The 182,288-nt window shown below is 69.9% G+C and carries 156 protein-coding genes, 2 tRNA genes and 12 pseudogenes; 109 read left to right on the forward strand and 61 right to left on the reverse strand.

The features are described from left to right. Window positions 1-428: 428 nt before the first annotated feature. Complete coding sequence (locus tag ABTY98_RS20475) at window positions 429-1,481, forward strand: helix-turn-helix transcriptional regulator (RefSeq protein WP_352222343.1); 1,053 nt, start codon at window positions 429-431, stop codon at window positions 1,479-1,481. Here ABTY98_RS20475 and ABTY98_RS20480 read toward each other — a convergent pair. The 3 genes from ABTY98_RS20480 to ABTY98_RS20490 are packed head-to-tail and all read right to left on the reverse strand — an operon-like array spanning window position 1,444 to window position 4,447. After that, entirely contained in the window at window positions 1,444-2,424 is a 981-nt protein-coding gene (locus ABTY98_RS20480; protein ID WP_352222344.1) for a helix-turn-helix transcriptional regulator, read from the reverse strand. The genes ABTY98_RS20475 and ABTY98_RS20480 overlap by 38 nt on opposite strands. Beyond that, window positions 2,421-3,419 (reverse strand): helix-turn-helix transcriptional regulator, encoded by a 999-nt coding sequence (locus ABTY98_RS20485; RefSeq protein ID WP_352222345.1) that lies wholly within the window; start codon window positions 3,417-3,419, stop codon window positions 2,421-2,423. The genes ABTY98_RS20480 and ABTY98_RS20485 overlap by 4 nt, the downstream gene beginning before the upstream one ends. Then, window positions 3,416-4,447 carry a helix-turn-helix transcriptional regulator gene (locus ABTY98_RS20490; RefSeq protein WP_352222346.1) on the reverse strand — a complete coding sequence of 344 codons (1,032 nt, stop codon included), beginning with the start codon at window positions 4,445-4,447 and terminating at the stop codon, window positions 3,416-3,418. Before ABTY98_RS20490 ends, ABTY98_RS20485 begins: the two co-directional genes overlap by 4 nt. A gap of 332 nt (window positions 4,448-4,779) precedes the next feature. Here ABTY98_RS20490 and ABTY98_RS20495 point away from each other — a divergent pair, with 332 nt between their 5' ends. The 3 genes from ABTY98_RS20495 to ABTY98_RS20505 all read left to right on the forward strand — a co-directional run bounded on the left by ABTY98_RS20495 (window position 4,780) and on the right by ABTY98_RS20505 (window position 8,852). Next, window positions 4,780-5,076, forward strand: a complete 297-nt coding sequence (locus ABTY98_RS20495; protein WP_351317863.1) for a (2Fe-2S)-binding protein — start codon at window positions 4,780-4,782, stop codon at window positions 5,074-5,076. 473 nt (window positions 5,077-5,549) lie between these two features. Then, window positions 5,550-8,219 (forward strand): ATP-dependent chaperone ClpB, encoded by a 2,670-nt coding sequence (clpB, locus tag ABTY98_RS20500; protein WP_352222347.1) that lies wholly within the window; start codon window positions 5,550-5,552, stop codon window positions 8,217-8,219. 102 nt (window positions 8,220-8,321) lie between these two features. Further along, on the forward strand, window positions 8,322-8,852 hold the full coding sequence (locus tag ABTY98_RS20505) for a type III secretion system chaperone family protein (RefSeq protein WP_352222348.1): 531 nt from the start codon (window positions 8,322-8,324) through the stop codon (window positions 8,850-8,852). Between the two features lie 6 nt (window positions 8,853-8,858). Here the strand turns inward: ABTY98_RS20505 and ABTY98_RS20510 are convergent, their stop codons facing one another. After that, window positions 8,859-10,061, reverse strand: a complete 1,203-nt coding sequence (locus ABTY98_RS20510) for a putative hexosyltransferase (RefSeq protein ID WP_502994291.1) — start codon at window positions 10,059-10,061, stop codon at window positions 8,859-8,861. A gap of 142 nt (window positions 10,062-10,203) precedes the next feature. On the opposite strand from ABTY98_RS20510, the gene ABTY98_RS20515 reads away from it, so the two are divergent. Then, the gene (locus tag ABTY98_RS20515) at window positions 10,204-10,794 is read left to right on the forward strand and encodes a ribonuclease FAU-1 family protein (RefSeq protein WP_352222349.1); all 591 of its coding nucleotides are present in this window, start codon (window positions 10,204-10,206) and stop codon (window positions 10,792-10,794) included. Window positions 10,795-10,809: 15 nt separating this feature from the next. Here ABTY98_RS20515 and ABTY98_RS20520 read toward each other — a convergent pair. The 6 genes and pseudogenes from ABTY98_RS20520 to ABTY98_RS20545 all read right to left on the reverse strand — a co-directional run. After that, window positions 10,810-11,171: pseudogene (locus ABTY98_RS20520) on the reverse strand (aminotransferase); the annotation flags it as partial. Between the two features lie 109 nt (window positions 11,172-11,280). Next, the gene (locus ABTY98_RS20525) at window positions 11,281-14,133 is read right to left on the reverse strand and encodes a PKD domain-containing protein (RefSeq protein ID WP_352222350.1); all 2,853 of its coding nucleotides are present in this window, start codon (window positions 14,131-14,133) and stop codon (window positions 11,281-11,283) included. A gap of 261 nt (window positions 14,134-14,394) precedes the next feature. After that, window positions 14,395-14,655: a Txe/YoeB family addiction module toxin gene (locus tag ABTY98_RS20530; protein ID WP_352222351.1), complete on the reverse strand. Its 261-nt coding sequence runs from the start codon at window positions 14,653-14,655 to the stop codon at window positions 14,395-14,397. Between the two features lie 9 nt (window positions 14,656-14,664). Then, complete coding sequence (locus tag ABTY98_RS20535; protein WP_037676836.1) at window positions 14,665-14,922, reverse strand: type II toxin-antitoxin system Phd/YefM family antitoxin; 258 nt, start codon at window positions 14,920-14,922, stop codon at window positions 14,665-14,667. 115 nt (window positions 14,923-15,037) lie between these two features. Further along, window positions 15,038-16,231, reverse strand: a complete 1,194-nt coding sequence (locus tag ABTY98_RS20540; RefSeq protein WP_352222352.1) for a pyridoxal phosphate-dependent aminotransferase — start codon at window positions 16,229-16,231, stop codon at window positions 15,038-15,040. 1,353 nt (window positions 16,232-17,584) lie between these two features. Beyond that, window positions 17,585-17,893 carry a hypothetical protein gene (locus tag ABTY98_RS20545; RefSeq protein WP_352222353.1) on the reverse strand — a complete coding sequence of 103 codons (309 nt, stop codon included), beginning with the start codon at window positions 17,891-17,893 and terminating at the stop codon, window positions 17,585-17,587. Window positions 17,894-18,506: 613 nt separating this feature from the next. Here ABTY98_RS20545 and ABTY98_RS20550 point away from each other — a divergent pair. The 10 genes and pseudogenes from ABTY98_RS20550 to ABTY98_RS20595 form a co-directional block, all read left to right on the forward strand. Further along, window positions 18,507-18,773: pseudogene (locus ABTY98_RS20550) on the forward strand (tyrosine-type recombinase/integrase); the annotation flags it as partial. A 196-nt stretch (window positions 18,774-18,969) separates the two neighbouring features. Beyond that, window positions 18,970-19,179: a hypothetical protein gene (locus ABTY98_RS20555; protein ID WP_352222354.1), complete on the forward strand. Its 210-nt coding sequence runs from the start codon at window positions 18,970-18,972 to the stop codon at window positions 19,177-19,179. A gap of 297 nt (window positions 19,180-19,476) precedes the next feature. Beyond that, the gene (locus ABTY98_RS20560) at window positions 19,477-19,761 is read left to right on the forward strand and encodes a hypothetical protein (protein ID WP_352222355.1); all 285 of its coding nucleotides are present in this window, start codon (window positions 19,477-19,479) and stop codon (window positions 19,759-19,761) included. Window positions 19,762-20,069: 308 nt separating this feature from the next. Continuing rightward, window positions 20,070-20,600: a DUF2617 family protein gene (locus tag ABTY98_RS20565; RefSeq protein WP_352222356.1), complete on the forward strand. Its 531-nt coding sequence runs from the start codon at window positions 20,070-20,072 to the stop codon at window positions 20,598-20,600. Between the two features lie 85 nt (window positions 20,601-20,685). Continuing rightward, window positions 20,686-22,320 carry a polyamine aminopropyltransferase gene (locus tag ABTY98_RS20570; RefSeq protein WP_352222357.1) on the forward strand — a complete coding sequence of 545 codons (1,635 nt, stop codon included), beginning with the start codon at window positions 20,686-20,688 and terminating at the stop codon, window positions 22,318-22,320. Window positions 22,321-22,406: 86 nt separating this feature from the next. Continuing rightward, entirely contained in the window at window positions 22,407-23,129 is a 723-nt protein-coding gene (locus ABTY98_RS20575; RefSeq protein WP_352222358.1) for an SRPBCC family protein, read from the forward strand. Between the two features lie 44 nt (window positions 23,130-23,173). Then, window positions 23,174-23,962: an aldose epimerase family protein gene (locus ABTY98_RS20580; RefSeq protein ID WP_352222359.1), complete on the forward strand. Its 789-nt coding sequence runs from the start codon at window positions 23,174-23,176 to the stop codon at window positions 23,960-23,962. A gap of 10 nt (window positions 23,963-23,972) precedes the next feature. Further along, window positions 23,973-24,521 (forward strand): orotate phosphoribosyltransferase, encoded by a 549-nt coding sequence (gene pyrE, locus ABTY98_RS20585; protein ID WP_352222360.1) that lies wholly within the window; start codon window positions 23,973-23,975, stop codon window positions 24,519-24,521. 162 nt (window positions 24,522-24,683) lie between these two features. Then, window positions 24,684-25,715, forward strand: a complete 1,032-nt coding sequence (gene fbaA / locus ABTY98_RS20590; RefSeq protein ID WP_352222361.1) for a class II fructose-bisphosphate aldolase — start codon at window positions 24,684-24,686, stop codon at window positions 25,713-25,715. Between the two features lie 73 nt (window positions 25,716-25,788). Then, window positions 25,789-27,228, forward strand: coding sequence for an MFS transporter (locus ABTY98_RS20595; RefSeq protein ID WP_352222362.1), 1,440 nt, complete (start codon window positions 25,789-25,791; stop codon window positions 27,226-27,228). A 29-nt stretch (window positions 27,229-27,257) separates the two neighbouring features. Here the strand turns inward: ABTY98_RS20595 and ABTY98_RS20600 are convergent, their stop codons facing one another. Beyond that, window positions 27,258-27,677, reverse strand: coding sequence for a DUF3151 domain-containing protein (locus ABTY98_RS20600; protein WP_352222363.1), 420 nt, complete (start codon window positions 27,675-27,677; stop codon window positions 27,258-27,260). A gap of 192 nt (window positions 27,678-27,869) precedes the next feature. Here ABTY98_RS20600 and ABTY98_RS20605 point away from each other — a divergent pair, with 192 nt between their 5' ends. The 9 genes from ABTY98_RS20605 (at window position 27,870) to ABTY98_RS20645 (ending at window position 37,617) form a co-directional block, all read left to right on the forward strand. Then, complete coding sequence (locus ABTY98_RS20605; RefSeq protein ID WP_352222364.1) at window positions 27,870-28,715, forward strand: tryptophan 2,3-dioxygenase family protein; 846 nt, start codon at window positions 27,870-27,872, stop codon at window positions 28,713-28,715. Continuing rightward, entirely contained in the window at window positions 28,708-29,931 is a 1,224-nt protein-coding gene (kynU, locus tag ABTY98_RS20610) for a kynureninase (protein ID WP_352222365.1), read from the forward strand. Before ABTY98_RS20605 ends, kynU begins: the two co-directional genes overlap by 8 nt. A gap of 208 nt (window positions 29,932-30,139) precedes the next feature. After that, window positions 30,140-31,015: an alpha/beta hydrolase gene (locus ABTY98_RS20615; protein WP_352222366.1), complete on the forward strand. Its 876-nt coding sequence runs from the start codon at window positions 30,140-30,142 to the stop codon at window positions 31,013-31,015. A gap of 165 nt (window positions 31,016-31,180) precedes the next feature. Further along, the gene (locus ABTY98_RS20620) at window positions 31,181-32,200 is read left to right on the forward strand and encodes an alpha/beta hydrolase (RefSeq protein ID WP_352222367.1); all 1,020 of its coding nucleotides are present in this window, start codon (window positions 31,181-31,183) and stop codon (window positions 32,198-32,200) included. Next, complete coding sequence (locus ABTY98_RS20625; RefSeq protein ID WP_352222368.1) at window positions 32,193-33,398, forward strand: acyltransferase family protein; 1,206 nt, start codon at window positions 32,193-32,195, stop codon at window positions 33,396-33,398. Before ABTY98_RS20620 ends, ABTY98_RS20625 begins: the two co-directional genes overlap by 8 nt. 10 nt (window positions 33,399-33,408) lie before the next feature. After that, entirely contained in the window at window positions 33,409-34,782 is a 1,374-nt protein-coding gene (locus ABTY98_RS20630) for a sensor histidine kinase (protein WP_352222369.1), read from the forward strand. Further along, complete coding sequence (locus ABTY98_RS20635; RefSeq protein WP_352222370.1) at window positions 34,779-35,483, forward strand: response regulator; 705 nt, start codon at window positions 34,779-34,781, stop codon at window positions 35,481-35,483. The genes ABTY98_RS20630 and ABTY98_RS20635 overlap by 4 nt, the downstream gene beginning before the upstream one ends. Window positions 35,484-35,590: 107 nt before the next feature. Beyond that, a complete protein-coding gene (locus ABTY98_RS20640) occupies window positions 35,591-36,955 on the forward strand; it encodes a sensor histidine kinase (protein WP_502994292.1) in 1,365 nt (454 codons plus the stop codon). Next, the gene (locus ABTY98_RS20645; protein WP_352222371.1) at window positions 36,952-37,617 is read left to right on the forward strand and encodes a response regulator; all 666 of its coding nucleotides are present in this window, start codon (window positions 36,952-36,954) and stop codon (window positions 37,615-37,617) included. Before ABTY98_RS20640 ends, ABTY98_RS20645 begins: the two co-directional genes overlap by 4 nt. A 114-nt stretch (window positions 37,618-37,731) precedes the next feature. Here ABTY98_RS20645 and ABTY98_RS20650 read toward each other — a convergent pair whose 3' ends face one another. The 3 genes and pseudogenes from ABTY98_RS20650 to ABTY98_RS20660 form a co-directional block, all read right to left on the reverse strand. Continuing rightward, window positions 37,732-37,884 (reverse strand): hypothetical protein, encoded by a 153-nt coding sequence (locus ABTY98_RS20650; RefSeq protein ID WP_352222372.1) that lies wholly within the window; start codon window positions 37,882-37,884, stop codon window positions 37,732-37,734. Window positions 37,885-37,894: 10 nt separating this feature from the next. Further along, window positions 37,895-39,169 (reverse strand): MFS transporter, encoded by a 1,275-nt coding sequence (locus ABTY98_RS20655; protein ID WP_352222373.1) that lies wholly within the window; start codon window positions 39,167-39,169, stop codon window positions 37,895-37,897. 12 nt (window positions 39,170-39,181) lie between these two features. Further along, a pseudogene (locus tag ABTY98_RS20660) lies at window positions 39,182-39,930 on the reverse strand (GntR family transcriptional regulator). A 192-nt stretch (window positions 39,931-40,122) separates the two neighbouring features. On the opposite strand from ABTY98_RS20660, the gene ABTY98_RS20665 reads away from it, so the two are divergent. From ABTY98_RS20665 to ABTY98_RS20675, 3 genes and pseudogenes are all read left to right on the forward strand, one after another. Beyond that, complete coding sequence (locus ABTY98_RS20665; protein WP_352222374.1) at window positions 40,123-40,608, forward strand: RICIN domain-containing protein; 486 nt, start codon at window positions 40,123-40,125, stop codon at window positions 40,606-40,608. A 52-nt stretch (window positions 40,609-40,660) separates the two neighbouring features. Beyond that, entirely contained in the window at window positions 40,661-41,866 is a 1,206-nt protein-coding gene (locus tag ABTY98_RS20670) for a cytochrome P450 (RefSeq protein ID WP_352222375.1), read from the forward strand. Between the two features lie 87 nt (window positions 41,867-41,953). Next, window positions 41,954-42,495 (forward strand): annotated as a pseudogene (locus tag ABTY98_RS20675) (Uma2 family endonuclease). A gap of 84 nt (window positions 42,496-42,579) precedes the next feature. Here ABTY98_RS20675 and ABTY98_RS20680 read toward each other — a convergent pair. The 3 genes and pseudogenes from ABTY98_RS20680 to ABTY98_RS20690 form a co-directional block, all read right to left on the reverse strand. Further along, a pseudogene (locus ABTY98_RS20680) lies at window positions 42,580-43,122 on the reverse strand (AAA family ATPase); the annotation flags it as partial. 193 nt (window positions 43,123-43,315) lie between these two features. Beyond that, a complete protein-coding gene (locus ABTY98_RS20685; protein ID WP_352222376.1) occupies window positions 43,316-44,824 on the reverse strand; it encodes an APC family permease in 1,509 nt (502 codons plus the stop codon). 147 nt (window positions 44,825-44,971) lie between these two features. Then, window positions 44,972-45,805 carry a diacylglycerol kinase family protein gene (locus tag ABTY98_RS20690; protein ID WP_352222377.1) on the reverse strand — a complete coding sequence of 278 codons (834 nt, stop codon included), beginning with the start codon at window positions 45,803-45,805 and terminating at the stop codon, window positions 44,972-44,974. Window positions 45,806-46,002: 197 nt separating this feature from the next. On the opposite strand from ABTY98_RS20690, the gene ABTY98_RS20695 reads away from it, so the two are divergent. Both ABTY98_RS20695 and ABTY98_RS20700 read left to right on the forward strand, forming a co-directional pair. Further along, window positions 46,003-47,286 carry an adenylosuccinate synthase gene (locus ABTY98_RS20695; RefSeq protein ID WP_352222378.1) on the forward strand — a complete coding sequence of 428 codons (1,284 nt, stop codon included), beginning with the start codon at window positions 46,003-46,005 and terminating at the stop codon, window positions 47,284-47,286. A gap of 310 nt (window positions 47,287-47,596) precedes the next feature. Next, window positions 47,597-49,432, forward strand: a complete 1,836-nt coding sequence (locus tag ABTY98_RS20700; RefSeq protein WP_352222379.1) for a bifunctional metallophosphatase/5'-nucleotidase — start codon at window positions 47,597-47,599, stop codon at window positions 49,430-49,432. Between the two features lie 209 nt (window positions 49,433-49,641). On the opposite strand, the gene ABTY98_RS20705 is transcribed toward ABTY98_RS20700, so the two are convergent. The 4 genes from ABTY98_RS20705 to ABTY98_RS20720 form a co-directional block, all read right to left on the reverse strand. Beyond that, the gene (locus ABTY98_RS20705; protein WP_352222380.1) at window positions 49,642-50,292 is read right to left on the reverse strand and encodes a putative DNA-mimic protein; all 651 of its coding nucleotides are present in this window, start codon (window positions 50,290-50,292) and stop codon (window positions 49,642-49,644) included. A 78-nt stretch (window positions 50,293-50,370) separates the two neighbouring features. Further along, window positions 50,371-52,782 carry a dolichyl-phosphate beta-glucosyltransferase gene (locus ABTY98_RS20710; RefSeq protein WP_352222381.1) on the reverse strand — a complete coding sequence of 804 codons (2,412 nt, stop codon included), beginning with the start codon at window positions 52,780-52,782 and terminating at the stop codon, window positions 50,371-50,373. Beyond that, the gene (locus ABTY98_RS20715) at window positions 52,779-53,477 is read right to left on the reverse strand and encodes a GntR family transcriptional regulator (protein WP_352222382.1); all 699 of its coding nucleotides are present in this window, start codon (window positions 53,475-53,477) and stop codon (window positions 52,779-52,781) included. The genes ABTY98_RS20710 and ABTY98_RS20715 overlap by 4 nt, the downstream gene beginning before the upstream one ends. Window positions 53,478-53,630: 153 nt before the next feature. Beyond that, window positions 53,631-54,986: an aspartate aminotransferase family protein gene (locus tag ABTY98_RS20720; RefSeq protein ID WP_352222383.1), complete on the reverse strand. Its 1,356-nt coding sequence runs from the start codon at window positions 54,984-54,986 to the stop codon at window positions 53,631-53,633. Between the two features lie 221 nt (window positions 54,987-55,207). Here ABTY98_RS20720 and ABTY98_RS20725 point away from each other — a divergent pair, with 221 nt between their 5' ends. Both ABTY98_RS20725 and ABTY98_RS20730 read left to right on the forward strand, forming a co-directional pair. Continuing rightward, window positions 55,208-56,935, forward strand: a complete 1,728-nt coding sequence (locus ABTY98_RS20725; RefSeq protein ID WP_352222384.1) for a protein kinase domain-containing protein — start codon at window positions 55,208-55,210, stop codon at window positions 56,933-56,935. A gap of 22 nt (window positions 56,936-56,957) precedes the next feature. Continuing rightward, window positions 56,958-57,491 (forward strand): annotated as a pseudogene (locus tag ABTY98_RS20730) (phosphate ABC transporter substrate-binding protein); the annotation flags it as partial. Between the two features lie 16 nt (window positions 57,492-57,507). Here the strand turns inward: ABTY98_RS20730 and ABTY98_RS20735 are convergent. After that, on the reverse strand, window positions 57,508-58,662 hold the full coding sequence (locus ABTY98_RS20735) for a Gfo/Idh/MocA family protein (protein WP_352222385.1): 1,155 nt from the start codon (window positions 58,660-58,662) through the stop codon (window positions 57,508-57,510). A 101-nt stretch (window positions 58,663-58,763) separates the two neighbouring features. Further along, window positions 58,764-59,516, reverse strand: a complete 753-nt coding sequence (locus tag ABTY98_RS20740; protein ID WP_352222386.1) for an SLATT domain-containing protein — start codon at window positions 59,514-59,516, stop codon at window positions 58,764-58,766. 296 nt (window positions 59,517-59,812) lie between these two features. Here ABTY98_RS20740 and ABTY98_RS20745 point away from each other — a divergent pair, with 296 nt between their 5' ends. The 4 genes and pseudogenes from ABTY98_RS20745 to ABTY98_RS20760 form a co-directional block, all read left to right on the forward strand. Continuing rightward, the gene (locus tag ABTY98_RS20745) at window positions 59,813-60,157 is read left to right on the forward strand and encodes a YbaB/EbfC family nucleoid-associated protein (RefSeq protein ID WP_352222484.1); all 345 of its coding nucleotides are present in this window, start codon (window positions 59,813-59,815) and stop codon (window positions 60,155-60,157) included. 139 nt (window positions 60,158-60,296) lie between these two features. Further along, the gene (gene recR, locus ABTY98_RS20750) at window positions 60,297-60,896 is read left to right on the forward strand and encodes a recombination mediator RecR (protein WP_352222387.1); all 600 of its coding nucleotides are present in this window, start codon (window positions 60,297-60,299) and stop codon (window positions 60,894-60,896) included. Beyond that, complete coding sequence (locus tag ABTY98_RS20755) at window positions 60,889-61,548, forward strand: DUF5063 domain-containing protein (protein WP_352222388.1); 660 nt, start codon at window positions 60,889-60,891, stop codon at window positions 61,546-61,548. Before recR ends, ABTY98_RS20755 begins: the two co-directional genes overlap by 8 nt. 81 nt (window positions 61,549-61,629) lie before the next feature. Next, a pseudogene (locus ABTY98_RS20760) lies at window positions 61,630-62,079 on the forward strand (VOC family protein); the annotation flags it as partial. A 172-nt stretch (window positions 62,080-62,251) separates the two neighbouring features. On the opposite strand, the gene ABTY98_RS20765 reads toward ABTY98_RS20760, so the two are convergent. Then, on the reverse strand, window positions 62,252-62,980 hold the full coding sequence (locus ABTY98_RS20765; RefSeq protein WP_352222389.1) for a TSUP family transporter: 729 nt from the start codon (window positions 62,978-62,980) through the stop codon (window positions 62,252-62,254). 117 nt (window positions 62,981-63,097) lie between these two features. Here ABTY98_RS20765 and ABTY98_RS20770 point away from each other — a divergent pair, with 117 nt between their 5' ends. The 5 genes from ABTY98_RS20770 to ABTY98_RS20790 all read left to right on the forward strand — a co-directional run bounded on the left by ABTY98_RS20770 (window position 63,098) and on the right by ABTY98_RS20790 (window position 68,210). Then, the gene (locus tag ABTY98_RS20770) at window positions 63,098-63,265 is read left to right on the forward strand and encodes a hypothetical protein (protein WP_352222390.1); all 168 of its coding nucleotides are present in this window, start codon (window positions 63,098-63,100) and stop codon (window positions 63,263-63,265) included. A 172-nt stretch (window positions 63,266-63,437) separates the two neighbouring features. Then, window positions 63,438-64,709 (forward strand): aspartate kinase, encoded by a 1,272-nt coding sequence (locus ABTY98_RS20775; protein WP_352222391.1) that lies wholly within the window; start codon window positions 63,438-63,440, stop codon window positions 64,707-64,709. After that, a complete protein-coding gene (locus ABTY98_RS20780) occupies window positions 64,706-65,785 on the forward strand; it encodes an aspartate-semialdehyde dehydrogenase (protein WP_352222392.1) in 1,080 nt (359 codons plus the stop codon). The genes ABTY98_RS20775 and ABTY98_RS20780 overlap by 4 nt, the downstream gene beginning before the upstream one ends. Window positions 65,786-66,258: 473 nt before the next feature. Further along, complete coding sequence (locus tag ABTY98_RS20785; protein ID WP_471510179.1) at window positions 66,259-66,933, forward strand: SigE family RNA polymerase sigma factor; 675 nt, start codon at window positions 66,259-66,261, stop codon at window positions 66,931-66,933. Window positions 66,934-67,088: 155 nt separating this feature from the next. Continuing rightward, entirely contained in the window at window positions 67,089-68,210 is a 1,122-nt protein-coding gene (locus tag ABTY98_RS20790; protein ID WP_352222393.1) for a hypothetical protein, read from the forward strand. Window positions 68,211-68,281: 71 nt separating this feature from the next. Here the strand turns inward: ABTY98_RS20790 and ABTY98_RS20795 are convergent, their stop codons facing one another. Further along, entirely contained in the window at window positions 68,282-69,079 is a 798-nt protein-coding gene (locus ABTY98_RS20795; protein ID WP_352222394.1) for an SURF1 family protein, read from the reverse strand. 141 nt (window positions 69,080-69,220) lie between these two features. Between ABTY98_RS20795 and ABTY98_RS20800 the strand changes: the two genes are divergently transcribed. Continuing rightward, complete coding sequence (locus ABTY98_RS20800) at window positions 69,221-71,041, forward strand: S9 family peptidase (RefSeq protein WP_352222395.1); 1,821 nt, start codon at window positions 69,221-69,223, stop codon at window positions 71,039-71,041. 152 nt (window positions 71,042-71,193) lie between these two features. Here the strand turns inward: ABTY98_RS20800 and ABTY98_RS20805 are convergent, their stop codons facing one another. Beyond that, entirely contained in the window at window positions 71,194-73,071 is a 1,878-nt protein-coding gene (locus ABTY98_RS20805) for an NAD-binding protein (RefSeq protein WP_352222486.1), read from the reverse strand. Between the two features lie 266 nt (window positions 73,072-73,337). Between ABTY98_RS20805 and ABTY98_RS20810 the strand changes: the two genes are divergently transcribed. Continuing rightward, window positions 73,338-74,375 (forward strand): permease, encoded by a 1,038-nt coding sequence (locus tag ABTY98_RS20810; RefSeq protein ID WP_352222396.1) that lies wholly within the window; start codon window positions 73,338-73,340, stop codon window positions 74,373-74,375. Then, complete coding sequence (locus tag ABTY98_RS20815) at window positions 74,372-75,097, forward strand: TIGR03943 family putative permease subunit (RefSeq protein WP_352222397.1); 726 nt, start codon at window positions 74,372-74,374, stop codon at window positions 75,095-75,097. Before ABTY98_RS20810 ends, ABTY98_RS20815 begins: the two co-directional genes overlap by 4 nt. Window positions 75,098-75,140: 43 nt before the next feature. Here ABTY98_RS20815 and ABTY98_RS20820 read toward each other — a convergent pair whose 3' ends face one another. The 4 genes from ABTY98_RS20820 to ABTY98_RS20835 form a co-directional block, all read right to left on the reverse strand. Continuing rightward, window positions 75,141-76,391 (reverse strand): cation:proton antiporter, encoded by a 1,251-nt coding sequence (locus ABTY98_RS20820; RefSeq protein ID WP_352222398.1) that lies wholly within the window; start codon window positions 76,389-76,391, stop codon window positions 75,141-75,143. A gap of 7 nt (window positions 76,392-76,398) precedes the next feature. Then, window positions 76,399-76,884 (reverse strand): cation:proton antiporter regulatory subunit, encoded by a 486-nt coding sequence (locus tag ABTY98_RS20825; RefSeq protein WP_352222399.1) that lies wholly within the window; start codon window positions 76,882-76,884, stop codon window positions 76,399-76,401. 213 nt (window positions 76,885-77,097) lie between these two features. Then, window positions 77,098-77,466, reverse strand: coding sequence for a peptidoglycan-binding domain-containing protein (locus tag ABTY98_RS20830; RefSeq protein ID WP_352222400.1), 369 nt, complete (start codon window positions 77,464-77,466; stop codon window positions 77,098-77,100). A gap of 117 nt (window positions 77,467-77,583) precedes the next feature. Beyond that, on the reverse strand, window positions 77,584-78,297 hold the full coding sequence (locus ABTY98_RS20835; RefSeq protein WP_502994293.1) for a sulfite exporter TauE/SafE family protein: 714 nt from the start codon (window positions 78,295-78,297) through the stop codon (window positions 77,584-77,586). 64 nt (window positions 78,298-78,361) lie between these two features. On the opposite strand from ABTY98_RS20835, the gene ABTY98_RS20840 reads away from it, so the two are divergent. Beyond that, window positions 78,362-79,327 (forward strand): ATP-binding cassette domain-containing protein, encoded by a 966-nt coding sequence (locus ABTY98_RS20840; protein WP_352222402.1) that lies wholly within the window; start codon window positions 78,362-78,364, stop codon window positions 79,325-79,327. Then, window positions 79,324-80,118, forward strand: coding sequence for an ABC transporter permease (locus ABTY98_RS20845; RefSeq protein WP_352222403.1), 795 nt, complete (start codon window positions 79,324-79,326; stop codon window positions 80,116-80,118). The genes ABTY98_RS20840 and ABTY98_RS20845 overlap by 4 nt, the downstream gene beginning before the upstream one ends. Here the strand turns inward: ABTY98_RS20845 and ABTY98_RS20850 are convergent. From ABTY98_RS20850 to ABTY98_RS20860, 3 genes are all read right to left on the reverse strand, one after another. Next, the gene (locus ABTY98_RS20850; RefSeq protein WP_352222404.1) at window positions 80,096-83,272 is read right to left on the reverse strand and encodes an ATP-binding protein; all 3,177 of its coding nucleotides are present in this window, start codon (window positions 83,270-83,272) and stop codon (window positions 80,096-80,098) included. The genes ABTY98_RS20845 and ABTY98_RS20850 overlap by 23 nt on opposite strands. An 88-nt stretch (window positions 83,273-83,360) precedes the next feature. Then, complete coding sequence (locus ABTY98_RS20855; protein WP_502994294.1) at window positions 83,361-85,157, reverse strand: adenosine deaminase family protein; 1,797 nt, start codon at window positions 85,155-85,157, stop codon at window positions 83,361-83,363. Window positions 85,158-85,235: 78 nt separating this feature from the next. Then, a complete protein-coding gene (locus ABTY98_RS20860; protein ID WP_352222405.1) occupies window positions 85,236-86,075 on the reverse strand; it encodes a methyltransferase domain-containing protein in 840 nt (279 codons plus the stop codon). A 203-nt stretch (window positions 86,076-86,278) separates the two neighbouring features. Between ABTY98_RS20860 and ABTY98_RS20865 the strand changes: the two genes are divergently transcribed. After that, the gene (locus tag ABTY98_RS20865; protein ID WP_352222488.1) at window positions 86,279-87,115 is read left to right on the forward strand and encodes a GNAT family N-acetyltransferase; all 837 of its coding nucleotides are present in this window, start codon (window positions 86,279-86,281) and stop codon (window positions 87,113-87,115) included. A 62-nt stretch (window positions 87,116-87,177) separates the two neighbouring features. Further along, window positions 87,178-87,429, forward strand: coding sequence for a hypothetical protein (locus tag ABTY98_RS20870; RefSeq protein ID WP_352222406.1), 252 nt, complete (start codon window positions 87,178-87,180; stop codon window positions 87,427-87,429). Between the two features lie 648 nt (window positions 87,430-88,077). Here the strand turns inward: ABTY98_RS20870 and ABTY98_RS20875 are convergent. After that, window positions 88,078-88,497, reverse strand: coding sequence for a hypothetical protein (locus tag ABTY98_RS20875; protein WP_352222407.1), 420 nt, complete (start codon window positions 88,495-88,497; stop codon window positions 88,078-88,080). Window positions 88,498-88,539: 42 nt separating this feature from the next. Between ABTY98_RS20875 and ABTY98_RS20880 the strand changes: the two are divergent. Next, window positions 88,540-88,872, forward strand: a pseudogene (locus tag ABTY98_RS20880) (LacI family transcriptional regulator); the annotation flags it as partial. Between the two features lie 305 nt (window positions 88,873-89,177). Here ABTY98_RS20880 and ABTY98_RS20885 read toward each other — a convergent pair. The 3 genes from ABTY98_RS20885 to ABTY98_RS20895 all read right to left on the reverse strand — a co-directional run bounded on the left by ABTY98_RS20885 (window position 89,178) and on the right by ABTY98_RS20895 (window position 93,357). Further along, window positions 89,178-90,551, reverse strand: coding sequence for a hypothetical protein (locus tag ABTY98_RS20885; RefSeq protein ID WP_352222408.1), 1,374 nt, complete (start codon window positions 90,549-90,551; stop codon window positions 89,178-89,180). Window positions 90,552-91,036: 485 nt separating this feature from the next. After that, a complete protein-coding gene (locus ABTY98_RS20890; RefSeq protein WP_352222409.1) occupies window positions 91,037-91,606 on the reverse strand; it encodes a hypothetical protein in 570 nt (189 codons plus the stop codon). Between the two features lie 533 nt (window positions 91,607-92,139). Further along, window positions 92,140-93,357 carry a hypothetical protein gene (locus ABTY98_RS20895; protein WP_352222410.1) on the reverse strand — a complete coding sequence of 406 codons (1,218 nt, stop codon included), beginning with the start codon at window positions 93,355-93,357 and terminating at the stop codon, window positions 92,140-92,142. A gap of 1,341 nt (window positions 93,358-94,698) precedes the next feature. Between ABTY98_RS20895 and ABTY98_RS20900 the strand changes: the two genes are divergently transcribed. Then, the gene (locus ABTY98_RS20900) at window positions 94,699-95,013 is read left to right on the forward strand and encodes a hypothetical protein (protein ID WP_352222411.1); all 315 of its coding nucleotides are present in this window, start codon (window positions 94,699-94,701) and stop codon (window positions 95,011-95,013) included. A gap of 56 nt (window positions 95,014-95,069) precedes the next feature. Beyond that, complete coding sequence (locus ABTY98_RS20905) at window positions 95,070-95,330, forward strand: hypothetical protein (RefSeq protein WP_352222412.1); 261 nt, start codon at window positions 95,070-95,072, stop codon at window positions 95,328-95,330. A 593-nt stretch (window positions 95,331-95,923) separates the two neighbouring features. Here the strand turns inward: ABTY98_RS20905 and ABTY98_RS20910 are convergent. Together ABTY98_RS20910 and ABTY98_RS20915 are read right to left on the reverse strand one after the other, a co-directional pair. Further along, entirely contained in the window at window positions 95,924-97,171 is a 1,248-nt protein-coding gene (locus tag ABTY98_RS20910) for an NsdA family TPR-like regulatory protein (protein WP_352222413.1), read from the reverse strand. Window positions 97,172-97,329: 158 nt separating this feature from the next. Then, window positions 97,330-97,710 (reverse strand): GntR family transcriptional regulator, encoded by a 381-nt coding sequence (locus ABTY98_RS20915; RefSeq protein ID WP_352222414.1) that lies wholly within the window; start codon window positions 97,708-97,710, stop codon window positions 97,330-97,332. A 466-nt stretch (window positions 97,711-98,176) separates the two neighbouring features. On the opposite strand from ABTY98_RS20915, the gene ABTY98_RS20920 reads away from it, so the two are divergent. The 14 genes from ABTY98_RS20920 to ABTY98_RS20985 all read left to right on the forward strand — a co-directional run bounded on the left by ABTY98_RS20920 (window position 98,177) and on the right by ABTY98_RS20985 (window position 109,352). After that, window positions 98,177-98,467: a hypothetical protein gene (locus tag ABTY98_RS20920; RefSeq protein WP_352222415.1), complete on the forward strand. Its 291-nt coding sequence runs from the start codon at window positions 98,177-98,179 to the stop codon at window positions 98,465-98,467. Then, window positions 98,464-98,913 carry a Pycsar system effector family protein gene (locus ABTY98_RS20925; protein ID WP_352222416.1) on the forward strand — a complete coding sequence of 150 codons (450 nt, stop codon included), beginning with the start codon at window positions 98,464-98,466 and terminating at the stop codon, window positions 98,911-98,913. Before ABTY98_RS20920 ends, ABTY98_RS20925 begins: the two co-directional genes overlap by 4 nt. After that, the gene (locus ABTY98_RS20930) at window positions 98,910-99,890 is read left to right on the forward strand and encodes a DUF2637 domain-containing protein (RefSeq protein WP_352222417.1); all 981 of its coding nucleotides are present in this window, start codon (window positions 98,910-98,912) and stop codon (window positions 99,888-99,890) included. The genes ABTY98_RS20925 and ABTY98_RS20930 overlap by 4 nt, the downstream gene beginning before the upstream one ends. Then, a complete protein-coding gene (locus tag ABTY98_RS20935) occupies window positions 99,890-100,261 on the forward strand; it encodes an RRQRL motif-containing zinc-binding protein (RefSeq protein ID WP_352222418.1) in 372 nt (123 codons plus the stop codon). Before ABTY98_RS20930 ends, ABTY98_RS20935 begins: the two co-directional genes overlap by 1 nt. An 85-nt stretch (window positions 100,262-100,346) precedes the next feature. Continuing rightward, on the forward strand, window positions 100,347-102,575 hold the full coding sequence (locus tag ABTY98_RS20940) for a cell division protein FtsK (protein WP_352222419.1): 2,229 nt from the start codon (window positions 100,347-100,349) through the stop codon (window positions 102,573-102,575). Window positions 102,576-102,716: 141 nt separating this feature from the next. After that, complete coding sequence (locus ABTY98_RS20945; protein WP_352222420.1) at window positions 102,717-102,968, forward strand: hypothetical protein; 252 nt, start codon at window positions 102,717-102,719, stop codon at window positions 102,966-102,968. Window positions 102,969-103,117: 149 nt separating this feature from the next. Then, window positions 103,118-103,312, forward strand: a complete 195-nt coding sequence (locus ABTY98_RS20950; protein ID WP_352094073.1) for a hypothetical protein — start codon at window positions 103,118-103,120, stop codon at window positions 103,310-103,312. 15 nt (window positions 103,313-103,327) lie between these two features. Continuing rightward, window positions 103,328-103,804: a hypothetical protein gene (locus tag ABTY98_RS20955; protein ID WP_352222421.1), complete on the forward strand. Its 477-nt coding sequence runs from the start codon at window positions 103,328-103,330 to the stop codon at window positions 103,802-103,804. Between the two features lie 88 nt (window positions 103,805-103,892). Then, window positions 103,893-104,687, forward strand: coding sequence for a deazapurine DNA modification protein DpdA family protein (locus ABTY98_RS20960; RefSeq protein ID WP_352222422.1), 795 nt, complete (start codon window positions 103,893-103,895; stop codon window positions 104,685-104,687). Between the two features lie 161 nt (window positions 104,688-104,848). Continuing rightward, on the forward strand, window positions 104,849-105,739 hold the full coding sequence (locus tag ABTY98_RS20965; protein ID WP_352222423.1) for a bifunctional DNA primase/polymerase: 891 nt from the start codon (window positions 104,849-104,851) through the stop codon (window positions 105,737-105,739). Next, the gene (locus ABTY98_RS20970) at window positions 105,736-106,092 is read left to right on the forward strand and encodes a hypothetical protein (protein ID WP_352222424.1); all 357 of its coding nucleotides are present in this window, start codon (window positions 105,736-105,738) and stop codon (window positions 106,090-106,092) included. The genes ABTY98_RS20965 and ABTY98_RS20970 overlap by 4 nt, the downstream gene beginning before the upstream one ends. Next, complete coding sequence (locus ABTY98_RS20975) at window positions 106,089-107,255, forward strand: DUF3631 domain-containing protein (protein WP_352222425.1); 1,167 nt, start codon at window positions 106,089-106,091, stop codon at window positions 107,253-107,255. Before ABTY98_RS20970 ends, ABTY98_RS20975 begins: the two co-directional genes overlap by 4 nt. A gap of 191 nt (window positions 107,256-107,446) precedes the next feature. Continuing rightward, window positions 107,447-107,767: a helix-turn-helix domain-containing protein gene (locus tag ABTY98_RS20980; RefSeq protein ID WP_352222426.1), complete on the forward strand. Its 321-nt coding sequence runs from the start codon at window positions 107,447-107,449 to the stop codon at window positions 107,765-107,767. A gap of 70 nt (window positions 107,768-107,837) precedes the next feature. Next, a complete protein-coding gene (locus tag ABTY98_RS20985; RefSeq protein WP_352222427.1) occupies window positions 107,838-109,352 on the forward strand; it encodes a LacI family DNA-binding transcriptional regulator in 1,515 nt (504 codons plus the stop codon). A gap of 120 nt (window positions 109,353-109,472) precedes the next feature. Here the strand turns inward: ABTY98_RS20985 and ABTY98_RS20990 are convergent. The 3 genes from ABTY98_RS20990 to ABTY98_RS21000 all read right to left on the reverse strand — a co-directional run bounded on the left by ABTY98_RS20990 (window position 109,473) and on the right by ABTY98_RS21000 (window position 111,362). Continuing rightward, a tRNA-Pro gene (locus tag ABTY98_RS20990) sits at window positions 109,473-109,546 on the reverse strand. Window positions 109,547-109,620: 74 nt separating this feature from the next. Beyond that, the gene (locus ABTY98_RS20995; protein ID WP_352222428.1) at window positions 109,621-110,379 is read right to left on the reverse strand and encodes a Pr6Pr family membrane protein; all 759 of its coding nucleotides are present in this window, start codon (window positions 110,377-110,379) and stop codon (window positions 109,621-109,623) included. Between the two features lie 56 nt (window positions 110,380-110,435). After that, window positions 110,436-111,362 (reverse strand): metallophosphoesterase, encoded by a 927-nt coding sequence (locus ABTY98_RS21000; RefSeq protein ID WP_352222429.1) that lies wholly within the window; start codon window positions 111,360-111,362, stop codon window positions 110,436-110,438. 106 nt (window positions 111,363-111,468) lie between these two features. Between ABTY98_RS21000 and ABTY98_RS21005 the strand changes: the two genes are divergently transcribed. Continuing rightward, complete coding sequence (locus tag ABTY98_RS21005) at window positions 111,469-111,936, forward strand: GatB/YqeY domain-containing protein (RefSeq protein WP_352222430.1); 468 nt, start codon at window positions 111,469-111,471, stop codon at window positions 111,934-111,936. A 137-nt stretch (window positions 111,937-112,073) separates the two neighbouring features. Here ABTY98_RS21005 and ABTY98_RS21010 read toward each other — a convergent pair whose 3' ends face one another. Continuing rightward, on the reverse strand, window positions 112,074-114,401 hold the full coding sequence (locus ABTY98_RS21010) for a transglycosylase domain-containing protein (protein ID WP_352222431.1): 2,328 nt from the start codon (window positions 114,399-114,401) through the stop codon (window positions 112,074-112,076). Window positions 114,402-115,007: 606 nt separating this feature from the next. Here ABTY98_RS21010 and wblA point away from each other — a divergent pair. Beyond that, window positions 115,008-115,346 (forward strand): transcriptional regulator WblA, encoded by a 339-nt coding sequence (gene wblA, locus ABTY98_RS21015; RefSeq protein ID WP_132856581.1) that lies wholly within the window; start codon window positions 115,008-115,010, stop codon window positions 115,344-115,346. Window positions 115,347-115,435: 89 nt separating this feature from the next. Here wblA and ABTY98_RS21020 read toward each other — a convergent pair whose 3' ends face one another. The 4 genes and pseudogenes from ABTY98_RS21020 to ABTY98_RS21035 all read right to left on the reverse strand — a co-directional run bounded on the left by ABTY98_RS21020 (window position 115,436) and on the right by ABTY98_RS21035 (window position 120,512). Beyond that, window positions 115,436-117,037 (reverse strand): ArsA family ATPase, encoded by a 1,602-nt coding sequence (locus tag ABTY98_RS21020; protein WP_352222432.1) that lies wholly within the window; start codon window positions 117,035-117,037, stop codon window positions 115,436-115,438. Then, window positions 117,034-118,011, reverse strand: a complete 978-nt coding sequence (gene bagA / locus ABTY98_RS21025) for an ATPase BagA (protein ID WP_352222433.1) — start codon at window positions 118,009-118,011, stop codon at window positions 117,034-117,036. The genes ABTY98_RS21020 and bagA overlap by 4 nt, the downstream gene beginning before the upstream one ends. A 482-nt stretch (window positions 118,012-118,493) precedes the next feature. Beyond that, a pseudogene (locus tag ABTY98_RS21030) lies at window positions 118,494-118,820 on the reverse strand (hypothetical protein); the annotation flags it as partial. A gap of 6 nt (window positions 118,821-118,826) precedes the next feature. Next, complete coding sequence (locus ABTY98_RS21035) at window positions 118,827-120,512, reverse strand: recombinase family protein (RefSeq protein WP_352222434.1); 1,686 nt, start codon at window positions 120,510-120,512, stop codon at window positions 118,827-118,829. On the opposite strand from ABTY98_RS21035, the gene sp36 reads away from it, so the two are divergent. The 4 genes from sp36 (at window position 120,511) to ABTY98_RS21055 (ending at window position 123,028) form a co-directional block, all read left to right on the forward strand. Next, window positions 120,511-120,684 (forward strand): Sp36 family protein, encoded by a 174-nt coding sequence (gene sp36, locus ABTY98_RS21040; RefSeq protein WP_352092726.1) that lies wholly within the window; start codon window positions 120,511-120,513, stop codon window positions 120,682-120,684. The genes ABTY98_RS21035 and sp36 overlap by 2 nt on opposite strands. Beyond that, on the forward strand, window positions 120,684-121,148 hold the full coding sequence (locus ABTY98_RS21045) for a RidA family protein (RefSeq protein ID WP_352222435.1): 465 nt from the start codon (window positions 120,684-120,686) through the stop codon (window positions 121,146-121,148). Before sp36 ends, ABTY98_RS21045 begins: the two co-directional genes overlap by 1 nt. A 150-nt stretch (window positions 121,149-121,298) precedes the next feature. Next, window positions 121,299-122,201, forward strand: a complete 903-nt coding sequence (locus ABTY98_RS21050) for an NUDIX hydrolase (RefSeq protein ID WP_352222436.1) — start codon at window positions 121,299-121,301, stop codon at window positions 122,199-122,201. Further along, window positions 122,198-123,028 (forward strand): MBL fold metallo-hydrolase, encoded by an 831-nt coding sequence (locus ABTY98_RS21055; RefSeq protein WP_352222437.1) that lies wholly within the window; start codon window positions 122,198-122,200, stop codon window positions 123,026-123,028. The genes ABTY98_RS21050 and ABTY98_RS21055 overlap by 4 nt, the downstream gene beginning before the upstream one ends. Before the next feature lie 48 nt (window positions 123,029-123,076). On the opposite strand, the gene ABTY98_RS21060 is transcribed toward ABTY98_RS21055, so the two are convergent. Further along, window positions 123,077-123,907, reverse strand: coding sequence for a nucleotidyltransferase domain-containing protein (locus ABTY98_RS21060; protein WP_352222438.1), 831 nt, complete (start codon window positions 123,905-123,907; stop codon window positions 123,077-123,079). Between the two features lie 43 nt (window positions 123,908-123,950). Further along, entirely contained in the window at window positions 123,951-124,625 is a 675-nt protein-coding gene (locus ABTY98_RS21065) for a Crp/Fnr family transcriptional regulator (protein ID WP_018547939.1), read from the reverse strand. 275 nt (window positions 124,626-124,900) lie between these two features. Here ABTY98_RS21065 and nth point away from each other — a divergent pair, with 275 nt between their 5' ends. From nth to ABTY98_RS21080, 3 genes are all read left to right on the forward strand, one after another. Then, window positions 124,901-125,971, forward strand: a complete 1,071-nt coding sequence (gene nth, locus ABTY98_RS21070) for an endonuclease III (RefSeq protein WP_502994296.1) — start codon at window positions 124,901-124,903, stop codon at window positions 125,969-125,971. Between the two features lie 97 nt (window positions 125,972-126,068). Then, window positions 126,069-126,776, forward strand: coding sequence for an NUDIX hydrolase (locus ABTY98_RS21075; RefSeq protein WP_352222440.1), 708 nt, complete (start codon window positions 126,069-126,071; stop codon window positions 126,774-126,776). Window positions 126,777-126,789: 13 nt separating this feature from the next. Then, on the forward strand, window positions 126,790-127,989 hold the full coding sequence (locus tag ABTY98_RS21080; protein WP_352222489.1) for a MarP family serine protease: 1,200 nt from the start codon (window positions 126,790-126,792) through the stop codon (window positions 127,987-127,989). 4 nt (window positions 127,990-127,993) lie between these two features. On the opposite strand, the gene ABTY98_RS21085 is transcribed toward ABTY98_RS21080, so the two are convergent. The 6 genes from ABTY98_RS21085 to ABTY98_RS21110 form a co-directional block, all read right to left on the reverse strand. Next, window positions 127,994-128,173 (reverse strand): hypothetical protein, encoded by a 180-nt coding sequence (locus ABTY98_RS21085; protein WP_352222441.1) that lies wholly within the window; start codon window positions 128,171-128,173, stop codon window positions 127,994-127,996. 127 nt (window positions 128,174-128,300) lie between these two features. Continuing rightward, window positions 128,301-129,221 (reverse strand): alpha/beta fold hydrolase, encoded by a 921-nt coding sequence (locus ABTY98_RS21090; RefSeq protein WP_352222442.1) that lies wholly within the window; start codon window positions 129,219-129,221, stop codon window positions 128,301-128,303. Beyond that, window positions 129,218-129,703 carry a phage holin family protein gene (locus ABTY98_RS21095; protein ID WP_352222443.1) on the reverse strand — a complete coding sequence of 162 codons (486 nt, stop codon included), beginning with the start codon at window positions 129,701-129,703 and terminating at the stop codon, window positions 129,218-129,220. Before ABTY98_RS21095 ends, ABTY98_RS21090 begins: the two co-directional genes overlap by 4 nt. 136 nt (window positions 129,704-129,839) lie before the next feature. After that, complete coding sequence (nhaA, locus tag ABTY98_RS21100) at window positions 129,840-131,228, reverse strand: Na+/H+ antiporter NhaA (protein ID WP_352222444.1); 1,389 nt, start codon at window positions 131,226-131,228, stop codon at window positions 129,840-129,842. 201 nt (window positions 131,229-131,429) lie between these two features. Next, window positions 131,430-133,388, reverse strand: coding sequence for an acetate--CoA ligase (gene acs, locus ABTY98_RS21105; RefSeq protein ID WP_352222445.1), 1,959 nt, complete (start codon window positions 133,386-133,388; stop codon window positions 131,430-131,432). Window positions 133,389-133,562: 174 nt separating this feature from the next. Further along, complete coding sequence (locus ABTY98_RS21110; RefSeq protein WP_352222446.1) at window positions 133,563-135,998, reverse strand: SulP family inorganic anion transporter; 2,436 nt, start codon at window positions 135,996-135,998, stop codon at window positions 133,563-133,565. 337 nt (window positions 135,999-136,335) lie between these two features. Between ABTY98_RS21110 and ABTY98_RS21115 the strand changes: the two genes are divergently transcribed. Then, window positions 136,336-137,598, forward strand: coding sequence for a polysaccharide deacetylase family protein (locus ABTY98_RS21115; protein ID WP_352222447.1), 1,263 nt, complete (start codon window positions 136,336-136,338; stop codon window positions 137,596-137,598). Window positions 137,599-137,643: 45 nt separating this feature from the next. Here the strand turns inward: ABTY98_RS21115 and ABTY98_RS21120 are convergent, their stop codons facing one another. Continuing rightward, window positions 137,644-138,624 carry an ATP-binding protein gene (locus ABTY98_RS21120; RefSeq protein ID WP_352222448.1) on the reverse strand — a complete coding sequence of 327 codons (981 nt, stop codon included), beginning with the start codon at window positions 138,622-138,624 and terminating at the stop codon, window positions 137,644-137,646. A gap of 101 nt (window positions 138,625-138,725) precedes the next feature. On the opposite strand from ABTY98_RS21120, the gene ABTY98_RS21125 reads away from it, so the two are divergent. Next, window positions 138,726-139,550 (forward strand): Fic family protein, encoded by an 825-nt coding sequence (locus ABTY98_RS21125; RefSeq protein ID WP_352222449.1) that lies wholly within the window; start codon window positions 138,726-138,728, stop codon window positions 139,548-139,550. A gap of 390 nt (window positions 139,551-139,940) precedes the next feature. Here ABTY98_RS21125 and ABTY98_RS21130 read toward each other — a convergent pair whose 3' ends face one another. Further along, window positions 139,941-140,765, reverse strand: a complete 825-nt coding sequence (locus tag ABTY98_RS21130) for an HAD family hydrolase (protein WP_352222450.1) — start codon at window positions 140,763-140,765, stop codon at window positions 139,941-139,943. Window positions 140,766-141,345: 580 nt separating this feature from the next. On the opposite strand from ABTY98_RS21130, the gene ssd reads away from it, so the two are divergent. The 7 genes from ssd (at window position 141,346) to ABTY98_RS21165 (ending at window position 146,355) form a co-directional block, all read left to right on the forward strand. Then, window positions 141,346-142,440 carry a septum site-determining protein Ssd gene (gene ssd / locus ABTY98_RS21135; protein ID WP_352222451.1) on the forward strand — a complete coding sequence of 365 codons (1,095 nt, stop codon included), beginning with the start codon at window positions 141,346-141,348 and terminating at the stop codon, window positions 142,438-142,440. Next, on the forward strand, window positions 142,437-143,615 hold the full coding sequence (locus ABTY98_RS21140) for a TadA family conjugal transfer-associated ATPase (RefSeq protein WP_352222452.1): 1,179 nt from the start codon (window positions 142,437-142,439) through the stop codon (window positions 143,613-143,615). The genes ssd and ABTY98_RS21140 overlap by 4 nt, the downstream gene beginning before the upstream one ends. 124 nt (window positions 143,616-143,739) lie before the next feature. Further along, window positions 143,740-144,600: a type II secretion system F family protein gene (locus ABTY98_RS21145; protein WP_502994298.1), complete on the forward strand. Its 861-nt coding sequence runs from the start codon at window positions 143,740-143,742 to the stop codon at window positions 144,598-144,600. Continuing rightward, the gene (locus ABTY98_RS21150) at window positions 144,597-145,376 is read left to right on the forward strand and encodes a type II secretion system F family protein (RefSeq protein WP_352222453.1); all 780 of its coding nucleotides are present in this window, start codon (window positions 144,597-144,599) and stop codon (window positions 145,374-145,376) included. Before ABTY98_RS21145 ends, ABTY98_RS21150 begins: the two co-directional genes overlap by 4 nt. Window positions 145,377-145,443: 67 nt before the next feature. Next, complete coding sequence (locus ABTY98_RS21155) at window positions 145,444-145,623, forward strand: DUF4244 domain-containing protein (RefSeq protein WP_352222454.1); 180 nt, start codon at window positions 145,444-145,446, stop codon at window positions 145,621-145,623. 28 nt (window positions 145,624-145,651) lie between these two features. Continuing rightward, complete coding sequence (locus tag ABTY98_RS21160; protein WP_352222455.1) at window positions 145,652-145,972, forward strand: TadE family type IV pilus minor pilin; 321 nt, start codon at window positions 145,652-145,654, stop codon at window positions 145,970-145,972. Beyond that, window positions 145,969-146,355: an Rv3654c family TadE-like protein gene (locus tag ABTY98_RS21165; protein ID WP_352222456.1), complete on the forward strand. Its 387-nt coding sequence runs from the start codon at window positions 145,969-145,971 to the stop codon at window positions 146,353-146,355. The genes ABTY98_RS21160 and ABTY98_RS21165 overlap by 4 nt, the downstream gene beginning before the upstream one ends. Here the strand turns inward: ABTY98_RS21165 and ABTY98_RS21170 are convergent. Then, a complete protein-coding gene (locus ABTY98_RS21170) occupies window positions 146,306-148,774 on the reverse strand; it encodes a DEAD/DEAH box helicase (RefSeq protein WP_352222457.1) in 2,469 nt (822 codons plus the stop codon). The genes ABTY98_RS21165 and ABTY98_RS21170 overlap by 50 nt on opposite strands. Before the next feature lie 83 nt (window positions 148,775-148,857). On the opposite strand from ABTY98_RS21170, the gene bldG reads away from it, so the two are divergent. From bldG to ABTY98_RS21225, 11 genes are all read left to right on the forward strand, one after another. Continuing rightward, window positions 148,858-149,199 carry an anti-sigma factor antagonist BldG gene (gene bldG, locus ABTY98_RS21175; protein WP_010986038.1) on the forward strand — a complete coding sequence of 114 codons (342 nt, stop codon included), beginning with the start codon at window positions 148,858-148,860 and terminating at the stop codon, window positions 149,197-149,199. Between the two features lie 236 nt (window positions 149,200-149,435). After that, window positions 149,436-149,870: an ATP-binding protein gene (locus ABTY98_RS21180; protein ID WP_352222458.1), complete on the forward strand. Its 435-nt coding sequence runs from the start codon at window positions 149,436-149,438 to the stop codon at window positions 149,868-149,870. 327 nt (window positions 149,871-150,197) lie between these two features. Then, complete coding sequence (locus tag ABTY98_RS21185) at window positions 150,198-152,606, forward strand: sodium-translocating pyrophosphatase (protein WP_352222459.1); 2,409 nt, start codon at window positions 150,198-150,200, stop codon at window positions 152,604-152,606. Between the two features lie 279 nt (window positions 152,607-152,885). Continuing rightward, window positions 152,886-153,515, forward strand: coding sequence for a small secreted protein (locus tag ABTY98_RS21190; RefSeq protein WP_352222460.1), 630 nt, complete (start codon window positions 152,886-152,888; stop codon window positions 153,513-153,515). 53 nt (window positions 153,516-153,568) lie between these two features. Then, window positions 153,569-155,098, forward strand: a complete 1,530-nt coding sequence (locus ABTY98_RS21195) for a DUF7059 domain-containing protein (RefSeq protein ID WP_352222461.1) — start codon at window positions 153,569-153,571, stop codon at window positions 155,096-155,098. A gap of 679 nt (window positions 155,099-155,777) precedes the next feature. Further along, entirely contained in the window at window positions 155,778-155,975 is a 198-nt protein-coding gene (locus tag ABTY98_RS21200; protein WP_352222462.1) for a hypothetical protein, read from the forward strand. A gap of 255 nt (window positions 155,976-156,230) precedes the next feature. Continuing rightward, window positions 156,231-159,053, forward strand: coding sequence for a type I DNA topoisomerase (gene topA / locus ABTY98_RS21205; protein WP_352222463.1), 2,823 nt, complete (start codon window positions 156,231-156,233; stop codon window positions 159,051-159,053). A 180-nt stretch (window positions 159,054-159,233) separates the two neighbouring features. Continuing rightward, window positions 159,234-162,515: a dTMP kinase gene (gene tmk / locus ABTY98_RS21210; protein ID WP_352222464.1), complete on the forward strand. Its 3,282-nt coding sequence runs from the start codon at window positions 159,234-159,236 to the stop codon at window positions 162,513-162,515. A 224-nt stretch (window positions 162,516-162,739) separates the two neighbouring features. Beyond that, entirely contained in the window at window positions 162,740-163,945 is a 1,206-nt protein-coding gene (locus ABTY98_RS21215) for a DNA polymerase III subunit delta' (RefSeq protein ID WP_352222465.1), read from the forward strand. 112 nt (window positions 163,946-164,057) lie between these two features. Next, a complete protein-coding gene (locus ABTY98_RS21220) occupies window positions 164,058-165,665 on the forward strand; it encodes an alpha/beta hydrolase (RefSeq protein WP_352222466.1) in 1,608 nt (535 codons plus the stop codon). 108 nt (window positions 165,666-165,773) lie between these two features. Further along, window positions 165,774-165,847, forward strand: a tRNA-Thr gene (locus ABTY98_RS21225). Window positions 165,848-165,974: 127 nt separating this feature from the next. Here ABTY98_RS21225 and ABTY98_RS21230 read toward each other — a convergent pair. Beyond that, window positions 165,975-167,632 (reverse strand): annotated as a pseudogene (locus tag ABTY98_RS21230) (site-specific integrase). Window positions 167,633-167,840: 208 nt separating this feature from the next. Between ABTY98_RS21230 and ABTY98_RS21235 the strand changes: the two are divergent. The 7 genes and pseudogenes from ABTY98_RS21235 to ABTY98_RS21265 all read left to right on the forward strand — a co-directional run bounded on the left by ABTY98_RS21235 (window position 167,841) and on the right by ABTY98_RS21265 (window position 173,703). Beyond that, the gene (locus tag ABTY98_RS21235) at window positions 167,841-168,677 is read left to right on the forward strand and encodes a DUF2637 domain-containing protein (protein WP_352222467.1); all 837 of its coding nucleotides are present in this window, start codon (window positions 167,841-167,843) and stop codon (window positions 168,675-168,677) included. Window positions 168,678-168,846: 169 nt separating this feature from the next. After that, window positions 168,847-169,590, forward strand: a complete 744-nt coding sequence (locus tag ABTY98_RS21240) for a MobC family plasmid mobilization relaxosome protein (RefSeq protein WP_352222468.1) — start codon at window positions 168,847-168,849, stop codon at window positions 169,588-169,590. After that, window positions 169,587-171,329: pseudogene (locus ABTY98_RS21245) on the forward strand (relaxase/mobilization nuclease domain-containing protein). Before ABTY98_RS21240 ends, ABTY98_RS21245 begins: the two are co-directional and overlap by 4 nt. A gap of 161 nt (window positions 171,330-171,490) precedes the next feature. After that, window positions 171,491-171,757 (forward strand): hypothetical protein, encoded by a 267-nt coding sequence (locus ABTY98_RS21250; protein WP_352222469.1) that lies wholly within the window; start codon window positions 171,491-171,493, stop codon window positions 171,755-171,757. Beyond that, window positions 171,726-172,259 carry a DUF6879 family protein gene (locus tag ABTY98_RS21255; RefSeq protein ID WP_352222470.1) on the forward strand — a complete coding sequence of 178 codons (534 nt, stop codon included), beginning with the start codon at window positions 171,726-171,728 and terminating at the stop codon, window positions 172,257-172,259. Before ABTY98_RS21250 ends, ABTY98_RS21255 begins: the two co-directional genes overlap by 32 nt. 15 nt (window positions 172,260-172,274) lie before the next feature. Then, window positions 172,275-173,123: a Scr1 family TA system antitoxin-like transcriptional regulator gene (locus tag ABTY98_RS21260; protein ID WP_352222471.1), complete on the forward strand. Its 849-nt coding sequence runs from the start codon at window positions 172,275-172,277 to the stop codon at window positions 173,121-173,123. A gap of 172 nt (window positions 173,124-173,295) precedes the next feature. Beyond that, window positions 173,296-173,703, forward strand: a complete 408-nt coding sequence (locus ABTY98_RS21265; RefSeq protein ID WP_352222491.1) for an ATP-binding protein — start codon at window positions 173,296-173,298, stop codon at window positions 173,701-173,703. 213 nt (window positions 173,704-173,916) lie between these two features. Here ABTY98_RS21265 and ABTY98_RS21270 read toward each other — a convergent pair. Next, window positions 173,917-174,060: pseudogene (locus tag ABTY98_RS21270) on the reverse strand (IS256 family transposase); the annotation flags it as partial. Window positions 174,061-174,505: 445 nt separating this feature from the next. Here ABTY98_RS21270 and ABTY98_RS21275 point away from each other — a divergent pair. The 7 genes from ABTY98_RS21275 to ABTY98_RS21305 all read left to right on the forward strand — a co-directional run bounded on the left by ABTY98_RS21275 (window position 174,506) and on the right by ABTY98_RS21305 (window position 179,710). Continuing rightward, the gene (locus ABTY98_RS21275) at window positions 174,506-174,811 is read left to right on the forward strand and encodes a helix-turn-helix domain-containing protein (protein WP_352222473.1); all 306 of its coding nucleotides are present in this window, start codon (window positions 174,506-174,508) and stop codon (window positions 174,809-174,811) included. Between the two features lie 292 nt (window positions 174,812-175,103). After that, window positions 175,104-175,724, forward strand: coding sequence for a DUF2975 domain-containing protein (locus tag ABTY98_RS21280; RefSeq protein ID WP_352222474.1), 621 nt, complete (start codon window positions 175,104-175,106; stop codon window positions 175,722-175,724). Next, window positions 175,724-175,948: a helix-turn-helix domain-containing protein gene (locus ABTY98_RS21285; RefSeq protein ID WP_145879340.1), complete on the forward strand. Its 225-nt coding sequence runs from the start codon at window positions 175,724-175,726 to the stop codon at window positions 175,946-175,948. Before ABTY98_RS21280 ends, ABTY98_RS21285 begins: the two co-directional genes overlap by 1 nt. 120 nt (window positions 175,949-176,068) lie before the next feature. After that, on the forward strand, window positions 176,069-176,542 hold the full coding sequence (locus ABTY98_RS21290; protein WP_352222492.1) for a DUF3515 family protein: 474 nt from the start codon (window positions 176,069-176,071) through the stop codon (window positions 176,540-176,542). A gap of 170 nt (window positions 176,543-176,712) precedes the next feature. Continuing rightward, window positions 176,713-177,210, forward strand: a complete 498-nt coding sequence (locus ABTY98_RS21295) for a hypothetical protein (RefSeq protein WP_352222475.1) — start codon at window positions 176,713-176,715, stop codon at window positions 177,208-177,210. 149 nt (window positions 177,211-177,359) lie between these two features. Then, window positions 177,360-178,952, forward strand: a complete 1,593-nt coding sequence (locus ABTY98_RS21300) for a hypothetical protein (protein WP_352222476.1) — start codon at window positions 177,360-177,362, stop codon at window positions 178,950-178,952. Between the two features lie 32 nt (window positions 178,953-178,984). Further along, complete coding sequence (locus ABTY98_RS21305) at window positions 178,985-179,710, forward strand: ABC transporter ATP-binding protein (protein WP_352222477.1); 726 nt, start codon at window positions 178,985-178,987, stop codon at window positions 179,708-179,710. A gap of 7 nt (window positions 179,711-179,717) precedes the next feature. Here ABTY98_RS21305 and ABTY98_RS21310 read toward each other — a convergent pair whose 3' ends face one another. Further along, window positions 179,718-179,885, reverse strand: coding sequence for a hypothetical protein (locus tag ABTY98_RS21310; RefSeq protein ID WP_352222478.1), 168 nt, complete (start codon window positions 179,883-179,885; stop codon window positions 179,718-179,720). A 79-nt stretch (window positions 179,886-179,964) separates the two neighbouring features. On the opposite strand from ABTY98_RS21310, the gene ABTY98_RS21315 reads away from it, so the two are divergent. Beyond that, a complete protein-coding gene (locus tag ABTY98_RS21315) occupies window positions 179,965-180,924 on the forward strand; it encodes an FtsX-like permease family protein (RefSeq protein ID WP_352222479.1) in 960 nt (319 codons plus the stop codon). An 8-nt stretch (window positions 180,925-180,932) separates the two neighbouring features. Then, on the forward strand, window positions 180,933-181,976 hold the full coding sequence (locus ABTY98_RS21320) for a hypothetical protein (RefSeq protein WP_352222480.1): 1,044 nt from the start codon (window positions 180,933-180,935) through the stop codon (window positions 181,974-181,976). Window positions 181,977-182,288: the final 312 nt, after the last annotated feature.

Consider the following 182,288-nt stretch of genomic DNA (forward strand, 5'->3'; position numbering starts at 1 on the left):
TCTCCGCCAACGCGTACGCGGCAACGATGTCCGCCATGAGACGTCGGAGCGGGCACGTAACGCGGTGATCACCGGCGGATTTCGGGGATCCGCCAGGTCTGCCGCGTGACGTGCCCGCGAGCGGCCCTCCCCGCAACGCGCCTCCCCCGTGGGCGCGTTGCGGGAACCCCGGTCCGATCGGGGGAGGATGGCCCGGGGCCCCGGCGGGTGTCCGGCGAACACCCGTGGGAAGCACCGCAAACGATGCCCCCGTGAACCCGCCGCCACCACCGTCATCTTGTTGCAGTGCGGGCTGCGGAGGCGGGGAGATACCGGAGCGTACCGGTGTGTTACGACGCCCGGTGTGAAGGGAGCCGTGTTGCGGACCCGGTCCGGACCGCTCATAGTTGCGCTGCGGAAGAGGCAGCAAACCGGGGGTGGAATGGGCGATGGCCGGGCACGGGACGGAGAAGCATCCACACGGTGCCGACCGACTGTGCGCCGCCGGGGATCGCGTGTATTCCCGTGCCGTGCGCCGAGGCCGGGTGCCGCGCACGGACGCCGACGCGGTGCCGTGTCTGCTGGAGCTGGCGCTGCTGCATCCGGACCCCGACGACATGGACTGGCTGGTGCCGACCTCCCCGCAGGAGGTCATGACCCAGCTGCTGCGCGGGGTCTACGACGAGGTCACCGACAGCCAGCGGCGGGTGGGCTCGGCGGTGGCGGCCTTCGAGCGGTACGCCGGTCTGGGACGGCAGTTGCAGGTCGCGTCGGCCTCCGCCGAGGGCACGGCGGCGATCCGGGTCCTGGACGGGCTGTCCCGGATCCAGGCGGCGATGGACGAGGCGACGGAGGCGTGCACCAGCGAGGTGCTGACCGTGCAGCCGGGCGGTATCCGCCGCGAGTCGGAGCTGACCGAGGGCCTGCACCGGGCGGTCGCCCTGCGCGGCCGGGGCGTGCGCATGCGGGACCTGTACACGCATGTCGCCCGGCACGGCCAGGGCCTGCTCAACTACCTGGAGCTGATGGGTGACGCGGTGGAGGCCCGGACCCTCGACGAGGTCATCGACCGCCTCATCCTCTTCGACCGCACGGTCGCCTTCATCCCCGCCAACGCCGACCGCACGATGGCCCTGGAACTGCGCCACCCCGCCCTGGTCGAGTACTTCGTCACCGTCTTCGAACGCCTCTGGCGCCTCGCGATCCCCCTCACCGCACCTCTCCCCGACACCGGCATCGAGGGCATCTCACACCGCGAGCAGTCCATCGCGGCGCTGCTGGCGGAGGGCCACCAGGACGCCGTCATCGCCGAACGCCTGGGCATCAGCGTCCGTACCTGCCGCGCCCACATCGCCCGCCTCTCCGAGACGCTGGGCGCGGCCAGCCGTACCCAGCTGGGCGTGCGGATAGCACAGGTGGGGCTGGACCGGCCGCCGGGCGGGACGAGCGGGCCGCCTGCCGCGATCAGCCTTCCTGATCAAGGATCCCCGAGCGTCCGATGAGATAGCCGAGTTGGGCGCGGCTGTCGCTGCCGAGGGTGGCGGCGAGCTTGGCGATGTGGTCGCGGGCGGTACGGATGTTCATGCCGAGGCGTTCGGCGATGACGGCGTCGGTGTGGCCTTCGACGAGGAGGGCGGCGATGGCCTGCTGGCGGGGGGTGATGCCGTTGACGGTGGGGCGGTGCTCCCGGTGCGGGTAGATGGGCGTGGCCAGCCGCCACAGCCGGTCGAAGGCGGTGACGAAGTACGTGATCAGCGCGGGATGACGGACCTCCAGGGCCAGGCTGCTGTTATCGGCGGCGGGTAGGAAGGCGACGGCGCGGTCGATGACGAACAGCCGGTCGGGCAGCTCGTCCAGCCCCCGCACCTCGATGTCGCCGCGCAGCCGCTCGAACCCGCCGAACACGGTCGGCACATGGGGCAGGGTGTGCTGGTAAAGGGCCCGGATACGGGCCCCACGGTCGAGGACCGCCTGGTCCCGCTCCCAGGCGGCGGAGGCGGCGGCACGTCCACGAGTCCCGGCCAGTCCGGAGTGCGACTGGATACCGAGCACCTCTTGATCGGCTTCGGCCATCGCGTCGGTGATGGCCTGGTTGATCGGCTTGGTGCCGCTGTGCAGCCGTAGGATGGGGGATTGGGTGTCGGCCATGTGCGTATCGCTGACCCGCATCAGGGCCTCGAACTGTCGTACCAGCCGTTCCTCGCGTCGGCGTTCGTCGGCGATACGGGCCGCGGAGGAACGCAGCAGGCGGTGCAGGGCCGCGGTGGGGGCGACGGGTTCAAGCCGGCCGAGGTCGTCGAGGGCGGGGTGGAGGAGACCGAAGTCGGTGAGACAGGGGGCCTCGGCGGCGTCCTGAGCAGATACGTGCCCCTCGTTCAAGGCGCGTTCGTACAACTTCGCCCCGGCGGCGCACAGCTCCTCGACGCAGTGATCACAGCGGCTCATGGAGCTGCCTCCGATTGATCGAGGATCCCTGAGCGTCCGATGAGGTAGCCGAGTTGGGCGCGGCTGTCGCTGCCGAGGGTGGCGGCGAGCTTGGCGATGTGGACACGTGCGGTGCGGACGTTCATGCCGAGGCGTTCGGCGATGACTGCGTCGGTGTGGCCTTCGACGAGGAGGGCGGCGATGGCCTGCTGGCGGGGGGTGATGCCGTTGACGGTGGGGCGATGTTCGGCCTTGGGGAACATGGGCGTGGCCAGGCGCCAGAAGCGGTCGAAGATGGTGACGAAGTACGTGATCACCGCCGGGTGGTGGACTTCCAGGGCGGATTTCCCGTCATCGTCGGCGGGCAGGAAGGCGACGCCGCGGTCGATGACGAACAGCCGGGCGGGCACCTCGTCCAGGCCCCGGGCCACGTTGTCGCCCGCCATCTCCTCGGCATAGCCGTACACGTTCGGCAGATGGAAGAGGGTCTGCTGGTAGAGCGTGCGGATCCGGCCGCCCCGGTCCAGGAACGCCTTGTCGCGGTCGTAGGAGGCGGTGTACGCGGCGGTGCCGCGCTCGCCGACCATGCCCGCGTGCGGCTGGATGCACAGGACTTCCCGCTGGGCCTGCGCCATGGCCTCGTCGATGGCCTGGTTGATCCGCCGGGTGCCGTTCAGCAGCCGCAGTGGCGGGGTGTCGGCCGTCGTGGTGGGCCGGTGTTCGATGCGGGTCAGCGGTTCGAGGTACTCCACCAGGAGCTCCTCCCGCCGCCACTCCTCGGCGATGCGGGCGCGACCGCCGCGCAGCAGCCGGTTCAGGGCGACGGTGGGGGGCACGGGCTCCAGCCGGCCGAGGTCGTCCAGTGCTGGGTGCAGCAGGCCGAGGTCGACGAGACAGGGTGCCTCGGCGGCGTCCCCGGCCGGTATATGCCCTTTGCCCAGGGCTCGCTCGTACAGTTCCGTCCCCGCGGCGCACAGGTCCTCGACGCCGTGCTCGGGGTGCGGGGCGGAAGTCACCGGGTGCCGCCCTCCTCGGGGAGCTTCTGGTCCAGGATCCCGGACTGGGCGATCAGGTAGCCGAGCTGCGCCCGGCTGCCGCTGCCAAGCGCTTGGGCCAGCTTGGCGATATGGGCCCGGCAGGTGCGGACGTTCATGCCCAGCCGACGCGCGATGGCCTCGTCGACGTGCCCCTCGACGAGCAGCTTCGCGATCGAGTGCTGGATGTCGGTTATGCCGTCGGCGGCCGTTTCATAGGGGGTGCCGGCGCTCAGCGGAACCGCTCTGGCCCACATGAACTCGAACACCTTGACCAGATAGCGGACCAGGCCCGGATGGCGCAGTTCCAGAGCGACCTGCTGGTCGTCCCGGATGGGGATGAAGGCGACCGCCTCGTCACAGATGATGAGCCGTTCCACCAGCTCGTCTATGGAGCGGTACTCCACCTTGCCGTCGGCGAGCTGGGCCGCGTAGGCCAGCTTCTCCTGGCTGTAGCGGGCGGTGTGCTGGTACAGGGTCCGGATCCGAACACCACGCTCTATGAGTGGCTTGTCGCGTTCCAGCCCGCGCAGCACGCTCTGCTCGGAGACGCGGTCGCTCGGCTGGACGGTGAGCATCTCCGTGTGGCACTGCGCCGTGGCCAGGTTGAGCGCGGCGTTGATGCGCTCGCCGCCCTCCAGCACCGTGATCGAGCCGCCGCCCGACGCGGACTGACCGCCGATGGACAGGAAGGGCTCGAAGGTGCCGGCGATGTCGGTGGCCAGCTGACGGCGTGCGCTGATCTCGCGCTCGAGGGGGTTGAGACGCTGGGCCAGTGCGATCGCCGGCGGCACCGGGCGCAACCAGTTCGGATCGTCGGGATCGGGGTGCAGCAGGGCAGACTCCATCAGGCAGGGAGCCGGTTCCGCGTCCGCGCGGGCAATCCGTCCCGCGCGCAGAGCGGCCGCATACAGACGACTACCCTCCGTGCACAGCTCGTTCGAGGCGTGGGGATGTGTCGCGTTTGAGTGACTTGTTACCAAAACTCCACCCCCCAGGGTCCTGAACATGCAGGAACATGATGCACCGATTGTGTGGCCACGACGTGCCCGAATGAGCCATCGTCGTACCTGACGGGGGAAAGGGGACCTTCAAGTGAGGACGAAGCCGAAGATGCGTAACAGACTGCTTCGCTCGGTGCTTGTCGCTGCCTTCTCGGCCCTTGCAGCCCTCGGGGTGCTCAGTGGCTTTTCGGCCGCGGGCGGGAGTGAGGTTCACGCGAACAGCACTTGGCCTGCGGTGGCCGCGGACTCCGAGACTGCCGGCAGTGCTGATTCCGCGACCGATGGAGCCGGGAGCTGACGTGACCACCCCACCCGACGACCGATCCTTCCGGCGCGAAATGGCCACCGCCTATCGCTCCGGCTGGCACTTCATCGACCTGGTCACCGCCATCCCCCACAGCGGTGACTCGCTGATGGTGACCGTCTTCGGTGAGCCGGTCGTCGTCACGCGGGACGAGGACGAGGACGTACGGGCCTACCGGTGCCTGCGCAAGCCCCGGGGTGCGCCGCAGCCCGTGCGGTGCGCTGTCCGGTACGGAATGATTTTTGTGAATCTGGACCAACGGGACCACCGGCTGGCTGAGCCGGATGTCCCGGACGTGAGGACCATCTCGGCCACCCCCCGCAGTGCCTGACGCGATTCCCCCGTCGTAAAAGATCGCTCAGGTGCTTCCCCCCGCAGCGGCGTCACCGTGACCTGAACACGGTGACGCCGCTGCAGTTTTCTGGGGACATTTCGGTGTATCGGCCGGTTTCGGCCAAGGTCCACGGTGGCTGAAAACTGCCGGTGGAACACCGAAAGAGCGGGGCGGCCACCCCGGGGCGGCCGCTCGATCCCGCCCTCCTGGCCCTGGGTGCCCTCCCGTACGCTCCGCATGCCTCCGTCCGGCCCCTGCCGCGCTCCCTCCCTCTGCTTCCTTCCGGCCACCCGGCGGCGTGCCGCGTCCTCTGTGCCCACCCCGCCCGGCCCCGCCGCCGACGCGTGGCGCACGCTTCATGCGGAAGCTGGTCCCCGGAAGCACTCCCGCCCTCACCTTGAGTGGAATAGACTCAACTTTGTGTACGTTGGCTGAGTCAGCCGAACGACGCCGAGGAGGAGAACGCGAACGTGGACGCCGAGCTGACCAACAGGAGCCGGGACGCGATCAACGCGGCCGGCAACCGGGCCGTGACCGAGGGGCACGCGGACCTGACGCCTGCCCACCTGCTGCTGGCTCTGCTCCAGGGCCAGGACAACGAGAACATCACCGACCTGCTCTCGGCCGTCGAAGCCGACCAGGCCGCCGTACGCCAGGGCGCCGAGCGCGCGCTGGCCGCCCTGCCCAGCGTGACCGGCTCCACGGTCGCGCCCCCGCAGCCCAACCGTGAGCTGCTGGCGGTCATCGCCGACGCGGGGGACCGCGCCAAGGACCTCGGTGACGACTACCTCTCCACCGAGCACCTGCTCATCGGTATCGCCGCGAAGGGCGGCGCGGCCGGCGAGGTGCTGGAACGGCAGGGGGCCACCGCGAAGAAGCTGGCGGAGGCCTTCCGGAAGGCGCGCGGCGGGCGGCGGGTGACCACCGCCGACCCCGAGGGCCAGTACAAGGCGCTGGAGAAGTTCGGGACGGACTTCACGGCCGCCGCCCGGGACGGCAAGCTCGACCCCGTCATCGGACGGGACCAGGAGATCCGGCGGGTCGTACAGGTGCTGTCCCGCCGCACCAAGAACAACCCCGTGCTCATCGGCGAGCCCGGCGTCGGCAAGACCGCCGTGGTCGAGGGGCTCGCCCAGCGGATCGTCAAGGGGGACGTGCCCGAGTCGCTGAAGGACAAGCGGCTGGTGGCGCTGGACCTCGGGGCCATGGTCGCGGGCGCGAAGTACCGCGGTGAGTTCGAGGAGCGGCTGAAGACCGTCCTCGCCGAGATCAAGGACTCCGACGGGCAGATCATCACCTTCATCGACGAGCTGCACACCGTCGTCGGCGCCGGAGCCGGCGGTGACACCGCCATGGACGCCGGCAACATGCTGAAGCCGATGCTGGCCCGCGGTGAGCTGCGCATGGTCGGCGCCACCACCCTCGACGAGTACCGGGAGCGGATCGAGAAGGACCCGGCGCTGGAGCGCCGCTTCCAGCAGGTGCTGGTCGCCGAGCCGACCGTCGAGGACACCATCGCCATCCTCCGTGGCCTGAAGGGCCGTTACGAGGCCCACCACAAGGTGCAGATCGCGGACAGCGCGCTGGTCGCCGCCGCCACCCTCTCCGACCGTTACATCACCTCCCGCTTCCTCCCCGACAAGGCCATCGACCTGGTTGACGAGGCGGCCTCACGCCTCCGGATGGAGATCGACTCCTCGCCCGTCGAGATCGACGAACTCCAGCGCTCCGTCGACCGGTTGAAGATGGAGGAGATGGCGCTGGAGAAGGAGACCGACCCGGCCTCCCGGGAGCGCCTGGAGAAGCTGCGCCGCGACCTCGCCGACAAGGAGGAGGACCTGCGCGGTCTCAACGCCCGCTGGGAGCGCGAGAAGCAGTCCCTGAACCGGGTCGGCGAGCTGAAGGAGAAGCTCGACGAACTCCGCGGCACCGCCGAACGCGCCCAGCGCGACGGTGACTTCGACACCGCCTCCAAGCTGCTGTACGGCGAGATCCCGCAGCTGGAGAAGGAGTTGGAGGCAGCGTCCGAGGCCGAGGAGGAGACGGCCCGGGACACCATGGTCAAGGACGAGGTCGGCTCCGACGACATCGCGGACGTGGTGGCCGCCTGGACCGGTATCCCCGCCGGGCGTCTCATGGAGGGCGAGACCCAGAAGCTGCTCCGCATGGAGGACGAGCTGGGCCGCCGGCTCATCGGCCAGACCGAGGCCGTACGAGCGGTCTCCGACGCCGTACGACGTTCACGGGCCGGCATCGCCGACCCGGACCGCCCCACCGGGTCCTTCCTCTTCCTGGGCCCGACCGGCGTCGGCAAGACGGAACTGGCCAAGGCGCTCGCCGACTTCCTCTTCGACGACGAGCGGGCGATGGTCCGTATCGACATGTCGGAGTACAGCGAGAAGCACAGCGTGGCCCGGCTGGTCGGCGCCCCGCCCGGATACGTCGGCTACGAGGAGGGCGGCCAGCTGACCGAGGCGGTCCGCCGCCGCCCCTACACCGTGGTCCTCCTGGACGAGGTGGAGAAGGCCCACCCCGAGGTCTTCGACATCCTCCTCCAGGTGCTGGACGACGGCCGTCTCACCGACGGTCAGGGCCGCACGGTCGACTTCCGCAACACCATCCTGGTGCTGACGTCGAACCTGGGCAGCCAGTACCTGGTCGATCCGGTGCTCGGCGAGGAGGAGAAGAAGCGGCAGGTCCTCGACGTCGTCCGGCACTCCTTCAAGCCGGAGTTCCTCAACCGCCTGGACGACCTGGTCGTCTTCTCCGCCCTGGCCAAGGACGAACTGGCCCGGATCGCCCGGCTCCAGATCGACCGGCTGGCCAAGCGCCTGGCCGACCGCCGGCTCGCCCTGGAGATCACCCCGGAGGCCCTGGCCTGGCTCGCCGAGGAGGGCAACGACCCGGCGTACGGCGCCCGCCCGCTCCGCCGCCTGGTCCAGACCGCCATCGGCGACCGCCTCGCCAAGGAGATCCTCTCCGGCGAGGTCAAGGACGGCGACACGATCCGCGTGGACGCCTTCGGAGAGGGCCTGATCGTGGGCCCGGCAACAGCCGGGGAACCGATCGGGGAACCGGTCGGCGGAACGGCCGGGGAAGCCGTCGAAAGCACCGGTCAGGGCACCGGAAAAACGCTCTGAGCGGAATTCCGCCAACGGGAGATGAACCCGCCGGGGCTGGGGTTGCCACCCCCCTCCCCGGATGGGGGAGGATGGCGGAGTCCAGACGAAGGGAAATTCACGGTGACCATCGACCCGTCCTCGATCCCGAACTTCGGGGGCCAGCCCGAGCCGCAGCCCCAAGGACCGGCGGGCCCCGTCGTCCCGGATCAGGATCTCGTGAAGCAGCTCCTCGACCAGATGGAGCTCAAGTACGTCGTCGACGACGAGGGTGACCTCGCGGCGCCGTGGGAGCAGTTCCGTACGTACTTCATGTTCCGTGGAGAGGACGAGCAGGCGGTCTTCTCGGTGCGGACGTTCTACGACCGCCCCCACAAGATCGACGAGAAGCCGCAGCTGCTCGAGTCCATCGACGACTGGAACCGGCGGACCCTGTGGCCCAAGGTCTACACCCACACCCATGACGACGGCACCGTCCGTCTCATCGGTGAGGCGCAGATGCTGATCGGCACGGGCGTCGACATCAACCACTTCGTGTCGTCCACGGTCAGCTGGGTGCGGGCCGCGATCGAGTTCGACAAGTGGCTCGTCGAGCAGCTCGGCCTGGAGGAGGCCGTGAACGAGGCCGACGAGCCCGAGGACGACGAGGAGTAGGCAGCTCTACAGAGGCGTACCGGCGATGACGACCAGGTACGCGCCGTAGCCGAACGAGAGCCCGGCCAGGGCCGCGACCACCACTGTCGCGTGCCAGGGCCGGGCTCTCGCCGTGCGGACCAGCGCGCGGGCCAGGGGGAGCAGGAGAGGGAAGGCCGGCAGGAGGAAGCGCGGCTTGGACTCGAAGAAGCCCGAGCCGCCGAGCGTGATCAGGAGGAGTACGGCGGTGTAGGCGAGGAGGGGGAGCGGGGCCCGGTCCAGCAGCAGGAGCGCGTAGAGGACCACCGCCGCAGCCACGATCACCAGGGCCATCGGGAAGACGAAGCGGTCGCCGCGCAGGAGCAGGTCGCGGACGAAGCGCAGCGAGCCCCGGCCGAGGTCGAAGCGTGAGCCCCACAGGCGCTGTACGCCGAAGTAGCCGCCCAGCGGATCGCCGGTGCGGCGGCCCACCCACAGGACGTACGCGAGCCAGCCGAGCGGGGCGAGTGCCGCGCCCGTCCACAGCCTGTGGGCAACCCGGCCGCGGGAGCGGTGCAGACGGTGTATCTCGCAGCCGGCGGCGAGGAGGACGGCCGCCGCGACCGCGAAGCCGTTCGGCCGGGACAGCCCCGCCAGGGCGGCCAGGGTGCCCGCCCACAGCCAGTTCCCGGCCAGAACCGCGTAGAGGGACCATGCGGCGAACGCGGTCAGGACCGGTTCCGTGTACGCCATCGACAGCACGACGGAGTGCGGGAGCAGGCCCCAGAGGAGGACGAGGGCCGTGGCCACCGCGCGGCCGTGCAGGCGGGCACCCACCGCGTAGATGCCTGCCGCGGCCACGGCGGCTGCCGTCCAGGACACCAGCAGCGCCGCTCCCGCCCCGCTCAGCGGGCTGACGGCGGTGAGGGTGCGGATCAGGGCCGGGTAGAGCGGGAAGAACGCCAGGTCGCTGTGGATGACGTCGGGGCGGAAGTACAGGGTGCGGCCGTAGCCGTGCGCCGCGATGCCCAGGTACCAGACCGAGTCCCAGGACCGGCCGAGCAGGGTCAGCGGGTGCCTGCCGCCGGCCCAGGCGGCCAGCGCGACCACGGCCATGCCGGTGAGCCGGGCCGCCGCGAACAGCCCCACCGCGACGCCGCCCGCCGTGAGGACGGACAGACGGGTGCCGGGCCGCCGTGCGACGGGCGGGGAGAGAGCGGCGGTGCTGGTGGTCGTGCTGGCGTGGCTCACATTCGCACCCTGCCGGGGGTCCGGGGGGAAGTGCGAGAAATATGCGGCCGATGGGGTAGCGGCCGGACCCGGCTCCTGGCGTGGCGCGGGCCGCCGACGGGCCCGGGGGCGGGCCCGGGCGCGGCTGCTACGGTTCGCGATCATGGGAAACCGCTTGTTCTCCGCGCACGAGGTGATCGTCCGCCGGGAGATCCTCGACGGGCGTGAGTGGATGGTCTACCCGGTGCGCGTGGTCGAGGACACCGGCGACCTGCTCGCCGTCCACCTCGCCCAGGGCACCCCGCTCACCTTCGGCCCCGGCCCGTTCCGCTGGGGACCCCACCCCTGGACCGCCTTCGAGCCCTACTGGCAGTCGGAGGGCGTACTCCAGCTGCAACGCCCCGGCGACGGCTACTCGGTCTGGGCGCGCTACTCCGGCGGCGAGTTCACCGGCTGGTACGTCAACTTCCAGGAGCCGATGCGGCGCACCGAGCACGGCTTCGACACCCTCGACCAGGAGCTGGACCTGCTGCTGCCGGCGGACGGATCGCCGTACCGCTGGAAGGACGAGGACCACTTCGCCGAACGGCACCGCTCCGGCGGCTTCACCGACGAGGAGGCGGCAGCCGTCCGCGAGGCCGCCGCCTCCGTCGTGGAGCTGGTGGAGGGGCGCGGGGGCTGGTGGGAGCGGTGGCGGGACTGGCGGGCGCCGCAGGGGTGGGAGGTGCCGGGAGCGGTGCCCCTTACGGCGTAGTCGCCATGGGGTCGGCTACGCCGGCCGCCGCAGCCTTTCCGCCGCTTCCTGCAGGACCTCGGCGCGCTTGCAGAACGCGAACCGCACGAACGGTGCCCCCGCCTCCCGGTGGTCGTAGAAGACCGCGTTCGGGATGGCGACGACCCCCACCCGCTCCGGGAGGGAACGGCAGAAGGCGAAGCCGTCGGTCTCAGGCCCGCCGCGAGGATGTCGCGCTTGGTCCGCATGTCCTCGCGGAAGGCCTCGAAGTACGAGTCCGGGAGGGCGAGGGCCTCCGCGACCGCGTACTGGAAGGGGCCTGAGGAGACGTACGTCAGGAACTGCTTCGCCGAGCGCACCGCCGTGACCAGCTCCGGCGTCGAGGTCACCCAGGCCACGCCCCGTTCGTGCACTCATTTGCATGTCACGCAACAGGCACATCGCAGGCTTCTCCAGCACCATGGGGCGGGCCGCCGCCCTCGGAGGGAGGGCGGCGGGCCGGAGGGGTCAGCCGAAGTAGCCCTCGAGGTCGGCGATGACACTGACCGAGCCGTTGGCGTTGTGGATGTGGATGTAGCCGTTGGAATCGAGCGGGACCACGGCCAGGACGGGACGGGTCTCGCCGGTGGTCAGGTTGAGGTCGGAGACGTTCGGCAGACTGCCGTCGCCGTAGGCGGTGAGGTGGGTGCTGGTGGTCGGCCCGGTGCCGGTGAGGTTGACCAGCACCGCGCTCGCTCCGACCGGCACTCCGTCCACGCCGGCGACCTTCACCGCGAGGGTGCTGTTCGCGGCGAGGCGCTTGGCGGGGGCGCCGGTGCCGTAGCGGGTGTCCAGGAAACGGGTGGGGGTGGTCGGGACGAACGGGCCGCCCGAGAGGGAGGTGCTGTCGCCCGCCGCCGAGTCGCCGGCGAACTCGTTGGTGTAGAGCCCCTGGAGGTCGGCGATCAGGTTGACGTACCCGGCGCTGTTGTAGATCTTGATCTTGCCGCCGGTGCAGACGGTCGGCGCGACCAGGTTGGAGACGGTCTGCCCGGCACGGTAGTTGAGGTTCGACGTGCTCGGCGGGCGGCTGGATCCGCAGAAGACGGTGACCACGCCGCTGGTGGTGCCGCCGGTCACGGTGACATCGAGGACGGCACCGATCGTGGCGAATCCTCGCGCGTACTTCGGGAGGGTGACGGTCGTGATGCTGCCGGGTCCGACCTTGCCCTTGGCGGCGCCGGTGCCGTTGCGGGTGTCCAGCACCCGGGTGGGGGTGATCGTGGCCAGGTTGCTCAGGCGCTCGTCGGTCGTACTGGGCTTGGTCGTGGAGTAGCCCTCCACGTCGGCGACGAGGTTCACGGAGCCGTGCGCGTTGTAGAGGTCGACGTAGCCGTCCTTGCCCACCCGGACCGTGACCAGGTTGGGGTTGACCTGCCCGGCAAGGAAGTTGAGATTGGACGCGGCTGGGCGGCTGGTGCCGTCCGGGTAGACCGTGACCACGCTGCCGGCGGTGGCATTGACATCGGTGACATTCATGGTCACCGCGGTGACGCCGGTGGTGGGGATGCTGTCGACGCCGAGGATCTTCAGGCGGACCACCCCACCGGGGCCGACCTTCCGCTTGGCGGCGCCCGTGCCGTTGCGGGTGTCCAGCACCCGCCATGGACCCGCCGCGACGTAGGCCGTGCCGACCGTGGCCCTGGCGGTCGCGGTCGCGGTGCGTCCGTCGGAGTCGGTGAGCTTCTGGGTGACCGTGTGCGTGCCGGCGGCGGTGTACGTGTGCTTGACGCTTCCGGACGAGCCGGCGACGGAGACGGCCGGGGTGCCGTCGCCAAAGGTGATCAGGTCGCTGGTGACCGGGTAGGGGAAGAAGTAGCTGGTGTCGAAGGAGCACGACGCGGCGTCGGGCGCGGAGGGGCTGGTCCCGCAGCCGATGCCTCCGGTCAGTGCCGGCACCGGGAGGACCGGGAACGAGGCGTCCGCGGCGCCGAGTTTCGTACCGTCGGTCCTGTCCACCACGACGAGGAGCGTGTCGTCGGTCCTGCCGGTCTCCTGTGTGTACGTGTGCGTGGCCGAGCCGGTGGTCGACGTGGCGGTGCTGCCGTCACCGAAGTCGAAGGTGTAGCTGAGGTTCTGGGAGTCCGACCAGGGGTTGCTCACCACAGCGGTGAACGTGACCGGTACACCGACGTAGATGTCCTTTGCCGGGGTGACTCCGGTCACCGCGAGCGGGTCCTGGAACTCCGTCGCTCCTCGGTCGTAATCGCCCGCGCCGGTACCGGTGTCGGCGACCAGCGGATCGTCGACCCGCGCCTTGCCGTTGAGGTCGGTGGAGAGTTCACCGGGCGCGTCGGCGTTCGCCGAGTCGATGAGCGCTGAGTGCTCCGACACCACCGAGGTGAGCGTCAGATCCGTCTGGTCCAGATCGTGGGCACCCTGCCCGGTGCCCGTGCCGAACGCCTGGCTGGTGCCGTAGGCCGTGCCTGCCCAGTCGTAGTCGGTGCCGGTCGGCAGCGGATTGACCGCGTTGTAGTCCGCGGTGACCTGGGCTGCGGAGGCGGCGTCCACCGTGATCTCGGCCGGGGTGCCGGTATCGGAGCACGTGGTCGTCCCTTGGGCGTACGTGACGGTGTTTTCGACCGACCCGGAGCTGCCGTCGGTCAGGCTGACCGCATCGCCGCAGACTGTCGAGATGGTGTCGCCCGCGAGAGTGATGCCGGTGGTTCCGGCGGCCGAGACACCGCCGCCGACATCCCACAAAAAGACGTCGTCGGCGAGAGTGACGTCCTGCGCTCCGGCCGCACTGGCGAAGCCCAGCCCGGGCGATTGCGGAACCGTGAGCCGGGTGAGCGAGATGTCGGAGGAGGTTCCGTCGACGGCTATCGCCGGAGTGGTCGTGGTGGTGGCGCCGGTCCTGACGGAGGCGCGGCTGTATTTGATGTGCTGGGAGTTCGTCATGACGAGCGCGCTGGTGCGCGACGCGTAGGCGTCGAGCCCGACGATGCTGACGTACCGGGCCCCGGAGAGGGTGATCGCGACGGTGCCGGCGCCCCCGACAGTGCTGCTGGATCCGTTGCCGGCGGCCGCGATGAAGGTGATCGGCGCGGCGGAGCTGCCGACCGAGGCGATGGTCACCGGGGCGTAATGCGTGGTGTTGGCGGCGACGTGGACGACGTCCCCGGGTATCGCGGCGTCCGCAGCCGGCTGGATCTGGCAGAAGGGTTTCGCCTGGGAACCAGGGCCGGTGTCGCTGCACACGGCAGAGGCATCGTCGACGTACAGAGCGGTGCTCGTATCCGCATGGGCGGGGCTGGTGCCGAGGCTGCCGAGCAGGACTGCGAGGACAGCGGAAGCTATGAGTGGTCTCCTGTGTGGCACGGGCGCGTTCTCCCCCCGGCCGCAAGCATCGAATCCAGTGCCAACGGCCTGATACTCCAGTGGCTCCTGATGGAGCCGAGAAGAGAGTAGAACCACGCCCAGGGCTGTGGATGGCCGGGGATGGCTGCTTACCCAGGGAGGACACCGCGTCCCCGCTGCGATCGGCTGAGGATCCAGAACGCGGCCTCAACCGTTGTGCCGACCTGCGTGATCTCCGCACGACGCGGGCGGGCAAGGACCGTGCCCGAGCCCTCAGTCCTGTCAGCTCTCGTAGTGGTAGCGGCACTGTGCGATCAGGACGGCATCCTCGGTGGCCTTGTAGATCAGTCGGTGCTCGTCGTTGATGCGGCGCGACCAGTAGCCCTGGAATCCGTGCTTGAGCGGTTCCGGTTTGCCGATCCCCTCGTTGCCCTTCCGGGCGATGTCCGCGATGAGCGTGTTGATGCGCTTCAGGATCTTCCGGTCCTGAAGCTGCCACCACAGGTAGTCCTCCCAGGCGCGGGAGGAGAAGGTGATCTTCATTCGCGGCCGCTATTCGTCGGTCGCGAGCTCGCGTACGGTGCCGCCGCCGTTTTCCAGCTCGTCGATGGACGCGAGCAGGCGCCGGGCGTTCGCCGGGCTCCGCAGCAGGTACGCCGTCTCCTTCAGGGACTCGTAGTCCTCAAGGGAGACGATGACGACCGGCTCGTGTCCGGCTCGGGTGATGACGACCTCCTCGCGGTCGTCGGTGACGGAGTTGAGCACCTCGGCGTACCGGGCACGGGACTCGGAATACGTCATGGTCTTCACGATCGACCCTCCTTCCACGTACAGGAAATTGTACGTCGATCCCAGTTGCGCGGCAAGCACCGGAATGCCGGCCGCGGCCGGGCGGCCTCCGAGGACCGGCCCCGCAGGACGGCAGTCAGTGCGCGAATGCTTTGCGGAGCCGTTCCGCCGCGTCCACCAGTACCTCGGTGCGTTTGCAGAAAGCGAAGCGGACATAGGGTGCGCCCGCGTCCTTGTGGTCGTAGAAGACGGCGTTCGGGATCGCGACGACACCGGCGCGCTCCGGGAGCGCGCGGCAGAAGGCGAAGCCGTCCGTCTCGCCGAGGGGGCGGATGTCGGTGGTGACGAAGTACGTGCCGGACGGCTGGAAGACCTTGAAGCCGGCATCGGCGAGGCCCGTACCGAGCAGATCCCGCTTGGCCCGCAGATCCTCGCGGAAGGCGGTGAAGTACGTGTCGGGCAGGCGCAGCGCCTCGGCGACGGCGTACTGGAAGGGGCCGGAGGCGACATAGGTCAGGAACTGTTTGGCCGAGCGGACGGCGGAAACGAGCTTGGGGGTGCCAGTAACCCAGCCGACCTTCCAGCCGGTGAAGGAGAAGGTCTTGCCGGCCGACCCGATGGTGACCGTGCGCTCGCGCATGCCGGGGAAGGTGGCGAGTGGGAGGTGCCCGGCCTCGTCGAAGACCAGGTGTTCGTAGACCTCGTCGGTGACGACCAGCAGGTCCCGCTCGACCGCCAGCTCGGCGATCGCGGTCAGCTCGTCGCGGGTGAGGACCGTGCCGGTCGGGTTGTGCGGGGTGTTGATCAGGAGGAGCCGGGTGCGGGGTGTGACAGCCGCGCGCAGTTCGTCGAGGTCGAGGCGGAAGGTGGCGCCGTCCGGGCGGAGGGTGACCGGGACCCTGGTGCCGCCCGCCATCGCGATACAGGCCGCGTAGGAGTCGTAGTACGGCTCCAGGGCGACGACCTCGTCACCCGGCTCCACGAGGGCGAGCAGGGCGGCCGCGATCGCCTCCGTCGCGCCCGCCGTGACCAGCACCTCGGCGTCCGGGTCGTACGACAGTCCGTACCGGCGCTCCTGGTGCGCGGCGATCGCGGTGCGCAGCTCGGGGACGCCCGGCCCCGGCGGGTACTGGTTGCCGCGCCCCTCGCGCAGCGCCAGCACGGCCGCCTCCCTGACCTCCACGGGGCCGTCGGTGTCCGGGAAGCCCTGCCCCAGGTTGATGGACCCGGTGCTGAGCGCCAGGGCGGACATCTCGGCGAAGATCGTGGTCCCGAACTCTGCGAGCCGGCGGTTGAGGAGAGGGCGTTCGCTGGAGGTCATGCCGGTCATCCTGCGCCCAAGCTCTGGAGTTCCTCAACTAGGACGGCCCACAGACGGCCCAGCGCTCACAAGCCGCCTGATGCAGGCTTTGCGATCAGCGGCAACCAAAATCGGTGCAGCAAGGTCTCATGGATATGAGCCCTCATTTCACGGTGCCGGGTGCGACACGCTTCAGCATGGTCCGCCTGCTTGGGGCCGGCACGGTCATGATCGGTGCGCTTGCTGGGTGCACGACCCAGCCGACAGTATGCGCGGCCTCGGCGGTATATGCGTTCCCCTCCGTCCAACTAAACGTCTCGGCCTGGACGCGATCGCACCCACAGGCGACAGTGCGAGCCTGCGCCGACACTCACTGCGTGTCGTACCCAGCCGGGGAAGTCGGAGCACACCTGCACGTCCCGACTTCACCCGGCACCGACCCAGGCCGCATGGTGACAATCACCCTCACCGCGGATCAGGCCGGACAGCAGGTGCTCCGGACCAACACCTTGGTGCGGCTCGTGCACCACACCACGCACGATCCGTGTGGACCACGGGACGGGTGGACAGCGTCGGTCACCCTCACCGCGACGGGAAAACTCCAGCCCGGCTGATTGCCGGCGCCTAGAGCCCCAGTTTGGAAGATCGCGTCTCCGACCGTGGGGCGACCAGGTGATACGCCTACCGGCGCGTTCCTGGCGGCCTCGCCGGAGTTCCCCGGTGTTCCCCTCTGGTTGCCGCCCTATCAGGCACGCAGGGGGCACGGACGGCTGCTGCGCGCCGTTACGGCGATGGGGCCGTCTTCCTGCGCCGAGCGAGCCGACGCCGGGCCACCAAGAGGCTGTTCAAGACCAGCAGCGTTGCTCCCGCGACGGCCCAGCCCACGGAACCTCCATCGCGGTAGGTGTTGAGCCCGACCGCCAGCAACAATGCGCCTGCCACCAGGCCCATCAGGTCGTGGAGGAGGTCCGCCCATCTCATGACCTTTGAAGGATTGATCACGCCTGATCGTGACAGGCGAACGCGCCCGCTGCCAAGGGCGAATTCCGTGCCGCGACCTGCGCCTTGGACAGGCGGTCGGCGTAGCGACTTCGGCCGGGAGTTTCAATGACCGAGTCAAGGCGATGGGCGCCGCCCCACGGTGAGGACGGCGCCCGTGCGAGGTGAAGGCTTTGAGGTCTGGCCTCATCCTTATCAGGTCGATCACAGGGGCCCGCCAACGTCGACCAACTGCCCCTGTGCCTCGGTCGGTCGTTCACTGAGGTCCGGCCTCGACCGTTGGCGTTCGCGCTTGTTGGTGTCAGCCACCCCAAGCGGTCTTGACAAAGACTGTCTCATCCCACCGCTGTTCGGCTGGGACCGGAGGTGAGCGCTGTGCAGCCGTCACACGCCAAGGCGGCCAGCGCGCCGGCCAACGTACTGCAGCACCCCACCGCAGATCAGCATGAGCAAGCTGCAGGCGAAGACGATGGTGGCGGTGGTGAAGTCGCGCACCGTGCCGCCGTAACGGGTCAGCGCCATCCCCGCTCCGAACAACAGGGCTCCGGAACCCCACAATCGCGGCCGCAGGATGTGCCCCCGCTGCCATCGCGTCGCCCACGTCGCCCGGCCAGTCGTGATGGCCAGGACACCCGTCCCGGCATAGAGCACCACGACCACCGCCACGGCGACCCATGAAATGACGTGCAGCATCGAACCCCCCTCGCCCAGCTACCCGATCGTGGCACTGCCTGCTGCGGACGGCAAGCGATCTCCCTTCACCCACCACCCTCCCCAAATCCCATCCCGCCTGCCGTCGGCCCACACACCGTGGAGCGGGCGTGGTTCATGGCGTCCAGGTGGAGCGCGCCACTGTACGAACGACCTGGACGCCATGGGCCGCGTCTGCTCGGCTCTGCCTGGGTCGTTGGCAGGCGGGATGGGAGCACTCCGCGCACGCCACCGCTCGCCGGCACTCGCGAACGGCGCCCCCGCCGGAGGCTGTTCTGAGCGTGGCCGCTTCTCTACGGTGATCGACTCATGCCCCGGCTCTGGCCACGTGGGCGCGCGTCGGCGCAGCGCGGGCGGAGCGGGCCGAAGGCAGGAGCGGCGCCCGCGGCGGAGCCGGGAGCGCGCCCGGCGGAGCGGAGCGCAGCCGGCTTGAATGAGGTAGAGAAACCTGTAACAGCTCTCGGTCTAAATGGTCACGACGCTGGCCGCACGGTTGCATGGCCTGGCGCAGGTGGCGGACCGTAGCCGGATCAGCTCCGCCGGCGAAGACGGGATGGCCGCAAGGGGGCATGGTGTGGCGGAGCAACTTCAACGCATCCCGGAAGCGGACGACGAGGGCAAGTACGAGTCGGCGCGCGAGCACGGGATGCACGCCCTCCGGCACTTCTACGCATCCGCGTTGCTGGACGCCGGCGAGAACATCAAGGCCGTCAGCGAGTACATGGGGCATGCCGATCCGGCGCTGACCTTGCGGGTGCACGCCCACCTCATGCCCGACAGCCGCGAGCGTGCCCGGCGTGCCATCGACACCGTGTTTCAGCGTCCCTCTGACGGAGATCACGGCCCACAGACGGCCAAGTGAGCTTCGGACGGCCCCTGGTCTGCAAATCTGTGCAGGGCAGGGGCCTTTTCCACGTGCTGAACTTGGAAACTTGCAGGTCAGAGGTCCACGACTCGCGGGTCCGCTCACCGTCACCCATTCTGAGTAAGGGGGCGCCCCTGACATCACCCCGGTCATCCCGAAGCACCGAACCAGGGACACTCGAGAGGAGAAAGTCGTGCGTATACGACGACTGCTAGGCCTTGCCCTCGCCGCAGCAACCCTCGCCGGCGTGAGCGCCGTCGGCGCCGCCACCGCACAGGCGGCGACGTATCCGGCCATATCGTCGGAACAGTGCACGAGCCAGGGCGGAACGGTCAACGAGGGAGGCCCCTACCGCGGCCCCACGTGCACCTTCCCCGACGGGCACAAGGAAAGCATCACCTGAGCGCGCCGGACCGGATAAGCGCGGCACGGCGGCCCTGACATCATGGAGCATCGCCCCGCGAGGCCGTCAGCGACTACATGAGATGACGGCCCACAGACGGCCCGGTGAGGCGCGGACGGCCCCTGAACTGCAACTTTATGCAGGTCAGGGGCCGTTGTGCTACCCGAACCCTCTGGAGTTCCTCAACTCTGCTTTGGTCGCCCGGAGGGCCGGGCATCCCCAGTCCACGCCGCGCTCACGCGGCGACCGGGGCGCCCACGGGGGGTCGCTCCGCGCGAACCGAAAGAAGGTGGCGCCATGGGCATCGTCTTCATCGTGGTGGTGGCCGCGATCATCTGCCTGGTGATCGTCCGGACCGCGGCCCGCAAGGGCGGGGTCGGCCGGGGCGGCTCCTCCTACGACAGCTCGGGCAGCTGGTGGGCCGGGGACTCGGGGTCGTCGTCCTCGCACGGAGGTCACGGGGGACACGGGGGACACGGGGGTCACTCCTGCGGCGGAGGGCACTCCTCGTGCGGGGGCGGCTCGTCCTGCGGCGGTGGCTCGTCGTGCGGCGGCGGGGGCGGCTGCGGCGGGGGCAGCTGACCGGGGGTCCGGCCGGAGAGCGGGTAGCTCTCCCCGGGCGCCCCGGCGTGCGCCGGAAGGAGCAGGGCGCACAACATCGTTGAACAGTTGAGCTGTGGAGCCCTCTGAGGGATGGAAACCCCACGAAGTTGGGTAAAAACGCTGTGGCAGCGCCACAGTTCATGATTCCCTCTAAATCACCAAAGCGGCGCCTCGGACGTCCTGACGACACCCCTCCCCCGGCCGGGCCGGCCGGGCCGATCTCCCGGTGTCGGCCGAGGTGCGCCGGACCACACTCCTCCCCTTTTGCGTGTTAGCGGAGCCGATCCATGCTCACGACCCTGAACACCACCTACACCGATACGCGCGCGGCCGACCTCGCCTGGGCCCTGGGTCGCGAACCGCTGCCCGCCCTGGCCACCCTGGACCTGGAACTGTCCGGGGCGAAGCTGCAGTTGAGACTGCTGGGCGCGTCCCACCAGGTGCTTCTGGAGGAGGAGTGCGGCGGCTGTTCGGAGACGGTGGCATGCATCCCGGGGTCCAGCACACCCCTGCCGCTCGGCGTCGCCAAGCGCGTCAACAACTGGGAGTACGAGTTCGCGGCCCGCGTCGAGGTGCTGTCACCCGGCTCCTTCGCCGGCCGCGCCCAGGAACTGCTCGCCCTCGTCTCCGAGCATCCGCACGGCCTCGCCGGAGTCTTCCCGGGCAGCCCGCACGCGTTCACCGCGCTGCTCGCCCAGCGCCACGAGGGCCAGGTGCACTGGCGTACCTGGCACGCGTACCCGCAGGACGGCCAATTGGTGGCGACCCGGACGAGGGTCGGCGTACGGGTTCCGGTGCCCCAGCCCCTCCCCGGGTGACATAAACCAACGGGGCGTCAAGGGCGGCCGCTTTCCACACGTGTGGGTGACGAAGCGTACCGAGCGAGTGACGTAACGTCGCAGAGTGATCGATCCGCACGCACCCGCCCCACCCGGCACACCGCCGCCCTGGGCCGCCCCCGCGCCGCTTCCCGTGCGGCCGGGGACGGGCCGGTTCCTGGTGCTCGCGTGCGTGTTCGTCTGCGCGGCCTGCGGATTGGTGTACGAACTCGAACTCGTCGCCCTCGCCTCGTACTTGATCGGCGACTCGGTCACCCAGGCTTCCGTCGTGCTGTCCGTCATGGTCTTCGCGATGGGCGTCGGCTCGCTGGTCGCGAAGCGGCTGCGCTGGCGGGCGGCGGCCGGATTCGGCGCGGTGGAGGCCGCGCTGGCGCTGATCGGCGGCTGCAGCGCCATGGCGCTGTACGCCGTCTTCGCCTGGACCGGCGCCTGGGGCGGCCTGTGGTCGACCGGGCCGCGCTGCCTCCTGGTCGCCTTCTCCCTCGCCATCGGCCTGCTGATCGGCGCCGAGGTGCCGCTGCTGATGGAGCTCATCCAGCGCATCCGCCGCCAGGACGCGGGCGGCGCGGTCGCCGACCTGTTCGCGGCGGACTACGTCGGCGCGCTGGTCGGCGGCCTGGCCTTCCCCTTCCTCCTGCTGCCCCTCCTCGGCCAGTTGACGGGCACCCTGCTCACCGGCACGGTCAACGTCGTCGCCGGGGGCGCCCTGGTCCTCGGCCTGTTCCGCCGCGACCTGTCCCGCCGGGCCCGCTGGACCCTCCTCGTCGCCAACGTGACCGTCCTCGGCGTCCTCGCCTCCGCCGCCGTCCACGTCGACGACTTCGAACGGGCCGCACGGCACGCGGTCTACGGCGACGACGTCCGGGTCGCCCTCCGGACAGACGTCCAGGAGATCGTCCTCACCGGCGGCATCCACGGCCGTCCCCTCGACCTCTTCCTCGACGGGCGGCTGCGCGTCGGCGGCCGCGACGAACGCCGCTACCACGAAGCCCTCGTCCACCCCGCGATGAACGGCCCGCACGCGCGCGTGCTGATCCTCGGCGGCGGTGACGGCATGGCCGCCCGCGAGGTGCTCCGGCACACCGGCGTCGACCGCGTGGACGTCGTCGAACTCGACGCGGGCCTGGTCCGCCTCGCCCGCCACGACCCCGCCCTCTCCACACTCAACGGCCACGTCTACGACGACCCGCACGTCCACGTGGTCACCGCCGACGCCTTCTGCTGGCTGCGCCGGGCCGCGCCGCTCGCCGCGTACGACGTGGTGATCGCCGATCTGCCCGACCCCGGCATCACGGCCAGCACCAAGCTGTACTCCGAGGAGTTCTACGGCCTGGCCCGCCGCGCCCTCGCCCCCGGCGGCCGCCTGGTCGCGCACGCCGGCCCGGTCCAGGGCCGCCCCCGCGTCTTCTGGACGGTGGCGGCGACCATACGGGCCGCCGGCCTGGCCACGACCCCCTACCGGGTCCTGGGCCACGACCCCGGGTTCGCCGCGGGCCCCGACCGCTCGGCGGGCGAGTCCAGGGCCCCGCACGACTGGGGCTTCGTCCTGGCGACGGAGGGTCCGCGCGCGCCGCGGCTACGGCTGTCGGCCGACGGTCCGCGGCTGCGGACACTGACGGAGCGGGGACTGGAGAGGGACGCGCTGGAGGCGCCGGTGACGGGACTGCCGGCTTCCACGTTGGTGGATCCGCGGTACTGAGCCGCCCCGGAGGAGCCCACGCCCCGGCCGCGTGCCGTGCGTCGAGGAGGGTATACCGGCCCAACTCGTGGGTAGGCTCAGTCGGCATGGAGCACCAGGTGTACGTCCCGGCCCCGGCCTCGCGGCTCAGGGGGGCGCTGGCCGACCCCGCGCGGGTCGCCAGGGCGGTCCCCGGCCTCCAGCAGGACGCGGGTGCCGCCCCCGGCACCGGCCGCGTCAAGGTCCGTATCGGCAGCCACTCCATCACCTACCGGGGGTCCCTGCGCGTCAGCGCCCGTGACGACGGTTCCTACGCGGTCGACGGCGACGCCACCGAGGCCCGCGGCACCGGCACGGTGAAGCTGGCGCTCACGCTCCGCCTCGCGGACACGGACGAGGGCTGCGAGGTCACGGTGACCGGTACGGCCTCCGCCGACGGGCGGGCCGCGGAACTGCCGGCGGAGGCGGTGGAGTCGGCGGCGACAAGGCTGCTGAACCGTTTTGTGGAGGGCCTGGGGGAGGCGCGGCCCGAGCCCCCGGACCAACCGGTGTCGATCTTCGAGACGGAGGTCCCGCCGCCGTCCCTGGCGCCCGAACCGGTCGAGGAGCCGCTGCCCGAGATCTTCGCCGAGGCGGCCCACGCCCGCCGCACGATGATCGGCCGCAGCGCGGAGGAGGTCGACCACGCACCGCCCCGCGGCCGCTATGCGCCGGTGCCGGCACCGCAGACGGTGGCGGCGGCTTCGGCACTGCGGTGGGCCGCACCGGCGGCGGCGCTGGCACTGGCGTCGGCGATCGTGGTGACGAGGGCGCTGCGCAGACGCCGCTGACGCCCCGGCACGACTGCCCGCAGCCGAGTCAGTACTGTCATCCCGTGAGTAACGAAGACATCACGCTGACCGCAGGCGACGCCACCCTCCATCTGCACCCCGGCAACGGCGGCCGTATCGCGGGACTGGAAGTCGGCTCCCTCGAACTCCTCCGCCAGGGCGAGCGCTTCGGCTGCTTCCCGATGGTGCCGTGGTGCGGCCGTATCCGGGACGGCCGCTTCCTGGACGGCGCCAACGTCGTCCAGATGCCCCTCAACTCCCCACCGCACGCCATCCACGGCACCGCCCGCGACGGCGCCTGGCGCACCGCGCGCCGCTCGGCGGACGAGGCGGTGATCACGTGCGAACTCGGCGACCCCTGGCCGCACCCCGCCCGTGTCACGCACGCCGTGCGGCTCACCGAGGACTCGTTGACGCTGACCATGGCCGTGGAGACGTACGACGACTCCTTCCCGGCGCAGATCGGCTGGCATCCCTGGTTCAACCGCAACCTCGGCGGCCAGGACGCCCAGGTCGACTTCACCCCGGCCTGGCAGGAGGAGCGCGGCGCGGACCATCTGCCCACCGGCAACCGCATCGACCCCAAGCCCGGCCCCTGGGACGACTGCTTCGGCATGCCCGACGGCGTCGACGTCACCCTCACCTGGCCGGGACAGCTGGAGCTGAAGGTCACCAGCCGTGAGCAGTGGGTCGTGGTCTACGACGAGCAGGAGGCGGCCGTGTGCGTGGAGCCGCAGACCGGTCCGCCGAACGGCCTCAACACGCTCCCCCGTCTCGTCACCCCGCTGGAGCCGCTGGAAGCCACGACCACCTGGAGCTGGACGCGCCTCTAAGCTGGTCGGCATGACGGACGTACGCGCTGAGCTGCTGCAACAGATCAAGGACAAGGCCGTGGTGCACGGCAAGGTGACCCTGTCGTCGGGGCTGGAGGCGGACTACTACGTCGACCTCCGCCGCATCACCCTCGACGGTGAGGCCGCCCCGCTGGTCGGGCAGGTGCTGCTCGACCTGACCGACGGCCTGGAGTACGACGCCGTCGGCGGCCTCACCATGGGCGCCGACCCGGTCGCCGGCGCGATGCTGCACGCGGCCGCCGCGCGGGGCCGCCGCCTCGACGCCTTCGTCGTCCGCAAGGCGGCGAAGGCGCACGGGCTGCAGCGCCGGGTGGAGGGGCCGGAGATCAAGGGCCGGCGGGTGCTCGTCGTGGAGGACACCTCCACCACCGGCGGCTCCCCGCTCGCCGCCGTCGAGGCCGTGCGCGAGGCCGGCGCCGAGGTCGTCGCCGTCGCGACCATCGTCGACCGGGCCACCGGCGCCGACGAGAAGATCCGCGAAGGCGCGGGTGTGCCGTATCTGTTCGCCTTCTCGAAGGATGAACTGGGGCTGGACTGACACCCCGGTCGACGAGTGGGATTGACCCGGATTCGACCGGCGCCCGGAGCATCGGTTCATGTCTGGAAAGATGGGGACGACGATGACGTCGTACCTCAAGGTCTAGGTCAGGGCCGTAGAGAAACAGCAGTACGCCGACCCGCACAGTCAAGGAGCGGACAGATGCCCATCGCAACCCCCGAGGTCTACAACGAGATGCTCGACCGGGCGAAGGCAGGCAGGTTCGCCTACCCGGCAATCAACGTCACCTCGAGCCAGACCCTGAACGCGGCGCTGCGCGGCTTCGCGGAGGCGGAGAGCGACGGCATCGTCCAGATCTCTACCGGTGGTGCCGAGTTCCTCGGCGGTCAGTACAGCAAGGACATGGTGACCGGCGCGGTCGCGCTCGCCGAGTTCGCGCACGTCATCGCCGAGAAGTACCCGGTCAACATCGCGCTGCACACCGACCACTGCCCGAAGGACAAGCTCGACGGGTACGTACGTCCGCTGCTCGCGATCTCCAAGAAGCGCGTCGAGGCCGGTCTGACCCCGCTGTTCCAGTCGCACATGTGGGACGGTTCCGCCGAGACCCTCGCGGACAACCTGGCCATCGCGCAGGAGCTGCTTGAGCAGGCCCGCGCGGCCAACATCATCCTCGAGGTCGAGATCACCCCGACCGGTGGCGAGGAGGACGGCGTCTCCCACGAGATCAACGACTCCCTCTACACCACCGTCGAGGACGCGATCCGCACCGCCGAGGCCCTGGGCCTGGGCGAGAAGGGCCGCTACCTGCTGGCCGCCTCCTTCGGCAACGTGCACGGCGTGTACAAGCCGGGCAACGTCGTGCTCCGCCCCGAGCTGCTCAAGGAGCTGGCCGACGGTGTGGCCGCCAAGTTCGGCAAGCCGGCCGGTTCCCAGCCGTTCGACTTCGTCTTCCACGGCGGCTCCGGCTCCACCGAGCAGGAGATCGCCACCGCGCTGGAGAACGGCGTCGTGAAGATGAACCTGGACACGGACACCCAGTACGCCTTCACCCGTCCGGTTGCCGACCACATGTTCAAGAACTACGACGGTGTCCTGAAGGTCGACGGCGAGGTCGGCTCCAAGAAGACCTACGACCCGCGCACCTGGGGCAAGCTGGCCGAGGCGGGCATGGCCGCGCGTGTCGTCGAGGCCACGCAGAACCTGCGCTCGGCGGGTAACAAGATCAAGTAAGCCGTATTACGGTATGGGCCCGGCGTCTGCCGACGGCTGTCTACGGCGCCGGGTCCGCTGTATACCTTGAACCATGCCCGACGTCCGGCTGGCCTCATCGCAGGGCAAGTGGATCCTGTTCACCACGATCCTCGGCTCCAGCATGGCCCTGCTGGACTCGACGGTCGTCAACGTCGCCCTGCCCCGCATCGGCCGTGACCTGGACACCAGCCTCTCGGCCCTGCAGTGGACGGTCAACGCGTACATGCTGACGCTGGCCGGGCTGATCCTGCTCGGCGGCTCGCTCGGCGACCAGTTCGGCCGCCGGAAGATCTTCGTGATCGGGGTCGTCTGGTTCGCGGCCGCCTCCCTGCTCTGCGGCCTGGCCCCCAACGACATCGTCCTGATCGCCGCCCGCGCCCTCCAGGGCATCGGCGGCGCCCTCCTCACACCGGGCTCCCTCGCCCTCATCCAGGCCTCCTTCCACCCCGACGACCGGGCGAAAGCGGTCGGCCTCTGGTCCGGCTTCGGCGGCATCGGCGCGGCCATCGGCCCGTTCCTGGGCGGCTGGCTGGTGGACGGCCCCGGCTGGCGCTGGGTGTTCCTGCTGAACGTCCCGCTGGCCCTGCTCTGCGTCCCCGTCGCCCTGCGCCATGTCCCGGAGTCCGCGGACGGCCGCGCCCACGGCCGTTTCGACGTGCTCGGCGCGGTGCTGGCCGCCCTGTCACTCGGCTTCGTGACCTACGCGCTGATCGAGGCCGGGACCACGTCACTGCTGGCCATCGCGGGCGTCGCGACCGGTGTGGCCTTCGTGTACGTCGAGAAGCGCCGCCGGGACCCGATGCTCCCGCTGGACATCTTCGCCTCCCGCCAGTTCTCGGCGCTGAACGTGGTCACCCTGTGCGTGTACGGGGCCTTCGGCGGCTACTTCTTCCTCACCGCGCTCCAACTCCAGGTGGTGGCGGGCTACTCGGCACTGGCCGCCGGCACGGCCCTGCTCCCCACCACCGCGCTGATGCTTCTCTTCTCGGCCCGCTCGGGCGCCCTCGCGGACCGCATCGGCCCCCGGCTCCCGCTCACCGTCGGCCCCCTGCTCTGCGCCACGGCGATGCTGCTGATGCTGCGGGTGGGCGAGCACGCGAACTACCTGACCGACGTCCTCCCGGCGGTCCTGGTCATGGGCACCGGCATGGTCACCCTGGTGGCCCCGCTCACCGCCTCCGTCCTCGCCTCCGTGGACACGTCCCGGGCGGGTATCGCCAGCGGCATCAACAACGCGGCGGCCCGCGCGGCGAGCCTGATCGCGGTGGCGGCACTGCCGCTGCTCGCGGGCATGGGCCCGGAGGCCTATCGGTCACCCGCGGCGTTCAACGCGGCGTTCCACCGGGCGATGCCGATCTGCGCGGGGGTGCTGGTGGTGGGGTCGGCCCTGGCGTTCGCACTGGTCCGCAGGCCGGCCCCGGGCTGTGTACGCCCGGAATGCCGCACCCACGGAAACGTGACCTCGCCACCACTGGAGGCGGAGGGCCGGTAGAGCCCTGCCTCCCCTTGCCCACGGCTGGGCTATCCCTTCAGCTCCGCGTACGCCTCAGCGCTGCTGTCCTGGAGGAACTGCCAGCACCGCTCCTTCTCGTCCTTCTCGTCGATCTCACCGGCGGCCCGGGCGAGCCCGGCGAGGCAGCGCAGGAAGCCGCGGTTGGCCCGGTGGTCCCAGGGGATGGGGCCGTGTCCCTTCCACCCGGCGCGGCGCAGGGCGTCCAGCCCACGGTGGTAGCCGGTGCGTGCGTAGGCGTACGACTCGACGACCGCGCCGCGCTCGAACGCGTCGTCGGCGAGCAGCGCCCAGGCCAGCGAGAAGGTCGGGAACCTCGCCGCCACCTCGACCGGAGCCAGCGACTCCTCGCTCAGCAGGCGGTACGCCTCTTCGTTCTCCGGCAGGTAGGTCGGCTCCGGGCCGCCGAGCAGGTTCTTGTGCGTCGTCATGGCGCCAGTCTGCCACCGCCGCTCTGCCGACCGGGTGATACGCCCCGCTGGGGACCGGTGTGGCCCGTCTGGCAGCAGGCGGACCTTGCCGTGTGGGGGGTACGTTGCGGAAGATGCCGGTGGGGACCGGGGCCCCCGTGTCGAGAACGGCAGGGGCGGACCGCTACCCGGAGTACACAACAGGAGACAGCGATGTCCCTTCAGGCTCAGCCCCACGAGGCTTCGGAGCCCGAGACCCCGCATCTCGACTTCGCGGGCACGACGCCGTACGAGGACTACGTCAAGGCGGACGTGCTCACCCACCTCCAGCACACCCTCTCCGACGATCCCGGAGAGATGGTCTTCCTGGTCACGACCCAGGTCATGGAGCTGTGGTTCACCGTCATCGTCCACGAGTGGGAGACCGCGGCGACCGCCCTGCGCGGCGACGACGTCCCCACCGCGATCGCCGCGCTCAAGCGGTCCACCCGCGAACTGGAGGCTCTCAACGCCTCCTGGAAGCCCCTCGGCCAGCTCACCCCCGCCCAGTTCAACTCCTACCGCTCGGCCCTCGGCGAGGGATCCGGCTTCCAGTCGGCGATGTACCGGCGGATGGAGTTCCTGCTCGGTGAGAAGTCCGCGTCCATGCTCGTCCCGCACCGCGGAGCCCCCCGCGTCCACGCGGAACTGGAGAAGGCCCTGCACGAGCCGAGCCTGTACGACGAGGTGGTACGGCTCCTCGCGCGTCGCGGACACCCGATCCCGGACGCCGTGCTACAGCGCGACGTGTCCGGGCGGTACGAGGCCTCGGACGCCGTCGAGGCGGCCTGGGCCACCGTCTACTCGGGCGACGGGTACGCCGAACTGGCCCGGCTCGGCGAGGCGTTGACCGACGTCGCCGAACTCGTCTGGCGCTGGCGCAACGACCACCTGGTTGCCACGCGCCGGGCCATGGGCGCGAAGTCCGGCACCGGCGGCTCGGCCGGGGTCGCCTGGCTGGAGAAGCGCGCCCGCAAGAACGTGTTCCCGGAGCTGTGGACGGCGAGGTCCCATGTCTGAACTGGCCCTGAGGGCAGAGAAACTGGACGCGGAGGACGAGCTCGCCGGGGTGCGCTCCCGTTTCGTCCTCGACACTGTGTCCGATCATCCGGCTGACGCCGCGGGCGTCTACCTGGACGGCAATTCGCTGGGCGCACTGCCCGCGCACGTCCCCGGCCGCGTCGAGGACGTCGTCCGGCGGCAGTGGGGCGAGCTGCGCATCCGCTCCTGGGACGAGAGCGGCTGGTGGACGGCGCCGGAGCGGATCGGCGACCGGATCGCCCCGCTGGTCGGCGCGGCGGCCGGGCAGATCGTGGTCGGCGACTCCACAAGTGTCAACGTCTTCAAGGCACTTGTGGGTGCGGTACGGCTGGCGGGGGACGGGCGTACGGAGATCCTCGTCGACGCGACCACCTTCCCCACCGACGGCTATATCGCCGAGTCGGCGGCCCGGCTCACCGGCCGTACGCTGCGGCCGGTGGCGCCGGCGGACGTGCGCACCGCGCTCGGCGACCGTACCGCCGCCGTCCTGCTCAACCACGTCGACTACCGCACGGGCCGGCTGCACGACCTGCCGTCCCTCACCGCCGCGATCCACGCGGCCGGCGCCGTGGCCGTCTGGGACCTGTGCCACAGCGCGGGCGCGCTGCCGGTCGGCCTCGACGAGCACCGGGTCGACCTGGCGGTCGGCTGCACCTACAAGTACCTGAACGGCGGCCCGGGTTCACCCGCGTACCTGTACGTCCGCCGCGACCTCCAGGACCGCTTCGACTCGCCCCTGCCCGGCTGGAACTCGCACGCCGAGCCCTTCGGGATGCGATCGGCGTACGAACCGGCCGCAGGCGCGGTGCGCGGCCGCGTCGGCACCCCGGACATCCTCTCCATGCTGGCCCTGGAGGCGGCGCTGGAGGTCTGGGACGAGGTGCCGGTGGCGGCCGTACGCGCCAAGTCCCTGGCCCTCACGGACTTCTTCCTGGAGTGCGTCGAGACGTATCTGCCGGCGGGCCGCGTCGAGTGCGTGACCCCGGTGGCGCACGGGGAGCGCGGCAGCCAGATCGCGCTGCGCTGCCCCGACGCCGGGGACGTGATGAAACGGCTGATCGAGCGCGGGGTGGTCGGGGACTTCCGGCATCCCGACGTCCTCCGCTTCGGCTTCACCCCGCTGTACGTCGGTTTCGCGGACGTGGAACGGGCGGCGCGGGTGCTCGGGGAGGTCGTGGGGGCCGCTGCCGGCTAGCGACTTGGAGACATGGCGACCGGTGCCGGAAGGGCCGGGACGGTACAGAACCGAGCAATCCTCACCGTGCGTGACATCCACGTGTCCCCGCACGTCACCGGCCTGATACCGTCCCGGCCAACGGCCGAGTTCCCCACCTGGTCCGCCAATTCCTCCCCCAGTGCCGAAAGCCTGGGAGGTACCCCCATCGCCGCTGAGAGGTTGGAGCATGCCGGACGACGCCGCAGCAGTACGGGCCGCCGCCGAGGAGGAGTCGGCCTTCTCCCACCCGCACGTCGCGCCCGACGCCACGGCGGCCTACGGCGACCACCCCGACCAGGTGATCGACTTCTACGTCCCGCGCGGTGACGAGACGGTGGCCCCGCTGGTCGTGGTCCTGCACGGGGGCGCATGGCGGGCGCCGTACGACCGTGGCCACATCACCCCCTTCGCCGACTTCCTGGCCCGGCGCGGTTTCGCGGTGGCCAACGTCGAGTACCGGCGCGGCACGACGCTCCCCGCGCAGGGCGGCTCGGCCCCGGTGGCCGGCCGCTGGCCGGACACCTTCGACGACATCGCGGCGGCGCTGGACGCCCTGCCCGCACTGGCCCGCGAGGCACTGCCCCAGGCGGACCTGCGCCGCACGGTCCTGACCGGCCACTCGGCGGGCGGCCATCTGGCGCTGTGGGCGGCGGCCCGGCATGTCCTCCCGGCGGACGCCGCATGGCGCACCTCCGGCCCGCCGATGCTGCGAGGCGTGGTGGCGCTGGCCCCGATCGCGGACCTCGATGTGGCGGAGAAGCTGGCGGTCTGCGACCATGCGGCACTCCAACTCCTCGGCGGCGACGACCGCTTCACCGACCGACGACGCTACGCCGACCCGGCGCTGCTGCTCCCCACGGGCATCGCGACCACCCTCGTCCAGGGCCGCACGGACATCGACGTCCCGCAGGCGGTCGCCGAGTCCTACGCGGACGCGGCGGCCAAGGCGGGCGAGGTGGTGGGCCTGACGCTGCTGGAGGACGTCGGCCACTTCCCCCTGATCGACCCGGCGGCGGACGCCTGCGCGGTCGTTGCGGAGGAGCTCGCCCAACTGGCTTGGTGACGGCCTCCCGCCCTTACTCACCCTGAGCCGTCCCCCGCATACCCGTAGTACCTGAGAGCTACCTCCCAGGTGAGCTCCCTGGTGGGACGCGAACGACACCGCCCGATCCGTAATTTCCCGATCACAAGCCCGAGGGCCGGGCGAGCTGAGCGGGGAGGGCCGACCATGACGGGGGCGACGGGGGAGCGGGAGAGGGCTGTTCGAGGGCGCGGGGGTCGGCGCCAGAGACTGCGCCGCACCACGCTCGCCGCGCTCCTCACCGCGGCCGTGGTCCTGCCCCTCTCCGCGGCCACCCGGCCCCAGATCCCCGCCCCGCCCCCGGCCGCCCTCACCACACCCCTCACCCCGGCCACCCTCACCACCGCCTACAAAGCCAACCGCGAGAACGCCACCGAAGCGGCCCGCATGGCCGCAGCCCACGGTGACGTCTCCCGCGCCGCCGCCGACCGCGCCCTCGCCTCCCCCTCCCGCCACCTCCTCCACTTCGACGCGCGAGGAACCGGCCGAGCCACCGAGGTCTTCGGCGACCTGGCGCACGCCACCCGCGTCGCCGTGCTCGTCCCCGGCTCGGACACCACCCTCGACACCTACGCCCGCTTCCACACCGCGGCCGAGGCCCTCTACCGACGCCTCGCTCACGAGCACCCACGTACCCGAACCGCCGTCGTCGCCTGGCTCGGCTACCAGACCCCCGCCACGATCAGCACCGCCGCCCTCACCCCGGGCCGGGCCGGCCAAGCGGCCCCGCGGCTCCGCGAGTTCATCCACGAAGTCCACACCCTCACCGCCCCCGAGCCGGCGGCCGTCTCCCTCCTCTGCCACTCCTACGGCACGGTGGTCTGCGCCCGAACCGCCCCCACCCTCACCGGCCTCGGTGTCACCGACATCGCGCTGGTCGGCAGCCCCGGCACCGGCGCCGACACGGCCGCTGCCCTGCACACGTCCGCCCGCATCTGGGCGGCCCGAGGCGCTGACGACTGGATAGCCGAGGTCCCGCACGTTCACGCCGACCTCTTCGGCACGACCGTCGGCTTCGGCACCGACCCCGTGTCCCCACCCTTCGGCGCCCGCGTCTTCGCGGCGGGCCCCGGCGGCCACAGCGACTACTTCGCCCCGGGCTCGGCCTCCCTGGCCAACCTCGCCCGGATCGTCCTCGGCGAGACAACGGAGGTCACCCGTGCCTAAGCCGCCGACCCGGCTCCCGAACCGCATACGTCATCTCGCCCACCGCATCGACACCACCACCCCACCCGACCGGGACCGCGCAGTGGACGCCCTCCGCGCGTTCGCCGTCCTCGGCGTGGTCCTCGGCCACTGGCTGGTCACCGCACTGGTGGCGGACGGCGGCAGGCTGCACGCCAGCAGCCCCCTCCAGCATCTGCCCTGGCTGGCCCCGATCTCCTGGCTCTTCCAGACCCTGGCCGTGTTCTTCCTGGTCGGCGGCCATGTCGCCACCCGCAGCTACACCACCGCCCAGGCCAACGGCACCCCCTACCACCGTTGGCTGAAGTCCCGTCTGTCCCGTCTCTTCAAGCCGGTCGCCGCGGTCCTGACCCTCTGGACCATCGCCACGACCGCCCTCCTGCTCTCCGGCACCGACTTCACCACCGTCCACACCCTCGCCAAACTCGCCCTGTCCCCCCTCTGGTTCCTGGTGGTCTTCGCGGCACTGACGGCGGCGACCCCGCTTGTCGCCCGGCTCAACCCCTTGTGGCCGCTGGCAGTCGTCCTCCACGTGGACCTTCTCCGTTTCGGCTTCGGCGCCGCGCCCGGCGTCGGCTGGGTGAACCTGGCGGCGGGCTGGCTGGTGCCGTACACCCTGGGCGCCGCCTGGACGCGCGGCGAACTGGACCACCCGCGCGCGGGCTGGGTCCTGCTCGTCGGCGGTACGGCGGCGACGGCCGGGCTCATCGCGTGCGCGGGCTACCCGGCCTCGATGGTCGGCGTCCCCGGCACCTCCGTCTCCAACCTCGACCCGCCCACCCTGGCCGCCGTCACCTTCGGGCTGGCACAGTGCGGCCTGGCCCTGCTCCTGCGCGAGCGGCTGCGCCATGCCATGCGTCGCCCGCTTGCCTGGGCGGCGGTGGCCTTCGTGAACCTCTCCGCGATGACGATCTTCCTGTGGCACCAGACAGCTCTGATGGCGACCACCGCCACGGGCCTCCTGTTCGGCCACCTCCCCGGCCTCCACACACCACCCGACCAACTCACCTGGGTCGCGGCCCGCCTGATGTGGCTTCCGGTCTTCGCCCTGGCGCTCGCCGTCTGCTGGACGGCGTTCCACACGTACGAGCGGACCGGAGGCCGCCGCAACCCCTCGCGCATCGTCCGGACGCACCGCTCGTCCGATCGGGCGACGCCGATCGGAGGCCGCCGTGTCTAGGCTGGCCGCTGTGACGGAAACGGGGAGCCGGCGGGCGTACGCGGACCGCGTCCTGCTCGGGCTGCGGATCCTGCGCGACGATCTGTGCACGGTCAGGGCGGACCCGCTCCCCGCGTTCGTATGGCTGCGGTGGCTGCCGCACGGCGTGGTCTGTCTCGCCGCGCTCGGCATCACGCTCGGCGACGTGGCCCAGCTCCGGAACAACGGACATCTGGGATTCGGGTGGGCCTTCCTGATCGCGCTCGCGAAGGGCGGCGCGGTGGTCCTCGCGCTGTGGCGGCCCATTCCGGCGTGGTGGCTGTCGACCGGGGCCTCACTGGTGGGCGCCGTCGTGCTGCACGGCCTGCTGAGCCGGGACCCCGACGTCGAGTTCACCTGGCCCTGGACCTCGGCCGGGATCATCGCCCAACTGCTCGTACTGCTGCTGCTCGCGCTGCGGGTCCGCACCCGGATGTCCCTGGAGGCGCTGGTTCTGACCGCACTGGTCACCTACGTCCTCGAGGGCCTGTGGGGCGGTGCCCACTATCAGCCCACCGGGATTCTCACCATCGCCCTGTCCACGGTCGTCGTGATGCTCGGCATCGCCCTGCGCGGCCGTCGCGAGGCACGCGCGGAACTCGGCCACCAGGCCACGCTCACCGCCGAGGAGCGGGCCCGGCGCACCCTGCTGGAGGAGCGCAGCCGTATCGCGCGCGAGCTGCACGACGTGGTCGCCCACCACATGTCCGTCATCTCCATCCAGGCCCAGGTCGCTCCACACCTTGTGGAGAACCCGCCGGACGAGCTGCGGGAGAACCTCGACGGCATCCGGCACAACGCGCTGGAGGCGCTGACCGAACTGCGCAGAGTCCTGGGCGTGCTGCGCTCGGAGAGCCCCGACGAGGACGCGCCCGACGACGCCGGTCCCGGCCCGCACAGCCCGCAGCCCACCCTGGACCGGCTGGACACGCTGGTCGAGAACACCCGCGCGGCCGGTCTGACCGTCACCTCACGGATCGTCGGCGAGCGCCGCCCGCTGCCGCCGGGCGTGGAGCTGTCGGCGTACCGCATCGTGCAGGAGGCACTGAGCAACGTCCTGCGGCACGCACCGGGGGCCACCGCCCGTGTCGAGATCGAGTACATGTCGTACGGGCTGCTGGTGGGGGTCGGCAACACCCGGCCGACCCGGCCCGCCCCGGCGTCGCCGGGTGCCGGGCACGGACTGCTCGGCATGCGGGAGCGGGCGGCGATGCTGGGCGGCGCGCTGACGGCGGAACGCCGGCCGGACGGCGGCTACCAGGTCTTCGCACGGCTCCCGGCCACCACACCCGCCGAGGGCATGGCGCACCTCTACGCCCCGGCCCCCGCCACCGACGCCCCTGATCCGAAGGACGACCCCGTATGACGAGCAGCAGCAGTCCCTCCAGTCACCCCGGTAACCCCATCCGCGTGGTCATCGCCGACGACCAGCAGATGGTCCGGCAGGGCTTCACCGTGCTGCTGAACGCCCAGCCCGGCATCGAGGTGGTGGGCCAGGCGGTGGACGGGCTGGACGCGGTGGCGAAGGTCGCCGAACTCACCCCGGACGTCGTCCTCATGGACATCCGCATGCCCGAACTCGGCGGCATCGAGGCCACCCGCCGGATCGTCGGCGAACGCCCGGACATCAAGGTGCTGGTGCTGACCACCTTCGACCTGGACGAGTACGTGTACGAGGCGTTGCGTGCCGGGGCGTCCGGGTTCCTGCTCAAGGACGCGTCCGCCGACAAGCTCGCCGAGGCGGTCCGGGTGGTGGCGGCCGGCGACGCGCTGCTCGCGCCCGGCATCACCCGGCGGCTGATCGCCCAGTTCTCCCAGTTGGACGGCGGCAGGGTGCGCGCCCCGCTGAAGACACGCGTCGGTGATCTGACCGAGCGCGAGACGGAGGTCCTCGCACTGATCGCGCAAGGCCTGTCGAACGCGGAGATCGCCGAACGGCTGGTCGTCGCCGAGCAGACCGTGAAGACCCATGTGGGCCGCATCCTGGTGAAGCTGGGCCTCAGGGACCGTACCCAGGCGGCGGTGTTCGCGTACGAGTCGGGGTTGGTGCGGCCGTCGGGATACTGACGGCGCCGGACCCCTGGTGGTGCCCCTCGTAGTACCTGAGAGGGACGTCGAAGGACCCGTCTCACTGGTGACGACGGTGACCCTGCCCGCCGCATACCGTCGTGTACGTGACCGAGACGACCCAGACGCAGTCGATGCCACCGGAGCCACCGGACAGCGCGTTCGAGCCGTACAAGCCGCGCAGCCCGGAGATCCGGGCGGCGCTGGACGCCCTGCGCAGGCTGCGGCAGGACCTGTTCCAGGATGCCTTCGCCTACCGGCCGTTGCCCCGGATGAGCATCGACCGCCCGTTCGTCCGCCACCTCCCTGTGCGGTGGCGGGAGTACGCGGCCTGGACCCCGCATCTCGCGGTGGCCGCGGCCGGCGGGGTGGCGCTGCTGGCGACCGCCGCGGACCGCTCGCTGGGATCGGCCGGGGCCCTGCTGTCCGGTCTGGTCGTGCTGGCGCCGGTACTGCTGACGCTGGCGCGGCCGGTCGCCGCCTTCTGGCTGTCGCTCGTCGCGAGCTGGGCCGGCACCCTGCTGGACAGATCCTGGGACGACTGGCCGTGGACGATGGGCAACTTCATCTCCCACCTGGTGGTGCTCACGGTCGTCGCGGTCCGCACCCGTCCGCGCACGGCGGCCTGGATGTGGGCGATCACCGCGTTCTACGGGTTCGCGTTCGTCTCGGTCCTCGGCGGGGCCCACTACACCAACGACGTCGGCTCGATGCTGGTCGTCTCCGCGATAGCCCTGCTGGCCGTCACCGTCCGGCAGATCCGCCGGGAGGCCGAACAGACGGTGACCGCCCAGCAGTCGGAGACGGCACACGAGCGTTCCCGGCGCACGCTCCTCGAAGAACGGACCACGATCGCCCGCGAACTGCACGACGTGGTGGCCCACCACATGTCCGTCGTCGCCATCCAGGCGGAGGCCGCCCCGTACCGGGTGGAGAACCCGCCGCCGGAGCTGGAGAAGGCGTTCGCCACGATCCGGGAGAACGCGGTGGCGGCGCTCACCGAGCTGCGGCGGGTCCTGGGCGTGGTCCGCGCCGAGGACTACGAGGCCCCGGACGCCCCGCAGCCCACCCTCGCCGACCTGGACAGGCTGCTCGCCAATGTGCGGGAGGCGGGCCTGACCGTCGACAAGGCGGTGACCGGCGCGGTCCGTGAACTCCCTCAGGGCGTCGAGCTGTCGGCGTACCGCATAGTCCAGGAGGCGCTGAGCAACACCCTGCGCCATGCGCCGGGCGCGCCCGCGCGGGTGGAGATCGGCTATGTCCTCGGCGGACTCGGTCTGCGCATAGTCAACGGTCCCCCGCCCCAGCCCGCCCTCCTCAAGCCCTCTCCCGGCGCCGGCCACGGCATCACGGGTATGCGGGAACGCGTGTCGATGCTGAACGGCGACATGACAGCGGCCCCGACGGCCGAGGGAGGCTATGAGGTGACGGTCTTCCTGCCGGCCGCCACCCCTACCGAAGGTGATGCATGACCATCCGCGTACTGATCGCGGACGACCAGATGATGGTGCGCGAGGGCTTCTCGGTCCTGCTGAACGCGATGCCGGACATCGAGGTCGTCGGCGAGGCGGTCAACGGCCGTGAGGCGGTGGACCGCGTCCGTGAACTCGCCCCCGACGTGGTCCTGATGGACATCCGCATGCCTCAACTGAACGGCATCGAGGCGACGAGGGAGATCGTGGCCGCCGACTCCACGTCGAAGGTCCTGGTCCTGACGACCTTCGATCTCGACGAGTACGTCTACCAGGCCCTGCGCGCGGGCGCCTCGGGCTTCCTCCTCAAGGACGCCTCGGCCCGCCAACTGGCCGACGGCGTACGAGTCGTGGCGGCAGGCGAGGCCCTCCTCGCACCCTCGGTCACCAAACGCCTGATCACGGAGTTCTCCAAACTCTCCGGCACCCCACGCCTGATGTCCACGGCCCACGCGTCCTACGGCGACCTCACCGACCGCGAGACGGAGGTCCTGATCCTGATCGCCCAGGGCCTCTCGAACGCGGAGATGGCCGAGCGCCTGGTGGTGGCCGAGTCCACGATCAAAACCCACGTCAGCCGCATCCTGGTCAAGCTGGGCCTACGCGACCGCACCCAGGCAGCGGTGTTCGCCTACGAGGCCCGGCTGGTGACACCGGGGTAGCGATCGAACCCGGCTATGGAGAACCGCCGCTCAGGACGCCGTGTCACCGCCGGCGAAGCGTGCGGGCGGCGGAGGTGACGGCGATGCCTGCGTGGAAATCGCCACGGTCCACGGTCACCACCCGCATAGCCGCCCGCGTCGCCGGGGTGATCGCCACGACCGGTCGGACGTGGAGAGGCCGAGGAGCCTCTGCATGGCGGTGACGAGCAGCTCGGTGTCCTGCTGGAAGATCTCGTGCAGGGAGTCCTGGTGTGGGGTGACGCCCATGGCGCGGACGTTATGCGCCGGACCACGGGCTGATCGTCGTATCGCCGTCGCTTCGCCCGATTGTGGCGATGGCCCGCCCTCGCAGCGGCGACAGCACGGTCGGAAGGGCGCTCAGCGTCATTCCCGCGGCCCCGATCCACAGCGTGGCCGTCGCGCCGAACACCGAGCCCGAGGCGCCGCCGAGGAGGCCGCCCAGCGGAATGCCACCCCAGGACACGAAACGGGCGGTCGCGCTCATCCGGCCCAGCAGCCGGTCCGGGGTGAGGGCCTGCTGAAGGCTCGCCTGCGCGACCACGCGGACGACCCCGCCCAGGGAGAGAGCCGCGAGCCCGATCGCGGCCACGCCCACGCTCCAGCCAGGGCGCGCCAACGGCATCAGCCCGGTCAGCGGACAGGTGACCAGTGGCGCGAGCCAGATGACCCGGCCCTGCCCGAGCCGTCTCGAGACCCTGGTCGCCAGCAGCGCGCCCAGCAGCGCACCGCACCCCATCCCCGACAGAACGAGGCCGATACCGAAGGACGAAAGCCCGATCGCCCTCTCCAGACGGACCAGCAGCATGGCCTGGTACATGACCAGGAAGAGGTTGAATATCGCGTCCCCGAGGATGAGGGCGCGGAGAGTGGGATGCCCGAGGACGAACCGCAGGCCCTCCGCCATGTCCCGCTTCAGCCGGGGACGTTCGCCCGCCCGCGGCCGCTGCTCCCGCCGGCGGATAGCGATCGCGAGCAGCCCCGAGAGGGTCATCCCGACCGCACTCACCACCAGTGTGGCGGGGGCGCCGACACCGCCGACCAGCGGCCCCGCCACCGCAGGTCCGCCGATGCTGGTGACCGAGCGGATCGCCGAGAGCTTCGCGTTCCCCTCGACGAGGCGGTCGCGGCCGACCAGATGCGGGAGGTAACTGACGTACGCGACATCGAAGTAGACGGTCAGCACGCCGTGGACCAGTGCGACCGCGCACAGCCACCAGAGGGTGAGAAGGCCCGCCCACCAGGCCGCCGGGACTGTCAGCAGGACCAGCGCCCGCGCGAGGTCGGCGCCGATCATCACCGGCCGCTTCCGCACCCGGTCCACCCAGGCCCCGGCCGGCAGTCCCACGAGCAGTGAGCCCGCCGTCGTCGCCGCCGTCAACAGGCCGACCTGGAACTCGTCGGCGTCCAGGGCCGTGATCGCGACCAACGGCAGGGCCAGGAAGATGATGCGATCGCCGAGCTGGCCGAGGGCGGTGGCGGCGAAGAGGCGGCCGAAGTCCGGATCACGCAGCAGCCCGAGCCTGGCGGACAAGGGACTCATCGGCTACCGCTCGACCCGCTCGACCGCGAACTCGTAGACGACCTCCCGGCGGACGTCCGGAACGACGATGTCGGCGGTCTCCACCGGCCGCCCGCCGGTGTCGTAGATGGTCCGCTCGATCCGGAGCACGAGATCCCCGACGCCGATGCCGAGCAGGTTCGCCTGTGTCCGGTCGGCCCGGGCCGGGCGCGGCAGTTCGACAACGTTTCGACGTCCACGCCGATCGACCGCATCCGCTCGACGACCCCCTTGCCCGCGAGCGGCCCCCGCTCCGGCAGCACGATCGGGGTGCCGTCGGTGAGGGCCAACGGCTCCCAGGACTCGGAGAGCTGGACGGGCTGACCGTCGGCGAGGAACTCGTAGTGGGTGCGGACGCAGAGATCGCCCGGGGAGACGGCGAGCCGCTCGGCGATGTCCTCGGGGGCCGGGACCCGTACCTCGCTGTGCGCGTCCCAGGCACCGGCCCTGCCCCGCTCCGTCACGGCGGCGAGCGAGCGTTCGCGGCGCCGGGCCCGGACCATCCGCAGCCGTTCCCGCGGCACCCGGACATACGTCCCCGAGCCCGCCCGCCCTTCCAGGAGCCCGTCGGCGATCAGCAGGTCCACGGACCGCTGTACGACATTGCGCCCGACCCCGTACTCCTCGGCGAGCCGCGCCCGCGACGGCAGCCGTCGCCCGATCTGCCACTCGCCCGCGACGATCCGCGCACGCAGCGCCTCGGCCACGGCCAGATAGGGCGCCTGTCGGGGCATCTGCGGCCCTCCGCTCCTCGTTACCGACGGAGTTGGCAAGCTACTGCCCCCGCCGAAAGCTAATGGAGCAGCCCCACGCTCGGTGGCTCCCGCAACGATCACCTCGGAGCCGGTGAAACCGTTCCGCCAGTCGGGTGAAGGCGCTGCTCACGGCCTGTTGGTAGAGCACATGATCCGGCTACATCAAGAGACATGATCAAGCCCCTGGAGCGCGGCCTGACCGCGCTCGCGCTGACCGCTCTGCCTCTCCTCTTCTCCACACTGCCCATCCACATGGGCGCGCCCTCGGTCACCGCGGTGCCGCAGTACTTCCAGATCACCACGCAGCTGAACGGCAAGTGCCTGGCCACCAACGGCGACAACGTCGAGGTGCAGACCTGCAACGACGGCACCGGCAACCAGCTGTGGTACTGGGCGGGCAAGAAGCTCGTCAACGGCGCCGAGCAGCACTGTCTCGATGTCAGGAACGGCGAGGTCAACGCCGCGGCGCAGGTCGTCGGCGACTGCCACGGACTGGCCGACCAGCGCTGGTACAAGGACGGCAGCTGGCTGCGTACGGATGTCAACAACCAGTGCCTGAGCATCCAGAACAACGGCGACCAGCGCGAGCACGCGGGCATCAACCTCCGTAACTGCGGCTCGAACACCTGGCAGTGGTGGACCCTGCCCACCCCGTAAGCATCTGAGACACCCCTGGTCAGGAGGGGGACCGCCGGTCTAACGTCCGTCCATGGCAGCCTTCGACCCATGGGACCCGGACTTCCTGGCCGACCCGTACCCCTCCTACGCCGAGCTCCGCGCCCGGGGCCGGGTGCAGTACTACGAGCCCACCGACCAGTGGCTGGTCCCGCACCACGCCGATGTCTCGGCGCTGCTGCGGGACCGGCGGCTGGGGCGGACGTACCAGCACCGGTTCACCCACGAGGACTTCGGGCGGACCGCACCCCCGCCGGAGCACGAGCCGTTCCACACGCTCAACGACCACGGCATGCTCGACCTCGAACCCCCGGACCACACCCGCATCCGCCGCCTGGTGTCGAAGGCGTTCACCCCGCGCACGGTCGAGCGGCTGAAACCGTACGTGGCGAAGCTCGCCGGCGAACTCGTCGACGGGCTGGTCCACAGGGGCGGCGGCGATCTCCTCGCCGATGTGGCCGAACCGCTCCCCGTCGCCGTCATCGCCGAGATGCTGGGCATCCCGGAGGCGGACCGGGCGCCGCTGCGGCCCTGGTCGGCCGACATCTGCGGTATGTATGAGCTGAGTCCCTCGGAGGACACGGCCGCGAAGGCCGTCAGGGCCTCGGTCGAGTTCTCCGAATACCTGCGGGAGTTGATCGCCGAGCGGCGGGCACAGCCAGGCGAGGACCTGATCTCCGGGCTGATCGCCGCGCACGACGAGGGCGACCGGCTCACCGAGCAGGAGATGATCTCCACGGCCGTCCTGCTCCTCAACGCAGGCCACGAGGCGACCGTCAACGCCACGGTCAACGGCTGGTACGCCCTCTTCCGCAACCCCGCCCAGCTGGCCGCCCTCCGCGCCGACCACTCCCTGATCCCCACCGCCGTAGAAGAGCTGATGCGCTACGACACCCCGCTCCAGCTCTTCGAACGCTGGGTACTGGACGAGATCGAGATCGACGGCACGACGATCCCGAGGGGCGCGGAGGTCGCGATGCTCTTCGGCTCCGCCAACCATGACCCGGCCGTCTTCACCGACCCCGGCCGGCTGGACCTCACCCGCCGCGACAACCCCCACATCTCCTTCAGCGCCGGCATCCACTACTGCATCGGCGCCCCGCTCGCCCGTATCGAGCTGGCGGCTTCCATGACGGCGTTGCTGGAGCGGGCTCCGACCCTGAGCCTGATGAGCGAGCCAGGGCGAAAGCCGAACTTCGTGATCCGGGGGCTGGAGGGGCTGAGCGTCGAGGTGCGGTGATCACCGGTTCGGATGATCAGAAGGGTGATCCGGCATATGCGCCTCAGTGGCCCACCAAGCTGGTGCCCACCTGCGAAGGGAGGCACCATGACGGTTATGGCAGAGCGCACCTCGTCTCAGATGTCGGTGGACGTGTTCGAGCGGATCGCGGAATTCGCCGAGCGTGTCGACGACACCGTCGGCTTCGAGTTCATCGACGGACGGATCGGGGTCAAGAAGGTGACGGACGGCAACCACGGCTCGATCATCAGACCCAGGGGCTGAAAGTGGAGGTGTAGCGCAAGGGACGGGCCCGTCCCGACGGCGTACTCGCACCGGTGGGGCACTTCGCGGGACAGGGAGACTGGGCCGAACCCCGTGGGGTGCTGATGGTCGTCGAAATCACGTCGCACGACTCGGACACCCATAACCAGGACCGGGTCGAGAAACCTCGCGCCTACGCTGAGGCCGGTGTCCCGGTCTACTTGCTGATCGACCGCGACGACCTCTCGGTCCTCGTGCACAGCGACCCGGACCTGGAGGACGGGTACCGGGACATCCACGTGGTCCGGCTCGGCGGGCAGGCGGTCCTCCCCGACCCCGTCGGCATCGAACTCGACACCGAGGACCTCAAGAAGTACGTCGACTGAGAGGCAACCCTCAGCTGGGCAGGTCCCGTCTGGGCAGCCCCGCGAGCCCACCGCCCGCCGGCACCGCCGCCAGCCCGGTGAGGATCAGCGCCGGTCCCCAGGCCATCTCCCCACCCGGCCGATCAGCAGGACCGCCACCGCCACTCCCCAGGCCGCCTCGTCCTGGTAGTGGCGCAGGAAGAGTTCTTCCAGGGGCGGGGGTGCCGAGGTCAGGGACCGTACGCCGGTCTCGGTCAACGTGCGCAGTACGGCGGTGAGTTGATCGGTCTCGACCTGGAGGCGGAGCCGGTGGCCCTGGACGTCGAGGTCGGCGGTCACGCTGGTGCGGGTGAGGTGGCGCAGCTCGGCGAGCGAACCGGACTCGACCGTACGGCCGTTACGGATGATGCTGACCCGGTCGCAGAGCTCCTCGACCTCGCTCAGGATGTGGGAGGACAACAGGATGGTCGCGGTCGCGCTCCTCCTCCACGCAGCGCTGGAAGACCTCCTCCATCAGGGGGTCCAGGCCGGACGTCGGCTCGTCCAGGATGAGCAGGTCGACGTCCGAGCGAACGCCGCGACCAGGGCGACCTTCTGGCGGTTGCCCTTGGAGTAGGTGCGGCCCTTTTTCTTCGGGCGGGACTGAAAGGGCCGTTCTCCTCCAGGCGTACTGGAAGGTACGGGGAGCGGGCGCCGAGCTCGCGTTCCCGGAGGCGACGACGAGGACGACCCCGGAGACCGACGCGGCCGCCGTACGTCCGGGACGTCTGCCCGGACGGCGGAACTCTCATCCCGGGTTCCACGAACACGAACCGCCGCACCCGCGCGGGTCCCCCGCCGCCTACCGCTCCTTGGTCTCCTCCAGGACCGTCCGTCCCAGCAGGGCGTACCGCTCCGGCGCCCGGCGCCTGAGGTGGGTCGCGTACCCGAGGCCGCCCCCCGCCACCAGGGCGACCAGCCACGGCGTGGCCTTCAGCACCAGCGAGCCGGACTCCGCGCCGGCCGCCGCGCCCATGTTGGACACCAGCAGCACGACCACACCGAGCATCGCCACCCCGCCGACCAGGGGCGCGGTGAACGTCCGGAACCAGTGGCGGCTCTCCGGGTGGTGGGAGCGGAAGTAGACCAGCACCGCGAAGGAGCACACCGCCTGCACGACCAGGATCGCCATGGTGCCGAGGATCGCGAGCAGGACGTAGGTCCCCGTGTACGGGTCCTTGCCCGCCGCCCAGAACGCGCCCACCAGCACCGCGCTCACCACCGTCTGCACCAGGCCCGCGATGTGCGGCGAGCCGTGCCGTTCGTGGGTACGGCCGATCGTGCGCCGGAGCCGCGGAAGGACTCCCTCCCGGCCCAGGGCGTACATGTAGCGGGCGGCGCAGTTGTGGAAGGCCATGCCGCAGGCCAGCGAGCCGGTGATCATCAGCCACTGCATGACGACGACCGCCCAGTGGCCGACGTACTGCTCGGTGGGGTTGAAGAAGAGGTCCAGCGGGCTGTCCGTGGCGACCTTGACGGCCTTGGACTCGCCGTTGCCGATGATCGCCATCCAGGAGACGAAGACGTAGAAGACGCCGACGCCGAGGACGGAGATCATCGTCGCCTTGGGGATGATCTTCTTCGGGTTGCGGGACTCCTCGCCGTACATCGCGGTCGACTCGAAGCCGACCCACGACCAGAAGGCGAAGAAGAGGCCGAGGCCGGCGCTGGTGCCCTTGAAGGCGTTGACGGGGTTGACCGGTCCGAGGCCGAAACCGTCGGGGCCGCCGCCGTGCAGGGCGACGGACACCGCCATCGCGGCCAGCACCGTCACCTCCGTGCCCAGCAGCACCACCAGCAGTTTCTCGGCGACCGAGATCCCGAACCAGGTCCCCGTCGCGTTGATCGCGAGCATCACCACCGCGAACACCCACCACGGCACGTCAAGGCCGGTCTGGTCCTTGAGGGTGCCGGTGGCGAAGGTGGAGAAGATGCCGATCAGGGCCGGCTCGAAGACGACGTACGCGAAGGTCGCGAGGAGTCCGGAGGCCAGGCCGACGGTGCGGCCGAGACCGTAGGAGATGAAGCCGTAGAACGCGCCGGTGGAGGTGATGTGCTTGGCCATCGACGTGAAACCGACGGAAAAGATTGCCAGGACGACCATTGCGACCAGATAGCTCGCCGGTGCCCCGATGCCGTTGCCCGCCGACACCATGAAGGGCACGTTGCCTGTCATCGCGGTGATCGGGGCGGCCGTGGCGACGGCCATGAACACCACGCCCAGCAGCCCTACGGCGTTGGGTTTCAGCCGTTGAACGCCCTCCTCGCCGACTGCTTTCGCAGCCGGCGCGACTCCCTCGTCCACTGCCATCGGGGCGACCCCTCTCCTGTCGGTCCGATGCCGCACTGGACCGCAACTCTGAAGCCCGAATGAGTCGCTCAAGGGTGTCGGTGCGTTAAATGCTTGTCAACCAGACCTTTAGAATCCGGACCTTTGGAAGAGCGTGGGTGCGTCGGCTCAGACGGGCACCGTGAGCCCCCAGGCCCCCTCGACCACCCGCCAGGTCCGCCGCCGTACCGGACCCGCCACCCCCACGTCGGCCCGGTACCGGAAGTCCGCCCCCGTCACCGTCACCGTCCGCCCGGCGGCCCGTACCGGGGTCGCCTCCGCGCCCACCGACAGCGGCCGTACCTCCACCTCGGCCAGCCCGTCGCGGCCGCCCGGGGTCACCGAGATGCCCTCCACCGGCTGGTCCAGGTCCACCACCGTCTCCCCGTCGACCTCGACCCGCAGCCGCGCGGGCCCGGGGCGGGGCACGGCCTGGGCCGGGCGGGCGGCCAGGGACCGTACGAGGGTCTGGTACGGCCGCAGCCACCCCCGGGCCGCAACCGTGTCCGCGTCCTCCGGCACCGCCGCCACCGGCGGGATCCGCAGCGTGCCCAGCACCACCCCGTCGCTGTCATCGACCAGCAGGTCCAGGCGCCGTTCCACGCCGTCCAGGACCGCGCGTGCCGCCGCCACCGCACCGGTGGGCACCCCCAGCGCGTGCGCGACACCCTGCGCGCCCCCCACGGGGACCACGGACAGCACACATTCGGCCAGCTCCCGCTGCCTGTGCAGAAAGGTCACCGCACGGATCAGCGCGCCGTCGTCGCCCACCACCACCGGTCGCCGCGACCCCCGCCGGGAAAGTACCCGGGCGAATTCCTCGGGGCCGTCCGGCAGGCACACCTTCGTGGTCGCACCCGCGCTGAGCACGTCTTTCGCGATCCGGACGGATTCACCGTCCGTTTGCCGTGCCGCCGGATCGATGATCACAAGCAGCTGATCGGACCTCGCGAATGTCGCCACCTCGGTCGTGCCTCGCTTCCTCGGGTAGCATCACTGTGCAAGAGCCCCTTGCGCTATTGCGCCAGGGGCTTCGTCTATTCCGGGGCATCCGGTCCAACGGTTGTGCGGCCAACGACGGTCGCGGTGGTACGCGGCGCCGAACCTTACGCGTACGCCCCTGACCTTGGACATGCCCCGCCCGGAAGGGGTGTACGCGCGTGCCCGCACTTGTGCTGCTCGGTGCTCAGTGGGGTGACGAAGGCAAGGGAAAGGCGACGGACCTGCTAGGCGGATCCGTCGACTACGTGGTGCGTTACCAGGGTGGCAACAACGCCGGCCACACGGTCGTCGTCGGCGACCAGAAGTATGCGCTCCACCTCCTCCCTTCCGGAATCCTCTCGCCTACTTGTGTTCCCGTCATCGGCAACGGCGTCGTCGTCGACCCGTCGGTCCTGCTCTCCGAGCTGAGCGGTCTGAACGAGCGTGGCGTCGACACGTCCAAGCTCCTCATCAGCGGAAACGCGCACATCATCACGCCGTACAACGTCACCGTCGACAAGGTGACGGAACGCTTCCTCGGAAAGCGGAAGATCGGCACCACCGGGCGCGGCATCGGCCCGACCTACGCGGACAAGATCAACCGCGTCGGCATCCGGGTCCAGGACCTGTACGACGAGTCGATCCTGACCCAGAAGGTCGAGGCGGCCCTCGACGTCAAGAACCAGATGCTCACCAAGCTGTACAACCGGCGCGCGATCGCCGTGGACCAGGTGGTCGAGGAGCTGCTGGGCTACGCGGACAAGCTCGCCCCGTACGTCTCCGACACGGTCCTGGTCCTCAACCAGGCCCTGGAGGAGGACAAGGTCGTCCTCTTCGAGGGCGGCCAGGGCACGCTCCTGGACATCGACCACGGCACGTATCCCTTCGTCACCTCCTCGAACCCGACCGCGGGCGGTGCCTGCACCGGCTCCGGCGTGGGCCCGACGAAGATCAGCAGGGTCATCGGCATCCTCAAGGCGTACACGACCCGCGTCGGCGCCGGCCCGTTCCCGACCGAGCTCTTCGACGAGGACGGCGAGGCGCTGCGCCGGATCGGCGGCGAGCGGGGTGTCACCACCGGCCGGGACCGCCGCTGCGGCTGGTTCGACGCGGTGATCGCCCGCTACGCGACCCGCGTGAACGGCCTGACCGACTTCTTCCTCACCAAGCTCGACGTCCTCACCGGCTGGGAGCAGATCCCGGTCTGCGTGGCGTACGAGATCGAGGGCAAACGCGTCGAGGAACTCCCTTACTCCCAGAGCGACTTCCACCACGCGAAGCCGGTCTACGAGACCCTGCCCGGCTGGTCCGAGGACATCACCAAGGCCAAGTCCTTCGCGGACCTCCCGAAGAACGCCCAGGCGTACGTCAAGGCACTGGAGGAGATGTCCGGCGCCCCGATCTCCGCGATCGGCGTGGGCCCGGGCCGGGACGAGACGATCGAGATCAACTCGTTCCTGTAGGGGGCCGGTACGGCCTGTTGGACGTGTAGGGCGTGTAGGACCTGTCGTCCCTGCAGGGCCTGTCGAACCTGCCGGACGCCGACGGCTCACCTGCCAACCAATTCCGGCGATACGGCAGTTGACGCTCCGACAAATACCTGAGGACAAGCGGCGGCCCGGGACCTGATCCCGGGCCGCCTTGGCCATTCCTTGACCCTGCCATGGGTTGTTCCTGGTTCCCGGGGACCGGGCGGGGGACAAGCATCTACGCGGGTAGCCCGCCGCCCCTCGCACGCCACTCCCGTCCTCACCGCCCCTTCAGGAGCCCTGAATGCCCGTAAATCCCATAAACCGCCGTGAGTTCGTGCAGAAGTCGGCCGTCACCGGAGCGGCCGTGGCCGTAGCGGGAACCGTCGGCGCAGGCAGCGCCCAGGCCGCCGCGCAGGGCCACGGCCACCCCAAGCCGCCGAAGGCGCCCAAGACCTGGAGCTTCTCCATCCTGGGCACCACCGACCTGCACAGCCACGTCTTCAACTGGGACTACTACACCGACGCCGCCTACAAGGACTCCAAGGGCAACACCTACGGCATCGCGCGCATCGCCACCCTGGTGAAGAACCTGCGCAAGGAGAAGGGCGAGGACCGGGTCCTGCTGGTCGACGCCGGCGACATCATCCAGGGCACCTCCCTCGCCTCCTACTACGCGAGCGTCGACCCGATCACCGGCAAGGACGGCAAGCGCGGCCCCAAGCACCCCATGGCGATCGCCATGAACGAGATGCGCTACGACGCGGCCGCCCTCGGCAACCACGAGTTCAACTACGGCGTCGAGGTCATCCGCACCTTCGAGAAGCAGTGCCACTTCCCGCTGCTCGGCGCCAACGCCCTGGACGCCAAGACGCTGCGGCCCGCCTTCCGGCCCTACACCGTCAAGCACATCAAGGTCCCCCACGGCCCGGACATCAAGGTCGGCATCCTCGGCCTCACCAACCCGGGCATCGCCCTGTGGGACAAGGACAACGTCTCCGGGAAGCTGGCGTTCACGGGCCTGGTCGAGCAGGCGAAGAAGTACGTCCCGCGGCTGCGGGCCCTCGGCTGTGACGTCGTCTTCCTCACCGACCACTCGGGCCTGGACGGCTCGTCGTCGTGGGGCGACTCGCTCCCGTACGTGGAGAACGCGTCGAACCTGGTCGCCGAGCAGGTCCCCGGTATCGACGCGATCCTCGTCGGCCACACCCACGTCGACGTCCCCACGTACACGGTGAAGAACGCGGAGACCGGCGAGGACGTCCTCCTCTCCGAGCCGTACTGCTACGGCTACCGCCTCTCCGTCTTCGACTTCGAGCTGGAATGGGAGCACGGCTCCTGGAAGATCACCAGCAAGACCGCCACCACCCTGAACAGCAACACGGTCGAGGAGGACCCGCGGATCACCGAACTCCTCACCGCAGACCACGAGTTGGTGGTCAAGTACGTCAACACCGCGATCGGCACCTGCACCGAGACGATGTCCACGACGGACGCCTGCTGGAAGGACGTCGCCGCCATCGACTTCATCCAGCAGGTCCAGATGGACGCGGTGAAGGCGGGCCTGTCGACGGCGGACGCCGCGCTCCCGCTGATCTCGGTGGCCGCGCCCTTCAGCCGTACGGCCGTCATCCCGGCCGGCGACGTAACGATCCGCGACGTCGCGGGTCTCTACGTCTACGAGAACACCCTGTACGGCAAGAAGCTCACCGGCGCCCAGCTCAAGGACTACCTGGAGTACGCGGCGAAGTACTACCACCAGGTCCCGTCCGGCACGGCGGTGGACACCGCCACCCTCACCAACGCCAACAGCTTCTGGGACTACATGTACGACACGGCGGCGGGCGTCGACTACGAGATCGACATCGCGGCGGCCGAGGGCTCGCGCATCAAGAACCTCAGCTACAACGGCACGGCGGTCGCCGACGACCAGGTCTTCGTCGTCGCCGTCAACAACTACCGTGCCAACGGCGGCAGCGGCTACCCGCACATCGCCGCCGCGGAGGTCGTCTACAGCACCCCCAACCAGGTCCGCGACCTGATGGTCGCCTACGCGACGGCGAAGGGCACGATCGACCCGTCGACGTTCGCGGCCACCAACTGGAAGCTGACGCAGGGCGGGACGCCGGTCTTCTCGTAAGCCTGCCGGACTTCCTCCACGTCCCCGCTCCAGGGCAGAAGGCATCCCTGGAGCGGGAGACGGCGGCCTTACGGTCACTTCGCCCTGCCGACCGTCGAGTGGCCGCGCGGCCGTTCCGTGCCGGCCATGACCGCCACTCGTTACCGGGGCACGGGCGTCCGCACCGTCCGGATCGTGGAGCAGTAACCGCCCGCTGTCCCGGCTCCGCCTCAGCTGAACACGATCATCGACCCCTGGGCCAGGCTGCGCGTCGCCGCCGCGTGCAGGCCGAGCCAGACGTGCCGTTCCCGGGCGAAGGGGCTCGGGTCGTACGGCGCCGGGATCGCCGGTTCCTCCAGGTCGGTCGGTGCGGAGGGCGGCTGCGGGGCCGCCGGAGGGTTCGCCGGGTCGATGCCGATCGACGGGGCGACGTACTCCAGCTCGCGCAGCAGGGCGTGGGACGAGCCCAGCGGGCCGCCGCCGGCGAGGAGTTCGTCGCTGGAGAGCGGGTTCGGGAAGTCGACCGGGACATAGGCGCCCGCGTGGTCGTAGTGCCAGACCAGATGGGACTGCTGGGCCGTCGACTCGAACATCTCCAGGAGCTGCTCGTAGTCGCCGCCCAGGTCGTCCACCGGGGAGACGGGCAGGCCGCAGACCTGGAGGAGATAGGCGCGGCGGAGGAAGTGCAGCGCGTCGTAGTCGAAGCCGGCAACCGGGGCGACATCGCCGGACAGGCCCGGCATGTACTGGTACACCGGCACCGGCGGCAGCCCGGCCTCGGCGAGCACCTTGTTGTATTGCGCGAGTTCCTCGGCGAACGGGTTGTCGGGCGTGTGGCACAACACGTCGACGAGCGGTACCAGCCAGAGGTCACAGGCCAAAGAGGGCTCCTCGTATCAGCGCGTTCACGGCAGGTGTTCAGCTAGGTGGTCAGGGAAGAGTAATCCGTGCGGCGCCGGTCAGCTCCCCCCATGCAGGTCCCATACCCAGACCCCGCCGGTCCACTTACCGGATTTTCCGGTCAGGGCGTCGACCGCCTGCCGCAGCTTGTCGTCGTTGGGCTGTGGGGCGACCACCAGGGCGCCCGCCTTCCAGTACGCGAAGTCCTTCACCGCCTGCGCCCGCCAGTTCTTGCCGATCACCGGCACCTGTCCGGTGTAGCGGACGTCCCGCAGCATGTCGGAGGTGTAGCGCGGGACGGCACCGTAGATACCGATGCGGTCCTCACCGTAGGGACCGTTGAAGTATCCGCCGGGGAGCTTGAAGCCGAGGTCCGCCGTCGTCTGCCAGTGCAGGGCCTCCGCGTAGCCGGGATCGGGGAGCGGGATCGGGACGAGCGACTCGCCCCTTCCCACGTACGACTTCCACATCCCGCTCGTGATGAACTCCGGGACCGTCTCCCGCGGCGCGGACTTGAGCGGGGCCGGGACGATCGGGAGCAGGGCCAGCGCGATGGCCAGCAGACCGAAGTACTGGGTGCCGATACGACGGGTGACCAGCACCTTGTCGAGCGCGAGCGCGAGCAGCACGCCCAGCGCCGGGGCGCAGATCATCGCCACCCGGCCCTCGATCACCGACTCGAAGAGCGGCAGCTTCCGCACCAGCGCCCAGGGGCCGGGATACACCGTGTCGGTCAGCGGGATGCGGATCTTCGGGCCCATGGACAGCACGGCCGCGGCCAGCGAAGTGAACGCCAGCGCCTTGACCAGCGGCCGCTCCCACATCCGTACGACGATCCCGAAGGCGAGCAGGACCAGCGGCCAGCCGTAGAAGGCGTTCTGCTCGGTGGGGTTGAGGGAGAGCTCGTTGGCGCGGCCGGCGTTCCCGTAGAGCAGCGAGCGCTCGGCGAAGGCGAGGAGCGAGAGGGGGCTGTTTCCGGCGTTGTCGCCGTGCAGGACGCTGTGGTAGCTCTGCGGGCCGGTGAACTGCCAGTACAAGGGATAGATCACGATCGGCAGACAGACCGCCCCGGCGATCAGCAGGCCCTTGCCCAGTGGGCGCCAGGACTCCTTCGCCACCTCGGGTCGTACGGCCGCGTACGCCACGGCGAACAGGGCCATGCCCAGCGCCGCCAGCAGGAACGGCTCCTCGCCGAGGAGGACCTGGTACGCCGCCATCAGGCCGAGCACGATCCCGTCCCGCCGGACCCGGGCGCCCGTGGCCAGGCGCAGGGCGCGGTCGATGATCAGCGGGATCATGAACAGGATGACGAAGTTGGGGTGCGCGTTGGCGTGGCTGACCATCGGCGGTGCGAAGGCCGCGAGGGCCGCGCCGAGGAAGGCGGCGCCCCGGTGCCGTACCACCCGCTTCACGATCAGCCAGTACCAGGCGACGGCGGTCGCGGCCAGGCCGAGGGCCATGCAGACGGAGAGCGAGACGGCCGGTCCGGCGAGGAGCGTCAGTGGGGCGAAGGGGACGGAGGCGCCCAGCATGACCGTGTTGGCCATGAGGTTGACGCCGTCGGGGAAGCCCTGGAGGTCGGAGAAGAGCGGGTTGCGCAGGTGCGCGAGGTTGTCCGCGGTCACCGCGAAGAACCACTCCCACTGGTTCTGGTCCTGGAGGGAGTCGGTGAGGTAGCGGTGGTCCGGGTCGAAGAAGCGGCCCGAGTACAGGACGATCGACAGGGCCAGGAAGAGGACCGTGACCAGGAGGTCGGCCGGGCGGAGCCGGCGCAGCCGGAGGCGGGCCAGGTCCGCGAGGACCCTCGGGTAGGCAAGCGGGCCGACCTTGGAGCCGGGCTGGTGGCTCCAGCGGACCGGGACCTCGGCGATGGACGCGCCGCCCCGGTGCAGATGCTGGAGGACCTCGACGTCGATGCCCCAGCCGTCGAGACGGGAGCCGGCGAAGGCCTCGCGGGCCTGGTCGCCGTCGAACAGCTTGAAACCGCACTGGGTGTCCTTGATGCCGGGCACCGCGGTGGCCCGTATCAGCAGGTTCCCGGCGCGGCCGAGCAGCTCGCGCAGCGGGTGCTGGTGGTCGGCTATCTCCGCGCCCGGCACCGCGCGGGAGCCTATCGCCGCCGCGTTGCCCTCGCTGAGCGCCTTGTCGAGCCGCTCCAGCTCCTCGATCGGGGCCGCGAGATCGGCGTCGGTGACCAGCACCCGGCGGCCGCGGCTGGCGGCGACGCCCAGGCGCAGGGCGTTGCCCTTGCCCCGGTTGCGGTCACCGGTGACCAGACGGACGTGCGGGTGATCTAAGGCGGCGACCGTACGCGTCCCGTCGGTCGAACCGTCGTCGGAGACGATCACTTCCCAGGAGCCGAAGCGGGACTCGTTGTCGGCGAGGTAGCGGGTGACGGCGCAGAGCGTCGGGCCGAGCCGTTCCTCCTCGTTGTACGCCGGGATGACGACAGAAAGGTCGGGCGCGGTCATCCGTTCTCCGCCAGTCGCTCGATGAGGGCGAGGGAGTGTGTGTTGTACGCGGCGACGATCCCCCGGGCGGCCTCGATGTCCCGCCGGGACAGCGCGTCGACCAACTCCGTTTGCCGGGACCACAGATACCCGCGTAGATCGGGCAGTCGGCGCAGCTGCTGCACCGCGCACACCCAGGACTGCACGCGCAGCCGGTGCAGGAAGTCGCCGAGGTAGGGGTTGCCGAACAGCGCGGACAGCTCCCGCCAGAAGCGCAGGTCGTAGCCGACCAGCACGGTGAGGTCGCCGGCGGTCGCGGCACGCTGGGCCTCCTCGCCGCGCCGGCGGACGGTGGCCAGGGCGGCCCCGACCCGCGGCTCCTTCGGGTCCTTGAAGGCGGGGTGGTGGCCGCCGGCGAGAGCGTGGAACATACCGTCGACGACCAGGCTGCGGGCCTCGATCATGCCCCGGTAGTCGGTGAGGGAGTACTCCGGCACCCGGAAACCGCGGTGCTGGTCGGCGTCGAGGACGCCCTGCGCGGACAGGTCGACCAGGGCCTCGCGGACCGGCGTGGCGGAGACCCCGTACTGCTCGGCGATCTCCTTGACCGTGAACTCCCGGCCCGGCTGGAGCCGCCCGGCGAGGACCTCGTCACGGAGCGCGTCCGCGATCTGCTGGCGCAGGGTACTGCGGGTCACAGCGCCGTTGCCGGGCATCGTCGGGTGCCTCTCCTCACGCGTTCGGGTGACGTGCTCGCTTACATGTACATCTACGAGCACGCCACCTTACGCGTTCGGGTTCCGCGACCGTCCCTTCAGGTGCGCGGGGAACTGCGCCGCCGACCGGCGCCCGAACGGAGAGCCCTACGCCTACGCCGTGTACTCGTCGGCCACGCCCAGCGCGGCGTCGAGCGCGGCGAAGCCCTCCTTCAGTTCGGCCTCGGTGACGTTGCACGGCGGGACGACATGCGTCCGGTTCATGTTCACGAACGGCCACAGGCCCTGCTGCTTGGCGGCAGCCGTGAACGCGGCCATCGGCGCGTTGGCCTCCCCGGCCGCGTTGTAGGGCACCAGGGGCTCCCGGGTCTCCCGGTTCTTCACCAGGTCCAGCGCCCAGAACATGCCGGTACCGCGGACCTCGCCCACGCTCGGGTGCCGCTCGGCGAGCGAGGCCAGGGCGGGCCCGACGACATCCGCGCCGAGCCGCTTCGCGTTCTCGACGACGCCTTCCTCCGCCATCACGTTGATGGTGGCGACGGCGGCGGCACACGCCAGCGGATGCCCGGAGTACGTCAGCCCGCCCGGGTAGGGCCGCCGGGCGAAGGTCTCGGCGATCCGCTCGCTGATGGCGACACCACCGAGCGGCACATACCCGCTGTTCACGCCCTTGGCGAAGGTCATCAGGTCGGGTACGACCCCGAACAGGTCGGCGGCGAACCACTCACCGGTGCGCCCGAACCCGGCCATGACCTCGTCCAGGACGAAGACGATCCCGTGCCTGTCGCAGATCTCACGGACGCCCGCCAGATATCCGGCCGGCGGAACCATGATCCCGGCGGTCCCCGGCACGGTCTCCAGCACGATCGCCGCGACCGTGCCCGGCCCCTCGAACGCGATCGTGGTCTCCAGGTGCTCCAGCGCCCGCGCGGTCTCCTGCTCCTCCGTCTCCGCGTAGAAACGGGATCGGTAGAGGAAGGGCGCCCAGAAGTGCACGACCCCGGCGGCGGCACCGTCGGAGGCCCAGCGGCGCGGGTCGCCGGTGATGTTGATCGCCTGCTGGGTGCCGCCGTGGTACGAGCGGTAGGCGGACAGCACCTTCGGGCGGCCCGTGTGCAGCCGGGCCATGCGCACGGCGTGCTCGATCGCGTCCGCGCCGCCGTTGGTGAAGAAGATCTTGTCCAGGTCGCCGGGGGTCCGCTCGGCGATCAGCCGGGCCGCCTCCGACCGGGCCTCCACGGCGAAGGCGGGCGCGAAGGTCGTCATCCTCGCGGCCTGCTCCTGGATCGCCGCGACGACCTTCGGGTGCTGGTAGCCGATGTTGGTGAAGACGAGCCCGCTGGTGAAATCCAGGTAACGCCTGCCGTCGTAGTCCCAGAAGTACGACCCTTCGGCGCCGGCCACGGCCAGCGGGTCGATGAGGTCCTGCGCGGACCAGGAGTGGAAGACATGCGCACGGTCGGCCGCCTTGACGGCGGCTCCGGCCTGGGGATTGGGCTGAGGGGTCATGGCGCCGAGCCTATGAGTGCCCGGTGCGTACGCGATATCGGCGACATGTTTCATGGCTACGGCGATTCCGCGACAGATTGTCCACAGCCCGTGGACACACCGTGGATCCACCGGAACGGCCGGTACCTGTTACGGAACCGTAGACGAGGCGGGTCCCGGTCGCCGGAGCCGCCGGAATATTCTCGGCTCGATCACAAGTGTGGAGAAGGGGCGGATCTGCCATGGAGAAGCTGGGGCCCGGGGATCCGCAGCACATCGGGCGGTACCGGCTGCTGGCGCGGCTGGGCGCGGGCGGCATGGGGCAGGTGTATCTCGCCCGGTCGGAGCGCGGCCGCACCGTCGCCGTGAAGCTGGTACGGGCGGAACTCGCCGCGCAGGAGGACTTCCGGGCCCGCTTCCGGCAGGAGGTGCGCAACGCCCAGCGGGTCGGCGGGTTCTGGACCGCACCCGTCCTCGACGCCGACACCGAGGCCGCCGTGCCCTGGGTGGCCACCGGCTACGTCGCCGGGCCGAGCCTCCAGCGGGTCGTCGAGCACGACCACGGGCCGCTGCCCGAGCGGTCGGTGCGCATCCTCGCCGCCGGGCTGGCGCACGCGCTCACCAACATCCACGCGGCCGGGATCGTCCACCGTGACCTCAAGCCGTCCAATGTGATGCTCACCATAGAGGGACCCCGGGTCATCGACTTCGGCATCGCGCGCGCCCTGGAGACCCTCCCCGGCGAGGGCATCACCCGGACCGGCTCGCTCGTCGGCTCGCCGGGCTTCATGGCCCCCGAGCAGGTGCGCGGCGAGCGGATCACACCGGCCTCCGATGTCTTCAGCCTCGGCTCGGTGCTCGCCTACGCGGTCACCGGCCGGCTTCCCTTCGGCGCCACCGAGGGTGGTGCCCACGCGCAGATGTTCCGCATCGCCCAGGAGGAACCCGACCTGTCCGGGCTCCCCGAGGGCATCGCCGACGTGGTCCGCGACTGCCTCCGCAAGGACCCGGCGACCCGCCCCTCCCTGGACGCGATCCTGGCGCGAACGGGAGCGGTCGACACGGTCGAGGAGGGCCGCTCCAGGGATCCGTGGCTACCGGGGTCACTGGTGGCCCAACTGGGCCGGCACGCGGTGGAGTTGCTGGAGGTGGAGGATCCGACGATGTACGGGTCCTCGGTGGAGGTGCCAGAGGCGCGACCAGCCGCCCCCCACCCGCAGCCGACACTCAACCCTCCCTCTCCCGAACACGCCCCCGCCCACCCGGCCTACGGTTACCCGAACCAACAGCCCCTCCAGCACCCGCAGCCGTACAACCCGTACAGCAACCCCTACACCGCCGCCACCACCCCGGAGCCCGCCCAGCCGCTCTACACACCCCCACCGCCCCCGCCGTACGACCCCACCCCCGACGGTGAGCCGCGCCGCACCGCCCGTTCCACCGTGCTGCTCGTCACCGTCGCCGTGATCGTGATGCTGGCCGCGGGCGGCTCGGTGTACGCGCTCATGAACAGCGGCGGCGGCGACGACGAGAAGGCGGGCGGTACGGCCACCCCCTCGGTCACCGCCCGGACCTCCTCCGAGGAACCGACGCCCACCCCGTCGCCCTCCTCCTCGGCCCCTTCCACCGGCGCCGTGCCCACCGCCTTCCTCGGCAGCTGGACCACGGTGATAGACAACTCCACCGGCCACAACACCCGCGAACTGACCATCCGCCAGGGCGCCGTGGGCGACACCGTCCTCACCCTGGTCGCGGACGGCCCCGGCTACCACTGCGAGTTCGACGCGAAGCTCGCCGAGAAGCCCGGTTCGGGGGGTCCGTTGGAGATCGGCCCTTCCACGGTCACGAGCGGCAAGCCCCGTTCGTCCTGCAGCGCCGGAGAGGCCACCGAGGTGACGCTGCTGTCGGACGGCAGCCTGAAGCGGGTGCGGAAGGACGGCGGCGAGAGTCTCACGTACAGCAAGCAATGAACTCCCGCGACGCCTGGGGTAGTTGAACCAGTGGCTGAGCGCGGAGAACATCGTCGCCGTCGGCACCGCGGCGGCGGGCATCGTCGCGTCGGCGGCCAGCTTCTGGTTCGAGCGCCGCGTCCCGCGCCGTAAACACATCGGCTACCGCCTGCAGATGGACAACCCGATCGGCGACGACATCCGTTCGGGGCGGCTCGGCAGACGCCTCGGCCTCTTCGACGAGGCCCCGGACATGGCCGACGCCACCCTCGTCCTGCTGCGCATCGAGAACGACGGCTCCCAGGGCATCGGCCGCGACGACTACACCAGTCCCGAACTGCACGGCCTCACGGCGGTGTTCAGCGACCGGACCATCCGCGGTGTCTCGGTCACCCAGCCGACCGACAGCGACCACCTCATGCCGCACTTCACCCCGGAGCGCGGATTCGGCCATGCGGGCAACAGCCTGCGCATCCCGCGTGTCCCGCTGAACGCGGGCGAGCACTTCAAGCTCCTGGTGCTGCTGTCCGGCGGTGACGTCGGCCGGGAGATCAGGCTCATCGGCGGGATCCACGACCGGTGAACCCGGCGGCTCAGCCGAGGCTGACCCAGGTGCCCTGGGCTGCCGAGCGGCTCATCGCGTCGAGGGCGGTCGCACTGTGCACGGCGTCGGCCAGGGTCGGGCCGTACGGGGTGTCCTCGGTGATGGAGCGCAAGAAGTTGTGGGCCTCGATGACCTTGAGGTCGTCGTAGCCCATGGCGTTGGCCGCGCCGGGCTGGAAGGCGCCGTACTCGCCGTGCCCCGGGCCGACGTAGACCGTGCTGACGGGCTGGTCCTGGTAGGAGGTGCCGCGGCTGACCCCGAGTTCGCCCATCCGCCGGTAGTCCCAGAAGACGGCGCCCTTGGTGCCGTGCACCTCGAAGCCGTAGTTGTTCTGCTCGCCGACCGAGACCCGGCTGGCCTCCAGGACGCCCCGGGCGCCGGAGGCGAAGCGCAGCAGGCAGTTGACGTAGTCCTCGTTCTCGACCGGGCCGAGTGCGCCGCCGGTGGCCAGGGTGTGGCCGGCGGTGGCGCCGGTGGGCCGGGCGCGCTCCGGGATGAAGACGGCGGTGTCGGCGGTGAGCGAGGTGATGTCACCGAGCAGGAAGCGGGCCAGGTCGACGCCGTGCGAGGCGAGGTCGCCGAGAACCCCTCCGCCGCCGCGCGCACGCTCGTAGCGCCAGGTCAGGGCACCGTCGGGGTGGGCCGCGTAGTCGCTGAAGAGCCGGATGCGGACGTGGGTGACGGTCCCCAGCTCGCCGGAGGCGATCAGCTCACGGGCGTGGGCGACGGCGGGCGCGTTGCGGTAGTTGAAACCGACCGTGCCCTGGACGCCCGCCTTCGTGACGGCCTCGGCGACCGCGCCGGCGTCCTCCGCGGTCAGCCCGACCGGCTTCTCGATCCAGATGTGCTTGCCGGCCTCCGCCATGGCGACGCCGATCTCGCGGTGCAGGAAGTTCGGCGCGGTGATGCTGACGGCGTGGACGCGCGGGTCGGCGGCGACCTCACGCCAGTCCCGGGTGGTCGAGGCGAACCCGAACAGGTCGGCGGCCTCCTCGGCCCGGCCCGGTACCTCCTCGGCGACGGTCACCAGCTCGGGACGTACGGACAGCTGCGGGAAGTGGTGGGGGACCCGCTGGTAGGCCTGGGTGTGCACCCGCCCCATCCAGCCGAACCCGACGACGGCGACGCCGAGCGTACGCACCATGTGGCTGCCCCTCTTCGGACCGTTCCGGAGACTGTCCGCTCACGATGCGGGGCCGCTTCCGTCGATGTCAAGACATCAGGCCGTCCTGACAAATCTGGCCCTCACCGCGGCTCCGGCGGTCGCTGCCGGGGCATGTTCGGCCGTGCCCCGTTCGTTCCTGGCGGCAGCGGGAAGCGGCCGTTCAGATGTCCCGCGTCCGCGCGCGGTCCCGCCGTCACCGTCGCCTGCATGCCGAGCGGTGCCGGACCCGTCCGGAACTCCACCATCCAGTCGGCCGTCTCCGTGCGGACCAGCTCTGTCACGTCCTCCGTGAACCGCCTCAGCACTCCCAGACAGCGCTCGGCCGCCTCGCTCGCCGTGCCCTCCGCCGGCCCGAGCACCTCCCGCACGCTCTCCGACGCCCAGTCGAACTGGAGCACCTGGAGCCGCCGCTGCACGGCCTGCGCGGTCGCCATGTCCCTTATCCAGCCGGAGGTCACCCCGAAGAACCGGTCGATGCCCACGCACGCCACCGCCATCAGCAGCGCGAGATACCCCCAGGGCGCCACCCCGCTGACCACCCCGGTGAGGTCCAGCAGCGGCAGTGCCGCCCCGAGCACCGCGCCCACGGCCGCCCCGCACCGCAGCGCCCGCGCGCCCCGCCGTTTCCACACCCGGTCCGTCAGATACCAGGCGGCGGTCTGCAGCGCCCCGCGCTCCACCCACCGGTACAGCTCGTCGAGCCGCTCGGCCGGCTCTCCCCAGTCCCCGAGCGGGAAAGGCCGCCCGGTCAGATCCCCCGGCCGCAGTCCGGCCGCACCCTCCCCCCGCCCGTCCTGAGCCGGTCCCTCGGGCTGCATCTCCGGCTGACCCACCCGGCACTCCCAACTGATCACAACCGGTCACGTTCCGTGACATCGGACCGACATCGCGCATGGTGTCGGCCGTGACACTGGACGTGACAATGGATGCTGACGACGGGAACCCTTCCTACCGCCCAATGGGTGGCGAAGGCCTTGCTTTCGCCTCTTTTCCGCCCGGAAGTGGGCCTTGATCAGGTATAGACCCGTCAGGATTCTCACTCGAAAGAGTGGCGGGGCGATGGCTGCGTCGACCACGTAGGCTCATGCACAGCAGTACGAAGACACGGACCCGGACCCAGGAGCTGATCGTGATCCCCGGTGGTGGCCAGCCCAATATGCAGCAGCTGCTCCAGCAGGCCCAGAAGATGCAGCAGGATCTGGCACAGGCCCAGGAGGAGCTGGCGAACACGGAGGTCGACGGGCAGGCGGGCGGCGGCCTGGTGACGGCCACCGTGACCGGCGCCGGCGAGCTGCGCGCGCTGAAGATCGACCCGAAGGCGGTGGATCCGGAGGACACCGACACCCTCGCCGACCTGGTCGTCGCGGCCGTCCAGGCGGCCAACGCGAACGCCCAGGCGCTCCAGCAGCAGAAGCTCGGCCCGCTGGCGCAGGGCCTGGGCGGCGGCAGCGGCATCCCCGGCCTGCCGTTCTGACCCGACCCGGCCTTCTGGCCCGACCGCTCTGATCTCGCCGTTCTGATGTTCGTCGCCCACGCGACACCCACACCGCCTTCCTAGGACAGGCGGCAGCCAACTACCGTACGTACCGAAAGACTCCAGGAAGGGCAGTCCGTTGTACGAAGGCGTGGTCCAGGACCTCATCGACGAGCTGGGGCGGCTGCCCGGCGTCGGTCCGAAGAGCGCGCAGCGGATCGCCTTCCACATCCTGCAGGCGGAGCCGACGGACGTGCGACGGCTCGCCCAGGCGCTCCTGGAGGTGAAGGCGAAGGTCCGCTTCTGCGCGACCTGCGGCAACGTGGCACAGGAGGAGCTGTGCAACATCTGCCGTGACGCGCGCCGGGACCCGACGGTGATCTGCGTGGTCGAGGAGCCCAAGGACGTGGTCGCCATCGAGCGCACCCGTGAGTTCCGCGGCCGATACCACGTACTCGGCGGAGCGATCAGCCCGATCGAGGGCGTCGGCCCCGACGATCTGCGGATCAGGGAGCTGCTCGCCCGGCTGGCCGACGGCTCGGTCACCGAACTCATCCTGGCCACGGACCCGAACCTGGAGGGCGAGGCGACCGCCACCTACCTCGCCCGCATGATCAAACCCATGGGCCTCAAGGTCACCCGCCTGGCCAGCGGCCTCCCGGTGGGTGGCGACCTGGAATACGCGGACGAGGTCACCCTCGGCCGCGCCTTCGAGGGGAGACGACTCCTAGATGTCTGACGCCACACTGCACGCGACCGCCCCGGACCCCGACGACTTCGCGGTCCAGATCGCCGACCAGGTCGAGAGTTTCCTGGTGGCCGTCACGGAGGTGGCCAAGGGCGACGAGCCGGACTCGGCGGTCCCCTTCCTCCTCCTGGAGGTCTCCCAGCTCCTGCTGGCCGGCGGCCGCCTCGGCGCGCACGAGGACATCGTCCCCGACGAGCGCTACGAGCCGGACCTGGGCCCCGAGCCGGATGTCGACCCGCTCCGCGAGAACTTCGCGCGCCTCCTGGAGCCCATCGACGTCTACTCCGAGGTCTTCGACCCGTACGAGCCCCGCAAGGCCCCCGTCCCGGCCCGTATCTCGGACGACCTTGCCGACATCATGGCCGACCTCCGCCACGGCATGGCCCACTACCGCGCGGGCCGCACCACGGAGGCCCTGTGGTGGTGGCAGTTCTCCTACTTCTCCAACTGGGGTCCCACCGCCTCCGCGGTCCTCCGCGCCCTCCAGTCCATCCTGATCCACGTCCGCCTGAACCAGCCCCTGGAGGAACTGGACGGCCTGGACACCGACCAGGACGCGATGGGCGACGAGACCCTGGAGTTCGAGGCGGGCCAGGTCATGCAACAGGAGATCGGCGGCCGGCTGGGCCTCAAGGCCACGTGAGCCGAGGGCTCGGCCCACCTGTGATCTAGGACAGCTCCCGTCCTGAGCGGTGCCTACCGTCGCCGGTGACAACCGACACCGGCGAGAGGGGGCGAGGAGCTGGGGCGGGTACCGACCGAGGACGGGCTGATCGGGCACGCCGAGATCAGGGTCGGCGACACCGTCGTCCTGGCCTTCGACCGGCACGCCGACTGGCCCGTACTGCCGAGTCTGCTGCGCGTGTTCGTCGCCGACGCGGACGACACCTTCACCCGGGCCCTCGCGGCCGGCGGCCAGGTCGTCACGGACCTGGCCGACAACGCCTTCGGACAGCGCGGCGGGCGGATCAGGGATCCCTTCGGCAACATCTGGTGGGTGGTCGGCCACGTCGAGGACGTCGCCGAGGACGAGATGTGGAGCCGGCTGCGGTACCCCCGGTACGCCGAGGCCATGCGGGTGGCCCAGGAGACCCTCGACGCCGAACTCGGCGGCCGGCGCCGGCGCCGGGGCCGAAGCAGCGCGCCCGTGCGGCCCGGGCAGGCCGTCGGCTGATCCGCCGGGCGCTATCGGATCTCGCGAGGGCGACGCGGAGCGTTCGCGGTGGCGTTCCGGCGGAGCCGGCCAAGGCCTCACACGGTCGCCTGCCAGTAGTGCCGCACGAGGTCGGGGAACTCCTGGTGCAGGCGGCGCGGAGGAGACGCCTTCAGGGAGTTGACGCAGCGAGTCAAAGCGTCCACAGCCCCTTCGCCACCGCGGTCACCCCGCCCGTCAGGGCCAGCAGCAGGACCAGGCGACGGGCGTGGTGTTCCGGGATGCGGTCGGCGACCGTGCGGCCGATCAACCCGCCCGCCACCATCGCCCCGCCCGCCGCCGCCCACTCCGCCGCGCTCAGCCCCGGCACCCCGTTCGCCGTCACCGAGAACGCGTTGACTATCACGCCGTAGAACTGCGCGTTCGGGACGAACTCCCGTACCGTCCAGCCCGCGTTGAGCGCGTACAGGGAGACCGGGGGGCCGCCCACGCCCGCCGCCGAGTTCATGAAGCCGCCCACCGCGCCCGCCGTCAACGCGCCTGCCCGGCCGCCGAGTACGGGGACCCGGGCGCCCCGCATCACCAGCAGCACCGCCAACGTCACCAGGGCACCCATCGTCAGGAACAGGGTGGGCGACGGGAGTTGGCGGGTCAGCCAGGTGCCCACCGGGACCGTGCAGGCGGCCGCCGCGCACAGCGGGACCATCGCCGCCGGGCGGACCCTGCGCCAGCCGCCCGCCAGGCCCACCACGCTGATCGCGCCTGCCGCGCAGTTCGCCAGGGCGACCCCCTCGGCCGGGCCGAGCAGCAGGATCAGTGCCGGTACGGCGACCAGCGCGAAGCCCATGCCGGTCAGCCACTGCACACTCGCGCCCAGCAGCACGATGCCGGAGAGAAGGAAGAGAAGGATCGGCGCCGTCATGGTGTACCTGCCTACACCAACGGTCCGGCAGCGCACTCCCTCGTTGCGGTCCTCCGGAGACGGGACTGTTGACCTCGCCAGGTCAACCAGCCGGACCAGCCGACAAGGATCTCTCCGATGAGGCCCCTGCTCTCCTCCCGTCCCGTCCTGTGGTTCCTCTTCCTCTTCAACCCGGCCGTCGCCGCCGTCGCGCCCTTCGCCGTCGACGGCACACAGGGCGTGCTGACCGCCGTCGCCATGGGCCTCGTCTCACTCGGCGCCGGGGTCGGCCTGCTGCGGGGCTGAGCGGAGGCGAAGGGGACCGGAACTGTGAGCCGGGGCACTTTCCGCGTGGGGTGCCGTCGTCTGGGCAGGTTCCGGTCGCGAGCGCCGACGTCTCACCATGCGGGAGCGCACTGGTGGAATTCGGGCGCTCGTTAAACTGAGCCGACACAGACAAACCGAGCGAGGAGCGCACGTGGGCCTTGTCGTGCAGAAGTACGGAGGCTCCTCCGTAGCCGATGCCGAGGGCATCAAGCGCGTCGCCAAGCGAATCGTGGAAGCGAAGAAGAACGGCAACCAGGTGGTTGTCGTCGTTTCCGCGATGGGCGACACGACGGACGAGCTGATCGATCTCGCCGAGCAGGTATCCCCGATGCCTGCCGGGCGTGAGTTCGACATGCTGCTGACCGCCGGAGAGCGTATCTCCATGGCACTGCTGGCCATGGCGATCAAAAACCTGGGCCACGAGGCCCAGTCGTTCACCGGCAGCCAGGCAGGCGTCATCACCGACTCGGTCCACAACAAAGCCCGGATCATCGACGTCACGCCGGGGCGGATCAGGACGGCGCTGGACGAGGGCAACATCGCCATCGTGGCCGGGTTCCAGGGCGTCAGCGCCGACAAGAAGGACATCACCACGCTGGGGCGCGGCGGGTCCGACACCACGGCCGTGGCGCTGGCCGCCGCGCTCGACGCCGAGGTCTGCGAGATCTACACCGACGTCGACGGTGTGTTCACCGCCGACCCGCGCGTGGTGAAGAAGGCGCGGAAGATCGACTGGATCTCCTTCGAGGACATGCTGGAGCTCGCCGCCTCCGGTTCCAAGGTGCTGCTCCACCGCTGTGTGGAGTACGCACGCCGTTACAACATTCCGATCCACGTCCGGTCCAGCTTCAGCGGACTCCAGGGCACGTGGGTCAGCAGTCAGCCGATTGGGGACCAGAAGGTGGAGCAGGCCATCATCTCCGGTGTCGCGCACGACACCTCCGAGGCCAAGGTCACGGTCGTCGGTGTGCCGGACAAGCCGGGTGAGGCCGCCGCGATCTTCCGGACCATCGCCGATGCCCAGGTCAACATCGACATGGTCGTGCAGAACGTGTCCGCGGCCTCCACGGGCCTGACGGACATCTCCTTCACGCTGCCGAAGACCGAGGGCCGCAAGGCGATCGACGCGCTGGAGCGCAACCGGCCGGGCATCGGCTTCGACTCGCTTCGGTACGACGACCAGATCGGGAAGATCTCGCTGGTCGGAGCCGGTATGAAGACCAACCCGGGCGTCACCGCCTCGTTCTTCGAGGCGCTGTCCGACGCCGGGGTGAACATCGAGCTGATCTCGACCTCCGAGATCCGTATCTCGGTCGTGACCCGCGCCGACGACGTGCCGGAGGCGGTGCGCGCCGTGCACACCGCTTTCGGACTCGACTCCGACAGCGACGAGGCCGTGGTCTACGGCGGCACCGGCCGATGACCGCCAAGCCGGCGCTCGCGGTCGTGGGGGCGACCGGGGCCGTCGGCACGGTCATGCTCCAGATCCTGTCCCAGCGGGCGGACGTCTGGGGCGAGATCCGTCTGATCGCCTCCGCGCGCTCGGCCGGCCGCAAGCTGACCGTGCGCGGGGAGGAGGTCGAGGTCGTCGCCCTGTCGGAGGAGGCCTTCGACGGGATCGACGTCGCGATGTTCGACGTACCCGACGAGGTGTCCGCGCGCTGGGCGCCGGTCGCGGCCGCCAGGGGCGTGGTCGTCGTGGACAACTCCGGGGCCTTCCGGATGGACCCCGAGGTGCCCCTGGTGGTGCCCGAGGTCAATCCGCACTGCGCCCGCAACCGGCCGCGCGGGATCATCGCCAACCCCAACTGCACCACCCTGTCGATGATCGTCGCCCTGGGCGCGCTGCACGCCGAGTTCGGGCTGCGCGAGCTGGTGGTGTCGTCGTACCAGGCGGTGAGCGGGGCCGGGCGGGCCGGCGTGGAGACGCTGCGGGCCCAGCTGTCGATGGTCGCCGGTACGGAGCTGGGCACCAAGCCCGGTGATGTGCGGCGGGCCGTCGGGGACAGCACCGGGCCGTTCCCGGAGCCGGTCGCGCTGAACGTCGTACCGTGGGCCGGGTCGCTGCGGGAGGACGGCTGGTCGTCGGAGGAGATGAAGGTGCGGGACGAGTCCCGCAAGATCCTCGGGCTGCCGAAGCTGCCGGTCGCGGTGACCTGTGTCCGGGTTCCGGTGGTCACCACGCACTCGCTGACCGTGCACGCCCGGTTCCAGGGCGAGGTCACCGTCGACGGGGCCCGGGAGATCCTGGACACCGCCCCGGGAGTCGTCCTCTTCGACAACCCGGCCGCCGGGGAGTTCCCGACGCCGGCCGACGTGGTGGGCACGGATCCGACCTGGGTGGGGCGGGTACGGCGGGCCCTCGACGACCCGACCGCGCTGGAGCTCTTCGTCTGCGGGGACAACCTTCGCAAAGGTGCCGCATTGAACACCGCGCAGATCGCCGAGTTGGTGGCGGCGGAACTGACTGGCCGTTCAGGCGCGGCGGACATTGCGTGAACAGCCGGTGACCACGGTAAATGCTCCGGGTGGGAGCGGGCCCACAAGTAGGATCAGCGTAAGAGATGTGGCCATGAGCATGGTCCAAACCTCTTGAACCCCGACCCGTCGGCGTTCGAAGATTTTCCTCCCCGTCCTCCGCAACCACGCGGACGGCGGGGAGCGTCTTTGCGGTCGCCCTCTTACGGGGCGCTTACGCGGCCGGCCTTCGGGCCGTGGGGACGCATGATCCTGGCGTGGGGACGCCGTGATCAGGGCGTGGGGACGCCCGTTCATATGGGACACAAGGGAAGAGCGGGACGCATGACGGCATGTGAGACACCGTCGGGTGCACTGCCGGACGCGCGGAGAACGGTGTCGACCGTGCGGGCCGGCCGACTCGGCAGGCCCGGCGCGACCCCGCCCGGCGCGCCTGACACGAAAGGGATGCCCGGCACGTACAACCCCGACGGGGGTAGACGTGTCCAACTTGCGTGGCAGAGGTACTCGAACTCAGTGCGCCCCTCGGCGCGACGGCTTTGCGGCCGCCCAGCGCGGGCCTGCGTCCCCGCATGCCCGGCGCGGCCGGCGGCATGCCGGTGATCGCGCCCATGCCCGCAGCGCGGCCCACCCGCATACCCAGCCAGCGCGACGGAGCCGAGGAGACGGCGGCGGCCGGTACCACCGTCGACCACCTCACCGAGACCTACCGGGCCCACTACCGTTCGCTTCTCGGCCTCGCCGCGCTCCTCCTCGACGACACCGCCTCCTGCGAGGACGTCGTCCAAGAGGCGTTCATACGCGTCCACTCCGCCCGCAAACGCGTCCGCGACCCGGAGAAGACCCTGGCCTATCTCCGCCAGACCGTCGTCAACCTCTCCCGCTCCGCGCTGCGCCGCCGCATCCTCGGCCTCAAGCTCCTCTCCAAGCCGATGCCCGACATGGCGAGCGCCGAGGAGGGCGCCTACGACCTGCTGGAGCGGCGCGACCTGATCAAGGCGATGAAGGGTCTGCAGCGCCGCCAGCGCGAGGTCCTCGTGCTGCGCTACTTCGCCGACATGACCGAGGCCCAGGTCGCCGAGACGCTCGGCATCTCGCTGGGCTCGGTGAAGGCGTACGGCTCGCGCGGCATCGCGGCGCTACGGGTGGCGATGGAGTCGCTGGCATGACGGACAGCCCCGAGGGAGGCGACTCACATGATCGCCACGAGCCCTACGCTTGGCACGAGCCGACGCGGGACCATCACCATGGGCCTGCCGGTCGGCGAGAGCTGCCGCGAGACCACGAGCAAGAGCACACGCAATCGCACGCTGGGAACGGAACTGTGAACCACGGCCCCGACGAAAAGGGCCCCGAGGAGCTCGGACAGGGCTTTGACGGGCTCCGCCCCGGACCTGACGGGCTCGGCGCCGGCCCTGACGGGCTGCGCCCCGGCCCTGACGGGCTCGGCGCCGACGAGCTGGCCCTGCGCCGGATGCTGCACTCCGCGGTCGACGATCTCGCACCGCGCGACGGCGCCCTCGACCACCTGCGCCGCGCGGTGCCCACCCGCCGGGCCCGCAAGCGCCAGGCCGCCGTGGGCATGGCGGCCGCCGCCCTGTTCATCGGCACCGCGATCCCCGCCCTCGTGCATGTCTCCAACTCCGGCGGCACCGACCCCAACACGTCCATCGCCGCCCAGGCGTCCCAGGCCCAGGGCGGCGCCACCGGCGGCAAGAACCCGGACGGCGGCTCCAGCACCGCGGGCGGCTCCAGCGGCCAGGCCACCGAGCAGCACCCGGGCGGCACCAAGAACAGCGGCAAGGACGAGAGCACCGGCGCCGTCGGCGGCACCAAGGTCGTCCCCACGGCCAGCGCCGACACCACGGCCCCGGTCTGCACCTCGGACCAGCTCGCCACCCCGGTCGCCACCGTCGGCGCCCCCGACTCGACGGGCGTCGTCTACGGCACCTTCCGGGTCGTGAACGTCTCGAAGACGAGCTGTACCGTCGGCGGCCCCGGCAGCGTGGGCCTGCTCGCGCAGGGCGCGGCCGACGCCACAAAGATCAGCGCCGTCCGGCACACCTCGGGCGACGCGGCGGCCGGGCTCCCCGACCCGTCCACGGAGCTCACCGGCCTGGTCCTGGCACCCGGCGCCGCCTACGAGGAGAAGTTCGGCTTCGTCCCCCTGGAGACCTGCCCGACCAGCGGCTCCAGCACCGGCTCCACCGACACCGGCGGCACCACGGCCTCCCCGAGCCCCTCCGAGGACACCGGCAGCAGCACCGGTACGACCACCTCCGGATCGGACGGCACCACCACCCAGCTGTTCACCGAGGACGGCACGGCCGACGGCAGCGTCGTGGTCTCGTACACCCCGGAGGCCGGGTCCCCGACCGGCTCCGCGACGGTGACGAACGCATGCGCCGGGACGGTCTACTGGACCGGGGTGCTGCCGGCGGTGTGACCGGCCGACCGGCGCGGCGGGGGCAGCGCCGTCGGGCGGGGCCGCGCCGTCGGGTCGGCGTCCGTCGTCCGTCAGACGGTCGCGGTCGGCTGCTGGGCCTGGGTTTCCTCGTCCGGTACCAGCCCGAGCGCCGCGTCCCGTGCGAACTCCACCTCGCGGCGCAGCAGCCGGAACCACATGAACACCACGAACCCGGCGAACACGAACCACTCGCCGGTGTAGCCGAGGTTCTGGAACGCCTTCAGATCGAGCCCCGAGTTGTCCGGCGCGGTCGCCGGTACTGCCGTCATCCCCGAGTCGGCCTTGTCCAGCGTGATCCACGCGTCGTACACCCGGTACGGCACCAGGTTCACCAGGGAGGCCGCGCTGATCGCCGCCGTCTGTCCCGACGGCAGCCCGCCCTGGGCGCTGACGCCGTTGTCTCCCGGTGTCTCGGAGGCCTGGAGCGCGCCGGTGACGGTGACCTCGCCGGCGGGCGGGGCGGGCGCCTTGGCCGCGTCGGCCTTGCCGGGCAGCCAGCCGCGGACGACGGGCAGGGCCTGACCGGAGTCGGTGCGCAGCAGGGTCAGGACGTAGAAGCCGTCCTTGCCGTCGAGCTGCCGGCCGGGCACCAGCAGCTGCTTGGCGTACCGGCCGCTGGCGGTGGCCCGCTTGCCGGAGGTGGACTGGTCGACCGGGAGCAGCTCGGCCAGTGGCCGGGCCGCCTCCGTCCGGGCGGCCTCGACCTGCTTGTCGGCGCTGCGATGCGCCTCGACCCGCGACTCGAAGCGGCTCAGCTGCCAGGACCCCATGAAGACGCAGAACGGGATGGCGAGCAGCACGAAGACGTTGATGCCCCACCAGCGGGGTGTCAGCAGGAAGCGGTACACGCCTTCCACGGTACGGGGAGCGTCGGGGGCGGCCGGGAGTGGGGTGGGCGGCCGGCCGTGGTGTCGGCAGGCTCGCAAAGTTATCCACAGGCTGAGGACGCGCGCCAGCGCATTGTGGGTGGGGGCGGGCACTATGGGGCCATGACTGCGGCCATGAGTGAGAGCGACATGCCGGACTGGGAGAAGCGCTTCCGCGCCCCTCGGGTCTCCCTGCCGGACTGGGCGGAAGACGCCCCCGACCGTTCCCTGTTCGTGTCGAACGCGACGGGGACGTATGAGCTGTACGCCTGGGACCGCGCGAGCGGGGAGCAGCGCCAGGCGACGAACCGGCCGAACGGCACGACGGACGGGCTGCTCTCCCCGGACGGCGCGTGGATCTGGTGGTTCGACGACAAGGACGGCGACGAGTTCGGCGTCTGGCGCCGCCAGCCCTTCGGCGGCGGCGCGGACGAGGAGGCGACGCCGGGCCTGGAGCCGTCGTACCCCTCGGGCCTGGCCCTGGGCCGGGACGGCCGCACGGCGGTCGTGGGCCGCTCCACCGACGACGAGGGTACGACGATCTACCTGGTCAGAACGGGGGAGGAGCCGCGGGAGATCTACCGCCACCATGAGTCGGCGGGCGTCGGCGACCTGTCCCACGACGGCTCGCTGATCGCCATCGAGCACACCGAGCACGGCGACGCGATGCACTCGGCGCTGCGTGTGATCCGCCCGGACGCCACGCCGGTCGCCGAGCTGGACGACACCAGGGGCGGCGCGGAGGAACTGGGCCTGGAGGTGCTGGGCTTCGCCCCGGTCGACGGCGACCCGCGGCTGCTGATCGGCCACCAGCGGCGCGGCCGCTGGGAACCGCTGGTCTGGGACGTCGTGACCGGCGAGCAGACGGACCTGACGCTCGACCTGCCGGGCGATGTGAGCGCCGAGTGGTACCCGGACGGCAGCGCACTGCTGATCGCCCACAGCCACGAGGCCCGCAGCGAGCTGTTCCGCTACGAACTGGCGACGCATGAGCTGACCCGGATCCCGACCCCGCCGGGCTCGGTCTCCGGGGCCACGGCCCGCCCCGACGGAACCGTCGAGTACCTGTGGTCCTCCGCCGCCGAGCCGCCGGTCGTCCGCTCGACGACGGGCGAGGTGGTCCTGGACCCGCCAGGCATGAAGTGCCCCCCGTCCGTCCCCGTCTCGGACGCGTGGGTGGAGGGGCCCGGCGGCCGCATCCACGCCCTGATCCAGAAGCCGGCGGGAGCGCAGGGGCCGTTGCCGACCGTCTTCGATCTGCACGGCGGCCCGACCTGGCACGACAGCGACAGCTTCGCGGCGGGCCCGGCGGCCTGGGTGGACCACGGCTATGCGGTGGTCCGCATCAACTACCGGGGCTCCACGGGCTACGGCCGCGCCTGGACGGACGCGCTGAAGCACCGGGTGGGCCTGATCGAGCTGGAGGACGTGGCGGCGGTACGGGACTGGGCGATCGAGTCCGGCCTGGCCGACCCCGACCGCCTGATCCTGACCGGCGGCTCCTGGGGCGGCTACCTGACCCTGCTCGGCCTGGGCACCCAGCCCCGGTCCTGGGCGGTGGGCATCGCGGTCGTCCCGGTCGCCGACTACGTCACGGCGTACCACGACGAGATGGAGGCACTGAAGGCGATGGACCGCACGCTGCTGGGCGGCACACCGGAGGAGGTCCCCGAGCGTTTCGCCGCCTCGTCGCCGCTGACATACGTCGACGACGTGAAGGCCCCGGTGTACATCTCGGCCGGCGTCAACGACCCCCGCTGCCCCATCCGCCAGATCGACAACTACGTCACCCGCCTGGCAGCCCGCTCGGCCCCCCACGAGGTCTACCGCTACGACGCGGGCCACGGCTCCCTGGTGGTGGACGAACGGATCAAGCAGCTGAGACTTGAGATGGAGTTCGCGGAAAGGCACCTCACGTCTGTGGCGACGGCACCGACGGACTGAGGCGGACTTTCCGAGACCGGTGCGGCAGAGCGCCCCGCAGGGGGCAACCGGCAAACTCCGCCAGGCCAAGCGCCCCGTACAGGGGCGCGGGGCTGTATCGATGTGGGGCTACCGCCGCGTGGGCGCGCTCAACCCCCACCCACCCCCACCCCTCAACCAAGTGAGTCGGGCGGGTGGGTGGGCGGCACCCGACGTCCGGACAACTCCGCCAGCCCCCAACGAGTAGCCGCAACCACCACCCGATCCCCACCCCGCAGCAGATAATCCCCCGCGACCCCCTGCCGCCCCTCCAGCGCCAGCACCCGCCAGGCCCCCGCCCGAAACGCCCCCTCCACGGTCCGCCCCTCCAACTGCGGATGCCCACCCACCTCCACCACCGCCACCAGCAACACCTTTCGCTCCACCGGAATCGCCCCGAGAATCTCCCGCCCCAGCATCGCCCCCGCGAAGGACGGCGCCGCCAGATAGGACACACTCCGGCTCCGGGTGACCGCATGCGGATGGGCGGCCCGCAGCGTCCGGTACACGGCCGTCGCGAAGTCGTCGTCGTACAGGCGCAGTACGGCCTTCAGGTCCGGCCGCACGGCCCGCGCGTACAGCACGGCCTCCAGATTCGTCGTGTCCGCGCTGGTCACCGCGAGCAGCGCCTGCGCCCGATGGATCTTGGCGGCCTCCAGGACCCCCTCCTGGGTGACATCCCCGAGCACCACCGGCACCCGCAGCCGCCGGGCCACCGCCAGCCCCCGCGCGTCCGGATCGGACTCGACGCACACCACGGGAACGTGCAGTTCGCGCAGCCGCGTCAGCACGCGCGTCCCGATCTTTCCCAGCCCGAGCAGCACCACATGCCCGCTCAGCCCCCGAGGCGGCTTCCGCAGAGTGGAAGCCGTCCGAAAGGTGCCGAGCGCCTCGAGTACCGCCGCCAGCAACACCGGCAGCAACAGCAACCCCATCAACCCGGACAGCAGTTGAAGGATCTGCCGCCCGAGCGACTGCCCGATCGCGGGATCGTCGATGGCGAACAGATCGAGGAGCGTGTAGTAGAAGGCCCGTACCGGATGAATGCCCGTCACCACCGACAGCGCGACCGCGAGCGCGACCACACACCCCACCACCCCGGCCAGCGACCACCGCAGCCGCCGCGAGAACAGCGAGGCGAGCAGCGGTGCGACCCCGAGCCCGCCCCCGACCCGGCGCCTGTCCTGCGAGGCCGCCGCGGACGACGACACCTGCTCCAGCACCATCACGCCACGCTCACCCGCGGCCCGTACCTCCGCGTCGTCGGGCAGCAGCCGCGGTCCCTGCTCCCCGGCGCCCTCGAGCAGTTCGGGACCGCTGTTGTTCGCCGAGAACAAAGCCAGCGTGCACAGCCCCTGGTCGGCGTCCTGCCGTGCGAGGGCACCCGGCGGCAGGTCCACCGCCCGCAGCACCAGCCCGTCGGTCTGGATGACCTTGCCGGTCCCGGCGAGCGCGGTGGCGGCGAGTGCGGGCGCGGCGGTGTCGGCGTCGGAGAGTACGGTCGTGGACGTGTCGCCCCCGCCGCCGTCCGTGTCGCCGACCGCCAACGCGGCCGCCTGGTCGAGGAGTTCCTCGATGTGCTGCCCCAACCGCCGGTTGTACAGCCGCAGCACGAGCCGCAGCCGGGGGTTCAGCCGGCGGGCGGTGAGGGCGGCCCGGATGTTGGTCTCGTCGTCGTCATACACGAGCGCGAGTGCGGCGGCCCGCTCCACGCCCGCCTCGGCGAGCACCGCCTCGGTGGCCTCCACGGCCTCCAGCACCCGCTCCCCGCGTGGGCCTTCACTGCTGACCGGGCCGGGACCGCCGTTGGCGCCGTTCCCGTTGGGCCGCCCGACGGCGGCGCTGACCACCCGGTCGAGCAGCGCGGCCGAGGCGGCCCGGGCCCGTCCGACGACCGGCGGCCTGGCGGTCCGCACGTCCGGCGGTACGACAAGGGTGACCTGCTCGCCGTACACCACGCGCAACTCGGCCGCCAGCCGGTGCGCGAGCCCGTCGTCGCCGCAGACCACCATGTGCGCCGGGGCGCCACCACCCTGATACGGAACGCTCGCCACAAGGGGAAAGACTGCCTCAACGGGACGCACGGTTCCAGCAACGGAGTGAACAGCCGCCCGCGACGGGCCGTAGTAAACGGGAAGGCCGAAAACCACCGAACACACCCGAAGCCGCCGAAGCCACCGAAGTCCGCTCCTGAACCACCGACACAAGACCACCCGAGCCGCACCCAAGCCGAAGCAGCCAAGCACCCACGCACCGACGTGCCGGAGGTACCCGCCCCGTGGCCATCACCGAAAAAGCCGCCCCGCCCGGGCCCGCCGCCCACGACGAGCGTCCCGGCACCGGCGGCCGACGCCCGGACCAGGAGGGCTGGCATCTCAGCTCCCCCCTGGCCCTGACCCTGCTCCTTCTCCTGGTCGTGGTGTTCCAGGGCCCGGTGCGCGGCGCGCTGTCGAAGCCGGTGATGCAGAGCTGGATGACGGTGTTCGTGGCGGTGGTCGTCCAGGCGCTCCCCTTCCTCGTCCTCGGCGTGCTTCTCTCGGCGGCGATCGCGGTCTTCGTGCCCCCGTCCTTCTTCGCCCGCGCCCTGCCCGGCCGCCCCGCGCTCGCCGTCCCGGTCGCGGGCCTGGCCGGTGCCGTACTCCCGGGCTGTGAGTGCGCGTCCGTCCCGGTGGCCGGCGCCCTGGTCCGCCGGGGTGTCAACCCGGCCGCGGCCATCGCCTTCCTCCTCTCCGCCCCCGCGATCAACCCGATCGTGCTGACGGCGACGGCGGTGGCGTTCCCGCGCAATCCCGAGATGGTGCTGGCCCGGTTCGCCGGCAGTCTGCTGGTGGCATGCGGGATGGGCTGGCTGTGGCAGCGCCTCGGCCGCACCGACTGGCTGCGCCCGCCGGCGCACGCGCACCACCAGGGCGAGACCAAGGCGGAGGCGTTCTGGGACTCGGTCCGCCACGACACCGTGCACGCCGGCGGCTTCCTGGTCCTCGGCGCGATGGCGGCGGCGACGCTGAAGGCGGTGGCCCCGGCGGAGTGGCTGCGCACGGCAGCCGCCAACCCGGTGATCGCGATCCTCGCCCTGGCGATCCTGGCCGTACTGCTCTCCATCTGCTCGGAGGCGGACGCGTTCGTGGCGGCGTCCCTCACCCAGTTCTCCCTCACCGCGAAGCTGGCGTTCCTGATCGTGGGCCCGATGATCGACCTCAAACTCTTCGCGATGCAGGCGGGCACCTTCGGCCGCGGCTTCGCCCTGCGCTTCGCCCCGGCCACCTTCGCCGCGGCGATCGCCGGCGCGGTTCTGACCGGGGCGGTGCTGCTGTGAACCGGCAGGCACAGGCGGCGGTGATGTTCCTGGTCGGCGCGGCCCTGCTGCACGCGGGCGCCACCGACCTCTATCTGCGCTATGTGAAGGCGGGCCTGCGCCCGCTGCTGCTGGCGGCGGGCGCGGTCCTGATCGTCTCGGCCCTGGCGACGGCGTGGTACGAGTGGCGCCGTAGCCGCCGTCGTACCCCCGCCACCGCTACGGCCCACGCCCACCCCGAACCCCGTATCTCCTGGCTCCTGGTCCTTCCCCTCCTGGCCCTGATCCTCATCGCCCCGCCCGCGCTCGGCTCCTACAGCGCGATGCGCGCGGGCACGGCCCTGCAACAGCCGTACGGGTACACGAAGTTGCCGACCGGGGACCCGATCCCGCTCAACCTGGTCGACTACGCGGGCCGCGCCGTGTACGACCACGGCCGCTCGCTCGACGGCCACAGTGTCCGCATCACCGGCTTCGTGGCCGTGGACACCGCCGGCACGCCCTACCTGGTCCGCATGGCCCTCAACTGCTGTGCGGCGGACGCCCAGCCGGTGAAGATCGCCCTGACGGGCAGGATCCCCCCGGTCCTCCAGCCGGACGCCTGGCTCCAGGTGACGGGTACGTACACCGCCCGTCGGACCAAGGATCCGGTGAACGGCGGTCCGATCCCGTTCCTCAAGGTCACCGAGGCCAAGCCGATCCCGACGCCGGCCGACCCGTACGACGAGACCTGGAACAACTGACGGTCCACCGGAAGAAGCCGGCCGGCTCCCGCACGCCCCCCGATCAGGCCCGGCCCACCGCGTCCTGGTCGTCCAGCGTGACCTCCGGCTCCGTGAGCGGAATCGTGTCGTCCGCCGCAAGGGCCTGCGCCGGCCCAGGCCCACGGGTGAGGCGGCGGGCCAGGGGTTCGGTGTAGCGGGCGGTGAGGGGGCCGAGGACGACGAGGATCAGGACATAGGCCGTGGCCAGGGGGCCCAGGGAGGGTTCGATGCCGGCGGTGACGGCGAGGCCCGCGATGACGATGGAGAACTCGCCGCGGGCGACCAGCGTGCCGCCGGCCCGCCAGCGGCCCTTGGCGGAGATCCCGGCCCGCTTCGCGGCCCAGTAGCCGGTGGCGATCTTCGTCAGCGCGGTGACCACCGCCAGGGCGAGCGCGGGCAGCAGCACCGGCGGAATGCTCGCCGGGTCGGTGTGCAGGCCGAAGAAGACGAAGAAGACGGCGGCGAACAGGTCACGTAGCGGGGCGAGCAGGTGGTGGGCGCCCTCCGCCACCTCGCCGGAGAGCGCTATGCCGACGAGGAACGCGCCGACGGCGGCGGACACCTGGAGCTGCTGCGCGATCCCCGCGACCAGCAGCGTCAGACCCAGCACCACAAGGAGCAGCTTCTCGGAGTCGTCGCTGGAGACGAATCGGGAGATGTGCCTGCCGTAGCGCACCGCCACCACCAGCACCAGCCCGGCCACCCCGAGGGCGATGGACAGCGTGAGGCTGCCCGCAGCCAGGCCGGCACCGGCCAGCAGCGCCGTCACGATCGGCAGATAGACCGCCATGGACAGGTCTTCCAGCACCAGGATGCTCAGTATCACCGGGGTCTCCCGGTTGCCGAGTCGCCCCAGGTCGCCCAGCACCTTGGCAATGACCCCGGATGACGAGATCCAGGTGACGCCGGCCAGCACCACGGCCGCCACCGGGCCCCAGCCCAGCAGCAGGGCCATGGCCGCGCCGGGTAGTGCGTTGAGCGCGGCGTCGACCAGGCCCGCCGGGTACTGGGTCTTGAGGTTGGAGACGAGATCGCTGGCCGTGTACTCAAGGCCGAGCATGAGCAGCAGCAGAACGACACCGATCTCGGCGCCGATCGCGACGAACTCCTCGCTCGTGCCGAGCGGATAGATCCCGCCGTTGCCGAAGGCGAGCCCGGCCAGCAGGTAGAGAGGTATGGGCGAGAACCGGAAGCGTCCGGCGAGCCGGCCGAGCAGGCCCAGGCCGAGGATGATCGCCCCGAACTCGATCAGAAAGACGGCGGAGTCGTGCACGGCGCCCTCACTCCCGTCCGAGTATGGAGGCGGCCGCGTCGACACCCTCGCGGGTGCCGATCACGATGAGCGTGTCCCCGCCGGCGAGCCGGAAGTCGGGGGCGGGGGAGGGGACCGCCTCGGCGCGGCGCAGCACGGCCACGATGGACACCCCGGTCTCGGTACGCATCCGGGTCTCGCCCAGGAGCCGGCCGTTCCAGTACGACGTCGCGCCCAGCTCGATCCGCTCGGCCACCAGCCCCAGATCGGTGGTGGAGAGCAGGTTCGGGCTGTGGTGCGTCGGCATCAGCGCGTCGATGAGCGCGTCCGCCTCGCCCGAGGCCAGCCGCACCGCCAGGGCACAGGCGTCGGGGTCGTCCTGGTGATAGGCGCTCAGGATCCGCGAACCGTCCCGGTGCGCGACCACGGAAAGCCTGCGCTGCTCTCGCGTGGTGAGGTCGTACCGAACCCCGATCCCCGGCAACGGCGTCCTGCTCAGGCGTGGAGCCCCCAAGGCTGTCTCCCCTGTCTCGTCGATCTCGATCGATCTCGATCTCGATCGATCTCGATCTCGATCGATCTCGTCCCGCTGGCCCTTTGCGATTTCTTTAATAACACCCTAACGGCCGAGCGGACGCCGTCGACGAACGGTTCGGGGAGGGGAGGGGAGGGGAGGGGATGAGCGGTCCGGCAGGGCGAGGCCTGGGCAAGGCCGGGGCGGTGGCCGTCAGGTCGGATACGGGACGTAGCAGTCCAGGGCCGGGTGGTACAGCGCCTGCCAGGTGCGGCCCTCGATCACTCCGCTCTCCGGGAGGCCGTGGCAGACCTGGATCCACTCGATCTTCTTCAGCATGAGAGTGTCGTAGACCCCGTTCGGGGCGAGTCGGGGCGGCTCGCCGCCCCATGCGTTGCTGAGGCACTGGGCCTGGCTGACCGCGGCGCCGGAGTCGCCGTACGTGAGGGTCGGCCGGAAGCCCGGCGACACGTAGGAACAGTCGTGCTCGGTGGCGGCCGTGGCGGTGTGGGGCACGGCCAGACCCAGCGAGGCGGCCGCGCACAGCGCCGCGGCCGAGGTGAGCAGTCGGTTCCGTCGCATGTGGGCTCCTTCAAGGCCGGCTCATGCCATGATCCCGCGCGGGCGGCGACCTCCGCGACCTGGGCTCGGAGGAGAGAGACGGAAGCGGGTGGGTGACGCCGAGGAGTCGGTCACCGCCTATGAGCCGCTGCTGACGCTCGCCGGCTCGGCCGCCGCCTCGCCAGCCGCCCGAGGGCGCGCGATATGGCGGTCGCGCACGCTGACGATCCCGCCGAGCAGCGCCATCCCCAGGCAGCCGAGCACGATGACGGTGGACGACGCCTTCAGCATCGACAGGCCCGACCCGGTCAGCAGGACGACCAGGGCCCAGCGCAGCGCGCCTCCGGCGACCCGGCTGGAGATGACGGAACCGAGCAGCACGCCGGGGATGGCGCCGATCAGGAGGGTCGCGGCCAGACCCAAATCGGCGTCGCCGACGAGCAGATGGCCCAGGGCCGCGGCGGCCACCATGGGGATGGCCTGCACCAGGTCCGTACCGACGAGATGGTTCGCCTTGAGGCGCGGGTGGGCCAGCATCAGCATCACGATGATCAGGGAGCCCGAGCCGACCGACGTCATCCCGACGATCACCCCGCCCACCAGCCCGATGAGCAGCGTCGCCACCGGCCGTACCGGAACATGGGCGTCCTCGGCGTCGGTGGCGGCGCGGCGGCGGTCCAGCCACAGCCGGGTGAGCATGCCGACGACGGCGAGCATCAGCGCCGTACCGACGACGTACTTGACGCGTTGCTGCAGGTCGTCGCCGTCGCCGAGGGCGCGGAGCAGGAAGACACCGCCGAAGGCGGCCGGGACCGCGGTGGGCAGCAGCCAGCGCACGATGTCCCAGCGCACGGTGCCCGCCCGCTGAAACCCGGCTGAAGCCGTGCTGAACCGCCGCGGCCGCAAGCTCTGCCGCATGACGACGACAGACAGCGAACTCGCCATCGCGGCCACCGGGTTGCGCAAGACCTACGGGGACAAGACCGTCCTCGACGGCATCGACATCCGGGTACCGGCCGGCACGATCTTCTCCCTCCTCGGGCCGAACGGCGCCGGCAAGACCACGGCGGTCAACATCCTCTCCACCCTGATCTCGGCCGACGCCGGCCAGGCCCTGATCGCCGGCCACGACATCACCGCCGAGGCCCAGGCGGTACGGGCCGCCATCGGGGTCACCGGACAGTTCTCCGCCGTGGACGGTCTGATCACCGGCCAGGAGAACATGCTCCTCATGGCCGACCTGCACCACCTCTCCAAGAGCGAGGGACGGCGGGTCACCGCCGAACTGCTGGCGCGCTTCGACCTCACCGAGGCCGCGCAGAAGCCCGCGTCCGCCTACTCCGGCGGTATGAAGCGCCGCCTCGACATCGCCATGACCCTGGTCGGCAGCCCGCGGATCATCTTCCTCGACGAGCCGACCACCGGCCTGGACCCGCGCTCCCGGCACACCATGTGGCAGATCATCCGCGAGCTGGTCTCCGGCGGGACCACCGTCTTCCTCACCACCCAGTACCTGGAGGAGGCCGACCAGCTCGCCGACCGCATCGCGGTGCTCAACGGCGGCAAGCTCGTCGCCGAGGGCAGCGCCGAGGAACTCAAGCGGCTCGTCCCCGGCGGCCACGTACGGCTGCGGTTCTCCGACCCGACGGCGTACGAGCAGGCGGCCACCGCGCTGCGCGAGACCACCCCCATCGACGAGGCGCTCGCCCTGCAGATCCCCAGCGGCGGCACCCAGCGCGAACTGCGCGCCATCCTCGACTGGCTCGACGCCGCCGGCATCGAGGCCGACGAGCTCTCCGTGCACACCCCCGACCTGGACGACGTGTTCTTCGCCCTGACGGGCAACCCCGTAGCCGCCTCCGACAAGGAGACCGTCCGATGAGCACCGCCGGCCATGCGTTCCGCGACAACCTCACCATGCTGCGGCGCAACCTCCTGCACGCCCGCCGCTACCCCTCCCTCACCCTCAACCTCCTGCTCACCCCGGTCATCCTGCTGCTCCTCTTCGTCTACGTCTTCGGGAACGTGATGAGCGCCGGCATCACCGGCGGCCACGCGGACCGGTCCGACTACGTCGCCTACCTCGTCCCCGGCATCCTCTTCCTGACCGTGGCCATGACATCGCTCGGCACCGCGGTGTCCGTGTGCACCGACATGACCGAGGGCATCATGGCCCGGTTCCGCACCATGGCGATCTCGCGCACGTCCGTGCTGGTCGGCCATGTGATCGGCAGCGTGATCCAGACGATGATGGCCCTTGTGGTGGTCCTGGGCATCGGACTGGCCATCGGCTTCCGGCCCGACGCGACCCCGGTGGAGTGGATCGCGGCGGTCGGGCTGATGGCCCTGGTCAGCCTCGCACTGACCTGGATCGCGGTCGGTATCGGCCTGGTGAGCCCCAGCCCCGAGGGGGCCAGCAACATCGGGACGCCGCTGGTCATGCTGCCGTTCCTGTCCAGCGCGTTCGTGCCGGTGGACGCCATGCCGGGCTGGTTCCGCTGGTTCGCCGAGTACCAGCCGTTCTCGCCCTTCATCGAGACCCTGCGCGGTCTGCTGCTGGGCAGCGGGATCGGTACGAAGAACGCCGTGCTGGCACTGGCCTGGGGCCTGGCGCTGACCGTGCTGGGCTACCTGTGGTCCAGGGCGCGGTTCAGCCGCGAGCCCCGGCAGTGAGCTCGTGCAGGGCCGCGACCCGCAGTTGATCCCGCCCCAGGGCCGCGTACTCCGACCTCGCGTCGGCGTACGCGGCCCGGTCCGCGTTCTCGGCCGCTTCCCGGGAGCGGGCCAGGGCGAGGCTGGGGACCTCCCGCACCGCCGGCATCCGTTCCGCCAGCGCCACCAGCCGTACGGCCCCGGGGTCGCCCCCGGCCAGCCCGGCGAAGCCGAGAGCGAGCAACGCGGTGCCGTACACCGGCAGTTCGACCAGAGACCTGTCCACCGAAGAGCCCTCCTCCGCAGAGCCGCTCCCGGACGAGCCGGACAGCATTCCGAGCAGCCGTTCCCTCAGCTGCCCGGCCAGGGCGGTCACCGGCTCGAGCCGGCCGTGCTGTGCATGCGCTGCCAGCGCGGCCGACTGCACCATCAGCGCCCAGGGATCCACGAACGGATCGCCCGCGAGCAGCACACTGTCCTCCCGGATCCGCTCGACCGCCCGGCGCCACAGACCGAGCCCGACCTCGGTCAGTCCCCGGGCCAGCGCGATCTCCGCCCGGCCCACCAGGTCGGGAGCGTAGATCCGGGCGGACTCCGGCTGCTGGTCCAGGGCCGCGAGTTCCAGCCAGTACTCCGCCTCGTCGACCTCTCCGCGCTGGAGGCAGGCGAGCACCAGCCCCCAGCGGACGCCGATCGAGTCCGGCCAGCCGTCGAACTCGTCGAGCGTCCGCAGCGCGGCCCGCAGATGGTCGTACGCCTCCTCGCCCAGTTCGGCCTGCATGCACAGTTCGCTGATCCGCCCGTGGCTGAGCAACTGCATGGCCGGGTTGGCGAGTGCCCCCAGCGTCTCGGGCACCCGGCGGGCACACTCCAGCGCCCGCTCCGTCTCGTGCGCGGCTTCCCAGACGTAACTGGCGACGCTCCACGCCGTGCCCGCCAGCAAGGGCGCGTCGGAGGTGCAGAGCTCATGGAGCCGCGCGTACTCCGGCGGGCGGATGTCCGGCGTGGCACACAGCACGAGGGCCATCGCCCGCACGACCGTGTCCGGCGGGGCGGGCGGCAGCCGGCGCAGGGTGACGAGCTGCCGTACGGCGTGCGGGCCGAGGCCCACGAAGAGGGCGCCCGTACACACTGCCGCCGCACTGCGGGCCGTCTCCACGTCCTCGGGACTGTCGACGCCGGGACGGAAACGGGACAGCGGCCCGCCGGTCTCGGTGCACAGGGTGACGAGCCGGGCGTAGCTGGAGTCGGTGACCCACAGGGAGGCCAGTACAGCGGTGACCGCCGCGGCGGCCGGCCCGTCGGCGCGGGCCAGCGCGTACCGCAGGGCCAGGACGAGGTTGTCCTGCTCGGCGCGGATACGGAACCACGCGGGCAGCGGGGCGGGGCGGAACAGCGCGTCGTGGTGGGCGCGCCCGAAGTCCCGGGCCCAGAGCAGGAACCGGTCGGTCACCGTCTCCTCCTCGCCGGCCTCGGCGCGCCGGGCGGCACCGAACTCCCGCAGCGTCTCCAGCATGTGGAAACGCACCCCGGAAGGGCTGTCGCCCACCTTGAGCAGGGACTGACCGGCCAGTTGCTCCAGCAGGGCCAGCGCGTCCCCGCTCTCCCCGAGCAGGCGCTCGGCCGCCTCCTCGGTGAAGCCGCCGGGGAACACCGACAGGGCGCGCAGGGCTGCCTGACCGTCGGCCTCCAGGAGGTTCCAGCTCCACTCGACCACCGCCCGCAGGGTGCGATGCCGCTCGGGCGCGTCCCGGGCGCCGCCGCGCAGCAGCGTGAAACGGTCCTGCAAGCGGCGCGCGATGTCGGCCACGGACAGCACCCGCACCCGGGCCGCGGCCAGCTCCACGGCCAGCGGCAGCCCGTCCAGATGCCGGCAGATCTCCGCCACCTGGTCGGCGGGCAGTTCCACACCGGGCCGGGCGGCCCGCGCCCGCTGCCCGAAGAGCTCGACCGACGTCGCCGGCGACAGCTCCGGCAGGGCGTACACGGACTCCGAGGTCAGCCCCAGCGGAGCCCGGCTGGTGACCAGGACCCGCAGCTCCTTCGACCGCGAGACCAGAGCCTGTACGAGACCGGCGGCGCCGACGACCACCTGCTCGCAGTTGTCCAGCACCAGCAGCGCGGGTCCCGTGCCCAGCGCGGCGACGATGCCGCTCACCGCGTCCCCGCCCCCGCTGAATCGCCCGCCCTCCCCGGCACCGACGGCCGAGGCCACCTCGCCGGCCACGTCGTCGTCGGCGAGGACACCGGCCAGGGTGACGAAATGCACCACGGGCTGCTCGGCCGCCCGGCTCACCGCGTGGGAGACCCGGGTCTTGCCGAGACCGCCCGGTCCGACGACGCTGACCACCCGGAACGTGCGCAGCAACTCGCCCACGGCGGCCACATCCGCATCCCGCCCCAACAGGGGATTCGGCTCGTGCGGCACCCCGTGCCTGACCCTCGGCACGTCCGCCCGTACCAGCACCTGGTGCACGGATCTGAGTCCGGCCCCCGGATCGGACCCCAGCTCGTCCCGCAGCCTGCGGCGATAGGCGTCGTACCGGGTCAGTGCCGCGGCTCGCCCGGCGGTCGCGGCCTCACAGCGCAGCAGCTCCGCCAGCACCTCCTCGTCCCGCGGCAGCTCCCGGGCCAGCGCGGCCAGCGGCGCCGCGGCCTCGGCCGGCCGCCCCAGCCGGGCGAGCGCGAGCGCCCGGGCCCGGACCAGCGCGCGGTGCGCCCGGACCCGCTCGGCGCGCAGCGCCACCACCGGATCGTGCAGGTCCTCGCCCGCACCGGCGCCCACGCTCCCGTCCCAGAGCGCCAGCCCGGCCTCGGCCTGAGCCAGGGCACCTTCGTGATCCCTGGCCCGCGCCCGATTGGCACTGCCCGTTTCGTGCAACAGCAGGGCGGAACTGTCGACCTGCGTCTCGTCCAGCGCCAGCCGGTACCCCGTCGGCGTACTCACGATCAGCTCGGCACCCAGCTGCGACCTGAGCCGCGACACCAGGATCTGCACGGCCTTGCCGGGCCGCTCGGGCAGCTCCTCCGCCCACAGCCCCTCCACCAGCCGACCGGTGCTGCATCCGCCGCGCAGATCCTCCGCGAGCAACGCCAGCAGTCCGCGCAGCCGGGGTGCGGTGATCTCCCGTCCACGACAGGCGACTCGGGGCAGCAGGATCAGCTCGGTGGTCACCCGTGCAGAGTAGTCAGGGGGTGGGAGGAACGGGGGCCGCGATGGTCAGCCGTCGTACCCGTGGGGCGAAGGTGCTCTCCACGTCCCTCTAGAAGGTGCTCTCGACGGCACTCTCGAAGGCCGCGAAGGCGACCTCCTGACGCCACTGGACGGCGGCCTTGGGGCTCGCACCGACCAGACGACGGCACTCCGGGCCTGGCGGACGACCGCCGGGAACCTGCTCGGCCCCCGGAAGCTGTCCGGCGCCCGGAAGTCGCCCGCCGCCCGGAAGTCGCCCGCCGCCCGGAAGCTGTCCGGCGCCCGGAAGTCGCCCGCCGCCCGGAAGTCGCCCGCCGCCCGGAAGCTGTCCGGCGCCCGGAAGCTGTCCGGCGCCCGGAAGCTGTCCGGCGCCCGGAAGCTGTCCGGTGCAGTCGGCCACGGGCCGGTAGCCGTCCCGCGCGGGGTTGCCCCGCCACAGACTCCGGCCGGGGAGGAAGGCGTACTGCAGGGAGGCGCGGGCCAGGTCCTTCAACTCGGGGTACGTCAGGCCGTACGTCTCGGCGGCGTACCGGTACTCGTCGCTGATGTCGATGCGGGAGACCCCTGGATCGTCGGTCGTCAGGACGACGGGCACACGGTAGTGACGGTAGACGGGGAAGGGGTGTTCGGCGCCGCGTACGCCGAGGATCTGGGCGTTGCTGGTGAAGGGGACCTCGACGGCGATCTGCCGGTCGGCCATCGTACGGGCCGTGCGCTGCCAGTCGTCCTCGTGGACGAGGTCGACACCGTGCCCGATGCGGTCGGCGCCCGCGACGCGCACGGCTCCCTCGACATGGAACCCCAGGTCCTCGGGCTTGACGAGCCCGGTCCACAACTCGCCCGCGTGCAGGGTCACATGGGCCCTCGGATACAGGGTGCGCAGGTAGTTCACCATGTGCATCTGCAGGCTGTAGTCGCGGAGCGAGCTGTCCCGGTCCTCGGGTTGGACGAGGTTGACGGCGACGAAGCGGGGGTCGCGTTCGGCCAGGCGCATGCCGAGGGCCAGCTCGGTGAAGACCCGTTCGGGGGAGTCGTCGCGGAAGGCCTGGTAGATCCGGCGCACGGTCAGCCGGCAGCCGGGGCGGGGACCGTCGGTGCCGCAGCGGGCGGTGGCACGGAACTCGGCGTCCTCGTCGTCGGTCTGCCCGCGCGCTTCGTCGACGAGCCCGTCGAGCCTGCCGCCGGCGACGAGCCCGGCGTGGAGTGCGGCGAGGTCGGGGTTCCAGCCGACCTCGTCCGCGAGCCGCTCGGCTCCGTCGGAGGCCGGGTTGACCATGGTCTCCAGATAGAACTGGTGCTGCGCCGCGGCCGTGTCGGCGACCTCGGCGAGCACCTGGCCCGGGTGCCGCGAGGCCACCGGACCGAACTTGTCGAACGTGGCGAAGAAGTGATCGTGACCGAGCTGGTCCGGCGGGAAGTCCTGCATCGACCAGGCACGAATGATCGCGTCACGGAAGCCGAGGTCGGTACGGGCGTCGGCGGCCGGGCGGGCGCCGGGGCCGCACGGCGGTAGGACGGCGGTCAGCGTCGCCGACTCCACACACAGCCCGTCCTCCCCGGCAAGCTCGATCAGATACTCGGTCCTGACCGCACCGAAGAGGTGATTGTGCAGGTCACCACCTTTGGGCAACCGCACGAAGAAGCGCCGTAGCAGCCGCGGTTCATCGTGGATCGACCGCAGATACCCGGCCACACGGGCCTCGGCGCCGGTCAATGGTCGGGACGACGCCGTACCGTCCGCGCGCGCGACCGCGGGCGACGCGGCCGACAGGCACGCCACCAGACAGCTCAGGGCCACGGTCAGGGCAGTGAGTGCCGTCCGGCGGGGGATGCCGGCGGCGTACCGCGAGCCGTCGTAGGTCGTCACGCAAGGATGATCAGCAAATCGGTTCGGCTACGACCGGATGGCCACGCGGCACACACGGCAGCGCCACCCGGGCGGCCGTCACCCGCGTCCGCCGCACCGCAGCGGGCGCTGTGCGGAGACGACGTAGTAGTCCAGCAACCCGTCGCGATAGGCGGGCAAGAAATTCCGCGGCCACTGCACGGGCTGGTCGATCCCAGACAGGAAATGGTCAAGCCCCGGCCAGACATGACCACCGATCGATTCGGCTCGTACGTCGGTCAGGCCGGCGGCGTCCAGGGCGTCGAGCAGGGAGATGAGCGTGTGGGCCATGTCAAGGCCGGACGCGAAGCTGTTCAGCCGGGCGGCCAGTTCCTCACCCACGTCCTCGGCGCCGACCGGCAGGAAGAAACTGCTGACGGCAAGCCGGCCGCCGGGCCGCAGCACACGCGCGGCCTCACGGACGAACGCGGCCAGGTCGCGGAAGTGCTGGACGGCCTCCACGGAGTACAGACGCTCGAACCGGCCCTCCTCGAACGGCATCCTCTCCGCGGCCCCGTGGGTGAAGCGGAGCCGCTGCGGCGCGCGGGCGAGCAGTTCGGCGTTGGCCCGCCGGGCCCGCTCCAGCTGCTCGGGATGGATGTCCAGGCCGGTAACGGAGGCGAACCCGAACTCGTCCAGCGCGAGTACGGCACCGAGCCCGAGCCCACAGCCGACCTCGACGGCATGGGCGTCCGCCCCGTCGAGAGTGCCCAGCACCCGACGGTAGAGATTCCGCTGACTGCGCACCCGGTCCTCGGCGGTCAACGGCCGGTCGAGCGGAATCCCCTCCCAGTGACCGAAGTTGATGAACCCGCCCCCGAACGCCGGTGCGGAACTGAGGTCCTGGGGCCCGTAGACGGCACGCACGGACGGCGCGACGTCGTAGCGGATGTGATCCACACAAGCTCCTGTACACGATGAAAGTGCCACGATGAGAGTGCCACGATGAGTGTGCTCGGCCTCTGGAACGCATCGTGCCCCCGACCGGTCACAGTGGCCAGACCGCCTGCCCCCCCGACCGCTCCGGGCGGGACCCCGGCAGGACCTCTCTCTGCCCGGACACCACCTGGACTCCGGCATCGTCGAGCGCGGCCGGACCGGCCGTGGGGCGGGGCTTCAGGGGGAAAGATGGTCTGGTCACGGATGCGCCGCGGGCGGGCAGGGCCGCCCAACTCCCGCTGCCCGGCCCGTGCTGGGCCCGGCGGCACACCCTGCGCACGGAGCGCCTCCTGATCTACACCCCGGAGACCGCGCTGGACATCGCCGCCGCGGCGTGCGCCGCCTCGGACCCCGAGGCACAGCGCTGGCTCGGTTGGGACAGAGACATCGTGACGGGCACGCGCCTCCGCGAAGCCGTGCTCCAGCTATGTCCCGGTGACACTGATGCCCTTCGTTCGTCCCCGGTGGCCCGGCGCCTGCTTGGCGAGCCCTTCGAACCCCACCCCGACCGGGCAGAGGTACTGATCGGCGTACGCGTGGACGACGGCAGACACGCCAGGGTCACCGCGCTGGAACCCGGCACCGCGCAGATCGGCGGATGGCTGGCTCCCCATGCGCTTGGCCTCGGCCTCGGCACGGAACTGTTCCGGGCCGCCGTACACCTCGGCCACGCCCACCTGGGCCTGCGGACGGTACGGGCGGGACACGAGCCGGCGAACACCGCGAGCGCGCGGGCACTGGCCGGCGCCGGCCTCGTCACGGACGACGGTCCGCCCCGCCACACCTTGCCCGACGGCCGCGAGATCGAACGCACGCCGGCTACGGCACACGGCGACGGGACCGGTCTCCCGCCGCCAGGGCGCGGGACCGACACCACGGGTCGAACCCGCGGAGGGCCGTCAGTAGCCGGAAGAAATCACGTTGCCCGATTGGACGTCAGAACCCGCCTCAGAACCCCCGGATGGCTTCCCCGAAGAGCGCCGCGCGGGATGTCGATCTAGCCTCCGAAATGAGCGCTGAGTGGATCTTTTGGCGGTGCGCTCTCTCGCCCCAAGGAGGAGAAATGAACAGTTTTCGCAAGGTTGCTGTTGCGGCGGCCATCATAAGCGGTGTCAGCTTCGTGGCCATCAGCCCCGCCAACGCCCAGGCTGCGGAACGTATGCAGGGCGGCGGGTGCAGGTCCCACGACCTGAACATCGACATCCTCGGCGAGGTCGGCATCCTCAACGGCCTGGGCGGAGACCTGATCAACGGCGAGGGCGGCCCAGGTGGGCAGTTCACCGACATCGGTTCCGACTGCGATCACGGCAGGTAACCGCCTCGCTCGTGTTCGCCTCGAAACAGATGTCAAAGACCCCGCGCCGTGACGGCGAACTCCAGGGGCTGTTGCACACGTGGTCGTGTTGATCAGGCCTCGAGCAGTTTGCGCAGACGCTCGGCTGGGATTTCCCAGCCGAGCGTTTCGCGTGGTCGGCCTTTGAATTCGGGGCCAGGTGAGCCAGATGGTCGAATGCCCGGACGGACAGGCCCTTAAGCAGGTGGAGATAGTGGCGGCACTGAGGGCACCGGGGCCAATCATGACGGAAAGCCCCGGGCAGGCCCCAGTCGGGGCGGTCACACACTCGCCTGCTCTGATACAGGAAAGAACGCGATCCCGAGTCGCGCGGTGCACAAAGGAGGTTGGCTGCAGACCCTCCGCCCTGACAAGGTAGGAGACTGGCGAGTCGGCGAGGATCTGATCCCGACTTTGTGCCGACACCTGGCGTAGCGTCACCAACCTGAGCGCGAGCGAACCTGCAGTGACGTAGGGCACGTTGGCGGCCACGCCCCCGATAGCGGCCCAGGCCGGCAGCTGTGCCTGGAGATTCATGACGCCGAGGTCGGCTCCGAACTTCAGTCCCTGATGGCTGCCTTGAGGTCGCGCAGCGGCTGCTCAAGCCGCTTCCTCTCCTCTTGATGTCCTTTACGTACCGGAAAGGATGTCCGGATCGCTTACCTGCAGAAGCTCCTCGTGTAGTTCCGCAGCTGCCGCCGATAGCAGATCAGTGAACCTGTCGAACTCGGATGCGTATCTGGTGCGCAGCTCGATGATTTTCTCCACCGGGGCATCGGCGACTGCCTCAGGGACGGGCAGCTCGGCCGCGAGTATCCCGAGGGTGCCCGTCGGCGCCGGGGTCATGGGGTGCCAGTCGAAGAGCTCGGCGGCGTGAAGCCTGTACTGTGCGCCGCTCTGGTCGGTCAGAGGGGTCAGAAACGGGCACTCGCTGCGGCCGAGCCCCCACCCACCCGACAGCGTCGGCCCCAGCAGCCGCCGCGGCCGGCGGGCGAGTACATCTCCGAGCGGGAGGATCGCGAGGGATACCGAATCGGCGGCATCACCCACGTGGCCGACTGCAGCAAGGCGGGCGAGTGGGTCTCCAGCTGAGGGGTGCCGGCGCGGGGACGGGGAAATGCCTCTGGCCGTGCTGACGCATGCTGGCTGCCGATCGCACGAGGCCTCACTCCACATGGCCTTCGTCACTCCCACAAGACAGTCATGGAGGAACTCGGCACCCCGCCCAAACTCATGGGCGAACGGATGGGGACACAAGGACGGCTCGGTGCAGCCCGCTACTCGCACATCACGGCACGGATGAGGAACCGGCTCATGGGCGAACTGACCGAGCAGCGGGAGGGAGCGTTGGCGGCACGGTCTGCCATGCATCCGCGATCACCAGTGCGCGCGCTCGATGCGCTGTTGAGAGCGCGTCAGAGGTGACGTTCGGGGGTCGACTTCCTTGATCCACTCCCCATTCACTCCCCAGAGGCCGCGTGAACGACTCAGGGCCGGTTTCCCGAGAAGGGAAACCGGCCCTGACCTGCTATTTTGGCTGTCGGGGTGGCGGGATTTGAACCCACGACCTCTTCGTCCCGAATAAGGTCCGGGTTTGATCACACCCTGCGCCCCATCACGTATGTGCAGGTCAGGAGGTCGGGTTGAGTTGGTCTAGCTTGGGTTCGCAGAGGACTTGGGAGAAGATCTTCTCCCGGATTTCTCCCAACGCTGGAGCAATCCACGGTTGGTTACGCGCGCGCTCCGGGTCCGTGCTCGCGTAGCTCGCGCATGGCTAGCACAGAGCCGTCCGGGTTCACCGAGACCGGCCCTCCCCAATGGGAGTCCCAGACAGCGTGAGGCCACGCATCGCGACGGGCGTAGACCTCCTTGCGGTACTGATGCACGCGGCCGGCTTCCAGGTGAGTGAAGAGGTCCTCGGCAACCCCGGAGAAGGCCTCAACACGCGTCCTGTTCAGTCGGAAGACGTGGTCGGTGCCCACGAAGGCCGTGCCGAGAATCTTCTGCCGAGCGTCCTGGACACTTCCCGTGGCTGCGTGTGCGAAGCCTGTGAAATGGCGCTGCCCTTGCCGCTTGGTGAGGTATTGCACGGTCGCATCGCCGTCGCCGGCGAAGGCAGTGAGCCCAGCAGCGAGGGTGCGGGCAAGGACGTGCCCGAACCACGCGTGGTGCTGTGGTTGGAGGTGGAAGCCAGGTAAGGGGGTGGGACTCTCGTGTTCCTTCGAGGGGACGACGATCCCCGGGTAGATGTTCGTTTCCTCAACCGGGTGGTCCAAGCTTCTGTGACCAGGATCAGTTGGATCGCGTAACCAGCCGTCCCTCCCCGGGGCCTGCAGACAATGCACCGTGAGGGGTCCGTCTAGCGGAAGTTCCGTGCTGAACAGCAGACTTGGCGTTTCGTTCCAGGCTCCTATGTGGACTGCTTCCACATGAGCCGAAGCAGACGCAAGCTGCGCGTGCGACGCCGGAGGGTTGCTGTGGTTCCCCTTGGACTCGATCGGAAAAACGCGCGAGGGTTCCCCCGGTTTCCACACCTCAGCGAGGAACCGGGGGCGGTACCGATAGCCTGATCGATGCCCTGCATCCCTGCTAGTTAACGCGAAGCCGGCCCGAAGGGCAGTGTCTGCGGGGACGATGGAGACACAGTGATCCGGGTAGCGCCGACCGAGAATCTGAGTGGCCAGCGCGAGAGCAAGGCCTGTCCCCAGTTCGCCAGACTGGAGTGCCTTGTAGTAGTCCGCTGTCTCGCGGCCTTCGGCGGACAACCCCATGTAGGCGCCTTGTTTGCCGATCAGAGCTTGGCTGTACTTCAGGCTGCCCCAGTGCTCTGCAAGACCGCGCCCTGCCCCCCTCCGAGCGAGCGAGATAGCTCGCCCCAACGAGTGCAACACCTGCCATGGAGCCAGCCGGAACGCTTCGATCTGCTCTGCGGGTACACCTTGCAAGGTCGGTTTGCGGCGGAGAGGTTCCAGCTCCTTGTCGTCGCGCTTCTTGTCGTCGTCCGCTGCTGATGCGTCCACTTCGCCACACAGGGCCCTGCTCGAATGAACAGCGATGTGGGTGGGCTGTGCAAGATCCCTGAGTACCTCTGCTGCCGGCTTCATGCTGCTCCCCCTTGGGGTTCCAGACCGAAAGGTGCGGTTGAAGGGGCAACCTAGGTGAGCGATTGCGGGAGCACGCAAGTACGCATGGGCGCACGAGGTCGTTCCTAGCCATGCCTGAGGTTGGCACCAGACCGAAGCCACGCATTACGAGCTGTCCGGGCTTGTTCCGTAGCGGTCCGGGGACGTCCGGCAACGGGTTCGCGTTGCAGGTCAGGCGACGTGCCGGACGTCCACGGACAAGCACGCACCGCACCAGATTGAGCAGCAATCGAGACTAGAACTGAGACTGAGCCCAGCCGCCCGACCCGTCTCCGGTGGCTTTGTTCGCAAGATCCGACAGCGCTTTCACGGCTTCGGGCCGTGCGGGCCCGTGCCCGCCATCCCCCAGTAGGGAAACCAACCCACCTGCCAGTCACACCACGCGATGTTCAGCATTTGAAGCACAACGCCTCTAAAGCAACGGTGTTACACAACAAGAGACGCCATCAAGAAGGGCATTCATCCGACGTGTTGTAGGTATCGCAAATAGTGAACTGCCCATTATACGGGGACTCAAAAAGAGGCTTGCCGGACTTGGCAAGGATCTTCGATTTCACGGTCATCAGAGACCACTCACTGGTGATGTGGATGCCAATTTTTGCACTAGATCCATCCGGCCACTTCAGAGTCAGTATTTTCCAACTCCGGTCAGGAAAAGGAGCTTGATAAGCCTGTACCACTGCGTCACTCTTGAAGTCGTCTTTAGTGATCGTTACACCCGCAGGAACTCGCACAGTATTTATGTTGCAGTAGACACCGCTCGCGGCGGCGCAATTTTCGGGTGACGTGGCCGTGATATCGATTTCGTCAGTGCAGTCGAACTTCGAGCTAACGAAGCAGATGGTGTCGGTATCGGGATCGAATCCTGCTGGAGCCTTGAATGTCGGAGGTTCAGCATTGACAGAGACCGCGGCTGAGTGGCCACTCGTGGCTCTGGAGTGCTGCGCTGCTGGCGCAGTGCCACACGCTACAAGGGACGCTCCAGTCGCCAGGACGGCAAGCGCAATTTTGATCACGCCCACATGTATATGTGTTCGACGCGGCGTGATCAAGCTGCATTGGCTCACCTCAGAGGTCGTCTAGGGATAGTTGGCTATTCTAAGTTGCTCAAATGCACCTCGTTGGCGGGAGGTTGGCCAACGAGGTGCGGCACAACTCGGTTCAGGCAGCAAACGGGAGCCGCTTGGGAGCCGGCGCACGATCAGTGAAGCCGTGATCCGCCGATCTCGGGTACATCCGCAACGCGGCATCGGGGGAGTTGGCTCCCGTCTGCTCGGCTCTGCCTGGAGCAATGATGGAGGGGATAGGAGCACCAGGCACGCCGCTACGGATCCGCAGTCTGGAACGGCCCCTCGCCATCCCGATGTCGGCCGATCCTCTGCCGGAGGCATCGCCGTGGTCGTGGTCGCGCTCCGCGGTGATCGGCTCATGGCCTCCGGCCCTATCTAGGTAGGCGTACGTCGGCGCAGCGGGCGCGGAACGGGTCGAAGGCAGGAGCGCAGCGCAGACGGTGCCGGACCCTCAAAGCCCGTCGATGTTGGCGTTCCTGCTAGGTGTTGACGCCGCCTAGACCCAGGAAAGTTTTACCCTGCGGATCCCATCGCGATCCATAGATCTTGTAGAGCTTACACAGGTCAAGCCAGAAGGCGAGGAGTGTTATCTGCTTAATCAACGCTTCAATGAATACATAGTAAGGCGCTTCCCTGTCTTTGTAGGTTATAAGCCCGTCATGCATCACATAGTCGAACTCTGCATGCGCGATGCTGTTCCTTACGTCCCGACTGAAAGCAGAATTCCAATAATATCGTAGCGCGGAGTGACGATTGAGATAGGCCTCTTTCGTTGCAGCTTTGGCCTTGGTGTACTGGTTAATGTTGTTCACATAGTCGCGAGGCTGCAGGACTCTCGGCGTCCATCCATTTGCATCCTGGGGATCCCGAAGCACCTCCGGTTCTCGCCCCTCTGCAATGTTCTGCATGCGAATCACCAGCGGAAGTATCTGGCAACTCACTTCAAAATTCTGCCTGTACGCGTCACGCAGCGAATCTATGCGACCGACTGGCACTCGCCAATCTGTTGGCACCGATTTCCCGGCCGCGCGAAGGTGGGCGACCGCTAGTGTTGGGAGCCATTCTGCATAGTCGCGCAGAAGACTCAAAAATTGTTCTGCAACCCTCCTGTTTGTGGAAGTAAACTCCGCTGTAGATATCACGGAGTGCGCACATTGAGAGAACTCGGCCTCTCGCTTGAAGGTTCGAGACCACAGCTCATACTTGGCCCTTGGATAGGCCCCCACGGGATCCATCGCAAACATGAGTACGTAAATCAAGCGGTGGAGCTTAGTGTGCCTGTCCAGTGCAGAAGGGTTATCCGGCCAGGCTTCTTCGAAGTTTCGTCGCATTACGGAATCGAGGAGGTCCCATCTCTCTCGCAAATAAAACCCGTATGCATGCTCCAGTCCATCTACTCGTGCCCCGTACAGTCGCACGGTGTTCACAGACTTAAGATATGCTTCAAAGTGGTCACCGAATACGTGGTAAGCCGACAGGAAGGGTGAGATTTCGCCGCCATCGGCACTGCTCGGCAAGTCCCCGTAGACCATAACCATTTGGCCCTCGGCTTCCCCGCGCTCGGAAGTGAGTGTGGTGAGTCCTGGCAAGTGAAATTCCGGCAAGCCGCTGCTACCCTCAACGGTCTCTCCTCTGATCGCGGAATAGCAGGTAGGGCACGCCACGGTAAAGAGTTGCCGCTCGCGCACGACGCCCACACGCAAAATAATGGGCACTTGGCACGCAGGGCATTCGATATACGTGCGAAGAATCATGTTTTTGACCTGCTCCGTGAGTAAAATTTTGCGAGAGTGTCCGTCAGAGACAGACAGCCTCTTCCCTGCTTCGTTTCTGCAAAAGAGGCGTAAGTCTAGCGCCGACTTGCGAGATTGTGCTGCCCCGGTTGACAGATGCCTTGTGCGCATGTCATCTGTTCCGCCATTGAGAGTCCTGGAGATGCCCGGCGTCACCGGGTTCTGTCCTCCGCTCGCCGCCCGGATCCTGGCTGGGATTGGGGTAGGTCGGGCTCCCAGCGCTGCCAGCTTTTCTAGAGCTCTGAGCAAGCTTTGAAGATCAGGTCTTCCTGCCCGGGCCAGGCAAGCGCCGCCCCCACGCGATGGCACAGATCAGGCCGGCGAGCGAGGCGGAACGTTCTTCGACGTCAGACTGCCTAAGTCGAGGAGGTGTCAGTGGGCGGGGGCACGACGATGACATGAGGCGCATCTGTCTATGCATCGGGCCTTCTCGCGCTGGCTCGCCGTCGGCTCCGAGGCCGGGCTCGAGCCTCAGGCTGTCCTTGAGGGCCTGCCACCGAGTGGGATGCGTGCGGCACATGGACGTCAGTTGGCCCGACTGTTCTCTCGGACTCCGTCGAGGGAGGTGGCGAATTGAGCGTTGAGGATCCCGGTGGTGGAATGCCCGCTCAGGCGTCGGTTCCGCCGGCCGCTGGCAAGCCTGTGCCGTCCACCCCGAGGGAGACCAGGAAGATTGGGTTGGCCGGGCCCAACTCTCCCCATGGATGCTGAGCGGGCAGGCGCTTCTGGGGTGGGCGACGTTGGCCGCGTTGGCAGGCCCCGTCTGCGAGCGGAAACCCAAGATCGTCTCCCGGATCTCTCCCAGGAGGCTTCAAAAACCACTCAGGGGCCCGACCCGCTAAGCGGATCAGGCCCCTGACCTGGTACTACGGTGTCGGGGTGGCGGGATTTGAACCCACGACCTCTTCGTCCCGAACGCATCAGGGCCCTCCGGACCTTGTTCATGCTCCGTGGACCTGCCCGTTCGTCTCCTGGGGCGTCCGTGACTGTCCATAGGAGTCTCGGCGAGGTTGCTGCGTTTGGCCCCCTGTTTGGCCCCCCCAGCTACCTGCCCACGAAGCTGTGTCCCCAGCCCCTCAGCGCTGGTCCGCGGGAGGCCGCAGTGTTGTTGGAGCGGAGTTCCCGTGTGCTGACATGGGTACAACCTGGTAGAAGCTGTCTGCTCGGTATGAGTTCCGGCCCGGGTGGCTGACAGTGCGGCTTGCCCCATACCCGTTGTCCGAGCGGCATGCAAGGATGTGAGGCATGGGAGATAACGACACTGCCAAGGCTGTCACGGTCCCACTCCTGTGGGTGGGACTTGATGACCTGCCTTTGCTCAGCACCAACCAGGTGCTCACACAGTTCGACAGTGATCACGTCTACCTTGCCTTCGGCAGCGCAACGCCCCCCGTGCTGATGGGGCAGAACGAGGAGGCGGTGCGTGATCAGGCGAAGCGGCTAAGTTATGTCCCGGTCCGCGGTGTTACGCGACTTGCCGTCTCGCGGAGGCACCTAGGGGAGCTGATTGAAGTTCTCCAACGAACGGCGGACACGTTTGACGCGCAAGGGGGGGAATGATGAGTTCAACGTACGCAGTGCGCTTTGACTCCAGGGTCAGCACTAACAGGGATTCCGTGCAGGTGACGGGATCGGGCAACGCCATCAATCCGCGGGCACATCTGATCGCGATCATCCCTGAAATCGTAGAGGTTGACTACTCGGCTGGCGTGGAGATTCTGGACCGCGCTGCACGACGTAAGCTCGGAATTTCCGGGGAAGATTTCATTGCGCGATGGGATGCGGGGGAATATGACGGGTCAGAAGAACACGTGAAGGCTGAGGAAGTTGCTATGCTGCTTCCCTTCGCGCGTCCAGAAGAGGGAAATGCCCGGTAGAAATCCACACGGAGCTATCGAGGCATTTCTCGAACCTTTGCGGGCTTCTGCCGCATGCCTTACTAAGTCTCAGTGGGTGTGCAGTCCGATCAAGGGACAGCCCGTTGGGGAAGTGCACACGGTCGCCCTCAACCGAGGTGAGCCTGTATCTCTGCGCGGTACAGACATAAGACTTCAGTTCGAGGCTTCAATGAAGTTCACCGTGGTCAAGCAGGAAGAGGACAAGTTTGGGCAGCCTGTAGGGTCTAGCGACCGCTATAAGGTCTCAACGCGCGGCTACATGTACACCGTCATGACCCATGACGGGAATGAGCTAATCGCTTACCACTGGCACCCCGGTGGTAAGAGTGATGCAATATTCCCTCATGAACACATTGGTACCGCTGCGCTTAATCCGAGTGTCCCGCTGAAGAGGAAAGACCATCTCCGGACAGGTAGAATCTCGTTTGAGAGTGTGGCTTTCAACCTATTTCAAATAGGGATTACTCCACTGAATATGAACTATCCGGAAATCTTGGAGATCAACCAAACGGCATTCGATAAATGGAAGACGTGGGGATAAGGGGCCGTAACGTCGGCCCCTGTCCCCGTGATCACTGAGGGAGAAAGCCGGGCTTCTCCCGGCCGAGCGTTTGAAGCCGTGCAAGGTAAGCCCGTGCCGCCGGCTCTGAGCCGTACCGCCGCTTCATCTCGGCAGCAAGTTCGCGGCTGGTCATGATCAGGGATGGCACCGACTGACGGTCCCCTTCCAAAGCCCGCTCTCCCATGATGAGTGCCTGTTCCAAGTCGCCCTCTCGCGCTGCCGTGACTCCGAGCGTGACCCGCGCTTCTGCGTTCCGCATCGGTGAGCGCTCGGTGCCGTCGAAGTCCGTTCCGGTCCGCAGCACCTCATCGGCGAGCGTGCGGGCAAGCTTGTCTTCGCCGACGAGGCGATAGCAGTCCATCGCGTAGAAGTCGAACTTCGCCGGGTCCACCACGAAGTGGTTATCCAGGTTCTCGGGGTACGGCATCCCTTCGAGCAACCGCCGCCCCTTGTCCAAGGCCACCTCGACTTGTCGCCGGTCACCGATCCGTGCCCACGCCTTGGCCTCCTGCGCTGCGAGCTGGACTGCCACACCATGGTGCTTCGCTACCTCGGCTCCAGCCTGCGATGCAGCGATAACGCCGCGGTAGTCGCCGGTAGTGAGGGCAAACCACGCCCGCATCTCGTGTGCCCAGCCGGCGACCTCCGCATGGTCCGCCTCGGTTGCGAGCGAAAGCGCGGCCTGCCGCGTCGACTCGGCCGCGTGGCGGTCGCCCGTGTCGTACTCGACACAGCCGACCAGTAGCGCGAGCCAACCAGACAGGGCGAGTACCTCGCGGTGCTGGGCGAGCGTGAGGCTCTTCGTGTGGAGTTCGACCACGCGGCGAAGCCACTGGCGGCCCTCGATGAGCAGCTGCTCGCTCGGCATGTACGGGTACTCCGAGGCGAGCCGGTCTGTCGTGATCCGCAGGGCATCGAGCGTGGCGTTGTCGACGTCGGACCGGTTAAGGCGGCTCACAATCTCCAGCGTCTCCATGCCGGACGCTGCCAGGATCTCCCTGTCTCCATCCCTCCGAGCCGGCGCGGGGAACAGCGCGCGCGTCACCGTGCCGAAGAGGGCCGCGATGATCGGCTGGTAGAAGTCGTTCGGCATCTGGCCTGACTCCCAGCGCTTCCACTGCCGGATCATGCTCTCTTCCGCCGGCAGCTCCGTGGGAGCGTGCGCTCGCAGAGCCCTGACTGCGTCTCGCTGCGACCAGTCGCGCGCCATCCGCTCAGCCGCGATGCGCCGCGCCCATGCGGGCCTGTCGTCGGTCATGCGCCCTCCTCCGAGTGCTTACTCCGAGTCTCGCGCGTGAGCCGGGGGGACAGGGAAGGTGACAGGCGGGTGTCACCGGACATGTCCCCAGCTCCGTTCCGCCGTCCCCTGGCTGTCACTTACCTCTCAACTCCCGTTCCCAGCATGCTGGTTGCAGATCAGGCACCACCCGGCACGGAGCGGCCTTCGAGCGCTTCGAGCCTGCCGCGCAGTTCCGAGACCTGGGAGGTGAGATGTTCGAGTTGGCGGAGGACTTCGGGGAGATCGACGACCCCTTCGGCCCCGATGGAGTCCGTGGCTTGCTGCGGATCGCGGGCATAGCTGCCACGCGACGTGGTCATGATGAGCCCATCCTCGCGCAGGATGGCAAGGGCTCGCTGCACCGTCATTCCGGAGATCTTGAAGCGCGTAGCCAGATCTCGCACGGAGCCCACGTGGGCGCCGGCCTTGATGTCGCCGCGCAGGATCTCTTGCCGCAGGATGTCGGCCGCCTGCTCGGACTCCGGTCTCGGGTCGTCTTTCGAGATTTCAGCGCTCATCACGCCATCGAGCGTACCCACCCCTAGTACGACCTAGCACGAATCTCTGCGGACCTCTTGCGCAGTGGTACGTGCTAGTACATGCTGTTACGCGTCACCACGTCAGGCCCGACAGAGCTTCGCCGGCTGTGTCTGCAAGTGCCTGACCTGCAAGACCGCACGACCAGGAGCCCCGCAGCGGACGGGGGGAGGCGACCCGGCGCCTTGGCATTCACCGGAGGGCTCAGACCGAAAGGTCACGTCTCCATACGCCTACTTCGTGGCCGGACGGCTCTACCTCACACGGGAGCGCGGTCGCGATGAAGGAGACATGCACTGCCGCCCCGATGGTCGTAGACCGGGTTCGACTCCCGGTCGGGGTGTTCTTCCCTGCCGCTCTGCGGTTCGGGTTCTCCGGAGCAGCCGCCGTCTCACCAACACGCCTGCGGCTCTCCGGCTTCGTGTCCCTCCCACTTCAGGAGCTGTCATGCGTACGTTCATCGGCCGCCAACAGGCCGTATCTCGCGCGGACTTTGCAGAGCTGGCGCTCGGCACCCCGGTTGAGCTTTGGCTCGGGGTCGAGGGCGAGACGGACGAAGAGCGCGCGGCCCGCCTCGACGCGGCGCGCGACATCCTCGCGGACTTCCCCAACCTTCCCGACGACCTGATCCGCGTCGCCGCGCAGGTCATCGAGGACAACCCGGACGTGTTCGACGTCGTCCCGCTGGCGCGCCCCAGCCGGCGCCGCCGTACCGCACGCAAGGGGGCCGCGGCATGAGCGCCACGGACGGGCGGAGCCTCACGGCCGCGCATGCCGAGGTGAAGGCAGAGATCGCGCGGACCGACAACAAGACCGCGCTGCTGCTGGCGTTCGTCGGCGCCGTCTTGGCTGGTGCCTGGACGGTCGGCAACTCCCTCCCGCTCAACGCCCCTGCCGTCGTGGTTGGGGTGCTCGGGATGGCGCTGTTAGTCGCCGCGGCCAGCGTGCTGCTCACGGCAGTGCGCCCCAACTTGAAGGGCCGTCACGGCTTCACGCTGTGGGCGACTCTCACCCCGGCGGAGATCACGGAGAGCATGCCGAAGGATCTCGCCGCCGACATCGCCGGACTGTCCCGCCTCGCGGTCGCCAAGTTCACCTGCCTGCGCCGCGCCGTCGACCTCACCCGCGCGGGCGGCGCCCTGCTGGTGCTCGCCGTTCTGCTCGCCATCGGGGGTGCGGCATGACCACTGAGCAGGCCATCGAGCGTCCGAAGGTGCCACCGCTGACGCGCCCGGAAATGGGGCTCGCCGGCCTCGGAGCGCTCGCCGCCGCTGCGGTCGGTGCTCTGGGGCTGTACTCCTCCTTCGACGCGGTGTCCCTTGCGGCGGCGCGGTGGGGCTTCAGTAACCCGCACACCCTCCCCATCGCCATCGACGTTGCAATCCCGGTGTTCACGCTGGCCAACCTCATGTTGATCCGGCTGGACATGGCGTTGGCGTGGGTCCGGTTCGTGCCCTGGGTGCTCACCCTGGTCACGTGCTGGCTGAACGTCGCGGCCGGGAGCTCCCTCTCCGCGAAGGTGGCACACGGCACGATGCCGTTGCTGTGGGTGGTGTTCTCCGAGATCGGCGCTCATGTCTACGCCGTGCGCATCGGCGCGGTCACCGGCCGGCGCATGGAGAAGATCCGGTTCTCGCGGTGGTTGCTCTCCCCGGTGTCGACCTTCGCCCTTTGGCGCCGTATGTCGCTGTGGGAGGTCACCTCCTACAGCGACGCGCTCGTGCTGGAGCGGGAACGCCTCCTGGTCCGCGCGGACCTGCGCGAGCGGTACGGCCGTAACTGGCGCTCCAAGACTCCGCGGCGCGAGCGCGTGATGCTGCGTATGGGCGAACTGGCTCCGGCGACCGAGCAGCAGGCGCCCACCCCGCCGCCGTCGGAGCCTCCGGCCGAACCGAAGCCCCGCCCACGTCGACAGGCCAACGCCAAGGCCAAGAGCAAGCCTCAGCGCACGTTCGAGGAACTCCTCACTGAGGCACGCACGGCCACCGCGCAGTGGACAGATGCGGAACTGACTGCCGACCGGATCCGCACTCTTGTGCGCGTCTCGCAGGCCAACGCCCGCAAGCTTCGCGACGAGCTGAAGGCTGAGCGGGCCGACGGTCGCTCCCTGCACTCCGTGAACGACTCGGAGAGCAACGGCGCGACCGCTGAGGCTGCCTGATGTTCGCCAAGTGCTTCGACCCGAACGGCGCGAGGCACGGCTTACCCACCTACCCGTGGCGCTGCGCACCCGACGGACTGGCCACCAAACGGCAGTTGAGGGCGCGTGGCCTACGGCCAGGTGGTCAGTCGGTAGCCGCGCAGATCCTGCGTCCGCGCTACCGGCGCGCCCCGTTGGTCGCCTACCTCTACCGCGTCGACCACGCCAAGCCCGTGCGGCCCATGACGCCGGGCAAGTGGTCCGCGCTCGCCAAGGCGAACCGTGCTCGCCGTACCTGCCCGGTCTGCCGACAGGACGCCGGATACGTCATCCCGACTTCGCTCGGCATGTGCGTGCCCTGCGCCTACCCCGAGGAACAGTGCGCTGCCTGACTTCCCACGATCCGGCGGGGCCCGTCCGCACACCTCCTACAGCGACGGTCGGACCCCGCCCTTCCTCCCATTGGAAGGACCCTCAGTGAAGCACCCCGACGACGAGAACGAACTCTTCAACCGACTCGAAGCAGAGATGAACGCCGACTCCGGGGGAGAGGTAGTCGACCTCGACAAGGCACGGTCGGCCCGCGTCGGGTCGGCCGACCCGACCACCCGACCCGACACCGACCCGTCGGCCGACTCGGAGACCGGTCGGTCGGGTACCGAGTCGGCCGACCCGACCGAGCGCGTGATGGTCGACCTTCCGACGGTCAAGGCGCCCGTTCCCGGCTACCTGGGTCGGCTGCTCGCCGCGCAGCGTCGGCCGGTCGTTCCGCTGTGGCTCAAGTCCGTGGCCGAACTGAAGACCGCTACGGCGTGGGTGACCCGCCACTACGCCCACTCGGTCGGCTATCACGCCCTTCGGTCCCCGGTCTACGCCGCGCGGCTCGCGCTCCGGGCTCCGTCCGGCGCCGCGAAGTTCGTGGGCGGCACCATGCGCTGGATGGTCGACCGGGAGGGTGAGCCGGTCCGACTTGCCGCGGTCCGCCGTGAGGACGCTGCCGAGTACCTCAAGCTGTCGCGGCAGCGCGACGGACGCGTCCGACTGCGCACCCTCGTGGCCGTGCTCGGGATGTTCATCGGTCTCGGTTCCGCGCTCGCCATCTACGTGCTCGCCCCCGACTGGCTTCAGGCTCTGTCGGTCGGTGCGGTCGTGCTGGCGCTCGGGGCCGCCGGCCGTAAGGCGGATGACCCGGTCATCCACCGCGCGGTGGAACTGCCCAAGGCGGTCAAGCTCACCTCGGACATCGTGCTCCGCGCGCTCGGCTCGCTCGGTATCCCCGCCATCAACCAGGCGCAGGGCAAGGGGCAGGACGGGTTCGAGTTCACCGCTCCGATCACGCGCGACGGTCCGGGCTGGCGAGCCGAGGGCAACCTCCCGTACGGCGTGACGGTGACGGACATCATCGAGCGGCGCGAGCGGCTCGCGTCCGGCCTGCGTCGCCCGCTCGGGTGTGTGTGGCCGGAGGCGGTGCCCGACCAGCACACCGGCCACCTGGTGTTGTGGGTGGGCGACCAGGACATGTCCAAGGCCAAGAAGCCCGCGTGGCCACTGCTGAAGTCCGGCAGCACGGACCTGTTCAAGCCGGTCGCGTTCGGCACCGACCAGCGCGGACGCTGGGTCGAGATCACGCTCATGTACATCGCGGCCGTCATCGGCGCGATCCCGCGTATGGGCAAGACCTTCCTGCTCCGTCTGCTTCTGCTCATCGCGGCGTTGGACCCGCGGGCCGAACTGCACACCTACGACCTCAAGGGCACCGGCGACTTGGACCCGGTGGGCGAGCGAGTCGCCCACCGTCACCGCGCCGGCGACGAAGAGGCCGACATCGAGTACGCGGTGCGCGACCTGCGAGCGCTGCGCGAGGAACTCCGGCGCCGGGCGAAGATGATCCGCTCTCTGCCGCGGGACATCTGCCCCGAGTCCAAGGTGACGTCCGAGCTGGCCAACAAGAAGTCGCTGGGACTGCACCCGATCGTGATTGGGGTGGATGAGTGCCAGGTCTGGTTCGAGCACGACAAGTACGGCAAGGAGCTCGAAGAGATCTGCACCGACCTGGTGAAGCGTGGTCCTGCGACCGGGATCGTGCTGCTCCTCGCCACGCAGCGTCCGGACGCGAAGGCACTGCCCACGGGCATCTCCGCGAACGCGTCGGCTCGCTTCTGCCTGAAGGTCATGGGGCAGTTGGAGAACGACATGGTGCTGGGCACGTCCGCGTACAAGCGGGGCGTGCGCGCCACGATGTTCTCCTGGGGCGACAAGGGCATCCACTACTTCGTGGGTGAAGGGGCGGATGCCCGGATCGTGTCATCGGTGTACGTCGACGCGCCCAAGGCGGAGAGCATCGCGGCTCGCGCCCGCAAGTTGCGCGAGACGGCCGGCACCCTGTCCGGGCACGCGCTCGGGGAAGAGCCGGAGGTCGATGTGACCACCGCGTACGACCTGCTCGCCGACATCCTCGCGGTCGTCCCGGCCGACGAGCCCAAGGTGTGGTCCGAGACCGTCGTTGCCCGGCTCGCCGAACTCCGGCCGGAGGTCTACGACGGTTGGGACCCCGAGGGGCTCGCCGCAGCCCTCAAGCCGCATGGCATCAGCACGGTTCAGGTGGGCCGCCGGATCGAAGGCAAGTTCACCAACAAGCGGGGTATCGACCGCTCCCACATCACGACCGCGATTGCGGAGCGTGACGGGAAGCGGGACGCGGGCTGACTGTCCGGAGCCGCTATCGATAGCACCACACCCCGCTATCGATAGCGGCTCCGCTAGCACCCCATATGCGCTCTGATCAGGCCGCTAGCGGATAGCAGTCCACCTGCGGAAACCCCATGAACCCGCCTGGAAGGGCCCGTCATGCCCCCTGTCCTGCTCGCTATCGCTCTCATACTCTGCGTGACACTCTGTTACGCCGCTGTCTGCGCGGTCTCGCCGTTCGGCAACTGCCGGAAGTGCTCCGGCTGGGGCTTCGCGATGAAGACCGACCGCAAGGGGCGGCTGAAGCGCGGTAAGGACTGCCGCCGCTGCCAGGCGACCGGCAAGCGCATTCGTGTCGGCCGCTGGCTCTACAACCGGTGGGCGCGCATCTACCGCGCCGGCGCCTCTTGAGCGCAAGACGGACGACCGTCCGCCATGAGACGTACCCCGCTCCTAGCTGCAGCTAGGCAGGCACGGTCGCCGGTCACTGCCCCGAGCTTGCCAGCACCCTGGGCGCCCGGAGCCTCCCCCGTCCCTCCCGCCCGAAAGCGAGTTCCGTCATGCCCTTGACCATCTCCGCGGTCCTGCTGTTCGGCGCCGCGTCCGCCTTCGCCGTCAAGACCAAGTCGGCCGGGGGCTTCGCCGCGGTCGTGCTGTTCCTGTTCGGGTTCTTCGCCGCCGGGACCGGCGCGTACGAGCCCATCCACAACCTCGTGCAGGCGGCGGCCGACGCTGCCGCCCAGATCGGCAACTGAGAGGAGACCGGCCCCATGAAGGAGCACCTCCCGGCCCGCTGGCCGGACACCGCGCTCGCTCCGGCTTACGACCCGGCCACCCTCGACTTACAGGCGCCTGCCCCGGCGGCCATCGAGCTGACCGCTGAGCGCGGGCCGGTGGTCTGGATCCCCGACGCGTACGGGCGCATGGTCCCGATGCCGAAGCACCTCGTGCCGCCGCCCATGCCCATGCCGGAGCCGCGCGACTTGACCCCGTTGCCTCTCCTGGACCCGATCGCTCAGCGCTTCCTTGCGGCGGGCCTCGGGGGCGGCGCTCTCGCGGCCGGGACCGGCTACGGCATCGGTGAGGTCCTCAACGCCGCCGCCGGGTTCGGCTCCGGCGCCGCGATGTGGATCGCGCTCGCCGTGCTCGCGTGGCGCGCCCCTGCCCGCGCTCTGACCGACGGTCGGCGCGGCAGCACGGTCAACATCCGCAAGGCCGTCATCAAGCGCAGCACCTTCAACGGCTGAACAGGAGACCCAGATGACCCAACCCATTTCCCTTCGGCGAGAATTACCGCCGGTTTCATCCGCTCCCGCGCCGGGAGCTCCGGGCGCGATGCGGTTCTACCTGACCACCCACAAACGGCACTGGGTGAAGCTCACCGACAAGCCGCTGTTCTTGAAGTCGGAGCACTTCGTGGCGGCCGCCAAGCTCTACCCCGCCCTCGGGCCGTACGCCGTCGACTCCGGTGGTTTCTCGGAGCTGAAGGACAAGGGCACGTGGACCCGTTCGCCCCGGCAGTACGTCGGTGACCTGCGCCGTATCTGGGAATGTGTCGGCCCCTACGACTGGGCGGCCCCTCAGGACTGGATGTGCGAGGAAGCCATCATCCAGGGCGGTTGGTTCGGCGGGCTGTACTTCGTCGGCACCCGTCTCAGCGTGGAAGAACACCAGCGCCGGACCGTGGCCAACTTCCTGGAACTGCGCTCGCTCGCCCCCGACCTGCGCATCGCCCCCGTCATCCAGGGCGACAGCGTGCCGGCCTATGAGCGGTGCGTGGAACTGTACGAGCGGGCCGGTGTCGACCTCCGGGCCGAACCCGTCGTTGGACTGGGGTCGGTGTGCCGGTTGCAGTCCACCCGGCAGGGCGCCGCGATCGTCACCGCCATGGCCGCGCACGGCTTCAAGCTGCACGGCTTCGGCTTCAAAACCCTGGGACTGGAGAAGGTGGGGCACCTGCTCGCGTCCGCCGACTCTGCGGCCTGGAGCTACCACGCTCGGAAGCGGCCCCCTCTGCCCGGTCACACGCACAAGAACTGTGCGAACTGCATTGACTACGCCCTGTGCTGGCGTGAGCGCGTCCTCGGCAGCCTGCCTCCTTGGCGACAGCCCTTCTTGGACGCGGCCTAGCTACGCCCGGGGCGGGCGCCGTCTCACCACAAGCCTGCGCCCGCCCCGGTTCTCCAGTCCCTCCATAGAGAACAGGAGACCTCCAGCATGACCCAACGTCGTGCTTCCTGCGAGGGCCGTCCGGCCCAAGCCATCCGTTCGAGGACCCCGGGGGCGGCGGCATGAACCGTCACCTCCTGCATGCCGCCCTCGACGCGGCCGATCGAGGATGGGCCGTTCTCCCGCTCCGTCCCACTGACAAGCGTCCGGCCCTACATGGTGAGGACGTCTGCCCCGGCATCGGTGACTGCGCGGGCGGTCACCGCAAGTGGGAAGAGCGCGCCACCATGGACCCGGACCGTATCCGCCGGGCGTGGGGCGACCTGCCGTTCAACGTCGGGATTGCGACCGGCCCGTCTCGGCTGGTCGTGGTCGACCTCGACATGCCCAAGCGCAAGTGCAGTACGGACACGCCTAACGGCGTGACGACCTTCACGGCGCTCTGCGAGCGCGCCGGGCACGCCGTCCCCAGCACCCGCATGGTGCGGACTGCGAGCGGCGGGTACCACCTGTACTTCGTGGCCCCGCCGGGCGTGCGGCTCGGCAACACGGCCGGACGGCTCGGCAAGCGCATCGACACCCGTGCGTGGGGTGGCTACGTTGTGGCGCCCGGCAGCATCACCAGCGCGGGCGCGTACATGGTCGTCAACGACGTGCCGCCTGTGCCTCTGCCGGATTGGCTGCGCGCCTGCCTGACGGCACGTCAGTCATCGCGGGCACTAACGGCTGCACCGTCGGCCGTTCGAGCGTCTCGCTACGCCGTATCGGGCTTGAACGCGGAAACCGCGTCCGTGCGGCAGGCTCCGGAGGGCGAGCGCAACGCCACGTTGCTCCGGGCGGCGCGCGCCTTGGGGCGGTTCATCGCGTGGGGCGACCTCACCAGGGAGCAGGTTGAGGAGGCTCTTCAGTGGGCGGGGGAGCAGGCCGGTCTGTCGCCGCGGTCGTGCGAGGCGACCATTCGCAGCGGTCTCAACTGGTCGATTGCTCGCAACGATCAGCGGAGGGCGGCATGAGCACCCGGCCCCGCCCCTCCCTGAAGAGCCTCCCTGCCGCCGTGACCGGTCCGCGTGCCGCCGCACAAGCCGCGCTCGGTCCGGCTGTGGGCGAGCCGAAAAGCGCCGCCCGAAAGGGCGTCCCTTCTGCTCTTCGTTCCGACGCGCACCGGAGCGACGGCCGTTACCCGATCGCGTGGCTGTGCATCTCCGCACCCTACGGCGCCGTGCCCACCGCCACCTCGAAGTGCCTGTGCGGCAGGGACCGCAGCGCCGTCGGCCGGCCGAAGGTGCTGGCCCTGATCAACAACCACACCGCCCACCGCGACGAATGCCCGCTCCGCATCAACCAGGAAGGGAGGCAGGCGGCATGATCGCCAATCCGCCGGCACCCGTCACGGACGGCTCCGCACTGCTCGATGAAGTGGAAGCCTTCCACCGCCGCTTCAACATCTTCCCGCTCGATGCGGCCTACGTCGCCGTCGCTCTGTGGGACGCGCACGCGCACCTGCTCGACTGCTTCGACTCCACACCGCGGCTCGCGTTCCTGTCGCCGGAGCCGGGGTCGGGCAAGTCCCGCGCGTTGGAGATCGTGGAAACGCTCGTGCCGCAACCGATGGTGGCGGTCAACGCGTCCGCTTCGGCGCTCTTCCGGGCGGTGTCCGGGATGGAGGGTCGGCCCACGATCCTGTTTGACGAGATCGATACCGTCTTTGGCCCCAAGGCCGGAGAGAACGAACAGCTCCGAGGCTTCCTGAATGCCGGACACCGCCGCTCCGGCGTCATGTGGCGTTGTGTGGGCGACGGCTCCAACCAGCAGGTACAGGAGTTCCCGTCGTTCTGCGGGGTCGCGGTCGCCGGTCTTGGCTCGCTGCCAGACACGATCCTCACGCGCTCGGTCATTGTCCGGATGCGTCGGCGTGCGCCGAATGAGCGAGTGGAGCCCTTCCGGCAGCGCATTCACGAGAAGGAAGGTCACGCCCTCCGCGACCGGCTCGCTACGTGGGCACAGTCCATCCGGCACCTGGTCGACGGAGTGTTCCCGGAGCTCCCGGAGGGCATCAGCGACCGGCCGGCGGACGTGTGGGAGCCCCTGCTTGCCGTGGCCGACGCAGCGGGCGGCACGTGGCCGGAGCGGGCTCGTGCCGCGTGCATCGAGTTGGTCGACGCGGCCAAGACCAGCGACAAGGGCAGTGTCGGTATCCGTCTGCTGACAGACCTGCGCGATTACGTGTTCAACGGAATCGACCGTCTGCCCACCGTCGCCATCCTCGACAGGCTCCACAGCCTCGAAGAGGCTCCGTGGGCGGACATGAGCGGCAAGCCCCTGGACGCCCGCGGGCTTTCGCGGATGCTTCGGGAGTACATGACCGCGGACAACTCCCCGATCGCGGCCCGCAACATCAAGGCCGGCGGCAGCGTCATGAAGGGCTACTACGCGACCGATCTTCACGACGCGTGGCAGCGCTATTGCCCACCCCCTGCGGAAAGCGCGCTACTTCCGCTACCTCCGCTACCGGGCAGGTCAGAAGCCTGAAATCGGTAGCGGATGTGCCTTCCGCATCCGCTACCGAGCCGCCCCATCCGCTACCCGTCCCGCGGTCACGATCCCGGGGCCGGTAGCGGCTTCATCCGCTACCCGCGTCCCTATCCGCTACATCGATCATGCCCTTGACCAGGGCGGTAGCGGAGGTAGCGGAAGTAGCGGACCTGACAGGAAGAGGAGTCATGAACGCGGGTGAGAGCAACCCCGACCTCCCCAAGTCCTACTCGGCCGCTGAGGTGGCCAAGGCGCTCGACTGTTCCGAATGGTGGGTTAAAGAGCAGGCGCGGCGACGCCGTATTCCCTTCCTCCGGAGTGGCAGCGGCTACCGGTTCACCCGGAGCCATGTCGAAGAGATCTTCCACCTCTTGGAGGAACGCCCCGATCCGGTGAACGCACCGTTGGTGAGGACCACTTCGACGCGCCCACGCACGTTCGTCCCCTTCGAAGCACCTGCGGTGCCGCTGCGGGCACGACGCCCGCGACGCGCACGGAACGCTGTCTGACAGACAACGAAATCTCGATGGGCGGGAGCCGTGATACGGCTCCCGCCCATCACTTGTGATGAGAGGACGAATGGGGTTCGTAGAGAACCGCGGCACGTATTGGCGTGGCCGCTACAAGATCTCGACTGGCAAGTACGGCACCGTGTCCGACGAGCAGGGCAATGCCATCCGGTTCCGCACGAAGCGCGAAGCCAAGCAAGCTGCCGATGCCGAAGAAGCGAAGGTACGAACCGGCACGTGGAAGGACCCTGCGGTCGGACAGACCACCTTCGGTGAATACGCCTCGCGCTGGTACGCGGCACAAGACCTTGCCGCGTCCACAATGCAGAACTACCGGCGCCACCTGGAAGAGCACCTACTCCCGGAGTTCGAGGACCGGCCGCTCGCGTCGATTCAGCGCGTGGACGTCGATACCTGGGAGAAGAAGGAGAAGGCGCTCTACGCCGTATCGAGTGTGAAGACGTGGCGCGGCACGCTGCACCTGGTCCTCGAAGACGCGGTCGATGACGAACTCATCAGCGCCAACCCTGCCACCAAACGGCGAGGCAGGGGAAAGCGCGCCGGCCGTTCGCGCGACCGCGGGCCCGAGAAGGTCGTCACGGATCCGCTCGGCATCCTGCTGTCTGCTGAGCGCGCCTCGCTGCTCTCTGGGCGCGATGACGAGTTCGTCGCCATTGTCACTAAGGGCTATACGGGCATGCGGTGGGGCGAAATCGTCGGTCTGGAGACAGAGTTCATCCGCAGTGCGGCTGTACGAGTGGAATGGCAGCTCTACGAACTCGACTCGGGTGAGTTCGAGCGCTGCCCTCCCAAGGACGACAGCTACCGCACCATCGACGCGCCGAGATGGCTCACTCGCCTGTGGGCTGGCCACATCGCACGCACGCAGCCGAAGCCTTGCTCCTGCCACGGCAACACCTACGTGTTCCGCGGACAGGGCGTGTCCCGCACGGGTGAGACCGGTGCCAAGGTGGTCGATGTTGCGAGGCGTGCCGGCGTCTCCACTGGCACGGTGTCCAATGTCCTCAACCGACCGGACGCCGTCGCCGAAGCCACCAGGGCGTGCGTACGAGAGGCCATTGGCGCTCTCGGGTTCACCCGTGGCGGGGGCGCAGTCGACCAGGTCGACCACTGGCGGCGGAACGGCTTCGCCACATGGCTTTTCACGCCGGCGGTCTCCGGCTGGTACCCGAAGAAGGCCCCACAGGAAGCGCGGCCCGTGCCAGTGCTCGCCGATCCTTGGCCCGGTGTGCCGGCTCGGGGGAGAGGCGCGCAGGCGCGAGCGGATACGTGCTGGGTGCCGATCGCCAAGGGGCTCACTCCCCATGGACTGCGGCACACGCACAAGACGCGCATGGAAGGGTTCCGCACCCCGCCGAAGCTCATGGATGAGCGGATGGGGCACATCGACGGATCCGTGCAGGCGCGGTACTCGCACATCACCCGAGAGATGCGGCAGGACCTGTTGGCGAACCTCACCGCGGAGTGGGAGGCATCCCTCGACGCCCGGCTCACGATGTGCCCTACGTCGCCGGTCGCCGTCCTCAACGACCTCTTGCGGGAGCGTCGCGTCGCGCGTCGGTAGGTGGCGCCTGGGAGACGAAAATCCAAGATCTTCTCCCAGATTTCTCCCAACAGGCCCCGGAAACCACTCAGAGCCTGGTGGGTAAATTTACCCACCAGGCTCTGACCTGGTATTTCAGCGTCGGGGTGGCGGGATTTGAACCCACGACCTCTTCGTCCCGAACGAAGCGCGCTGCCAAGCTGCGCTACACCCCGGTGTCGCTGCTGTCCTGCTTGTCGCGGCGACGTCGTTTACTTTAGCCCACTGGTGGCTGGAGACGAAATCCGGTTTATGGGCGGCGGCCGACCGGGTTCGGGCGGGTGTGGTCCAGGGCTACCAGGAGGACCGCCAGGGTGTAGAAGGCGAGGCCCAGGAGGAGGGCGTTGGCGAGGGTGCCGCGGTAGCCGTGCTGCTCGGCGTCCAGGAAGGGGTAGAGGTAGCGGGCCGGTGTGCCGGGGAGGAGCAGCTCCGCTCGGGTCAGGGAGAACACCAGGTAGGCCAGGGGGTAGAGCATCCAGCCCGCTGTCTGGCGGAGGTGGAGGCGGCCGGGGGGTGTGAGGATGAGCCAGTCCACGAGGGCGGCCCCGGGTGCCGCCGTATAGAGGAGCTGCAGGGCCAGCCACTGGGGGTGCCAGGCCACCGGCGGGTGTGTCGCCCCCGTCATGGAGAAGGGGGGATCGGTGTGGCCCAGCAGCAGGTGGTAGACCAAGGCCGAGATCACGATGTAAAGAAGCGCCGCGCCTGTCAGGGACGAGGACAGCGGGCGGGACGCCTGCCAGGCGCGGCGGGCCGAGGCCAGGCTGACCAGGGTCAGGAGTATGGCCGCCTGTATGCCGAAGTAGCTCAGGATCTGGCCCGGGCTGCCCAGCAGCAGTTCCAGGGCCACGCCCGCCGACGCCAGTGCGGCCGTCGCCAGGCGGAACACCGCGGTCAGGGGGCGGCGGGCGGGGGCCACCACCGCCGTCGCCGGAACGTGTCCGGGCAGCAGTACGGGCGTGCCCGGGACCGCGGGGAGGTCCGGGATCTCCCGGGGTATCGGAGCCGTCATGCCCTCAACATAGGAAGAAAGGGGCATAACCGGCACGTTGTCCTACGCCGGGTGGGTTACTCCCGGCCTACCAACGTCAGCAGCGTCGCCTCCGGCGGGCATGCGAAGCGGACCGGGGTGTAGCGGTTCGTGCCGCAGCCCGCCGAGACGTGGAGGTACGACGTACGGCCCTCCGCCGTGTGCCGCGAGAGGCCCTTCACGCGGTCCGTGTCCAGGTCGCAGTTGGTGACCAGGGCGCCGTAGAAGGGGATGCAGAGCTGGCCGCCGTGGGTGTGGCCGGCCAGGACCAGGGGGTAGCCGTCGGCCGTGAAGGCGTCCAGGACGCGCAGATACGGGGCGTGGACCACGCCCATCGAGAAGTCCGCCGTACTGGACGGGCCGCCCGCCACCTGCACATAGCGGTCCCGCTTGATGTGCGGGTCGTCCAGTCCCGTCAGCTCCACCGAGATGCCCTCGACCTTCAGGACACCCCGCGTGTTCGTCAGGTTCAGCCAGCCCGCTCCGTCGAAGGCGTCCCGCAGGTCCTCCCACGGGTTGTGGATCGCGCCGACCGCCGGCGCGTTGCCGTTCAGGCCGTGCTTGCCGCTCGTCTTCTCCAGCAAGTAGCGGGCGGGGTTGCGGAGCTTGGGGCCGTAGTAGTCGTTGGAGCCGAAGACGTACGCGCCGGGGAAGTCCAGCAGGGGGCCGAGTGCGTCCAGAACCTCCGGGACGCCCTCCGGGTCGGACAGGTTGTCGCCCGTGTTGATCACGAAGTCGGGGCGCAGGCCCGCCAGCGACTGCAGCCAGCGCTGCTTCTTGCGCTGGCCGCCCACCATGTGGATGTCGGAGACCTGGAGCACGCGCAGCGGGCGCATCCCCGGCGGGAGGACCGGGACCGTCACCCGGCGCAGGCGGAACGAACGGACCTCGAAGCCGGCCGCGTACAACACACCGGCGGCGCCGAACGCCGCGATTCCCAGGGGTACTCCGTATCGAGCGCGCATACGACCATCGTGTCAGACGCGCGGCGGGACCAATGACCGGCCGCCGACAACAGGGGCGGGTAAAACGGCGGGCGGCCCGCAGGTGGCACCTGCGACAATCGGAACCATGACCACCACGCTCAAGTCGAAACTGCACGACGACCTCAACTCCGCGATCAAGGCGCGTGACGAGCTCCGCTCCTCGACGCTCCGGCTGACGCTCGCCGCGATCACCAAGGAGGAGGTCGCGGGCAAGGAGAAGCGCGAGCTCTCCGACGACGAGGTGCTCAAGGTGATCGCCAAGGAGGCGAAGAAGCGCCGGGAGGCGGCCGAGGCCTTCGCGCAGGGCGGTCGCACCGAGAGCGCCGAGCGGGAGAAGGCGGAGGGCGAGCTCCTCGACGAGTACCTGCCCAGGCAGCTCGGCGACGAGGAGCTCGACGGGATCGTCGCCGCGGCCGTCGAGGAGGCGAAGGCGGCGGGCGCCGAGGGGCCGCGGGCCATGGGCGCCGTGATGAAGATCGTGAACCCGAAGGTGGCCGGACTGGCCGAGGGCGGCCGCGTCGCCGCCGCGGTGAAGAAGCGGCTCCAGGGCTGACACCCGAAGCACCCGAAGCACCCGAAGCACCGGAAGCGCCGGAAGCGCCGGAGGCTTCGGGCGGTACGACGGCGGGGCCGCACCTCTCTCACCGAGGTGCGGCCCCGCCGTCGTACCGGTAGGAAACAGGAGGGAGGTCAGCCCCTGCCTCCTCCGTTCCCGTTGTTGCCGCCGTTCCCGTTGCCCTGGATGAAGCCGTCGGGGAAGGAGAACGTCGGGGTCGGGGTGGTGGTGCCGGCGGTCGCGCCGTTCGTCGTGCCGCCGTTGCTCGTGCCGCCGTCGGTCGTCAGGCCGCCGACGAGACCGCCGATCAGGCCGCCCGTGTTGTCCCCACCGCCATGGCCGTTCCCGTTCCCGTTTCCATTGCCGTTCCCGTTGCCCTTGTCCTTGTTGTCCTCGTCCGGGATGTCGACGAGGTTGAAGGACTCGGCCTGCTTGCCCTCAAGAGCGCCGGTCATGGCGTCCTTCCAGATGGGGCCGGGCGTGTCGGCGCCGAAGACCTCGCTGTGGTAGACGCCGCCGATGGTGATGTTGGTCATCTCGATGTTCTGCTTGGCGCTGCCGACCCAGACCGCGCCCGCGAGGTTGGGCGTGTAGCCGACGAACCAGGCGTTCTTGCGCGCGTCCGTCGTACCCGTTTTGCCGGCGCTCTCCCGGTCGTCCAGGCCGGCCTCCTGGCCGGTACCGGAGTCGACCACACCGCGCAGCAGGGTGTTGATGGTGTCGGCGGTCTTCTCGCTCATCGCTCGCGAGCAGGTCGACTTGGGCACGGCCAGGGACTTCTGCTCGTTGCCGACCTTCTGGGTGATCGACGCGATGGCGACCGGCGTGCAGTACATGCCGCGGTCGGCGAAGGTGGCGTACGCGCTCGCCATGGTCAGCGGGGAGAGACCGATCGCGCCGAGGGCGATGGCCGGGGTCTGCGGGAGCTTCGAGCCGTCGCCCTGGTGGACGTGCAACGCGTCGGTCATCTTGACCACCGGGCACAGACCGATGTCGGAGATCAGCTGGACGAAGTAGGTGTTGATGGACTTCGCCATCGCCTTCTTCATCTGGTACGGCCCGACCTCGGACTCGTTCTCGTTCTCGACCTGCTCGTTGTCCGTGTTGACCCACTGCTTGCCGTCGCACTGCTGCACGGGGCTCGGGTAGTTCATCTTGTACGGCGCCGAGTACTCCTGCGTCGCGGACTTGCCGCCCTCGATGGCGGCCGCGGCCACGAACGGCTTGAACGTCGAACCCGTCGGGAAGCCGTAGTTGGAGCCGCCGTAGTCCTTGTCGACCGAGAAGTTGTACTCGGTCTCGTTCTTGTTGTAGCCGTACGGCTTCGACTGGCCCATCGCCAGGATCTTGCCGGTCCCGGGTTCCACGAGGGTGGCGGCCGCGGCGACCGAGTCGGCCTTGTAGACGTGGTCCTTGATCGACGTCTGCACCGAGTCCTGGGCCTGCGGGTCCAGGGTGGTACGGATGGTCAGGCCGCCCTGGTTCCAGAGCTTGGCGCGCGCCTCGCGGGTCTTGCCGAAGGTCGGGTCGGTAAGGAAGACGTTCTCGACGTACTTGCAGAAGAACCCGGCGCCCTTGCCGGCGGTGATGCAGCCGTTCTTGGGCTGGGTGACGTGCAGGCCGAGCGGTGCTTCCTTGGCCTTGTCGGCCTCCGCCTGGGAGATGTCGCCGAGTTGGGCCATGCGCTCAAGGACGACGTTGCGCCGCTTGGTGGCCTCGGCCTCGTCGTTGACCGGGTCGTAGCGGCTGGGCGACTGCACGATGCCGGCCAGGAGGGCCGACTGCTGGAGGTTGAGGTCCTTGGCGTGCTGGGAGAAGTAGCGCTGGGAGGCGGCCTCGATGCCGTAGGCCTGCTCGCCGAAGAAGGTGATGTTCAGGTAGTTCTCGAGGATCTTCTTCTTGCCGAGCTTCTCCTCCAGCTGGATCGCGAACTTCAGCTCCTTGATCTTGCGGCCGAGGGTCTGCTGGGTGGCCTGGGCGACCTTGGTCGGGTCGTCGCCGGCCTCCTCGATGAAGTAGTTCTTCACCAGCTGCTGGGTGAGCGTGGAGGCGCCCTGGGAGACCCCGCCGCTCTGCGCGTTCTTGTTCAGCGCGCGCAGGATGCCCTTCAGGTCCACGGCGCCGTGCTGGTAGTAGCGCGAGTCCTCGATCGCGACGATCGCCTTCTGCATGTACGGCGAGATGTCCTTGAGGTCCACCACCGTGCGGTCGCGGGAGTAGACCTGGGCGATCTGGTTGCCCTGGCTGTCGAGGATCGTGGTCCGCTGGCTGAGCTGCGGGCTCTTCAGGTTGGCCGGGATCTCGTCGAAGCCCTGGACCGAACCCTTGGCCGCGAGGCCCAGGGCGCCGGCCGCGGGCAGCGCGATGCCCGCCATCACGGCTCCCGCGAGCACACTGACACCGAGGAACTTGGCGGCCTGCTGCGTGGCCGACAGACCACCGCCCGAGCGCTTCTTTGGCATGGGGGCAGCCTAATCCGTAGGGATGAGCATTCCGGGTGAGCGGGGGGCTCTCGGGATGTTCGAGTGCCGGATCGTGACATAGAGGGCGGCGCGGCCAGAACACGGGGGCACTGCGGCCCGATCGGCACAGGGGCACTGCGGCCCGGTCCACCTGACGGCATGGCAGCGCCTCGCCGGCGGCACGACGACATGAACGGTCTACCTTGCCATTCGCCGGACACACGCGCAGGCCTTGGCCTAAGCTGCTCTCAACTGTCACAGCAGCGCGGCCACGTATCAATACGTCCGGCGACCCCGAATCGTTCCGGAACCTGCCCATTTTTTTCGGGTGATGTGTTGATGGCGTGTCCGAATCCGCCTCATGCGTCATCCGGCGTCCGTTGTGACGCGCCATGGCTGTCCCGGTTTGCCGGGATGATCACGCATGTCGCCAGCTCACTCCCGCGGGTGATCTGCCGCTTACCCATAGTCCGTTCGGGCCATTCAAGATTGGGCCCGAAGGGGGTGTTGCGCTGTGCCCACCTTCCGTAACGTCCTCAACTGGCGGCGGTGAATATGCCGCTGCCGCCGTGGGGGAGCCTCGATTCGGGAGAGGACGGCGCCGGTATGGGCTGGGTAACCGACTGGAGTGCGCAGGCTGCCTGCCGCACTACCGATCCGGATGAACTGTTCGTTCAGGGAGCAGCGCAGAACAGGGCCAAGGCGGTGTGCACCGGGTGTCCGGTACGCACGGAATGCCTGGCCGACGCGCTGGACAATCGCGTCGAGTTCGGCGTGTGGGGAGGAATGACCGAGCGGGAGCGCCGCGCACTGCTGCGCAGGCGGCCCACCGTGACCTCCTGGCGCAGGCTCCTGGAGACTGCGCGCTCGGAGTACGAGCGGGGGACCGGCATCGTCCCCCTCGACAGCGACGAGGTGTACGAGAACTACGCGGCGGTGAGCTGAATCACCCGCCGCTCCACTGACTGAACCGCCCGCCGAACCCGCCGAACCTGCCGAGGGCATATGCCCTCCGGAGACTCTGCGGTATACGGCTACGGTAGCTCCGGTCGGCCGGCCGCGAGCCGGTCGCCGATGTCCCGCAGTCCCGCGAGGTCGTGCACATCGCCGGGCAGCGCGGCCACTTCCACCACGGCCACTTCGGGGTGGCGCGCGGTGAAACGGTCACGTGTGCGCTGCTCGCGGGAGAGCAGCTGCATGCGCTCGGCGTGCAGCGTCAGCAGGCCTGCGGTGAGCTGGTCGACGGTGCGGTCCGGGCCGTCGGAGGAATCGGAGTCGGGCTCGGACGCGTCGGGCCCGGGCTGGGACGAGGGGGATTCGTCTGCCCGGGATGCGTGGGGTGCTTGGGGCGTCGTCGTCCCGTCGAGTCCGGACGAGGGGGAGCCGTCGGACTCGGACGCGGATGATTCAGAACTGCCGTACGTGTCGGGAGAGTTACGAAGTCCAGCTTTCCCGCCTCCCTGATCCACAATGCGGGGCTCCTCAAGATTTTCCGCGACCTCAAGGTTTTCCGTGACCTCAAGGTTTTCCGCAGCGGCGAGCGCACGCTCGGCGGACAGCCGGTCGGCACCGCTGCCGTGTACGCGGTTGAGGACCAGACCGACCAGCGGCATGTCCTCCGCGGCCAGCCGCTCCACGAAGTACGCGGCCTCGCGCAGCGCGTCCCGCTCCGGAGCCGCCACCACCAGGAACGCCGTACCGGGCGCCTGAAGCAGCTTGTACGTCGCGTCCGCGCGCGTACGGAACCCGCCGAACGTCGTGTCCATCGCGGCCACGAACGTCTGTACGTCCTTCAGCAGTTGCCCGCCGAGCAGCTTGCCGAGTGTGCCGGTCATCATCGACATACCGACGTTCAGGAAGGCCATGCCCGCGCGGCCGCCCAGCTTCGCCGGAGCGGTGAGCAGGCGGATCAGCTTGCCGTCCAGGAAGGAGCCCAGCCGCTTCGGCGCGTCCAGGAAGTCCAGGGCGGAGCGGGAGGGCGGGGTGTCGACGACGATCAGGTCCCACTCGTCCCGGGCCCGCAGCTGGCCCAGCTTCTCCATCGCCATGTACTCCTGCGTGCCCGCGAAGCCCGCCGAGAGGGACTGGTAGAAGGGGTTGGCCAGGATGGCGGCCGCCCGCTCGGCGTCCGCGTGCGCCTCGACGACCTCGTCGAAGGTGCGCTTCATGTCGAGCATCATGGCGTGCAGTTCGCCGCCGGCCCGTCGTCCACCGTCCTCGGTGCTGTCGCCGCCGGCCTGCCGGGCCCCGCCCTCGGCCCCGCCCTCGGCCCCGCCCTCGGCCTCGGCCTCGGCCCCACCCTCGGCCTCGGCCTCGGCTGAATCGCCGCGCGACGCCCGTCCACGGTCCTCGGTACCCTTCACCTTCCGCGGCACGTTGTCGAGCGAGTCGATGCCCATGGACTGCGCCAGCCGCTTGGCCGGGTCGATGGTGAGCACGACCACCTTGCGGCCGCGCTCGGCCGCCCGCAGCCCCAACGCCGCCGCGGTGGTCGTCTTCCCGACCCCGCCCGAGCCGCAGCACACCACGATCCGCGTGTCCGGGTCGTCCAGTAGCGAGTCGACGTCCAGCGTGGGCGCATGGGCCAGCCGGCGCGTGCCGTCCTGAGCCGGGTACGAGTCCGGGTCCGAAGTCATGACATCCCCTGTTTCCGCAGCTCGGTGGCGAGTTCGTACAGGCCCGCCAGGTCCATCCCCTCGGCGAGCAGCGGCAGTTCGTGCCGCGGCAGGTCCAGCTCGGCGAGGACCGCACGCTGCTCGTGCTCCAGCGCGTACCGCTCGGCGTACTCGGCGGCCTGTGCGAGCAGCGGGTCCACCAGCTGCTCGGCCTTCCCGCCGCGCCGAGCCCCGCCCAGACCCGCGGCCGACAGCGCCTGTGCCACGGCGGTGCGAGGCACGGTCCGTACGAGTTCCAGGTCGGCGGCGTCCAACACCTCCGGCCGGACCATGTTCACGATGACCCGGCCCACCGGCAGTCGCGCCGCGCGCAGTTCGGCGATCCCGTCGGCGGTCTCCTGGACCGGCATCTCCTCCAGGAGGGTCACCAGGTGCACGGCCGTCTCCTTGGACTTCAGCACCCGCATCACGGCCTGCGCCTGATTGTGTATCGGGCCGATCTTGGCGAGCCCGGCCACCTCGTCGTTCACGTTCAGGAAGCGCGTGATGCGGCCGGTCGGCGGGGCGTCCATGACCACGTAGTCGTAGATGAACCGGCCGGCCTTGTCCTTCCTGCGCACCGCCTCGCACGCCTTACCGGTCAGGAGGACGTCTCTGAGGCCCGGCGCGACGGTGGTGGCGAAGTCGATCGCGCCGAGCTTCTTCAGGGCCCGGCCGGCCCCGCCGAGCTTGTAGAACATCTGGAGGTAGTCCAGAAGGGCCAGTTCGGGATCGATGGCCAGCGCGTAGACCTCACCGCCCCCCGGCGCCACCGCGATCTTCCGCTCTTCGTATGGCAACGCCTCCGTCTCGAAGAGCTGGGCGATGCCCTGCCGACCCTCGACCTCCACGAGAAGCGTTCGCTTCCCCTCGGTCGCGAGGGCCAGCGCGAGTGCGGCGGCGACCGTCGTCTTTCCGGTCCCGCCCTTGCCGCTGACGACCTGGAGCCTGCTCACATCTTCGAGACTAACCAGTCGGCCGGACACTCACGCGGGAGGCTGTGGATAACCGTGCGTGCGGTAGGCCGTGAAATCCGGTGGTGGTCGGCCGTCACCGGCCCGGCGGCCGGCCACGTGTACCGTCCGTCACAGCGGATACAGTCGGCCCATGACCAAGTGGGAATACGCGGAATACGCAAAAGTTACGCCACGAACCATGTCATGAGCTAGTTGTCGTCGTCCGACCTGCGGCTATGCGTGCTCCTCCAGCCTCAGCGGGGCTGCCATCTCTCCAGCGATCCAACCGCCCACAAGGGCACGGAACCTGTCCGGTCGTGTGACAGGTACGACATCCGTCGAAGCCCCCGCAGTGCGGGCGCCACACAGATCAGAACTGATCTGGGATGCCCCGGTCGAAATTTCGCGGCGATGCGTGCGGAGCTGGGGGCCGGGTCCATGGGGCGCGCTCGCCCAGAGATTGACCTACCCCCCATCTTCGATTACCTCCTTCGCGGTCCCGTTACGGGCGGCGGTTCCGCCAGGCGCACGACACGTTCGGCTTCAACATCGAACCCGAGTACCGGATGACCGTAATCACCGTCCGGATCCATCAGCGCCGGCTTGCCCAGTCGTCGACCGATGTCCCGCAGGAAACTGCAGAACAGATCGAGTCGCTCCTGTCCCTGAAGCTCCCGCAGATCCATATCAAAGTCGATCTCCTCCGGCGCATGGAAGCGGAAGATCGTCAGCACCTCGGTTGACGCCCAGACCCGCAGCTCAGGGTACTCAGCGTCGGCCGGACGGGAGAGCACTGTCTCCGCCCTGGGGGGCGCCTACACCCACTCGATGGACACGCGTCCCTCGATCACGGCAGATGCCTTGCTGCCTCGGCTCTTTTCGCTGGGCAGCGCCTTCCGTACGGTGACCCGCTTGCAGAAGAACGCCACGAAGCTACGCCGGTCGGGCAGCGTCGCCGACTCCCACCAGGACCCTGGACCCAGCGGGTCACCGTTGTCCGACTCGGTCCACGCGCTGATAGGCAGCACCAGCGAACCAGCCTGCCCGAGTGCCTCCAGCCTGCTGTCAGCGGCGCGTAGCCGCTCCTGCTGAGTCCGGATGTCTTCCTGCCAGCGTGCCCGGCCGACTGGGTCACCGGCGTACAGGTCACGGTCGTCGTACAACTGCGTCAGAGCCCGCGTAGCGTCTGCCCGCTCCTGCATGACCGCTTGCCGCTCCTGCGCTGCCTCGGGCGTCTCGTTCACCTCGGCGTAGTGCGCGCTGACGCGAGTGAGGGTTTCCCGCGACTCCTCATCCCATTCCGCTGCCGCAATCACCGCGAAAATGCTCCGGACCACATGATCGTCAAGGGCGGCGCGCGAAATGTAGCTGCGCCCCTCATGGTCACCAGGGGCAGCGCTCACCGGCTTCCCTGCCGGGCGGTTGCAGAAGTAGCTGGGGCGCGCTGAGTTGTTGGCCGACATCGAGCAGCCACATGCACAGACCAGTACGCCCATGGACGAGAGCAGCGCCGTAGTCCGGTGCTCATTCATGCGGACCGGCCGGGTGTCGAGCCATTCCTGCATGGCGAACCAGTCAGCTTCGCCAAGGATCGGTTCCCATGCGCGGACCGGCTTACCCTCGGCGTCCCGCTGTATCCGGTGGCCGGTCACGCGCCCGTTGGTGCCGTAGGTGGCCTCAGCGTGGAAGCCAGCGATATGCGGGTGGCGAAGCATGCGGATGAGCGTCTTGGGGTGCCATGAGCTACCGGCCGTGCGCTTCCCGCGCGAGGCACCCAGGGTCGGGACCCCTTCGGTATTCAGCGTCGAGCAGATCGAGTGCACAGAGTCAGTGCCAGCGAGCAGGGCCTTCACAATGCGCCGGATAACTTCCGCCTCATCCGGATGAGTTACGAGGGTCTGCACGGCAACAGGTTTGCCGCCGGGAGCAGTCCGGTTCTCCTGCTGAAGCCTGCGACCGTACGGCGCCTTACCGCCCACATAACCGCCCAGCGAACGGGCCAGCGCAGCAGCGTCACGGACCGCCGTCGACTTGTTCTTGGACTCCTGGTGCGCTGCGTCGAGGCGGAAAATCAGGTGAATCAGGTCCATGGTGTCGCCGGGCCGGAATACGCCCTCCATGGTCGACACGATGGTTACGCCCAGCGAGAGCAATTCGTTGACGATTGGGATTGCGTCGCGCGGCTCCAGGCGGGAGAGCCTTGAAATGTTGTAGACGACGACCACGTTGACCTGGCCCATGCGGCATTCGCGCAACAGCCGCTCAAAATCCGGCCGCTCCGTCCCGCTGCAGGCAGAGATGCCGACGTCCTCATAGTGTCCACACCAGGTGGCTTCACGGCCCTGCCGCGCGGCCTCAGTGGAGAACGACTCGAACCGTGCCCGGTTGGCGTCGCGCTGGCTCGCGAGGCTTGCCTCGCTGCCGTTGACCCGTCCGTAGGACTGTCGTGTGTAGCCTGCGACGTGAAGGTTCATACCGCTTACCACCTGGGGTGTTGTCATGGCTGATTCTCGCCATCGTTCGTGGGAATACGCAACCGTGCCGCTGCTCGTCCACGCTACGAAGCAGATTCTGGACACCTGGGGCGAGGACGGCTGGGAGCTCGTCCAGGTCGTGCCCGGGCCCAACAACCCCGAACAGCTCGTGGCCTACCTGAAGCGGGAGAAGCCGTGATGAGCGCCGTCGAGGCCAAGCTGGCCGAACTCGGTCTCTCGCTGCCGGCGGTCGTCCCACCGCTCGCCGCCTACCAGCCGGCCGTGCAGTCGGGTGCGTACGTCTACACCTCCGGCCAGCTGCCGATGGTGGACGGCAAGCTTCCGGTCACCGGCAAGGTCGGCGCCGAGGTCACCGCGGAGGAGGCCAAGGAACTGGCCCGCACCTGCGCGCTGAACGCCCTGGCCGCCGTGAAGTCCGTCGCCGGTGACCTGGACCGCATCGCGCGTGTGGTGAAGGTCGTCGGCTTCGTCGCCTCCGCCGCCGACTTCACCGGCCAGCCCGGCGTCATCAACGGCGCCAGCGAGCTGCTCGGCGAGGTCCTCGGCGACAAGGGCGTGCACGCGCGCAGCGCGGTGGGCGTCGCGGTGCTGCCGCTGGACGCACCGGTCGAGGTCGAGGTCCAGGTCGAGCTGCTGCCGTAACCGCATCCGGCTGCTGTTGCGGCGTTCGGCTGCTGCCGTAACCGCATCCGGCCGGTCGCCGCCCTCACCGCATCCGGTCGCCGCCGTGGCGCATCCGGGTGCCCCGGAGCCCCTCTCGAACATTCGCTCCCCACGGGATAGCCTCCGGTAATGGCCGATGGACAGTGGTATCCCCCGGAGTGGCCGGACCGCATCCGCGCGCATGCGGAGGGCACCCTCGTACCGGTGTCCTCGAAGCGCGCGGCGACCGTCCTGCTCCTGAAGGACACCCCTGGCGGCCCGGTCGTCCACATGCTGCGCAGACGCGCCTCCATGGCCTTCGCCGGAGGCGCGTACGCGTATCCCGGTGGCGGTGTCGACCCGCGGGACGACGACCACCAGGTCCGCTGGGCGGGCCCCACGCGCGCGTGGTGGGCCCAACGGCTCGGCGTCGACGAGGCGGGCGCCCAGGCGATCGTCTGCGCCGCGGTGCGGGAGACGTACGAGGAGGCCGGCGTCCTGCTCGCGGGCCCGGCCGCCGACGCCGTGGTCGGGGACACCACAGGGGACGACTGGGAGGCCGACCGCGCGGCCCTGGTCACCCGTGACCTGTCCTTCGCCCAGTTTCTGGACCGGCGCGGCCTGGTGCTGCGCTCGGACCTGCTGGGCGCCTGGACGCGCTGGATCACCCCGGAGTTCGAGACCCGCCGCTACGACACCTGGTTCTTCGTCGCCGCCCTCCCGGAGGGCCAGCGCACCCGGAACGCCTCCACGGAGGCCGACCGCACGGTGTGGATCCGCCCGGCCGAGGCGGCCGCCGGATACGACAAGGGCGAGTTGCTGATGATGCCGCCCACGATCGCGACCCTGCGTCAGCTGACGCCGTACGCCACGGCCGCCGAGACGCTCGCGGCGGCGCCCGCGCGGGACATGACCCCGGTGCTGGCCCGCGCCCGCCTGGAGGGCGGCGAGATCGTCCTGGCCTGGCCGGGGCACGACGAGTTCACCAAGCACATACCGACCGCGCCCACCGCGGAACCCGCCCCGGGATCCAGCGCAGGAGGCCCCGCATGACGAACGCAGCAGCCCTGCCCGGCCAGCCGCGCGGCGGGGTTCTCTCGGGCCCCGCCACCGCGCGGGCCGTCAACGTGCTGGCGCCCAATGCCTCCGTGATGACCCTGGACGGCACCAACACCTGGATCGTCGCCGAGCCCGACTCCGACCTGGCCGTGGTGATCGACCCCGGCCCGCTGGACGACGGCCACCTCAACAACGTCCTCGACACGGCCGAGAAGGCCGGCAAACGCATCGCGCTCACCCTCCTGACCCACGGCCACCCGGACCACGCCGAGGGCGCCGTCCGCTTCGCCGAGCTGACCCGCACGCGCGTGCGTGCCCTCGACCCGGCGCTGCGCCTGGGCGACGAGGGACTGGCGGCAGGCGACGTGATCACGACCGGCGGCCTGGAGCTCCGGGTCGTGCCCACCCCCGGCCACACCGCCGACTCCCTCAGCTTCCACCTCCCGGCCGACCGCGCGATCCTGACCGGCGACACCGTCCTGGGACGCGGCACGACGGTCGTGGCCCACCCGGACGGCCGTCTGGGCGACTACCTGGACTCGCTACGACGGCTGCGCTCCCTGACGGTCGACGACGGCGTCCACACGGTCCTGCCGGGCCACGGACCCGTCCTGGACGACGCCCAGGGCGTCGTCGAGTTCTATCTGGCCCACCGGGCCCACCGGCTCGCCCAGGTCGAGACGGCCGTCGAGAACGGCCACCGCAGCCCGGCCGAGGTCGTCGCCCACGTCTACGCGGACGTGGACCGCTCCCTGTGGCCGGCCGCGGAGCTGTCGGTCCGGGCGCAGCTGGACTATCTCGGTGAGCACGGCCTGATCTAGTCCCAGCGCTCAAGCCGGGGACCTGGACCCAGCCATCCTTTTCGGGACCTAGTCCCAGCCCTCGGGTCTGGGGGCTTTCACGCCGTGCACGCGCGCGTACTCGTCCGCGAGCCACGGGCCGAGGTCGTCGACGTACGACCGCAGGATCGCGCGGTCGCCGACCGGCTCGTACCCCAACCCCGCCGCACGGCGCAGCTGTTCGGCCCGCTCCGGGTAGTAGCCGGCGAACGCCTCGGCCATCTCCCGCAGATCGCTGGTCCAGCCGTTCCAGCGGGGCATGACGAGGGTGAAGCCGGTGCGCACGAGATGGCGTGACATGAGGCGCACCAGGGGCCGCAGGGCCTGCTCGGTGTCGTCCGCGGCCGCTATCCGGTCGCGCCAGCGCGGCAGCAAGCGGGCGAGGTCGCCGTTGGTCTCGCGGGCGAGCAGGGAGTCGGGGCGGTAGCGGGGCAGGAACTCCGCGAGGTCCTCGCCGAGCAGCGGGGTGCACTGGCAGGCCACGAACCAGCCGATGTCGTACCGCTCCAGTTCGCTGAGCACCCGCGCGCGGGAGTAGAGCAGGGTCCCGACCCCGTCGATCTCCGGGAACTCCTTGTCGACGGCGTCGCCGAGGGCACGGGCCGTGTCCCGGTCGGCGCCGGTCGGCTCCTCCCGCAGGACGGCCACCAGATCCAGGTCGCTGTGCCCCACGCGCGCGGTGCCGCGCGGGACCGATCCGTAGAGGTAGGCGCTGTCCAGCCGTGCGCCGAAGACGTCCAGGAGCCGGTCGCGGGCGGCGGCGACGACGGGGCGGAAAACGTGCGGCACGCGCGCGTGCGAGCCCTCGCGCTCGATGAAGCCCAGGGGGTCGAGTCCTCGGGACGGAACCGTTTCAGGCATCAGCAATCACGTATCAGCCCGGCCGCCCCCCGAACGACGACGACTACCGGGAGCGCTTTGCCAGACGCTCGACGTCCAGCAGGATCACGGCTCGTGCCTCCAGGCGCAGCCAGCCGCGCTGGGCGAAGTCCGCCAGCGCCTTGTTCACGGTCTCGCGGGATGCGCCGACCAGCTGGGCCAGCTCCTCCTGGGTGAGGTCGTGGACGACGTGGATGCCCTCTTCGGACTGCACACCGAAGCGGCGCGAGAGGTCCAGCAGGGCGCGCGCCACCCGGCCCGGGACGTCGGAGAAGACCAGGTCGGACATGGCGTCGTTGGTCTTGCGCAGCCGGCGTGCGACGGCGCGCAGCAGGGCGGTGGCCACCTCCGGGCGGGCGTTCAGCCAGGGCTGGAGGTCGCCGTGGCCCAGGCCCAGCAGCTTGACCTCGGTCAGCGCCGTCGCCGTCGCCGTACGCGGGCCCGGGTCGAACAGCGACAGCTCGCCGATCAGCTCGCCGGGACCGACGACGGCGAGCATGTTCTCGCGGCCGTCGGGGGAGGTGCGGTGGAGCTTGACCTTGCCCTCGGTGACGACGTAGAGCCTGTCGCCCGGGTCGCCCTCGTGGAACAGGGAGTCGCCACGCGCGAGGGTCACCTCACTCATGGAGGCACGCAGCTCCGCGGACTGCTCGTCATCGAGCGCCGCGAAGAGCGGGTTGCGCCGCAGAACGTCGTCCACGAGTTCTCTCCTTGTAGACCTGCTCAGGGGATCTTGCTCCCCCTTGGTACCAGGGGACCGTGTTCCCCGTCTTGCCGGACGATTCAAACAGTGTGATCTGTCACAAGGATGCCGCACAGGTGTCCCGAGGTAAGCGGCAGGGGTCCAATCGGGGGCTGATCTTCCGGGTCCGGGGCGGATGTCGGTGCCGGGCTTTAGGCTGGCCGGGTGTCCAAATCGCCGGTAGAGCACAGGCCAAGGGGGCTGGGCGGGTGGTTGTACGTCGTGATTCCGCCGTGGGCGAACAGGGGTCCGATGCTGCCCCTGGGGAACCGAAAAAGGCGACAAAAGCAGCAAAAGCCGTGAAGAAGGCCGCGGTGAAGAAGACGGCGCAGGAGAAGGCCGTAGCGAAGAAGACCGTGCAGAAGAAGGCCGTAACGAAGAAGGCGGCACCGGCGAAGACCGCGGCCGGGCAGACGGCCTCGAAGCGACCCGCTGCCAAGCGCGCCGCGTCCAAGACGGCCGTGGCCGAGCAGGCCGCCGCCGAGCAGGCCGCCGCCGAGAGGCCGCAGACGCCCGGGAAGCCCGAGTCGCACACCGCTCTGGTCCGCCGCGCCCGCCGGATCGACCGCGAGCTCGCCGAGGTGTATCCGTACGCCCACCCCGAGCTGGACTTCGAGAACCCCTTCCAGCTCCTGGTCGCCACGGTGCTCTCCGCCCAGACCACCGACCTGCGCGTCAACCAGACCACCCCGACGCTCTTCGCGAAGTACCCCACCCCCGAGGACCTGGCCGAGGCCAACCCGGAGGAGGTCGAGGAGATCCTCCGGCCGTGCGGTTTCTTCCGGGCCAAGACCAAGTCGGTGATAGGGCTCTCCAAGGGCCTGGTGGAGCAGTTCGGCGGTGAGGTCCCGGGGCGGCTCGACGACCTCGTCAAGCTGCCCGGCGTCGGCCGCAAGACCGCCTTCGTCGTGCTGGGCAACGCCTTCGGGCGCCCCGGCATCACCGTGGACACGCACTTCCAGCGCCTCGTCCGCCGCTGGCGGTGGACCGCGGAGACCGAGCCCGACAAGATCGAGGCGGCCGTCGGCGCGCTGTTCCCCAAGAGCGACTGGACCGACCTCTCGCACCATGTGATCTGGCACGGCCGCCGGATGTGCCACGCCCGCAAGCCCGCCTGCGGGGTCTGCCCCATCGCACCGCTCTGCCCGGCCTACGGCGAGGGCGAGACCGACCCGGAGAAGGCGAAGAAGCTGCTCAAGTACGAGAAGGGCGGCTTCCCCGGCCAGCGCCTCAAGCCCCCGCAGGCGTATCTGGACGCGGGCGGCAGGCCGGCGCCGCCGCTGGGCGCGGTATCAGGGACATGACCTAGGGATCTTCTGAGGGGCGAGGAACGGAACGATCAAGGAGTCTTCGGGCGTTGGAACGGGCAGGCCGGGGCAGCAGGGCAGGACGGGGGATGCCATGACACACAGCGGCAAGGCGCACACCGGGGTTCCACGCGCGGGTGTGGCGCTCAGCAAGGACGGTCTGCCGGAGTGGCTGGACCCGGTGGTGCGGGCCGCCGAGACGGTGCAGCCGGTCCAGCTGAGCCGCTTCCTGCCGCCGGAGAACGGCGCGGGACGGCAGTCGGCCGTGCTGATCCTTTTCGGCGAGGGCGAGCAGGGGCCCGAGCTGCTGCTGATGGAGCGGGCCGGCTCGCTGCGCTCGCATGCCGGGCAGCCCTCGTTCCCCGGTGGCGCCCTCGACCCCGAGGACGGCGACCCGAAGGCCGACGGGCCGCTGCGGGCCGCTCTCCGCGAGGCCGAGGAGGAGACCGGGCTCGATCCGGCCGGTGTGCAGCTGTTCGGGGTGCTGCCCAGGCTGTACATCCCGGTGAGCCACTTCGTGGTCACCCCGGTGCTGGGCTGGTGGCGCGAGCCGAGCCCGGTGGGGGTGGTGGATCCGAACGAGACGGCGAGGGTCTTCAGGGTCCCCGTGGCGGATCTCACGAATCCGGCCAACCGGGCCACCGCCGTGCACCCCAGCGGCCACCGAGGCCCGGCATTTTTGGTCGAATCGACCTTGGTGTGGGGGTTCACGGCCGGGGTGATCGACCGCTTGCTGCACTACGCGGGATGGGAGCGCTCCTGGGACCGCGAGAAGCTGGTCCCGCTCGACTGGCGGTCATGACAGGGTGTCCACCGTGAATGTGCTGGACATCCTGTTGCTGGTCGCCGCCGTGTGGTTCGCGATCGTCGGCTACCGCCAGGGATTCGTCGTCGGCATCCTGTCGGTGATCGGCTTCCTGGGCGGCGGACTCGTCGCCGTCTACACCCTCCCGGTCATCTGGGACGCGGTGACCGACAACGCCGAGGTGGGCACGACCGCCGCGGTGGTCGCCGTGGTCGTCGTCATCGTCTGCGCCTCCGTCGGCCAGGCCCTGACCACGCACCTGGGCAACAAGCTGCGCCGGTACATCACCTGGTCCCCGGCCCGCGCCCTGGACGCCACCGGCGGCGCACTGGTCAACGTGCTGGCGATGCTGCTGGTCGCCTGGCTGATCGGCTCCGCCCTCGCGGGCACCACGCTGCCGACGCTCGGCAAGGAGGTCCGCAACTCCAAGGTGCTCCTCGGGGTCTCCAGAGCACTGCCCAACCAGGCGGACACCTGGTTCGCGGACTTCTCCGCGGTCCTCGCGCAGAACGGCTTCCCGCAGGTCTTCAGCCCCTTCGCCAACGAGCCGATCACCGATGTCTCACCGCCCGACCCGGCCCTCGCGAACAGCACGGTGGCCACCACCGCCAGACAGTCCATCGTCAAGGTCACGGGCACCGCGCAGAGCTGCGGCAAGATCCTGGAGGGCACCGGCTTCGTCTTCGCCGACCGCCGGGTCATGACCAACGCGCACGTGGTCGGCGGCGTCGACGAGCCCACCGTCCAGATCGGCGGCGAGGGCCGCAGGTACGACGCCAAAGTCGTGCTTTACGACTGGCAGCGCGACATCGCCGTCCTGGACGTGCCGGACCTCCCGGCGAGGGCCCTGAAGTTCTCCGCCGTGGACGCCGAGACCAGCGACAGCGCGATCGTCGCCGGGTTCCCGGAGAACGGGTCGTACGACGTCCGTGCCGCCCGGGTGCGCGGCCGTATCACCGCCAACGGCCCGGACATCTACCACCGCGGCACCGTCCGCCGTGGCGTCTACTCGCTGTACGCGACCGTCCGCCAGGGCAACTCCGGCGGCCCCCTGCTCACCCCCCAGGGCAAGGTGTACGGGGTCGTCTTCGCGAAGTCACTGGACGACGCCGACACCGGATACGCCCTCACGGCCGACGAGATCCGGGCGGACATCACCCGGGGCCGCACCGCGAATCAGCAGGTCGGGACCGACAGCTGCGCCCTGTGAGGGATCAGCCGCGGGTGTGGCGCAGACGGACCGAGACCCAGCGGGCCCGGCGGCGCAGGATATGCGGAATCCCCACCCTGAGGTCCGTGCCCGGCAGCTGCGGGGCGGCTCCTCGATGGGAGTTCAGACCGCCTGTCGTACGGCGGTTTCGGGGTGCGTCACTGTAGTCGTGCGTCCAGCCCATACCCCGACGTCTGCCCCTGCCCCAAGGTCGATAACCTCGCGCACGGCCCTCAATTGGCGTATGCGCGGGGCATGTGGCCGTTCGTAGAACAGGTGTGCAGATCCGGATACCGGGCGCATCGGCGCGGTCACCGATCGGGCTCGGGGTCCTTCAGCCAGTTGATCAGTTCGGTGGAGAACGCGACCGGGTCCTCCTCGTGCGGGAAGTGCCCGAGCCCGTCGAACAGCCGCCAGCGGTAAGGGGCTTCGACGTACTCGCCGGAGCCGGCCGCGCTGCGGGTGCGGGCCACCGGGTCCAGGGAGCCGTGCAGATGCAGCGTCGGGACGCGCACCGGGCGCTTCATCCGGCGGTTGAACTGGATGCCGTCCGGGCGGGCCAGCGAGCGCACCAGCCAGCGGTACGGCTCGATCGAGCAGTGCGCGGTGGACGGGATGCACATGGCCCGCTGGTACGTCTCCACCGTCTTGTCCTCCGGCAGCCGCGGCCCGGACCAGTCCCGGATCAGCCGGCCGACCAGGGCGCCGTCGTCGGCGGTGAGCTGCCGCTCGGGGACCCACGGCCGCTGGAAGCCCCAGACGTAGGAGGCGGCTGCGGACTGCCGGCGGTCCCGCAGCATCGCCGAGCGCCAGCGCCGTGGGTGCGGCATGGACACGACCGCGAGCCGTCGTACCAGCTTGGGGCGCATGGCGGCCGCCGTCCATGCCAGATAGCCGCCCAGGTCGTGGCCGACCAGCGCGGCGTCCGGCTCGCCGAGGGAGCGGATCACGCCGGTGATGTCGAGCGCGAGGTTGGCCGGGTCGTAGCCGCGCGGGGTCCGGTCGCTGCCGCCGACGCCCCTGAGGTCCATCGCGACGGCGCGGAAACCCGCGTCGGCGAGCGCGACCAGCTGGTGCCGCCAGGCCCACCAGAACTCCGGGAAGCCGTGCACCAGCATGACCAGCGGGCCGTCGCCGAGCTCGGCGATGTGGAAGCGCGCGCCGTTCGCGGCGACGTCCCGGTGTGTCCAGGGGCCTTCGAGCCGTACGGCCGAGGGGGCGGGATCGGTCATGACGACGAGCGTCCCACAGCCTCGATGGCCGGCAGGTCATCGCTGGGGAGCGCCGGACGAGGATGAGGCTTGGCGTTCTGCAGCACGCCCGCCGTCTCCTTCATCGACGCGGCCACCTTCTGCGGGCCCTGGCCCTTCTTGGCCTTCTTCGCGAACACCAGACCGATAAGTGCGAGGACGCCCGCCACCAGGACGTTCGCCGCGAAGGAGAGCAGGAAGCAGACCGCGAGATTCCAGTGGCTCCAGGTCCGAATGCCGTACGCCAGCGCGAAGTTGAGCATCGGCAGGGAGAACAGCAGCAGCACACCGGCCGCCGAGAAGGCGCCGCCGCTCGTCGCGCCCCGCTTGACGTCCTGCTTCAGCTGGGCCTTGGCCAGCGCGATCTCGTCGTGCACCAGCGCCGACATCTCGGCCGTGGCCGAGGCGAACAACTGGCCGATGCTGCGTTCGGCACCGACCGGGCTGCCGTCGGGTGCGCTCATCGCGGTCTCCCTCTGCGTACTTGTCATCGTCTTTTGTACCGTCTCGTCAGATCATGCCGGACGGTTGCCCTGCTCGCTTGCCCTGCCCGGCACTTCGGTAAGCGCGTCATGCCTGTGGGGGTGCCCTCGCCGGCCTCTAACGCGCGGCCTGCCCGGCTTTCTCGGCGGCGATGCGGCGGTGGTCGGCGGCCTTGCGGTCGTAGATCTCAGCCATCCGCAGGTGGTACGCCGGGTCGTCCTGCTCGTAGATGTCCGGGATGCCGTCGAGGTCCTCGTCCCGCTCCTCGTCGGCACAGAGCGCGCGGTAGCGGGCGTTGCGTATCTTCAGCAGCACCGTGGCGCACAGGGCCGATATCAGTGAGCCGACGAGTACGGCGGTCTTGACCTCGTCCGTGAGCACGGCGTCGCCGCCGAAGGCGAGTTCGCCCATGAGCAGCGACACGGTGAAGCCGATTCCGGCGAGCGAGGCGACCGCGAAGACATCGCCCCAGGCGAGGTCCTCGCTGAGCGAGGCCCGGGTGAAGCGGGCGGTCAGCCAGGTCCCGCCGAAGATCCCGACCGTCTTGCCGACGACCAGCCCGAGGACCACGCCTAGCGTCTCGGGCTTGCCGAACACGTCGCCGAGCGCCCCTCCGGACACCTTCACGCCGGCGCTGAAGAGCGCGAACAGGGGCACGGCGAGCCCCGCCGACAACGGCCGCACCAGATGCTCGATGCGCTCGCCGGGGGAGTGCTGCTCACCCTTGTGGGTGGTGCAGCGCAGCATCAGGCCCATGGCGACACCGGCGATGGTCGCGTGCACGCCGCTGTTGTACATCAGCGCCCAGATGACCAGCGCGAGCGGCACGTACACGTACCAGCCGCGTACGCCCTTCCTCAGCAGCAGCCAGAAGACGACGAGGCCGAGGACCGCGCCGCCGAGCGCGGCGAAGTCGATCCGGGCGGTGAAGAAGACCGCGATGATCAGGATCGCGAACAGGTCGTCGACGACCGCGAGGGTGAGCAGGAAGGCGCGCAGGGCGCTGGGCAGCGAGGTGCCGATGACAGCCAGCACGGCCAGCGCGAAGGCGATGTCGGTGGCCGTGGGCACCGCCCAGCCCTGAGTGGAGCCGCCGCCGGCGAGGTTGGTGAGGGTGTAGACGAGGGCCGGTACGGCCATGCCGCACAGCGCGGCGACCACCGGCAGTACGGCCGCCTTCGGATCCCGCAGATCGCCGGCCACCAGCTCGCGCTTGAGCTCTATGCCGGCGACGAAGAAGAAGACCGCGAGCAGGCCGTCGGCGGCCCAGTGGGCGATGGAGAGGTTCAGGCCGAGGGCGCCAGGGCCGAGGTGGAAGTGGCTGACGGTCTCGTAGCTGTGGTGCAGCGCCGGTATGTTCGCCCAGATCAGCGCGGCTATCGCGGCGATCAGCAGCAGTACACCGCCGACGGTCTCGGTCCGCAGCGCGTCCGCGACGAAGGTCCGCTCGGGCAGCGAGAGCCGGCCGAGGGCCTTGCGGACGGGGCTGGTGCGGGGCGCGGACACGAGGACCTCCGGTCGGGTGGGCAGGACGGGCTACTTGCCGACCAGACTTCCCGGCACACCTTGAGGAACGCGCTACTTTGCTTAGTTTACCTAAGGTGTGGCGAGAGTTGCAAGGTGAATCTCACAGTAGGTGCAAAAGGGGCGCCCGGCGCGTTTCGCGCCGGGCGCCCCTTCGGGTGGGTCACCTTCGTGCGGTCGGTGTCAGTCCTCGGTCGGCGCCGCCGGGAGCTTCGCCTGGATGACGTCCATGACCGCGGAGTCCGTCAGGGTCGTCACGTCACCGAGCTGGCGGTTCTCGGCGACGTCGCGGAGCAGCCGGCGCATGATCTTCCCGGAGCGGGTCTTCGGCAGCTCGGCCACCGGCAGGACCCGCTTGGGCTTGGCGATGGGGCCGAGCGTGGCGCCGACGTGGTTGCGCAGGTCGTTGACGAGGCCCTCGTCCTCGGCGTTCGCCGTGCCGCGCAGGATCACGAAGGCGACGATCGCCTGTCCGGTCGTCTCGTCCGCCGCGCCGACCACGGCCGCCTCGGCGACCGACGGGTGGGACACCAGCGCGGACTCCACCTCGGTCGTCGAGATGTTGTGCCCGGAGACAAGCATGACGTCGTCCACGCGGCCGAGCAGCCAGATGTCGCCGTCGTCGTCCTTCTTCGCCCCGTCACCGGCGAAGTACTTGCCCTCGAAACGCGACCAGTACGTGTCCAGGAACCGCTGGTCGTCACCCCAGATCGTGCGCAGCATCGACGGCCACGGCTCGGTCAGCACAAGGTAGCCGCCACCGCCGTTCGGCACCTCGTGAGCCTCGTCGTCCACCACCGTCGCCGAGATGCCGGGCAGCGGGGTCTGCGCGGAACCGGGCTTGGTCGCGGTGACACCCGGCAGCGGCGAGATCATCATCGCGCCGGTCTCGGTCTGCCACCAGGTGTCCACGATCGGCGTCCGGTCGGCGCCGATGTGCTTGCGGTACCAGATCCAGGCCTCGGGGTTGATGGGCTCACCCACCGAACCCAGCACTCGCAGCGAGGACAGGTCGAACTTCGCGGGGATGTCGTCGCCCCACTTCATGAACGTCCGGATCGCGGTGGGCGCCGTGTACAGGATCGTCACCCCGTACTTCTGCACGATCTCCCAGAACCGGCCCTGGTGCGGGGTGTCCGGGGTGCCCTCGTACATCACCTGCGTCGCGCCGTTGGCCAGCGGCCCGTACACGATGTACGAGTGGCCCGTGACCCAGCCGACGTCGGCCGTGCACCAGTAGACGTCCGTCTCCGGCTTGAGGTCGAACACCGCCCAGTGCGTGTACGACGCCTGGGTGAGGTAGCCGCCCGAGGTGTGCAGGATGCCCTTCGGCTTACCCGTCGTACCGGACGTGTAGAGGATGAAGAGCGGGTGCTCCGCGTCGAACGCCTCCGGGGTGTGCTCGGCCGACTGCCGCTCCACGACCTCGTGCCACCACACGTCCCGCGTGTCGTCCCAGGCGACCTCCTGCCCGGTGCGCCGTACGACCAGTACATGCTCGACGTTGCCGGCCTTGCCGACCGCCTCGTCCACGGCCGGCTTGAGCGCGGACGGCTTGCCGCGCCGGTAGCCGCCGTCGGAGGTGATGACGACCGTGGCGTCCGCGTCCTGGATACGGGTGGCGAGCGCGTCCGCCGAGAAGCCGCCGAAGACCACGGAGTGCGCGGCGCCGATCCGGGCGCAGGCAAGCATCGCGATCGCCGTCTCCGGGATCATCGGCATATAGACCGCGACCCGGTCACCCTTCTGGACTCCCAGCTCCAGCAGGGCGTTCGCCGCCTTGGAGACCTCGTCCTTCAGCTCGGCATAGGTGATCGCGCGGCTGTCGCCGGGCTCGCCCTCGAAGTGGATGGCGACCCGGTCGCCGTTACCGGCTTCCACATGCCGGTCCACGCAGTTGTACGCGACGTTGAGCTCGCCGTCCTTGAACCACTTCGCGAACGGCGGGTTCGACCAGTCCAGCGTCTCGGTCGGCTCCTTGGCCCAGGTCAGCCGGCGGGCCTGCTCGGCCCAGAAGCCGAGCCTGTCAGCCTTGGCCTGTTCGTACGCCTCGGCCCTGACATTGGCGTTCTCGGCCAGGTCAGCAGGCGGCGCGAAGCGTCGCTCCTCCTTCAAGAGGTTGGCCAGGCTTTCGTTGCTCACGACATCTCCCTTTCCAAGGGTGTCCGTTGTGTCCCAGGCCACAGCTCATCAGACCTGGGGGCCCGGTGACAAGGGCCGTCGAAAAATTGGTTTAGACCTTTCGGGTACGGCAGCGTAAGCCGGGCCCGCCGATGCCGGCCTGGACGGCGCCGACAGACCCCCGCCGCCCCTTCCTCAGGCCGGGCTGCGCAGCTCCTCCGCGCCCGGCACCCCCTCGAACACCTCTCCCTCTCTCTCACCTTCGGCCCGGCGCAGCAGATACGCCTGCGCCTCGCCCACATGGAAGTACATCCCCTGAAGCTCCAGCTCACCGGCCGCCAGCGCCCGCGCCACCGAGTCGTGCGCCCGCAGATGCTCCAGCTGCTGGACCACATTGGCCAGACAGAGCCGCTCCGCCGTGTCCGCCGCCGGCCGCCCGGCCAGCCGGACCCCCGGCAGGCCGTCGTCGGCCAGCCGCGCCAGGCTCGGCAGCCCGTGCCGCAGCCACCGTCCGAGCGGGGTGGTGCCACCCCCGGACCCGGAACTCAGCAGCGCCTGCATGGCCCCGCACCCGGAGTGCCCACACACCGTGATGGACCGCACCTTCAGCACGTCCACCGCGTACTCGATCGCGGCCGCCACCGAGTCGTCACCGTTCTCCTCACCCGGAAGGGGGATCAGGTTGCCGACGTTGCGGACCACGAACAGGTCACCCGGACCACTGGAGGTGATCATCGACGTGACGAGCCTGGAGTCGGCGCAGGTGAGAAAGAGCTGCGACGGCCGCTGCCCCTCACGCGCCAGCCGGGCCAGCTCCTCCCGCACCAGGGGCGCGGTGTCGCGCTGGAACGCGCCGATCCCACGGGCGAGTTCATGACCGGCACCGGCCGGTCCGCCCCCGCCCCACCGGGCGAGGCCCGACCTGAGGAGGCCCGGTCCGTGGCCGTGACTCAGGCGCGGCTCGGGACGGTGCCCGTGCTCCGGTCTGTGCCCGGGCTCTGGTCTGTGGCCATGCTCCGATTCCTGGCCGTACTCCGGTGAGCGCACGCCCACCCGGCAGCCGGTCAGTTCGGCGGAGCCGCCCTGCGCGGTGTGGGCCCTGCGCCAGTCCCGCAGTGACTCGTACGCCGCGTGGTCCATGAACGAACCGTCCAACTCCACCACGGCGTGGACGCCTTGGGGTACGAGATGCAGGGCTCTGCTGAGCCGGGGCACCGCGAGGAACGTCAGCTGTCCTCTTACGTGTACGCGATGGACTCCTCCCTCGTCTTCATGGGTGATGCGGGTACGGGCGAGGCGGTGCAGGGCGACGGCGACGGCCACGGCGACCCCGAGGAGCACGCCCTCCAGGACGCCGAGGATCACCACGCCGAGTGTGGTGACGGCGTACACCGCGACCTCGCGGTGGCGGGTCACCGTACGGATGTGGTGCAGGGACACCATCTGGATGCCGACGGCCATCACCAGGGCGGCGAGCGAGGCGAGCGGGACGAGATCCAGGACCGGGACCATCAGCAGTGCGGCGACTACTACGAAAACGCCGTGCAGCATCGTGGAGTTCCGGCTGACGGCACCGGATTGCACATTTGCCGAACTGCGCACCGCGACCCCCGCGACCGGCAGCCCGCCGAGCGCACCGGAGACGATGTTGGCCGCGCCCTGACCGAGCAGTTCGCGGTTCAGGTCGGACCGGCCGACCCGGGACTGGGGTCCGGGGCGGCCGACCACCAGCTTGTCCACGGCGACCGCGCCGAGCAGCGACTGCACGCTGCACACCAGAGTGGTGGTGAGCACGGCGGCGACGATGCCGAGCACCGGTCCCTCGGGCAGCCCCGCCAGGGCATGGCTGCTCCAGGACGGCAGGTCGACCCGGGGCAGGGTGAGCCCGGTGAGCGAGGCGGTCGCGGTGGCACCGGCGACGGCGACCAGGGCCGCCGGGACCGTGCGCAGCAGACGGCCCGCTCTGCCGGGGATCCGCGGCCAGCCGAACAGCAGGGTCAGGGTCAGCGCGCTCATCGTCACGGCAGCCGGGTGCACGTTCGCCAACTGGGCGGGCAGCGCACGGACATTGGCGGGGACCGAGCTCTGCGGGTTGCCGCCGAGGACGATGTGCAGCTGGGCGACGGCGATGGTGATGCCGATGCCGGCGAGCATGCCGTGCACCACGGCCGGGCTGACGGCGAGCGCGGTGCGGGCCACACGCAGACAGCCCAGGCCCAGTTGGGCCAGGCCGGCGAGGACGGTGATGCCGCAGGTGGTCCGCCAGCCGTAGCGGTGGATCAGGTCGGCGGTGACCACGGTGAGCCCGGCGGCCGGCCCGCTGACCTGGAGCGGGCAGCCGCCGAGCCGCCCGGCGACCAGTCCGCCGACGGCCGCCGCGACCAGCCCGGCCTGGAGCGGGGCGCCGGTGGCGAGGGCGATACCGAGGGACAGCGGCAGGGCGATCAGGAACACCGAGACGGACGCGGACAGGTCGGCGCCCTCGATCCGGAGACGGCGGCGAGGGGACGTGGGCGGGCTCGGTGGCCGGTCAGCGCCCTTGGTCCGGCGGGGACTTGTGGCTTCGGCTGGGGCTCCGGACTGGGCGGGGCCGAGGCTCTCGGGGTGGGTGGGTACGCAGGCTGATGACATGTTTCCCGTCTCCTCCGGGCAGCGCGGTCGCGGACCAGGGGCCCCCTCGCCACAGGGCTGGGGCTCGGTCGCGGCTGTGGGTCACGGCGTGCAGTGGCGGGATGAATCAACACTCGGTAAATGAATCGTAATGCAGAGTAAAGGTCGGGCATGGATTTTCTGCGCAAATGGGGCACCTGTTCACCTCCATGGGTGAAGTGAGCAGTTCATCGGCTTGTCGTATTAATCCCCCTCTCGGTCCTATGCGACCTTGGCGGCGCTGTCGGCACATACCCGGCACACCGCCATAAAACGCCGTGATCGGCGTTTGCCGAGAGAAGGAAGAAGGTGGGCGGAATTGGCCGCCACCCAGAGGATCGCCGTCGGCGCCGTGGCCGCCGCGGCCTGTGCCGCGTCGCTGGCGGGTTGCGCGACAGGCACCAACTCCAAGGAAGGGGCGTCCGGGCCGCAGAAGGGAGCGCCGGCGCCCCAGAGCGTGGTCCGTCTGATCGGCGACGGTTCCACCTCGTACACCGGAGCGCAGCCGCATCTGCCCCGGCCGGAGAAGCTCCAGCCAGGTGAGAAGCCCCCGCAGTTCGTGGTGTTCTCCTGGGACGGCGCGGGCGAGGACAGCCAGAAGCTGTTCTCACACTTCCGCAAGCTCTCCAAGGAGAACAACGCGACCATGACGTACTTCCTCAGCGGCGTCTACATGCTGCCCGAGGAGAAACGTGACCTCTACCGGCCCCCGCAGCACTCGCCCGGCCGCTCCGAGATCGGCTTCAACGACGAGCAGGGCATCGCCGACACCGTCAAGCAGCTGCGGCTGGCCTGGCTGGAGGGCAACGAGATCGGCACCCACTTCAACGGGCACTTCTGTGGCCCCGACGGAGGTGTCGGCGAGTGGTCGGTGGCGGAGTGGAAGAGCGAGATCGCCCAGGCCAAGCAGTTCGTGAAGACCTGGAAGACCAACACGGGCATGAAGAACGCCTCACCCCTGCCCTTCGACTACGACAAGGAGCTCATCGGCGCCCGCACCCCCTGCCTGGAGGGACAGAAGAACTTCACGAAGGCGGCGAGCCAGCTGGGCTTCCGCTACGACACCAGCGGTGTCAACGACCAGGTCTGGCCGAAGAAGAAGGAAGGGCTGTGGGACCTGTCGATGCAGCTCGTCCCGTTCCCAGGCCACTCCTTCGAACAGCTGACCATGGACTACAACTTCATGGTCAACCAGTCCGGCACCTCGACCCAGGGTGACCCCGACAAGTACGACTACTGGGGCGAGCAGATGCGCGACGGGCTGCTCCAGGGCTTCAACCGGGCCTACAACGGCAACCGTGCGCCGCTCGTCATCGGCAACCACTTCGAGTCCTGGAACGGCGGCACCTATATGCGGGCCATCGACGAGGTCGTCGGGAACGTCTGCAACAAGCCAGAGGTGCGCTGTGTCTCCTTCCATCAGCTGGCCGACTGGCTGGACGCCCAGGACCCGCAGGTCCTGGCGCGGCTGCGCACCCTGAACGTGGGCGAGGCCCCGCGCCAGGGTTGGGCGTCCTTCCTCTCCGGCCGTCCTGCCCCGGCACCGAAGGGGGTGCCCGGGGCGCCGGCGGTCAAGCAGTAGGCAACAGGCGGGGGTGGCGCCCCGTCGCCGGAGTGCCCACCTCCGTCAGACGGGTGCCGTCACTTCCTCGCCGAGCACGAAGCCGGGGTCGATCTGCGCCGTCAGGTCGGCCCCGGTGCGCTCGTTGCCCCACGACTGGGCGTTCTTCAGGTGGAAGTGGACCATCTGCCGGGTGTAGCGCTCCCAGTCCCGCAGCTCGTACGTCGCGTCGGCGGCGACCTTGAGGGCGTGCAGGGCACGGGAGTTGGCGGCCTCCAGGAGCCCGAACCGGGGCGGGCGGCCCTTCTCCATGGCGCGCACCCAGTCCGAGTGCCCGACCGTGACCAGCAGGTCGTCCCCGACCTCCGCGCGGAGGAAGTCGATGTCGTCCTGCCCCTGCACCTTGTTGCCGACGACCTTCAGCACTACGCCGAAGTCCCGGGCGTACTCCTTGTACTGGCGATAGACGGAGACCCCCTTCCGGGTCGGCTCGGCGATGAGGAACGTGATGTCGAAGCGGGTGAACATGCCGGAGGCGAAGGAGTCCGAACCCGCCGTCATGTCGACCACGACATACTCGTCGGGGCCGTCGACGAGGTGGTTCAGGAACAGCTCCACCGCTCCTGTCTTGGAGTGGTAGCAGGAGACCCCCAGGTCGGCGTCCGTGAAGGGCCCGGTGACCATCAAACGGACGGCACCGCCGTCGAGTTCCACCGGGCGCGCACAGGCGTCGTACACCGGATTGGGCTCCCGCACCTGGACCAGTCGCGAGCCCTGGCCGGGCGGGGTCGTCTTGATCATCGTCGCGGCGGAGGCGATGCGCGGGTTGTTGCCGCGCAGATAGTCCTTGATCAGGGAGAGCCGCTCACCCATCGCGGGCAGCGCCGCCGACTCCGTCTCGTCGAGGCCGAGCGCGGGGCCCAGGTGCTGGTTGATGTCGGCGTCGACGGCGACGACCGGCGCGCCGGCGGCCGCCAGATGGCGGATGAACAGAGAGGAGAGCGTGGTCTTGCCGCTGCCGCCCTTCCCGACGAAAGCAATTTTCATGTTCGCGAAGAGTAGTCGGCCGATAGCCGAACGTGTCAGGCGAAGTGAAGAAGACCACTCCTTCGTGGAGTGGCGGGCAGGGGGTGCGTAGGGTCGTACTCATGAGTACGACAGGTGCGACCGCCGATCCGCTCGCGGCCCTGGGCTCGCTGCCCGGTGTGGCCGAGTCCGTGGAATCCGTGCGCAAGGCCGTGGACCGGGTCTACGGGCACCGGGTCATGCGGCGCCGCAGCAACGCCGTCACGTCCGAGGCCGCGCTGCGCGGCGCCCGGGGCAGCGCGGCGCTGTCCGGCGCCGACTGGGCGCTGGAGGAGGTCAGGCGGCGCTCCGACTTCGGTGTCGACGACGACGCGCGCGTGGTGGGTGCGGCCCTGCGGCTGACCGCCGAGGCGGGCCAACTGCTGTCCATCTGGCGGCAGTCACCGCTGCGCGTGCTGGCCCGGCTGCACCTGGTGGCGGCCGCGACCGGTGACGACGAGGTGGGGCGGCCGCGCCGGGCCGGCGAAGGCGTCGACGAGCCGCTCATCGAGCTGGCGCTGCCGGACGCCGACGAGGTGTCGGGGCGCCTCGACGGGCTCTCCGAGCTGATCATCGCGGGAAGTTCCGCGCCCGCGCTGGTGACGGCCGCCGTGGTGCATGGCGAGCTGCTCGCCCTGCGGCCCTTCACCTCGTACAACGGGCTGGTCGCGCGCGCGGCCGAGCGGATCGTGCTGATCGGCAGCGGCCTCGACCCCAAGTCGGTCTGCCCCGCCGAGGTCGGCCACGCCGAACTGGGCCGCGCCTCCTATCTGGCGGCCCTGGACGGCTATGTCTCGGGCACTCCGGAGGGCATGGCGGCCTGGATCGCGCACTGCGGCCGCGCGGTCGAGCTGGGTGTGCGGGAGTCGACCGCGGTGTGCGAGGCGCTGCAGCGCGGGGCGGCGTAAGAGCCCGGAAGGCCGCGCAAACGGGTTGCGGCGGTACGAGTGCTCGTACCGCCGCTGGCATGTTCACCGGGTTACCAAGCGTCCTCGAAATGTCGCCCATCAGGTCGGGTGCTTTGCCCGTCACCTGGTGCGGCTGGCCCGTAATCGACGGGTCGACGTCGCGTGGGTGCCCGGTGTCCATGCTGGGTCCGTGGGGCCAAATGCGTTTTAAAGGTGATCCTCTCGGATGTCCTTCGGTCTCGCGGGCCACTAAGCCCTTTGTACTGCAAGCTGGGAGCAAGCGGAACCCCTACCTACAGTTCTTTACTTGTAGGTTCAAAGATGCACTAAGAGGTACTAAAGGGGCATCGGTAGTCCGAACGGGTGAAAGAGGGGTGGCGGTACGCCGGTTCAGGCGACCGAGCTCCGGCGCCGGCTCGCGTACCAGACCAGGCCCGCGGTGGCGGCCGCCGCTCCTATCGCGGCCGCGGCGACCAGGGCCGGGCGTGGGGGCGCGGAGATCCGCTGCTTGAGCCGTACCGGACGGTTGAAGTCCAGAATCGGCCAGCCATGCGCGAGTGCCTCACGGCGTAGCGCCCGGTCCGGGTTCACAGCGTGCGGATGCCCGACGGCCCCGAGCATCGGCAGGTCGGTCGCCGAGTCGCTGTACGCGTAGCAGCGGTCGAGGTCGTACCCCTCGGAGGCGGCCAGCTCCCGGACCGCCTCGGCCTTCGTCGGACCGTACGCGTAGTACTCCACCTCGCCGGTGTAGCAGCCGTCGGCGCCGACGACCATGCGGGTGGCCACCACCCGGTCGGCGCCCAGCAGTTCGCCGATCGGCTCGACCACCTCGGCGCCCGACGTGGACACGATGACGACGTCCCGGCCGGCCCGGTGATGGGCCTCGATGAGGGAGGCGGCCTCGTCGTAGATGATCGGGTCGATCAGGTCGTGCAGGGTCTCGGCGACGATCTCCTTGACCTGCTGGACATTCCAGCCACGGACCAGGCCGGACAGGTATGCGCGCGTGCGCTCCATCTGGTCGTGGTCCATACCGCCGACCAGGAACACGAACTGGGAGTACGCGTTGCGCAGCGCCGCCCTGCGGTTGATCAGACCGCCTTGGTAGAACGACTTGCTGAAGGTGAGCGTGCTCGACTTCGCAATGACCGTCTTGTCCAGGTCAAAGAAGGCCGCTGTGCGGGGCGAGGAGTGGTTTTCCACGCCCCCGAGCATAGGCGCCCACCATTCGGCGTAAGCTGGGGCGCGTGGGTTTGCCTGAGAGGCCTCTCGGGTACACCATGGAAGTCACGGATCGTTCGCGACCGTGCTAACCCGGTCCGGCTCCTCCCCCCCCGAGTCGGCCGTGGAGACGACCCCCACTCTCCCCCCCGGTGGGGGTCGTCGCATGTCCGGATGCTTTTTTCCTCTCTTCTCCGGGCCCTGAGACCTTGGTCGGGCGGCTGTGACCGCCCTTGTCGCATGCCCATGATCCGTCACAGTGGGTAACCGTAGCGCTGCTCTGTGGAAGTCGCACAGAGCCCGCAACGGGCCTCACCGGTATGGGTGACAGCGATATTCACAACCATCGAGTTGTCCACAGTTTTTCACCAAGATCCACACGTTTTCCGGGTTCGCTGCACCGTGATTCCAGCGCGCTCCGGCGGCGGCGAGTTCATGGCCGCTTCCGATTGCCGGGCGCCAATGGCCGGTTTCTGTCGGCCGTGCATATGGAGGCCGCTTGCCGGTTCTTCACACGTTTGGGAATCGCGTGGCCCCGGAGGCCGCGCGCAAGAACGCAGCCAAGGGGGCTCACGTGGCCGGAACTGTCACCCACGAACCACCGTCCGCCGCCTCGGGACGGCCCGGACGCCCGATGATCGTCACCGAGGACTCCGAACTCCTCGACGACCTGTTGCGCCTGTGCGCCGCGGCCGGTGCCAAACCCGAGGTCCACCACGGGGTACCGGAACGCGGCGGCTGGGAGTCCGCCCCGCTCGTCCTGGTCGGCGACGACGCCGCCCACCGGGTGCGCGGGGCCGCACGCCGGCGCGGGGTGGTGCTGGTCGGCCAGGACCAGGACGACCCCGATGTGTGGAAACGCGCCGTGGAGATCGGCGCGGACCACGTCCTGATGCTGCCCGACGGCGAGCAGTGGCTCGTGGACCGGATCGCCGACGTCGTCGAGGGCGTGGGCCGCCCGGCCCTCACCGTCGGGGTGATCGGCGGCCGGGGCGGGGCCGGTGCCTCCACGCTGGCCTGCGCGCTCGCCGTCACCTCCGCGCGGGAGGGACTGCGCACCCTCCTCGTGGACGCGGATCCACTGGGCGGCGGAATCGACGTACTCCTCGGCGCCGAGACGGCCGAGGGCCTGCGCTGGCCCGCGTTCGCCGCCTCGCGCGGCCGGCTCGGCAGCGGCGCCCTGGAGGAGTCGCTGCCGGAACTGCACTCGCTGCGGATCCTCAGCTGGGACCGCGGCGACAGCGTGGCCATCCCGCCGCCCGCCGTCCGCGCGGTGCTCGCCGCAGTCCGCAGGCGCGGCGGCACGGTCGTCGTCGACCTGCCGCGCCGCCTGGACGACGAGGTCGCCGAGGTCCTCACCCAGCTCGACCTCGCCGTCCTGGTGGTCCCCGCCGAACTCCGCGCGATCGCGGCGGCCGGACGGGTGGCGGCCACCGTCGGCATGGTCGTGCGCGATCTGCGGGTGGCGGTACGGGGCCCGTACGCGCCCGGACTGGACGACCGCGAGGTGGCCAGGCTGCTCGGCCTGCCCCTGGCCGGCGAAGTGCCCGCAGAACCGGGCCTGTCCCGCCCCCACCGGAAACCGCCGGGATCCGCCGCACGCGGCCCGCTGGCCCGCTTCTGCAAGGGCTTCTGGGAGCGCACGCTGGTCGAGGCGGGTGGCGTATGAGGCCCGGCACGGGCGCGGACGGCCCGGCCCTGCTCGACGGGGTACGGCGCTGGCTCGCCGAGAGCGGCGCCGAACCCACCCCCGCGCGCGTGGCGCAGGCGCTGCGCGCGCAGGGCCGGGTGCTCGGCGACGCCGAAGTCCTCGGCGCGGCCGAGCGACTGCGCTCCGAACTGGTCGGCAGCGGCCCCCTGGAACCCCTGCTCGCCGATCCCACGGTCACCGACGTCCTGGTGTCGGCCCCGGACCGGGTCTGGGTGGACCGCGGCGGCGGCCTGGAACTGACCCCGGTCGCCTTCCCGGACGCGGCGGCCGTACGGCGCCTCGCGCAGCGGCTGGCCGCGGTGGCCGGCCGGCGCCTGGACGACGCACGGCCCTGGGCGGACGCCCGGCTGCCCGACGGCACCCGCCTGCACGCGGTCCTGCCCCCGGTGGCGGTCGGCTGCACCTGCCTGTCCCTGCGGGTGGTGCGACCGCGGGCGTTCACGCTCGACGAACTGGTGGCGGCCGGGACGGTGCCACCGGGCGGCGACCGGATTCTGCGCGCGCTTCTGGCGGCCCGGCTCTCGTTCCTGGTCAGCGGTGGCACCGGCACCGGCAAGACGACCCTGCTCAGCGCGCTGCTCGGCCTGGTGGGCCCGGGGGAACGGATCGTGCTCGCCGAGGACTCGGCGGAGCTCAGGCCCGAACACCCGCACGTCGTACGGCTGGAGACCAGACCCGCCAACCAGGAGGGCGCCGGCCTGGTCACCCTGGAGGACCTGGTCCGGCAGGCGCTGCGGATGCGCCCCGACCGGCTGGTCGTCGGCGAGGTGCGCGGCCCCGAGGTCGTGCACCTGCTGGCCGCGCTCAACACCGGCCACGAGGGCGGCTGCGGCACGGTGCACGCCAACGCCGCCGCGGACGTCCCGGCCCGCCTGGAGGCACTCGGTACGGCGGCCGGGCTCGACCGGGCCGCCCTGCACAGCCAGTTGGCGGCCGCGCTGTCGGTGGTGCTGCACCTCGTACGGGACCGCACGGGCCGGCGGCGGATCGCCGAGGTGCATGTGCTGGAGCGGGCCCCCTCGGGGCTGGTGCGGACGGAACCGGCGCTGCGCTGGGGCGCGGAGGCCTTTGTGCGCGAGCCGGGATGGGAGCGGCTGCGGGACCTGCTGCGAAGTGACGGCAGTGGTCTGTGAGTTCGAAGCGATGCGAGTGATCTGTGTGGGTTCGAAGTGACCGGCTGGTCCGTGGGGCCGGAGTGTCTGCGGCATCCGGCCTGAAGTGACCTGAGTGGTCTGTGAATTGGAAGGGGTTTGTGTGATGGGTGAGATGACGGCCGGTGCGGCCGTGGTGTGCGGCGGGGTCATGGCGTGGCTCCTGGCCGAGCGGCAGCGCGAGGTACGGCGGGCGCGGCTGCTGTTCGCCGGGGGCGGCGCGGTGGCTGCCGGGCCGCCCTCCTGGGAGCAGACGGTCGGGGAACTGCGGCGGCTGCGTGGCCGTTGGCGGGGTGAGTGGTGGGCCCCGACCGTCGGCATCGCGCTCGCCCTCCTTGCCGCCTCGGTGCTTCCGGTCCTCGCGGGGGCGGCCGGCGTGCCGGTGTTGCGCCGGTTGCGGCTGGCCCGGCAGGCGAGGCAGGTCCGGCAGGCGCGTGCCGACGCGGTGATCGCGCTGTGCGGAGCGCTCGCCGGTGAGGTGCGCGCGGGACGGCAGCCCGGCGAGGCGCTGCTGCGGGCCGCGCGGGACTCCGGTGGACTCGGCGAGGCCCAGGCGGCAGTGGTCGCGGCGGCACGCTTCGGCGGGGATGTGCCGGGCGCGCTCGCGATGGCCGCACGCCAGCCGGGTGCCGACGGCCTGCTGGGGCTCGCGGCCTGCTGGCGGGTGGCCGTCGACCAGGGCGCCGGGCTCGCGGCCGGCCTCGACCGCCTGGACGCGGCCCTGCGCGCCGAACGGGACCAGCGCGCCGACCTGCGCGCCCAGTTGTCCGGCGCCCGGGCCACCGCGGTGCTGCTCGCCGCGCTGCCCGTCCTCGGTCTCCTGCTCGGCTCGGCCATGGGCGCCGACCCGCTGCGCGTACTGCTGCACACCGGGGCCGGACTGGGCTGCCTGGTCGTCGGAGCGGTGTTCGAGGGCGCCGGTATGTGGTGGGCGGCCCGGATCGTGCGGGGAGCTGAGGCGGCATGACCGCGGAGCTTGTCCACAGGCTGGGGATGACGGTCGCGGTGCTGCTGGCCCTGGGCTGGTCGGCGTGGCGGCTGGAGAGGGCCAGGCGCCGGCGCTGGGCCCGGCGCAGGGTGGCCGAACTGCTGGCCCTGGAGATGACGGAGCGGCGATCCGACGTCGGCGGCACTGCCCGCCGGTGGCTGCCCCTGGTCGGTGTGGTGTGCGGCGGCTGGGTGCTGGTCGGCGGGGTCGTCGGAGTGCTCCTGGGGCTGGGTGTCGCCGTGGGGCTGTGGCGGTGGCGGCGCCAGGAGGCAGACGCGGGACGGGCGGCGCAGGCCGAGGCGTCCCGGGCCGCTCGCCAACTCCCGCTCGCCTCCGACCTGCTGGCCGCCTGCATCGCCGCCGGGGCAGGCCCGGTGGTCGCAGCCCAGGCCGTCGGCGAGGCGCTCGGCGGACCCGTCGGGGAAGGGCTCGCGCGGGGTGCGGCGGAGGTCAGGCTGGGCGGCGAACCGGCGGACGCCTGGCGACGGTTGGCGGCACTGCCGGGGGCCGCCGCCCTCGCCCGGCTCCTGGAGCGCGCGGACGAGTCCGGGATGCCGGCCGCCACCCCGGTCGCCCGGCTCGCCGCGGACGCCCGCGCGGAGTGGGCGAGAAGCGCGACCGCACGGGCGCGACGGGCGGCCGTACTGATCTCCGCACCGGTGGGCCTGTGTTTCCTGCCGGCGTTCATCGCGGTCGGGGTCCTGCCCGTGGTGATCGGGCTGGCGGGCGGGGTGATGCGAGGAGGTGGTGGATGAAAGGGGCGATAACGGGCCGTCAACAGGAACAGATCACCGAATTCAGAAGTCCTTCAAGGGAGTCGAGATGTGCCAGAAGATGCGGAAGTTGTTGCGCGGGGACGCGGGAATGGTCACGTCCGAGTACGCGATGGGGATCATCGCCGCCGTCGGGTTCGCGGCGGTCCTCTACGCGGTCGTGACGAGCGGGCAGGTCAGTGCCGAGCTCCAGGACATCGTGAAACGAGCCCTCAGTGCGCGGATGTGAGCGCGGGCGCGGGGCGGACCGCGGGTTCGTGACGGCTGAGGCGGCCGTGGTGCTGCCGGTGCTGGTGGCGTTCACGATGGCGCTGGTGTGGGGGCTGCTTGTGGTGGCCGCCCAGATCCGGTGCGTGGACGCCGCCCGCACCGGGGCGCGGGCCGCCGCGCGGCAGGACGCCGAGGGCGCGGTGGTCGCCGTGACGAAGGAGGCGGCGCCGGAGGGGGCGACGGTGTCCGTCGGCCGGGAGGGCGACCAGGTGCGGGTGACGGTGGTGGCGAGGCCGCCGGTGCTGCACGGATTGCCGTTCGAGGTGCGGGAGTCGGCGGTGGCGCTGGCGGAGGGGGCGGGGCCGTGAGACGCCGGTACTCGGATCAGGGGTCCGCCACGGTCTGGAGCGTAGGGGCGATCGCCGTCCTGTGCGTGGTGTTCGGCGTCGTGCTCGGGCTGGGGCAGGCCGTGGTGGTCCGGCACCGCGCGGCCGGCGGTGCCGACATGGCGGCGCTCGCGGCGGCCGACCACTGGGCCGAGGGGACCGCGGCGGCCTGCGCCAGGGCGGACCGGGTGGCCCAAGCACAAGGTGCGCGGCTGACGCGGTGCGTGATCGTGGGCGACGTCTCGGATGTGACGGCGGCGTCGGGCGGTGGGCCGTTCACGGCAGAGGTCCGGGCCAGAGCGGGCCCCTCTGCCGCTAGCCCTCCGCCGGCTTATCCTCCGGCGCCCCCTTCAGCAGCACCGTGAGCAGCCCCACCGCCCCCCGCTTGTGCAACGGGTCGTTCCCGTTCCCGCACTTGGGCGACTGGATGCAGGAAGGGCACCCCGCGTCGCACTCACACACGACGATCGCCTCCCGGGTGGCCGTCAGCCACTCGCGGGCCGTGTGGAACGCGCGCTCCGCGAAGCCCGCGCCGCCCGGGTGGCCGTCGTAGACGAAGACCGTCGGCAGAAGCGTGTCGGGGTGCAGGGGGATCGACACGCCGCCGATGTCCCAGCGGTCGCAGGTCGCGAAGAGCGGCAGCAGGCCGATGGAGGCGTGTTCTGCGGCGTGCAGGGCGCCGCCGAGGATCTCCGGGCTGATCCGGGCCTCGTCGAGCTGGTCCTCGGTGACGGTCCACCACACCGCGCGGGTGCGCAGCGTCCGGGGAGGGAGGTCGAGTTTCGTCTCGCCCAGCACCTCGCCGGTGATGAGACGGCGGCGCAGGAAGGAGACCACCTGGTTGGTGACCTCGACGGAGCCGTAGCAGAGGCGGCCGTCGCCCCAGGGGACCTCGATGTCGGTCTCCAGGACCGAGATGGCCGTGGTGTCGCGGGCGACCGTGGAGTACGGCGGCTCGGCCTGTTCGACCAGCGCGACCGAGTCCTCCAGGTCCAGGGAGCGCACGAGGTAGGTGCGGCCCTGGTGCAGGTGGACCGCGCCCTCGTGGACCGTGGAGTGCGCGGCGCTCGCGTCCACCGTGCCGAGCAGACGGCCCGTGCCCGCCTCGACGACCTGCACCGGGCGGCCGCCCTCGCCGCGGATGTCGGTCAGCTCGGCGGCCCGTTCCCGCCGGGTCCAGTGCCAGGCCTTGGTACGGCGGCGCAGCAGCTTCGCGGCCTCCAGCTGCGGCAGCAGTTCCTTGCAGGCGGGACCGAACAGGTCGAGGTCGTCGTCGGTGAGCGGGATCTCGGCCGCGGCGGCGCACAGGTGCGGGGCGAGGACGTACGGATTGTCGGGGTCGAGGACCGTCGATTCCACCGGTTGGTCGAACAGGGCCTCGGGATGATGGACGAGGAAGGTGTCCAGCGGATCGTCCCGGGCGACCAGGACGGCGAGGGCGCCCTGCCCGGAGCGGCCCGCGCGGCCCGCCTGCTGCCACACGGAGGCCCTCGTACCCGGGTACCCGGCGATCAGTACGGCGTCCAGCCCGGAGACGTCCACGCCCAGCTCCAGGGCTGTGGTGGCGGCAAGGCCGAGGAGTTCCCCGGAGTGCAGCGCGCGTTCCAGGGCGCGCCGCTCCTCGGGGAGGTAGCCGCCGCGATAGGCCGCGACACGCCGGGCCAGGGAACGGTCGACCTCGCCCAGCCGTTCCTGGGCGATGACGGCGATCAGCTCGGCCCCGCGCCGGGAGCGCACGAAGGCCACCGACCGCACTCCCTGCACGGCGAGGTCGGTCAGCAGGTCGGCGGTCTCGGCGGTGGCGGTACGGCGGACCGGGGCGCCCTTCTCGCCGTGCAGCTCGGTCAGGGGCGGCTCCCAGAGGGCGAAGACCAGCTCGCCGCGCGGGGAGGCGTCCTCGGCGATCTCCACGACCGGCAGGCCGGTGAGGCGGCGGGCGGCGACGGCCGGCTCTGCGGCGGTCGCGGAGGCCAGCAGGAAGACGGGGGAGGCGCCGTAGCGGGCGCACAGGCGGCGCAGCCGGCGCAGCACCTGGGCGACATGCGAGCCGAAGACGCCCCGGTAGGTGTGGCACTCGTCGACGACGACGTACTTCAGGGATTTCAGGAAGGAGGACCAGCGGGCGTGCGCGGGAAGTATCCCGCGGTGCAGCATGTCCGGGTTGGTGAGCACGTAGTTGGCGTACTGGCGGATCCACTCCCGTTCCTCGTACGGGGTGTCGCCGTCGTACACCGCGGGGCGCACCGCCGTGCCCAGCGGTTGTGAAAGTTCCTTCACCGATCGGCACTGATCTGCCGCGAGCGCCTTGGTGGGCGCCAGGTAGAGGGCGGTGGCGCCGCGGCCGTTGGCCGCCTCGGAGCCTTCCAGGAGGGTGGAGAGGACCGGCACGAGATAGGCCAGGGACTTGCCGGAGGCGGTGCCGGTGGCGACCACCACCGAGTCGCCGTCCAGGGCGTGCTCGGCGGCCTGGGCCTGATGCTCCCAGGGATGGTCGATGCCGCACGCCTGCACGGCGGCGACAACCTCCGAACGAATCCGGTCAGGCCAGACGGCATGCCGACCCGCGCGCGGGGGCAAGTGCTCCGTATGAGTGATGCGCGAAGCCCGGCTCGGCCCGGAGGCGAGCCGGCCCAGGACCGTGCCCGGAGAGAACCCGGACGCGGCCGGAGCCGAGGGTCGATCGGATCGGTGATTTATGGCCATCGGGACCGAGTGTGTCACTGGCGTGACGGACAATGGGGCCAAGGCGTCGTGCACGCCTGCCGGTAAGTGATTGAATGCCATCGCGGCTGGCGTACCGTCCCGGGGGCCGCAGGCCGAGGTGTCCCAAGGGGCGACCCGCTCGATAGCAAGGTGCTGGAGGATTCGTGGACCTGTCCCTGTCGACCCGTACCGTCGGCGATCGCACGGTCGTCGAGGTCGGTGGCGAAATCGACGTATATACCGCGCCCAAGCTGCGCGAGCAGCTGGTGGAGCTGGTGAACGACGGGAATTTCCACCTCGTCGTTGACATGGAGGGCGTGGACTTCCTCGACTCCACCGGGCTCGGCGTGCTGGTCGGCGGCCTGAAGCGGGTGCGTGCCCATGAGGGCTCGCTGCGCCTGGTCTGCAACCAGGAGCGCATTCTGAAGATCTTCCGCATCACCGGCCTCACCAAGGTGTTCCCGATTCACACCTCGGTCGAGGAAGCGGTGGCGGCCACCGACTGACCCCGGCCGGCCGACGGCTTCCGGACCGCCGATCGGTCCGCGCCGTCCGGTCGGCCTCCGACACGGGCTCGTACAGAGCCGTACGCAGGCCCGTGTCGCCCCCGCCCGCTCGGGCCCGCGGTCCGTGCCGGCAGCCGTTCACGGGCCGCAGGCCCGTGGCGGACGCAATTCAACGGGGGGCCGGGTTTTCGGCGATCCGGCCCCCTACCGCACGCCCGTAGTTCCGAGGGGGACGTATGGCCACCGTTGAACTCCGCTTCAGCGCGCTGCCCGAGCACGTCCGCACCGCCCGACTGGTGGCGGCGGCGGTGGCACGCAGGGCCGGAGTGGACGAGGCCGTCCTGGACGAGGTCCGGTTGGCCGTCGGCGAGGCCTGTTCCCGTGCTGTGGGTCTGCACCAGAGTGCCGGCATCACCGAGCCGGTGCGGGTGGCGCTGATCGAGGAGGAGAAACAGTTCTCCATCGAGGTCGGCGACGAGGCACCCCGTTCGGCTCCCGTCGACCGGGCGACCGGTGCGGCGCCGGACGCGGACGTGGAGGCCGAGGAGGACGAGATGGGCCTCGCGGTCATCAGCGGTCTCGTGGACGACGTGGAGGTCACCGCCGGGGAGAACGGCGGGCTGATCCGCATGACCTGGCCGACAACCCCGCCCGGAGTCGCGCTCACCTGAGAGTCACCCGATCATGAGAAAGGCCCTGCCGAGCAGGGCCTTTCTTGTTATTTTCCGACGGATGTCATCCGGTCGCCGAATTCGTGAAAGAATTCACGATCAATGCCCCGGAAGATCGCCCGATAATTTGATCAAGCGTCGAATAGGCCGGTGGTGATCGTCAATGGTTTTGGGGCGTTACCGCTTTCGGGTTCATCGGCGTGACCTCGATCATTGTCTGAAGAGCACGAGAAGGCCAATTCCGTTTACCGTCCCCTGTTTAGATCACTCGCGGGTACCTACAATCCGTCCACATCTTGAGCTCAGCCCAAGCGTCAAGGAGGACGAATGGCGGGGCTTTCTACCCCTCATCAGTTGGGTCACCCCACAACCCTCGCGGCCGCGGTCCTGACCCACGACAACCGGGTCCTGGTCGCGGTGATCGCCGTCGTGGCGCTGGCCGCGCTCGTGGTCGCCTGGATCCTGGTGCGCCAGGTGCTCGCGGCCGGCGAGGGCACCGACAGCATGAAGAAGATCGCAGCGGCGGTCCAGGAAGGCGCGAACGCCTATCTGGCCCGGCAGCTGCGCACCCTCGGCGTATTCGCCGTCGTGGTGTTCTTCCTGCTCCTGCTGCTGCCCGCGGACGACTGGAATCAACGCGCCGGCCGATCGATCTTCTTCTTGATCGGCGCGGCCTTCTCGGCGACCACCGGCTATATCGGCATGTGGCTCGCCGTACGCAGCAATGTCCGTGTCGCCGCGGCGGCCCGGGAAGCCACCCCGGCGGAAGGCGAACCGGAAAAGGATCTCACCGCCGTCTCGCACAAAGCCATGAAGATCGCTTTCCGCACGGGCGGCGTGGTCGGCATGTTCACGGTGGGGCTCGGCCTGCTCGGCGCCTCCTGTGTGGTGCTGGTGTACGCGGCCGACGCGCCGAAGGTGCTCGAAGGCTTCGGCCTCGGCGCCGCCCTCATCGCCATGTTCATGCGTGTCGGCGGCGGCATCTTCACCAAGGCCGCCGACGTCGGCGCCGACCTGGTCGGAAAGGTCGAACAGGGCATTCCGGAGGACGACCCGCGCAATGCCGCGACCATCGCCGACAACGTGGGCGACAACGTCGGCGACTGCGCGGGCATGGCGGCCGACCTCTTCGAGTCCTACGCGGTGACCCTGGTCGCCGCGCTGATCCTCGGCAAGGCGGCCTTCGGGGACGCGGGTCTCGCCTTCCCGCTCCTGGTGCCGGCGATCGGTGTGCTCACCGCGATGGTCGGCATCTTCGCGGTCGCCCCGCGCCGCAGTGACCGCAGCGGCATGAGCGCCATCAACCGCGGCTTCTTCATCTCCGCGGTGATCTCGCTCGCGCTGGTCGCGGTCGCGGTCTTCGTGTACCTGCCGGGGAAGTACGCCGACCTCGACGGCATTTCCGACGCGGCCATCAGGGCCAAGGACGGCGATCCGCGGATCCTCGCGCTCGTCGCGGTCGCCATCGGCATCCTGCTGGCGGCCGTCATCCAGCAGCTGACCGGCTACTTCACCGAGACCAACCGGCGTCCGGTCCTGGACATCGGCAAGTCCTCGCTGACCGGCCCGGCCACCGTGGTCCTCGCCGGCATCTCGGTCGGCCTCGAATCGGCCGTCTACACCGCCCTGTTGATCGGCCTCGGCGTCTACGGGGCGTTCCTGCTCGGCGGTACGTCGATCATGCTGGCGCTGTTCGCGGTGGCGCTGGCCGGCACCGGCCTGCTCACCACGGTCGGTGTGATCGTCGCCATGGACACCTTCGGGCCGGTCTCCGACAACGCCCAGGGCATCGCCGAGATGTCCGGCGACGTCGAGGGCGCGGGTGCGCAGGTGCTCACCAACCTGGACGCCGTCGGCAACACGACCAAGGCCATCACCAAGGGCATCGCCATCGCCACCGCCGTCCTCGCGGCGTCGGCGCTCTTCGGGTCGTACCGGGACGCGATCACCACGAACGTGCAGGACGTCGGGGCGAAACTGACCGGTACGGGCGCGCCGTTGACCTTGTCGATGGACATCTCGCAGCCCAACAACCTCGTCGGCCTCATCGCCGGCGCGGCGGTCGTCTTCCTCTTCTCCGGACTCGCCATCAACGCGGTGTCGAGGTCGGCGGGTTCGGTGGTCTACGAGGTGCGGCGGCAGTTCCGCGAGCATCCCGGGATCATGGACTACACGGAGACGCCCGAGTACGGCAAGGTCGTCGACATCTGCACCAAGGACGCCCTGCGCGAGCTGGCCACGCCGGGACTGCTCGCCGTGATGGCGCCCATCTTCATCGGGTTCACGCTCGGCGTCGGGGCCCTCGGCTCCTACCTCGCCGGGGCGATCGGCGCGGGCACCCTGATGGCCGTCTTCCTGGCCAACTCGGGCGGCGCCTGGGACAACGCCAAGAAGCTCGTCGAGGACGGCCACCACGGCGGCAAGGGCAGCGAGGCCCACGCCGCCACGGTGATCGGTGACACCGTCGGCGACCCCTTCAAGGACACCGCGGGACCCGCGATCAACCCGCTGCTCAAGGTCATGAACCTGGTCTCGCTGCTCATCGCGCCAGCGGTGATCAAGTTCTCGTACGGCCATGACAAGAGCATCGGCATCCGGATCCTGATCGCGGTCCTCGCGCTGGTCGTGATCGTCGGCGCGGTGTACATCTCCAAGCGGCGCGGTATCACCGTCGGCGACGACGAGGACAGCGCCGAACGCGTGGCCAATTCGGCCGACCCAGCGGTGGTTTCGTAGGCGGTCTTACGACGGCCACCGGGGCTCTCGCGAGGGGGCCCGGCCAACGAGCGGGCGGATGGCGTGTGTTGACGCGCCGTCCGCCCGTTTCGTGCGCTGGGCGCGCTCGCTGGTTCCCGTGCGCGGTCGTACGCGGTCGTGGGCTCCGGGTCCGGGTGTGCCCGTCATTTTGTCGTGAGCCTTCTCTCCCTGGTGCAAATTCGCCTAAAAGCTTACTTAACGGGTGGTCTCCATGGGGGTACTGTCCGTGCGCCGTGTAGATTCCGGGAGCCGAGAGCCATGGAAGGGACCGATCCGGTGAACAAGAAGCTCGCGGCCGCACTGTCCGGCGGTGCGGTACTGGTAGTGGCGCTGTCCGGGTGCAGCAGCAACAACAAGGGCACCGACCCCAAGCTGATCGCCTGGGCCAAGACCGTGTGCGACGCGGTGCCGGCGCAGGACGCGAAGATCAAGGCGGCCAACGAGGCCATCGCGCAGACGGCCTCGGACACCACGAGCTCGCCCGCGACCATCCAGAAGACCGACTCCCAGGCCTTCCAGGACATGTCCGACGGCTACAAGGCGCTCGCCACGGCCATCGGCAGCGCCGGCGCGCCCCCCGGGATCGACGACGGCGCCAAGCGCCAGCAGGACGTCGTCAAGAACCTCAACAGCCTCTCCGCGTCCTACGCCGCCCTGAAGAAGAAGGTCGACGCGCTCGACACCAAGGACCAGGCGAAGTTCGCCTCCGGTCTGCACGACGTCGCCTCCCAGATGGCGGACCTGGAGACGCAGAACAAGAGCGGCACCGCGGCGCTGCAGGCCCTGGAGCAGGGCGAGGTCAAGAACGCGATCGCCGAGCAGGCCAGCTGCAAGAAGGTCTCCGTGACGACGTCGGCTTCGGCGTCGGCCTCGTCGACCACGAGCTGACGGCCCCGGCCGCCGCGAGCTGAGGCGGTGTCCGGAAGGGGGCGCGGGCCACAATGGAGGGCGTGACTGACTCCGGCCTCGCCACCCTGCCCGCCTCCGACCGCCCCGACGTCGCCGCCCGGCTGCGCACCGCCCTGCTGGGCGCCTCCTTCACCGCCGACGGGCTCCTGGAACTGCTCGGCGCGCCCGCGTACGCGGCGCTGGCCCGCAGCGAGACGGTGCCCGCGCTCCGGGCCACCCGCGGGGACACACCGCTGGAGACGCTCGTCCGGCTGTTCCTGCTCCAGCAGCCCGTGCCGCACGCGCGCGTAGCCGACATGCTGCCCGTCGACGACCTTCTGGAGAGTGGCTGGCTGACCCGCGCGGGCGGCGACGAGGTCGCGGCCACGGTGGACGTACGGCCGTACGGCGGGCCCGACGGCGAGGACTGGTTCATCGTCTCCGACCTCGGCTGCGCGGTCGGCGGCGCCGGCGGCATCGGGCAGCGCCACGAGGGCGTCGTCCTGGGCGTCGGCGGTGCGTCCACGACGCTGGCCGGCATCACCGTCCGTACGCCCGTCTCCGCCGCCCTCGACCTCGGCACCGGCTCCGGCATCCAGGCCCTGCACGCCGCCCAGCACGCCACGCGCGTGACGGCGACCGACCTCAACCCGCGCGCGCTGCACATCACGGCGCTCACGCTGGCGCTGTCCGGCGCCCCGGCGGCCGACCTGCGCGAGGGCTCGCTGTTCGAGCCGGTCAAGGACGGGGAGACGTACGACCTCATCGTGTCCAACCCGCCGTTCGTGATCTCGCCGGGCGCCCGGCTGACGTACCGGGACGGCGGGATGAGCGGGGACGATCTGTGCCGCTCGCTCGTTCAACAGGCCGGGGAGTGGCTGGCCGAGGGCGGGTTCGCGCAGTTCCTCGCCAACTGGCAGCACGTCGCGGGGGAGGACTGGCAGGACCGGGTCAGGTCGTGGGTGCCGCGCGGGTGCGACGCGTGGATCGTGCAGCGCGAGATGCAGGACGTCAACCAGTACGCCGAGCTGTGGCTCCGGGACGCCGGCGACCACCGCGGGGACCCGGCGGAGTACCAGGCGCGGTACGACGCGTGGCTCGACGAGTTCGAGGCGCGCAAGGTGAAGGGGGTGGGCTTCGGCTGGATCACCTTGAAGAAGACAGGTGCCGCGGTGCCCTCGGTCACCGTGGAGGAATGGCCACATCCGATCGAACAGCCGCTCGGTGAGACGATCCGCGCGCACTTCGACCGCCTCGACTATCTCCGTGACCACGACGACGCCGATCTGCTCGAAGACCACTTCAGGCTCGCCGTCGAGGTGGTCCAGGAACAGGTCGGGCTGCCCGGCGCCGAGGACCCGGAGCATGTGGTGCTGCGTCAGCACCGCGGGATGCGCCGCGCGACCAAGGTGGACACGGTGGGCGCGGGGTTCGCGGGGGTGTGCGACGGCTCGCTGAGCGCGGGGCGGATTCTCGACGCCATCGCCCAGCTGATGGGCGAGGACCCGGTGTTGCTGCGCGACCGCACGCCCGCGCAGATCCGGCTGCTGGTGGAACAGGGGTTCCTGGAGCCGGCGCGCTGACGGACCGGGAGCACGGGCCGACGGAGCCCCCGTGCTCCGCGCGACGGCACCTGCCTGCCCTACCAGACCGATCCACGGCGCGGACCGAGCAGACCCAGGCCAGCTCGGCCCGCGGGGCTTATCCGTGGGACGGGCCGAGTCTGGGGGGAACTGCGGGGCTTATCCGTGGGGCAGGCCGAATCCGGCGGGGCCTGTCCTGCCCGGTCTGCCTGGCTGAGCCGCTGGAGACGCCGCGCCTTTCGGGGCTCGCCTGGCCGATCTCGCTGTCCCTGGGCCATGCCGCGCCCGGCCCTGCCTGGGCCGGCCGATCCGTGGGACAGGCCGAGCCCGGAGGTTCCTGCGGGACAGTCGAGTCCGGCGGGGCAGCCTGCAGGGATGATCCGCGGGACGTACTGAGCCCGGCCGGGACTGTCCGTCTGCCTGGCCGAGGTGGCGGAGAGGCCGTGCCCGGCAGGGTCTGGCCGGCCGGTCCGGGCGTAACTGGGACACGCCGGGGGAAGGAAAGGGCCGGAAAAATGTGGCCGGAATGTTCGCCCTGTAGTCCGTCGGTCGTTTGTTCCAGATTGTTACGGCGCCTCGTTCACCTCGATTTCCCCCGCTATCCTCCCGTCCGCCGTCCGCCCGTGGCAGTCTCCCCGCGCTGGGCATTCACGGACGGCAGGGAAGGGGCGCGCGGCCCATGGAGAGCGGACCGGCGATCTTCGCGGGGGCGGTGTTCGCCCTGTTCGGAGGCGCATTGCTGGTGTGGACCGGCATCCGGGTCCGGCGTGGTGAACCCGTCGCCCAGGGTGTGAGTCAGGTCGCATCGGCGACCCTCGCGAGCCTCGCCGCGGTGGTCTCGCTGGGCCTCGGGGCATACTGCCTGACCCGCCTGTGAGGATGCCGTTCCGGTAATCGGAGCCTCACGCTCCGGACAGGGCCGAGAGGGTGGCCGGGGACTCCGGGCGGCAGGAATGGCGGTAGTCGGGTTACCGTTCGAGTGGCCGTTGTGGGCTTTTCCCGTTTGACACGGGGGCGGGATGTACCGTCACACTCCGCAGCGTCACCAAGTGAGCGGGCATCCGTGCCCGTGCCACGACCCCGGGAGCAAGGCCTGGGGAGGTCCCAGCGTCGACCGGAGAGAAGAGCGAAGTTGTCCCCGACCAGCGAGACCGCACAGGGCGGCCGCCGACTCGTCATCGTCGAGTCGCCCGCCAAGGCGAAGACGATCAAGGGCTATCTGGGCCCCGGATACGTCGTCGAAGCGAGCGTCGGGCACATCCGTGACCTTCCCAACGGCGCCGCGGAGGTGCCCGAGAAGTACACCGGCGAGGTCCGCCGCCTCGGCGTGGACGTCGAGCACGACTTCCAGCCCATCTACGTGATCAACGCGGACAAGAGGGCGCAGGTCAAGAAGCTCAAGGACCTGCTGAAGGACTCCGACGAGCTCTTCCTCGCCACCGATGAGGACCGCGAGGGCGAGGCGATCGCCTGGCACCTCCAGGAGGTCCTCAAGCCGAAGATCCCCGTCAAGCGGATGGTCTTCCACGAGATCACCAAGGACGCGATCCGGGAGGCCGTCGCCAACCCGCGCGAACTCAACCAGAAGCTCGTCGACGCCCAGGAGACCCGCCGTATCCTCGACCGCCTCTACGGCTACGAGGTCTCGCCGGTCCTGTGGAAGAAGGTCATGCCGCGCCTGTCGGCCGGCCGTGTCCAGTCCGTCGCGACCCGGCTCGTGGTCGAGCGGGAACGCGACCGCATCGCGTTTCGTTCCGCTGACTACTGGGACCTGACGGGCACCTTCGCGACCGGCCGCGCGGGCGATCCGTCGGACCCGTCGTCGCTGGTGGCCCGCCTCCAGGCCGTCGACGGCAGGCGCGTCGCCCAGGGCCGTGACTTCGACTCGCTCGGACAGATCAAGAGCGCGAACACCCTCCACCTCGACGAGGCGAACGCCCGCGCCCTGGCCGCCGCCCTGGAGAACACCCGCTTCTCGGTCCGCTCGGTCGAGTCGAAGCCGTACCGCCGCTCGCCGTACGCCCCCTTCCGTACGACGACGCTGCAGCAGGAGGCCAGCCGTAAGCTCGGCTTCGGCGCGAAGGCCACCATGCAGGTCGCGCAGAAGCTGTACGAGAACGGCCACATCACGTACATGCGTACGGACTCCACGACCCTGAGCGACACGGCCATCGCCGCCGCCCGCGCCCAGGTGACGCAGCTGTACGGCGCCGACTACCTGCCCTCGGCCCCGCGTACGTACGCCGGGAAGGTCAAGAACGCGCAGGAGGCGCACGAAGCGATCCGCCCCTCGGGTGATCGTTTCCGCACCCCGGCGGAGACCGGCCTGACCGGCGACCAATTCAAGCTCTACGAGCTGATCTGGAAGCGGACCGTCGCCTCCCAGATGAAGGACGCGACCGGCAACAGCGTGACGGTCAAGATCGGTGGCACCGCCGCCGACGGCCGGGACGTCGAGTTCAGCGCCTCCGGCAAGACGATCACCTTCCACGGCTTCCTCAAGGCCTACGTCGAAGGTGCCGACGACCCGAACGCCGAGCTGGACGACCGCGAGCGCCGGCTGCCCCAGGTCAGCGAGGGTGACGCGCTCTCCGCCGAGGAGATCACGGTCGACGGGCACTCCACCAAGCCCCCGGCCCGCTACACCGAGGCCTCGCTGGTCAAGGAGCTCGAAGAGCGCGAGATCGGCCGCCCGTCGACGTACGCGTCGATCATCGGCACGATCCTCGACCGCGGCTATGTCTTCAAGAAGGGCACGGCCCTCGTGCCGTCCTTCCTGTCCTTCGCCGTGGTCAACCTGCTGGAGAAGCACTTCGGCCGGCTGGTCGACTACGACTTCACCGCCAGGATGGAGGACGACCTCGACCGCATCGCGGCCGGTCAGGCACAGGCGGTGCCGTGGCTGCGGCGCTTCTACTTCGGCGAAGGCACCGCGACGGGCGGTGCGGCCGACGCCGGCAACGGCGACGGCGACCACCTGGGCGGCCTCAAGGAGCTGGTGACCGACCTGGGCGCGATCGACGCGCGCGAGGTGTCGTCGTTCCCGGTGGGCAACGACATCGTGCTGCGGGTCGGCCGCTACGGCCCGTACGTCGAGCGCGGCGAGAAGGACTCCGAGGGTCACCAGCGCGCGGACGTGCCGGAGGACCTGGCGCCCGACGAACTGTCCGTCGAACTCGCGGAGGAACTGCTCGCCAAGCCGAGCGGCGACTTCGAGCTGGGTGCCGACCCGGAGACGGGCCACCAGATCATCGCCCGCGACGGCCGATACGGCCCGTACGTCACCGAGGTGCTCCCCGAGGGCACCCCGAAGACCGGCAAGAACGCGGTCAAGCCGCGTACGGCGTCGCTGTTCAAGTCGATGTCGCTGGACACGGTGACCCTCGCGGACGCGCTGAAGCTGATGTCGCTGCCGCGTGTCGTCGGCACCGACGCCGAGGGCCAGGAGATCACCGCACAGAACGGGCGCTACGGGCCGTACCTGAAGAAGGGCACGGACTCGCGCTCGCTCACCTCCGAGGACCAGCTCTTCACGATCACCCTCGAAGAGGCGCTGGCGATCTACGCCCAGCCCAAGCAGCGGGGCCGGGCCGCCGCCAAGCCGCCGCTGAAGGAGCTGGGCACGGACCCGGTCAGCGAGAAGCCGGTCGTGGTGAAGGACGGCCGCTTCGGACCGTACGTCACCGACGGGGAGACCAACGCGACCCTGCGCTCCGGCGACAGCGTCGAGGAGATCACCCCGGAGCGCGGCTTCGAACTGCTCGCCGAGAAGCGGGCGAAGGCGCCCGCCAAGAAGACGGCGAAGAAGGCACCCGCGAAGAAGACGGCGGCCGCGAAGAAGGCCGCGCCCGCGAAGAAGACGGCTGCCAAGAAGACCGCCGCCAAGACGACGACGGCCGCGAAGAAGACGGCCGCGAAGAAGGCGACGGCCTCCAAGGCGGTCGCGGAGGACTGAGCCACCCTCAGGTGCTCATACCGGCCAGACCGGTTGATATCAGGTTTGCCGGTTCATACCGGCCACACTGGTTCACACCGGCTTCGTATTACGAACGCCCCGGCATCAACTTGGTGTCGGGGCGCGCGTACCTGTGGACGGTCGCGGCGGGCCGTCGGCGGCTGCCGATAGGCTGAAAGCATGACGCCAGCCGAGCAGCCAACGGCCCACCGGACAGAACCGGACGACGCACTGGTAGCGGATTCCCGCGAACGCGCCGTCCGCTCGCTGCTGCGCCGACCCGAGCTGAGGCGGTTGTGGAGCGCCCAGCTCGTCAGCGGAGTCGGCGACACACTGGCGCTCCTTGTGCTTGTCGTGCTCACGCTCCAAGCGGCGATCACGCAGGGTTCGTTCGGCGGGGGCTACCGCGGGGCGGCGTTCGCGGTGGCGATCGTCTTCGGGGTGCGCGTTCTGGCCACCCTGCTCTTCGGCGCGGTCCTGCTGGGCCCGCTGACCACGCTGACCGCTCAGGACGGCCCGCTGGACCGCCGCTGGACCATGGTCGGTGCCGACGGCCTGCGCGCCGCCCTGCTGATCATCGCGCCCCTGTGGATCGACTGGACCCCGGAGAACGCCCCAGCGGTACTTCTGGGGACGGCCTTCGTCACCGGCGTCGCCGAGCGCTTCTGGACGGTCTGCCGGGAGAGCGCGGCTCCCACCTTGCTGCCCGCCCCGCCTCCGGAGGGTGCGACGGTACGACCGCTGCCGGACCACCTGGACGCACTGCGCCGCCTGTCGCTGCGTACGACCTTCCTGGCGGTCCCGCTCGCGGCCGCCGCGCTCGTCGTCGCCTCCCTGATCAACAACCTGCTGGGCACGGGCATCGAGTGGTTCGCCCAGCACCAGGCGGCCCTCGGTTCGTACGTGGCGGCGGGCCTGTTCGCCGCGTCCCTCTCGGTGCTGGTCAACCTGGAGGTGCCCGGCACGCGCACCCCGCGCGCGCGGTCGCCGCTGGAGGGACTGCGCCGTCCCAAGGCCGGCACCGGCACCGACCGGGGCCGTACCGGCGCCATCCCGCTGCTGGTGACGGCCTGCGCAGCCGTCGCCGGTGCGATCTCGGCCGCGGTCGCCGTCTCCGTGCTGCACGCCAAGGACCTGGGCGGCGGCCCGGTGCTGTACGGCCTGCTGGTGCTCGCGCTGACCGGCGGGGTCGCCATCGGCATCCGCACGGCGCCCTCGCTGCTGCCGACGCTCTCCCGCCGCCGGCTGCTGTCGCTGGCCATCGCCTTCACCGGTATCGCGCTGCTGGCCGCGGGCCTGGTCCCGGACGTCACCACGGTGCTGCTGATCGTCGCGCTGGCCGGCATCGGCGCGGGCGTGGCCGCCAACACCGGGCACACCCTGCTCGACCAGGAGACCGAGGACCACCGCAAGGCCCGCACCACCGAGCATCTGCACGCGGTGGTCCGGGTCGCCATAGCGGTCGGCGCGCTGATCGCCCCCGTGGTGGCCGCACTGATCGGACCCCACCGGCTGGAAAACGGCAAGTTCGTGTTCGCGCACGGCGGCGCCGCCTTCACCCTGATGCTGGTCGGCGCGCTGCTGCTACCGGTGGCCGCGCTGGTGCTGGCCAAGGTCGACGATCGCGCGGGCGTGCCGCTCCGCCACGACCTGCGGGACGCGCTGCTCGGCGGCGACGACCCGGCGCAGGCGCCCACTGCCAACGGTTTCTTCATCGCCCTGGAGGGCGGTGACGGCGCCGGGAAGTCGACCCAGGCCGAGGCCCTCGCCGAGTGGATCCGCGCCAAGGGACACGAGGTCGTCCTCACCCGCGAGCCCGGTGCCACCCCGGTCGGCAAGCGACTGCGCTCGATCCTGCTCGACGTGTCGTCCGCCGGTCTGTCGCACCGCGCGGAGGCGCTGCTGTACGCCGCCGACCGCGCCGAGCACGTCGACACCGTCGTCCGGCCCGCCCTGGAGCGCGGCGCGGTCGTCATCTCCGACCGCTACATCGACTCCTCCGTCGCCTACCAGGGCGCCGGCCGCGACCTGTCCCCGACCGAGGTCGCCCGCATCAACCGCTGGGCGACCGCCGGACTGGTCCCGCATCTGACCGTTCTGCTGGACGTGGAGCCGGAGACCGCCCGCGAGCGGTTCACCGAGGCACCCGACCGGCTGGAGTCGGAGCCCGCCGAGTTCCACGCGCGCGTACGGGCCGGCTTCCTGACGCTTGCCGCCTCCGACCCCGGCCGCTACCTGGTCGTCGACGCCGGCCAGGAGCCCGAGGCGGTGACCACGGTCATCCGGGCCCGGCTCGACACGGTGCTGCCGCTGTCCGAGGCCGAGATCAAGGCCGCCGAGGAAGCCCGCAAGGCAGCCGAGGAGGAGGCCCGCCGCAAGGCCGAGGAAGAGGCCGCGCGCAAGGCCGAGGAGGAGCGCCTGGAGCGGGAGCGCCAGGAGCAGCTCGCCAAGCTGCGCGCCGAGGAGGAGGAGCGCAAGCGCCGCGAGCTGGAGGAGGCGCAGCGCCGCGAGGCCGAACGGCAGGCGGAGGAGGCCCGGCTGCGTGCCGAGGAAGCCCGCAGGCGTGCCGAGGAGGAGCAGGCCCGGCTGCTTGCCGAGGAGAAGGCCCGCGCGGAGGCCGAGGCCCGCCGCAAGGCCGAGGAGGAGCGGCGCCGCCAGCAGGCCGAGGAGGAGGCCCGGCTGCATGCCGAGGCCGAGGAACGGCGTCTGGAGAAGCAGCGCAAGGCCGAGGAGGCCCTGCTCAAGGCCGAGCAGGCGCGGCGCGCCGCGGCGGAGGCGGCGGCCGCGGCCGACGTGGCCGCCCGGGAGTCGTCCGCGCCGCGGCCGACGGCGCCCGGCGTCACACCGGAGGCGACGACCATGCCGACGCCGGTGGTGCGCCCGGACGACGAGCCTCGGGCGGCGCCGACGCGCGCGGTGGACGAGACGACGGTGCTGCGCCCGGTGCGTGCGGACCGTGAGCCCGCGGCCCGGGAGTCCGAGTCCGAGGTGACGGCGCAGCTGCCGCAGCCGTCGGCGGGCGCGACCGACGAGACCGCGGTGCTGCCTCCGGTGGTGCCGGGGGCCGCGGACGAGACGGCGGTGCTGCCTCCCGTCGTGCCCGGCGCTGCGGATGAGACGGCGGTGCTGCCTCAGGTGGGTGCGGCCGACGAGACCGCCGTACTGCCTCCCGTGCGCGACGACGCCACCGCTCCGGCCGACGTCCCGGCGGACCGGGTGCCGCCCGGCTTCTTCCGGGACGAGCGGTCGGGCGGGAACCCCGACGGCTCCCAGGACCGCACGCGCGAGCTGCCGCAGGTCGACGACGACGGCACGGCCCGGCGACAGCGCCCCCGGCCCGACTGGGCCGAGGAGACCCCGCTGGACGACCTGCCGTCGCTGGCCGACGAGCTGCTGGGGTCGTACGAGGAAGAGGAGTTCGGCGACGAACGGGGCCGCCGGGGGCGTGGTCGGCGCGGCTGACCCCTTCCGGGCCGGAGGCGCTCGTACGGGGGCGGTGCGGGTCGGGATGCCGGCCGGTGCCGCCCCCGTCGCCGTCGGCGCGGAGCCCGTGGTGCGGAGCCACGGAACCCGTTGTCAGTGGGCGCCCGCACAATGGAGTCCGGACCACGGAACCGGTGGACTCCGGATCAGGGATCAGGACGCGTGGGATCAAGACGCGTGACGGACGGAAGGCGGCGTGACCCATGACCGTATGGGACGACCTCGTCGGGCAGGAGCGGGTGAGCGAGGTGCTCACCGCCGCCGCCCGGGATGCCGACGCCCTCGTCACCGCCGCAGCGGCCGACCAGCCGCTGCCGGAGACGTCGAAGATGACACACGCCTGGCTGTTCACGGGCCCGCCCGGCGCCGGCCGGAACCAGACGGCGCGGGCCTTCGCCGCCGCCCTCCAGTGCGTGAGCCCCGACCGCGCCCTCGGCGGAGTACCCGGCTGCGGCTTCTGCGACGGGTGCCACACCGCGCTGATCGGCACCCACGCGGACGTCAACACGGTCGCCGCCGTCGGCTCCGAGATCCTGGTCAAGGACATGCGCGACACGGTCCGCAAGTCGTACACGTCCCCGGCGACCGGCCGCTGGCAGATCATCCTCGTCGAGGACGCCGAGCGGCTGAACGAGAAGTCGGCCAACGCCGTCCTCAAGGCCGTCGAGGAGCCCGCTCCCCGTACGGTCTGGCTGCTCTGCGCGCCGTCGATCGAGGATGTGCTGCCCACGATCCGCTCCCGCTGCCGTCACCTGAACCTCAGCACCCCCTCGGTGGAGGCGGTCGCCGACATGCTCGTACGGCGCGAGGGCATCGAGCCCGAGGTGGCCGCCGCGGCTGCCCGTGCCACCCAGGGGCATGTCGACCGGGCCCGTCGGCTGGCCACCGACCCGGCCGCCCGTCAGCGCCGTGCCGCCGTGCTGAAGCTGCCGCTGCGGCTGGACGAGATCGGTGCGTGTCTGAAGGCCGCCCAGGAGCTGGTGGACGCGGCGGCGGAGGACGCCAAGCAGCTTGCCGAGGAGACGGACGGCAAGGAGACCGAGGAGCTGAAGACGGCGCTGGGAGCGGCCCAGGGCGGGCGGCTGCCGCGCGGCACGGCGGGCGTGATGAAGGACCTGGAGGACATGCAGAAGCGCCGTCGTACCAGAACCCAGCGGGACAGCCTCGACGTCGCCCTCACCGACCTCACCGGCTTCTACCGTGACGTCCTCGCCCTCCAGCTGGGCTCCAGGGTCGCGATCGCCAACGGGGACGCCGAGGACGCCCTGGATCGGCTGGCCCGCGCGGGCTCGCCCGAGGCCACGCTGCGCCGGATCGAGGCGATCGCCGCCTGCCGGGACGCCCTCGACCGCAATGTGGCGCCGCTGCTGGCGGTGGAGGCGATGACGATGGCGCTCAGAGCGGGCTGAGCGGGACCGCTGACCGGCAGGGCCGATGGTCGCCTCGTTGACAGGGTCACCCATACGAGCGCCAGTCCACACGCACCGCACGTAGATCATCTCGCAGCGTTACGCTCGATTGATGCACACCAGGCGAACCATCCGCCGTACCCGTACCCGTACCCGGACTCGCACCAACGCCCTGGCCGCGGCGGCTCTGCTGTCGACCGCCGCCCTGCTCGTCTCCGCCTGCTCCTCCTCGGGCAGCGCATCGGCATCGGCCTCCGCCGGCGCCGCCCAGCTGGCCGCGCTGCCCCGTTCGACCCCGTCCGCGCTGGCGCCGTACTACGACCAGAAGCTCAGCTGGCGCAGCTGCGGCGTCCCCGGCTTCCAGTGCGCGACGATGAAGGCCCCGCTCGACTACGCCAAGCCCGGCGCGGGGGACGTCCGGCTGGCGGTCGCCCGGAAGAAGGCGACCGGCAAGGCGAAGCCACTCGGTTCGCTGCTGGTCAACCCGGGTGGGCCGGGTGGCTCGGCGGTGGACTACCTCCAGCAGTACGCCGGCATCGGCTACCCCTCCGAGGTACGGGCACGCTACGACATGATCGCGATGGACCCGCGCGGGGTCGCTCGCAGCGAGCCCGTCGAGTGCCTCGACGGACCGCAGATGGACGCGTACACCGAGACCGACGTGACGCCCGACGACCAGCGGGAGACGGACGAACTGGTCGGGGAGTACAAGAAGTTCGCGGAGGCGTGCGGGGCGCACTCGGCGCAGCTGCTGCGCCATGTCTCCACCGCCGACTCGGCGCGTGACATGGACATCCTGCGGGCGGTGCTCGGCGACCAGAAGCTGAACTATGTGGGGGCGTCGTACGGCACGTTCCTCGGCGCGACCTACGCGGGGCTGTTCCCGGGCCGGGTCGGGCGGATGGTCCTGGACGGTGCGATGGACCCCTCCCTGTCCGCGCGCCAGATGAACCTGGAGCAGACCGCGGGGTTCGAGACGGCGTTCCAGTCCTTCGCGAAGGACTGCGCGAAGCGCACCGACTGCCCGCTGGGCGCGAAGGGCAGTACGCCGACGCAGATCGCGGACAACCTCAGTACGTTCTTCCGGAAACTCGACGCGCACCCGGTCCCGACCGGTGACGCGGACGGCCGCAAGCTCACCGAGTCCCTCGGCACGACCGGTGTGATCGCGGCGATGTACGACCAGGCGGAGTGGGAACAACTGCGCGAAGCGCTGCACGCGGCGATGAAGGAGAACGACGGCGCGGGCCTGCTCGCTCTCTCCGACAGCTACTACGAGCGCGATTCCGACGGCCGCTACTCGAACCTGATGTTCGCCAACGCCGCGGTGAACTGCCTGGACCTGCCGCCCGCCTTCAACAGCCCCGAGCAGGTCGAGAAGGCGCTGCCCGAGTTCGAGAAGGCGTCGCCCGTGTTCGGGGCCAACCTGGCGTGGGCGTCGCTGAACTGCACGTACTGGCCGGTGAGGGCCACGGGGGAGCCGCACCGCATCGAGGCGAAGGGCGCCGCCCCGATCGTCGTGGTCGGCACCACCCGCGACCCGGCGACGCCCTACCCCTGGGCCCAGTCCCTGGCCGGCCAGCTCACCTCGGCGCGTCTCCTCACCTACGTCGGCGACGGCCACACCGCGTACGGCCGGGGCAGCGCCTGCATCGACTCGGCGATCAACACCTACCTCCTCAAGGGCACCCCACCGGCGAAGGGAAAGCGCTGCTCATAGCTCTTGCCGCCGCGCCCCGGAGCCTCCGCTCCGGGGCGGGTACGGAGCACCCCCGGAAACTGTGTAGACTTTCCGACGTCGCCGAACGCACCGTAGTGCGGGCGACGCGCCGCCTTAGCTCAGATGGCCAGAGCAACGCACTCGTAATGCGTAGGTCTCGGGTTCGAATCCCGAAGGCGGCTCTGAAAAAGCCCAGGTCACATAGCCCGTGACCTGGGCTTTTGTGTTGCTCGGGGCGTGACGCGTCACACGGCCGGGGTGCCGTGGGATGACTTGCGTGAGCGATGCGTGAGCGGAGTGGCCTGGGCCCTACTTCTCGGGCTTCTTCCGCTTGGCCTTCTTCCTGGCCCTGGCCTGGGCGTTCGCCGTGTCCTTCGGCTTGCCGTTGCGCTTGCCGGTCTTGTTGACCTTGGCCTTCTTGGCGGCCTTCGTGGCTTTGCGGGCGGCCTTCTCTTCCTCGGCCCTGCGCTGAAGGGGGACCAGCTTGGCGGTGGCCTCAGCGGCGCTCTTGCCGACCTGGGGCAGGACGCTCTGGCAGATGTCCCGCGTGATGCGGGTGTCGCTGTGCCCGAGGGTGTCTGACACGATCTTGATGTCGATGTCGGCGGCCAACATGAGGGTGGCTGCGCCGTGGCGCAGGTCATGCAGCCGGATCGGTGGGAGGCCGGAGGCGGCGACGAGCCGCTCGAAGAGGTCGGTCACCTTGCCGGGGTGGAGCCAGGAACCATCTTCCTGGGTGAAGACGTGGCCGGTCTCGACCCATGCCGAGTCCCACTCCTCGCGGTCCGCGTCCTGCCGTTCGCGGTGCCGCTTCAGAACGTTGACGGTGTCGTCATCGAGCGCAACCACCCGGTAGCCACTGTCGGTCTTGGGATCGGACGCCTCGACTTCCCAGCCGTCCTGAACGAGTTGGGAGGAGACGGTGAGGGAGTGAGCGTCGAGGTTCGTCTCCGACCATGGTTGCCCGCATGCCTCACCGCGACGTAGGCCGCGGAATGCGATCAGGTGCCACATCGCGTAAAGCCGGTCCTCGGCGACGAAGTCGAGGAAGGAGCCGGTTTGTTGGGGCGTCCAGACCATCACGGGCGACGGCTTCTCGCCCGTCTGCTCCCACTTGGCGACCCGTTCGTCCGTCCACACCAGGGCTTTCGGCTTGCGTACGGGGTCGATCTCGACGTGGGCGGCCGGGTTGAACGTGAGGATCTGCTGCCCGATCGCGTCGTTCAGGGACGCGCGGAGCGTTGCCTTGACGTGCAGACGTGCAGACGTGTGGCGGGGCCGGTGATGCGGCGGAAGGGCGGCATCTCATCAATCGCTGCTTTCATGGCCTTGCGGCGTGCGCGGTTCTCCGCGCCCTTCCACGGCACGGTCGCCAACTCGTCGATCGCAGCTCGCCGTTGGGCGTTGTCCTCCAGGATCTGGGCGTTGGCGTCGCGGATGTCCGTGAACATCTCGCTGAGATGGCTGACGCGGAGGCGGTCGAGGCGCCGGTGTCCGATGCGAGGCTTCAAGTGCACGCGGATATCGGTCTCGTAGCGGTTCAGGCCGGACTTGCGTATGCGCTTGCCCGCCAGCCACCGGTCGAGCCACTCGCTCACGGTCAGGCTACCGATGAGGTCCTGGCTGGCGCTGAGGCGCCGCCTCGTCTCCTCGACGTCGGGCAGGGGAGCCTTCTCGCGGCTGACTTCCGTCAGCATGACAGCGATCAGCTCCGTGCCCTCTGGGCCGTCCGACTCGACCAGCCCCAGGAGGGCGCGTACGTGGTCGAGGTCGGCCTGGGCGGCCTTGCGGCTGTCGTAGCCGCCACGGGCGAAGGACCTGCGACTGCCGTCCTTGCGGGGCGGCAGCTCCTGGCGTACGGAGTAGGTGCAGTGGTTCCTGCTGTTGCGCTTGGGGCAGGACGTGCCGAGTTCCTTGCCGGTCTTCGAGTCGCGGCAGGAACAGCGGCGGTAGGTGGAGCCCTTCAAAGATCGTTCTCCTCGGTGGGGTCGGTATCGGGTGGGTCGATGTCGGCGAGCTGCGAGGGCAGGTGGGGTGGGGTGCCGCCGGCTTCGCGGATGGCGTCGCGGTGGCGGCGTAGTTCGTGCTTGGCGTTGGCGGCCTGGTCGGTGTATCGGGCCAGGGCGCGCCGGTCAGGAGCAACCAGCGAAGACGAAGCTCACTGCGGAGCAGTACGTGCTCCGCGCGGCCGGCATCGTCATCGTGGCCCTGACCGCCGGTGCGTTCTGGCTCTCCTACGCACACCTGGCCGAGGTCGCCGCCCAGCACGGACTCCGCGATTCACCGACCCGCCGATGGGCGTGGCCCGCGACGCTGGACGCGTTCATCGTCGCGGGCGAGCTCCTCATGCTCCGTGCGGGCCTGCGCCGCGTCACCGACAAATGGGCCATCGGCGTCACCGCCATCGGATCTTTCGGCTCCATCGGGCTCAACGTGGCCGGGGTGACCGGCACGCGCGACGTCGGCAGCGTGCCGTTGCTCGACTACGTGGTAGCCGCGGTTCCCCCGGCGGCCGCGATGGTGGCCTTCGGCGTGCTGATGCGGCAGATCCACGAGCTCGTCGCGCAGCCTGTCGACCATTCGACGCCCGATTCAGCGCAGGTGCCGAAACCACCGGCCACCACATCCGTCCACTCTGCCGAGGCACCGGCCATCGCGGTCGGCCAGTTTGCCGGGGCTCCGGTCGGGCGCGTCGGGCCTGCCGGTTTGCTGGTTGAACCCGTCCAGGCCGCTGGGCTGTCGGCTGCCGTATCCGTCCAGTCGCCGGAATCACAGGCCGACGCGGCAGCGGGCAAGTTGCGCGGTGGCCGTCCGCCCGGCGCCCCGCTCCAGGTACTCGTGGAGATCGGCCGGGCTGCTGCCGCTGAGCGGGGCAAGCTCACCCGGGCCGTCGTCCGAACAGCGGTTGAGGACAAAGGGCTGACGGTCGGCAGTAAGCGGCTGACCGAGGTGATGGACATCCTCAGGGCCGAACTCGAAGCCGCAGCCCAGACGCATCGGCCCAGCGGCTGACCGGAACCGCTGCCGGGTGACCGGAACCCTTCCGGTCACCCGGCCCGCCGGTCACCGCCCCGCGTACCGCGCGAAGGTCCACACCTGTGGATGAGGCGGCAGCTGTCCGAATTCCATCTGATCTCCGCGTTGACCCGCGCCCTCCCCACGCCTCTCTGGAGAACCGTCCATGACGCATGACCCGCTCGACCCCGAGCACGCCCCCGACGAGCTGCCGCAGCTGGCGAAGCCCCGTACGGTGATGCACCGTTGGCGCCGCGCGTTCGGACGACCTGCCCCGGGCGGAGCCAGTAGTACCCCGAGTCCGACTCAAGGCCGGTCTTCGGGGATCTGCGCCCCGGGGGTGGCGGAGGAGGCCCAGCGCGAGGGGGCGCCAGGCCAGGACGTCGGGGCCGAGGGCGGCCCCGACGAGGACACGCTCCACACCGTCCAGCGCGAGACTCTGCGCCCCGCACGCGCTACCAACACTGCTCAGGCTGTAGGCGGTGAGCCTGTCGTGAAGAGCGTCCAGCCCACGATCCGCCGCTTCACCGGCACCAAGCGCGTCGTCCGCGTCGGCCCGCTCCGCTTCATCGGCAACGAGCACACCCAGCTGCAGGAGGCAGCCGCCGAACACAGCTACAAGGGTGACTCCGGCTTCGCCGCCGATATCGTCCTCGCCTTCATTACCGGCCGGTTCACCGCCAACCTGCCCCTGTCCGAGGACCGCCGCCGCACCCACATTTTCCGCGCCCAAATCCTGCGCCAGCTCAACCGGATCGGCGTCAACATCAACCAGATCGCCCGCGCCCTCAACAGCGACCACACCCCACCCGACATCCGCCAACGCCTGACCGAACTCCACCACCTGCTGGAGCTGATCGCCGAAGCCCTGCGCCAGCCCGCCGACCCGGAGACGGAGGCGTCAGCGTGATCGCCGCCATCAAACCGGCCGGGTCCAACACCCGCGGCCTGCTCGCCTACCTCTACGGACCCGGCCGCCACGACGAGCACCTCGACCCGCACATCGTGGCCGGCTTCGCGATGCTCGGCATGCCCGACCCCGGCCGCGACGAGACCGCCACCCTCACCGGACTCGCCTGCTACCTCGACGAGCCCGTACGGCTGCGCAACGGCGAATTCGGCAAGAAGATCACAGACCATGTCTGGCACTGCCCCGTGCGTGCCGCCCCCGAGGACCGCTACCTCTCCGACGCCGAGTGGGCCGAGATCGCCCAGCGCATCGTCCAAGTCGCCGGCATCGCCCCAGATGGTGACGACCTGGCCTGCCGATGGATCGCCGTACGCCACGCCGACGACCACATCCACATCCTCGCCACCACCGTCCGCGAAGACGGCCGCCGCCCCAAGCTCCACGACGGCGGCATCCGCGTCGGCGACGCCTGCCGCGAGATCGAAAAGGACTACGGGCTGCGCCGCCTGAAGAAGGGCGCCCGCACCGGCGCCCGCCGCCCCACCCAGGCCGAGATGCACAAGGCCGAACGCCTCGGCTGGGACCAGCCCAGCCCCGCCTGGCTCGAGGACCGCATCCGCGCCGCCATCCCCCACGTGACAGGAGCCGAGGAATTCATCGCCTACCTCGAAGCCAGCGGCATCGAGGTCCAGGCCCGGCGCGGCCCGTCAGGCGACCTCCTCGGCTACGCCGCCGGCCGCCCCGGCGACGTCAACGAGGCCGGCGAGCAGATCTACCACCCCGGAAGCAAGATCGCGCCCGACCTCTCCCTGCCCAAAATCAAGGCCCGCCTCGAATCCAGCCAACCCGAAGAACACCCCACCGCCCGCCGCAACCACCCCAGCACCCCCTGGCACAAAGCCGTCGACGCCCTCGACACTTTCCACACCGACCTCGTCGACGACACCACGCCCAGGCCCACATCACCGCCTTTGGTGAACTGCTGGAAGCCACCGCCCAGAAGGCACCCGCCCATCTGCGCGCCGAGCTCCGGGCCGCCTCCAAGGCGTTCGCCCGGGCCCAGCGTTCCCAGGTCCGGGCGGAAGACCGTGCCGCCCACGCCCTGCGCAGCGCAGCCCGCGACATCATGCGCACCGCCACCGGCCCCGACGGCAGCGCCCTGGCCGCCCTGGTCGCAGCCCTCGTCTGGGCCACCATTGTCGCTGGACGCTGGACGCTGGACGCTGGACGCTGGACGCTGGCACGAAGCGAAGCACCACGCCCACCAGGCCGACGCCGCCCGCCAGGCCGCCCAGTACCTGCAGACGGCCGCTGACCGCGCCCTTGCCCCGACGCTCGCCGAACTCACAGCCCGGCCCCCCAGGGATCAAGCCCGCCGCGTTCTCGCGAGCGACGTACGGGCGGCTGTGCCCAACCACGCCGAGCGGATCCTCACTGACCCAGCCTGGCCGGCGCTCGCCACCGGTCTTGCCGACGCCGAAGCCCGCGGCCACCAGCCTCACCAGCTCCTCAAGGAGGCTGCCGCCCAGCGCGAGTTGACCACCGCCCGCCATCCCGCCCGTGTACTGATCAGCCGCATCCAGCACGCCGGCCGGAGCCCTGTGCCCAACCGCCTTGCCGAGGCCGCCCGCCTACAGTCGACCAGGGCAGGCTCGATCCCTGCCCAGCAGCCCCGAAACGGTCAGCCTCCAGCGGTGACTACGTTGCCTCCCCAACAGTCGCACCGACCGAGCCGGTAGCCCTCGTGTGGGTTCGCCACGTACCCCGCGGCTTCGCGACGGAGGGTCGGCGGCTTCAAGCCAACGTCGTCTCGAACCCGGCCTGCGCCCTTGACGGCCCCCGAACCCTTCGGAAGCGTCGCACGCAAGAACGCGCAACACGCTTGATCCGGGAGGGCATCGTGGACCTACAGTTCATCGGGATCGACCCGAACACAGGTGGCGAGGGGTCGCCGACGGTGTGGGTGGAGGAGGAGACGGCTGACCTGGTCCTCCAGGGCGTCAAGGCCGAGGAAGCGCTGGAGGCACTGGTCGGCGGTACGGAGTGGGTCGCCGGTCACGCGGTGGGAGTCCCCGCCCACGAGACGGTGATCCGCATTCCGGCCCGCATGGTGCCGATTCTGAGGGAGGCGTGTGATGTCGCAGAACGGCGTGCCGAGCTTCGCTGAGCTGCTGGCCGGTACGCGCCGCAGCGCGGTGCATCTGGAGATGCGCGACGTGTACGGCGTCGGTGACGAGGCCGATGAATTCGAGCAGTTCAAGCGCACCGGCCACGTCGATCTCGACCCGACGGCGCGGTGGTGGCCCCAGTGGCTCGGTACCGTGCGGGAAGCCGTTGGCCGTGGCGTGGTGATGCGCCGTGCCCGGATCGTTTCCGAGCCCGTGACGGAGTACATCCGGTGGGAGCACGCCGCCACCTCGCTGAACGTCGACGCGGGTGAACTGGTGCGCTGGCTGCCCCGCCGCCGGGCCGTGGACGTCGCCCTGCCGGGAGCCGACTTCTGGCTGTTCGACGATCGCCTCGTGCAGTTCAACATCTTCACCGGGGACGGTGATTGGGCGGATCCGCCCAAGGAATTCAGCGAGGACCCCACTGTGGTCAAGCTCTGCTCTGACGCGTTCGAGGCCGTATGGGAGCGTGCCGTCGACCACGAGAAGTACATCGTCTGACCCGCACCTCACCCCATGCCCGCCTCTCCTTCGTCCAGCGCTCAGGCAGCGCGTGAAGCGCTCGCCGTACGCCTGACACACATGCGCAAAGACGCCGGCCTCACCGGGAAGGAACTCTCCGCCCGGTGCGGCTGGCACCCTGCGAAGACCACCCGCATCCAAAAGGGCGAGGTACAGCCCACCGACGGGGACATCCGCGCCTGGTGTGCTGCCTGCGCCGCCGCCGACCAGGCCGACGACCTGATCGCCACGGCCCGCGCCGTCGACTCGATGTACGTGGAGTGGCGCAGGAGCCACCGGACCGGCATGCGCAAGACCCAGGAGGACATCAACGACCGCTACGCGCAGAGCGGCGTCACGCGCGCGTACGTCTCCAACGTCGTGCCAGGCTTCTTCCAGACTCCCGCATACGCCACGGCCCTGATGGAGGCCATCACCGACTTCCAGGGCACCCCCAACGACATCTCCGAGGCTGTTGCGGCCCGAGTCGCCCGGAGTCGGTTCCTGTATGAGGGCGGCCACCGGTTCGTCGTGCTCATGGAGGAGTGCGTGCTGCGCTATCGCGTGGGCGATGCCGAGACGATGGCCGGACAGCTGAGGCATCTGCTGACCGTGATGCCGCTTCCTTCCGTATCGCTGGGCGTCATCCCCTTCACCGCGCAACGGACGATGTGGCCGCTGGAGGCGTTCTACCTCCATGACGGCACACGCAGTGTCGTGGAAACCCTCACCGCCGAGGTCAACGTGGTGCAGCCGCGTGAACTCGCCGACTACCGGAAGGCGTTCGGAGAGCTGACGAAGATGGCCGTCCACGGCAACGCCGCCCGGGCCTTGATCGAGTCGGCGATCACCTTCCTGGGATGACGTTGCGCAATTCTCCGCAATTTCGTTGAGGCCAAACTCCGGCTCTCCGTACGGTCGTTGGCGTCGCCGGGCAGGTCCATCCTCCCCTCGGCGGCAGTGGAGGAGAGTCCCGCTCGTGCCCCCATTTATGAGCGGGACATCCCGGCCCCGAGGAGACGACCCCGTGAGCGTCATGACCAGACCTACCGCAGTCGGACCGCCCGGTTACACCGAAACCCTCCCCTGCGAGCCCGAGACCGCCCGCCGTGCCCGGCGCCTCGTGTCGGCCGCGCTGAACACCTGGGGCATAGCCGAGTTGATGGACCCGGGCACGCTGATCGTCTCCGAGCTGGTGGGCAACGCGGTCCGCCACACCTCGTGCCGTCTGATCCGAGTATCCGTCCGGCGCGTCACGGACGATCTCGTACGGATCGGCGTCACCGACAGATCCCACGCCCTGCCGAAAATGGATCTGGTCGCCGACGGCGATGAGATGGGGCGCGGCCTGGTACTGGTCGACGCGTTGTCACACTGCTGGGGCTACGACGAAATGCGCTGGGGCAAGACAGTCTGGGCGGAGTTGGCGGTCCCGGCGCTCTGACCTTGCGGCTGCTGCCCGAAGACGAACTGGTGGGCGTGGGCGATTCGGAGAGATGCGTCGAGCGGGTCGTGCCCCACCGCACCGAGGGCACGATCACCGTTCAGTCGGGGCTGACTATGGTTGACGGTGGCCCTACGCAACAGCAAGTCGTCGCACGGAGCACCCGTCGCACGGAGCGCCTCGGGGCCGGGGCGGACAGGGCCACCGGCGCCTTCAGGCGGCGCTGGGCTCGTGACGTTCGACGAGCTGACCGTGCTCGGTGCGGGCTGCGGTCCGCAATAGGGCGACGAGGTGGGCCGCCTTCACGGTCTGCAAGCAATTCTGGGCGGACTCGGCAAGCTTGAAGACCATGGCCATCACTTCCACTGGAAGCGATGGGCTTCACCACCCGCCAAGCCCGCGCGAGCAGGGTAGGAGCAACAGCGGAGCACCGTGCGGTATTGGACGATCGGGCATCGCCTTGAGGGGCGCCAACCTGTGAGGCAACCTCAAGATTGCCTCAACTGTCTTTACTTGAGCTCTTATTGATCTTTTACTTACCCTGCCCCACGATGGTGCGCCTCCGTGTGACGGTGACTGACCTCAACGATCGCTGTCCCTACGGCCCTGACCAGCCATATCGGAATGGAGACGCCTCATGCAGGGGGCGCAAATGTGGGCAACTGTCGACGGAACCAACCGGACCACGGTGCCGCCACAACTGCCGCCCAGCGCCGAAACCCCGGAAGGCAAGCAGTACAACCATAGCAAGGGGATAACCGGCTAAAACGGTCAGGCAGAGACGAACGGGGAGACCACCACTTTGACTTACCTCACGGCAGACGACCGGACAACGGGACCGCAAGGGGACTTCGACCTCACCTCAGCCCCTCCGCCCGCCCCAGGAGACCCCCACGCCATCCCCTCTCTCACCCCCCGAGAACGCCAAGTCCTCACCCTGCTCGGCCACGCTGCCGACAATCGCCAAATCAGCCGTCGGCTAGGCATAGCCGAACGCACCGTCAAAGCACACCTGACCAACCTCATGACCAAGATCAAAGTAACTGGCCGCACTGAAGCGGCCCTATTTGCTTACGCCCATCACCGCCGCCTCGCCGATCGGCTCTGAGGGCATCACACTCGCCCGCTCGGCCTGGGTGTTCTTCTTGCCCAGGGTCATGAGTGTCTCGTGTGTCGCGGTTGAGGCAGTCGTCTCGTCCTGGCGGATCCGTCCGTGTAGGCCGTGGGATGTATGTCGAGCTTCCGGGCTGTCCGATGGATAGCTTTGGGGTGACCGTCGGCACGGCTACCTCCCGTGAAACCTGCCTGACCTGCCGCAACGCCCTGAGCTTGACAGTGAACGTATCGCTTATCGATACTATCGATAAGCGATACGTTCACTGCGAACGACAGGGGGAACCGTGGGTACGAAGTCCTGGTGGAGCCGGACCGACAATCGGCTGCTGGAGGCGGCGCTGAGCCTGGCTGGTCTGCTTGTCGGCGTCTTCGGGGTGCTGATCCCGGCCCTCGGGGTGGTCGGCCTCATCGACCCGGTGGACACCCGCGAGGTCAAGACGGAGACCGCGAGCCGGGTGCCAGGCACCGTGACCGACGCGGTGGCGGGCCACGGTATGAGTCTCACCGGCGCCCATCAGGCCGACCTCGTCTTCGCTCACCCCGACCTGAGCCAGCGCCTGTTGCTCGCGCTGCCGGAGGCCATCGGCAGCCTGCTCCTGCTCTTTGTCCTGGCCCTCCTCCTTCAGATGGCCAGGACTCTGCGAGAGGGTGACGTCTTCGTGCCGAAGAACGCCCGCCGCCTGAGCGCCATAGGGCTCACAGTGTTGGTGCAGGCCATCCTCTCCCCAGTGCTGCCGGCGGTCACCACGGCGGCACTGGTGAGCGGCACCTCCATGGCCGATCAGATCCCCTCCTCGATCACTTTCACTGGTGAGTACGTCCTGCTCGCCTTCCTCATCCTGGCCCTGGGAGAGGTCTTCCGGCGCGGTACAAAGCTCCGCGCCGACACCGAGGGGCTGGTCTGATGCCTCCAGAGGAGGAACACCGGGTCAAGGTCCACTTGGACCGGCTGCTGGCCGAGCGTGGCATGACCCTGTCCGAACTGGCGGCCAAGGTCGAGGTGACGGTGGTCAACCTCTCCGTCCTGAAGAACGACCGGGCCAAGGCGATCCGCTTCTCCACCCTCACCGCGATCTGCCGCGAACTGAACTGCCAACCCGGCGACCTGCTCAGTATCCGCGAGGACTGACCCCGGTTACCGGCATGGCCGGCGCTCCGTGCGAGAGCGCCGTGTACTGCCTCCTTCCGTGTGGCCTTCGCCTAAGAAAGCCCATAACTGCGTTACCTAGACAAGGGATTACTCATGGAGATGACCTCTGGCCGACGGCTGGCGCAGGTTGGTGTGATCGCTGCGTGTGCTGCCGCTCTTGCGGCGTGCGGGACCTCCTCGCGTTCCTACAACGTGTCGGGAGCTCCGGGGGGTGCCAGCGCCGCCTGCTCCAGTCTGGTGAGCAAGGCGCCGCAGAAGTTGGGGGGCCATGAGCGCAATGATTCCGACCAGAAGGGAACGGCCGTGTGGGGGGACGGTGATGTGATTCTCCGCTGCGGGAACATCTCGGACGTCCCGGAGTCGGCCGAGTGCACGTCGGTGAAGGGGGTCGACTGGGTCGTGAATGCGAAGAAGACCCACGGTGGGGTGAAGACGGTTCTGACGTACGGGCGTAGTCCCGCGGCCGAGGTCACGGTGTCCGAGCGGATCAAGGACAAGGACGCCGTCATCGGTGAGATGTCACCGATCGTGTCGGGGCTGGCGAAACAGAAGACGTGCGCGAAGCGGAGCTGAGCTTCTGGGGCCGGGGCTCCTGAAGTAGCCCTGGAGGGCAGGATGCCCGAAGGTGCGATGGTCGCCGGTGTGGTCAGGACGTAGAAATCAGTGGAACGTGCGTGCGGGTGCCGTCATCGGCGCCGGGCGCATGGTCAAAAGAAGCATTTCCACTTCTACGGGGAGAAATCATGCGTACTCTCTCGCGCCTGGCCTCTGGCGGTGCCGCTGCGGTGGCCGCCGGCGCGCTGCTGTTCGCAGCCGCGCCCGCGCACGCCACGTCGTCCTCGGGCACCTGGGGCATCCCGGGCCACAAAATGCAGGTGAATGCCTGGCACTGTGGCTCGTACGTGAGCACCTGTGACTGGAAGGCGTCGACCAAGGTCTATAAGGGCACAGCCCACGACAGTGCCCAGTGGGTGCAGAACCGGGCCATCCTGACCGCTCACGGCATCAGCGTCTCCCTCACGATCTCGAAGAACCCTGAGGCGACGCTGAAGATGACCAGCAAGTCGCAGGGCGAGGTCCGCTGGAAGAACTACGGCGGGAACAAGTGGATCGCGGACACCTACGGTCAGATGAAGCCCAGCAGCCTGACCGTGTACGTGTCGACGAAGTCCTGTGGCTCGGCCCAGATCACCAGCAGCATCAAGTTCACGGAGAAGTGCGTCACCGCCGGCGCGGCCTGATCCGCGCTTGACGCTGCGCACCACCTGAACGTCTCTGCCCCCGCCCCCTTGGCGGGGGCAGAGTTCTCTTACGGGGGAGAACGAGTATGTCTCACGCCAGGAGAGTCGCGAGGAAAGCGGCATGGGCTGCTGCTGCGGCCTGCGTCTTGATGTCGGCCGTGTCCTGCACCCCGCAGGGCAGCCACCATGAAAGCAGAGAACCGGCCTACTTCCAGAGCCTCGTCAGTCAGGCCAACGGCCTGTACTACCACCCCTTCCTGAGGGAAGAGCCCGGCAGCCCCGAAGCTCAGTCCTACGCGCTGCGCATCCTGGCGGAGACCGGCGGGAAGCCGAAGGTCACAGTGGGAGCCACGACGGCCGCAGCGCTGCGCTCCGATGCGCTCAAGACGTCCGCGCTGTGGGGGAGGTACTGGCTTGTCCCGCTGCGCGAGGCCGGGGTGTCGGCGGTGCTGGGGCGCGGCGACGCCGAGGACGTGGAGAAACTGCGAACCGGCCGTGGGTGGTACGCAGATCCCGCCCTCGGAGAGAAGAGCGACGAAGGGCGCCTGGGTGCCACTTGGGCGGCGCTGGAGGTGGAGGCGGCCACTGGAACTCTCGCCCAGCTTCCCGGCGCCGACAAAGCGATCACCGCCGACTGGTTGGGCCGGTTGGCGGAGGGCAGGCCGCAACTGGATGAGGCCGCGGTCCTGGCACGCTGTCTGTACCTGCTCGGCAGGTCCGTCCCCGACTCCCTGACGTCGGTGGCGCCTCCGGACACGAGCCGGTTCACCGAGCGGCCGGACAATGAACGCGCCGCCCTGCTGGAGGACACGTACAACTACGTACTGCTCCAGGAGTCAGCTGGCAAAAAGCCGCATGTGGACCAGAAGACATGGCAGCAGGTTCTGTCCCACAACGTCGGAAGCCTCGACTACGACCAGCTCTACAGCCTGGTGCACATCCTGCGCGCCACCGGCAGCTCCAAGGGGGAGTTCTCGGCGGTCACGCGCCGTCTCGAGCAACAGCGCATGCAGGACGGAACGGTGCGAGACCCGTCCTCCTACCTGGGCACGCCCGACGCGTCGCTGTTCGTACAGCAACTGCGGAGCGTGGCCGGGTGGCCTGTGCGGGACAAACGTCTCCTGGCTGCGGTCGAGGAGCAGGCCAACTCCCAGGACGCGCCCCGCGACGGCGCTGCCCGGCTGAACCTCGCTGCGCTCAAGTACAGCGCCGGCGGTGAGCCGCTTTCCCGTCAGGAGGCCGCACTGTGCCAGGATCCGTCGACGGTGCCGACCACGATCACCGCAGACAACGTGTTGGCCTGGCAGCGTGAGGCATGGGACTGCGCGGAGTCCGGCGTACCGATACCGGTTCCCTCCGTCACACGCTGGAGCGTTGACGATCTGGAACGCGCGCAGGCGGCCGCCACGCTGGTGGTCGGTCTGCACCAGGCTGGCCAGGAGGATCGGACACCTGGTTGGCTGACCGCGGACGCGCTCAGGCGATGGGCAACCGACCCCGGGCCCCGCGCAAGCGTCTATGACCGTGCGCTGATCGTCCGTGCCTACCTGCTGCTCGGCGGCCATGCCGATGACTCCATGGTGAGACACCTTGCCAGTCAGTTCAGGGCGCATCGGGGCTGTCCGGGGCTTCCTGGCCTGTACCGACCCGATGACGAGCCGGGCTGCGACCTCAAGACGACGTGGGCGGTGTGGGAGCTGGACAAGGCACTGGGTCGGAAGCTGGGAACTCTGCCCTCGTAGGACCCCTGAGACAGAAAGTGAGCAGAACCTCCTTGAACGCACTGCTGACAGCGAGTGGGGTAGGCAAGTCCTATACCCTGCGCGGCCAGCGGGTCGACGTCCTCAAAGGCATCGATCTCGCTGTCGCACCGGGATGTGTCACCGCGCTCGTCGGACACTCGGGGTCGGGTAAATCCACCCTCATGCACATTCTCGGGCTGCTGACGAAACCCGACACCGGCCGGGTTTGTCTCGAGGGCCACGAAACCCACGGGCTGTCGGACAGCGCACTTGCGGACCTGCGGCGTCGGCGTCTGGGATTCGTCTTCCAGTCCTACAACCTGCTGCCGCAGCACAGCGCCGTGCGGAATGTCTTGCTTCCGTACACCGGCAGGCGCCGGGAAGCAGAGACCCGGGCGCGCAGTCTGCTGGAGCGCGTGGGGCTGGGGGACCGGTGCGAGCACCGGCCCAGCGAGCTGTCCGGCGGCGAACAACAGCGCGTGGCGCTGGCCCGAGCACTGGTGAACGATCCGCCACTCCTGCTGGCCGACGAACCCACCGGAAACCTGGACACCGAGAGCGAGGCCCTGTTGCTGGGCCTGTTCCGGGAGTTGGCGGACGACGGGCGGGGGGTGCTGGTCGTTACGCACAACCAGGCGGTTGCGGATGCGGCCGACATCGTTCACCGGCTGGGCCGGAGCGCCGGTCTTTCGGCACAGGACGAGACGAACGGCCGCTCATGGGCAGCCACCCGGGGCTCGCGGGAGGGTGAGCTGTGAATCTGCTTCAGGTGGCGTGGTGGAACGTGCAAGCGCTGCGTAGGCGGCTGCTGGGGCTGGTGACGATGGTCGCGGTCGCCGGCGCTGTGTGCTTGAGCGCGATCGGGATCGCCTCGAACGCACAGGGGACGACGACCAGCCAGGTCGGGGAGTCGACGGCGAATCGGTCGGTCACGGTGGACTCCCCTGAGGGACGTCCTGACACTGCTCAGCTGACGGACGCGACGGAGAAGCGCCTGGCGAAGATCGCTCACGTGAAGTCGGTCCAGCACAGGCTTCAGGTGTCCATGCCGGTACGGGACAACCCCGAGGGCGCCGACCTGCTGTATGCGACGACCTACCGCAAGGCGCTGGCGCCCCCCGTGGTCAAGTCGGTACGCAAGGAGCTGTTCCCGCTGCGCCGTGGAGAGGTGGTCTTTCCCGCCTCCACGCACGGGGTGGACCTGTCTTCGATGGTGGGCAGGACGGTGACGGTGGACGCGCACCGATATGTGCGGCCCGGCGTGGGCGACACGGTGAGCGACCGGGTGAAGGTGGTGGGCCTGTACGACCCCAGCTGGCAGTTCGACGGCCCGGACACCGCATATGCGGACGATGCGACGGTGGTCAAGTGGGCGGCAGCTGCGGCCGGCAAGACGACCGACGACTATCTGCGCACTTCGGGGTGGGATCAGCTGACAGTGGTGGCTGACAGCGCCGCCCATGTAGCGGGTGTGCTCAAGGCCGTGCAGAAGATGAACTACCCGGCCAACTCCTTGCAGCAGCAGCTTCAGGCTCTTCCCGGAGTGCTGCAGCTGGTCAGGCTGACCGGGGACGTGCTGCTCGGCGTCCTGGGTGTACTTGCCTTCGTCGGGGCGGTCACGGTGACGGGTGCGCTGGGGCGGCAGCGGGCCCAGGAAGTGGGCATCCTCAAGGCAGTCGGTTTCCGTAGCCGCTCGGTGATGGCGATGCTCGTGGCGGAGATGGCGATCGCCGGGGTGGTGGCGGCTGCGGCCGGCGTACTGCTTGCGGTGGGCGCGTCCAGTGCGGCTGCTGCCGGTCTTCGGCGTATCGGCGACATCGCCCCGTATGTACGCGACACGGTGCCGCTTCCGGGGACACCGACGCTGATCTCCCTGTCGGTTGCGACCGTTGTCGTCGTAGCCGCCGGAGCCGTCCTCCCGGCGCGCCGTGCCGCGCGCATGTCCCCCACCGAAGCCATGAAGGACTGGTGATTCCTGTTATGCGGCGTAAGACGTCGTACGCCGCGCTCGCGGTGTCCGCTGCCCTGTTGGCTTCCTGTTCCGGTTCCGACGATGTGGAGCTGGGAAGGGACTGGAAGGGATCGCAGACCTTTGTGACTGCGAGCGTGTCCGGGCACACAGTGGTGGTCGGCATCAACCCCGAAGCCCACCACGCGCAGGCGCTGGCTGTTGTGCCGCAGAAGGACGGCGACGATGACGTGCTGGCTCCTCAGCTCGTGCAGTCGGCCGACGGGACGTGGTGGCTGTCAATGCCCCGCAAACGGGAGCGTCCGGACCGCCTTTTCGCGCTGAACACCGCCCGGCACGCCCTGGATGAGAAGGACGATACGGAGCGGCTACGTGAACTCGTGCCGGGCAAGAACCTGGTCGCGGCCGTTCATGACTCCTCCGGAAGCGATCAGAGTGCTGCCACGGCGGACAGCGAAACCACCAGTGTGCTGGTACGCGATGCGAAGACGTGGAAGAAGGTCCGGGACGTGCAGGTTCCGGGATCGGTCACGCTGGCGGCGTCCGATCCGTCCAGTGACACGGTGTGCCTGGCTACCCGACAGGGATCCGACGTGAAGGCGAGTGTGCTCGACCTCACCACCGGCAGGACCAGGCAGGTCGGGGAGGCCGGGGACGTGCAGGTGCAGCAACTGGCATGTCCGGCAGGCACCCCGGTCCTGGCCGGTACCCCCGCCCGGAACAGCCAGGGAACCACGGTGAAAGTGACCCTGAAGAACACCGCCGGGGCGACGGTGGTGAGCGCAGTCGGCGGAAGGGTAGATGCCGTGCAGGCGTCGAAGACCACCGTCTTTGTCGTGGTGAGCTCCGGGGAGGACAGCGATCTCATCGAGCTGGACCGGAGAGGCGGGCGCGAACTGCGACGCGTGACGGTCAAGGGCATGGACAGCTCGTCTCTGCTGCGGCATACACGGGATGGCTGGCTGATGGTCTCGGACGACACCGCAACCGTGGTGGACCTCGACAAGGCGACGTACCGGACGTTCAACCTGCCGGGGACGCTGACGAGCTTCTGAGCCTGTACGAAAGGGGCGTCCACGCGTTGTTCGGGTGAGGCCCCTCTCGTTGAGCGAGTCGGTGCGCGTGAGCGATGCGTGAGCGGACATCGAAACATGGGCCGCCGCGCAGCGGACGGGACATCAAGCTCCGTGGCGCTGATCAGGCAGAACAGCACTACGCGGCAAGGCCCAGCACCGCTCATCAGGGATTCGATACGTCTCGTAATGCGTAGGTCTGATTCCGTTGGCGAAGTCGACTGGTTGAGGTCAGGCCGCTGCGAGGCCGTGAGCGGTGCACAGTTCGCGGATTCTGCTGGGGCGGGCTGCGGG

The sequence above is a fragment of the Streptomyces sp. NPDC096040 genome, from assembly GCF_040303265.1.
GTDB lineage: Bacteria > Actinomycetota > Actinomycetes > Streptomycetales > Streptomycetaceae > Streptomyces.

What these genes read in the sequence shown, in the direction of transcription:
- ABTY98_RS21130 (WP_352222450.1), bottom strand. Translation starts at nt 140,765, where the DNA reads ATGCTCGGGGGCGTGGAAAACCACTCCTCGCCCCGCACAGCGGCCTTC.
- kynU (WP_352222365.1), top strand. Translation starts at nt 28,708, where the DNA reads ATGTCTGAACTGGCCCTGAGGGCAGAGAAACTGGACGCGGAGGACGAG.
- ABTY98_RS20495 (WP_351317863.1), top strand. Translation starts at nt 4,780, where the DNA reads ATGGCCACCGCCTATCGCTCCGGCTGGCACTTCATCGACCTGGTCACC.
- ABTY98_RS20800 (WP_352222395.1), top strand. Translation starts at nt 69,221, where the DNA reads ATGACTGCGGCCATGAGTGAGAGCGACATGCCGGACTGGGAGAAGCGC.
- ABTY98_RS20960 (WP_352222422.1), top strand. Translation starts at nt 103,893, where the DNA reads ATGCGGTTCTACCTGACCACCCACAAACGGCACTGGGTGAAGCTCACC.
- ABTY98_RS20575 (WP_352222358.1), top strand. Translation starts at nt 22,407, where the DNA reads ATGGAGCACCAGGTGTACGTCCCGGCCCCGGCCTCGCGGCTCAGGGGG.
- ABTY98_RS21285 (WP_145879340.1), top strand. Translation starts at nt 175,724, where the DNA reads ATGCCTCCAGAGGAGGAACACCGGGTCAAGGTCCACTTGGACCGGCTG.
- ABTY98_RS20805 (WP_352222486.1), bottom strand. Translation starts at nt 73,071, where the DNA reads ATGGTGGTCTGCGGCGACGACGGGCTCGCGCACCGGCTGGCGGCCGAG.
- ABTY98_RS20925 (WP_352222416.1), top strand. Translation starts at nt 98,464, where the DNA reads ATGAGCGCCACGGACGGGCGGAGCCTCACGGCCGCGCATGCCGAGGTG.
- ABTY98_RS20515 (WP_352222349.1), top strand. Translation starts at nt 10,204, where the DNA reads ATGGGAAACCGCTTGTTCTCCGCGCACGAGGTGATCGTCCGCCGGGAG.
- ABTY98_RS21050 (WP_352222436.1), top strand. Translation starts at nt 121,299, where the DNA reads ATGGCCGATGGACAGTGGTATCCCCCGGAGTGGCCGGACCGCATCCGC.
- fbaA (WP_352222361.1), top strand. Translation starts at nt 24,684, where the DNA reads ATGCCCATCGCAACCCCCGAGGTCTACAACGAGATGCTCGACCGGGCG.
- ABTY98_RS20635 (WP_352222370.1), top strand. Translation starts at nt 34,779, where the DNA reads ATGACGAGCAGCAGCAGTCCCTCCAGTCACCCCGGTAACCCCATCCGC.
- ABTY98_RS20565 (WP_352222356.1), top strand. Translation starts at nt 20,070, where the DNA reads ATGCTCACGACCCTGAACACCACCTACACCGATACGCGCGCGGCCGAC.
- ABTY98_RS20475 (WP_352222343.1), top strand. Translation starts at nt 429, where the DNA reads ATGGCCGGGCACGGGACGGAGAAGCATCCACACGGTGCCGACCGACTG.
- ABTY98_RS21075 (WP_352222440.1), top strand. Translation starts at nt 126,069, where the DNA reads ATGACACACAGCGGCAAGGCGCACACCGGGGTTCCACGCGCGGGTGTG.
- ABTY98_RS20715 (WP_352222382.1), bottom strand. Translation starts at nt 53,477, where the DNA reads ATGCCCGGCAACGGCGCTGTGACCCGCAGTACCCTGCGCCAGCAGATC.
- ABTY98_RS21055 (WP_352222437.1), top strand. Translation starts at nt 122,198, where the DNA reads ATGACGAACGCAGCAGCCCTGCCCGGCCAGCCGCGCGGCGGGGTTCTC.
- ABTY98_RS20975 (WP_352222425.1), top strand. Translation starts at nt 106,089, where the DNA reads ATGATCGCCAATCCGCCGGCACCCGTCACGGACGGCTCCGCACTGCTC.
- ABTY98_RS20725 (WP_352222384.1), top strand. Translation starts at nt 55,208, where the DNA reads ATGGAGAAGCTGGGGCCCGGGGATCCGCAGCACATCGGGCGGTACCGG.
- ABTY98_RS21290 (WP_352222492.1), top strand. Translation starts at nt 176,069, where the DNA reads ATGACCTCTGGCCGACGGCTGGCGCAGGTTGGTGTGATCGCTGCGTGT.
- ABTY98_RS20700 (WP_352222379.1), top strand. Translation starts at nt 47,597, where the DNA reads ATGCCCGTAAATCCCATAAACCGCCGTGAGTTCGTGCAGAAGTCGGCC.
- ABTY98_RS21155 (WP_352222454.1), top strand. Translation starts at nt 145,444, where the DNA reads ATGTGCCAGAAGATGCGGAAGTTGTTGCGCGGGGACGCGGGAATGGTC.
- pyrE (WP_352222360.1), top strand. Translation starts at nt 23,973, where the DNA reads ATGACGGACGTACGCGCTGAGCTGCTGCAACAGATCAAGGACAAGGCC.
- ABTY98_RS21255 (WP_352222470.1), top strand. Translation starts at nt 171,726, where the DNA reads ATGTCGCAGAACGGCGTGCCGAGCTTCGCTGAGCTGCTGGCCGGTACG.
- ABTY98_RS21215 (WP_352222465.1), top strand. Translation starts at nt 162,740, where the DNA reads ATGACCGTATGGGACGACCTCGTCGGGCAGGAGCGGGTGAGCGAGGTG.
- ABTY98_RS21060 (WP_352222438.1), bottom strand. Translation starts at nt 123,907, where the DNA reads ATGCCTGAAACGGTTCCGTCCCGAGGACTCGACCCCCTGGGCTTCATC.
- ABTY98_RS20955 (WP_352222421.1), top strand. Translation starts at nt 103,328, where the DNA reads ATGAAGGAGCACCTCCCGGCCCGCTGGCCGGACACCGCGCTCGCTCCG.
- ABTY98_RS20720 (WP_352222383.1), bottom strand. Translation starts at nt 54,986, where the DNA reads ATGACCCCTCAGCCCAATCCCCAGGCCGGAGCCGCCGTCAAGGCGGCC.
- ABTY98_RS20540 (WP_352222352.1), bottom strand. Translation starts at nt 16,231, where the DNA reads ATGACCGGCATGACCTCCAGCGAACGCCCTCTCCTCAACCGCCGGCTC.
- ABTY98_RS20950 (WP_352094073.1), top strand. Translation starts at nt 103,118, where the DNA reads ATGCCCTTGACCATCTCCGCGGTCCTGCTGTTCGGCGCCGCGTCCGCC.
- ABTY98_RS21110 (WP_352222446.1), bottom strand. Translation starts at nt 135,998, where the DNA reads ATGTCATCAGCCTGCGTACCCACCCACCCCGAGAGCCTCGGCCCCGCC.
- ABTY98_RS21185 (WP_352222459.1), top strand. Translation starts at nt 150,198, where the DNA reads ATGGCGGGGCTTTCTACCCCTCATCAGTTGGGTCACCCCACAACCCTC.
- ABTY98_RS21195 (WP_352222461.1), top strand. Translation starts at nt 153,569, where the DNA reads ATGGAGGGCGTGACTGACTCCGGCCTCGCCACCCTGCCCGCCTCCGAC.
- ABTY98_RS20945 (WP_352222420.1), top strand. Translation starts at nt 102,717, where the DNA reads ATGCCCCCTGTCCTGCTCGCTATCGCTCTCATACTCTGCGTGACACTC.
- ABTY98_RS21085 (WP_352222441.1), bottom strand. Translation starts at nt 128,173, where the DNA reads ATGGGCTGGACGCACGACTACAGTGACGCACCCCGAAACCGCCGTACG.
- ABTY98_RS20605 (WP_352222364.1), top strand. Translation starts at nt 27,870, where the DNA reads ATGTCCCTTCAGGCTCAGCCCCACGAGGCTTCGGAGCCCGAGACCCCG.
- ABTY98_RS20530 (WP_352222351.1), bottom strand. Translation starts at nt 14,655, where the DNA reads ATGAAGATCACCTTCTCCTCCCGCGCCTGGGAGGACTACCTGTGGTGG.
- ABTY98_RS20965 (WP_352222423.1), top strand. Translation starts at nt 104,849, where the DNA reads ATGAACCGTCACCTCCTGCATGCCGCCCTCGACGCGGCCGATCGAGGA.
- ABTY98_RS20560 (WP_352222355.1), top strand. Translation starts at nt 19,477, where the DNA reads ATGGGCATCGTCTTCATCGTGGTGGTGGCCGCGATCATCTGCCTGGTG.
- tmk (WP_352222464.1), top strand. Translation starts at nt 159,234, where the DNA reads ATGACGCCAGCCGAGCAGCCAACGGCCCACCGGACAGAACCGGACGAC.
- ABTY98_RS20710 (WP_352222381.1), bottom strand. Translation starts at nt 52,782, where the DNA reads ATGACCGCGCCCGACCTTTCTGTCGTCATCCCGGCGTACAACGAGGAG.
- ABTY98_RS20765 (WP_352222389.1), bottom strand. Translation starts at nt 62,980, where the DNA reads ATGACGGCGCCGATCCTTCTCTTCCTTCTCTCCGGCATCGTGCTGCTG.
- ABTY98_RS21125 (WP_352222449.1), top strand. Translation starts at nt 138,726, where the DNA reads ATGAGTACGACAGGTGCGACCGCCGATCCGCTCGCGGCCCTGGGCTCG.
- ABTY98_RS20650 (WP_352222372.1), bottom strand. Translation starts at nt 37,884, where the DNA reads ATGGGCGTCACCCCACACCAGGACTCCCTGCACGAGATCTTCCAGCAG.
- ABTY98_RS20780 (WP_352222392.1), top strand. Translation starts at nt 64,706, where the DNA reads ATGACCGCCAAGCCGGCGCTCGCGGTCGTGGGGGCGACCGGGGCCGTC.
- ABTY98_RS20915 (WP_352222414.1), bottom strand. Translation starts at nt 97,710, where the DNA reads ATGAGCGCTGAAATCTCGAAAGACGACCCGAGACCGGAGTCCGAGCAG.
- ABTY98_RS21150 (WP_352222453.1), top strand. Translation starts at nt 144,597, where the DNA reads ATGACCGCGGAGCTTGTCCACAGGCTGGGGATGACGGTCGCGGTGCTG.
- ABTY98_RS20645 (WP_352222371.1), top strand. Translation starts at nt 36,952, where the DNA reads ATGACCATCCGCGTACTGATCGCGGACGACCAGATGATGGTGCGCGAG.
- ABTY98_RS20930 (WP_352222417.1), top strand. Translation starts at nt 98,910, where the DNA reads ATGACCACTGAGCAGGCCATCGAGCGTCCGAAGGTGCCACCGCTGACG.
- ABTY98_RS20885 (WP_352222408.1), bottom strand. Translation starts at nt 90,551, where the DNA reads ATGAAGCCGGCAGCAGAGGTACTCAGGGATCTTGCACAGCCCACCCAC.
- ABTY98_RS20900 (WP_352222411.1), top strand. Translation starts at nt 94,699, where the DNA reads ATGGGAGATAACGACACTGCCAAGGCTGTCACGGTCCCACTCCTGTGG.
- ABTY98_RS21045 (WP_352222435.1), top strand. Translation starts at nt 120,684, where the DNA reads ATGAGCGCCGTCGAGGCCAAGCTGGCCGAACTCGGTCTCTCGCTGCCG.
- ABTY98_RS21095 (WP_352222443.1), bottom strand. Translation starts at nt 129,703, where the DNA reads ATGAGCGCACCCGACGGCAGCCCGGTCGGTGCCGAACGCAGCATCGGC.
- ABTY98_RS20980 (WP_352222426.1), top strand. Translation starts at nt 107,447, where the DNA reads ATGAACGCGGGTGAGAGCAACCCCGACCTCCCCAAGTCCTACTCGGCC.
- ABTY98_RS21010 (WP_352222431.1), bottom strand. Translation starts at nt 114,401, where the DNA reads ATGCCAAAGAAGCGCTCGGGCGGTGGTCTGTCGGCCACGCAGCAGGCC.
- ABTY98_RS20685 (WP_352222376.1), bottom strand. Translation starts at nt 44,824, where the DNA reads ATGGCAGTGGACGAGGGAGTCGCGCCGGCTGCGAAAGCAGTCGGCGAG.
- ABTY98_RS21020 (WP_352222432.1), bottom strand. Translation starts at nt 117,037, where the DNA reads ATGACTTCGGACCCGGACTCGTACCCGGCTCAGGACGGCACGCGCCGG.
- sp36 (WP_352092726.1), top strand. Translation starts at nt 120,511, where the DNA reads ATGGCTGATTCTCGCCATCGTTCGTGGGAATACGCAACCGTGCCGCTG.
- ABTY98_RS21220 (WP_352222466.1), top strand. Translation starts at nt 164,058, where the DNA reads ATGCACACCAGGCGAACCATCCGCCGTACCCGTACCCGTACCCGGACT.
- wblA (WP_132856581.1), top strand. Translation starts at nt 115,008, where the DNA reads ATGGGCTGGGTAACCGACTGGAGTGCGCAGGCTGCCTGCCGCACTACC.
- ABTY98_RS20735 (WP_352222385.1), bottom strand. Translation starts at nt 58,662, where the DNA reads ATGGTGCGTACGCTCGGCGTCGCCGTCGTCGGGTTCGGCTGGATGGGG.
- ABTY98_RS21035 (WP_352222434.1), bottom strand. Translation starts at nt 120,512, where the DNA reads ATGACAACACCCCAGGTGGTAAGCGGTATGAACCTTCACGTCGCAGGC.
- ABTY98_RS20985 (WP_352222427.1), top strand. Translation starts at nt 107,838, where the DNA reads ATGGGGTTCGTAGAGAACCGCGGCACGTATTGGCGTGGCCGCTACAAG.
- ABTY98_RS20755 (WP_352222388.1), top strand. Translation starts at nt 60,889, where the DNA reads ATGTCTGACGCCACACTGCACGCGACCGCCCCGGACCCCGACGACTTC.
- ABTY98_RS21145 (WP_502994298.1), top strand. Translation starts at nt 143,740, where the DNA reads ATGGGTGAGATGACGGCCGGTGCGGCCGTGGTGTGCGGCGGGGTCATG.
- ABTY98_RS21240 (WP_352222468.1), top strand. Translation starts at nt 168,847, where the DNA reads ATGACGCATGACCCGCTCGACCCCGAGCACGCCCCCGACGAGCTGCCG.
- ABTY98_RS21260 (WP_352222471.1), top strand. Translation starts at nt 172,275, where the DNA reads ATGCCCGCCTCTCCTTCGTCCAGCGCTCAGGCAGCGCGTGAAGCGCTC.
- ABTY98_RS21120 (WP_352222448.1), bottom strand. Translation starts at nt 138,624, where the DNA reads ATGAAAATTGCTTTCGTCGGGAAGGGCGGCAGCGGCAAGACCACGCTC.
- ABTY98_RS20545 (WP_352222353.1), bottom strand. Translation starts at nt 17,893, where the DNA reads ATGCTGCACGTCATTTCATGGGTCGCCGTGGCGGTGGTCGTGGTGCTC.
- ABTY98_RS20620 (WP_352222367.1), top strand. Translation starts at nt 31,181, where the DNA reads ATGACGGGGGCGACGGGGGAGCGGGAGAGGGCTGTTCGAGGGCGCGGG.
- ABTY98_RS20840 (WP_352222402.1), top strand. Translation starts at nt 78,362, where the DNA reads ATGACGACGACAGACAGCGAACTCGCCATCGCGGCCACCGGGTTGCGC.
- ABTY98_RS20670 (WP_352222375.1), top strand. Translation starts at nt 40,661, where the DNA reads ATGGCAGCCTTCGACCCATGGGACCCGGACTTCCTGGCCGACCCGTAC.
- ABTY98_RS20995 (WP_352222428.1), bottom strand. Translation starts at nt 110,379, where the DNA reads ATGACGGCTCCGATACCCCGGGAGATCCCGGACCTCCCCGCGGTCCCG.
- ABTY98_RS21265 (WP_352222491.1), top strand. Translation starts at nt 173,296, where the DNA reads ATGACCAGACCTACCGCAGTCGGACCGCCCGGTTACACCGAAACCCTC.
- ABTY98_RS21090 (WP_352222442.1), bottom strand. Translation starts at nt 129,221, where the DNA reads ATGACCGATCCCGCCCCCTCGGCCGTACGGCTCGAAGGCCCCTGGACA.
- ABTY98_RS20595 (WP_352222362.1), top strand. Translation starts at nt 25,789, where the DNA reads ATGCCCGACGTCCGGCTGGCCTCATCGCAGGGCAAGTGGATCCTGTTC.
- ABTY98_RS20970 (WP_352222424.1), top strand. Translation starts at nt 105,736, where the DNA reads ATGAGCACCCGGCCCCGCCCCTCCCTGAAGAGCCTCCCTGCCGCCGTG.
- ABTY98_RS20935 (WP_352222418.1), top strand. Translation starts at nt 99,890, where the DNA reads ATGTTCGCCAAGTGCTTCGACCCGAACGGCGCGAGGCACGGCTTACCC.
- ABTY98_RS20845 (WP_352222403.1), top strand. Translation starts at nt 79,324, where the DNA reads ATGAGCACCGCCGGCCATGCGTTCCGCGACAACCTCACCATGCTGCGG.
- ABTY98_RS21000 (WP_352222429.1), bottom strand. Translation starts at nt 111,362, where the DNA reads ATGCGCGCTCGATACGGAGTACCCCTGGGAATCGCGGCGTTCGGCGCC.
- ABTY98_RS20830 (WP_352222400.1), bottom strand. Translation starts at nt 77,466, where the DNA reads ATGCGACGGAACCGACTGCTCACCTCGGCCGCGGCGCTGTGCGCGGCC.
- ABTY98_RS21320 (WP_352222480.1), top strand. Translation starts at nt 180,933, where the DNA reads ATGCGGCGTAAGACGTCGTACGCCGCGCTCGCGGTGTCCGCTGCCCTG.
- ABTY98_RS20600 (WP_352222363.1), bottom strand. Translation starts at nt 27,677, where the DNA reads ATGACGACGCACAAGAACCTGCTCGGCGGCCCGGAGCCGACCTACCTG.
- ABTY98_RS20665 (WP_352222374.1), top strand. Translation starts at nt 40,123, where the DNA reads ATGATCAAGCCCCTGGAGCGCGGCCTGACCGCGCTCGCGCTGACCGCT.
- ABTY98_RS20920 (WP_352222415.1), top strand. Translation starts at nt 98,177, where the DNA reads ATGCGTACGTTCATCGGCCGCCAACAGGCCGTATCTCGCGCGGACTTT.
- ABTY98_RS21190 (WP_352222460.1), top strand. Translation starts at nt 152,886, where the DNA reads ATGGAAGGGACCGATCCGGTGAACAAGAAGCTCGCGGCCGCACTGTCC.
- ABTY98_RS20615 (WP_352222366.1), top strand. Translation starts at nt 30,140, where the DNA reads ATGCCGGACGACGCCGCAGCAGTACGGGCCGCCGCCGAGGAGGAGTCG.
- ABTY98_RS21170 (WP_352222457.1), bottom strand. Translation starts at nt 148,774, where the DNA reads ATGGCATTCAATCACTTACCGGCAGGCGTGCACGACGCCTTGGCCCCA.
- ABTY98_RS20490 (WP_352222346.1), bottom strand. Translation starts at nt 4,447, where the DNA reads ATGTTCAGGACCCTGGGGGGTGGAGTTTTGGTAACAAGTCACTCAAAC.
- ABTY98_RS21140 (WP_352222452.1), top strand. Translation starts at nt 142,437, where the DNA reads ATGAGGCCCGGCACGGGCGCGGACGGCCCGGCCCTGCTCGACGGGGTA.
- ABTY98_RS21300 (WP_352222476.1), top strand. Translation starts at nt 177,360, where the DNA reads ATGTCGGCCGTGTCCTGCACCCCGCAGGGCAGCCACCATGAAAGCAGA.
- ABTY98_RS21295 (WP_352222475.1), top strand. Translation starts at nt 176,713, where the DNA reads ATGCGTACTCTCTCGCGCCTGGCCTCTGGCGGTGCCGCTGCGGTGGCC.
- ABTY98_RS21180 (WP_352222458.1), top strand. Translation starts at nt 149,436, where the DNA reads ATGGCCACCGTTGAACTCCGCTTCAGCGCGCTGCCCGAGCACGTCCGC.
- ABTY98_RS20910 (WP_352222413.1), bottom strand. Translation starts at nt 97,171, where the DNA reads ATGACCGACGACAGGCCCGCATGGGCGCGGCGCATCGCGGCTGAGCGG.
- ABTY98_RS21005 (WP_352222430.1), top strand. Translation starts at nt 111,469, where the DNA reads ATGACCACCACGCTCAAGTCGAAACTGCACGACGACCTCAACTCCGCG.
- ABTY98_RS21200 (WP_352222462.1), top strand. Translation starts at nt 155,778, where the DNA reads ATGGAGAGCGGACCGGCGATCTTCGCGGGGGCGGTGTTCGCCCTGTTC.
- ABTY98_RS20480 (WP_352222344.1), bottom strand. Translation starts at nt 2,424, where the DNA reads ATGAGCCGCTGTGATCACTGCGTCGAGGAGCTGTGCGCCGCCGGGGCG.
- ABTY98_RS20770 (WP_352222390.1), top strand. Translation starts at nt 63,098, where the DNA reads ATGAGGCCCCTGCTCTCCTCCCGTCCCGTCCTGTGGTTCCTCTTCCTC.
- ABTY98_RS20870 (WP_352222406.1), top strand. Translation starts at nt 87,178, where the DNA reads ATGAACAGTTTTCGCAAGGTTGCTGTTGCGGCGGCCATCATAAGCGGT.